The sequence below is a fragment of the Deefgea chitinilytica genome, from assembly GCF_016881405.1.
Lineage (GTDB): Bacteria > Pseudomonadota > Gammaproteobacteria > Burkholderiales > Chitinibacteraceae > Deefgea > Deefgea chitinilytica.
Map to the genome: position 1 here is coordinate 1 of NZ_WOFE01000005.1, position 172,948 is coordinate 172,948.

Genomic DNA, 172,948 nt, shown 5'->3' on the forward strand with positions numbered 1-172,948 from the left:
TTTCAAAATTACTAAATCCACCCACATTCGTAACACTACCTAAGGCAATCGTAAGATTGCCTGCGCCTGAGTGACTCAAGGTATCGTTGTCATCGCCTGCATTTACAGAACCTGCGACGCTATACGTCGCGGTATCGTTACCTGTCCCCAGATTGATGCTGTCGCCCACCGAAGCCGCGCCCAGAAGCGTATCATTCCCTGCTCCAGTGTTAACGGTATCAGCACCCGTACCTAAAGTAACACTATCTGCACCACTACCCGTTGTGACCGAGTTCGTCCCTGCGCCGGCATCCACAGTCAGATTAACCGTTGCTGTAGCGGCTGCAATCGTATCGTTACCCAGCCCAGTAGCAATAGTCATCGCTTGAGTGGCTGTACTACCTACTGTGACTCTATCAGCAGCAGAGCCCGTACTTACTGAAGTCGTACCAGTACCAGCGGTAACTGTCAGAGCTCCCGTTGCACCTGATGCTGCTAAGTTCTCAAAATTACGGTAAATCCCATTTTCTGCAGCCAAATTGTCTGTTGTCGTGAGGAAATTAACTGTTCGCGCAATAGAGCCACCGTAGGTCAAAGAATCAGTGCCTGTGCCGCCATCAACTACTGTGCCAGCTAAGCCCAAGCCCTGATAGGCAAATACATCATCACCAGCCCCTAAATTAACCTGATCCCCTGCTGTGAGCGTACCAATCACGCTGTCTGCACCATCGCCGGCATTCACGATATCTTTGCCTGTACCTAAAGTAATCGTGTCTCCATAATTTGAACCCGTAACCGTGTTAAAACCAATGATGAGCGAACCATCCGCTGCAGTGCTATTGGTCGTGCCTCCTGCATTAATGGTCACCCCTTGCAAAGCTGCGCTCGCGTTAACGACATCATTCCCGCCCCCTGTCGCAATGCTTGTTGTTGCAGTGCTTGCCGTAACCGTCAATGCAGCAGACGATGCAGCTCCGTCCACATTTTCAAAACCCTTAATGACACCAGCCCCTGCTTGATCTGTTGTAGATAAATTAATTGCTGTTGCCGCTGCGACTGCCACTTTTAGAGTATCGATACCCGCACCACCATCCACTGTCGTACTCGCAACGCTTTGATAACTATAAGTGTCACTACCATCTCCCAAATTGATATTGTCACCCAGAGTTAACGCGCCACTCACGGTATCTGCGCCATCACCGCTATTGACTAAGTCAGCACCAGCACCGAGCACAATCAGATCACCAAAAGCAGAGCCTGTAACATTGTTTACCCCGGCTCCTGCATTAATTGTCACGCCTTGTTCGGCTAATGCAGCATTAATCGTATCAGCACCGGCACCAGTCACAATCGAGTTAGTCGCAGCTGTTGCCGTAACATTGAGTGCACCTGTCGCAGTTGCAGCAGAAAGATTTTCGAAATTTTTGTAATGGCTACCTGCGATGTGATCAAGCGAATTAAAATTAATAGTTTGAGCTGTTGTGCCGGCATAAGTCAGCGTATCGACACCATCACCGGCATCTATCGTTCCTAATACGCCTGCCACATAGTTGCCACTATCATTCCCTGCACCCAGTTCAATCTGATCCGCAGCTCCCAACGTAGTAGCAAGTCCCACAATGACTCTGTCGTTCCCCTCGCCTGTGACGACAGTATCAACGCCAACCCCAAGTGTGACAGTATCAGCTCCGTATCCAGTGGTAATCACACTACCCGTCGTACTAGCAGTCACAGTCAAATTGGCTCCCCAATCTGCTGCTGACAAATTTTCAAATCCTAAATAAGTCGCAGTCGCATTGGTGACTTGTTTTACTCCTGAAGCTGCAGCTAAGTTAATGTTTAACGCCGCCGTTGTGCTCACTGCACTGGGGTCCAATATCAAAGTATCTTGTGTACCCGTCCCTGCATTCACTACAGCGGTAGTCGCCAAACCATCGCGATATGTGATTGTGTCATCACCCGAACCTGTAATAACTGCGGTAGTGTTAGCACCCAGTGTGACGGTCAAATCGCCCGTCGCTGAAGCTGCGTTCAAATTTTCAAAATTAGTAGTAATTAAATCCACGCTGTCGAGCGTGTTGTCATTCACTCCTGCTTCAAACGTAAAAACACCATTTCCAGCACCAACATAGAGCAAGGTATCAATACCGGCACCGCCATCTGCAGTAGCGGCAACATCATTTCCATCGATGACAATTTGGTCGTTACCACCACCTAAATCAATACCATCACCTGCACTCAGCGCACCGACCGTCAAGGAGGCCCCTTGCACACTATCATTGCCTAAACCAGCCTCAACCGTATCCGCACCTGCGCCCAAGGTGATTTTATCCGCAGCACTTCCCGTTTTAATCTCGCTGCCATCGGCACTCGCAATAACCGTCATCGCGGCAGTAACTTTTGAGGCATCTAAATGTTCAAAATTGGTATAGCGATAAGTTGTTGTGCCTTGTTTAACTTGATAGCCACTACCCAAAGTTTGACTAGATAAGTCAACCGTTGTCGCTGTAGCGCCATTCACGATTAAAGTATCAATACCATCGCCAGCATCGACACTCGCTATACCCGTCGTCGCTGTTGACGCCGCATTTGCAAGCGCCTTAAACAAAAAGCTATTAGCCTGATCACCTAAACTAAGAACATCATTTGCCTGTAAATTCCAGCTGATTTGCTTTGTGCCAAAAATAGAGCCGCTACTATTAGTCACTTCCACATTCATATTGAAAGTGTCTTTGTAATTACTGTCTGCAACAAATGATAAGCTCGCTAAAACACTATTGATATTTGCTAGAGTGCCGCCCGAAATAGCAAACTCACCATCACCAAGATCAACTAATGAGGCGCCTCCAAACGAGGTTGCAGTCAAACTACCAGCTTGGTCTGGGATTGTGAACTTCACAACGAGTCCAGCTAAGGTTGTGGTTGGGCTCAGTACGATGTCCGTTAGATTTGAAGCAGTAGAACGATAGACATCAGAAGCACTTAAATTTGTCGCTGTTGGAAGTGTCATTTTAGCTTTCTCTCTATTGCAGGTTTAATTACGCAAATAAAACAAAGATCAAAATTAAACTTAGACTACGAACAGCAGATAAAAAAGTAGCTATTTAATTTAGCAACTGGAAAGCAAAACAAAGGGGAACAATCAGACGACTGCATTACGATGAGTAAGAAAAGCCACAACATCCCCTACAAAAAAAATGAGATCGATTTAATTTGTAATCAAATTTATGTATTTTGCTAAGCAAACTTGGGTTTGCACGGGGCATTGCGTACCATAAGCAAACTACCGGATTGACTCTCTTCGCTTGAGCAAGGACTCGCTGTGCACAAAGTTTCATACCTAACTCGCATCAACCGCCTTATCCAATTCGTATTCCACGTCATCCACGGTATGTGGGTGGTGCGTTTTCACTTTCCGCGGATGAGCGAGCAAGCCAAGCTGCAGAAAACCCAACGCTGGTCGCAGCAGCTTGCCAGCAAGCTCGGTTTGCGCGTCCATGTGTTTGGCACTGCGACTCCGCTGCATCCTGCCAATTGCATCTTGATTGCCAATCACATTTCTTGGTTTGATATTTTTGCGATCAACAGCATCACCGTCGCCCGCTTTGTCGCCCGTGCTGATGTGCAACACTGGCCAGTGATTGGCATGCTTTGTAAAGGCGCAAGCACCGTGTTTATCGACCGTGAACGCGTGCGCGATACGCAGCGCGTCAATGCCAGCATCAGCACCGCGCTGAATAATCAAGAATGCATCGCATTTTTCCCCGAAGGCACCACTAGCAACGGCCAAGAAATCCGCCCGTTCAAAGCGTCGCTAATCCAAAGTGCGTTTGAAACTAATGCGACGATTCAGCCGATTTATTTGCGTTATACCAATGAGCAAGGTGAGTATTCGACCGATGCCGCCTACATTGATGATATGAGCATTACCGATTCGCTATGGCTGATTGCCAGCTCACGAAAGCTTCATATTGAGATTCACTTCTTAGATCAATTAACACCAGAAGGGCACGATAGGCGTACACTAAATAAAGAAATCGAAGCGATGATTCGTGCCAAGCATGACAGCTTAATGGGTGTCGCTACGCTACAGCGGCAAGCGAGCACCTTGGGTATCGACGAGGCGGTTGCATCGGCGAATTAAATCTTGATTAGCAAAGTGGCTCCAAAACCCAGCGGCAAGCCCACAACAACTCGCAGGGCTAAAACCACACCGTTATCGTAGCCACGTCAACTCGCCGAGCATCACAGCAACTCATCTATATTAGAATATGCTAAATTAGATACCCGCTTGAAATAAGGAAGTCGATGATGCTCAAAATCTGGGTTAGCGCCCTGCTCGGATTAGCCGCCTGCGGAATCAATGCTGCGCCACTGCAAGTGTCTTTGCCAGAGATCATCCCACTGAGTTTTATCACGCCCGAAGGGCAAAAATTAGGCTTGTATGTTGATTTGGTCAACGCGATTAGTCAGGAATCAGGTATTGAGTTACAAATAACAATTACGCCATTTGCCCGCAGTGTGAATCTAATTAATCACGGCAAAGCCGATCTAGCGGTGCACAATACCAGCGCAGTGCAATCATCCAGATTGCGTAATTTAGGTACATTGCACCTTACCGATTTAGTCTTGTGGCCCAATACGCGAATGGTGCTCAGCAATAAATCACAATTAACAGGGCAAGTGGTGGGTCGCTTACGCGGTGGTTGCCAGCGTGTTCTTGATACCAGCGCGGTACAGTTTTACGACATCAATCATTATGAACAAGGCGTAAAAATGCTCGCGGCACAACGACTGGATGCGCTGTGCGGTAGCCGAGAAGCGATTTTATTTGCCATTCGTCGCAACGCGCTCCCCGCCCTCGAAACAGGCCAGCCCTTGCGACTAGAACAAATGCAGGTGGCCTTATTAGCGCGGCAAGACTTATCTCAATCGCAACTTGAGCGCCTTGAGCGCGCCACACGCAAAATCATGAAATCAGCCCTACCGCAACAACTCGCATCCCGCTACGGTTTAAAATAAACCACGATCAAATTAGCAACATGTATCCATTGTAAAGCATTCATCAACAAAGACCAGCAATACATACCCCATCAATATCACCAGCAATTAATCTCGTTGACTATCTAAATCCATTTGCTCGTAACGAATAAATTGGGTTTTATTTCGATAGCGATAGCTCAACCAAATCGCAAAAAACAGTGGAATACCGATATACGTTGCGGTCACGCTAGCCCAATCAATCGTACCCGCCATAAAAGCTTGGTAGTTTTGACCCAGCATAATCACCATACATAAGCTAAACGCCAACAAAGGGCCAAACGGGTAAAACTTCGAGCGATACGGCAATTCATTCAAGTCACGGCCTTGCGCAACATAGGCTTTGCGAAAGCGATAATGACAAACGGCAATCCCTAACCACGCAATAAACCCCGTCATCCCCGAAGTACTGAGCAACCAGAGGTACACCGTTTTTTCGCCAAAAATCGACGCCAAGAAGCACAGCATCCCAACCACGGTCGTCGCGTACAGCGCATTACGCGGCACGCCGTTGGCGGACAATTTAGCGAACATTTTGGGCGCTTTGCCCTCCGTCGCCAAGGAATACAACATCCGGCTCGACGCGTACATACCCGAATTACCCGCCGATAAAATCGCCGTCAAAATCACTGCATTCATCACGCTAGCCGCAAAGGCAATCCCGGCATTTTTAAACACCAAGGTAAACGGACTCACGCCAATATCGGCCAAATCGCCTTTGAGCAAATTTGGATCTGTGTACGGAATCAACATGCCGATGACAAAAATCGCCAACACATAAAACAGCAAAATCCGCCAAAACACTTGTTTAATCGCTTTAGGGATATTTTTTTGCGGATCTTCTGATTCACCAGCCGCAATCCCAACAAGCTCAGTGCCTTGAAATGAGAACCCTGCAATCATCGCCACACCCAGCATGGCTGGAAATCCGCCGACAAACGGTGCCTCACCCGCAGTAAAGTTTTCAAACCCTACGCTGTGCGTGCCACCCAAAATGCCGAAAATCATCAAAATGCCGGTGACAATAAAGATCACCACGGTAACCACTTTGATGAGTGAAAACCAAAATTCAGCCTCGCCGAATCCTTTAACCGAAATGTAATTGAGCGAAAACATGATCGCCAAAAATAAGGCACTCCACAACACGCCCGAGCTGTCCGGAAACCAAAACTTCATCACCATACTGGCCGCCGCCAACTCAACGGCAATTGTCACGGCCCAGTTGTACCAATAATTCCAACCGAGTGCGAAGCCAAAACCCGGTTCGACAAACTTAGCGCCGTAAGTCGAAAACGAGCCAGAAACCGGCATATAGGCTGCCATTTCGGCCAAACTGGTCATCAAAAAATAAACCATCAAACCAATCACGGCATACGCAAGCAGTGCTCCGCCTGCGCCCGCTTGCACCACGGTTGCGCCCGAGGCGACAAATAAGCCAGTACCAATCGAACCACCAATCGCAATCATCGAAAGATGGCGAGCGCGTAATTTGCGCTTCAAATGCGGAGCCGCTTTGGCTGCTTGGGAAATCATGAAAATCCTTTGGCAAAACACCGAAATGGGGTGGAATATCAGCTACCTACCACCCAAGGGGACAAAATGCTAACAGCTTCGTAGCAACTCCAACACCCAGAAAATCCCATATACAGATATTACCCAATGCGACAATTGATGATTTATCTCTCATCATCACTGAGCTTCTCAGCGTAAAGTAACTAATTAAATGACTAAAACTCGTTGGTGTTGTTATTAACGTTAGCAAGTTTTGTCCGCCAGACCCCCACACGGAGCTTAACCCTCACCATGAATGCCGTTCTTATTGCCGTTACCTTAATGCTGGCGCTCTCGCTCAGCCGCATCCATGTGGTGATCAGTATTTTAGTCAGTGCCGTCGTCGGTGGTTTATGTGGCGGCCTCACACTCACCAAAACTATTGCGGCATTTAATGGCGGCTTGGGTGGCGGCGCTGGCATTGCGCTGTCGTACGCGCTGCTTGGCGCGTTTGCCTTAGCGCTTGCTGAGTCAGGGCTACCACACGCGATGGCGGATGGTTTAACGAAACTAAGTCAAAAAACCAGCAATAGCCAGCGCGTCAAATGGGGCATTTTGCTCGCCGTATTAGCCGTTTCGATTTCATCGCAGAATCTATTGCCGATTCACATTGCATTTATTCCGCTACTGATTCCACCACTACTCTACACTTTGGCCCAATACCAACTTGATCGCCGCGCCTTAGCTTGTGTCATCACATTTGGTTTAATCACACCATATATGGTATTTCCTGTTGGCTTTGGGGAAATTTTCTTAAAACAAATCTTGCTCGGCAGCATCGCGAAATCGGGTTTGGACGCCAATCAAGTCAATGTAATGCACGCAATGGCATTACCTGCCCTAGGCATGGTTGTTGGCTTATTGGTAGCGGTTTTTGTCAGCTATCGCAAACCACGCCACTACAATATCAACGCCCTGAAAGCCGTTGAGCGCGAAGACATTCGTTACACCCCCCGCTCAATCAGCGTAGCCATCATGGCCATGGTGACCACATTCATCGTGCAACTCTTAGCCGACTCGATGCTGCTCGGCGCTTTAGCCGGTTTTGCCATTTGCGTTTTGGGCGGCGCAGTGCCTTGGCGCAATGCCGATAGCGTATTTAGCGAAGGCATGAAAATGATGGCCGGAATTGGCCTGATTATGATTGCGGCCTCGGGCTTTGCCGAAGTACTCAAAGCAACGGGTGATGTAGCCAGTTTAGTTGAACAATCAGCAGGCTGGATTGGGAATAGCAAAGCACTGGCGGCATTCTTGATGCTCTTGGTTGGCTTAATCGTGACGCTCGGTATTGGTTCATCGTTTTCTACTGTACCGATTTTGGCGACGATTTATGTACCACTAGCGATGAAGCTAGGTTTTAGCCCCGAAGCCATTGTGTGTTTGGTCGGTACAGCAGGCGCATTGGGCGACGCGGGCTCACCCGCTTCCGATTCAACGCTAGGGCCAACGGCGGGTTTGAATATCGACGGTCAGCATAATCATATGTGGGATACCGTCGTGCCGACCTTTTTGCATTACAACCTGCCGCTAATGGCATTTGGCTGGGTCGCGGTGATGATTTTATAAATAAATGCAATTTATCGACGTATTTTGTAAAAAGTACTTGCCAAGCCCAAGGTGTTCGGTAATAATCATGCCTCTCTTGGCTATGTAGCTCAGTTGGTTAGAGCACAGCACTCATAATGCTGGGGTCACAGGTTCGAGTCCCGTCATAGCCACCAAGACAAAGCAAAAAGCCCGCATCGCAAGATGTGGGCTTTTTGCTTGGTGATTGTTTGGCGAACGCAAGTTAAGGATCAACATGTCTTTACACGACCACTATGCCAAATTAGGCATCCAGCCCAATGCCAGCATTGATGCGATCAAAGCGGCCTATCGCCGCAATGCAACCAAATACCATCCCGACCGCAATGCCGCGCCCGATGCGCCCGCGCGATTTCGTGAAATCCAAGAGGCATACGATGTTCTGTCTGACGCTGAGCGGCGCAAAGCCTATGATGATTATCGACAACGCAGCTTGATTGATAATCCACTCGAAGTCGCCCAAGAAATTGCCGCTAAATATTTACAAGGTGTATTGCAATGAACGTATCACCATTTTTTACTGAATTGATGTCAGTCTATGACGCAGAACTCGAAGACCTGATGAGCGACTCGGAAGGTCGCCCTGCGCTCAAAAAGCGCTTAGCTGAAAAACGCCAACAGTTTTCGCACCTGCTGCCGATGATTGAATTCAGTCCAGAAATGGTCGCAGTGGTTTTTTACAACGCGTTTGAATTTAATTCGCCAGCGATGATGAAAGCGATTGTAGCGAGCGAGCCCGATGAGGATGACTTCATCCCCTGGGATCAATTGCAAGAAAACCTCAGCATTGCCGATTGGGCGCAAGAACTCGTCGAGACCGCGACGGACGCGGAGGGTGGCGATGTGTTTTTGGTGCTGTCAGCGGCATTAGAATATTTGCGCCTCAAAGGCGCGCATCACAGCGCAGCCGCGCCAGTTACAGAAGAAAACGATGATCGCGATATGTATGATTCAGATGATGATGGCGGCGACATGAACGATCTAGATTCGGCTGGCTCGTCTTGGCTTGAAGAACAAGGTTTTGAAACCCGAGACTCAGACAACTAGTATATGGCTACAGCCATTAATCAATAAAAGCTAACAACAAATACCCCAATAATCGAATTCTTGCACACCCAATCAAATATTAAGGACTGATTATGCATCCAGCAGTTATCAATGCCTCACAACTGATTACCGTCGGCGACATTACTGGAGCCGAAAAAGTGTTGTCCGACATCGCCGATCAACACGGCGATACGGCTTTGATGCAAATTTTGGATGAAGTCGCCCCCAAAGATTTACTCGCCATCATGCGCGAATACGATTCGGCCAAACAATCTTTGCTAAGCATGATGGTCACGCCCGAGCAATTTGCCCGAGCCGTGGTGCTCGACAAACAATACGGCGAGCGCAATAAAGACAAAATGCGTGGCATGATTAATGCGGTGATCTACAAAGACCCAGATTTGACGGGAGAATACCTCGAAGCGTTGTTTGAGCAAGATGGCGGCGTCGAGACGATGGCCGACTATTTTTACGGTCGCCTCGAAGAAGTCTTCAATTTTGTCATGCACGCTAGCAATACCACCGACCCGCTGCCGTTTTTGTCCGACGATGGCAGCAGCACCAGCGATGAAATCCGTGAGTTTTTCGCGGTTTTCCATTCGCTCGAACACATTCAAGACAAAACCAGCTGGAGCTATACCCGCTCTGAAGTCGCCGACAACGACTGGAAAGAAACCATCTGGATTTTATTCCACGAGCAAACCGACTTTTTCGAACACATCATTGGTGAGCTGCAAGGCCGCATCTTAGCGCAAGCGATGCGTGCCGAGCGCCGTAGCCAGCCAATTAGCGATAGCGCGATTGAAAATCTACTCGCCGCCATTGCCGGCGGCAGCGACAAAACCGACGAAGCCGAAGAGTCAGCAATTTAATATGACGAATATGAGCAATCCTGCGACCAGCATTGCCGCCTTTGACCAACGCCGCTTCTTTGATAAAGCGCTCAGTTTCGGCGTTGCGCAAGGCATTATCAGTGCTGAAAAACTAGCCACCATCGAAGCCGATTTGGCCAAAGGCATGGTGCAAATCGCCAATTATTTTGGCACCGCCTATTTGCGCCCTGATTTGGAGCTATCGGTGATTCGGATGACCAATCTGATTAGCCTCTACCTCGAAGATCACGCGCAAGGTGATTTGCAAATCGCCGCGCAATCGCTGCAAAAAAACACGCTGCTGTCGCACTCAAAAAACGGCGCCGATATGCTACGCCGCCTGCATGCGATGCCACGCGATACGCTGCTACTAAAAGACGGCGCAGCATCCGCAGAAGAACAGCAATCGTTTTTAAATGAAATGAGTGGCGAAGAGCGAATCTCTTGGCCGCAATACCAAGCCGATCTCGCGCGCGGCCAAGCCTTGAAAGATAAAATCGAACTCGGTTTTTGGCTTGCCAAGAAACTGCGCCTCGGCAACGAAGACATTTGCGATGCCGAGCAACTGATCTCTAGCGCAATGCTGCTGGTTTTAGTGCCCGATGCCAAAGTCAAATTACCCAGCCGCAAAGAATTCAATCTATTAATCAAAGCCGCCAAAGCGAAAAAGACCGTCTACAACCCTGAGCGATTTGAGCTGTTTTTCAGCGATGCGCCCATCTTAATTAAACGCACCGCACAAGCCGAAATGGAACATTTCCTCGCGCATGAATTACCGAAAATTCGCAGCAATAGCTTCAATCTAGAAAGTTTCTTTTTGGACGGCGGCATTAACGAAATCAGCGACTACGACGCGGCAATTGCCAAAAACTGGCAACGGCTGAGCCAAGATGGCGACAACGCCGTCATTGCCACGCTGTTTTTACTCGTTGCCACCGAACAGCCCGTCAAATCGGCCATGCTCAAGCGCGAAGCGATTGCGATGGTCAAAGCGCTGCGAGAAAAAGGCCTCAATTCTGCGCTGGTTGCTGAATTTATCGAACATCACGTTCCGTTGGAGCAGCGCGCAGAACTGACTGACTTGTGGGAAAACGATCTAAAAGAAGAAGCTGAAAACGCTCTAGCCAATAAAGACCCAGATTACCCCGATGAATACATGGAACGCGCGTTTAAGTATTTACTGAAAAATTGCAGCACCACGTGGAAAGGCCGCAGCTAAACAGAATGTATTAGTTACAAGGCCATATTAGACAATGGATAGCAAAGAATACCCACGCAGAGCAAATACAATGCGCAATGAACTCATCATCGAAGACCTCGTCATTGGCGAAGGCAAAGCCGCCGTCAAAGGCGCACTGATTACCACACATTACACCGGCACGTTGGCGGACGGCACCGTATTTGATTCGTCTCACCGCAAAGGCAAACCGTTCCAATGCGTGATTGGCACTGGCCGCGTGATTAAAGGCTGGGACATCGGCATCATGGGCATGTGCGTTGGCGGCAAACGCAAACTCTACGTCCCCGCGCATCTGGCCTACGGCGAGCGCCAAATTGGCGAGCACATTAAGCCCAATTCTGACCTGTATTTTGAAATTGAATTGCTGGAAGTTTTGACGCGGGATTAACAATTCGTGGCCGATTTGTTGCCTTTTCGCGAACAACAGAAGCGCAATCTCATTCGTAATCGCCGACTAAGCTATGCTTCGCTACTTAAATAACATTTAAATGTGGCGAACTGTATGCATCCTGTAATTAATGTGGCGCAACTGCAAGCGCTAATGGCCGATCCTGCTTTAGTGGTTGTGGATTGTCGCCACGACCTAGCCAACCCGGCCGCTGGCCGCGCCGCCTATGCGGAGAGCCACATTCCGAATGCGCGTTTTTTACATCTTGACGAGGATTTGTCGGGTGAAAAGCTCGGCCACAATGGTCGCCATCCCCTGCCCGATCCAGCGCAACTCGCCGCACGCTTAGGCCAGCTTGGCATTTCTGCAAACAGCAAAATCGTCGCCTACGACGCCAGCGGCGGCCCATTTGCCGCGCGGCTGTGGTGGTTATTGCGCTGGCTCGGCTGCGATAGCGTGCAAGTGCTCGATGGCGGTTGGCCTGCTTGGCTGGCGGCACAAGCGCCAATCGAAACAACAACACCAACTTGGCCTGCCAGCACATTCAACGTCCAGCTCCGACCTGCACTGCATGTCCGTACCGAAGATGTACTCGCCAACTTAGCCAGCGCGCAATTTGAAATCGTCGACGCGCGCAGCGCCGAGCGCTTTATCGGCATCGGCGAAACGCTAGACCCCGTGGCAGGCCATATTCCTGGCGCAATTAATCGCTTTTTCATGCTTAATTTAGCCGATGGCCACTTCAAGCCCGTCCCACAGTTACGCCAAGAATGGCTGCAACTGTTGGGCGAGCGCACACCCGCGCAATGGGTGCATCAATGTGGCAGCGGCGTCACCGCTTGCCATAATTTACTCGCGCTGGAAGTGGCTGGTTTAAGTGGCGGGCGTTTGTATCCGGGCTCATGGAGCGAATGGTGCAGCGATCCAGCTAGACCGATGTTGTGCTGAGGGATGTTCGATAAATGAACATGGATAAATATACGTCTGTAGGGACGTCAATAAGCGCAGCGAATTAGGCAAAAATATATGGTTTAGTTTTTACCTTGGCAAGATATAAAACAGACTGCTTTGCTTATTTATAAGACCATGCAGATATTCACACTAGAGAATGATAATGGACATACATTCCAAGTTGTTTGATTTATATACATCACAACTAGAAGAGTTTAAAAAGATAAACAATCAATGCTCCGGTATCCTTCAAGGTCCTTTTCTTTGCTCACCAGGAAAAAAGTATCTAGAATCTGCAAAAAAAATTATTTTTGTCGGTCAAGAAACCAATGGCTGGCCATCAAATTTTGATGTTGAATATCAAATGAAAGCCTATTCAGAATTTGATCTTGGAGCAAATTATTTTTCTAGCCCATTCTGGAATGTAATAAGAAAAATTGAAAAAGCAATTTCCAATGATCACTACTGTTCTGCCTGGCTAAACCTAAACAAATTTGACGAGAACAATAAATCACCGAGCGCCGCTAATCTCGCCATTTTAGAAAAGCTAGATTACATTCTCCTAAAAGAAATTGAATTCTTATCACCTGACATTGTGATCTTATTTACTGGACCAAAATACGACAATCGCGTGACTAATTTATTTAATCAGGTCCCTCAAGAAATTGAAGGCTTCAATACCCGCCATCTGGCTGAAGTTCGATTAGTTAATCGCCAGTTTAAAATCTACAGAACATACCATCCAAACTACTTAAGAAGATCAGGTTTAGAAAGCAAGATAATTCAAGCAATATCATTGAAAGCAAATCTCTAAAAGATAGCTGCAACCTTGTAGTACAGCAATTTGGACTAGGGCTGCGCAATCCAAGATTTACCGCGATTATTGGGTTTCAAAAGCTCAGCCCCACCTAAACAAGCCTTGTAGTGCGATTGGCTTTATCAAACCGCGCTAATTTATGGTAACCAATCGAATTGAAGCTTACACCTTTGTCTAACCCGCCCCACCCACTTGTTTTTTTACATTTGACCACTCAAAATTACCTCTCACTGACTCAACTTTATTGACAATCAAAAGGAAAACCATCATGAAAAGCAATCCGGTTGCTTGGTTTGAGATTTATGTTCAAGACATGACCCGTGCGAAGGCATTCTACGAAGCCGTATTCCAAGGCTCATTAGAGGAGTTAAAGAATCCTGATCCCGAGGGTTTTCCTGATATGGAAATGTGGGCGTTTCCAATGTCAATCGAGGGTACTGGTGCCGCTGGAGCACTCGTCAAAATGGCAGGCTGCCCGTCTGGCGGCAGTACGATGGTCTATTTCACTTGCGAGGATTGCGCCATTGAAGCGGAACGAGCGGCAGCTCACGGTGGTGAAATTTTCAAGCACAAAATGTCGATTGGCGAACACGGCTTTATCGCGATGGTTGTGGATACAGAAGGCAATATGATTGGCCTTCATTCAATGCAATGATTTGGATCGCAACACATCAAGAGGCGTTCGTTAGCGCAGTAGCCCTGTAGGGCGAGTTAGCTTTATCAACCCGCGCGGTTCGCAATTGTGCTGTCGGTATCAGATTGGCGGGTTACGCCTTTGGCTAACCCGCCCTACCCGCTAAACCCCAACAATAATAAGGAACTCTCACGTTATCCTAGCAAAACCCAACTAATCGACAGGCGAACAGCTTGAAGTCGGCGTAAGTACAACGCTTGCGCTGACATTGCCTTAGCTTGCAATATGTCTTCAATCTTAGCTTCGTAGGGAGCTGATTTTTTTGGTGTTATGAAAATAAATGAGTAATGGCGTATGCATGACTTATGCATCCATTTATTTAGTATCAATCTTGGTTTGCGAGCTGAATCAGAAGTCGCTCTTTTTGTTGCTTAGAAAGCAAATGCAACATCTGCATTAGTTTCGCGTCCAATTCAGTTTCGCAGAAAAAATACGCCACCGGCACGCCCAACTCTTCAGCCATGCGCTTCATCGTGTCGAAATCCGGCGCGTGTTTGCCTTTTTCGTACTGGTTCATACGTGCGCTTGCACTGTTTTCATCCATTCCTATCCTCACTCCCAGTTGCACTTGGGTTAAGCCTTTGATTGTTCGCGCTTCTTTCAGGCGAATTGGGAACGGCGATTGGATAGGCATTGCGAACGTCCGAGTTAGATGCAATACCTAAGATTTTCTTAGTTCCTTCACATAAGATATACTAAGGAATTCTTAGTTTTCAATGCCGTCATGAAAAATTTTTACCAAAACCACTTTAAAATCGAGACCTTGCAATACTTGCGCCGTGTTGGCAGCCTGACCAAAGCTGCGCGCCGCTTTGACGTTCACCCATCGACACTGGCCACATGGCAACGCATCGGCCTCGAAGAATTTATGAAACGTGAACTGCAAAATACCAAAACGCTCGAACCACGAAAGTCCACACACGAGCTAGAACAGCGCATACAGCGACTTGAGCAAGAAAATGCGGTACTACGCCAGGCGGCTCGTTTGTTTTTCATGTGCTGACATCGTGTGAATGGTAAAATTCATCCGCTTGTTATTTGGATGCTTCACAATGCTCAAAATTTGAAAGCCACGCTCAAATGCGTGGCTTTTTTATGCAGTAAAACAAAAGAAACAGTATTTATTGACAAGGTTTGTTAGGAAGAATATTGTGCAGTATCGCTAAAGAAACGGCACAAACATGCAACTGAAAGACCTCGCCATCATCTCTGCTGGACACCCCTTTCGGGGGAAGATTCCTGAGTCACTAGGCTCTGGGATTGTGGCTGTGCAGATGAAAGATGCCTCGGCACTCGGCGGTGTGGCTTGGGCTGATTGTATTGAAACCGAGCCCACGGGCCGCCGCGATGATTGCCTGCAAGTCGGCGATATTCTGGTCGCAGCCCGTGGCAGCCGTAATTACGCGGTGCTAATTGATGACTCTCTCACCGCAACCGGCAAGCAGGCCATCGCTGCGCCGCAGTTTTTCATCGTGCGCGCCACAGCCCCACAATTATTACCCGAATACCTATGCTGGTTTCTCAATCAGCCACCTAGCCAGCGTTATTTCGATCTCAACGCCGAGGGTACTATCACCAAAGCCATTAAACGCAATGCTTTGGAAGAGATACCCATTGCCGTACCTGATCTAGCCCGCCAGCAGGCCATCATTGGCCTCGCCAATACTTTGCAGCAAGAGCTGCGCCTCATCGAACAACTGCGCCGTAACGGCGAGCAAATGCTGGCCGCCATTGCGAACGAGCTAGCCGCCGACCTGCTCACCACGGCAACGCCCGCAATACAAACCATTAAAAATACGCCATCCAAGGAATAACCATGACCGACCAAATCAATCAGGACGACATCAACAAAGCGCTATGGGCGGCCTGCGATACGTTTCGCGGCACCATCAGCGCCGATACCTACAAAGACTTCGTGCTCACCATGCTGTTTCTGAAATACATCAGCGATGTCTGGCAAGACCACTACGATGGCTATCAGGCTGAATACGGTGACGAGCCGGAGCTAATCGAAGAAATGCTGAAAAACGAGCGCTTCGTGCTGCCCCGCGAGGCCAGCTTCTACAAGCTGTACGAACGTCGCCACGAGCCGGGCAATGGCGAGCGCATTGATCAGGCGCTGCACGCGATTGAAGAAGCCAACGGCACCAAGCTGAAAGACGCGGGCAAAAGCGTGTTTCAGGACATCAGCTTCAACACCGACAAGCTGGGCGAAGAAAAGCAGAAAAACACCATCCTGCGCCACCTGCTGGAAGACTTTGCCAAGCCTGAGCTCAACCTCAAGCCTAGCCGCGTCGGCACGCTCGACATCATCGGCAACGGCTATGAATTTTTGATCAAAAACTTCGCCGCCAGCGGTGGCCAGAAAGCGGGTGAATTCTATACCCCGCCCGAAGTCTCCGAGCTGATCGCCGAGCTGCTCGACCCGCAACCGGGCGACAGCATTTGTGATCCGGCTTGTGGTTCAGCATCGCTCTTGATGAAATGTGGCCGCAAAGTGGTCAGCAATCACGGCAGCAAAAACTACGCGCTGTACGGGCAGGAAGCCATCGGCTCGACCTGGTCGCTGGCCAAGATGAATATGTTTCTGCACGGCGAAGACAACCACAAAATCGAATGGGGCGATACCATCCGCAACCCCAAGCTGCTGGATAAAAACGGCGAACTGATGCTGTTCGACATCGTCACCGCCAACCCGCCGTTTAGCCTAGAAAAATGGGGGCATGACGAAGCCGAAAACGACAAATACAGCCGCTTTCGCCGTGGCATTCCGCCCAAAACCAAGGGCGATTACGCCTTTATCCTGCACATGATCGAAACGCTGAAACCCGGCAGCGGCCGCATGGGCGTGGTGGTGCCGCATGGCGTGCTGTTCCGTGGCAGCAGCGAAGGGGTAATTCGGCAAAAGTTGATCGAAGAAAACCTGCTCGACGCCGTGATCGGCCTGCCGGAGAAACTCTTCTACGGCACCGGCATTCCGGCGGCGATCCTGATTTTTAGCAAGGAAAAATCCGACACCAACGTGCTATTCATCGACGCCAGCCGCGAATGCAAAGCCGGTAAAAACCAAAACCAGCTGACAGACGACAACATCGCCAAGATCGTCAGCACCTACCGCGAAGGCCAGAGCATTGATAAATACGCCTATGTGGCGAGTTTTGACGAGATCAAGGACAACGACTTCAACCTGAACATTCCGCGCTACGTCGATACCTTTGAAGAAGAGGAAGAAATCGACCTGCTGGCGGTGCGGGCCGAGCGCGAGCAATTGAAAGCACAATTGAATGCGCTGGAAACTGAGATGGCCATTTACCTTGGTGAATTGGGATACGAAGTACAAGGAGACTCACAATGAGCCTTCCCGGTGATTGGAACTACAAACGACTAGAAGATGTGGTTTCGAAAAATAAATACGCAATGGTTGATGGCCCTTTTGGCAGCAACCTTAAGTCAGAGCACTACAAACCAGAAGGGATACCAGTTCTGCAAAGCGGATTTGTAACATCAGGCATATTCAAAGCGGATAAGTATGTCTATGTGGAGCAGCAATTATTTGAAGAGCAAAAAAGAAGCTCCGCAAAGGGCGGAGACATTCTAATGGCAAAAATTGGCGCACAGGCTGGGCGATGCGCAATTATCCCTCACGATCATGTCGACTCAATCATCGCAGGAAATTGCCTTAAGTTGTCTTTTGATGATAACGATACAAGGTTCTTCAATTATGTCCTTGCATTCGATTACGAAAAAAGTGGACTCTCAGAGATAAAAACAGAAACTGCACAACCAGCAATTAGTTTGAAGAGTTTAAAGGCATACAAAGTTCCTGTTCCACCAATCGAGGAACAAAAGAAAATCGCCCAAATCCTCTCGACTTGGGATCAGGCCATCGCCACCACCGAACGTCTGCTCGACCTCGCCCGCCAGCAGAAAAAAGCCCTGATGCAACAACTGCTCACTGGCAAAAAACGTTTCAATCCTGATGACAACTATTCTTACTTAATTCGCGAAGGATTTGCTAAGAGCAAGCTTGGCGCTTTACCTAGCGACTGGAAGATTGAATTGATTAAAAAACACCTTTGGTATCAGGAAGGCCCTGGGGTGCGCAATCATCAATTCACTGAAGAAGGTATTAAATTATTTAATGGAACCAATATTCAATTTAACAAAATTGATTTAGCCAATACGACAACTCATATTTCCGAAGATGAATGTATTGGGGCGTACAAACACTTTTTGATTGATGATGGTGATTTACTAATTGCATGTTCAGGCATATCTGTAGATCGATTTGATGAGAAAATTGCTTTCGCATCGAGCGCACATTTACCTCTATGCATGAACACTAGCACCATGAGATTTAAGGCTTTGAATGACGGTGCGGTTGATATCACATACTTTCAGTATTTTATGCAATCCCCTGTTTTCAAAAATCAAATCAGACGACAAGCAACGGGATCCGCACAACTTAATTTTGGACCATCCCATATTGGAAAGTGCTTTGTCGTTATTCCTTCACTGGAAGAGCAACAAAAAATTGCCAGCGTACTATCTGCTGCCGACCAAGAAATCGAAACCCTGCAATCCCAGCTCGACGGCCTGAAACAAGAGAAAAAAGCCCTGATGCAAGCCCTCCTCACCGGCAAGCGCCGCGTGCAAGTGCCTGAAGCGGAGGCCGCATGAACGACCGCAGGATTAGTGTTCAAATCATCGACATTGCGGGCTACGTTGCTCGCTTCGATAGTTACCAAGCCTTTCGTAGTTTTATTGAGGCCGAAACCACTTTTTGGGAAGTCGCTCAACAAAGGCTGGGTGATCGCGCCATCAATCAAGCCTATGTGAATATCGGCCCCACATTGAGGCACTTTCTCAATCAAGTGGATGCAAATTTGCCTTCATGGAGTGGGCTTGAAGAAACCGCTTTCACAGGGCAATTGAATTGGGCGATTCAAAATTACTTCCCCAGCAGTCAAAGCACGTGGCTGTGGAGTGGTCAGCCTTTTGTTGCTGCATATTTGGATTGCTTTGCTACATATGGTGCGCCCGCAGGTCAGTCATTTATTGATTATGTAGTGCGTAACTCAACTGGTGGCATTAGCAATGCGGACTCATTCAAGGGCTATATGTTCGGCTATGAGTTCCAACATCAGGGCTCCGAAATCCTGCAACGTAGTAAAAGCGAAGCGGACTCGCTGGAACGGCTACGCGCGCAGTATGTAGACGCTCGCAATGAGTTGTTCGGCGAAACTGATGCAGTCCGAGAAGAGATCCGCAACTGGGATCAGCAGCATAGGGCTCAAAGTAATCGCCGGTTAGCCGCCCAAAAGCGCTTAAATAAGGCCATTGTTCATAAAAATGAAGAACGATTTGCCAGTAGCCTGACTCACATGCATGAGGAGCTGAATGCATGGCAAAGCAAAGTTACCGAACTGGAAAATCTGTACCAAGAGAAACTGAAGCTGCAAAAACCAGCTGAGTATTGGGCTAAAGCTGCCAAACGCTATGGGCTGCAAGGCGGATTGTGGGCGCTGACGATGGTTGCTGCGATTGTTCTTGGTTTGGTGTACTTCCGCGAATTTTTCTTGACGTGGTTACAAGGAAAACAGTTGCCCTTGCAGCTCAATAGCCTGCAAGGTGTGGTGCTCTTTGGCTCGATTGCGGCTGTATACGCCTTCCTACTCAAAACCCTATCCCGCCTCGCTTTCAGCGCATTCCATCTGATGCGTGATGCTGAGGAACGCGAACAGCTCACCTATCTATACCTAGCCCTTTCTAACGAATCAGCCGTGGATGAGAAATCACGCGAAATCGTGCTGCAAGCACTATTCAGTCGATCAGAAACTGGCTTACTCGCCAATGAGAATGGCCCGACAATGCCCGGTATCGAAATGCTTAAAGCTGCAACTGGAAAAGGCTAATCTTCAGGAGTTCATATGGCCAGAAAACACCAACCTTTTGTGATTGCCTATGATTTTGACGGCACGCTCGCACCAGGCAATATGCAGGAATATGACTTTGTTCCCGCGCTCAACATGAAGCCGAGCGAATTCTGGTCCGAGGCCAAAACGCTGGCTCAGGCGCAGCAGGCGGATGAAATCCTTGCCTACATGCAGCTCATGATTCACCGCGCCAACAGCGCCCGGGTGCCGATCCGGCGTGATGATTTTCTGTACTTCGGCTCGAGCATCAATTTCTTCCCCGGCGTAGAAGAATGGTTTGCGCGCATCAATGCCTACGGCAAATCACGCGAAGTGGCCGTACAGCACTTCATCATTTCATCCGGACTGCGGGAAATGGTGGAAGGTACGCGGATCGCTCGTGAATTTGAACGCATTTACGCCTCGGGCTTCATGTACGACCAGAACGGCGTAGCGCACTGGCCGGCACTGGCAGTGAACTACACCACCAAGACGCAATACCTGTTCCGCATCAACAAGGGCAGCTTGGACGTTCACGACAACAGCCAGATCAACAAATACGTTCCCCCGAAGGATCGCACCGTTCCGTTTACCAACATGGTGTTCATCGGGGACGGTGAGACCGACATTCCATGCATGCGCTTGGTGAAGGATCAAGGCGGGCATTCGATTGCCGTTTATACCAGGGGCAAATCAGGAGCCAAGCAAAAAGCGCAAAAGCTGGTTGATGACGGGCGTACCCATCTTGCTGCCGTGGCCGATTATAGCGAGGGATCGGCCATTGATACGGCCATCAAGACGATGATTGACAAGGTCGCGGCGCAACGAATCATCGCCGAGGCGGGTGTGTAATGACTGACCAGCAAAATGCCATGCCTGCCCCGCCAGCAGGTGAATTCGTGATGTTTGCCAGCGCAGATGGCAAGGTACGCATTGAGTGCCGCTTTGAAAACGAAACGCTATGGCTGTCGCAGGCGACCATGGCCGAACTGTTTGGCAAAGATGTACGCACCATCAATGAGCATCTGCAGAATGTATTCAAAGAAGCGGAGCTGGACCCTACCTCAACTATCCGGAAATTCCGGATAGTTCGTCAGGAAGGAGCTCGTCAGGTGTCACGCGAGATTGATCATTACAGTCTGCCCGCCATTCTGGCGGTCGGCTACCGTGTGCGGTCAGCCCGTGGCACCCAATTCCGCCAGTGGGCAACCCAAACGCTGCAAGAGTACCTGATCAAGGGCTTTGTAATGGATGACGAGCGACTGAAAAATCCGCCCGTTGGCCCATCCATCGTGCCGGATTACTTTGGCGAAATGCTGGAACGCATCCGCGACATTCGCGCCAGCGAGCGGCGGATGTATCTGCGGGTGCGCGAGATTTTTGCGCTGGCTGCCGATTACCAGCCATCCCTGAAAGAAACCACGCAGTTTTTCCAGATCATCCAGAATAAGCTGCATTTTGCTTGCACGGGCCAGACGGCAGCCGAGCTAATTCACCATCGCGTTGATGCCCGCTTGCCACACATGGGGCTGACCAGCTTCAAGGGTGAAGAAGTTCGCAAAGGTGATGTGACTGTCGCCAAAAACTATCTGAATCAGCAGGAAATCGACGAGCTGAACCGCGTAGTGTCAATGTGGCTGGATTTTGCCGAAGACCAGGCCAAACGCCGCCAGCAGGTGTTTCTACGCGACTGGCAGGACAAGCTGGATCAGTTTCTGCAATTCAATGACCGCGATGTATTGCAAGGTGCGGGCAAAATCAGCAAGCAGCAGGCAGATGAAAAGGCCTTGGCCGAATACGCGCAATTTGCAGAACAGCAACGCAGGCTGAAAGAAGCTGAGGCTGAACAAGACATCGCGGCACTTCTGGCATGGGATGCCTCGCCGCGCAGCAAGGATCAACGATGAATCAAGCGTTCACGCCGAAATTCCAAGAAGAATACAGCGCAAAAATCCCCGCGCTAACGCTACTCACCAACCTTGGCTGGACTTTCATTTCACCCGAGCTGGCCTTGGCCAAACGCGGTGGCAAGCAGGATGAGGTGGTGTTGCGCGATGAGCTGCGCCAGGTTTTGCAAACTCGGCGTTTTCGCTTTGAGGGGCGTGAGCAGGCTTTGTCGGATAAAGCGGTGGATAAGCTGATCGCCGAGGTGTGTAGCCCGGCGCTGAATGAAGGCCTCGCGCTGGCGAATGAAAAGCTCTACAACCACATGCTGTACGGCATTTCGGTGACCGAGTTTGTGGATGGCAAGAAAGCCAACCCGACTATTGCGCTGATCGATTGGGAGACGCCAGAGAACAATAGCTTCCTGTTTACCGAGGAATACAGCGTAACGCGCACGGGCGGCATTGATAGCCGTCGCCCTGATATCGTGTGCTTTGTGAATGGTATTCCGCTGGTGGTGATCGAGGCCAAGCGCCCCGATGGTAATGCCAAAAAAGCCCCGACTATTGCCGAGGGCATTTCGCAATCGTTACGCAATCAGCGCCACGATGAAATCCCGCGCCTGTTTGCCTATGCGCAGCTGATTTTGTCGATTAATGGCACCGATGGCCGCTATGGTACTTGCGGCACGCCAGAGAAGTTTTTCGCTGCTTGGCGCGAAGAGGATATCTCTGATGCCGAGATGTATGCGATCAAGAATAAGACGCTGAGCCAGCTACAGACTGACACCCTATTTAATCATCGCCCCGCCAAGGATTTGGCGTGGTTTCAATCGCTGCTCGCCGGTGGCGAGCTGGCGGTAACGGGGCAGGATAAATTGCTCATCAGCTTGCTCAAACCCGCCCGCCTGATGGAGATGGTGCGCTATTTCACGCTGTACGATAAAAAGGTCGGCAAAATCGTCGCCCGCTATCAGCAGGTATTCGGTATCAAGCGGTTGATTAACCGCATTAACACCCGCCGCGCCGATGGTGGCCGCGAAGGTGGCGTGATCTGGCATACCACCGGCTCGGGTAAATCGTTCACGATGGTGTTTCTGAGCAAGGCGCTGATCTTGCATGATTCGCTCAAGCAATGCCGCATAGTGGTAGTGACTGACCGCGTTGACTTGGAAAGCCAGCTCTCCAAAACCTTTGCTTCTGGTGGCGAATTAGCGGGCAAGAAAGACAAAGAGGCCGCACTGGCGACGTCTGGCAAGCGGCTGGCCGAACAGATTAGCACTGGCACCGAGCGGATTATTTTCTCGCTGATTCACAAGTTCAATACCGCGACCAAGCTGCCGGAATGCGTGAACACCAGCCCCGACATCATCGTGCTGATTGATGAAGGCCACCGCAGCCAGGGTGGCGAGAGCAATATCCGCATGAAGCAAGCCATGCCCAATGCCGCCTTCGTGGCCTTTACTGGCACGCCGTTGCTGAAGGATGACAAAACCACCAGCAAATTCGGCCCGATTGTGCATGCCTACACCATGCAGCGGGCAGTAGAAGACGAAGCCGTTACCCCGCTGCTGTACGAAGAGCGCATCCCCGATCTGGATATCAATGACCGAGCGATTGATGCGGGCTTCACCCGCATTACCACCAGCCTGACCGACGAGCAGAAAGCTGACCTGAAGCGCAAATACGCCAAGCGCGGTGAGCTGTATCGCGCTGAAGACCGCATTCAGCTGATTGCCCGCGATATTGCCGAGCATTTTGATAAAAACATCACCGCTGGCCTCAAAGGCCAGTTGGCTTGCGATAGCAAAGCATCGGCCATCAAATACAAAAAGTACCTCGATGAGGTGGGTCTATTTGAATCCGCCGTGGTCATCAGCGCACCGGATACCCGCGAAGGTAATTCGGAAGTGGATGAAGCCTCCATCCCCGAAGTCACACAATGGTGGAAAGACAATGTCGGCTCGCAAGACGAACAGGCCTACACCAAGCAGGTGATCGAGTGTTTCGATAAAGATGAATCGCTGAAATTGCTGATCGTGGTGGATAAGCTGCTTACCGGCTTTGATGAACCGAAAAATACCGTGCTTTATATCGATAAGCCACTCAAAGAGCACAACCTGATTCAGGCCATCGCCCGCGTAAACCGACTGCATCCGCTGAAAAAATTCGGCTTGCTGATCGACTATCGCGGCATTCTGGCCGAGCTTGATACCACCATTGCCAAGTATCAGGATCTGGCCTCCCGCACTCAAGGCGGCTACGACATCAACGATATCGCAGGCCTGTACAACCCGATGAGCACCGAATACAAACGCCTACCGCGTTTGTATAAGCAATTGTGGGCGATTTTTGATGGTGTTAAAAACAAGAACGACATCGAACAACTGCGCCAGGTGTTGATCCCGAAAACCGAAGAGCGCAACGGCGAACTGGTCGACATCAACCAGAAAGTGCGCGATGACTTTTACGAGGCGCTGAGCGAGTTTTCTAGCTGCCTGAAAGTGGCGCTTCAATCGGCCACCTTCTTCGAGGACACCAGCTTTAGCGATGCCGACCGCCAGCATTACAAAGAAACGGTGAAGCAGTTCTCTAGCTTGCGCCAATTGGTGAAGCAGGATTCCGGCGAAACCATCAACTACGACGACTATGCCGCACAGGTGAAAAAACTGCTCGATAAGCACGTTGTCGGGGTTGAAGTGCGCGAACCGGGCGGCACCTATGAAGTTGGCAAAATGGGCAGCAAACCCAAGCCTGAAGACTGGTCGGAAGAAAAAACCCGCAACGAAACCGACATCATCAAAACCCGTGTAGCCAAGATGATTGAGCAGGAATTGCGCGATGATCCATATGCGCAGGAGGCCTTCTCCAAGTTGCTGCGCGACGCGATTGCCGAGGCTGAAAAGCTATTCGATCACCCACTCAAGCAATACCTGCTGTTCCACGAGTTTGAAGAGAAAGTGCAAAATCGCCAGCTGGATGAATTGCCCGATGCATTCAAGGGCAATCGTCATGCGCAAGCCTATTTCGGTATCTTCAAAAAGTCGCTTCCCGAGGTATTTGCCATTAGCGATGCACAGGTACTCGATAAATGGGTGGCACTGGCTTTTGATATCGACCAGCTAGTTGAGCAAGTCGTGGGCGAGCATTCTATCAATCCGCAAAACATCGAAGCCAACATCCGCAAGCAATTGCTACCGCTCTTATTCAAAGAGTGCAAAGCCATTGGTGCAGGCATGGATCAGGCCAAGGCAATGGTGGAATGGGTGGTGCAAATTACCCGCGTTGGTTTGAATGCGGCTGGGGTTTAAGTTGAACGTCGCGATCAAACCGAAGCAAAAACCGAGCAAAACTACGCTGTCGTTCAACTATTCCGACGAGCAAATTAGTTTTGAGCGGCTACCTCGCACAGAAGGCAATGGCAAAATCCTGATCAAGGTATTGCCAGATTGCCGTGTGCAAATCAGTGCGCCTGAAACAGCCAGTGATGAGCAAGTAATCGCAGCAGCCAAACATCGTGCGCGCTGGATTTATCAGCAACTACGCGAGTTCCGAGCCCGCCTGGAACATGTACGTCCACGGCAATACATCAGCGGTGAAAGCCACTATTACCTAGGCAAGCAGTACGTCCTGAAAGTGACCGAACACCCGACAGAAAAACCATCCGTAAAGCTATTGCGCGGCAAAATCGAAGTCACCGTTCGGAAAAAATCCGCAGAGAAAATCAGCGCACTGCTTGCCGATTGGTACAAAGCGCGAGCGAAAGAAGTCTTTGCCCGTCGATTAGAGGCAATGCTAGAGCAAGCCCTATGGGTCAGCGAAAAGCCACCACTCCGAGTTCTGACCATGCAAACCCAGTGGGGAAGCTGCTCACCAGCAGGACGATTGACACTCAATCCTCACTTAGTCAAAGCACCAAGAGATTGTATTGATTACGTGATACTGCACGAGCTATGCCACTTAGCCGAACACAATCACAGTGAACGATTCTATCGGCTAATGGGACAAATAATGCCGAACTGGGAAAAAGTAAAAGGACGGCTGGATGGAATGGCGAATGCTCTGCTGAACTATTTAGTTTGATTGGAAATCTTTTCAGAATTCTGGTTAGCAATTTTCTTAGCTTGGCGTTGCGCGGCACGCTGAAGTGAAGCGGCATGCTCATCATTCATAAGGAAAAACAAGGCACTTTGAATTGTATAGAAGCCTAAATGATTTAAAATCAATAGCTTAACCCTAGCATTGGGCTCTACCTTTCCTCGTAGCAACTCAGACAAGCTTGATGGTGCCATCAAAAGATATGCAGCAAAATCTTTGTCTTCTACCAAACCTGACGCTGTTTGGAGATCTCTAAGCGCGTCCACCCATCGAATTTGGCCAGTTTCAGGTATAAAAAACTCAGGATTCGCTATAGGTTCAGCAAGCGCCTCCGTCTGTGCAATTAAATCTTGCGCTGTTTGAATTCTCATCTTATATATTCATTACGGTTTAATTCGATACCACGAATCAACTAAACGATTCGATGTATCGACATTCGATTGGAAAACTAGCAGTTTTGATTCTAACTGCAGCAGACTATTCGCAGCAACATAGTTTAATTCTAGGAGAGAATCATGGGACTTGTTCTACCATTTCCAGAGCCCTTATCAGACTTAGCGCAGAAAGCAAAATCAACAGGCCACCGACCTTTAACTTTTGCAGAATCAAAAATGCAGGATAATTTAATCGAAAAATTTGCACGAAGTTTAAGGGTGACTAGAGCAAATTCAAAGAAAACAGTGGAAGGTGCATTGCATAAAATAAATAGTGCAATTAGTTTCATTGGAAAACCTGTTTGGCTTTGGCAAGAGGCTGATGTAGATGAGTTTTTATTGCATAAATTAGATGTTGATAATATTGCACCAGGAACTATGTCAGGTTATCGAACTTATCTAAATAAGTTACAACGATTCTTAACTTCATCTAAAGATTTAAAAAAATTAATACTCAATGAATTTGGTGTTGAGCCAGGTAGATTCATGTCGGAAATTGCACCAATTTCATTAAGAAACAAATCAAAAAAGAAACAAAAAACACAAGTAGCACTAACCATAGAAGAATGCGAAATAGTAATTGACTACATAGAGTACGAAATAGAAAAGGCAGAATCGTGGGATCTATTGCGCTTACAAAGAGACAAAACTATTTTCATTACACTCGTGACAATGGGACTTCGTGTTAGCGAATTAGTAAAAATCAAAGTCAACGATTTAATTGTACTGCAAGAGAAAGATTGCGGACCAATTTATAGTTCTCTACAGGTAGTCGGAAAAGGTGGTGTCGCACGCTGCATCGAGGTGATTTCTGAAATTACAAGTGATGTATTAGCTTGGTATATTAAAGATATTAGATGGGCATTCCTTAAAAACAAGGATGCAAGTTCAGAATGGCTATTTTATTCAGAACGAGGGACGACACTTTCAACAGAACGAGTTAGAAATATAATAAGCAATTATTGCAGCATGGCAGGAATTGAAACAAAAATTACTCCGCATAACTTACGACACACTTATACCACATTGATCATGCCGAAAATTGGTGCTTCTGCAACACAGCGACAACTTGGACATTCCAATTTATCTACAACGTTTGGAGTCTACTACCACCCAAATCACAGAGAAATTTTAAACAAAATTAATGTGGCAGCATCTAAAAAAATTCAAAATGCAAGAAGGAGAAACTCATGATTTCCAATAGGATTAAAGAACTAGCAGCATTAAAAAACATTAAAACTGCACGAGAGTTCTCAATTGCACTTTCAGAACAGGGGCTAAAGATATCACACTCAAATGCAGCAAGATACTTTAAGTCGTCACCGCCATCATTTTCATTAAAATTCATTGAGATTGCATCGAAGGTACTAGAATGCCATCCGGGAGAATTATTTGAGGATATGAAGTTATCAACAAATTCATCAACAGATGAAGCACTAGTTAATAAAAAAAGGTCCGAAAAATCCGGACCTAGATCAGAGTTGTTTTAAAAATGAAATACGACAGAAGTCGAGTAATTAACTTTCCTCTTTCTTTTGCAGTAGCAATAAAAGAGTATGTAGCATCTGCTAGAGTAAAGCAGTATAGAAAAAACAAGGACAACATTGATTACTCAGAAAAAACAATAACAAGAAGAGGAATTAACGCAATAAAGTTTTGTGAATATCTTATTGAGAATGGAATTTATGATTTTTCTGATGTAGGTCAGAGCATACTGGACCAGTATGCTGAAGACTATTCAAGAAAAGAGGCAGAAAAAGCTTATAATTTCCTAAACTTCACATCATATAACTATAATAATTTAATTGATCTGCAACCGCCAAGATTTAAGCGGCCTGCTGCTTGGTTAATGTGCATACAAGATGTATTTTTAGATGAGATCATTAACAACACTAAGAACATAATGGAGCCAGACTTACGATTATGCGTACTATTGCTTGCCGTGTATGGACAAACAATTAGTAAATCTACATCACTAAAGCTAGATTCAGTAGAAACTATCGGAGAAAAAATATTTATAAAATTTCATAAATACCCAATAGAACTGGATCAATTAACAAAAGAAACGCTACTTCAATGTAGACCAAATATAAAAAATGAAATCATAAACAATGAAGAACGAATAATTTCAATGCCTGGCACCCGCTATAAAGTAAAGAAATTTTTACTTGGCCACGACCCGAAAAAAATACGAAATACAGCAATACTTAATGTCATAAAAGAACAAAATACTCGTGGTTTTTCCTGCCTGTCAGATGCACTCGATGTTTCTATGCCTACTCTAATCTGGTTAGCACAATCACTATCTGCGCTTCACTTCAATCGCTAGCATTCACGTCTAGCTCCGCATCTTACTACAAAACCTAATCATATTTTGATTCACCAGCCTTTTTTAATAATCATATTTTGATTATTTTAATCATAATATGATCAAAAAATGAGGATTAGTTGGGAGTAAAAAAACCCGCCTCATCAGCGGGTTTTTCTTTATGAATAAACCAAATTACTTCAGCAAATCCAATACGTCTTTGGCGCCCCAATGTGGGAAGTGTTTGCGCACCAAGGCATTCAAATCGGCTTCGAATGCGCGCAGACGAGTCAATTCATCCACTTCGGTCGCAGCGACGGCTGCGGCTGGTGCGTGGATCATGCCGGCGGCAGACGTCGCATTCGTTAAACGGTCGATAATGATCAAATTACCGGTGCCACGGCATTCGCGGTAGGTGTCGAATGCAATCGGCGCGGTCAGGTCGATGCGTACCAAACCAATTTCGTTCAGCTTAAGCTCTTGCACATTCAGATGATCGAGGCTGTTCACATCGATACGATACTGGATGGATGTAACACGCCCGAAGCATTGTTTACCGCCGAGCTTGACCATATACTCCTTACCAACGATCAACGGAGCTTCGTTCATCCACACCAAATGCGCATCGAATGCACTACCAACATGCGGCTGCGCGTCTTGGGCGCGCACAATCATATCGCCACGAGAAATGTCGATTTCGTCGGTCAAGGTCAACGTAATTGCTTGGCCTGAATACGCAGCGGGCTGCTCACCCTCATACGTCACAATCGCTTTCACGGTTGATTTTTTGCCCGATGGCAGCGCGATGATTTCATCGCCGGGCAATACATGACCCGCCGCAATCGTGCCGCAGAAACCACGGAAATCGAGGTTCGGGCGGTTCACGTATTGCACTGGCAAACGGAAGGCATCGAGCTTGGCGTCTTTGCTAATTTGCACTGATTCCAAAAGCCCCATTAACGTTTCACCTTCGTACCATGGTGTTTTTTCTGATTCGTTGACGACATTGTCGCCGCGCAAGGCTGACAGTGGTACAAAACGGATATCGCTGATATTCAGTTGCTGAGCAAACTCAAGGTACTGAGCGCGGATTTCATTAAAACGCGCTTCGCTAAACTCAACCAAGTCCATTTTGTTGACCGCCACGATCACATGCTTGATGCCTAACAACGACACAATAAAGCTGTGGCGACGCGTTTGCGTTTGCACGCCGTAACGCGCGTCGATCAAGATAATTGCCAGATCCGACGTCGAAGCGCCCGTCGCCATATTGCGCGTGTATTGCTCGTGGCCTGGGCAATCAGCGATGATGAATTTGCGTTTTTCAGTGCTGAAGTAGCGGTAGGCCACGTCAATGGTGATGCCCTGCTCGCGCTCGGCTTGCAAGCCATCCACCAGCAGCGCCAAGTCGATTTCTTGGTCGGTGGTGTTAAATTTTTGACTGTCTTTTTGAATCGCCGCGAGGTGATCTTCAAAAATCAGTTTTGAGTCGTGCAGCAAGCGACCGATCAAGGTCGATTTACCGTCATCCACATTGCCGCATGTAATAAAGCGCAGCATGTCTTTGTTTTCGTGTTGCTTCAAATACGCCAAGATATCGCTGGCGATTAGTTCTGATTGATTTGACATTGTGTTCTTCCAATCTCACAAATTCGTACGAAACGACCCATCTCAAGGCCGTAGCGAGCAAGTCAAAGACAAGGAGCAGCACCGTAAACAAGCGCAATGGACATGAAGTCCATGAGCATTGTGCGGAGCGCACGACGCAGTATTTGACTTGCGCAGTAGGCTAACGCTTAGAAATAACCTTCCATTTTTTTCTTCTCCATCGAGCCAGAGCTGTCATGGTCGATAGCGCGGCCTTGGCGCTCGGAAGTCGTCGCCAGCAGCATTTCCTGAATCACTTCAGGCAAAGTCGTTGCTTTGGATTCCACTGCACCGGTCAATGGATAACAGCCCAAGGTACGGAAACGCACCCATTTCTTGCTGATGGTCGCTTTTTGCTCTGGTGTCAGATATTGCAAAATGCGTTCGTCGTCGATCATGATCAGCGAGCCGTTGTACTCAACCACTTCGCGCTCTTCGGACAAATACAATGGCACAATCTCGATGTTTTCCATGTAGATGTATTGCCAGATATCCAGCTCAGTCCAATTTGAAATCGGGAACACGCGAATCGATTCGCCTTTGTCCACTTTCGAGTTGTAGATGTTCCATAACTCTGGGCGCTGATTTTTTGGATCCCAGCGATGGTTTTTATCGCGGAACGAATACACACGCTCTTTGGCGCGAGATTTTTCTTCGTCACGGCGTGCGCCACCAAAAGCTGCGTCAAAACCGTATTTATTCAAGGCTTGTTTCAGACCTTCGGTTTTCATCACGTCGGTGTGCTTGGCTGAGCCCGCGGTAAACGGGTTAATCCCCGCAGCAACGCCTTCTTCGTTCACGTGACGAATCAAATTCCAGCCGTCGGCGATTTGCTTATCGCGCAGCTTGTACATGTCTTGGAATTTCCAGGTCGTGTCGACGTGCATCAGCGGAAATGGTGGCTTGCCCGGTGCAAAGGCTTTTTTAGCCAAATGCAGCATCACGGCTGAGTCTTTACCAATCGAGTACAACATGACTGGGTTTTCAAATTCGGCAGCCACTTCACGGATGATGTGGATGGATTCGGCTTCAAGCTGCTTTAAGTGCGTAAGCCGTGCTTCGGACAAGGTATTCATGGCGTCTACGTGTTAGGTGGAATAAGTGAACTGTACGGAATAATAAGCAAATAAAAAAGATCATTTGCTTATATGGATATGACTCAATGGCTACAACGTTCAAGACACCAACAGGCGACCACTGCGCCGTAGGCGAATAAGTCAACACCCAAGATTATGATTCCAAGTAAGCTAAATAGTTCTTGAACCATAATAAAAAAGGGTATTGTCGTCTAAACATTTAAGATCAATGTCTAGCGCTCAATACCCTTCGAATTACACTGCTGACCAAGCTTTACCGAGTGGATTGAAGGTTGGCTTCTGACCGCCCCACAACTGCTCTAGATCATAATAATCGCGCACCGCTGGCAACATCACGTGAACAACTAAGCTACCGGCATCGACCAAAACCCAATCACCGGTGTCTTCGCCTTCGGTACTCAGGATTTCGTAACCTTTGGCTTTCAGTTCTACGGCAACGTTGTTCGCCAAGGCGCGAACTTGGCGATTTGACTCGCCGGTTGCCACGATCATGCACTCAAACAAATCTGTCAGCGATGAAGTGTCCAGCACTTGGATTTCTTTCGCTTTAATATCTTCTAGCGCCAAAACGGCGATGTCACGCATTGCGTCGACGTGTTCTGTCATTGTATTTCCTTCAAAAACGGTAAAGCCCACTCTGGCCAAGGAGACCGGACACGGGGGTGAGCGCTGAAACATCTTCCCCACGTGACAATAGATCACGCACTTGTGTCGACGATACAGGCAGCAGCGGGCTGGATAATAGACTGATTTTACCCCGAGACAGACTATCGGTGTTGGCAATTACGTGCCGCCGAGCAAATTCGGCTGCTAAATCAGGGCTTAAGCGCGAATTTTCTGCATCAATTGCAAAATCGGGCCGCGCCGCAATCAATAAATGCCCTAAATCGAGCAATTCCCGCCAACGATGCCATGTTGGTAAATGCTGCCAAGAGTCTGCGCCAATCAACCAAACCAGCAAGGCTTGCGGATTTTCGGCTTGAATTTCGCGCAAGGTATCAAAGGTATAGCAGAAACCATCACGACGCACTTCTCTATCGTCGGCGATCAGTCCCTTTTCGCCGACCAACGCCGCCTGAACCCACTCCAAACGTTGTTCAGGTGACACTGGCGGCATTGGGCGATGCGGCGGCAATCCGGTTGGAATTAAGCGAACTTCTTCCAATTGACATTGATCGCGCATGCAACGCGCCAAGGCCAAATGCCCGTAATGAATCGGATCAAAAGTGCCGCCGAAAATGCCGATACGCTGCATTTAATTACGCACGAACCTCACCATCGCCAAACACAATCCATTTTTCGCTGGTCAAACCCTCCAAGCCAACCGGACCGCGTGCGTGGATTTTGTCGGTGGAAATGCCGATTTCGGCACCCAAGCCATATTCAAAACCATCGGCAAAGCGAGTTGAGGCGTTAATCATCACCGATGCTGAATCGACTTCACGCAGGAATTGGCGTGATTTCGTATAGTTTTCAGTAACAATCGCATCCGTATGATGGCTGCCATAAGTGTTGATGTGATCCATCGCTTGATCCAAATCGCTCACGACGCGAATTGAGATAATCGGCGCAAGGTATTCGGTACGCCAATCTTCCTCAGTCGCGGTAATCGCATCTGCCAAAATCGCTTGCGTTGCGGCACAACCACGCATTTCAACGCCTTTTTCGCGATAAATCGCTGCAATTTGCGGCAAGATTGTCGCGGCAATTTGCTCGTTCACCAGCAGTGTTTCCATCGTATTGCACGGTGCGTAACGATGCGTTTTCGCATTATCGGCAATGCGAACGGCTTTGGCTGGATCGGCTTCGTTGTCGATATACACATGGCAAATGCCATCCAGATGCTTAATCACTGGCACGCGTGCGTCGCGAGAAATTCGTTCAATCAAACCTTTGCCACCGCGCGGAATAATCACGTCGACAAACTCAGACATCGTAATCAACTCACCGACCGCAGCGCGATCGGCAGTTTCAATAATTTGCACGGCTGTCGCTGGCAAGCCAGCACTCGCCAAACCTTCTTTAACACACTTCGCAATCGCTTGATTGCAGTGCAAGGCTTCACGACCACCGCGCAGAATCGTTGCATTACCAGATTTAATACACAGGCCAGCAGCATCGGCAGTCACGTTTGGCCGCGCTTCATAAATAATACCAATCACACCGAGCGGCACACGCATTTTGCCGACTTGAATGCCACTTGGGCGATATTTGAAATCACCCATTTCGCCGACTGGATCTGGCAAAGCCACCATTTCACGCAGACCTTGCGCCATCGTCGCGATGGTTTTTTCCGTGAGCTGCAAACGGTCAAGCAGTGCAGGCTCTAGACCATCGGCGCGCGCTTGTTCCATATCTTGTTGATTGGCTGCCAATAGCAAAGCCGCATCGCGCTCAATGGCATCGGCAATCGCGTTGAGTGCGGCATTTTTCGCGCCTGTATTGGCTTTGGCCATCAGGCGGCTGGCGGCGCGGGCATTGCGGCCCACGTCTTGCATATAGTGTTTGATATCCATTTGGCTTTCCTCTTCAGCACCAGCATCACGATTGGCGCGACTGAATCGATTGATGGCTTTATTGTATCTGCAACACAGCGTGCTGTGTAAGGCATGCAGCTGAGCAGTCATTACTGCACAACGAGATATATAGGTATTGCCATATAGCGATTATCTAATAATGCCCATATGGCAATACATCAAGGCTTAATAGGCAACTGCAATACGGTCACACCGACGTTATCGGCTTTATTACGATTAAACCAATCCGGTGCCGAGCTTTGTACGCCAATCAGCAGCGGGCCACTGGCTGTCGTGAGCCAAATCGGTGAGCCCGAATCCCCCGATAGCGTATCGCAGCGATGATAAAGCGTATTGTTGGCTCGGAACTCACTCAGCTGACAAGCTAAATGCGCAGTCAAAATTGCATCATGATCTTCGGCGAAACCGCCTTGATTGAGCAGCATCTTAGCCGATCGAAACGCTGAAGCTAGCTCAGCACGGCCACCTTCAAACAGCGGCATCGGCTTAGGCGCAACACCATCAACAAATTTTAATTTCAACCAAGCAATATCGTGCTCGGCGGCTTGCGGCAGGATATAAACGTCTTCACCTTTGTATTGCAAGCCCCGCTTAAACGCCGGATGAAACACCTGCGTGAGTACCTGATACTTGGCCTGATATTGCCCTTGATGAAAACCCGCTTTAAACCACAGACCGGTATCGGCTTTTTTGGCTTCCATCATAAAACAATGCGCCGCTGTTACCGCTAAATCTGGTGCCACCAACGTTGCAGTGCAAGTGTAATCATTTTTAGTTACTAGCTGACCGATTGCGGCAAACGGCTCAGGATACGGAGCAGGAATGACAACTCTGTCGTCCTGACCAAAAAACAATTCGCGATGCTGCGCGGCAATCTCCGCATCTTCGGGCGCGGCAATGCTCGCAGCACTGATCATGACAGGCAAGGGTTTCGTAGGAATCAAGGTTGGCTGCTTAAAAGCCAAAGTGATCGCACCGAATACCACGACGGCGCTAATCCCCAAACCCAGCGAAATACCTAGTTTTTCTTCAAACGTCATTTAGATTCTCGATCAGCAGAATGCAAAAAAGGGCGCTAAGCGCCCCTTTCCGGTACTACTCAACAGCTAAGAATTACTTAGTTGCAGCAGCAGAAGCTACAGAAGCAGCAGAAGCTTTTTTAGCTTGAGCTTTTTGTGCGGCAGAAGCTTTAGAAGCTACGGCAGAAGCTTTTTTAGATTGTGCTTTTTGCGCAGCAGAAGCTTTAGAAGCTACAGCAGAAGCTTTTTTAGATTGTGCTTTTTGAGCAGCAGAAGCTTTAGAAGCTACAGCAGAAGCTTTTTTAGATTGTGCTTTTTGAGCAGCAGAAGCTTTAGAAGCTACCGCAGAAGCTTTTTTAGATTGTGCTTTTTGAGCAGCAGAAGCTACAGAAGCAGCAGAAGCCTTTTTAGCTTGTGCTTTTTGAGCAGCAGAAGCTACAGAAGCAGCAGATGCTTTTTTCGCTTGAGCTTTTTGTGCAGCAGAAGCTTTCTTCGCTTGCTTTTCAACTTTTACTGCTGGTGCAGCAGAAGCGCTAGAAGCAGGAGCAGTTGCAGCAACAGCTACAGTAGAGGCCAAAACAGCAGTAGCAACGAGAGCGAGGATTTTGTTCATTTTGATCATCTCTTAAAATTAGGTGAGCCGATTCAGTCACGGCTTTAACGGTTCGAATTATGCAAGCACCTAAAACAAGAAACGAGAAGACCTTGGTTGCGTCTTGTAACTGAAAGTACGTAGTTAAATTACGCCGACAACATAATCAATAAACCGCAGCTAACTCAAGCTACGCAAAGGCGTTGGCCACAATAAAACAATTCTTGCGCCGCCTTGTGGCGAGGTATCAATCGCCACACTACCACCGTGTCCACGCGCAATCATCGCCACAATCGCCAAACCCAGCCCAAACCCGCCCGTGGCCTTATTGCGACTACCTTCCATTCGTGTAAACGGCTGTAACAACCTGCTACGCTGCTCTTGCGGAATACCCTCGCCATTATCATCAATCATCAAGCTGGCTTGACCATCTTGCCAGCTCAAGGTCATCACAATCGTATCGCCACCGTAGCGTCGTGCATTGCTTAAAATATTACTTACCGCTCGACCTAAGTAATAACTATCGATCTCCATATACGGATCATTTTGCTCGACTTGATTAATCAGCTCAGGCGGTTTGCCATCCAAACTAAATTCGTTCGCCAATTTATTGAGCCAAGGGATCATCGGCTGTGGCTGAATATTCATTTGCATTTGCGGGCTATCCAGACTGGACATCGTCAGCCACTCTTCGATCAACTCATCGATCTGCCCCAAATCGCGCTCAATCGCTGCGACTTGCGCCGCGCTATCCGCGCCCGACTTAATGGCCTCTAAGCGATAACGCATCCGCGCCAACGGTGTTCGTAAATCATGCGACACTGCATCAATCATCGCGCGACGCGATGCGGTCAATTCTTCCACATCGTGCGCCATCCCATTAAAGGTCACCCCCAAAGACGCCAGCGCCGAGCTTTCATCGAGCGACACACGCGCGGCAAAATCGCCCTGCCCGACGCGACGGCTTTGCTGAATAATTTGCAATAAATCACGCCAAAATGGTCGCAACCACAACCAAGTCGGCAAACCCAGCGCCGCACTCATCAAAAACAGCGCTAAAAAATCCAGCCAAGAAATATTATCTAGATCAGTCAAAAACGGAATCGGTCCCAACACGACCATTTGATCGGTTTTATGAATCCGATGGATATATAAACCTTTATCCAGCAATAAAATAATGTCGCCTTTCTCCAGCGACTTTTGATTTTCCTCGGTCAAGGAATATTCGCCGAGTTTTTCGATCTGCACCGGCACCGGCAACTTGCCACGCAAACGCGATGCTTCGTCGTGCCACAGCGACGGCGGCAAATCGCCGAGTTCTTCTTCAATAATCGAGACAGTCGATTTAAAAATATCGGTAAGGTAGCGCTGATTGGTGCGCTCGATCAGCTGCTTATAAATGCCGCCAATTAGCAAGGACGTCGCTAAAAAGCACACCACTACCGTTAAATAAAATCGCAGAAAGACTTGGCGCATGGAAATCCAACAGAAATTATGTGCCTACGGCACGGCGTTTTACAGTCGCAGTCCGCGACGGGGACTTACTTTCTTTGCTTCGCCAAAGAAAGTAAGCAAAGAAAGGCGACCCGGGCGCGCATCGGTCCCCGATGCCATCGATCCGTCGTGAGCCAAACGAAAAAATGTTTGTCTCTCTCCCTCGCTCAGTGCGCTTAGACGGGTTTTTTAAGCCCCTGTCCAACGAGCGCGGCAAAGCTTAAATCGCATTTGAATAAAAAACAGCAGTATTCGTTTACTCGTCTTGCCAAATATCGCTCGCAAACAAATACCCCTTATTACGGATGGTTTTGATTTTGCGCGGGTCGATCGGATCATCGTCGAGCTTTTTGCGCAAACGGGAAATCGCCACGTCCATACTGCGATCAAGGCCATCGTATTCGATGCCGCGCAGTTTTTTCAGCAAGTGATCGCGGCTGAGGATTTCACCGGCGTGACTGGCCAATTCCCACAGCAAATCAAAGTCGCTACTCGACAAACCCATTTGCTCACCGCGATACACAGCGCTGCGATTACGCGCATCAATCTGTAATTTGCCAAAATTAAGCCGCGATTGATCCTGTACCGGCACGGCGGCGAGCAGGCTGCCGCTACCTGCGTGACGCAAATGCGAACGTATCCGCGCTAGCAATACTGATGGCGGCGTGGTTTTTACCACGTAATCCGTCGCGCCGATTTCAAAACCCAGAATCTGATTCATATCGCTATTGAGCGAGGTGAGCAAAATAATCGGCCCAGTATAAAACTCGCGTAATTCGCGGCAAATCGTTAGGCCATCTTTGCCCGGCAGCATAATATCGAGCAGCACCAGCTCAGGTGGATTAGCTTTGACACTGTCATTGACACCCAAGCCATCGCTCATCACTTCCACCGTGAACTCAAACGAGCGCAAAAAACCGCCAATCAACTCAGCCAATTCGGCATCATCTTCTACAAATAAAACTCGGGTGCTCATATTTGCTTCCTACTTAATTGTTTCAATGTCGCACGGACTGTCTCTACGTCAGCACAGAGTTGCTCAAATCGGTGTCGCTTCAATTGCTCATCACTGCGCACATCGTAACCAGCCAAATCAATGCCTGCCAGTTGAATAGGCAATTCATTAGCGAATTCATGCAACAATTGAGCTTCGTCGGCCAACGATAAGCACGCAGCACTTTCCCACTCATCCCCCTCAAGCCAGCCCATTTTGCCAAAACCAGCAATATAACGTGCTCGGCGTGGCCACAGTCGCCAGACGGCAAAATCGCTCATTTGCAAATAGCCAGCCAAGGTAGGATTTTGCCGCGTCAAACGCGCCAAAAGCAAGGGTTCACTCTCAACGCGCAGCAAATCACCCAAGATCGTCAAGCGCGCACCCGACAAAGTCGCCGCCGCATCATGCACTAGAAAACTGACCTTCTCATCCTGCAACACATTTTGCGTGTGCTCAGCCAAACGGCTCATCACCAACAACACCCGCCCCGCCTCATCACAGACATAAGGCAAAAAAGAAGCGTGCGGATAACCGGGCAACACCGTTGACTGAGTCGCCAAAGTACCATGACGGGTTTGGCGAAGTAACTCGCGGGCATCGGGGAATAATACAGAGGACATCACAATCTCTTATTGAAATAAATCAGCTACGCTTGGCAAAAACCCATGTTAGCCATCGGGTCAAAGAAGCGCGGTCTTTGTAGATAAATGAATAAGCCATCAGTAAGGGCGCACTAAATTTTAAATACTTGGGATCCGCCTGATCAGAGAGAAAGCTGAAATACAGCATCAAGATCGGCGATACGCCCAAGATGATGGCGCTAGTCACAATCAAAACCTGACTGTGCCGTTTTGCAGCCTCTGCATAATATTTATCGGCATAACCATTTGTAGTTTGCATGCAATATACACAAATCGTCCATGCAATAGAGTAAGTTGAAAACAACACATTTCCAGTTAAAACACACCCCAGCGAAATAACACCAAACACCAGCGTCGAGACAAAGCGAATCACCCTGCTCGATGTCGTCATTGCTCCACTCGCAAAAGATAGGTCATTTTCTTTCTTGGTCAGTAGCGCTGGAATCGCAATAATTGCAACGGGGATGAGCAAAAACATCAAAAAAATAAGCAGGCCAATCCACATAAATCACCAAAATAAATTATAAAAATTACTTTAACCCCGCCCCACGCACTTCAAACTTCACGCTGGCCAGCACTTTCCCTGCCCCATCGCGCATCTCCAGCCGATAGCGGCCGGGCCATGGGAACCATGAAATGCTTTGCGCTTGGCCGATGCGTTTTTTATTCAGCCACCAAATCGGCTGCTTAATCCCAGTCGAGTGAAACACGATGCGCTGATTATTCGGCGGAATGTCGGGATCGAGCGCGTAGATTGCGCCATCAATCGGCGCGGTAATCGCAATCGGTTGCGCGTGACTCGCGGCGTAAATTTGATCGCGCCCTGTTCCTGCCAAAAACAGCTCGCGGCGCGGGGCTTCTAGATTTTTCTCAAATTGGACATTACGCGCCTCAACGCCCGTAATTATTGGCGGCGCTTTAGATGGAGTGCGTTCGTGCAAGCGATTCATCACCGCTTGCCAGACGGGCGCTGCGCCGTGCATGCCCGACACGTCCCACATCGGCGCGCCGCTGGCGTTGCCAACCCAGACGCCAACCGTATATTTACGGCTAAAACCCATCGTCCAGTTATCGCGCATGTCTTTACTGGTACCGGTTTTGACCGCGCTCCAATAGCGCGTCGCCAATACATTTTCCAGACCAAACGTCGCCGCGCGCGCATTACGATCGGCCAAAATATCGCCAATAATAAAGCTACTCGCCCTATCAATAATCTGCTTGGTATTGCCTGCTGGCGCATGATGAATATTACGTACAGCGCTATACATCCCTAAATTTGCCAAGGCTCGATAAGCGTTCGTTAATTCCAGCAAACGCACATCCGCGCCGCCAAGTGCCAAACTAAAACCATAATAATCACCGTCTTGATTCAGGCTACTCAGCCCCAGTGCATACAACTGATCGCGAAACGCGCGCGGCGTGACCATTTGTATCGTTCTGACTGCTGGGATATTCAACGACGAGCCCAAGGCGGTACGCACTGAAACGGGCCCTTTATAGCTGCTATCGTAATTTTGCGGATTGTAGAGCCCCGCGCCGGTATTGAGATTGAGCGGGCTATCATCGAGCAGTGATGCAGCGGTCAGCCATTTCCCCGCAATCGCTTGTTGATATAAAAACGGTTTCAACGTCGAGCCGGCTTGCCGCAAGGCCAATACGCCATCCACCTCGCCCGCGCGCGACCAATCGCCGCTTGAACCGACCCATGCCAGTACATCGCCGCTGGCATTATCCAGCACCAGCAGCGCGCCATCTTCGACATTGCGATTAGCCAGCTCGCCCACCGTGCGGCGCAGCACCTGTGTGGCAAAACGCTGCAGCTCTGCATCGAGAGTCGTTCGCACTTGCGTTCCCGCGGCCTGCGGCTGCGTGGCTAATAGTTGCCGCGCAAAATGCGGCGCAAGCTGCTCGTTAGCAGAATAACGCGGCGAGGTTTGCGCCAAGGCGACGGCGGTTTCTCCCGCCAAACCACGGCAATCGCCCGCTTTGAGCGCCGTAACAATCCCACAAGCGCGTTCCGCAACCTTGGACACTGGCGCATTCGGCGCGCGCAGCAAAGCCACGGCAATCGCCGACTCGCGCGCATCCAAACCACTAGGGGCTTTGCCAAACAAGGTCGCGGCGAGAGCGGAAAGTCCGACGATTTCACCGCGAAAACTGACTAAATTGAGATAACTTTCTAAAATTTGTGGCTTAGTCCAACTGCGCTCCAGCCAGGTCGCCGACACCGTTTGCCCCGCTTTTTGCCATACCGAGCGCCCCGCATTACCACGGCGCAAGTCTTCATCGAGCAAGCCAACCAACTGCATCGTCAAGGTCGACGCGCCACGTGTTTTGCTACTAAGCGCATTACCCCAACCAGCTGCGACCACCGCAGCCCAATCCACACCGCTGTGTTGATAAAAGCGCTTATCTTCGGAAATCAACAAGGCATTACGAAAGGCAGGAGAGACTTGATTCAGCGTCACCCAATCGAGTTTACGCACCGTTTTATCGACGCGAATGCGCTGAATCGGCGTGCCGTTACGGTCGAGCAAAACCACATCGGATGAACGCCACACAGCTTTCACTTCTTTGAATGTAGGGAGAGCAAAAGCCAGATTGCTGAACGCGCTAAGTATTACCGCAAACAAAACCGACAATAAAAACTTCACTAGGTATTACCTTTAACGCGAATATTAACAATGACTACAGAGCAATACATTGCACCATATTATGAGATTTACTTCTGCGCTGAACTATATCTGGGCTGAGCAGGCAATCCCAGCATCTGGCTGACCGTAACGAATTGATAACCGCCTGCTTTAAACCAAGGAATCAACGCCTCCACCGCAGCTAAGGTTTTTTCCCTTCGCCCGCCACCATCGTGCATTAAGACAATCGCCTCTTCATGCGCCGTATTCTGAACCGCCCGCGCGATTTTATTTGCACCAAATAGCATCCGATTTCGATTCCAATCTTGGCTATCAATCGACCATAAAACCACTTTAATCCCGCGTTTGGCTAAATCTTCAATTTGCGCATCCGTAATTTCACCATAGGGCGGACGCATTGTATTGGGCGCAAAGCCAACTATTTTGCGAAAAACTTCCTGCGTTGGGCCAATTTGATATTCCCAATAACGCTCTTCCAGCCCAGATAAATACGGATGATTAAATGAATGATTACCTAATTCATGGCCCGCTTGCCACACTTCTTTAACAATATCTTCACGACCATTCATGGATTGGGCGGTCATATAAAACGTCGCGGGCACTTGCTCGCGCTTTAAAATCGCCAACAATCCGCGCGTATATTCGCTAGGGCCATCATCAAACGTTAAGGCAACCCAGCGCCGATGCGTAGCACCTTCTAATACTAATTGCTGTGGATATTTTTTAGCTTGCCTTGCCATTTCTTCTAACGGCACTTGATCCCAATTGGGTAAAAATGCCGTGCGTACGCTTTGTACGGTTTTAACTTGGCTGGCATTTACAGCACTTGCAGCAGGCGGCGAGATCGGCCACCAATCACGCAAATTCCACGCCAGTAACAGCAGCAATAATGCACTCGCAACATACAGTAATCGTTTTTTCATTTCCAACGACCATCCGTGTAGAATCGATTTCATTGTATGATAATTACAATCGCCTTAAGTGAACATCAATAACTGATTCAAATTCATTTGAATCATGCGCAAAGGCAAATTTATGGCAAAGCCCGGCGTTAAATCCTATACAGCGTATTTATTTATTCTGCCTTTTGCCTTGCCGTTTCTGCTGTTTAACCTGTGGCCCTTACTATTTAACTTCTACCTGTCGTTTATGGATTACTTCATTGCCAGCAGGGTGACGGTTTGGAATAGTTTCGCCAATTATATTGAGCTCATCGACAACCGCTATTTTGCAGAAAGCTTCAAAAACTCGCTCTTATTCTTAATCACCGTTCCCATCCTGCAAATCGGTGCACTCGGTATCGCACTGCTGTTATTTCGAACGATTCCGGGCATTACTTTCTTTCGTGCTGGCTTTTATTACCCCGTAATTATTGCGATTCCCATTACCGGCATTGTCTGGAATTATTTTTTTGCTTACCAAGGCATTTTGAATGGCCTACTCAGTGCGTTCGACTTATTACCCGATGGCCGAAATATCGGCTGGGTGACCGATTCGAATGTCGCTTTGTATTCCGTGATGTTATTTTTTATTTGGAAGAATATCGGTTACTACATGGTGCTGTATTTAATTGGCTTGCAGCGCGTACCACAGGATTTATTAGATGCAGCCAAACTCGATGGTGCCAACGCATGGGATTCGTTTTGGCACGTCACCTTGCCTACGCTGCGACCGATTATTTTATTGTGCAGCCTGCTGGCCACCATCGGCGCACTCAAAGTCTTAGTTGAAGTGTTGGTCTTAACGGGCGGCGGCTACGGCACTTTGACGATGCTGCTGTTTGTTTACTACACGGCGTTCACGGGCAGCACTTTTGGTATCGCGGCAGCAGCGAGTACCGTCATTTTGGCGCTGTGTTTAATGATTGCCGCCATCCTGTTGAAATTTCTGGGCGAAGACGGCGTGTGGGGTAAAGGATGCTAATTCAATCGACAATACGCACACACCGCCCGCACTCAAAAACACCGCAGAGCCTGCTTGCTTTGGCCTTGCGCTACGTGCTGCTCACGCTTGGTGTATTTATGATGATGCTTCCGTTTTTGTGGGCGCTATCAGTGGGTATCGCCAAAGACCCCTCGGCCGTGGTGCATCTAGCCGATGCGGCATTTAATGCTGCCGAAGGTGATTTTAGCCTGCTTGGGTCGGCACTCTGGCCGGACGAATTGACATTGCATTGGTTTGAACGCGCATTTACTGATTTTCCACTACTGAACTACCTGAATAATTCGGCGATTTTAAGCAGTATCACGGTGATATTGACGCTGATGCTGAGTATTCCAGCCGCATTTGCATTCGCGCAAATGGAGTTTTATGGCCGCAACGTGATTTTTATTATTCTACTCGCCACCATCATGATCCCCAGTGAGATTAGCATTGTGCCCAACTACCTCACGCTCGGTAGCATGAAATTACTCAATACTTATGCTGCAGCGATGCTGCCCAATATTGCCAGTGCGCTGGGCGTATTTTTACTGAAGCAATATTTTGAGCAATTACCCAAAGAAACATTTGATGCCGCACGCGTGGATGGCGCGAAAGAATGGCAATTGCTCTGGCACATCGCCATTCCGCAATCCTATCCAGCGATTACGGCATTGGCGATTATGACGACGGTGTTGGCATGGAACGATTATCTATGGCCTGCGCTGGTGCTCAAAGAAGCAGCCAAACAACCCGTAACCGTCAGCGTCTTTAATATGCTGACTGGCCCGCTATCTAGCATCAGCAATTTAGTTCTAGCAACGACGATGCTGGCAATTATTCCCGTTTTGCTCTGCTTATCACTGGGGCAACGCTTCTTTTTGGGCGGCACGCAGACGGATCCAACCTAATTATTAGGACAGATCAAAAACCATGGAGCAATTAGGTATTTGACTATAGCCCTTTTATATCAATGGATAGATTCAAATACATACAATTATTTATCTATTCATTTATAACTTAATCAATGTTGTTTTCAATTCTGTGTATTTTTCTAGCGCGTGCAAAGATTTATCGCGGCCATTGCCCGATTGCTTGTAGCCGCCAAACGGCAGATTCATATCGCCGCCTTCGTCATAGCAATTGACCCACACCGTGCCGGCACGCAGTTTTTTTGCCATCGTGTGCGCGGTGCTGAGATTTGACGTCCAGACTGCGGCGGCCAAGCCGTATTCGCTATTGTTGGCAATTTGAATGGCTTCATCGGGTGTATCAAACACAATCACGCTACACACGGGGCCAAAAATCTCTTCACGGGCAATGGTGGTATCAGGCGCTGTTTTGAAAATAGCCGGCGTAATAAACAACCCCGTTTCAGTCATCACCGCATCGCCGCCGCGAAGATGATCGGCCTCGGCCTTGCCTGCTTCGATGTAGGCCAGTACCTTGTCATACTGAATTTGATCGACAATCGCGCCCATCCGCGTCGCAGGATCGAGCGGATCGCCCGGTGTGTAAACTTGTGCTGCGGTTTGCAATGCAGCGATAAATTGCGGATAAATTGCTCGCTGCACCAAGACCCGCGAACCTGCCGAGCACATTTCGCCCTGATTATAAAAAATACCGCCCGCTGCGGCGTTTGCGGCGGCGGTGATGTCAGGGCAATCAGCCAAAATGATATTCGGCGATTTACCGCCTAACTCCAGCCAAACCCGCTTTAAATTCGATTGTGCTGCGGCCTGTGAGATCAATTTGCCCACCGCCGTCGATCCCGTAAATGCAATGCAATCCACATCGTGATGCTCTGCCAATAAGCGCCCAGTTGTGCCAGCACCGGGCAGCACTTGCAACACGCCATCGGGAATGCCGGCTTGCTTGGCCAAAGCCGCAATCCGAATTGCCGTTAGCGGCGATTTTTCGGACGGTTTCAAAATCACCGAATTACCCGCCGCCAGCGCTGGCGCGATTTTCCAACTGGCCATCAATAGCGGAAAATTCCAAGGTACTACTGCGGCGACCACGCCAATCGGTTCACGCGTGACCATACCCACTAGATTGCCTGCCAGTGGCGCAATTTCCCCACCGACTTTATCAATTGCCTCGGCGTACCACTGAATGCAATACGCGCTGCCCGCAATATCGACCGCCAATGAATCCGCAATCGGTTTGCCGGTATCCAGTGTTTCAAGCAAGGCCAACTCATCGGCATGCTCGCGAATCAGCGCAGCAAAACGCAACATGATGCTCTTGCGCGCAACGGGCGCAAGCTCAGCCCAACGCCCATCATCAAATGCCACACGCGCCGCATGCACTGCTGCATTCACTTCAAACTCTCCACAGTCGGCAATTGAACACAAAACACTGCGCGTGGCGGGATTGACCGTTGCAAACGTTTTACCACTGGCCGCCGCGCAATAAGCGCCGTTGATAAATGCTCTGCCTTCAAATTGCTCAATTGCTGCTCGGGAATGCCAATCAATTTGCGCTGTCATGATCTGCTCTCGTAATTTTGAACGCCAATAAACTGCATTTAGCATAGTCCAAAACGATGCGCAGGCACGGTAGACATCATTAGGGCAAACCCACCTTGGAAAAGGCAAATCCGCTATCTACACTCAAATCACCCTACCAAACTTGGTGTAAATAGCCCCACAAAGGTGATGCAAATGTTGATCGGCGTACCAAAAGAAATCAAAAATCACGAATACCGCGTTGGCTTAACGCCCAGTGGCGTCAAAGAATTAGTCAAGCAAGGCCACACCGTCATGATCCAAAGATATGCCGGAGATGAAATCGGTTTTAGCGCCCATCACTATATTGGCGCTGGCGCACAAATCGTTGATTCCGCCGAAGAAATCTTTGCCCGCGCCGACATGATTGTGAAAGTGAAAGAGCCACAAGCCTGCGAAATTGCCATGTTACGCGCAGGGCAAATCCTGTTTACCTATCTGCACCTCGCTCCCGACCCAGAACAAACGCAAGGCCTGATCAAGAGCGATTGCATCGCGATTGCATATGAGACGGTCACCGATGGCCGTGGTGGCTTGCCGCTACTCGCGCCGATGTCGGAAGTGGCAGGCCGGATGTCGATTCAAGCGGGCGCGCATTGCCTCGAAAAAGCCCAAGGTGGGGCAGGGATTTTACTCAGCGGCGTACCGGGCGTTGCGCCTGCCAATGTGGTGGTACTCGGTGGCGGCGTGGTGGGGATCAATGCCGCGCGGATGGCGATGGGCTTGGGTGCGAAGGTATCGATTTTTGATGTGTCACTGAATCGCCTTAAAGAAATCGACACGCAATTTGGCCCGCAACTGACCACGCTGTATTCCACCACCGACGCCATTGAAGTCGCGCTCGCCAGCGCCGATTTGGTCATCGGCGCGGTGCTGATTCCGGGCGCAGCAGCACCCAAATTAGTTTCAAAACAAATGCTCAAGCTGATGAAGCCCGGTTCGGTCTTGGTCGACGTGGCGATTGATCAAGGTGGCTGCTTTGAAACCTCACACCCGACGACGCACGAATCGCCAACCTATGTGGTCGACAACATCATCCATTATTGCGTCGCCAATATGCCCGGCGGCGTAGCCCGTACCGCAACGCTGGCACTGACCAATGCCACTATGCCCTTTGTGCTGGCGATTGCCAACAAAGGCTGGCAACGCGCACTCAATGACGATATTCATTTACGCAATGGCCTGAACATTTGCCAAGGCAAAGTCGCCTACGCGGCGGTGGCGCGTGATTTAGAGCTAGATTACACGCCAGCTGAATTGTTGCTATAAGGCGTATTTATCGCTAAGCATTACAAAGAGAGCGCTGCATGTCATTACCCACCATAGGTATCCCCTGCTGCCGCTGGAAGCTAGAAAGCGGACATTTCTATCATCTGGTTGGCGAAAAATACATCGCCGCGGTGGTGGGCGCAGGCGGGCTTCCGCTGCTCATTCCTGCACTCGGCGCTATTCATAGCGAGCACATCTTGGCGCAAGTCGATGGGCTATTATTCACAGGCAGCCAAAGCAATATTGAACCGCATCATTATGGCTCACCGACTTTGCCCGACGATTTTAACGATGCTGAGCGCGATGCCACGACTTTGCCGCTGATGCGGGCGGCGATTGCCGCAGGTATTCCGGTGCTGGGTTTGTGCCGTGGCGCGCAGGAAATGAATGTCGCTTTCGGCGGCACCTTGCACCAACAAATCCAAACCCTACCCAATATGCTCGACCACCGCGAACCTGAAGGTGATATCGCAAAGATGTACGGGCCAGCACACGAAATCACACTGAACCCCGATGGCCTATTGCGCCAACTCTACGGTCAAGATCGTGCATGGGTGAATTCCTTGCATCAGCAAGGCGTGAATCAGCTCGCCACTGGATTGATCAGTGAAGCAACCGCGCCCGATGGCCTAATCGAAGCCTTTCGCGTTGCCGATGCGCCTGCGTTTAATTTGGCCGTGCAGTGGCATCCAGAATGGCAATTCCAAGATAACCCCTTATCGATCGCAATTTTTAACGCCTTTGGCGCGGCGTGCTTGGCGCACCATCAACAGCGTACTCAAGGATAAATCATGAGCCTGATTAGCGAATGGCTGCGCGAGCGCAGAATTACCGAAGTGGAATGCGTCACCCCTGATTTCACAGGCATTGCGCGCGGGAAAATCGTACCGCGCGAAAAGTTCAACGAAGACGAAGGCATGCGTTTACCGCAGGTAGTGTTGGTGCAAACGGTCACCGGTGAATATGCCGAAGACATCACCCCAGCCACCGACCCCGATATGGTGCTGATTCCCGACCCCAACACGATACGCTTGGTGCCATGGGCAAAAGATCCGGTCGCGCAGGTCATCCACGATTGCTTTCATTTTGACGGTTCTCCGGTGGAGTTATCGCCGCGTTATGTGCTACGCCGTGTACTCAAACTCTACGAAGATCGCGGTTGGGAGCCTGTAGTCGCCCCAGAAATGGAATTTTACATCGTCGATATCAACCGCGACCCAGACCTACCGCTGCAACCACCGCTGGGCCGAACCGGTCGCCCCGAAACCGGCCGCAAAGCGTATTCAATCGACGCAGTGAACGAATATGACGACTTGTTCGAAGACGTTTACGACTATTGCGACGCGCAAGGCCTACAAATCGATACGCTGATTCATGAAGTCGGTGCCTGCCAAATGGAAATCAATTTTTTGCACGGCAATGCACTGGAACTGGCCGATCAAATTTTTCTGTTCAAGCGCACCGTGCGCGAAGCGGCGATTCGCCATCAAATGTACGCGACCTTTATGGCCAAACCGATGGAAAACGAGCCGGGTTCGGCGATGCATATCCATATGAGCGTGGTCGATAAAACCACAGGGAAAAATATTTTCTCGAACGACGATGGGCTGCCCAGCGAGTTGTTTTACCAATCGATTGCTGGGATGCAAAAGTACTTTCCGGCGGTGATTTCATTGTTTGCGCCGTTTGTGAACAGCTATCGCCGTCTAACGCGCTATTACGCCGCGCCGATCAATGTGCAATGGGGTTTTGACAACCGCACCTGTGGCATTCGCGTTCCTCACTCCACACCTGCCGCACGGCGTATCGAAAATCGCGTTCCCGGCGTCGATTGCAACCCGTATTTGGCTTTAGCGGCCACCTTGGCGTGCGGTTATTTGGGCATTCTCGAAAAATTATCGCCGTCGGAGCCCCTAACGGGCGACGCCTACAGCCTGCCATTTGCTTTCGAGCGCGGCCTAGAGGGCGCAATTACCGCATTGGCTGACTGCAAGCCGATTAGCGATGTCTTAGGTGAAAAATTCATCCAAGCCTACTGCGCCGTGAAGCAAGCCGAATATGTGGAATACGTCAAAGTCATCAGTCCATGGGAGCGTAAGCATTTGTTGTTGCACGTTTAATTTTGGCCTTAATTTTTAATTGATTACAGCAGATGACAAGCAAGTAGAGTTGATTTCTGGCAAAGTAGCCCACTTTTTTCAAGGGCAACGCAATGAGGCGACGACTGTTTCACATCTTCTGCCTGCTATTCATACTGACACCGGCATGGGGCAGCGATACTGCGCCACGCTCAAAAAATGAACAAGCGATTCATGCCATGGTAAAAAATTGGGCACAAGCTTGGCAAAATCAGGCGATTAACGAATATTTAAGTTTTTACTCGCCCGAGTTTATCCCCGCCAATGGACTCAGTTTGGAGCAATGGCAACAACAAAGAACCGAGCGCGTATCAGAGCCGCTGTTTATCAAGACCGAAACCAGCGAAGTGAATGTGATCGAATTGCATGGTGATTTTGCCCAAGTTCAGTTTCGGCAAAAATACACCGCGGCGAAATACCAAGATCAAGTGATGAAAACCTTGCAACTGGAACGCCTAGGCGGAAAATGGCTGATTGTGAAGGAAAGTAGCAAGCCACTCAAAAATAAATAGGATGTATATCTTGCTAGAGCATATTTTATAATAGCTACAATGCAATACCTTTTATGAGCGTTTTCAGTGTGGTATTGATGCTGTGCCGCGCACGTGAAGCTGGGGCTTAAAAACCCCGTCTAAGCGCACCGAGTGAGGGAGAGAGAAACTGCTTTACCGTTTGGCTCACGACGGATCGAGGGCATCGGGGACCGATGCGCGCTCGGGTCGCCTTTCTTTGCTTACTTTCTTTGGCGAAGCAAAGAAAGTGAGTCCCTGTCGCGGAGTGCGACTGTAAACAAAACGTGCCGCAGGCACTGAAAAAGAAATAAACCGTACTTGAACAATCCAGTTCGGAGTTCGTATGCCCAAGCCCGCCCATGCCCCATCGTATTACGCCGCCAGTGCTCATCCCCAACCAGCGCGACCTGCGCTGCAGCACGATATTCAAGTCGATGTCTGCATTATCGGCGCAGGGTTTACCGGCTTATCGGCGGGGCTACATTTAGCCGAGGCGGGTTTTAAAGTCGCTATTTTAGAAAGCGCCTTGGTCGGTTGGGGGGCGTCGGGGCGCAATGGCGGGCAAATCGTCAACTCCTACTCGCGCGATATGGATGTGATAGCACGGCAATACGGCGCGACGACAGCGCAAGCCTTGGGCGAGATGGCATTTGAAGGCAATCGCATCATTCGCGAACGCATCGCCCAATATCAAATAGAGTGCGATCTAAAAAATGGCGGTCTGTTTGCCGCGCTGACCCATAAACAAATGGGGCTTCTGGCGGCACAAAAAGCACTCTGGGAGCGCTACGGTCATACCCAGCTAGAAATCCTCGACCAAAGCGCGATAAGACTAGCGGTTGATACCGAAGTCTATATCGGTGGCCTACTCGATCACAGCGCTGGCCACATTCATCCGCTGAATCTCGCGCTCGGCGAAGCCGCCGCATTTGAATCGCTCGGCGGCGTTATTTACGAACAATCGCCAGTGACGCAAATCGTTCGTGGAACGACATCGACAACCACGCCTCAAGTTAAAACAGCAACGGGTTCGGTGAATTGCAATTTTGTCATCGTCGCCTGCAACGCCTATATCGACGATTTAGTACCCGAACTCGCCGCCAAAACGATGCCTTGCGGCAGCCAAATCATCGCCACTGCACCACTCGGTGAACTCGCCAAACAACTGATTCCATCGGATTACTGCATCGAAGACTGCAATTTCCTGCTCGATTATTACCGCATCAGCACCGATCAACGCCTGCTGTACGGCGGCGGCGTTAGCTACGGTGCCAAAGACCCCGCGCACATCGAAAGCGTGTTGCTACCGAATTTGCTCAAGACCTTCCCGCAACTGGCGGGCGTCAACATCGATTTTGCATGGACGGGCAATTTCTCGCTCACCTTGTCGCGCCTGCCGCAAATGGGGCGCTTGGGTGAAACAATTTACTACTCACAAGGCTGCAGCGGCCACGGCGTCACTTTTACGCATTTGGCAGGGCGACTGTTAGCCGAAGCGATTCGTGGGCAGACCCAGCGCTTTGATGCCTTTGCCCAACTACCGCACCTACCCTTCCCCGGCGGGCGACATTTCCGTGTACCGCTCACAGCACTCGGGGCTTGGTATTACTCGCTACGCGATAAACTGGGTTTTTGATTGCAGCCTAAAAAGCTCAAAAAATATAAATAATTGCAGTAAATGAGCATTTCAGGCCAAAACTAGAGCGTTCCCGCACAAACGCCCTGCGCTATCATTTGTATGATGATGACTCTTACTCAGGAGCCCATCATGAAACTTGCAGCTACCCTCTTCGCCGCCCTTGTTCTGTCTAACGCTACTTTTGCGGCCGATTTTCAACTCAGCAGCACCGACCTCAAAGCCAATGCGCCAATGAGCAAACAACAAGAATTTAGCGGATTTGGTTGCACCGGCGGCAATGTATCGCCACAACTGAGCTGGAAAAATGCGCCCAAAGGCACTAAGAGTTTTGCGATCACGGTGTATGACCCAGACGCACCAACAGGCAGTGGCTGGTGGCACTGGGGTGTGGTCAATATTCCTGCTGACGTGAACAGCATCGAAGCAGGCAGCGTCCCAGCTGGTGCTGTGCAAACTCGCACCGATTACGGCTCAGCAGCTTACGGTGGCGCTTGCCCACCGGCAGGCGACAAAGCGCATCGCTATATTCATACGGTCTGGGCCTTGGATGTGGCCGAGCTACCGCTAGACGCCAATGCCAGCGGCGCGCTGGTCGGCTATATGCTCAACCAACACAAGCTAGGCAAAGCAACGTTGACGGCGACGTATCAGCGGGCGAAGTAAACCCATACCAATTGCGCAAGGCCGCTGACGCTATCCAAGCGATTGATCATGCAAACAGCTGAATCTTTAGCAGGACAAGCAAACGCAGCCTTGCACTTCATCGTATGATGAACACACCTCAAGCAGGAAACCGCAATGCAAGTCCAAACCCGCCAAATTCAGCAAACGGTGATTTTAGCCAAAGCCACACAGCAATTGCGCCAAGTGGCCTGCCTACAGCCCACGCTGATGCGGATTCGGCAGGGCGAAAAACACATTTGCTTGAATGAACAAACGCAGATCGCGCGCAGCGGTGATTTGATTATTGCGCCAGCGGGAATGCAATTAACGCTGACCAATGTGCCCGATGCCAAGGGCTACGCTTGCGAGGTCTTGATCTTTGATTCACAGCTGATCGAGCATTTTCGCGCCAGCTACCCTGCTGCCGTCGCCCACGCACTGCAAAGCGAGGCGCGCTTATGCCAAAAATCCACGCCCGTCATTGCCAAGCTCTGGGATGAAGTTTTCGCCGCCACCGCCAACCAAGAGCCAGCCGAATTACTGCATCACCGTGCAGAAGGTTTATTGCTCGCGATGACGATGGCAGGATTGGGCGCGGGCTTATTGCTCAATCGCAGCGATGCGCTCGCTGCGCGTGTGCAACAACTGATTATGCTGAACGCCGCCAAAGATTGGACGGTCGACGCGATGGCCGAGCAACTGCATGTGGGCGCATCGACACTGCGTCGCCAACTCGACAAAGAAGGCACGTCATTTCGGCAATTGCTCGAACAAGTACGACTCAATATGGCACTCGGCATGATTCAAACCACCAAACAACCGATCGGCAGCATAGCCCAACAATGCGGTTACGCCTCAGCCTCACGCTTTAGCGCCCGCTTTGCCCAACAATTTGGCACTAAGCCAATGCAATTACGCGCAACGGTGGTGTGAAACGATAAAGCATTTGATAAAGATCATTGGGCGCCACCAGATCTGAAACATTTAAAGCGCTTGCCCTTTCCGCCACCGATTAACCATCGCCGCGACCTGAATCTCAATATCGGCTTGGCGAATTGGGTTTTCTTGTAACCAATCCTTGGCATCTTGATCATCTTGCTGCGCGGCCAGAGTCATCCATGCATAACCTTTGACTATATCTTTAGCTGCACCGGTTTGCTGAGTATTGAGCAGTAACTTAGCCAAGCGATATTGCGCTTCGCTATGCCCCAGCATTGCCGCCTGTGTATACAGACGTTCGGCTTCATCGAGGTCTTGCGCTACACCTCGGCCTTGTGCATACATCCATCCCAAGCCTGTTAATGCATAGGGATCTTTTGCTGCGGCCGCAGTTTGCAATAAACCCTTCGCCTTGCCCAAATCCTGTGTAACACCGCGGTTATCACGCAAATACATCCAGCCCAAAAAACCAATCGCTTTTAGATTATTTTTTTGCTGTGCTTTTTCTAACCAAACCAAGCCATCCTTTGGATTAGCGGGTACGCCTTCGCCTAACACCAAAATTCGCCCCAAATGAAACGCTGCATCGCTATACCCTTGCTGTGCTGACTTCTCCAAGAGCTGCAGTGACAAAGTTAAATTCTCGCCGCAGAGACCATTTTTGCTATAAAAGTAGCCCATATTGTGCTGCGCCTCAGCTAAACCTTGCTCTGCCGACTTTGCCATCCACCGGCAGCCCTCACTCACATTCAATTCAGTTCCATTGCCATTGATTTGCAACAAGCCCAATAAATTTTGAGCGTATTTATTGCCTTGAACAGCCGACTTTTTGTACCACATCGCGGCTTGGAAAGGATCGGCTTCGGTACCCAAGCCTTTTTCATAAAACCAAGCAATCCGAGCTTGATCATCATCCGCCCCGACCATCGCCGCCTTGAGTTGCCATTCGAACGCTTGCTTTAAATCTTTTTCAACGCCGTTACCATCTTCATATCGGTACGACAATTCACGTTGCGCATCGGTATTGTTTTGCTTGGCCTGCTTTAGTAACTGCTCAACGCTTAAAGCGCGCACATTAGCAGTCGATGAATAAAAACTTTGTACCTTTTTCCAGCCTTGACCTTGATTGGCCATCAATGCCGCCGCTGCAGTCATCAATAACAGTACATACACAGAAAATCGAATCAGCATCGTTTTGAAACCAATTTTTAATTAATAAAACGCACCTATATCAATAAAACCATTGATATAAAATGCGTATAGAAGCATACCCACTAAAAATCACCCACCAGCGCCGATACTACCTTGGCCTTTGCTACGCAGTAGCAATACCTTGCCATTGCGTCGAATCAAGGTATCCGTCGTTTTGGATTTGATATTCATAATTGAACCCGCGACATCCAAACTCGAGCTGATTTCAACTTCGGCGCTCTTTTTGTCGGCTGCAATTTTGATGCTGTGAATTTCATAGCTGGAATCGAGCTGCAATATACCGCCCATTTTTTCACCTAAGGTTTCGAAGGTTGTATAAAGCTCTTTCATCCCGCTGCAGGTTTCCGCTTTATTTCCCTCGCCTTCAGCACTGGCAAGGCCACCCAAACTAATCTGAGCACTGCTTTTAAAATCTTCGGCCAAGAAGGCACATAGTTTCTCTGGATTTCTACTTAAAGTGGCCGCTTCATAATCAGCATAAAACTGATGAACTTGCTCTTCGCTGATTTGTTTGCCACCCACAAAAAACCACCATCCACCTGCAACAAGCATCAAAGCAAACAGCCCCAATTTAAGCGGCCCAACACGGTTTAAGATAGACTCACGCGCTTCACTCGCTGGCATGAACGGCTGATTTCTCAACTCGCGCCGTGCATCGATAATCGCTTGGTTTTTTTCGAGTACTTCTTGCTGCTGTGCAGCCAAACGGCGTGGCATATCGCAACCACAAGCCACACACAAAGTGCGCTTGGGCTGTTGATAACCACAACTCGGGCAGCTCATCAATTCAACGCTAGCCACGGGCTGTTGCAAATTTACTGCTACGCTGGATGCTGGCTGCGTTGTGGAATTTGGATTCGGCAAGTTCAACTCAGCACGCACTTCAACGCCCACTTTATTGAATAAGCCGATGTATTGTTCTAACTGGGCGTGCGGCAACTCTTTTTTGATCACGGTTGGTGCTTTTGCCAGTAAATCCGCGGTTTTTTGATCATTCAATTTCAATAACTGCGCCAATAATTGCGTGGCGGTAGCCGGCTCAATCCCCGGTAAAAAATTGCCTGTAAGGGTCAAAGAAAACGTCTGACTCATTGATGTATCCATTCGTATTTAAAAAGAGGGGACATAGGTTTCCAGCCATGCCCCCACAGATTTCAATCACTTCACCACCATCGCCGCATTGGGCGCAGCACCAAACACATCAGGCGCGTACATTGCTTCGACTCGGCTTGGCGGTAGTTGGAAGGTGCCTGCGTTATTCAGGCGCACCGTGTATTCAACGCTGAATTTGCCGCGTGGCACGTGGCTGTAATAGGCGCGGTAGCCGGCGAAGCGGCGCTCTTCAAAGTCAGGCCACGCCCAGCCTTCGCGTTTTTCGCCTTGCGTGGCGATTGCTGAATCGCGCCCTAAGCCATTGCCTAAAATCGTTGCGCCAGCGGGGATCGGGTCGTCGACGACGACTTGCGTCATGTCCGCTTGCGCGTCGATTTCCAGCGTCACGCGCACCACGTCGCCGCGGCTGTATTGGCCTGCGACTTTTGGCTCGACTGGCGTTAGCGTTTTTTTGATGCTGTAGCCCGCGACTTGCGGTGCTTTGAGCGCGACGGCGGCGAGGGCTTGCACCGTCACCCACGGCGCGCCGCTGCCTTGTTGCGTGACGCTCAAGTTCGTCGTCTTCATATTCGTCACTGGCCACGGCAACATGACGGGCGCAGGGTCTGCCGTTCCCCACACTGCCGATTTGTTCACCTCGCCCAAGGTCGCTTTCGCTTGTCCTGTTACGGGTATTGCCTCGAACTGCTTGCTGAAAGAGGCCACAGCGAGCGTACCCCAGACATTGGCATTGGTCGTCCACCACACGCCGCGCTGCTGACGGCCTAATAGCCCGGTCAGCATTTTCGGCACATCGTCTTTCCACGTTGGCAACTCGCGCACCGCCAAAATCAGGCGCGCCGCGTTGACGTCGCCGTTATTCATCAGCCACCACCAATAATCGTCGCGTTCCGTCGAGAACACCATGCGCGTGCCTTGGTAAGTGAGGCGGCCACGCAGGATTTGCTCGGCTTCTGCCAAACGCACTGCTCGATCTGGCAAGGTCGGGGCGCGTTGCAATAACGACAACCAATCAATCAGCATCGCCGTTGTCCAGGTTTGCGGCTGGATATTGAGCACCGCCAATTGGCGCGGCGCAAAACGGCCATAACGCGCTAGCGCATCAAATGCAGCGAGGTAACGCGCATCCAGATCTGGGCGCGGTGACCAGAAATCGCGTTTGATTCGGCCTTCAACAAATTGCGTTAAGCCTTTGAGCATCGCATCGCGCGAGGCATCGGGAATCGCGTAGCCCGCTTCGTGCGCCGCGCTCAACATATAGGCGGTTAAGGAATCGTAGCCCTTCGCGCCGCTACCCTCGCGCGGCGGGTAATACATCGCCAAACCATCGGAATCGAGATACAGCGGCAATTCCTGCATGATTTTGTCCCAACGGGTTTTGTCTTGCAGACCCATTGCGACCGAGGTTTTTTGCTCTAAGCACACATAGGGATATTTCAAGAACCACTCGCGCACGGCAGGCATATCGCGGGTCAGTTTGGCTTGAAATTGCAGATTGATACCGCCACGCCCCGCTTGTGCATTCGGTGGCAGCGCGACGGGCATCGTCACTGGCGTATCAAGGCGACGCAACGAGGCTTGCTGCACCGTGACCGGAATCGCGGGCTCGACTTGCTGGTTGTGCGCCAGTTTATCAAGCGCTTTTTCACCGCCCTGCTCGGTGGCGGAAATGACCCAATCGAGCTTGCTGACGCCCAGCGGCACCGTCACCGGCCAGTTCACTTCACGCGCTTCACCCGCGCCGATGTCGAGCGTTTGCGGATTTAAACTCAAGCCAACCGCTTGCGCGCTCACCGCCACTTTCATTGCGCGGCTGCTGCCATTACGCACAGTCACCATCGCGGCGAATTGATCGCCTTCGCGCACCAATGGCGGCAGGCCAGCGGTGAGTTGCAAGTCTTGCGTCACCGCAATTGACGTGCTGCCCGTGCCAAATTGCCCCGTGCCCACTTCGGCGATGGCGACCAGTTTAAACTTGGTCAAGGCATCATTCAGCGGCACCGCAATCGTGGCACTGCCGTTGGCATCGAGCACGAGTTTGGGTTGCCACACCAACAGCGTATCGAGCAATTCACGCGTTGGCGCTACGCCGCCGCCACCACCGGGCGGCAAGGCTTTGCGACCAAAATGGCGTTTGCCGATTACTTCTTGCTGCGCGGTGGCGGTTTCCACGCCATAAGCGCGTTGCTGCAACATTGCACCCAACAAATCCCATGAGGTATTGGGCTGCAGCTCAAGCAGCGATTCGTCTACAGCGGCAAACATCACCTCTGTCCCTGCGGGCGCGGGTTTGCCATTCGGAAGTTTGACTTGCACTTTGACTTGCGCCGTTTTGCGAATACTGTACACCGGCTTATCCGCGGTCACGCTCACTTGCAATTTATGCGCGGCTTCGCCGACTTTAATTTGTGCAAGGCCGTATTTAAAGGCGGGTTTGGATAAATCGACCATCGCCGTTGGCGCTTGGAAGTCGCCGCCTTCATTCCAATACGCATCCCACCACTCGCTTGGCGCTTTCCAGCCCCAAGTAAAGAAGGAATACCACGGTACATCGCGCACCCGACCGCGCACCACCAGCACCGACACATACACATTCGGCGCCCAGCTCGAAGCAATCGGCAGCTCAAACGTCGGATTTTTACCCGATAATTGAATCACCTTGGTTTCAATCACGCCTTCACGCTCAATCGCGACCCATGCGGTGGCAGTTCTAAATGGCATGCGCACTTGGAACGTCGCCGTTTCACCCGGCTGGTAGCTTGGTTTTTCTGGCACCACGTCGATGCGATCGTTGTTTTCGCCGTCAAACCACATTTCATTTTGGCGGCTCACCCACACCGTTTGCGCGGCACTCACTTTGCGTTTATCCGCGTCGCTGGTTTGCGCGATCAGCTCAATGCGGCCTTCGTCTTTCAGCTCAAGCTCGCAAAACACCAAGCCGCGCGCGTCGCTTTTCCCACTGCAGACCTCGCCCAAGTCTTCGGTTTTTTCTTCGCTTTCATAGGCATAAAAACCGCCAACCAAACGCTTGCGCGTCGATAAATAGCTATGCCGCACCGCACTCACCTTCACTTCGCGGCCAGCAACGGGCTTGTTATTAGTATCGACCACCACCGCTTTCATCGCGACGGTTTTACCAACGGAAGCCCAATCCTCGACTTGCACGCCGATTTGCACTGCGGCTGGCCACAGCGTCACGGTGCGGGAAATCGTTTGCACTTCACCATTGGGGTCGGTGTAGGTGGCTTCGGCGACTAAATCAGTCGGTTTGCTGATGGCGGGTAGATTGGCGATATTGACCTTGGCTGCGCCATTGCCATCGAGCACCACGGCAGCTTTATTAAGCACCACTTTGCCATCGAGCGATGGTGTTTTTGCATCGCGCAGCGATTCTGGCGCGTTAAAACTAAAACCATCAAAGCCTTCTGGGCGACCGTAACGCTCACGCAGCATCGCACTGACACTCACCGGCAAGGCTTTGGCCGCACCGCCATTGCCATAGCTCATCGCCAGCGACAACGCTAAAGCTTGCGGTGCAATCGTGGCTTTGTTATCAAAACTGATTTGCCCGCGCATCACCGGGAGACGGAATTCTTCAACGCGGAAATTACCGCTGTATAAAGTGCGATCCGCCCGATGTAGTGACACCGAATACGCGCCGAGTTTGGCTTTTTCTGGAATTGCAAACGTCGACTCGGCATAGCGCCCATTGCGCCATGTCAGCGGAAATTTAAACTCCTGGCCGCTACCATCATGCGTAATGCGAATTTCCTTGGGTAATTGTTCTGCAGAAGGCATGGCAAAACCGCGCGAATTTTCAACGCGAATGACATGTTTCATCGACACCGTTTCGCCTGCACGGAACAAGGTACGATCAAACACCGTATGTGCACGTAATTCTGGCTGATCGCCGTACATTGTTTGCACTGGGAAGCGCCACGCTTCGATGCCCTGATTCCAGGTTGAACGGGCAAACGAGACGTCTTCAACGCCTTTGGTATCAATTTTGCGGGCGGTAATAAAAAAGCCAGACAAATTGCGTTGACCGTTGCAGGATTTCTCTTTTAGAAACTGAGGAATCAGCACCGCGCCGTTCGCACCGGTTTTCCCTTGCCACAACAACTCTGCCGCGCAGTTATACACGGCGATTTTGGCGTCCGCGACGGGCTTGGCGGTATCGAGCGTCGTTACCCACACCGCGGCGTTTTCTTTGCTGTGCTTAAAATGCACCGCTAAATTTGTCACCAGCGCAGCGGTGCGCACATACATCGGTTTATTGCTATCGAGCAGTGCTTTGCCAAGCACGCGCGATTCGAGCTCGACGATATGCAAGCCCGGCGTTTTCAGTGGAATGCCAACGACTTCAAACGGCCATTTGCCCTTCGCATCGGGCGCACCGGGCAAGCTTAAATTGACCGCCGATTTTTCATTTTTTAATAAGCTAAGGCGACGAGTTTGCACGTCTTTGCCTTGAACTTGTACCGTACTTTCATGGTAATTCTCAATTTTGGCCAACCATGCCATCATCGCCTGATCGTCTTTTAAGCTCAGCGAGCTGCCGCCGATTTTGGCGGATTTAATCGGCATATCGGCTTCAATATGCCGCAAGGTGACGGGTAATGCGGGATCGGCATTAAGCTCCAAAATGCCAAATGGCGCAGCGGAGAATTTAGCTAAGGGCGGGTAATCGGCGGTTTTGATTTTGAGCGGAAACGCATTGCCATTTTTGAGCTGTTTGCTGAGCTCGCTCGGTAATTTGATTTCAAATTCAGCCTCGGCGGTAAATGGGCCTTTGAAGCGAACCTGCTCGACAATGCCGCTGCTTTCGTCCTGACTAAAGTAAGGTTTGGCTTCGCCGCTGGCCGATTTCAGAATAATTTTCTCAGCCAAACTACGGGGTATAGACCTAGAGAAATTGATTCTAAAGTCTTTGAAAGGAATACATCCAGATGCGGCATTTTGACGCTCGCACGAAAAATGAGCAGTAAATTCTGGTTCGACTTTGAAATTAAGTAATTGCGGATCACGACTACCAGGGCGGGAATTAATCAGTACGACCTTGGAATTGGCAGGCAAACGCTGGGCGCACTGTACGACATCGATTTGCGAGGCGATTTTTTGCAAATTAAAATGCTTTAACAGAGTAGCTTTATCGTCGCCACTGAGCCGCTTCATCGGCAAACGTTCGGCTTGGCCTGCCACTTGGCAAAATAAATGCTGGCTGGTCGCGGGCGCTGCGCCGTTGTATTGCAAGACAAAGGCTTGATCCTCAGCGATGCCGCCACTGCTGGCATATTCGTCATCACTCACGCCTGTGCCATTGTCTGGCCACGAGCGTGTGATAATAGGCGCGCCAGTATGAAAACTAAATTGCGTCTTACCGGTAATCGCCTCACCATTTTGCGCTTTAAGCCCTGCCTTGACCTTAAAACTGCATTGCGTCGCGGCTGGTATTTCGCCGGAGAAATCCATCACCCACGATTTATCATCCAGCCAGCGCGCATTACCCTTGACTGGGCAAACCACATCAAATGGTGCAGGCGCAGATAAGTCGCCAAACTTGATGATTGGCGAAGAGAACGTCGCACGCACTTGCTGCACTTTGGCGACTTCGTTTTGTGGGGAAAATTGGGTGATGCTCGCAGCGAAACTCGCCGCAGTCGGAATTGCAAATAGCAAAGCGAGTGATAAAGAACGAAGCGACATGGCGGTAAACCTAGAAAAAGCGTAATACCGACAATTTACTCCAAGCTAGCAGAAAGCAAAAATTAAGGTTGCCAACTTATTCTTTTTTGCAAAGAAGCAGGGATTTTCAGCTGCCACTGTGCAACTTTGGCGCGGCTAAACACCAAATGGCCGGGGCTACTGCGCTGTACTGCCATGTTTGTGTGCGACTTTTGCAATAAGGAGCGCGCCATTTTTCCAGCGGCCGCGCCATGTTCAAAGCCAGATAGCACCATGCCGCCAGCCGCACCGTGACGACCAATAGCAAAATCCCAAAACCCAAAAATCGGCAAGGGGCTATGTTCGGAGGTCCATTGCATCACTTTTTCAGCATCAACGTGCTTTAAATCCGCAGCAGTTAATGCCTGATAAGTTCCGAGCAAAATTGCATGGTAATGCTGATTCGCGTTTTGCACCTTTTCTTGCCACTGCACAAACGAGCCCAGCAAAACCACATCGACCCCGCGCAACTTCAGTTGCTGCAAATCTTCTTGCAAGATATAAGAAGACCGATCTTGATCCAGTAAAACCAGAATCCGACTATGACTACCACAGATCGAACGAATCAAATCAATATTCTGTTGATACAAAGGCCGCTCTAAAACGCCCGTTACAGTAGATGGCAAAGAGCCAGAAAAGTAACGCTGCGGATCAGCGTTCACCCCCAAAAAAACCACTGGCACTTTCATTACGGCCAAATGCGATCCCAGCAAAGCCAGCGCAGCATCATCACCCAATACGACTAGCTGAGGTTTTTTTTGCCGAATTTCGCTCAATGCTAATTCAGCTTGCTCCAAATGCTCGGAAGTGGGCAATCGCTTGGTATCCAGCGCAATAAAATCAAGCTCCGCCACTCCGTCAAGCTTGCTGCGCAATCCCTGCAAGTACTCTCTATCCCAGCCGTTTTCCGGATGGTAGCTCTCCACGACCATCACCAAAGGCTGCGCCAACGCCACATGCAAACTGAGCGCAAGACACAGCCCCCAAAGCCAGCGAAACGCCATTACTCCGCCCACTCGACCATCAAATCATCGGCAATCGCTTCTAAATCGCGGCGCACATGGCCTAAATCTACACTGATTGGCGCAGAGAGCAGCGCTTGCGCATGAAACATCGTTTCGCCCGACATCGGTGCACTATCGAGCCATGTTTCCAGTTTTTCTACGTTAACCCCAAAACGCGCCAAAATAGTTGATACGTCTTTGACAATCCCGATTCGATCATGCCCGACCAAGCTCAAAGCCACGCTTTGTGATGCGGCGTGAGCCAGCTCGGCCTGTTCGGCATCCAACACGCCACGCACATCTAAACTCGGCAAGGCTTGCAGTGCGGCTAATAACAAAGTGCCATCTCCATTCACCGCGACTTTGACAATCCCCGCAAACTGCCCTGCCAACCGTGAAAATGATGACTCCAGCCAATTGCCTTGTTGTTGTGAAATCACCGCAGCTAACTGCTCGACCAAGCCCGGTTTGTCCTGCCCAATAACTGATACAACCAATATATTTTTCATTGCTTTGCCCCTGTTAAATTCGCAATCAAACTTCATGTTTGTGAGCTTAGCCGATTTCAACAATGATTCTTAACTGAATTAAAAATTCGATACGAATAACCCACAATAGCAATAGCGATGTGAGCAAAGTGAATTGGGTTATCCCCCTCCTACCACAGGGTCACACTAGTTTAAGTTATGGGCAAAACAATCTTGCCCGACTGTAGGGATGAAGTCTCGATACCAAGGCCATAAAATTGGCAGGCTGAAATTGATCAAATTGCCGCTTTGATGCATTTCGAGTCAGAGAAGCTGAAATAAACCAAAATAATTTACTGAAAAAAGTTACTTGGTGAAATGCCAAATTGGCGTTTGAACATCGCAGTAAATGCACTGGGGCTGTTGTAGCCGCAATCAAAAGCCACATCAATCACCCGCTCGCCTTGAGCGAGTCGTTCCAACGCATTGAGCAAGCGAGCTTGCCGTCGCCATTCGCCCAATGTCATCCCGGTAACCTTATTAAATCGTCGCTGCAGGGTGCGCGCATCGACGCCAGCTTGGCTGGCCCAGTACTCTGTTGTGCGGCTTTCATCGGAGTTAGACAAAATATCGGCGCAAACCCCGCGTAACAATTTGTCATCGGGCATCGGTAATTGCATCGGTAGCGTAGTGAGTGTTTTCACTTCATTGAGCAGTAATTGCGCAATCATCTGGCTGCGCGGCCGGATGGGCTGTTCCTGATAATCAATGCTGATCGCCGCCAAAATCAGCTCGCGCATCAACGGGGTGATTTCAAGGACACAACATTCACTTGGCAAATCTTGCACTGCGTCGGGACGAATATAAATCGAGCGCACTTCAACTAATCCGATCATAAACACTTCGTGCCATACGCCAGCGGGCACCCAAATACCACGATTGGGCGGCACGATCCATTGTCCGAGTGGCGTGATCACGCGCATCACGCCGCTAATCGCATACAGTAGCTGGGCAACTTCATGCCAATGGCGAATCGTGGCTGAGCCGGGCTGATGATCCACGGCCTTGCCGTGGAGTAATGCGCCTGCCATATCGCGCAATGGACCAACTCTTTCGATGAGCATGTCGTTTTCTCGATAGTATTTGCCTTATTCTCGCAGGACAGGCAGGGGTAATGTCAATAAGATGTGTTCTCAACTTATCCCATAAACCACTTGGAGCGTCAGATGAATACCGCGACGATTACCAGCCAGCCCGAGCGCGTATCGACCCGATACCGCGTTTTGGCGGCCATCAGCAGTGCCCATTTTCTCAATGACATGATGCAATCGCTGATCTTAGCTTTATATCCTATGCTAAAGGGCAACTATCACCTCAGCTTTGCTCAGCTCGGTTTGATTACGCTGACCTACCAAATCACCGCGTCAATTTTGCAGCCGCTGATCGGTGCCGTGACGGATAAACGCCCACAGCAGTATTCGCTGGTGCTCGGCATGGGCTTTACCTTAGTTGGGCTACTGCTCTTGTCGCAAGCCGACTCCTTTCCCTTGATCTTGCTGGCCGCAGGCTTGGTCGGAACAGGTTCATCGATCTTTCATCCAGAGTCATCACGCATCGCGCGCTTTGCGTCAGGCGGGCTGCATGGCTTGGCGCAATCACTGTTTCAGGTCGGTGGAAATGCGGGCAGTGCAACGGGACCGCTGCTTGCAGCGCTGATTGTGATACCACTTGGTCAGCCAAGTTTGGCGTGGTTTTCATTGGCAGCCCTGTTGGCGATGGGCGTTCTGTGGCGTATTAGTCTGTGGTACTCACACCAGCAAAAAACGCAGGGTCACAAAGGCAATGCAAAAACCGCGCCATTTACGGCACGCAAAACTCTGTGGGTGATGGGCGTACTTTTGACACTATTAATGACCAAGTTTGTCTATATGGCTAGCTTCCAGAGCTATTACACGTTTTATCTGATTGAGCGTTTTTCACTAGCACCACAGCAAGCGCAATTATTGTTGTTCGTATTTCTATTTGCCGTCGCTTTGGGCACGGTGCTTGGCGGCCCGATTGGTGATCGCATCGGCCGCAAAACGGTAATCTGGTTCTCGATCTTGGGTGCCGCGCCATTCTCAATTGCCTTACCTTATGTCGGTTTAACCGGTACGATTACATTGAGCTTTATCGTAGGACTGATTATGTCTTCCGCGTTTTCGGCAATGTTGGTTTATGCGCAAGAACTTATGCCGGGTAAAGTTGGTATGGTATCGGGGCTATTTTTTGGTCTGGCTTTCGGCATAGCCGGGATTGGTGCAGCTGTGATTGGACGTTTAGCCGATAACTACGGAATTATCAATATTTACCTTATGCTGGCCTATTTGCCATTACTTGGTATGGTGGCTGGGCTATTACCGAAAATAGAACATACCAAAAATTAGCTTTAAGTGAAAAATGTTGAACTACCTATTTTATTTTGGCCTTCTACAAAGATAGCCGGACTATCCGCTTAGGTGGCCGAGGAGTCAAAGCCGAAGTTCGATTGTTAAAAGGCCGCAAACCATCAAGTTGCGGCCTTCCCCATTTTCAAATCAGTCTACTGTTGCTCCACAATGTTCAGATATCGTTAGTTTTTAGCTTCACATTTTGTTCTAAGTCATTTCATATTAAATGAGTAAACATTTTAAACGCCAACGACAAAACAATTTTCCATTGAAGACTAGCTAGATGAACAACCAATGATTTAAAAAGAAAATGGGCTGCGATTTCACTCATTTATATCGGACGTTCTAATTGATCGAGCCAAGCGAAAACCCGTCGCGCCCCCCTTGTTGTAAATATCATCATGAGTAACTGACGGACGATCTACCAGATGTATACCTGGGCCGTTATCCCAACTGCCACCACGCATAACGCGGAACGAATCGCTGGCATCGCCTACTGGATTCACTTGCGGGACTTCGGTATAAACGCGGGGTGCATCATTGGTCCATTCCCAAACGCTGCCTGACATATCATATAGTCCCAACTCATTGGGCGGGAAGCTACCTACTGGAGCCAAACGCGAAAAACCATCGTCAACCTCCCATGTATATCCTTCAGGAAGTGGATCCAGACCTCGGGAAGCCAAATACTCTGGGTTGAAAAAAGCTTTAAATTGACTATCGGCAATATTCGCTGCGGGTTTGCCACTAACGATAGGTTCACCATTGCCCCAGGTATTAATAATGTCCTGACCACGATTACGAGCAGCATATTCCCACTCAGCCTCGGTGGGGAGTCGATAGCCGATTACACGACTTACATCACGGGTTGGGTTGCCGGCCGCATCAATTAGTTCGCCCGTCCTTTCGTTGTAGGCTTTAGGCCAACCCTTCTCTCGGTTTAGCCAGTTGATGTATTTCACAGCATCAAACCAGCTGACATTGACTACAGGGCGATTACCCCTTCCAAGGTCGACTTTGCCACCATCAAGCGAGCTGACTTTAGGCAGGCCCATCATCATGGTGTAATAGTCAAATTCTTTGAAGGTAACTTCGGTCGAGTTGAGATAAAAACTGGATACCGTCACTGGATGCGCGGGTAACTCATTATCGCAAGATTCCACATAGAAAAAACAAGGCGTATCGGCAACCGTACGTCCCATGACGAAGGTGCCGCCAAGCACTTTCACCATTTTTCCCTTTAGTGCAGGATTTATTTGACTGCCACTGCCCTGCACATTATCTGCGATTGCGGCAGGAGCCGCAAAAACGGCGATGATGGCCAGTAGGCCGATTGTTTTTTTCATTATTGCTCTCCATCCTCATTAAATTTAACTCAGCATCTTTTGTGCGAAGCTTGGTTTTTCACATCGAAATAACGAGTAGTTTTTCAAAATGATTCACCAGAAGAGAGAATTAAGCTAATTCAAGGAAATAACCATCTTACAAGTATGGTTGTTGTGAGATTACTACTGTATTTAGTTACGCATGCCACTAAACGCGGCACCAAACCTTGGGATAAGATGATTATCTGGGCGTTCGCTAAGGCCGAACTACTGCCGCTGAGTAAAGTTCACTGAGCGGCAGCTTTACTGTTGTATTCTATCGCTACTACTCACTCCCTCGCTGGCTCAGCGTATGCTGTAACCGAACAATTACCCTTAAGAATTGGTCTTTAACATATCAGCAGCATAACCCGTAACAAACAAAATCCTACATAGCTTATTGCAAGTCCTACCGCGACTTTCGTGTATAAATAAAGCAAGGACTCAATAAAAAAGCCCCTTTCGGGGCTGTTTTAGCTTCAAACTGAAATCCAAAAAATCTAGAAAAGTGGGAAATATCTAGAAGTTAATGGGATCCTACAACAAAATTAGACATCCAAATTCCGTGCCACCAACGCGTTTTGTTCGATGAATTGGCGGCGGGGTTCGACTTGGTCGCCCATCAGCGTAGTGAAAATTTCATCGGCAGCGATGGCATCGCTGATGGTTACTTTCAATAGGCGGCGCACTGACACGTCCATCGTGGTTTCCCAAAGCTGCTCTGGATTCATTTCACCCAGACCTTTATAACGCTGAATGCTCATATTGCGGCGCACTTCGGCCAGCAGCCAATCGAGGGCTTCTTTGAAGCTGCGTACAGCCTGCTCAGCATTGCCACGACGGATGATCGCGTCGGCTTGAATGAGCCCCATCAATGATTCGGCCATTCTGGCAATTTGTGCGTAGTCACCCGACAAGATGAAATCGGCATCGATGTATTGCATCGTCACAACACCATGTAGGCGGCGCTCAATGCGAATTTGCCAACCAGCATCCACTAATTCAGCAGTAAAAGTAAACGCAGTATGTTTTACGGCAGCAGTGAGTCGCGCAATGCTATCGAGTGCACTAGCTTCGTCGTCGAGTACCAATGGTGCAATGGTAAGCATCGCGTTCAAGACCATTGGGTCGATAAAACGGCTTTCGCGTTCAATAATCGCTTCGGTAGTAAAAAATTGACGCGCGAGCGTTTCTAGCGCTTCACCACTGATGCTGGCTGCTCCTGCCGCTGGAATTAACTCGGAACCATTCATTGCGGCGCGCAATAAATGCTGTTTCAGCTCTTGTTCGTCTTTGAGGTAAGTTTCGTTTTTACCTTGTTTGACTTTAAATAGCGGCGGTTGTGCTATGTAAATGTAGCCACGCTCAACGAGTTCTGGCAATTGACGGTAGAAGAACGTCAACAACAGGGTACGGATGTGCGAGCCATCCACGTCCGCGTCGGTCATGATGATAATGCGATGGTAGCGCAGTTTTTCGATATTAAAATCGTCTTTGCCGATGCCACAACCGAGCGCCATAATCAGCGTACCGACTTCTTGGCTGGCCAGCATCCGGTCAAAACGCGCACGCTCAACGTTCAGAATTTTACCTTTCAGCGGCAAAATCGCTTGGAATTTGCGGTCACGGCCTTGCTTGGCTGAGCCACCCGCGGAATCACCCTCGACTAGATAAAGTTCAGACAAAGCAGGATCTTTTTCTTGGCAGTCAGCCAATTTACCCGGTAAACCCAAACCATCGAGCACACCTTTACGGCGCGTGATTTCACGTGCTTTACGCGCGGCCTCACGAGCACGCGCCGCTTCAACAATCTTGGTACAAATGATTTTGGCATCAACTGGATTTTCCATCAGAAAATCAGCCAATGCGCCGCTGACAACTTCGCTCACCACGGGGGCTATTTCACTAGAAACCAGCTTATCTTTGGTTTGGCTACTAAATTTCGGGTCAGGCATTTTCACTGACAACACGCAGGTCAAGCCTTCGCGCATATCGTCGCCGCTGGTTTCGACTTTGGCTTTTTTAGCAAAATCGTGGCTGTCGATATATTGATTCAGCGTACGCGTCATCACTTGGCGCAACGCCGTCATGTGCGTGCCACCGTCGCGTTGTGGAATATTATTGGTAAAGCATTGCACCGATTCTTGATACGAATCGTTCCATTGCATTGATACTTCCACGCTCATGCCGTCTTTATCGCCGATCGCGTAAAAGATTTTTGGATGCAACACGGTTTTAGTGCGATTAACGTATTCAACAAAGCCGCTAACACCGCCGGTGTAATTGAAGGTTTCTTCCTTCCCTGTGCGACGATCGATTAATTGAATGTTCACACCATTATTCAGGAAGGATAATTCACGAATCCGTTTGGCAAGAATTTCAAAATGAAACTCGATCAAGCCAAAGGTTTCTACCGAGGCCATAAAATGCACTTCGGTACCGCGACGCTCAGTATCACCAATAATTTTTAGTGGTGAAACCGCTTCGCCTTGACGAAACTCCATCGAGTGCTTTTTGCCATCTCGACGTATTGTTAGGCGAAGCCAGTCTGATAGAGCGTTAACAACCGATACCCCCACCCCATGCAAGCCGCCTGATACTTTATAGCTGTTCTGGTCGAATTTACCGCCCGCGTGCAATTCGGTCATGACGATTTCAGCCGCCGAGCGTTTGAATTCGTCGTCTTCCTTGATTTGCGTTGGAATACCACGACCATTGTCTTCAATACTGACCGAGCTATCCGCGTGGATAATGACGCGAATCGTGTCGCAATGACCCGCCAACGCTTCGTCAATCGCGTTATCCAAGACCTCGAACACCATATGATGCAAGCCAGAACCATCTTGCGTATCGCCGATATACATACCAGGGCGTTTACGAACGGCTTCGAGGCCTTTCAAAATACGAATGCTATCGGCACCATAATCAGCGGATTGGGCGGTTTCAGACGTTTGTGGGAGATTTTTTTCTTCGGTCATGGCGTCTACGTGTGAGGAATAAGGAGTAAGGTGTGAGGACAAGCGGCGGAGGTGTAGAGACAAGGGAGTGGTATTCATTAAACAGTATAAGAAGGACTAGGGTTTACCCCTCACTCCTTACACCTAACACCGCACTCCCTCAAAACCATCACACCTCGCACCTCACACAATCTCTAGATGCGCATCGGCATCACAATATATTTGAAGTGTTGATTATCAGGGATGGTGACCAAGACGCTGGAATTAACATCGCCAAAGTAGCAATGCAAAGTTTCTACCGATAAATTGGTCAACACATCGAGTAGATATTGAATATTAAAGCCGATATCCAGCGGTTCGCCGTTATAACCGACTTCGACTTCTTCTTGGGCTTCTTCTTGCTCATTGTTATTGCACAAAATTTTCAGCGTGCTGTCGGTCAAGACTAAACGAACCCCGCGGAATTTTTCGTTCGACAAAATCGCCGCGCGTTGCATCGCCGACAACAGCGCCTGACGATCTACTGTGAGCAATTTGTCATTGTTTTGCGGAATCACGCGGTTGTAGTCGGGGAATTTACCGTCAACCACTTTGCTGTGAATCACGATTTTGCCAAAGCTAAATTTGACTTGATTGCTCGCAATATCGATGGTGACTTCGTCATCCACATCACCGAGCAATTTGAATAATTCCAGAATCGTTTTACGTGGCAAAATGACTTCGTTTTTCTCAAACGACGTCGCCAATTCAGTCGACACAAAGCCCAAACGGTGACCATCGGTCGCAACTAGTTTGAGCAAATTACCATCAGTGACCATAAACAAGCCATTGAGGTAATAGCGAATATCTTGATGTGCCATCGCAAATTGCACACGGCCTAGCAAGGCTTTCAATTGGCCTTGTGGCAAACGAATCGTCGCGCGCAGATTAGTATCCACCGCCAACTCAGGGAAATCCGCTGCGGGCAAGGTTTGCAACGCAAAGCGACTTTTGCCCGCTTTAATCGTCAAACGACCTTCGGCCTCTTCGAGGCTCACGACGGTTTTGTCGGGTATAGCTCGCAAAATGTCGGACATTTTTTTCGCCGCAACCGTAATGGCAAAATCGCCGCCCGAAAAGCCTTCCGCTTGTTGGCTGCTGATTTGAATTTCAAGGTCAGTACCGGTGAACGACAGCGCATCGCCGTCTTTTTTAATCAGCACATTCGACAAGATCGGCAAAGTATGTCGACGCTCAACAATACCGGTTACCGTCGCCAAAGGTTTTAGGAGCGAATCGCGTTCAGCTTGCAGCAGTTGCATTTACTCTCACCCATTTAATGTTTTTAAGATGTATCACAAGTTGCACGATTCTACCGCAAATCGTGCCTAAAATCAGGAATGCGAAAGCTTTCCGACGGCAAAACGGCAAGATCAGTCTGGGTCTTGCCCAATAGCCAGTAAAGCACACAATTAATACAAGGGTATTGCGCTCTAGCCATCACTTAAAAACAACTAGCGAGCAATACCCCAAAACAAAAACAATCAAGCCGGAATCATGTAGTCCGATCAAGAACGCAACATTTGCAGCAACACACTGTATTGATGCGCCATTTCGCTATCAGTGTTGCGGAATTCTTCAATCGTGCGACACGCATGCAAGACTGTCGTGTGATCGCGGCCACCAAACGCGTCGCCAATTGCAGGCAAACTCATTTGGGTTAATTCCTTAGTCAGCGTCATTGCCATTTGTCGTGGTCGTGCAATATCGCGAGTGCGCTTTTTGCTGTGCATATCGGCCACTTTAATTTTGTAAAAGTCGGCGACCGTTTTTTGAATATTTTCGACCGAAACTTGGCGATTACCGGAAGCCAAAATATCGCGCAGCGCTTCTTTGGCTGAGTCAACCGTAATCGGCTGATTGGTAAAGCGCGCATACGCCAGCACGCGTTTGAGCGCGCCTTCGAGCTCACGCACATTCGAGCGGATATTTTTCGCCATAAAGAAAGCCACATTCGCATCGAGCTTAAAATGCTCGGCTTCGGCTTTCTTCATCAAAATCGCCACACGCATTTCGGTTTCTGGCGGCTCGATCGGCACGATCAAACCCCAAGAAAAACGGCTGGTTAAGCGCTCTTGCAAGCCATCAATTTCCCGAGGAATTTTGTCCGATGTGAGAATAATTTGCTTGCCGCTTTCGAGTAGCGCATTAAATAAATAGAAAAACTCTTCTTGCGTACGATCTTTGCCGACGAAAAATTGAATATCGTCGACCAGCAATAAATCCAGCGAATGATAGTAGCGCTTAAATTCATCGAATGACTTGTGCTGATAGGCCTTCACCACGTCTTGCACGTATTTTTCGGCATGAATATAGCGAATTTTGGCTTGCGGGTTATGTTGATGTACAAAATTACCAATCGCTTGGATCAAATGCGTTTTACCTAAACCCACACCGCCATATACAAACAGCGGGTTGTAACTAACGCCAGGATTTTCCGCAACTTGCATCGCGGCGGCGCGCGCCACCTGATTGGCTTTACCGGTCACCAAGGCATCAAAGCTATGCGAAGGATTCAAGCGCGTGGTTTCATGGCTAGCACCGCTGGCGTCAAAACGCTTGCTTTGCTTGACCGGTGCTGCTGATTGCGCAGGCTCATTCGGCGTCGCCGCGGCACTGGCAGCTGGAGCGGCCATTCTCGGCGCAGACGCAGCAACTTGACCGACTTTCAGCTCAATCAAAGGCGGCACACCATTGCACAGTTTCGCAGCTGCCATTTCAATCATACCCAGATAGCGGTCACGAATGAATTGCAAGAAAATTTGATTGGGGACGGCAATCACTAAAGTTTCGTCCACCATTTGCGCTGCCAGCGGCTTAATCCAGATATTAAACTGGCTCGCACCTAGATTTTGCTGCAGCTCATTTAAGCAATGCGGCCAAAGGGTATCGATTTGCATCAGGAATCACCCAGAACAATGATGAATGACAGTTGCGCATCAAGTGCACGACAAAGAATTAAATGCATAAAGCGCAGTTCACCACGGAAAATAATCTATTGGCACACGGATCAAAGCCCAAAGCGGCGATGAATCTATTTTTGATGGCCATGAAGGTTGTAAGGCGCACCGTCATGTATCTATATATACGTCCTATACCTAACGGCGATTGAGGCCACAGAAAGTCACCAAGAGCAGCGCATTGTACTCGCAAGTGCCGGACTTATCCACAAGCAAGATAGATGAACGGCCATCGCCTTATCTCGCCCTTTGACTTGACAAGACACTAGCAACACTGATTAAATCACGTGTTTACTGCCCAATTAGCACTTAGGATTTAGTCATGAAACGTACTTTCCAACCTTCTGTAATCAAACGTAAGCGCACTCACGGCTTCCGTGCTCGCATGGCAACCGTTGGTGGCGTTCGCGTATTGAACGCACGCCGCGCTAAAGGCCGCAAAGTTTTATCGGCTTAAGCTGTTGCGAAGCCAAGCACCTGCCTCCGTTTTGAACGGCATGCAGAGCGCACCTCGCTATCGCTTTGCGCGTGATGCACGCTTATTAAAAACGGATGAATTTTCATCCGTTTTTAGTTTGCGAGCGTCGGTCAGCAATGATTACTTCCAAGTTTTAGGCAAACCCAACCAAAGCCAGCAAGCCCGCTTAGGATTGGTGGTTGGTAAAAAAACCGATAAACGTGCCGTTGGTCGTAATTACATCAAGCGCACTGTACGTGAGTTGTTCCGTCAAAATACGGAATATTTGTTGGGACTGGATGTGGTCGTTCGGTCACGCAAGCCATTCAAACCTCGGGACGGTGCAGCGGCTAGGCTGGCTTTATTAAGTTTATTTAAACGATTGAAGCAATGTCGCGCCTTATCATCACACTGCTGAAACTTTATCAGTTGATGATCAGTCCCTTGCTGGGGCCACGCTGTCGCTTTACGCCCACATGTTCACAATATGGGATTGAAGCGGTGAGCCGATATGGCCCATTCAAGGGCAGTTGGCTGACAACCAAACGTCTGTGCCGATGCCATCCTTGGGGTGGTTGTGGGCATGATCCTGTTCCGTAATTATAAGTTGTGCACAAGTTTGAGCGCGCCAAGTCAAAACCGCGTTTAGACCCTTTTGTTTGACCACTTAAAACCGCCGAGTTGGGAGCTCTTCCGTTCAAATGGATACTAAGAGACTAATCCTCTTTATTGCGCTGTCTTTCAGCATTCTGTTTTTCTGGCAAAAGTATATGGAAGAGCGTTATCCGCAATCCAAAACCGCCAGTGCAGTCGCTACAGCCGCTTCTGCTAGTGCGCCAGGTAGCGCCGCTAGCGCCACCGCCAATGCCGCAGCACCAGCAGAAACCAGCGGGCTCGCCAAAGGGCAACGCGTTACGGTGACCACTGATTTATTCCGTGCCGAAATCGACGCCAACGGCGGTGATTTACGCCACGTTGAGTTACTCAAAATTGGCGCAACCCACGACCGCAACAAGCCATTTGTCTTGCTACAAGACTCGGGCGATCATACTTATGTCGCGCAAACGGGTCTGCTCGGTGAAGGCATGCCAACGCATAAAAGCTTGTTTACCGCAGCTCAAACAAGCTACAAACTCGCCGATGGCCAAAATGAAGTCGTGGTTCGCCTAGAAGCCCCCGGCCCCAATGGCGTCAAAATCGCCAAAATTTACACCTTCAAACGTGACCAATATTTGGTTGATGTGAAGTATGAAATCGTCAATGGTGGCAGCGCTCCGCTATCAACCAGCGCCTACTATCGCTTAGTTCGCGATGGCAAAGTTGAAAACCCAGGCATGTTTGGCACGCACACCTTCACGGGGCCAGCGCTGTTTACGCAAGAAGACAAATTCCAAAAAGTCGACTTTGAAAAAATCAGAAAAGGTGAAGCGAAATTCCGTCCAAGCGCGAACAACGGCTGGATTGCGATGATTCAGCATTACTTTGTGTCTGGCTGGATTTTCTCGCCACACAATGGTGAACCCGCTTGCCGTCCAAACGATTGCCGTTTTGAGATGAAAGCACTACCTGATAATCTGTACTCAGTTGGCGCAATCATCGACTTACCGCAAATCGCAGCCGGCGCAAAATTTGAGCGTACCGTACCGATTTTTGTCGGTCCGCAAGAAAGTCATCGCCTAGAGGCTGTTGCACCTGGCTTTGACCTTGTTAAAGACTACGGCATGTTCAAGATTTTCTCCGCACCGCTGTTTGCCGTGCTGGAATTTATCCATGGCCTCGTTGGCAACTGGGGTTGGTCGATCATCATCGTCACCCTGCTTCTGAAAGCAGCGTTTTTCCCATTGGCAAGCGCGAGCTACCGTTCAATGGCCAAAATGCGCTTACTCGCACCACGCATGGAAGAGCTGAAAAAACGCCACGGCGAAGACCGCGTGAAATTCCAGCAAGCCGTGATGGAAATGTACAAAACCGAAAAAGTAAATCCGCTCGGTGGCTGCTTACCGATGCTGGTACAAATCCCCGTGTTCATTGGTTTCTACTGGATGCTATTGGCTGCGGTTGAATTGCGCCAAGCGCCATGGGCATTCTGGATTCACGATTTATCGGTACCCGATCCACTGTATATCTTGCCGTTGATTATGGCGATTTCGATGTACGTACAAACCATGCTGTCACCACCACCGCCGGATCCAATGCAGGCGAAGATGATGAAGTGGATGCCTGTGATGTTCTCGGTGTTCTTCTTCTTCTTCCCAGCCGGTTTGGTACTGTACTGGGTGGTGAACAATATCTTGTCGATCATTCAGCAGTATGTGATTACCAAGAAAATTGAAAACGAAGCCAAAGCGGCCAGAAATAGTTAATCAGTATTAAAATAAAACGCCGCCTTCGGGCGGCGTTTTGCTATTGCAAGAAAATCATCCCATCAAAAAAATCACACAACCAATAGGTATTGCCCCATAAGCATTGATAAATAGTATCTAGCAAGCAATACCCTAAAAATGGAAAACATCATGCTGTACACCCCAGACACCATCGCCGCGATTGCCACTGCCCCCGGTCGTGGAGGTGTGGGCGTGATTCGCGTTTCGGGCAAAAACCTCCAGCCACTCATTCAAGGCTTGTTGCAGCGTGAGCAATCCGCATTAAAGCCTCGTTTTGCCCACTTCGCCCACTTCAAAGCAGCAGACCACAGTAGCATCGACGAAGGAATCGCACTGTTTTTCCCAAATCCTGCCAGCTTTACCGGCGAGGACGTCCTCGAATTGCAAGGCCACGGCGGGCCAGTGGTGATGAATATGCTACTGAAACGCTGCATCGAACTGGGCGCACGCCACGCCGAGCCGGGTGAATTTACTAAACGTGCCTTTTTGAACGGCAAACTCGATCTGGCACAAGCCGAAGCCGTGGCCGACATCATCGACGCACAATCAGAAGCCGCCGCTAAATCTGCGCTCAAATCGCTGGATGGCGCATTTTCACGTGAAGTACATACCTTAGTGGATGATCTAATCAATCTACGGATGCTGGTCGAAGCGACGTTGGATTTTCCCGAAGAAGACATCGATTTTCTCGAAGCCGCCGACGCGCGCGGCAAATTGCACAAAATTTCAGCGCAACTTGCCCGCGTGATGGACACCGCTACGCAAGGCAAATTACTACGCGAAGGAATGCATGTAGTACTAATTGGCCAGCCCAACGTCGGCAAATCCAGCCTGATGAATGCGCTCGCTGGCGAAGACATTGCGATTGTCACCGACATTGCCGGTACCACCCGCGATACGGTGCGTGAGTTGATTCAACTCGACGGCGTACCGCTACACATTATCGATACCGCCGGCCTGCGCGACACCGATGATACCGTCGAGAAAATTGGCATTGAACGCACATGGGCGGCAGTCGAAAAAGCCGATTTAGCGCTACTGCTACTCGACAGTCGCGAGGGCGTTACTGAACACGACCAAGCCATTTTGGCCAAGCTTCCCACTTCACTCAGTGTGCTACGCGTGTTTAATAAAATCGACCTCACCGGTGAAGTAGCAGGTGATATTGCCGAAGACGAAATCCATGTTTCCGCCAAGCAAGGTATTGGGCTGAAAGAATTGAAAAATAAGCTTTTGAAGAAGATAGGCTGGCAGGGTATTAACGATGGCGTCTTTATCGCCCGCGAACGCCACCTCGCCGCGATTCGCGTCGCACGAGAACATCTCAACACCGCCGATGTCTGCTATCTGCAAATTGAAATTTTGGCTGAGGAACTGCGTTTGGCACAAAACAGTCTGAATGAAATTACCGGAGAGTTTACATCGGATGACTTACTCGGGGTGATCTTCTCACGGTTTTGCATAGGAAAATAATCAGTTTTAATTCAGACAAGTATCGGCGAACTCATCCTATTTCATTAAGCCTATAAAACAGAAAGCCCGCTGATGCGGGCTTGGGTACAGATTTGTATTTTTATTGTAGTAATGGCTCTCACCTCGAAAAACATTTCAGAGCATGCAATACGATTTTTGCCCCCTATCAAACGGCGAAGTAATTGCCGGCACGATTACCCGAGCAGGCACCACCGTTCAAGCCTAATTTTGGGCACTCGTCGACGATAATCAGCCCGCCATGTCCGGCTGGCATAAAGATTATATCGTTCTCACAATTTCAGCGTAATATCCAGCTCGCACGCAAAGTTTGGCCGAAGATCGAAGAGTGCCGTTTCCAATCGCACTTCATCTAGGCGACAGTGAATGCTCCTATTCACAAAAGCAACTCCGATCAAGGAAGCTCGGCTTGTATAAGTGACGCTAAAATCCAGCGCATTGCAAAGTGAGCATCAATATCAGGGCAGCTTAAACATTCAGGCCGCATTCTGTATGCATCGAGATTCGGCCAGCAGCGGCACATCATGCCACTGGCGTGTAAAACAATGACTGGCATCAACGATACCTTGGAAAAAACCAAAAATGATGCGACTATTTCTCGTATTGCTACTGCTTTCACCGATTGCTTTTAGCAAAAATATTGTGATTCGTTGCAATATTAGTGCAACCTGCGGAACGCAATGGCAAACGCCACTCGACCAAACTCCACCTCAACTCATTTTGCACTGTCAAAATGGCACTGAAATGGCCAAGATGACCATTACCCGAGAACCGCAATGGCAAAGAATTTCATACGATTTTTAGTCATATTCAGCGCACTGCTTTTCAGCACCAGTCATGCCGCAAGCAATATGATGAATGTAAGAATCTGGGTATTGAGTGCCTGCCGATTCGAAAACCAAGGTGATTTAATCAAGAATTTTGGCAACCTTAGCAATGCCGATGTCACGATTAAGAATATCGTTCCCATTCATTGCACCAATGGCACTAATTTTCGCATTACGCTCAATCAAGGTCTTCATGCCAGTGGTCAACAACGGCAAATGGCACAGCTAAACGGCTCAGCACGGTTGCCCTATTCACTCAGTGCTTCACCCGAACAAGGCGTAGGCACAGGTGATCGAATCGATATATTGCTCACCGGCGTCGTTAAAAAAACAGACTTCCAAAGTCGTCCCGTAGGTAACTATGCAGACACAGTACTCTTAACCATTGAGCCCTAGCAAAGTAGAACGATTCAAAAAAAACGATTCAATTTCACACGCAACAGCAGTTAAAACTCGCCTTTTTTTACGGGCATGCATATCATATTAACCAATAAATTTGCCTTTCTTGAGCACGACAGGCATATAACTCATCTGGAGAATTGCTATGAAAAACATTCTTTTAGCGAGTGCGATGTCTTTAGCTTTCATCGCTATCACCCCTAGCGCGTTTGCGGCCAGCACCAATGTGAAAGTGAAAGCCAATGTCAAAGGCTCATGCTCATTTGCTGACGGCAATGACGTGATTATTGATATGGGCACCCTCAGCGCCAATTCAGGTGACCAAAGCAAACAAGGTGTCACCCAGTTCTGGTGTAGCAATGGTGTCAATTACACCATCACCATGAACAACGGCCTGCATGCAACAGGCACGCAAAAACGGATGCAAAGTAATCAATACTATTTGCCTTATACGCTAACCTTGACCCCAACCACTGGGGTTGGTACCGGCCCAGGCACCCTCAAAGACATTCTACTGACCGCCACCGTTCTTGGAAGTGACATCAATAATGCCACTGTCGCCAACGGTTATACCGATACCGTTGTTTTAACGATCAACCTCTAATACCGATGCGAGCTAGTTCACTGATTATTCCACAGTGCTAGCTCGCTCAAAAATAATTAAAACTCAACTCTAAAAATCCTATCATTTCATATACAGGCGGTGATTATGCGTTGGATTCTAGCTACAGCGTTAGCGACTACTGCAACCCTCAGTTTGGCAGGCGAATTTACCGTGAGCCCAATTCGTGCGGAGCTTCCGGCAAGCAGAAACAGTGAAGCCATTACAGTGAGCAACAACGGAGACTCGCCTTTACGCGTCTCTCTCGAATTAAAACGCTGGACACAAGACGCCAGTGGCAATGACATCTACACTGACGCACCTGATGAATTAGTGTACTTCCCACGCCAATTTGAAATCCCACCGAAAAAGAAACAAGTAGTTCGCGTGGCGCGCCGTGCACCCAGTGATGCCAAAGAGTTAGCTTATAGACTCTATTTTATTGAACAACCAAGCACCCCAGCAGATGGCTCGCAAGGGGGGCAACTGGCCATGGCAGTGAGTTTTGGGGTGCCCGTTTTCATTCAACCAGTCAAAGTAAAGCCCAATCTAACAGCATCACCAGTACAACTTGAGCAAGGCAAACTCACATTTACACTCAGCAATGATGGCAATGTGACGCATCGACTACGCCGCGTTGTGATCGGTAATCAAGGCGCGAGTATTAACCAATTTGACAACTGGTACTTACAACCAGGATCGTCCCGCAGCTATCAATTAGCAGTACCGCAAAACGCCTGCGCAGATAGTCCGCAACGCATTACGATTGAAACAGACCGTTCAAATAACACTCAACAATTGCTCATCCCTAAGCAAGTGTGCACAAACTAATACTACTTTTACTGGCTAGCCTGTCCTATTCGACAGTGCTAGCCGCCGAAAACCTATTTTTGAAGCTAAGTGTCAATGGCGTCCCGCAAGGGGATGTACCTGCCATTTATGATCAAGGTGGGTATTGGCTTAAAGAGAGCACAATTCAAGAAGCAGGAATCAATACCCTCAAGGGCGAGCTACAAGTATTTGCTGGCGAGTCTTTTTTTCGCGTTGATCGCCTAGTTGGCATCGAGAGTAAAATTGATACTGCTACCTTAACCCTTTCACTCACAGCTGCCGCAACTGAATTTGGCGAGCGACAAATTAACCTCAATAATAATCGCAACCCGCTTTACCCCGAGCCAGCCCCATTCTCATGGTATCTCAACTATCAAGTGGCCGCCTTGAGCGCCGTTGATAGCAATGGCTTAGATTATCAGTTCAACCCCACTCTTAATTTGAATCAGGGGCCTTGGAATTTTCGTAGTGCTCACTTTTATAGCACCCAAAATAACCAGCAACAATGGGCTAGGCTCAATACAACGCTAGATTATGATCGTCCCGATCAAATGCTAAGAGCGAGCGCGGGGGACATTTCACCATCCACTGGCGCCTTGGGCTTTAGTCAAAATATGGCGGGCTTAAGTATTTCTCGCGTATTTAATATGCAGCCCAATTTTATGAGCAGCCCAAGCTTCAACACTCAAGCTGCAGTAACCCAACCTTCCACTGCTGAAATTTACCTCAATGGCCAGCGCGTCAGCACCCAAAGTTTACAGCCTGGCATTTATAGCTTTGGCAATTTGAATTTAGTATCCGGGCTACAAAATATTGAAATTGTAATTCGTGATGCGGCGGGGAATACGCAGAGAATCAACGTCCCTCATTATTTTGATGATTCCTTACTCAAAGCCGGACTTACTGACTTCAATTACAGCGCCGGCATCGAACGAGAAAATGCCAGCTTTGATCGCTACGATGGGTTTACTTATTCTCTTTATCAGCGCATAGGCATTACAGATTGGTTTACCTTGGGCGCCCAAGCCAGTGGCAATCCACAAAGAAACAGCGGTGGAATCCTAGCCAATTTTGGGCTGTCCACGTATGGCACTTTAGCCAGCGCTTTTGCATGGGCTCAACATGAGCAGCAAAGTACAGGCGATGCGCAGTTAATGCAATATCGCTATATCAATCAATCCATAAGCCTTTCTGCCACTGCGCGTCGGCAAGACAAAAACTTTTTCAAACACAATTCAGTCATCACCGCTCCGGATTGGTCGGCCAATATTGGAATGGGTTGGGGCAATAGCCAGTTTGGCAATCTCAGCATCGATGTAGGCCGCCAAATGGGGCAAACTGACGCGCTGACTTTTAATCGTTATCAATTGTCTTATGCGGTATCGCCCATCAAACAACTGTCATTTTCGATTCAAGGTCAGCTCCAAGATCGGCACTCGGGGCAAACTTGGTCCGGGTTTGTAAATCTAGCGTGGTTTTTTGATCAAAATCGCAGTATTTCAACTAGCGCACGCTATGAGAATTCGCAAGTGTTGGCAGGAATGAGCTTTGGCCAAAATTCAAGCACGGGTGAAGGTTGGGCCTACAATTTTGGAGCACAGCAACAACGCGACGGTGAAGAATACACCGCATGGATACAAAACAAGCGCCAACATGGACAAATTAATCTCTCCGCGATGCGCAATCAGAATACCAGAGCCACCACAAACAACTGGCAAGCGGCGTGGTCTGGGGCACTCGCGTATGCAGGAGGACACTACGCACTCACTCGCCCGATTTCGCAAAGCTTTGCGGTTATTGAACTCCCACAGATCGAAAATGTAGCGGCGACCCATAACGGAAGCGAAGTAGGCAGAACCTCAGCCGAAGGCACTGTTTTTGTACCCGAATTAGCCAGCTACGGTTTACATCAAATCGGTATCGAACAAGACCATATTCCAATCCAATATCGACTCAATACGGTACAGCAAGAGTTGCTCACGGGGAATAATGACGGTCGAGTCGTGAAATTCAATGCCAGCTCAATCACCGCAGTCAGTGGGCGTTTTTTACTTGTAAATGGTCTGCCATTATCAAATCAATTAGTTGATGTTGTGACTAAGCAGGGCACGGTGCAATTGCACACGGCTTTAGATGGTCGCTTTTATAGTGAAGCGCTCTCTGCGGGCTTACATCGATTTGAATCCACCTTGTGCAGTGGTGAACTGTATATTCCAGCTTCCAACGAATTTATCACTGAATTAGCCCCGATTACCTGCCCTGCCAAAGAGCTATAAATGCCAAATACAATCAAATTATTTTTGCTTAGTATTTTTTTCAGCAGCCTTAGTTGGGGTGCCTGCACGGTAACCCCTCCCCAAGTAACGATTGGGCAATACGACCCGATTACTTCGATTAACGGCGTGCGAGCACTATTTTTTATGCAAATTTTTTGCTCCGAGGCCACAGGTTTTACAGTCAAAGCTGGGCCGTCTCAAACCTCCGGCAGTATTCAACATCGACAATTGATTGGCGAAGACCCTAGCTCATTGCTTCAATACCAACTCTGCCTAGACCCCAACTGGGGCGGCCCTTGCAACCAAGTATTTGGCATCCCGCCCGATGGCGACGCAGCCGTTGGCAATATTCCGCACGCTGGTGGATCAGCACTCGTCAATTTTTGGTCTATTGTTTTTGGCAATCAGCCGGCCAAGCCCGGTTGGCACAATGATTACGTGCAAATCATCATTGAGCCATAAAAAAACGCCAGATCAATCGATCTGGCGCTCAATAGACATAGGATGGAAACGAAACTTCATGCAGCAAACGACTGCATGCATTCATTATTGCTATTCATTTAAATATTAGTCAATACTAATATTTAAATAATTGCGAATTTTGTCTGATCTTTGCCGCCTTTGGTCGAGATTGCTATCAAAAGTAGCATGTTCTTCGGTAAAATCGCGTGTTTTGCCTTGAGGGTAGCCGCGATGATCCAAGTCGGCGTAGTAATGGGTAGCAATAGCGATTGGGATGTCATGCAGCACGCGGCCAAACAGCTGCAAGCGTTTGGTATCGAATTTGAGTGCCGCGTCGTTTCTGCGCACCGCACCCCAGATTTATTGTTTTCGTATGCAGAAACGGCAGCAGAGCGTGGATTGACCTGCATTATTGCTGGCGCCGGTGGCGCAGCCCATTTGCCAGGCATGTTGGCCGCAAAAACCATCGTTCCGGTATTAGGCGTGCCCGTGCCGTCGAAATACCTGCGCGGCGAAGATTCGCTATTGTCGATTGTGCAAATGCCCAAAGGCATTCCAGTGGCAACGTTTGCGATTGGTGAAGCCGGTGCTGCCAATGCGGCGCTGTTCGCAATTTCAATGATTGCCAATCACAATCCAGAACTGGCTGCCAAACTGAATGCATTCCGCGAAACACAGAAACAAACCGTGTTAGCGATGGAACTACCAGCGGTAGAATAAGCTCAATCAACAAGGAGGGTGCCTGTGCATAAACGGGCATCACCTTGAACAAACACTTGATACACAAGGCTTTCCGCGGCTAAGTTCGACTTAGCCTGTGCAGCTTGAGGTAAAATGAGCGATCAATCAGAATTACCCCCAGTGCGTTCGTTTTGGTATTGGGTTTTATTCAGAGGATGCCTACTATGGGGCGTTCCGTGTTGTATCCTTTTGGCTGCTCTGCGCTACGCGAGCGGCCAAACTACTTTTATGGCAGGGGTAATTGACGCACTGCCTTTTGGTATGCTGGGTGGTGTCATATACGGCATGGGTGCATATGGTTATAAATTGCATCAAGCAGCTAAGCACAGAATTAAACTAAGGAAAAATGAAGATGGCCAATAAAATTATCCTACCACCAGCCATGCTGGGCATTTTAGGTGGCGGCCAACTGGGGCGTATGTTTGCGAGCGCAGCCAAAAATATGGGCTACGGCGTCACCGTACTCGACCCAGACTCTCACGCACCCGCCGCTGATTTTGCGGATGTACATCTGTGCAAGTCGTTTACCGATCCCGAAGCCCTGCAATACATGGCCACGCACTGCGCGGCGATTACCACCGAATTTGAAAACGTCAACGCCGACTCAATGCGCTGGCTGGCGGCACAAGGCATTCCAGTTGCGCCAAGTGGCGACTGCGTCGCGATTGCCCAGGACCGCATCGCCGAGAAAACGTTTATCCGTGACGCGGGTTTGGATGTTGCGCCCTTTCTCGCAGTGAAAAATGCCGCCTGTTTGGACGGTGATTTATCAGCCTATTTGCCCGGCATTCTCAAAACCGCCCGTTTAGGCTACGACGGCAAAGGCCAAATTCGCGTTAAAACTGCCGAAGACGTGCGTTTTGCCCACGCCGAAATGAAGCACCAGCCCTGTGTGCTCGAAAAAATGATGCCGCTAGTGAGCGAGATTTCCGCCATTGTTACCCGTACCCGCGCTGGTGAAGTCGCTTGCTTCCCCGTTGCCGAAAACGAACACAAAAACGGCATTTTAGACGTGTCGATTGTTCCCGCTCGGGTAAAACCTGAGCTAGCAGAGCGTGCGCGCCAAATGGCGATGCAACTCGCGGAAAAGCTCGATTACGTTGGCGTGATGGCGGTTGAATTTTTCGTGCTCGAAGGCGACGAACTCGTCATCAACGAAATGGCACCGCGCCCGCATAACTCGGGGCATTACACACTGAATGCCACATTGACAACGCAATTTGAGCAGCAAGTGCGCGCAATGTGCGGACTCTACCCGGGAAAAACCGACCTACTCAGCCCTGCCGTGATGGTCAATTTGCTCGGTGATTCATGGGGAACCGACGGTAGCGAGCCGCGCTGGGAAATCCTGATGACTGCGCCAAACACCAAATTGCATCTGTATGGCAAAAAACTTGCGCGTCCGGGTCGGAAAATGGGGCATTTTAATGTGCTCGCAGCCAGCGCCGAAGCGGCGCTAGAGCAAGCCCAAGCAATTAAAGAAACCCTATAAATGTTAAAGCAAAGTTCCCACGCATCGTTGCTTTGTCTCGCCGTACCATGGGTACCGTCTTCGACTTTGCACTTTGCGTGATAACTTGTGTACGGCTCCATTAAATGCTCGCGCGCTATTTAGCTGAATATCAGCACCAGCTCAATAGCGCTGCCGACCCGACTCAAGCCGTAGGTATGTCGGCCTATATGAAGCATCAATTTAGCTTCATCGGCATACCCACACCCACTCGTCGCAAACTCATTAAAACTGTCGAAGTCACCGCCGCCACGCAATGCGATGAAAGCGAGTTACTGGAATTAGCCCAAACGCTGTGGCAACAAGCTGAACGCGAATATCATTACTGCGCGATTGAATTGCTGATCCGAGCTCAAGCCAAACTCAGCCTTGCGGCTTTGCCGGTCATTGAACAATTCATTTGCACACAAAGCTGGTGGGATAGCGTCGATACCTTGGCGAGCAAAGTCGTTGGCGAGTTGGCACGGCGCGAGCCCGTGCTCATTTCCCAGCTCGACCTATGGCAAACCTCACCGCAACTCTGGCTGCGCCGCACCGCGATTCTTTACCAACTCGGCTGGAAAACAAACACCGATACAGAGCGATTATTTCAAGCCTGTCGCGTCAATGCCGCCGATACGGATTTTTTCATTCGTAAAGCCATCGGCTGGGCTTTACGCCAATATGCACGCACCGATGCTGCGGCAGTCATCGATTTTGTCGAGCAAACCCCGCTGTCTGCGCTCTCACGTCGTGAAGCACTCAAGCATTGCGCCCCACACTCTGAAGATTAAATTTCTCCACACTGACAAACATCGGTTAGTATCAAGACTTTAGCGCCGCACTAGATAAAAACCCTTATGAAACCCCTCGCTCGCTACGCCTTCCGCCGAGCCACCCTCGACGATCTCTTGTTTGTCATTTCATGGTCGCGTACCGCCGAAGAACTACGCTATGTTTTTCCTCGCGCCGCATGGCCCGCGGAAACACTGCAATTGATCGAACATTTAGCCAGCCACGAAGAAGGCTTTGTCGTTTGCGAACAAGAACGCGTGGTCGGCTTTGCCAATCTTTATAATCCACGCGCGCAAAAAGCATGGATCGGCCATTTGATTGTTCACCCAGAACGACGCCGCTGCGGGGTCGCCAACTTTCTGATTAGCGCACTGAAAACAATTGCGAAAGAACGCTATCAATCCCGCGCCATTGCGACGATTTGCTATGAAAGCAATCCTGTTGGCATGGCGTTTTATCAAAAGCTCGGCTTTCAAACCGAAGGCTGGGAAACCCGCTTGGATTATCGCGGCGAAGCAGCCAAAGTGTTTCGTTTAGAGCAAGCGCTATAATTTAGCGCCAGATATACAGTACAGTCATCGCACAAGCATGCAGAAATAGCTGAATTCAGGCAAAATAGCGCCCTCAATTCTTGATTCTCGGCTGAGTACCTCTCGCACCATAGTCTGCTGGCAAAGCGCAATGCGCCGCCAAAAGACGAAGCGTGACGATGCAGCCAATCTGTTGCCACTGGAGACCCGTATGTCCGGTTTGACCACCACCAATTTGACCAGCCTGAAAAAAATCTACTCAGGCAAAGTGCGTGATTTGTACGAAATCGACGACACCCGCATGTTGATGATTGCCACTGATCGCCTATCCGCATTTGACGTCATCTTGGCCGAGCCGATTCCAGAAAAAGGCAAAATCCTCACTGCCATTTCAAACTTCTGGTTTGAAAAACTCAAAGACGTGGTACCGAGCCACTTCACGGGCGATCAACCCGAAGACGTCGTCTCTGCTGAAGACCTACCGCAAGTACAAGGCCGTGCCGTGGTGTGCAAACGCCTAAAACCCGTTCCAGTTGAAGCCATTGTGCGTGGGTATATCGCAGGCAGCGGCTGGAAAGAATACAAGCAGCAAGGTACCGTGTGCGGTATCCAATTGCCAGCTGGTCTGCGCGAAGCAGACAAACTGCCAGAACCGATCTTTACACCATCGACTAAAGCAGCGGTGGGTGACCACGACGAGAACATCAGCTACGCGCAATGTGAAGAAATCTTGGGCGCAGAATTGGCCGCCAAAGTACGCGACACCGCAATCTTGCTGTACAAAACCGCCAGCGAATACGCAGCCACCCGTGGCATTATTATTGGCGACACAAAGTTTGAATTTGGCCTCGATGAAAACGACGTGCTGTGCTTAATGGACGAGGCATTGACGCCAGACTCAAGCCGCTTCTGGCCTGCCGACCAATACCAACCGGGCAGCAATCCACCAAGCTACGATAAACAATTCGTACGTGACTGGCTCGAAACCACCGGCTGGGACAAAACCCCACCAGCGCCAGTGCTACCGCAAGAAGTGGCCGACAAAACCGCCGCGAAATACCGCGAAGCATTGGAAAAACTCACCAAATAACTAATTCAAACGCCCTTCGGGGCGTTTTTCATTCTTACTATTGTTACGGAGCATGATTCACCATGATGATTCAAAGTACTCACCACGATCTCAATACACCAACAGGGGTAATGCGCTGTTATCTTCACCAACCCAGCGCTAGCGGCCAATACCCTACCATTTTGTTTTATTCCGAAATTTTTCAGCAAACTGGCCCGATTGAGCGCGCGGCGCGTTTGATTGCCGGTTACGGTTACAACGTCATCGTGCCGGAGGTGTTTCATGAATTGAACCCAATCGGTACGGTGCTGGCTTACGACGATGCGGGTCGCGATAAAGGCAATGCCGACAAAATGGCCAAATCAGTCGAAGGCTACGACTCTGACAATGCAGCAACGATTGCTTGGGCGAAAACCCAGCCTTGGTGCAATGGCTTGTTTGGCGCGATGGGTTTTTGTATTGGCGGGCATTTAGCGTTCCGCGCGGCTTTGCAGCCCGAAATCAAAGCAACCGCTTGCTTTTATGCGACGGACTTACACACCCATGTGATTCCAAATCAGCCCGGTCAACACAGTATGGAGCGCCTTGGCGAAATCAGCGGCGAATTGCTGATGATTTGGGGCAAGCAAGACCCACACATTCCAGCCGCTGGCCGCGCGCAAGTGTATCAAGCGCTAGTTGCCGCCGACAAAACCTTTACTTGGCATGAATTTAACGGCCCGCACGCGTTTATGCGCGATGAAGGCGAGCGCTATGATCCGCAACTGGCGATGATTGGGAATCAATTAGCGTTGGATTTATTTAGCCGAAAATTACGTAGCTAATCGGCGCTCTGCGCCGTAGTTTGCTTGCTACGGCGCAGTTTTACACCTACAAATAAGCCTATGACGCGCTTATTTTCCCTCTTTCATACACGGCATTTTGGCATCACCTTGTTGATTGCAATCACCGCCGGTTTCATTTCTATGTGTGGCCAAGTCATTTGGCTCTACTCGCAATCGCAAAACACCGCCCAAGATCAGCTCAAAGATGCGGCAGAAATGATGCGCGCGCCAGCGACTCAAGCTTTGTTTGAGCTCAATCCTGAAATGGCGCGTAGCGTTGTCAGCAGTTTAGCTGGCGTCGGACGGATGCAAGAAGCCAGCATCGTTGATCAGCAAGGCAAAGTTTTTAGTGGTGATAAAACCAAACAGCCTCACTTTCAATCCAGCTTATTTCCCAAGCTAGTACAAATTGAAATTCCTTTAAAAAACCAAAATGATCTATTGGGCTTTCTGCGGGTCACACCCAACCGTCAGGCGGTAATTAATCAATTTTGGCAGGCTGCGGGAGAGCTCGCAGCCATTGAATTTTTACGGAGCTTTTTAGTCGCTTTTGCTTTAGCGCTGTTGTTTCAATTTCGAATTGAGCGCCCGTTTCAAAAACTAAGCCGAGAAATTCTGGCTAGCGACCCCAGTCATCCCGATCACACGCTCAAACTGCTCAAGCAATCACAAATTTCTGAACAAGTCGGCGAACTCGGTAGCTCGATTGAACAATTTTTAGTCATCGCCCAACAGCAATTAATTGAAAAAAACCAAGCTTTAGGTCGGGTAGAAGAACTTGAACGCCTGCAGCAAGTCATCAAAGACAGCGAAGCGTCACTGCAGCTTCGCAATGATCTGCTAGAGCAACTCTCAAAACAGCTTTCTTTTAATGAATTCATGGTATGGCTCTGCGCCACGCTGCAAGAGTATATTCCTACCCTATCTGTTGCGATCTTGATTCCACACAACGAACCGCCCATCTTGGGTGCTCAGCCAATAGTCAGCTCGCAACTATGGCAAGACTATCTAGAAGCGTTCGAATTTGGCGCGGCGCGCTGGCCCAATCGCAGCATGTCGCTGCTCGAGACTTTAAATGATGCTGAATCCTTCACCAGCGCAGGGATTATCAATTTAAACCTGATTCAACTCGAGCCGATCCACCCACAACCACGTGCGGTACTCGGCATGGTGATTGATCCCCAATCGCCGCCCAACGCGCATGAATTGGCCACGGTTGAAGTCTTTATTCATATTGCTCGGCTCGCACTGGAGCGCCAAGCGGGTAACGAACAATTGCAAAAAACCACAAGTGAAGCGATTGCCGCTAGTCGTGCAAAAAGCGATTTTCTCGCCAATATGAGCCACGAAATTCGCACGCCACTCAATGCAGTGCTTGGATTTTCAGGCTTGATGCAGCAAACCGTACTCAACAACGAACAAAAAGAATTTATCGAAGCCATTCACACTTCGGGCAACGCATTGCTCTCGCTGATTAATGATTTACTTGATTATTCCAAAATTGAAGCGGGACATTTGGAATTAGAAAAAATTGAATTTGATCTGCGCCGCCTCGTTGATGATGTGCTCGACATTGTCGCTGAAAAAGTCGAGCAAAAAGGACTGATGCTCTACACACAAATCGACACCGCATTTCCCGAAAAAGTCATTGGCGACCCTGGGCGCTTTCGGCAGATCTTGCTGAACTTAATCAATAACGCCACTAAATTTACCGCCAGTGGCCACATCATATTGCGCCTTGCGCTGCTGCAGCAACAAGGCGAAGCCCTCAATCTTCGCTGCGAAGTGATCGATACCGGCATCGGGATTGATGTTGCCAGTGCCAGCAAGCTGTTTCAGCCTTTTATTCAGGCCGATAGCTCAACCACGCGTCAATTTGGCGGCACGGGGCTGGGCTTGTCGATTTGCCGCCGGCTCGTCAACGCGATGGAAGGCGAAATTGGAGTGGAAAGCCAAGTTGGCCACGGCGCTTACTTTTGGTTTTCTGCCACGCTTTACTGCGATAAGCCGCAAGCCATGCAACTCCCCGAACAGATTGCACGCGCAGCGATACTCGCTATCACTGATCGCAGTCTGGCCGCCAGCACTTTACGGCTCAGTTTTGATGAAAATCTACAATGTATCGATCTAGAAACTTCACAAATCAAGCTTCCTGAGGCAATACCTAATCTGTGCATTCTGGATATTCTCGATAAAGAACGCGCAACACTCATTGATGCCCAAATTAAACAACGCTATCCAGACTGCCCCACTATTCATTTGGTCGCGCTACAAGAGCTTAAAATCATGCGTGATCAATTAAAAAATCGCGAAACAGAAATCTTGCTGCCCCGTCCATTGCGCCGCAAATTATTGATTAATGCGACGCAACAATTGATCGCCCCCGACTGCCTTACACCTGTAGATCGACGCAGTAGCCCACGTATCACGCCCCATTTGCCGATTCTATTAGTTGAAGACAATCCAATTAATCAACGTGTCGCGACCTTGATCTTACAAAAACTCGGTTGCATTGTGACGATTGCCAACAATGGTTTGGAATGTTTGTCGATACTTGAGCAGCAAGAATTCGCCCTAATCTTAATGGACTGCCAAATGCCCGTGATGGATGGCTTTACGGCCACCCGCGCAATTCGCGCCCAGCAAAGCGAGCGCGCGGCGATACCGATTGTGGCCTTAACATCGAATGCATTTCAAGAAGACCGTGATGCCTGTCTAAATGCGGGGATGAATGATTTTGTCACCAAACCCGTCACCGCCCAAGCGCTCAATAACGTCATGAATCGTTGGGCAAAACCGCTCCGCTAAAGGCTATTTTAACTAGCCTGACGGCGCGCCGACATGGTTTTACCCAATTGCGCTAAGCAGGCATCATCCAATAACTGCGCGGCAAACGGATAAATCTCGCGCTCCTCACGCGCGGCGTGCGCGGGGTAGCGCTGCGCAAATTGCTGCGCCAAGCTCTGCGTTAAAGCGGCCGCATCCCCAGCAATAACCGCTAGCAAGGCCAAACGCACTTGCTGCCACAATACCCCTAACTCGGCGTGCTCAGCGGTAATCTCAGCGATAATCGTGGCTAACTCTGGCGTGGCTTTCGCCAGCAAGGCCGGAAATAAATCATCGTCTTCATCTTGGTGGTGCAAGGGTGCTGCCACATCAAAATAACGCAAAATCGACTGAGCACCAGCGACTGCTGCGGCATCGGCACCGTATTTCTCAAGGTGCAGCGCAAGCTTTTCGGTCAGCGCAGCGTATTGACGCACCCGATCATGACAGGCAATCAGCATCGCCACTGGCGTTTCAAAAGTCACAGACTCGGTTGCAAATGGATTCAGCATGTCTTACTCCTTCGCGAGGATCACGCTGTAACTTACGCCTCTGACGTTGATTTACCAATATCAAAAAGCCCAAAGTCTGCGCTGAAATAAAAAAACCTGCGCCAAAACGATCGCAGGTTTATTTTGCGTGCAGCAAGCCGATTAAGACTTTTTGAAAATCTCGTTATAACGTTCAGTGACGGCGGCTTCGATTTGTACATTGGTCGGTGCCGTTGAGCTAAGCAACAAATTACATAAGATTTTTTCAGCTTCGCGCAATAAATAGCGTTTTTGTTGGCGTTTGCTCAAGCGTTTGATTTTGGCGTTCATCGTCCATCTTCCTCCCTAGAAATAAATTGCAGTATAACGGTTTAGTAGCTAACCGTAGGTATATCTTTCTAATTAAGCAATTTTCTCTGCTTGCACAATATACTGCGCCAGCGATTTATCCTCGATGTCCTTCAGGCTAAATAACTTAATATGTCGGCGAAACTTCCCGCCGCCTTCAAGGACGCCCGCCACATCACTCAAATCACAACCTCGACCAAACTCAACTGAAACATGTTTTTGATACGCAAAAATACCGCAAAAATCCGCCTGCGTCGCAAACAGCAAGCCGCCGTACATCACGCGCTCGGTCGCGCTGGGCAATAAAGAATAAATCAAGGTACGCACCGCCTCAACCACGGCCAGTCGCTCTACATCAAGCAAAGCCAAATCGTGTAATAAAGACGCTACTTTTGCATCGCTCATACCCACCCCACTCAATATCACATTAAACGCGTGTAGTCTTTCGCTGGCAGCGCCAATTCTGCCGACAATCGTTCCATCTCGGCCAATAAATCAGCAACCGTTCCATCGACGCAGCGTAAATTAAATTCACGCCGTTTCCGACTAAACAGCTTTATAAATCCGCGATAACCTTCACCACTCTCGTTTGTTTCTTGAAAGTCGGCATACATAAAATCAAAGTCATCCAAGGAAATCTCACGCCCACGACTCAGCACTTTGCCACGCCATACCGTTTCGCGATGCAGCAATCGATCAGCCAAGTTGATACAAATGTAGGTCTTTGGAAACCCCAAAAAAGATTGAACAAGTAACAATAAAATAAACAGAACAATCCAACTGGATAGATTAATGTTTTGAAATACGGTGAGAAATAGCCACGCTATCAAAAACACGACGGGTATCAACAAAAACCAAGCCGATGCACTTCGCGTCCGCAGCGATTGCTGTTTATGATAGCGAAAGCGTGTTTTGTTCATCTCCAGCCACCATTTCAATTCAAATTCGGCACCACCGCCAGCAAAGCCGTCAACACGCTCGCGCCAAACTGTTTTGAACGTTCGCCATTCCAGCCCACTTCGGGTAGCGGATGATTTGCGGTGTCTTTGAATGGCATTTCCACCGTATAAGCCAAACAATCAAAAGTATGCCCCACCCAATTCGTACCCAGCGTCAGCGTTTCTGGGCCGAAATGGCTGTCGGTATAGCCAAACTCGGTTTGAAAATCAGGGCTCGCCGCCAACCACGCGACCTTAAATGCATTCTGTAAATCACGTTGTTTGCTAGAGAAAGACGGATTATCCTCGCAGCCCGCGACAAAATTATGCGGAATACTCTCGTCGCCATGAATATCTAAAAACGCATCAACACCGATTTGCTGCATTTTTTCCCGCACCCAAAACACCTCGGGGCTGCGCTCTAAAGTCGGTGTGCCCCATTCGCGATTCAAATTGGCGCCGCGCGCATTGGTGCGCAAATTGCCGCGCACGCTGCCATCGGGGTTCATATTCGGCACAATGTAAAACACGCACTGCTCCAGCAGGCGACGCGCCACGGCGTTTTCTGGGTCCAATAAGGTTTCCAGCAAGCCTTCGACAAACCATTCGGCCATGCTTTCCCCTGGATGCTGGCGCGCGGTAATCCAGATATTTTTCTTATTACCTAGCGGTATGCCGATGCGTAGCATGTCTAAATCATGCCCATCGGGTGTTACCCCTAATGGCATCAAATCGACCCACGGTGCGTGGCTCAGCGCATTGCCGATCAAAGCTTGATGGCGCTCCCAAGAATACGGCTCGAAATAAGCGAACCACACCGCATCGGTCATCGGTGTGTGCTGAATAATCAAACTTTGCCCATCGTATTCGGTATCAACACGAAACCAATTCTCGCGATCATAACTGGCCACTGCCTGATAATCAGGCCAGCCATCGGGATACGCGCTTTGCGCTGCGTTTTCGATGCGCAACACACAGTCCTGATCGCGCGCGCCAGTCAGGCGAAAATGAAACCACTGCGCAAAATCAGAGGCGTTATCGGAGCGTAGTTTCAAACGGATATTCGCGGCGTCGCTGGCGTCGATAACGTCGATTGAACCGGAGTCGAACTGGCTGGAGATACGAATCATAATGGTGTTCCCTTTATCAACTTGTATACTTTTCTACAAGGAGCTTATGGTATTTATTAGTGGGCGAGTGCATGTCTCGACAGTGTTTAAAGCTCATCGCAGGTAGAGCGCTGCGGTAATGATTGATGAATTGGAAAAGTAAGAATTCGCCCGTGCAAGTTGCCGCAGATACGATTTGGTTTCGATGTGCCAGAAAAATTCAAATCTCTACAACCATTCACAATTGCGTAATCATATTCGTACGCTATGGCAATATGAGCCATCGCAACGTCAACGTCTTTGATATGCACCTTTTCTAGCATCGCGTGCGCATCATAATCGGTGACATCAAGGTCGAACGCAGGATAAAACGCGTCAATATGTTCACGTACCCAAGCTGCCATCGCTTGATGGTCTGTAAGATGTTCAGGCAACTCAATCTTAAGAACTTCCATTGTTACGCTTTACCTTCAATCTTCAAAGCACGCATTCCTATCACCCAACGCAATTAATCCAGCGGCGACCAATCAGTCACAGGCTTAAATTCATCGTCATTCTCGCTGGTAACAAAACGCTCAAAGACGCTACCGATCGCTGAATCAAGCAGCGGAATAATACTGGCGTCGTAATTGGCGATCACGTTCACATCGAATTCGCTATGATTATTTGGGTTATTCAGGTATTTCTGGTCTTCGGTACCCGAAAAAAAGCGCCAGCCGCTGTCGCCGTCTTTAAGCGGTTTTTCGCGGTACATTAGGCCGACCGGATAACCTTCGATGGTGATTTCATCGCTGGCGATACACAGGCCATGACCCATCGCCTTTTTTCTAATTACGCGCTCATCGAGCAAAAATTCTTTCATAGGTATCTACCGCAAAATTAATTAAATCATTACCTACTGAGCAATACCCAGCTCAACGATCGAGAAACTAAATCTCAACACCGAATCTGAACATTGCCCAAAGAATCTCGTGCCTGTAAAGTCATCGCCAGCGCAGCTCGCGTTTTAGCGTGACTCATAACTGGGCTTTCTAGCTCGCCCGCGCGCAGCAAATCGCAAAAATGTTCTGTTTCGTAATTGAGCCCCGAGCCTTGCGGAACAATCACGAGTTCTTCGCGCTCACCCGCTGCTGTCACTAAAGTTGCCTTCGCCGGATTCCACCATTTATCGTGGATGAGCACATAACCCGCGCTACCGCCAATCAGCGCTTCGCCGCTACCAGCGATATCCAGCCCGCAATACAGCTGACTAATGCCATGTTCATGCTGAATATTCAGACTCGCAAACGTATCGACCAATGTCGCGCCAACGCGTCCCAATGTTTGAATTTCACTCGCCGCGCCCAGCCAATCGACGGCCAGAAAGGCGCTATAAATACCGATATCGAGCAAACCACCACCGGCTTGTGCCGGATCGAGTACGGCGTGGCCAGCGGGCACATTTGGGTTAGCAAAGCCGGCACGAACAAAGCGCACCTCGCCAATCGCTCCTGCAGCAATACGCTCGCGTAGCGTTTGATACAGCGGGAAAAACGGCGGTTTCATCGCCTCCATATACAACTGGCCGCAAGCCTGCGCGGAGGCGATCACCGCATCGAGATCGGCCAAGGAAGTTGCTGCGGGTTTTTCACACAGCACGGCTTTACCGGCTTTCAGTGCGGCGATACTCAGCGCTGCGTGACTAGGATGTGGGGTGGCGATGTAGACGGCGTCGATGTCGCTGGCGAGCAGATCCTCGATCTCGTCGAACACGGTAGGAATATGGTGAACCGCAGCAAACTGCCGCGCTTTAGCGCCGCCACGGCTATAGACCGCGCTCACGGTCACGTTTGGCACGTGCGTGAGGCCAGCAAAAAACCGTTGCGCGATATGGCCAGTGCCAATAATGCCAAAACGGATGGAACGCATCGTGACCTCACTCATTGTATTGCCATGTAAGCCTTATAGTGCATGAGCTACACGGCAATACATCAACTAGGTTTTGAGCTTATTGGGTGCAAGCGCTAAATTGCACCAAAGCAAGACTACCAAATAAGTTCGGCAAAAAGTCGACCGTTTCACCCTGATGCAACACGACTTGCTTATCGACTTTCATGCCCATTTTGCCGAGCAATTTGTCGAAATCTTTCACCGTGCAGAAGTGGATATTCGGCGTGTTATACCATTCATACGGAATCGTCTCCGACACGGGCATGCGGCCGATTAGAATTTGCCAGCGGTTTTCCCAGAAACCAAAGTTCGGGAAGGTAACGATGCCAACTTTGCCGACGCGCAGCATTTCTTGCAAAATAAACTCGACGTTGTGCATCGACTGAATGGTGAGCGACAACACGACGTAGTCAAAACTACCGTCTTCAAAATGCTGCAAACCGCTTTCCATATCCGCCTGAATAACGTTCAGGCCTTTTTCAACGCAAGTGACAATCGAATTCACATCGACGTCAACGCCAATACCACGCACGGCTTTGTTAGTTTGTAGCCACGCGAGCAATTCACCGTCAGCGCAGCCCAGATCGAGTACGCGCGAATTTGCTTTGATTTGCTCGGCGATGTGTTTTAAATCGGGGCGCAGCGTAGTTGAATGAGCCATTACGCGATCTCCTTCGCCACATTATTCAGATAAGCACGCATCACGCCCATGTACGGCGCATCTTCCATCAGGAAGGCATCATGACCGTGCTGTGATTCAATTTCGGCGTACGACACAGTGCGATCCGCATCGAGCAGCGCTTTAACGATTTCACGCGAGCGCGACGGCGCAAAGCGCCAATCCGACGTGAACGAAACGACTAAGAATTTTGCTTTCGCTTGGCGCATCGCCTGCGCGAGGCTGCCGCCGTAATGGCGCGCGGGATCAAAGTAATCCAAAGCTTTGGTCATTAATAAATAAGTATTGGCATCGAACATCGTCGAGAACTTGTCGCCCTGATAGCGCAGATACGATTCAATCTCGAATTCAACATCAAAACCATATTTATACTCGCCGCTACGCAGCAAGCGGCCAAACTTCTCACCCATGCCGTCGTCCGACAAATACGTGATATGACCCAACATGCGCGCCAAGCGCAAACCGCGCTTTGGCACAACGCCGTGTTGATAAAAATCACCGCCATGAAACTCAGGATCGGTAATGATGGCTTGCCGGGCCACGTCGTTAAATGCGATATTTTGCGCGGTGAGTTTGGGCGCCGAGGCAATCACCAAAGCATGACGCACCCGCTCAGGATAAGTAATCGACCAGCGCAAAGCCTGCATACCACCCAAGCTGCCACCAATAATTGCTGCAAACTGCTCAATGCCTAAGCGATCGGCCAAACGCGCTTGCGTTTCGACCCAATCACGCACTAGCACCACTGGAAAACTCGAACCATATGGCGCGCTGGTTTCTGGATTGATACTCGAAGGCCCGGTCGAGCCATGGCAACCGCCGAGGTTATTGAGGCCAATGACGAAAAATTTATTCGTATCAATCGGTTTCCCCGGGCCCACCATATTGTCCCACCAGCCCGGCGCTTTATCGGTCTCGGCATGTTTGCCAGCCACATGATGATGACCAGACAGTGCATGACAGATCAAAATGGCATTTGATTTATCGGCATTCAAGGTGCCATAGGTTTCCACCATCAACTCATAGCGCGACAACGTTGCGCCAGAAGACAGGGTAATGGGCTCTTCAAATACAAACTTTTGAGGGGTAACGATGCCTACAGACTGCATTTTTTACCTGCTATTTATTAAGTCGATCAAAGGCGGCTCGCTCAGCAGCCGACCATTTTTCATCCATCGTAATCAGATTATCTCGATCAGCAAAGGGCGGATATCCCGCCTTCATCGTCAGGCGAATATAGTGATGATTGAAGACATCTAAACAAATATGCATCGGTTTCATATCACCGACTTGTTCAGCACGCTGCTTAGTTCGTAAATACAGATCGAAATCACCGGCCTGAATGCGCTCGTCCCACAGCCCGATTTTAGCCAAGGCTTTACGCTGAATCATCACTGTATTGCCCACAAAGCCTTCTTTAATTTGGCCTGCAAAGCGATACGTACGATCGGCATTAAATTTTGCCCAATCACCGTACATCCAACGATGCATCATTTGCAAAGTGGTACGATTAAAACCAAACAGGCCGAGGAAATTTTTGACCTTTTTCCAACGACGCTTGAGCTTTTTGGTAGCCACCGCATTTTCAATCTGCTCAATACCACATACCGTCGCCACGTCGAGCCCGTTTTTCTCCATACTGGCAATAAAACGAACATCCCAATCTGGCGAAACAATAATGTCATTATTCAAAAAAGCCAACCAATCGTATTGCGCAATCGCAATGCCTTGGTTTTGGCTGTGTGGATAAGAATAATTCGCACCATTGCGAATCACTTTGGCACCCACCGATTCAAAAAAATCAGCACTGCCGTCGGTTGAGCCATTATCAATAATGATGAGTTCAAATGGATGATGCGTATAGCGCTGCAAATTCTCCCAATACAATTCATTCACAGCACGCTGGTTATAAATCGCAGTAATGATACTAATCATGCAGACAATTCATCCTTTTTAGGCCCATTAAGCATCGCACAGGTGAGCAATACAAACCCTAGACCTGTGATGTTATCTGTGAAGAATGAATTTGCGAACGTTGCAACCCCCATTCCCATTAACATGACATATAGAGATGAACGCCATGCGGGCTGCAAATGACGACCTTGCCATGCTGCGGCACCTAACAAACCCAACAACAACGCAGCACCAATCACCCCCAACTCTATCGTTAACCAAATATAATCATTATGGGGATTCGATGTCGCGCGCAAACCACTAGTGACGCCACTATAACGGCTATATTCCTGCTTAAAGCTACCAGTACCATAACCAGTCCATGGCTTAGCCAAAATCATTTGCTGAGTATCTTTTAACCAAATGAGACGTAAACCAATCGAAGTATCTGTATTTCCTTTTGAGTACTCCTGCATATCAGTTTGCGCTTTTGCAATACCCAATTTAACTGCCGAAGAATATTGGGGCAACACAAGCGCCGCCGCCAATACAATCGTTAAACCCAGTGTTAAACCAATACGCCAGCGCCATAACACCAGCAGAAATCCCAGCATCATTAGAAAAATGAGCTGCCCAGTTCGACCAGGAACAACAAACAGAATGTTGTGTGTCACAAACACAAATACAATCCAAGCTAAATTTTTTTGCCAGCCAAAGAACTTACCATTTAACAATCCCGCCAATAAACCGACCGCTAACAAACTGGCAAAATAGTTATGGTAGGTATGTGTACGAAATACCGCCCAATCCCCAGGTACGCCAACTCGCATTGGATACTCAAATAGATAAGAAACAAAAGCAGCACTCACGCTCAGCAATGCACCGCAAGCAAAACCGATTAACAATGCATTTCGAACTTTAGTACCGAAAAATAAACATAAAAATATTGGGATTAAATAATAAGCTCGCATTTTCAATATAAAACCCCAAGCCTCACTTTGTGATACCGACGTCCACAGAGTACCCAAAACCAAAGCTGCAGCTAACAACAAACCAGCAATCGCAAAGGGTTGAAAGAAAATCTGTTTATTAAATTGAAGTGCGCGAGGATTTAATAAAAAAGCAATGAGTAGCAATCCACCACCAATATTTTGTGCTGCGGTCGAAATAGGAATCGCAAAGCCTGCTAAAGCCGCGGCGAAGAGCAATAAGCCCGATTGAAACCGCTGCAAGTGACTAGTACTTTCGATCATGATTTACTCACCAATTTAAAATGTTTTTTTGTTAGATCCAGACCAAAAATCGCTTCAAGTTTCATCAACAAGCGATGTTTCTTTTCTCGCTTAGAGAGTTGGTAATTAGCATCCGGTACAAAACTTGACTCTGCCATTTCACGCAGCCAGGGCTGCACAATCATGGGGTGAGTGCCAGTAAAAGTTTGCAAGATACTCGCATCGATTTGCGAATAATCATGGGGTTTAGGGGCATGGCTCCAATACTTAGCGACTTGCCGATGTTTTTCTTGCATTTTCTCGCTCGAACGGACATGGCCATAATGATAAATTGGACAGTGTGCTAAAGCCGCTCTGGCGTAACGCCCCCGTTTGTTTTTATCCATCACAACCCAAAACAGACCATCGGGCGCAAACGAGCGAATGGTATTGCGAATAATCCGCAGCTCTTGCCGATACCACGCTGGACTACGCGCCACTAAATCTGGTTTTCCGTAAAAATGGTGATAATCAAAGGCAATCCCTTCTATTTCTGGATTTTTGAAGTGCTGCTCCATGACTGCGCGAATCTTGGGTGCATCATCTTCATGGATTACCTCGTCACCCTCCAAATAAAAAGCCCAGTCACCGGTGCAATTAAATTGAGCAATCATTTTTTGCTGCGCATACACAAAGCCGCGTTGCTCCATGCCTTCATTCCACGTTGTCTCAATAATCCGTATCCGCGGATCATTAATAGCGCGAACCCGCTCTAAGGTATCGTCTTCGCTTTTACCAATCGCCACCACGACCTCATCGCAAACTTGCAATAAGCTTTGCAAACTCTCGATATAGGGGTAGCCCAACATCGTCCCGTTACGCAGAAAGGTAAATCCGCTGACTTTCATAAATTTGTTCGCTCCATTACAAGGCGACTTGCCTGACATTGCGAGAAGAGCGATTATAGCAGCCTGATTCAGTTAAAAACGAAACAACTATGCCGACGATTGGCGTTGCCATTATTACAAAAAATGCTCAGGCCCATTTGGCGGCTTGCCTACAATCTCTAACATGGTGTGATCAAGTCGTCATCTTAGATTCTGGTAGCACCGACCAAACTTTAAACATTGCACAATCCCATGGTGCTCAAATCCATCAAAGTATTGATTGGCCTGGCTTTGGCATACAAAAAAATCGCGCTATTGCTTTGCTAGAAACCGACTGGATTTTTGCTTTAGATGCCGATGAAATCGTTAACGCACAGCTAGCTGATTCAATTCAAGCTGCGGTCCAAAATCCCCAAAGTGAGGTGTATCAGTTAAATCGCCTATCAAATTATTGTGGGCGTTGGATGAGGCACACCGGATGGCATCCAGATTACCTACCTCGCTTATTTAAAAAAGGCAGTGCGCGCTACTCTGAAGATTTAGTGCATGAGCGTTTAATTTTTAGCAGTTCAGTCAGCCAGCTAGATGGCCTATTGCTGCATTATTCCTTTGACGATTTAGAATCGGTGCTCGATAAAATCAATCGCTACTCCAGTGCGGGGGCACAGCAGCGCTTGAATAAAGGTTCGCGCTCTAGCTTAAGTAGCGCCATTTTCAAAGGCGTGTGGACATTTATCCGCAGCTACATTATTAAGCGTGGTTTTTTAGATGGCCGTGAGGGCTTTATTCTATCCGTCTCCAATGCGGAAGGGGCCTACTACCGTCAACTCAAGCTTATGTATTTACAAGAAAAAGTATGAAAATCTCTATCATCGTCACTACTTACAATCGGCCAACTGCGCTAAACCTCGTGCTAGCTGGGCTCGCCAAGCAAGTAGTGAATCCACAAACTGAGTGGGAAGTATTAATTGCTGACGATGGCTCAAAAAATGACACCGCTCAGCTCATTGCGTCGTGGCAACAGCGCTTCCCTACGCAATTAGCTCACGTCTGGCATGAAGACCTCGGTTTTCGCGCGGGAGCTATTCGAAATCGAGCTGCCGCCCAGTCCTCAGGCGACTACCTCGTTTTTTTGGATGGTGATTGTGTGCCGATGCCGGATTTTGTCCAGCAACATGCACAATTGGCAGAACGTGGTTGGTATATTGCAGGCAATCGCGTGCTGTTCTCTGAGTCATTTACTCAGACCCTACTCAATCAGCCTAATGCAATAGAAATCATGGAGTGGTCTGTGTGGCAATGGATGGTCGCCAAATGGCAAGCCAAATCCAACCGAGCACTACCGTGGTTACGCTTGAAGCTCAGCGCCATGCGTAAAAAACGACATTCACGCTGGGAAGTCGTTAAAAGTTGTAATTTAGGCGTTTGGAAAACTGATTTTATAGCGATTAATGGTTTTGATGAAGAGTTCTCAGGCTGGGGACATGAGGATTCAGATTTCGCAGTTCGACTACTGCGCTGGGGCATATTGATCAAAGATGGCCGTTATGCCGTACCGGTTTTGCACTTATGGCATCAAGAAAATGACCGCTCAAAACAAGCCGAAAATTGGCAAAAGCTCGAAGTAACACTTAAAAGTCATCATACTGCAGCAAAAATCGGTTATAACAGCTACTTAAACTAAATTTATGCCAATCGAATGATCTTTTATTGCATTTCGCTCCCCGAAGAAGTAGCTCGGAGAGCACATATTTTAAAGCAATTTTCACAACATCAGCTTGAAATTACTCTATTTGATGCCATCAAGCCCGATGAAAATACAGCTCCCAAAATATACCAACAAAAAAAGCGTTTACAACTTTATGGTAGAGATTTAAGTCGCGGCGAGATGGGCTGCTATTTGAGTCACAGAGCGCTTTGGGAGCTGTTTTTATCTACAGATGCAGCACATTGCTGTATCTTGGAAGACGATGTTGAACTCGCAGAACAGTTTAGCGAGGTGATCGATAATCTGTTAGAAAAACAATCATCTTGGGATTTAGTACGACTTGCGGGCACGTTTCCACGGAAGGGCAAAACAATTGCACAAATCAAAGCGGGTGAATATCAATTACTCGAATATCTAGAGCAACCTCGCGGCACTCTAGGGTATGTGATCAACCGTGCTGCTGCTCAAGCTTTATTGGAACATACCGCACGAATGATCCATGCAATAGATGACACAATGGATCAAATTTGGAGTCATAAATTACGCACTTATGGACTAGAACCCTTCATAGTTAAAGAGTCAGCACAATTTATCTCTTCAATTGGCTGCAGAAAACGCCCTCAGATGAGTTTGCTAGCAAAAATGCGCAAAGAACTATTCAAAAGCAACAACAGCCTAAGAAAAAAAATCTGGCAATACAAAACATTATTGCGCTGGAAGTTCATTTTGCGTTGAAAACTGCACTGCATGCATCTGCGCATACACACCTTGCTTAGCCAATAGCTCAGCGTGCGTGCCACTTTCTACGATACGGCCAAACTGCATCACTACAATACGGTCAGCTTTTTCGATGGTTGATAAACGATGCGCTATCACCAAGGTCGTGCGGCCTCGCATGAGTTTTTCGAGTGCGTCTTGCACTTTGCGCTCCGACTCGGTATCGAGCGCACTCGTTGCTTCATCAAGAATTAATACTGGTGCGTCTTTGTAAATCGCGCGCGCAATCGCCAAGCGTTGCCGCTGGCCACCTGATAAACGTCCACCATTTTCACCCAGCATTTCATCAAAGCCACTCGGCATTTTTTCAATAAACTCGGTGGCGTGCGCGGCTTCGGCTGCAGCGCGCACACGTGCCATATCGACCTGATCAGCACGATGCGTACCATAGGCGATATTGGCGGTCACCGTGTCATTAAATAGCACCATGTCCTGCGCCACTAAGGCAATTTGCGCCCGCAGATTCGCCAACTGATAATCGGCCACCGGCACTCCATCGAGCAAAATTCGACCATCAATCGCATCATAAAAACGCGGTACGAGATTAGCCAGTGTGGTTTTACCACTGCCCGATTGCCCAACCAAGGCCACGGTTTGTCCTGGCTGAACCTGTAGATCAATTCCATCTAAAGCCGGTTTATGGTCAAGCTGATAACTAAAGCGCAGCGCTTGGATATCCAGCGCGCCTTGAGCACGGCTAACGCGGTATTGACCGTGATCGGCTTCTTCTTGTTCGTCGAGCAAATTAAAAATAGACTCTGCCGCGGCTAAACCACGATGCAAACGTTCATTGATTCGGGTCAAATTACGAACCGGACCTTGGATTGCCACCATCGCCGCGATAAATGACATAAACGAGCCCGCGCTTAATTGCCCTGCTTGCGCCTGCAAACTAGCAAAATACAGCACCACAGAAATAGTAATACCAATTAACAAGACAATCGTCCCAGAGTTAACTGCCACCATTAGGCCCTGTTTAATCCCAAGGCGCATTACCCGATTATTCACCTCGCCAAAACGACACACTTCGATATCTTGTCCGCCATACACTTTTACAATTCGTTGCCCAGAAAGGGATTCATCGAGGCGTGAATTCATCTCGCCCATTCGGTCTTGCGTTTCCCGCGCTAAGCGCCGTTGCCGCTTAGCCACCATCCGGATACTCAATGCCACTACGGGCAATAACACCAAGCAAAACAAGCTCAATTGCCAACTGGAATAAAACATCACCGCCAAAAAGCCCAGTACGGCAACGCCATCGCGCACCAAGCCAGTCAGTGTTGATGTACCCGCCTCCATCACCTGCGTAACATCATAAGTCACGCGCGAAAGCAGTACCCCAGTCGACGTTTGATCAAAATAGCGGGTCGGCAAACGCATTAATTTGCCATAAATTTTTTCCCGAAAATCCCGCATCACGCGGTTGGCTAGCCAAGAATTGCCATAGTCATTACCAAAATTACCTGCAAAACGCATCATTGCCAAACCAAATAACTGGGCAGGAATAATCCAAGCGGCATTCTTCGCGAGCGTCTCTGCACCAGCTAGGTTTTGGTCAATCAGCGGTTTTAACAATAATGTTAGCAATGCTTCGGATGCCGAAGCCAAGGCCATGCAAATAATCGTAGCGATAATCACCCACAAATAAGGACGAAAATGGCCAAGCAAGCGGCGATATAACACTTTGTTATTCATAGCGTGTGGGGCAGGAACAGTCATGGCGAGATTATACTCACTTCAGATGCAGATAGATTGAGGAAGAATGCCACGGCAGTCAGCATTCAAAGCGAGGCGATGTGTTACGCAAAATCACCGAAACGCAACTGCAACAAACTCGCGATCACCGGTGCGACGGTTTCAGTTCGAAAAATTCGCGGACCAAGAATAAGCGATGTATAGCCTTGTGCAATAGCTTGATTATCCTCTTCAGGAGAATACCCCCCTTCAGGGCCGACCAACACAATGACACTCGACGCCTCTTCGGGTAGGCTCGCGTACTCGACCGCCCCAGTTGGACACATCAACAGCTTAAGTTCAGCCTTCGCTTGACTCGCCAAAAATTGGTTGAATGTGACAATAGGCCGAATTTCCATCAAACGTGTTCGGCCACATTGCTCAGCAGCACTGGCTGCGATGCCTTGCCAATGGGCAAGCCGTCTCTCGGCGCGCTCGCCGCTGTAACGTTGCTGGCAATACTGTGAAATGACCGGCTGTAATACCGTTACACCTAATTCTGCGGCCTTTTGTACCGTGTAGTCCATTCGATCGGCAGCAGAAATCGCCTGCACCAAAGTCAAATTCAAAGGGGATTCGCGATCAACGGCATCGAAGCTGTTCACCTGCACGCTCACCGTCTTTTTACCCATCGCGCTAATTTCAGCCGCAAACTCGCCACCTTGACCATTAAACAAATGAAGCGACTCTGTCGGCTGCATCCGTAAAACCTGTACATGCCGAGCGACGGCTTCGGGCAATTCGAATGATTGGCCGACACTAAGCGGTAAATCGACATAAAAACGGGGCATATTCAATCCGATTAAGCCATCAGCACACGCTGTATCACCAGGCCAGTAAAGATAATAAAAGACAGGAAAAGCACAAAATAGACTATCCAGCGAATGATTTTAAGCCAATAGCGGTCGCGGCTTTTGACATAGCAAATCGCAGAATAAGAGAGCCCCAATACGACCAGAATAAATAAAATTCTTAAAACCGCAAACACCGCTTAAATGCCAAGCGCAGGTAAATCATGAAATGCGCTAGGAACGTCACTCAGACGATCAAAACTCACCATTTCATAATTACTCGGGTCAGAGAGTAGCTCACGCAATAGTTTATTATTCATTGCATGGCCTGATTTGTAGCCAGAAAATGACGCGATTAAGGGGTGGCCTAATATATATAGATCGCCAATTGCATCGAGGATTTTGTGCCGAACAAATTCATCCTCAAACCTCAAGCCACCTTCATTCAACACGCGAAACTCATCAATAACGACCGCGTTATCCATATTACCGCCGCGCGCCAAACCATTCATGCGTAGATATTCAACTTCATGAATAAAGCCAAACGTACGCGCACGCGCAATTTCGGTGATGTAATTGGTCTCAGCAAAATCTAAAGCAATCGTTTGCGCTGATTTTTTGAAAGCGGGATGTTTGAAATCGATAGTAAGTGAAACTTTGTAGCCATTATGCGGTTCAAATTTCACCCATTTATCGCCATCGTGAACTTCGATGGGCTTGAGTACTTTGACAAACTGCTTCGGTGCGTCCTGCTCTTGCACTCCCGCAGTTTGAATCAAGTAAATAAATGGTGCAGCAGAACCATCCATAATCGGCATTTCTGGCGCATCTACTTCGACAACAATATTGTCGATGCCAAGCGCCGCAAAAGCTGACATCAGATGCTCGATCGTGCCGACACGCACGCCGTCTTGGACGAGCGTTGAGGAGAGACGCGTGTCGTTCACTAAATCGGGGCCGACTTTGAAAGGCGCTGATTCGGGCAAATCAGAGCGCTTAAACACAATCCCATGATTCACAGGCGCAGGCCGCAGAGTGAGTTTGACTTTCTCACCCGAATGCAAGCCCACACCCGTGGCCTGAATTGTTGAATCCAAAGTTCTTTGTAAAAACATGGCCATTCTGCCTATATATTCAATACTCTGATTTTATCAGCCCTAGGCAAAAGGCCGAGCAAATCATTTTAATCAAATCGATTGACGTAAACTATTTACTAAAACGAAACGCTGATGCGTAAGTTCATCAAATAGTTGGGTATTAATCTGCCTGACGACGCAAAAATGCTGGAATATCCATATCGATATTGCTCATCGCGGGGCGCGCAGCAGCTTCTGGCGCACGATTACCGCGATTATTCCGCCAAATTGCTGGCGTATCATAAGCATCTTCGTACGCTTGGTTATCAGTGCCGGTTTTCAACGTTTGGCTACTAACAACAGTCAACGATGGTGCGCTGACCGCTTTACCACCCAAGCCCGTTGCCACCAAAGTCACGCGGATTTCATCTTCGCCCAAAGCTTCGTCGTACACCACACCATGTTTCACCAAGGCGCCATCTGCAACATGCGATTCGATGATTTCCAACGCTTGACGCGTTTCTGATTTTTTCAACTTGCCAGGGGCAGTCGAGAAATTCACCAGTACGCCACGTGCGCCTTTAAAGCTGATGTTGTCCAAAAGTGGGCAACGAATCGCTTCTTCGGTCGCGCGGATGGCACGGTCTGGGCCAGTCGCATGCGCAGAACCCATCATCGCCATGCCCATTTCACGCATCACGGTTTTCACGTCGGCAAAGTCAACGTTAATCAAACCTGGGTACTGAATGATTTCAACGATAGAACCAACTGCATTACGCAGCACGTCATCGGCGGCACGGAATGCTTCATCAATCGTCACATCATCGCCGAGTACTTCTTCCAGCTTTTGATTTGACACGACAATCAAAGAATCAACGTAACGAGCCAATTCATCGATACCAGCTTGCGCCACTTTTTGGCGGCCGCCTTCATCCAAACCGGGCTTAGTTACAACGCCAACCGTCAAAATTCCTTTTTCGCGAGCGACTTGTGCAATCACTGGCGCTGCACCTGTACCGGTACCACCACCCATACCAGCAGTAATAAACAGCAAGTCTGCACCTGAAATCAATTCAGCGATGCGCTCACGATCTTCTTCCGCAGCTTGGCGACCGATTTCTGGATTACAACCAGCGCCAAAACCTTTCGTCAATTCAGCACCAAGCTGAACGACATTATCTGCTTTTGATTGTTTTAATACCTGTGCATCGGTATTAGCCGAAATAAAATCGACACCATGCGATTGCATAGCGTGTTCGATCATATTGTTGATGGCATTGCAGCCTGCGCCACCCACGCCGATCACTTTAATATTCACGTGATGTGATACTTCTGGTACTTCAATTAATAATGCCATTTCCACTCTCCTCTTGCCCGATTTTACCGCTTACCCGAATATTTCAGAAGTTATTTTGAAACCATGACTTCATTCTGCCAAAAACATCACCGATGCCACCTTCTTTACCACGATGATTTGGCGCTTTCTGCATTTGTTGTCGCGCCAAAATCAATAAACCCACCGCCGTTGAATAACGCGGATTTTTAACCACTTCGGCTAAGCCACCGACATAACGTGGCAATCCCAAACGCACCGGCATATGAAAAATTTCTTCGGCCAAGTCAGTCATACCCGGCATCAATGACGCGCCGCCGGTAATTACAATCCCGCTCGACAAGCGATCTTCAAATCCAACACGGCGCAATTCGGCCTGCACAAAGCTATACAATTCTTCAACGCGTGGCTCGATCACTTCCGCCAAAGTATGTCGTGACATCTGACGCGCACCGCGCTCACCCACGCCCGGTACTTCAATCATCGTTTGCGGGTCGGTCATATGCCGCAACGCCACACCGTGTTGAATCTTGATGTTTTCTGCTTCACCGGTTGGCGTGCGCAATGCCATTGCCACATCATTGGTGATTTGGTCGCCAGCAATTGGAATCACAGCAGTGTGACGAATCGAACCACCGATAAATACGGCGATATCCGTGGTGCCGCCGCCAATATCAACCAAACATACGCCGAGATCTTTCTCATCTTCAGTCAATACGGCATAGCTTGAAGCCAAGGGTTGCAACACCACTTCAGCAATTTCCAAGCCGCAGCGACGTACACATTTGGTAATGTTCTGCACCGCCGAAACCGCACCTGACACAATATGCACGCGTACTTCTAAGCGAACGCCCGACATACCAAGCGGCTCTTTCACGTCTTCTTGCCCGTCAATCACATATTCTTGCGACAAAATATGCAGCACTTGATGATCGGTCGGGATGTTGACCGCGCTGGCCGTTTCAATCACACGGTCGATATCTGCCTGCGTTACTTCTTTGTCTTTAATCGCCACCATGCCATGCGAATTTAAGCTCTTGATATGGCTACCAGCGATGCCGGTATACACTTCGCTGATTTTGCAATCCGCCATCAATTCCGCTTCACCGAGTGCCGATTGAATAGCGGCAACGGTTTTTTCGATATCGACCACAACACCGCGCTTCAATCCTTTGGATGCCGCAGAACCTAGCCCCACCACATTCAATGAGCCGTCTTCCTTCACATCAGCCACCACCGCGACCACTTTAGAAGTCCCGATATCTAGCCCAACGATGAGGTTTTTTGCTTCCCTAGTCACTGACAGCCTCTTTTACAAATCTTAAGGTTTAACTTTAAAAAATACCGCTAACTTATTACTTTTAATTGCTTTATTAAATCAAAAGCATAAATCATGCCGAAGCTTTGGTCGCTTTTGGTTTTGCGACAGACGGCACGACTTTCACTGCACTTCCTTTTACTGCAACTGGCTTTTCAATCGGTTGATACGTTGGTAAACGCACCGCAAAACCATTTGGATAACGTAAATCCACATACTCAAACGATTGCTGCAAAAGCGCTAATGTATTCGGATAAGCCTTCACAAAGCGCGTCACCCGATCCACTGGATCGTCGCGCCCCACTTCTACGATCAACTGTTTGTCTAACTCAAATCGCCAAGCTCTGCGCTCGGACAACCACAAGCGGGTCGGTGTTCTGCCTAACGGCGCTAACGCTACTTTTAAGCGCTGAAAACCTTCCACCATAATTTTTTCTGTACCATCTGGCCCCTCTAATACGGGCAGATGATCACTACTGGCCGCATCAAACTTTTCGCCATGTGAATTCAGCAAACCAGTACTACCCCACCGCGCTACCGCTTTATGTTCTTCGATATTGACTTCTAAGCGATCTGGCCAGCGGCGGCGAACCTCGACTTGCCTTACCCAAGGTAACTTTTCAAAGTTCTGCCGAGTTTTATCCAAATCCAGCGTAAAAAAAGTGCCTTTTAACTCATTCTTAATCACGTATTGCAACTGCTCGCGCGTGACATGTGTTAAATCGCCATCTACCTTGATCTTGCGCACCGGAAACAATGGCGAGTGCACCGCCAAAAATAACAGCGAGTAAAACAGCAGCATCAACGCCAATGCAGTGAGCAAATTTGCAAACCACATCAATAACTGCGGCTTATTCCACATTTGGAAAATCTGCAGTATGTGGTTGCGAAAACTGCACAAGCATATCGAATTCCTAACTGGTGCTTTAAAACACCATCCCTTATGGGTATATTAATGCAGCCAAATTATAACAAGAGTTGCAAGGATATACCCTTACAAATCAATATATTTCACAAAGTTGTTGCTAAAATTTTCATCACTAGCGCTTCATAACTTAAACCAGCCTCACGCGCGCACATTGGGAACAAACTATGCGTCGTCATTCCGGGCGCGGTATTGGCCTCGAGCAAGAAAATCTTGCCATCTTCGTCGGTTAAAAAGTCAATCCGCGCCCAGCCCGTCGCTCCTAAAATACGGTACGCCTTTTCCGCCAAACTACGAGCTTGCTGTTCTTTTTCATCTGATAAACCAGATGGACAGTGGTACACCGTATCGTCACGTATATATTTCGATTCGTAGTCGTAAAACTCGGTTTGCGGAACAATTTTCACCGTCGGTAAGGCTTGTCCATCCAAAACAGCGCATGTATATTCACCACCACCAATATTGCGCTCGGCTAAAACTACGGATTTATGCCGAGATACCTCTGCCCACGCGGCACTCACATCAAGTAATGACTTCAACTTAACCACGCCAACACTCGAACCTTCATTCGCAGGCTTCACAAACAAAGGCAAGCCTAATTCTTGAACCGCTAGTTTTAGTTCTTCCGCACTGTCCACAATTCGATAATCTGGCACCGGTAAACCCACGGCTTCCCACAGCAATTTAGTTCGCCACTTATCCATACCAATTGCAGAAGCCATCACGCCGCAGCCGGTGTAAGGTACACCAAGAAACTCCAGCGCCCCCTGAATCGTGCCGTCTTCCCCACCACGACCATGTAAAATTAGAAATGCACGATCAAAACCTTCTGTTTTCAACAATTGCAGTGGTTTTTCAGCCGGATCAAATGCATGCGCATCAACACCACTTGCTTGTAATGCTGCCAATACCCCTGCACCGCTCATCAACGACACTTCTCGCTCTGCTGAACTGCCACCCATGATGACGGCTACTTTTCCATACTGATTCATTTCACCATCTCACTTAACAACTTCGGTGTATTTCCAATCGTGCCAGCCCCCATCGTAACCACCACATCACCATCACGAACAGCGGCAAGGATTGCCGTTGGCATATCGGCAATGTTCTCCACAAACACCGGCTCAACTTTGCCTGCCACCCGCACTGCTCGTGCCAATGAGCGGCCATCGGCGGCAACGATTGGCGCTTCACCAGCGGCGTAAACCTCAGCCAGCAGTAAGCCATCAACGGTGTTGAGCACTTTGACAAAATCTTCGAAGCAATCCCGGGTGCGGGTATAGCGATGCGGTTGGAATGCCAACATCAAGCGACGGCCTGGAAATGCGCCACGCGCGGCCGCCAAAGTCGCTGCCATTTCGACGGGATGATGTCCATAATCGTCAACCAAAGTGAACGAACCACCCGCAGCAAGCGGCACTTCGCCGTAGCGCTGGAAGCGACGTCCTACGCCTTGGAATGCCGCCAATGCCGCCACAATCGCCGCCTCATCCGCGCCGACTTCAATCCCAATCGCAATCGCCGCCAAGGCATTGAGCACGTTATGCATGCCCGGCATATTCAACGTCACGGCAAGGCGACGAGATTCACCGTTTTCCCAAACCGCATCGAAGCGCATCTGGCCATTAGCAGCGACGATATTTTCTGCCCGCAACATGGCATCTTCACTCACGCCATAGGTCGTTACAGGGCTAGTGACTTTCGGCAAAATCGAGCGCACATGCGGATCATCGATGCACAAAATCGCGCGACCATAAAACGGCAAGTGGTGCAGAAAATCGATAAAAGCTTGTTTTAATTTCTCGAAATCATGACCATAGGTATCCATATGGTCTGCGTCGATATTCGTCACGACCGAAATCACCGGAGTGAGCAATAAGAAAGACGCATCGCTTTCATCGGCTTCGGCAACCAGAAAATCACCCTGCCCCAAACGTGCATTCGAGCCTGCTGCGTGCAATTTGCCGCCGATCACAAACGTCGGATCGAGTCCTGCTGCTTCGAGTACGCTGGCACTGAGACTGGTCGTTGTCGTTTTGCCATGTGTACCTGCAATCGCAATGCCTTGTTTCAAGCGCATCAGCTCAGCCAACATCATTGCACGAGGCACCACGGGAATCTTACGTTGGCGAGCTTCAATCACTTCGGGATTATCGTCTTTCACCGCACTAGAAATCACCACCACATCGGCATTGGCCACATACTCAGCAGCATGACCTTGGAACACCTCGGCACCAGCAGCCGCTAAACGCTGGGTGGTTGCACTTACCCCCAAATCAGTACCACTGACCTCAAAACCAAGGTTCAGTAGCACTTCAGCAATGCCGCTCATACCGACACCGCCAATACCTACGAAATGAATGCGTTTTACTTTATGTTTCATTCTGCCAATTCTTTTATTACTGCAACGACGGCGTCAGTTGCATGAGGTTGTGCCAATACTCGTGCCGCTGTAGCCATCGCAAGGCAACGTTCACGAGTGATTTCTTGAATTAATTGCGCTAATTTTTCAGGACTGCTCGCAGTTTGCGGCAATAAAATCCCTGCCCCAGCATCACTGAGGAATTTTGCATTGCCAGTTTGATGATCATCCACGGCATGCGGAAACGGCACCAAGACACTCGCCGCACCAACGCATGCCAATTCAGCGACAGTCAAAGCGCCAGAGCGGCATAATACCCAATCCGCATCGGCATACGCTTGTGCCATATCGGCAATAAATGCGACACAATTGGCCTTCACGCCGACTGCAGCATAATTTGCTTTAAGCGCCTCAATATGCTTTTCACCTGACTGATGTGTCACGACGGGGCGAAGGTGCTCTGGAATTAACGCTAATGCTTGTGGCAGTTGCTCATTAAACACTTGCGCCCCCAAACTCCCGCCTACGACGAGTAACTTTAATGGGCCAGAGCGTCCCGCAAATCGCGTTTCCGGTTCCAACACCGTATTCATCTCTTCACGCACTGGATTGCCAACACAACCCGCTTGATTCGGAAAGGCGGTAGGAAATGCAAACAACACACGATTAGCGATTTTCGCCAACACACGATTAGTCAAACCAGCAACCGAGTTTTGCTCATGAATCACCAGCGGTAGCCAGCACAAACGCATCGCAACTCCACCGGGAAAGCCAGTAAAGCCACCAAAACCAATCGCCACATCGGGGCGACGGCGGAAAATCAAATTAAGCGCTGTCAACAAAGCCTTCGCCTGGATCCACGGCTGGCTCAATTTTTTCCACAGTCCTTTACCGCGCACACCCGTAATATCTAAAGTCACCAAGTCGATGCCATGTGGCGGAACTACGCGCGTTTCCATCGCACCTTTTGCACCCAACCAAACCACATCCCAACCGTCTGCACGCACTGCATTTGCAACTGCCAAGGCGGGAAAAATATGCCCACCAGTGCCACCCGCCATCACCAAGAGGGTACGCTTTTTCATACGTTGTACCCCCGTATCATTTGGCGATTTTCATAGTCAATTCGCATTAAAAAACCCAAAGCCAATAAATTGGCCACAATCCCTGAGCCACCAAATGAAAGCAATGGCAAAGTCAAACCTTTCGTTGGCATAACGCCCATATTCACGCCGATATTAATCACCGCCTGAAAGCCAATCCAAATACCCACGCCTTGTGCAGCTAATGATTGCCAATGCCGCTCTAATTTATTGGCTTGCACACCAATTGCAAACGCGCGAAATACCAAAAAGGCAAACAAACAAATTACAACCGCCACACCGATAAAACCAAATTCTTCAGCAATAATCGCCATTAAAAAGTCAGTATGTGCTTCGGGCAAATAAGAAAGTTTCTCAACACTTAAACCCAAACCTACGCCAGTTAATTCACCTCGGCCAAATGCAATCAAGGAATGACTTAATTGGTAGCCTTTGCCATATGGATCTTGCCAAGGATCTAAAAAACCCAATACGCGTGCTCGGCGATATGGGCTCGTTGCAATCAAAGTAAAAAAAGCGCCGCCCAGAACCACGACCAAGCCTGCAAAAAGCTGCCAACTAAATCCAGCTAAAAACAAGATCCCCACGGCAATCGCTGTGACGACAATCAATGCACCCATATCGGGTTGGGCAAGTAACAGCCCACCAACGACGGTCATCACAATCGCTAATGGAAATAAAACTTTAGAAAAACTCTCCGACATTTTTGCGTTCATGCTGCCATTTTTTCGAACGCTATAATCAGCGGCATACAGAACAACAAAATACTTAACCAATTCTGATGGTTGTAGATTAATCACAAACAAACCCAGCCAACGGCGGCTACCATTCACTTCACGGCCGATACCAGGAATTAAGACCAATATCAGTAATACAATGCCGCCAATAAATAAAATCGGTGCAAATTTACGCCATGTTTCGGTCGGGATATTGAATGCAATAAATGCCGCGATACAGCCAACAAAAACAAAAACAGCATGACGAATTAAAAAATAATTCGACTTAAAACCGGTGTCTTTATCCACTTCCGCCATCGCAATCGATGAGGAATACACCATCACCAAGCCAATCGTCAGCAACATGATGATGCCCCAGAAAAGTGCCTGATCGTAGGCACTCATCGTGGGTTTCATGCGCTTCATGGCTTGGTAAAAAATTTGACGCATTACTGCTCCAAACCTTTCACCGCAGCGATAAACACTTCTGCACGATGGTGATAATTTTTAAACATATCTAAACTGGCGCAAGCCGGAGAGAGCAAGACCACATCACCTGGTTCTGCAAAGTTACTCGCAACCGTCACAGCCATTTCCAAAGTTGGCACCATCATCACCGGCAAGTAATTGTCGTCATCATCCGGTAAATATGCCGATGTCGCTTCATTCAGTGTTTCCGCCAAGGCGGGCGCATCACGGCCAATCAGCAAAACTGCACGGCAGATACGCTCGCAAGCGTCAAGCAAGGGTGAAAAATCCTGCCCTTTCCCATCACCACCCGCGATTAACACGACGGGGCGGGTCATGCCTTTGAGCGCAGCTTCAGTCGCGCCCACATTGGTGCCTTTCGAATCGTCGTAATACGCAACGCCGTTGACTTCAGCAACAAACTCAACGCGATGCGGTAGACCTTTGAAATTTTTCAATGCATGAATCAGAGGCTCAACTGCCAAACCCGCTGCGCGGCATAAAGCAATCGAAGCCAAGGCATTCACTGAGTTATGCAAACCGGCAATCGGTAATTCAGACGCCTTCATTAACTCAACGTCACCGCAGCACAAACTAAAATCACCATCAATTTCACGCAAGCCATACTCAGAATCGTTACGTGGTGTATCAGCCCCAAACCAAATAATTTCTCTGGCTTGGCGAGCCATACCCCGGCACCAGCCATCTTCACGATTCAACACTTGGACACCAACACCAGCAAAAATACTGGCTTTCGTCGCCGCGTATTCTTTCATGCCGGCATAACGATCTAAATGGTCTTCCGACACATTCAGCACCGTCGCCGCCACTGGTGCTAATGAGCGCGTGGTTTCCAATTGGAAACTCGATAATTCCAACACCCAGATATCCGGCCACTGGCCACGCGCTTCCCATTCGGCCAAAGCGGCAAGCACAGGGACACCAATATTGCCCGCCATCACGGTAGTTTTTCCGGCGGCTTCGCACATTTGCGCCACCATCGTCGTCACGGTGGATTTACCATTTGAGCCAGTAATCGCAATCACTTGGCTTGGTTTACCAACCAAGGCTTGCGCTAACAATTCCACATCGCCCAATACGGGAATACCGTGTGCAATTGCAGCTGCAATTTCTGGCGTCGCCAATGGCACACCAGGACTGGTAATCAGCAGCTCAGCATCAGCAAAAGTATCAACATTGAAAGACCCCAGACGTAAGCCAACGCCAGGTAGTTCTGCTTGAATATTGGCTAAATTCGGCGGTGTATTACGACTATCAGCGACAGTGACCCGCGCGCCTTTACTCGCCAACCAGCGTGCCGTCGCCAAACCGGTATCGCCTAGACCAACAACCACACAATGTTTTGCAGTGAGTTCCATCTTTGCTTACCGTAATTTCAACGTGGCTAGGCCAATCAAGACCAAGAGCATGGTGATAATCCAGAAACGAACTACAACTTGCGTTTCTTTCCAGCCTTTTAATTCGTAGTGATGATGCAATGGCGCCATCCGAAATACGCGTTTCCCCGTCATCTTGAAGCTAGCAACCTGAATCATCACCGAAAGCGCTTCTACGACAAACACACCACCCATAATCAATAAAACGATTTCTTGGCGAACAATCACCGCCACAACACCTAAGCCAGCACCGAGTGCCAACGCACCCACGTCGCCCATAAAGACTTCAGCGGGATAAGCGTTAAACCACAAAAAGCCTAAGCCAGCACCAACAATTGCCGCACAAAAAACAATCAATTCACCCGCGCCCGCCACATGCGGCACGCCAAGATAGGTCGCAAATTTAAAATTACCGGCCACATAAGCGAAAATGCAAAATGCGCCAGCGACCAATACCACCGGCATAATCGCCAAGCCATCTAAGCCATCAGTCAGATTGACCGCATTACTAGTACCGACAATCACGAAATAGGTCAAAATACAAAAACCAATCGCGCCAAACGGGTAGAGAATTTCTTTGTAAAACGGAATGATGAAACCGGTATTGCTCGCATCGCTACCAAAATTCACCAAGAACAATCCTGCGCCAATCGCAATTGCCGACTGCCAAAACATTTTGGCTTTAGCCGATAATCCTTTAGGATTTTTCAGTGCGACTTTTTTGTAATCATCAACAAAGCCAATCACTCCTGTTGCCAAGGTCACCACGAGTACCAGCCACACATAGTGATTGCGTAAATCCCCCCACAGCAAGGTCGTCAAACCAATCGAGAGCAAAATTAAAGTGCCGCCCATCGTTGGCGTACCCGCTTTCACCAAATGCGTTTGCGGGCCATCATCGCGCACCGCTTGACCGACTTTCAATTCAGCTAATTTACGAATCACCCATGGACCTAAAGTCCATGAAATCGTCAGAGCCGTAATCGTTGCCAATATCGCTCGTAAAGTGAGGTAATTAAACACATTAAAGGCGCGAACTGATTCGCCGAGCCATTGCAACAACATCAGCAACATGGCTGCACTCCTTCTAAAGCGTTAACAATTTCTTCCATTCGCATAAAACGCGAACCTTTCACCAAAACTTGCGATTGCGGCGTAAGCAACTCATTCAAAGCACGCAGTAAGTCAGCCTTATTTGCAAAGTGCTGCGCCCCCTCACCAAATGCATTTACCGCATGGGTCATCTGTTCACCAGTGGCCAACAAGGCGCTAATCCCTTGCTCGCGGGCATACGCGCCAATTTCAGCGTGACGTTCAGCCGCATCTTCACCCACTTCACCCATATCGCCGATCACCAAAACGGTGTTTTGCCGGGTGCTTTGCCCAATTGCAGACAGCACATCAATCGCTGCGCGCATTGAATCCGGATTGGCGTTGTAGGTGTCATCAAGGACTTTGGCGCCATTGGCCGCTTGCTTCGCTTGCAAACGACCTTTTACGCCCCCCCATGCAGAGAGGCCTTTGGCGATATCGGCGAGTGGAATTTGTAATGCGATAGCCGATGCGGCGGCAGCCAGCGCATTGCGCACATTGTGCAAACCTGGCACAGCTAAGCTAACGTTAGCCGTCCCCAAGGGCGTGGCTAATTTAAAAGTACTGCCCGCCGCATGCAGCTCAATTTGCTCGGCTGTGATTTCTGCGTCTTGCAAGCCAAAAGAAATTTGTGCATGAGACGCCGACAACCCACGCCATAAACCGGCAAAGTCATCATCTGAATTAATGATTGCCACACCGTCGTGCACTAAACCAGCAAAAATCTCACCTTTGGCTTTTGCCACCCCAGCCACTGAGCCCAATGCTTCCAAGTGTGCTGCACCCGCGTTATTCACCACGGCAACATCAGGTCGCGCAATATGGGTAAGATAATCAATCTCACCAAAATGATTCATCCCCATTTCAGCGACCACAAATCGGTGCTCTGAGCGAATACCCAATAGCGTCAAAGGTAAACCGATGTGATTATTCAAATTACCTTTGGTCGCATGGACTAGATCCGGATTTCCAACATGAGCAGCGAAAATCGCCGCCAGCATTTCTTTGAGTGAGGTTTTGCCATTACTACCAGTAATTGCCACTAGCGGTTGATTAGCATGCTTTGCACGCCAATACCCTGCCAGCAACCCCAAAGCCTGCAAAGTGTCATCGACGATAATGCAATCACCATCCATGGCACGTTCAACCATCACCGCCACTGCACCTTGTGCGAAAGCTTGGGCGACAAAATCATGGGCATCAAAACGCTCGCCTTTGAGCGCAACAAACAAATCACCACTGCGAATATCACGGCTATCGGTAGTGACGCGCGTAAACACTAGCTCAGGTTTTCCCTGTAACTTGGCTCCCAGCGCTTGCGCAGTTTCCTGCAAATTCAACATCATTACTTACCTTTTACTTTTTTTCGCCAATGCAGCACTGGCGACTTCTACATCATCAAAATGATGGCGCACGCCATTCACTTCTTGATACGTTTCATGGCCTTTACCTGCGATCAGAATCACATCAGTGCTTGCCGCCATATCAATGGTGTCGGTAATCGCATGAAAACGGTCAGATTCAATTGCATAATTGGCATTCCCCGTGCCCGGTACGCCTTCTACCCCTGCCACAATTTGCTCAATGATTTCACGCGGTTTTTCCGTGCGTGGGTTGTCACTGGTCACGACAACGGCATCGGCCAAGCGACAAGCGATTTCACCCATCAACGGGCGCTTACCATTATCTCGGTCGCCACCACAACCAAAGACGCAGTACAAACGAGAATTCACCGGCATGGCTTCACGCAAGGTGAGTAAAGCTTTTTCTAAGGCATCTGGGGTATGGGCATAATCCACCACCACCATCGGCTTACCAAAGCCCCCTAAGCATTGCATCCGCCCCGGCGCCGAACGAATTTGCCCCAGAACACGGCAGGCGTCTTCTAATGCCACACCATCGGCAAGTAACACCCCTAAACACGCGAGCAAGTTACTTACGTTAAAACGTCCTAACAGCGGAGAATTAATCGCAGCTTCCCCCAGTGGCGTATCCACCACCAAAGAAATTCCATCAAGCGATGACTCAAAATGCTTTACCCGCAAATTGCCTTGGTTAAAACCATACGAATACACCTTGGGAGCGGTGGTGAATTCTAATAACTCACGGCCAAATGCGTCATCGGCATTAATTACAGCGGTTTGCAAACCTTCCCACTCAAACAATTTTGCTTTTGCCGCGGCATACGCAGCCATCGTGCCGTGATAATCCAAATGGTCACGCGTCAAATTGGTAAACACTGCCGTTTTAAATGGCACACCATGCGCTCGCGCCTGTACCAAACCGTGTGAAGACACTTCCATCACGGCATGGGTTGCGCCTTGGGCGCGAAACTTAGCTAACCATGTTTGCAAACCGATCGGATCAAGCGTTGTATGACTAGAACTTTCCAGCGCGCCTAAAAAACCATTGCCCAGCGTACCCAGTACACCCGTTTTATTGCCCAAACTATCAAAGGCTTGTGCCAGCCAATTCGCAATCGATGTCTTACCATTCGTACCGGTAATACCCACCACGGGCATCAAGCCAGAGTCGTTATTTAATATAGCGCAGGCAACCATACCCGCCTGATAGCGCAAGGCAGGCACCGCGATGTTTTTAACATTCCACGCGGGATTCCAACTAAAACCCTCTTCTTCCCAAACCACCGCTGCTGCACCGTTCGCGATGGCATCTGCAATATACTGACGGCCATCGGCGTACTCGCCCTGAAAAGCAAAGAACACATCGCCCGCTACCACCTTGCGACTATCGACAAGCAAAGGCCGACCGCCGACTAAATCAATCACCGCAGACAAATCAAAGGCAGGCAACTCCCAGCTCGCTGGCTTCATGTCTCTTCCTTCACTTCTAATTCTTGACTCGGTAAGAAAATATTGGTGGTTGGCGCATCCGGCGGTACACCGAGCAAGCGCAAACTACCCGCGACAACACTACTAAAAATCGGTGCAGCCACTAAGCCGCCATAACGCAAAGAAAATGTTGGTTCATCAATCATCACCGCGACTATCAGCCGTGGATCAGAAATTGGCGCCAAACCCACAAATGAAGCCACCCGAGCGGTATCTGAATACGCACCGTTCACTAATTTCTTCGCCGTTCCTGTTTTACCGCCGACACGATAACCAACGACCTGTGCTCGGGTTGCGGTACCACCTGGCAACGTCACCATTTCCAGCATTTTGCGTACTTGCTCTGCCGTTTTGGCTGAGACAACCTGCTTGCCAGGCGCTGGTGCTACCAGCTTGGTAAAGGTCACCGGATGAATTTCACCATTGCCAGCAAACAACTGGTAAGAGCGCGCCATCTGCATCAAACTGACCGACATCCCATAACCAAAACCCATGGTGGCTTCTTCAATCGGTCGCCAAGTTTTCCATGGTCTTAAACGTCCGGCTGCTTCCCCCGGGAAGCCGGTATGCGGCACTTCACCAAACCCGATGTCTTTATAAAAATTCCAAACCGCCTCTCTATCCATCATCAACGCCATTTTGGCAGCACCGACATTGGACGATTTTTGAATAATGTGCTCCACCGTTGCGGCGCCAACGGCATGATCATCCTTAACCAGATTCGGACCAATTGCCATCGTGCCATTGCCCGTTTGAATCACAGTTTGCGGCGTCACTTTGCCAGCATCCAAGGCCATCGCAACCGTAATCGCTTTCATCGTTGAGCCTGGCTCGTACAAATCGGTCAAGGCACGATTGCGTTTATGCGCCGGATCAATCTTGGCGCGACTATTCGGGTTGTACGATGGCGCGTTAGCTAAAGCCAGAACCTCACCAGTACGTGCATCCAATACCACAATCGCACCACCAACCGCTCCAGCTGCTTCGACTGCATTTTTTAACTCTCGATACGCCAAATACTGAATTCGGCGATCAATTGACAGCTGCAAAGTTTGCCCTTCTTGCGGCGGTACAATCGTTGATACATCTTCAACGATATATCCGCGCCGATCTCGAATCACAGTTCGGGATCCTGGCTTACCGGCCAGCATTTTTTCCCGCGTTAACTCAAAACCCTCTTGGCCTTTACCATCAATATCGGTAAAGCCAATGATGTGCGCCATGACCTCGCCTGCGGGGTAATAGCGTCGATATTCCGTTTGCGAATACACGCCGGGGATTTTCATCGCCATGAGCGCTTTCGCTTCTGTTGGCGAAATATGGCGTTTAACCCACAAAAAATCTGACTTTATCTCTTTGCCTTGTGAATTTTTGCGCGAAGCACTTAGCTTTTTGAGCAAATCATTTGGCGGTAGCTGTAATTGCTTTTCTATTTTTTTAATTTCATCCAAGGACAAAGGCATCGGCTCTTCGTCATTTGCTGGCTTCCAGTCCACAGGCCTAGTTTGCCCAGCGGGTAGTATTTCTACGCTACGGGGACTCATCCAGATCGATTGCACTGGCGTTGAAATAGCCAATGGCTCGCCATTTCGATCGGTAATCATGCCGCGATTAGCTTCCAGCTTTAAAGTCCGACGATAACGCGCATCACCTTGATCTTGAAGAAAGTCTTCATTCAAAACTTGCAGATACAAGCCACGCCCCAACAAACCAATAAACAACATCAGCAAGCCACCAAGCACAACCCATACGCGCCAGCGCTCTAATTTGGCTTTTGGCACGCTACTAAATCGCGCACCGCGGCTTCCAGCTGCTTTACTTATCAAGGCCATTACAAATCTTTGACCTCAGGTTTTTTCACCGCTTGCCCATGCTCTAAAATAACTTGCGTGCGATTGGCCGGTGCGACTTGCATTCCCAAATTGTGCTGAGCTTCTTGCTCTATTCTGGAGTGCATAGCCCACGTGCTTTGCTCTAGTTGCAACTGCCCCCACTCCACATCGAGTTTTTTAGTAAGTACGTCTTCTTTTTGCAGCTCAATAAATAGTTTTCTGGCCTTATGGCGACTAGTCACCACGGCTAAAGCACAAATCACCAATACTGCGAGCAAAAACATATTCAAACGGGTCACAGCGGCCCCACAGTACGTTCTGCAATACGCAAAATGGCGCTCCGCGCCCTTGGATTTTGCTTGATCTCTTCTTCGCTGGCGCGCACTGGTTTGCCAATCACGCGCAATGGGGCTTGAGCAATCTCGCTAGCACGTACTGGCAGACGAGATGGCAAGTGATCTCCTTTCGCTGCGTCTTGCATAAAACGCTTCACAATACGATCTTCTAGGGAATGGAAAGCAATAACAGACAAGCGACCTGCAGGCTTCAATAAATTCAAAGCCTGTGGCAGTACTAGCGAAAGCTCTTCAAGCTCGCGATTGATGTAAATCCGTACAGCTTGGAAGGTACGCGTCGCCGGGTTCTGGCCCGGCTCGCGGGTACGGACTGCCGTTGCCACGACCTCGGCAAGCTCTCCTGTTGTAACAAAAGGTTCGCTTGCCCTACGCGTAACAATCGCTGCTGCAACCTGCCGAGCAAACCGTTCTTCGCCATAATCTTTTACCACCTCTGCAATTTCTTTTTCTTCGGCAGAATTGAGCCACTCTGCCGCCGTCATACCCCGTGTCGTATCCATACGCATATCTAGCGGAGCATCGAACCTAAAACTAAAACCGCGTGAGCCATCATCCAATTGCGGCGATGACACACCCAAATCCATCAGCACACCATCAATCTGCTCCACACCCAATTTCGCCAACGAATCAGCTAAAGTCACAAACCCTTCGTGAACAATCGTAAATCGAGGATCAGTAATCGTTGTAGCTTCAGCAATCGCCTGCAAATCTTTATCAAATGCAATCAAACGGCCATTAGGGCTAAGTTTGGATAAAATTAGTCGCGAATGACCACCACGACCAAATGTGCAGTCGACATAAACCCCATCCGGCTTAATAGCGAGGGCATCAACCGCCTCATCAAGCAATACCGTGCAATGCACGAAGCTCGTTGCCTCCAGCTCACTCAAAGCACAATTCCTTGCATATTATTTTGTAATTCAACCGGATCCATAGCCATAGCGGCATCAGTTACGGCATTCCACTTGGCCTCATCCCACAATTCAAATTTATTACCCATACCCACCAGAGCAACGGTCTTATCCAAGCTCGCTCGCTGACGTAAAGTAGGCGGTATCAAAATACGACCCGAAGTGTCCATTTCAATTTCTTCAGCGTGCCCCACAATCAAGCGGCGCAAGCCCATTTGAGCGCCTGACAAAGTATTCAGCTGGTCACGAACAGGAATCCAATCAGGCTCAGGGTAAATCAGCAAACAACCCGACGGCTCAACGGTAATCACCAATCGTCCTTCTGAACGGGCAAGCAAGGCATCGCGATGCTTGGCTGGGATTGCCAATCGCCCTTTGCTGTCCAAATTCATTGAAGAAACGCCACCAAACATCTTGTGCCAAAGCCCATGATCGCTAAACTGCGATCGGTAAAATCAATCATTAAATCTTTGTAGCGATTTTAACGAAATTATCACCACAAAAATACACTTTTATCCACTTTCCCCCACTAAAAGTCACTATAGAGCAAAAAAAAAACCGGCACAAGTTGTGCCGGAAATTTTGTGTTTTGATACAATGATTTAGCATTAAAAATAATTTTTAAATAAAAGCCTTTTAGAATAAGTACTAATTTCGCAATAGTTAAAGTAAAACCTTAAGTAATTTCACAAAACTTACAAAGTATCGCAAAATTTCCCGACAGCCGGATACCCGAGGCGACTTAAAATTCATGAGCGGTAAACTACTTTCTATATTTCTGTTTTTCTTAGCGTGCGGCCTAGGCTGGCGCATACTCTTGCCAGCACAAAGAAAAGAATTACACCGAATCAGTAATATCAGCGCTATTGTCTTAATCTCTGCCAGTGTGATTGCATTAATCTGGCATTGGGTGCGTTAGAATAAAATAGTGCAGATGCACAAAGCGCGTATGCGGTCTAAGCGGCTATCGCCAGTAAAAACTCACCCAAAGCTCAAAAGAAGATGCCTTTTCGCTTAAGTTACACGTTCACAACCTAGACTCGGCAAGAAAAAGATCGCAACGCTAATTCATCAGTTCTACGACGACAGTCACGTCGACGATCCGTACGCACCCGTGTATCTAACATTACTGACCGTGGCTCATTACGTCGATCACTTGTTCGGCGCTCCTGATGAGTACGGCGATCAAGCCCATCCCACTCTCCGGCAGCAATTTTATTCAATCGACCTTGGGTTGCAGCGCGCTGGACGCCCGTTTCTGATTGCGGCAATGAGGCAGCCATCTCACTCGAAGCTTGAATAATATAGTCAGCAAAGCCGCGAGCTTGCTGTAAAAATTTTACCGATTTCATGAAATTTATCTATTTATTTCAAAGACTTACCTCATTATCGTCCAAAACACAGTTTTCTTGAATAGGAATGTAAAAAGGGCGCCAAGGCGCCCTTCGATTAAAATCATAAACAAAGCTAATTAAATCGTTGCTGGCAGCAACGCTTGCTTCATTTTTTGCAGTGCTTTAGTTTCAATCTGGCGAATTCGCTCGGCAGAGACCTGAAACTCAGCAGCTAAATCGTGCAAAGTCAGTGATTCACCTTCCTCGGTCAACCAACGAGCCTCAATAATCCTGCGACTACGTTCGTCAAGCCCATCAAGCGCTTCCACGATCCCAGTAGAGTGAATACGATCAACATTCGCCCGTGCAATCGCTGCCGTTGGCTCGTTATGGCTATCGGCCAACCAGTCGATAGGGGCATAGCCGTCCTCATCGGCATCATCGGACACTAATGACACATCTTGGCCTGTCATCCGCATTTCCATTTCCAACACTTCTTCAGGTTTTACGCCCAAATCATCAGCAATTTCTTTCGCTTGTGTATGCGTGAGTGCAGCAAAGCTCGTTTTCATCGAACGCAAATTAAAAAATAGTTTGCGCTGTGCTTTCGTTGTTGCAATACGAACTAAGCGCCAATTACGCAAAATATATTCGTGAATTTCGGCTTTAATCCAATGCACGGCAAACGAATATAAGCGCACGCCACGTGTAGCTTCAAAGCGCTTCACCGCCTTCATCAGGCCAATATTACCTTCTTGAATTAAGTCAGCCTGTGGCAAACCATAACCACTATACCCACGCGCAATCGAGACTACGACGCGCAAGTGAGACATAACTAACTGGCGCGCAGCCTCGACGTCACCATGCTCTTGATGGCGAGTCGCCAAATCGTGCTCTTCTTGCGGCGAAAGCATAGGAACGGCGTTAACACGCTGAATATAGCGTTCAATACTATCACCAATCGATAGTGTTGAAAGTGTCATCGCATTGCTCATTGCTTTGTTCTCCTGTCACTCAAACCTATAACTGACTTTATATATCAAAATTAGCACTCTAGCAATTAGAGTGCTAACTGTGTTTTAAGTTCCTAGTATTCAAACACATGCATGCATCATTTTGCACGGTAATTATTACTATCCAAGTCATAGCTACATTCAATCTGCTCAACGGCAACAGAATCAGCGCACTTAACGGTATTGATATAAATACCTCGCAACCGCAAAGACCGCCCCCATTACGCAAAGCAAAGCCGTTGCAGCACAAACCAGCAAAATAGTCAGCCCATCAGGTATCGACAAACTAACTGTTTGCCCATAAGAATGCGCCAACTCAATCAAAGCCGGATTGACATAAGCAACCAAACCACAAACGATCAACACGGCAACGCCCCCACCCAAAGCGCCCTGCACAATGGCCGCATGCAAAAAAGGACGACGAATAAATGAATCAGTCGCACCAATCAGCTTGGCCACTTCAATCTCATCACGGCGCGTTAAAATCTGCATCCGAATCGCATTACCAGTGATCAAAACTAAAGCTACCGCCAACAAACCCGCAACAACTTCAAACACCACCTGCCCTAAGTCGATAATTCGCACTAATCGTCGCGCCCAGTCTGAATCTAATTGCACTTCTTCCACAATCACGATTGAAGCTAATTCTTTTTGCAGCCCTTCCAAAACTTCGGGAGCTCTATCTTTGGCTTTCAGCACAAACGCATCGGGTAGCGGGTTCTCCGGCAAACCTGCCGTTAAATCATTGCTACCCAAACTAGCTTGTAAGTTTTTTAGCGCGATATCTTTCGGAATAAACTCTACCTTTTCCCAGCGCGCATCGGCTTTTAAGGTTGATTTCAGCGCATTAATCTCTTCGCTACTCGCACTATTCCGAATAAAAACGGAGACTTGTGGTTCAATCGAAACTTGCTCAGTGATACTCGACAAACTGCTGATCAGCACCCACAAAGCCAGCGGCAATGCCGCGGTAATGCCGATGACTAATAAGTTGAGTAAACTCCCCACCGGATGACGAACCAAACTACCCAAGGTACACGTGAATGCTAAAAAATGTAGACGAAACCAATGCTTCATATTCTTATCCTTAGGCTAGGCCGTGAATTGCCCGTGTTTCAGCCGCAAAATACGCCGCCCATAATCGGCCATTAACGATTCATCATGCGCCGAAATCAAGATTGTCACGCCGACTTGGTGGAACGATTTAAATAATTCCAAAATATCATGCGCGTAATCACTATCCAGATTCGCAGTTGGCTCGTCGGCCAGCAAAATCGATGGTCTATGCACGACAGCGCGCGCAATGCATAAACGCTGCTGCTCACCGCCCGATAGTGAAATCGGATTCAGCTTCTCTTTGCCCGCCAAACCCACTTTATCCAGCGCCGCCAATACGCGGCGACGCCCTTCAGCATGATCGAAACCAATAATATCCAGCGGCAAACGCACGTTATCAAACACATTGCGGTCGTACAGGATCTTATGATCCTGGAAAATCAGCCCAATATGCCGACGCACAAAAGGCAAAGACGCGCGGCTCATCCGCGCCAGATTTTGCCCATTGAGCAAGACCGCGCCACTGCTTGGCTTTTCGATGCCCGCCATCAACTTCAGTAAAGTCGATTTACCCGCGCCCGAATGCCCGGCCAGAAACACCAGTTCACCATCCGGCACTTCAAAGCTCAGATTTTTAATGGCATCAAAACCGCCGGGATAGCTTTTACTCACTTGTTGAAATTGAATCATTCAAATCCTTCGCGCTGAAAACCAGCCGCTGTGCGATAAAGATACTTCACCAATTCAACCTGACCTTCATTGCGCCAATTCACCGTGGCGCGCTCGGATTCGGTAAAACCAAGCTTGACCAGCACCCGCCCACTCGCGGGATTTGTCAGTAAATGCGATGAGGTCATTTGCCTGATGTTCGGCAGCGACAATACATAGAACAGCAGCGCCTGCGCCGCCTCAGTCGCATAGCCCTGCCCCCAATAGGCTTGGCCAAACCAGTAACCTAACTCTGCCGAATCGGCTTCAAAACTCGCGCCGACACAGCCAATTAAAGCACCATCGGCGTGACGGCACACGGCAAAAATCACTTCACGATCCAAGGCGTCTTGCTGCGAACGAATAAAATCCACCGCCATCGTTAATTCATAGGGGTAAGGAATCCGCCCTGTTTGACTCGCTACCTGCCACTCGCCCGCCAATTGCGCCACCATGCCCGCATCAGCCTCGGTCAAAGGGCGCAAAAGCAAACGGGGTGTGCGTAATGGCGCGAGCATCTAACCTCTCGGGTATAGGGCTACAGCAAATACAAAGCAAAGATTAGAAGCAAATACCCATACTATTCAAAAAGGGCATCGATATAATCTTTCGCGGCAAACGGCCGTAAATCATCAATCGATTCACCGACACCGATAAAGCGTAGCGGCACGGGGCGATTTTTGGCAATCGCCGCAATCACGCCGCCTTTGGCGGTGCCGTCGAGCTTGGTCAAGACCAAACCGGTTAAACCCAAGGCATCGTCGAATGATTTCACCTGCGCCAAGGCGTTTTGCCCCGTGTTCGCGTCCAGCACCAGCAGCACTTCATGCGGGCCAGTCGGATCGGCTTTTTGTACGACGCGTTTTACTTTTTTGATTTCTTCCATCAAATGCAATTGCGTCGGCAAGCGCCCAGCCGTATCGACGATCACGACATCAACACCACGCGCTTTGGCGGCGTTCACCGCATCAAACGCCACCGCCGCCGCATCGCCTGATGCTTGTGCGATCACTTGCACGCCATTGCGCTCGCCCCATACCACCAACTGCTCACGCGCAGCGGCGCGGAAAGTATCACCCGCGGCCAACAAAACAGATAGCCCTTGCGATTGGTAGTATTTTGCCAGTTTACCGATACTGGTGGTTTTACCTGCGCCATTGACGCCCGCCACCATCAGAATAAACGGCTTGTGGCCTGATATTTTCAGAGGAATTTCCAACGGCTGAATCAAATCAGTCAGGCTACTTTTCAGTGCTTCTTTCAACTCGCCCGAATCTTTCAAGCCTTTAAGCGACACACGCTCGCGCACATCTTTGAGCAAATGCTGCGTCGCATCGACACCCATATCAGCAGTCAGCAAAACCGTTTCGAGCTCTTCGTACAAGTCCTCGTTAATCTGACCGCCACCAAACACGCTGGCCAAACTCTTACCAAGCTTGTCGCGCGTTTTGGCCAAGCCCATTTTCAGGCGTTCAGTCCACGATAATTTGGGGCGCTCTTGCGGCTGCGCCAAATCGCTAGGCGGCACAAAGGCGTCGGTGAGTTCTTCTTTCGCGGCAACAACGGGCGCGTCAGCCGTCAAAATCGGCGCAACGTCAAGCGGAGCAGGACGAGGCGCATCGTCTGCTGCAACGGTAATTTGTGGCTCAATCGGTAATTCTGCCGCTGGGGTCGGTGCTGGCTGCGTCACTTCGGTGACGATTTCGGCTTCAGGGGGCTTCTTTTTCTTAAAAAAACTAAACATGGCGTTGGCGAGTATCCTGCAAATCGAGGAAAATAGTTGATTAGTAGCGATTTTACCGCGGAGCAGTGATGTCAGCACAGCATAAAAATCAGGTTCGTATTATTGGCGGTGAATATAAGCGCCGTATTTTAAAATTTCCAGACTCCCTAGCGCTTCGTCCAACCCCTGATCGTGTACGCGAAACGCTATTTAATTGGCTAGGGCAAGATTGCACTGGCATGGTTTGCCTCGATCTTTTTTCAGGCAGCGGCGCACTTGGCTTTGAAGCCGCCTCACGCAACGCGAAAAAAGTCGTGATGGTCGAAGCCGCAAAACCCGTCTTTGCGGCGATTAAAAGCAATAAAGAACTACTCCGAGCGGAGCATATCGAACCATACTGGGGCACCGCAGAGCGTTATTTAGCCACCTGCAACACTCAATTTGATTTAGTACTACTCGATCCACCGTTTGCAACGGACTTATTAAATCAAATTCTGCCGCAGATTGTGCCTTTTCTCACCCCCGAAGCACGGGTCTATATCGAATACGCCAATGTGCCCGATTTAAATGGTTGGGAAGTCTTGCGCGAAGGCAAAGCAGGCACGGTCAAATATGCATTATTGTGCCGTGCATCGGCTTAATTAGGTACTTTTTCCAACCCTACTCTCAGTAAGGTTGTGACTTATGCTCGAAAGTGGGAAAATCCCCAACAAATGCAATACCCGACTATTTTACTAAGGAATTGTCAACCATGGCTCTCATTATTACTGACGAATGCATTAACTGCGATGTTTGCGAACCAGAATGCCCAAATAGCGCGATTTCCCAAGGCGAAGAAATCTACGTGATCGACCCCAACCTGTGTACCGAGTGTGTTGGCCATTACGATGAGCCACAATGCCAACAAGTATGCCCTGTGGACTGTATCCCACTAGATCCAGATCACAAAGAAACCAAAGAAGAATTACAAGCGAAATACCTGATTATTTCCGGCCAAGCTTAATGACTTGCAGTGCGGATTGACCAGCGGGCATTTGCCCGCTTTTTTATTTGCTATACGATTAGTAACTTTTAATATACTGATTTAAATCAGTCAGCTCACGAGTCTTGCGCCAAAGCGCTAGGAGAAAGAAATGGGGACGTACAATTTACGCTCTGAAATTGAGGAAACCCTAAATATTGCACGTAGCCTGATTCATACCGCGCCTGATGAAGCGCTTCGCCTCGCCCATTTCGTGACCGACCGTGCAGCAACGATAGAAGACCACAAATCAGAGGCGTTAGCGGCCTTGGTTATCGCCTTGGCATTTCGTGCCATGCCCACCGCCAAAGAAGATGAACGCGAAGCTGCTGCAGCCAAAGCCAGCCAGTTGGCGCTACAAAATGATTTAGACGACGCATGGATTGACGCCACAGACTGTTATGCCGATGTTTGCTATGACACCGGCAACTACAATGAAGCAATGGATTTATGGCTGCAATTACTGGAAGTCGGCCTAGAACGACGTTGGTCCAAAGCCATCGCGCGAGCCTATATTGGCATTGGTAAACTCTTTTTTATTTTTGAAGACCCACCGAGCAGCTTAGAAACTCACCTTAAGGTCACCCCGCTACTGAGTGACATCGCCGACAAAAACATCCACGTTTGCCATTACATCAACGTTGCTGCGGCGCAATTGCATTTACACAATGATCTAGCTTCAAACCAAGCCTTAGATCGTGCCGAAAATGCCTTACAAACGCTAGCGTTTTGCGAATACGAGCCCGAACTTTATTACTACCGAGGCCATTTGCTGAAAAAAGTAGGGCAAAAACACGCCGCCAAACAGCAATTTGAACGCGCTTTTGCACTCAATGGCAGTAGCAATAATTACTGGGGCAAGGTCGTCAATATGATTGCAATTGGCGAGCTGCACTTAGAACAAAATGAAACCCACTCCAGCCACTATTTTATGCAACAAGCGCTAGAAGCGGCCGCAAGCATCCCTGCTAAATATTTATTGATGCTGGCGCACGCCGGATTAGCGCAAACCTACGCGGCAAAAGGGCAAACCGATTTAGAATTTACCCATTGGCAACAGCATTTTGAAATTGCCGAGGAAATCAACTCCGGCAAAACACATCAACGTTTGGCGACTTTCAAACGGCACTCTTTACTTCAACGTGTACACGAGCTAGAAGATAGCCTCAATACATAGACGTATACCCACCAAACCATTAATAAAAAAGGGCTGCAAGCCAATACCAAATAAAGTCAAACCAATCGCGCCTTACTTTGAACTATTACCCTTACACAGCCCAGCATAAAATCAAGCTTAATCGACTACGATGAGTTGAGAAATTAAACCAGAGCTCTCGCCACCCTATCAATTTCCGCCACTCCCCAGTCTGAACTGAAGAGATAATTAATTCACTTGCACTGTACTTCAGCTAAAACACAAAAAGCAGGAACTAATTGTGCATTTACTGCACTAGATTTGTGCCAATGCACAGAGCAAAAAAGTTCACAGCACCAATACCACCCAGTGGCAGATTCTCAATTTATATGAAATTATCAATCAATAACTTCGTAGTTTTAATTACAAAAAATAAATAATAAAGAAAGAAAAAAGAAAGCGTAATTTTTAACAGTGCCCAGAATGTGTTTTTTTAACATCAAAAAAAAATGTAGTTGCACAGCTATTTTTCTTATAGAAGTAGAGACAAGGCAACATAAGCAATTCATAATTATTGCACCGCAACATTTACTCAACTCTAAAATCAATTACTCTAGCTTTACTTTCTCACAAATTTGTGCAAAGCAACATCAACCTCGCCTGCGTTTTTGTAGCTAATTTACGTAAAGCTGCTGCACACAAAAAGGCTTAAAAAACAATGAGATCATAAACACTTGACAAGATTTACAACTCATAAGATTAATCATCTCCATCGTTACATTTTGTAGTGTGTAACGAAACGTCATTCAACCTAAAACCACCAAAACTTACAAAAAGTGGTCAGGTTTAAAGTACAAAGTACATACCAATGTCTTTGCGCGAATGACACCATTTCAACTGAGAGGATGGAGATCTTTACATGTTTAAACTAAAGCACTTTGCAGTCGCTGCTTTGCCAGTTGCTGTATTCGCATCTTTTAGTTATGCCGCACCGGCATGGCAAGAGGGCACGACCTACAATGCAGGCACCGTAGTGAGTTACAGCGGTCATGATTATTCAGCGCTAGTCACTCACACCGCCTACGTTGGTGCAAACTGGAATCCTTTAGCAACGCCAACGCTATGGAAAGATTTAGGTGCTTCTTCTGGTTCAGTAGCAACGCCAACACCTACGGCAACCGTAGCACCAACAGTAAAACCAACAACGGCACCGACAACCGCACCAACGGTAACCCCAACTACAACAGCAGCGACAGGAGCGTGCACTGCCCCAGCCTGGAGCAGTACTGCAGTGTATACCAACCAAACCGTGAGCTATAACGGCCGCAATTTCCAAGCGAAATGGTGGACGCAAGGCAATACGCCAAACGCAGCGGAAGTGGATGGACCATGGCGTGACCTAGGTGCATGTGTTGGCACAGCAACGCCAACGCCTGTGGCTCCGACAGCGACACCGATTGTGACGGCTACTCCAACGGCAACACCAGTCGTTACCGTAACACCAACGACAACGCCAGTCGTCACCGTAACACCAACGACAACGCCAGTCGTCACCGTGACGCCTACGGCAACTTCGGTTGTTACAGTCACCCCATCTGCAACCCCAGTTGGTCCAACGCCAACATCGGTACCATCAACCGGTGGCAAAGAAGTCGGCTCATACTTCGCACAATGGGGCGTTTACGCTCGTGGTATGGAAGTTGCCGATATGGTCAGCAATGGCTCGGCAGCCAAAATGACTTACCTGAACTATGCCTTCGGTAATATTCAACCGAAAAATAATGGTTACGAGTGTGTCGCGGGTTACGACAAGCTCGAATCGGGTGCAACAACACCAAAAGCACCGGATGCAGGTAGCGGTGGCGATGCATGGGCTGATTATGGCCGGACTCCCGCGCGTCAAGTTTCAGGTGGCACGCCAATTACATGGGAAACACCTTTAGCAGGTAACTTCCATGAATTGCAATCGCTGAAAAAAATGTACCCCAATATGAAGATCTTTATTTCATTGGGTGGCTGGACTTGGTCGAAATGGTTCTCCAATGCAGCGCAAACCGATGCTTTGCGTAAACAACTCGTTGCATCATGCTTGGATATTTACATCAAGGGTAACTTACCACTGTACAGCGGTCGCGGTGGCCCTGGCACATTAGCCAATGTATTTGACGGTGTGGACATCGACTGGGAATTCCCTGGTGTAATCGGTCAACCGTACAACACCGTTTCCGCGAACGACAAACGTAATTTCACGCTGTTGATGGCTGAATTCCGTGCGCAGTTGGATGCGTTGAGCAAAGCCAACGGCAACAAGAAATACTATCTGACTGCAGCGATGTCAGCGGGTAAAGATAAGATCGAGCAAACTGAACCTGCGGAATACAGCAAGTACCTCGATTTCATCAACTTGATGACGTATGACTTCCACGGCGGTTGGGAATACACTAGCACGACGTATATGGATGCCGCGTACGAAAATAACGCCAATCCAGCGGCGAAAACCGACTTCCATTCGAATCTGTACGCAGATCCAAATGGTCCAAACTACCTTGATCCGAAAACCGGTCAACGTGGCGTAGCATCGTACTACACGATTGATGATTCAGTGAAAAACCTGATCTCAGCAGGCTTCCCGGCAAATAAAATCATCGTTGGCGTGCCATTCTACGGTCGTGGTTGGAGCGGTGTACCAAACGTGAACAACGGTCTATACCAACAAGCAACAACACCAGCGCATGGCACTTATGAAAACGGTATCGAAGATTACAAAGTGCTCGTGAATGCGCCAGGTACGGTATATGTTCACCCGGTAACGAAACAATCTTGGAAATTTGATGGTTCTACATTCTGGTCGTATGACACACCAGCAGTCATCCAAACTAAGATTGATTACGTGAATGCCAACAACCTAGGCGGTATGTTCAGCTGGTCACTCGATGGCGATGACAAATCAGCCACGTTGATGAACGCGATGAGCAAAGTTCGCAAATAATGCAGCTCATTTGAAATTAAAGTTCGCTACCACCCCCTCCTAAATGGAGGGGGATAGCCGCGAGAAACACAAGGGTCAAATCTGTATTGCACAGATTTGGCCTTTTTTCCATTTGCTCACCCTCAACAGCACTCTTAGACAAAAAAACCCAGTGCGTTACTGCTCTACACTTTGATGTGCTTATTTAACTTCAAAACACTCACTTCAGTATTGCCCATCAAGGCAAGATTTGAGCCACTCAACCAGCAACTATTTAAATTGCCATTCCTATGCAGAAATAAAAACACCCCAAACCGAAGTCTTGGGGTGTCGTTCACACAGCTTGAATTTATTGATTAAGTATCAATAAATCGCATATTAATAGCGATAGTGCGCTGGCTTGTAAGGCCCTTCTTTTGGCACATTGATGTAAGCCGCTTGCTCATCGGTCAACACCGTCAATTTCGCACCGATTTTCTTCAAGTGCAAACGCGCCACCATTTCGTCCAAGTGTTTTGGCAACACATAAACGCCAACTGGGTATTGATCCAATTTGGTGAACAATTCGATTTGCGCCAACACTTGGTTAGCAAACGAGTTAGACATCACAAAAGATGGATGGCCTGTACCGCACCCCAAGTTCACCAAGCGACCTTCGGCCAACAAGATAATACGTTTGCCATCTGGGAATACGATGTGATCCACCTGTGGCTTAATATTGTCCCACTCGTATTGACGCAAGCTAGCCACTTGAATTTCGGAGTCAAAGTGACCGATATTGCAAACAATCGCGTTATTACGCATACGCACTAAGTGCTCGTGCGCGATCACGCTCACATTACCGGTAGTCGTTACGAAGATATCCACTTGATCCGCAACGTCATCGATCGTCACCACGCGGTAACCTTCCATCGCCGCTTGCAAGGCGCAAATCGGGTCGATTTCAGTCACCATCACCGTTGCGCCCAGGCCACGCAATGATTGCGCACAACCTTTACCCACGTCGCCGTAACCCAGAACCAACGCCACTTTACCAGCAACCATTACGTCAGTCGCACGTTTGATTGAGTCAACCAAAGATTCGCGGCAGCCGTAGAGGTTGTCGAATTTTGACTTCGTTACCGAATCGTTCACGTTAATCGCTGGGAAGGCCAATTTGCCTTGCTCATGCATTTGGTACAGACGGTGAACACCGGTCGTGGTTTCTTCAGTCACGCCTTTGATCGCCGCCAAACGCGTTGAGTACCATTTTGGATCTTTCGCGATTTGCGCTTTGATCGCCGCGTACAGTACGGTTTCTTCTTCGTTGGTTGGATTAGCCACCACACTGAGGTCGCTCTCAGCACGTGCGCCCAAATGCAGCAGCAAAGTCGCATCGCCACCATCGTCCAAAATCATATTGGCGTGTTCACCGTTCGGCCACTCGAAGATCTGGTGTGTGAATTGCCAGTATTCTTCCAGCGATTCGCCTTTAAATGCGAACACGGGTGTGCCTTGGCCATTATGACCGTTCAACGCGATTGCCGCAGCAGCGTGATCTTGCGTCGAGAAAATATTGCACGACGCCCAACGCACTTCTGCGCCCAAAGCTTGCAAAGCTTCGATCAAAACGCCAGTTTGAATCGTCATATGCAGCGAGCCGGCAATACGCGCGCCTTTCAATGGCTGCTGCGCTTTGAATTCGTCGCGTACAGTCATCAGACCAGGCATTTCTGTTTCTGCGATGTTCAGCTCTTTGCGGCCCCAGGCGGCAAGGCTAGTATCGGCTACGTGAAAATCTTTGAATTCGGCCACGATAATACTCCATGTGGCCGGGTCGATGCTCACCGTCATCGAACCCGGCAGGGTTTGAACGAAAGGTGAGCGCCGTTGGATGGGATAGTACCGAGCCTGACTCACGCGACCTGGATAAGGCCGGCGGCTGCAGCGCCCCTCGGTGCCGAGATTTTAGCGTAAAAACCGCCATTTCGCAGCAGATTAAACGGTCAAACGGTCGACTAACGGACAGCAATCGGGCTAGGCGGCAGGCAAAGCACGGCCGCCGCTGGCAGCCTGTGCGATCTGGGCAGTCGCTTCCGCATCTGCCAGCACTGGGCGCAGGATGATGTGTAGCGAGCCCGCTTTCGCCTCTTCAATCAAGGTATCGGGTGCTGCGTCTTGTTGAACAAAGCCTGCAGCTAAATACATTGGCAACGCATCCGCCGTCACCACCGCCCAACATTCCTCACGACCAATCCAACGTCCTAGTTGCTGTAATAAAAGTTGCAGTACCACTTCATCACGCGTCACTACGCTATCGAGTCGAATCAAGCCGCGCGCCATCACCACGCGCAGCCCTCCGCATAACTCATCACCTTCTTCGGCCAGCAACACCATATCGGCCAGCGTGGGAGCGGCTTGGCCGGCATCAGTAAACCAAGTGCTCAATTTGCGGTATTCGGCAGGGGAAGCCAGTCTGGTTAAAATCGACATTTTGAAACTCCTACAAAGTAAAAAGGTGGACCTTAAGTCCACCTTTTTATCACTTCAGACCAGCTGCTGCTTTGAGCTGTTCGACCTTATCGGTGCGTTCCCACGTAAAATCGGGCTCTTCACGACCAAAATGACCATAAGCTGCGGTTCGGCTGTAAATTGGGCGCAGCAAATCGAGCATTTTGATAATGCCTTTCGGGCGCAAATCAAAGTTCTCTTGAATAATTTCGACGATTTTCTCGTTCGGAATCACACCCGTACCCCAAGTATCCACCATGATCGACACCGGTTTCGCCACACCAATCGCGTACGACACTTGCACCAAGCATTGCTTTGCAATACCCGCGGCAACGATATTTTTTGCCACATAACGCATCGCGTACGCAGCCGAACGATCTACTTTCGATGGATCTTTACCCGAGAAAGCACCGCCGCCGTGTGGCGCAGCGCCGCCGTAGGTATCAACAATAATTTTACGGCCAGTCAAACCGCAATCGCCCATTGGGCCACCGATCACGAAACGACCGGTTGGGTTCACCAGAAACTTGGTGTTTTCAGTAATCCATTCGCTTGGCAAAACTGGCTTGATAATTTGCTCAATCACGGCTTCTGATAATTGCACGTGCGACACGTCTGGATGGTGCTGAGTCGACAACACCACGGTATCAACTTCTTTGACTTTGCCAGTTTCACCATCATAACGCAGCGTCACTTGTGATTTCGCATCCGGACGCAACCAAGGCAAGCGACCATCTTTGCGCAATTCGGCTTGGCGTTGCATCAAGCGGTGCGAGTAATAAATCGGCGCGGGCATCAATTGCGGCGTTTCATCGCACGCATAACCAAACATCAAACCTTGATCGCCAGCACCCATATCCAAATCAATGCCTTCGCCTTCGTTCACGCCTTGAGCGATATCGGGCGATTGCTTGTCGTAGGCGACCAAAACGGCACACGTTTTGTAATCAAAACCAATGTCAGAATGATCGTAACCAATCCGTTTGATCGTATCGCGAGCGATTTGGATGTAATCGATATTGGCATGCGTGGTAATTTCGCCGGCCAATACCACCAAACCAGTATTCACCAAGGTTTCAGCGGCAACACGAGCGTGTTTATCTTGGGCGAAAATCGCATCTAAAATCGCATCCGAAATTTGATCGGCGACCTTATCTGGATGACCTTCAGAAACGGATTCAGAAGTAAATAGAAAATCTTTCATTGGGAGGATTACCTTCGGTTACATGACCACAAAGGGCCAATCGCAGCTACAATCTAGGTCTTCATTCGACTGAACATCCATATGCTACTGACGTTCTGTAAATTATTAGCTAAATTGCCACTGCCCTTGTTGCAAGCACTAGGCTGGCTCATCGGTTGGCTGGTTTGGCTGGGCAGCGCCCGCCATCGCAAAGTACTCACCGCGAACTTGAAACAAAGTGCAATTGCGGAAAATGAGCTTGATTATAACCGATTACTTCGCTCAAGTATTCCTGCCCACGGCATTGCTGCATTAGAATTTTTAGTGCACTGGATGAGACCGATTCCTGAACTAGTGGGAATGGTCAAAGAAAAACGCGGCTGGGAGCATGTTGAAGCCGCGCTCACCACGGAACGACCCATTATTTTTGTGTCGCCACATTTAGGGGCACTTGAAATGGTAGGAGTATGTATTGCAGGCTTAATCCCTAAAAAGCTTGCACCGCTATACCGCCCACCTAAGCAATCCTACCTTGAACCACTGATGATTTACTCACGCTCACGCAGCGGCGCAGAGCCCGCTCCGGCCAATGCGTCGGGCGTACGCGTGTTACTCAAAACCCTCAAGCAAGGTGGCGTAGCTTATTTATTACCCGACCAAGTTCCGGGTGGCGGCGAAGGCGTTTGGGTGCCATTTTTTGGAAAAACCGCGTATACGATGACGCTGTTTTCCAAAATGGTGAAATCGAGCAACGCGATTGTACTGCCCTGTTATGTCGAGCGGCTTGGCATTGGCCAAGGCTATCGCTTTCACATTCAGCCTTTTGTCGGCGAACTCAATGGCGAAGCCGAGCACGACGCAACCTTGCTCAATCAAAACATCGAAAACTTGATCCGACAGATACCAGAGCAATATTTCTGGAGTTATAGCCGCTACAAACACCCTGCTGGTGCGCCACTACCGCCCGGCGAATCTAGCCGCTCAGCCATTTTTTAACATTACATTGTTCAAGGCGCTCATCGCGCCTTGCGGAGTCGGTATGAAATTCAAATTTGCCTCAGCGCTGCTTTGGCTGCTGCACCTTATTCCTTTTCGCGTCATGCAATGGATCGCGGTTCCACTCGGTTTGCTGCTATTTTTTATAGTGGGGCGCCGCAGAAAAGTAGGCTTGACCAATCTGCAGCTGTGCTTTCCCGAATGGAGCGAGGCGCAGCGCCGCAAGGTATTGCGCCAACATTTTATCGATATGACTAGCTCATTACTTGGTTACAGTATCTTGCTACACGGCAGTGAAAGCAGGCTACGCAGGCTAATACTGCGAAAAGACTTTGAAAATTGCCAAGCAGTGCACGACCGCCCAATTATCATGCTGGTTCCGCATTTTTTAGGCTTGGATTACGGCGGTTTGGCCTATACCATCGATTACCCTGGCAGCAGTATGTATGCCGAGCAGCGCGGCGTATTTCATGAGATTAGTCTCAAAATTCGCTCACGCTTTAACGACCCAATCCTGATTAAACGTAGCGACGGCATTCGCCCGATTGTTCGCACACTCAAGTCCAAATTACCGTTTTACTACCTGCCCGACCAAGATATGGGGCCACAACAATCGATTTTCGCGCCGTTTTTTGGTATTCAAACGGCGACGTTGCCGATGCTGGGCAAGCTAGCCGAAATGACGGGTGCAGTAGTGCTGCCGGTGATTACTACGATAGGCAAAGGCCAAATCATTTCGCGCTATTACCCCGCATGGGAAAACTTCCCGAGTGGCGACATGCTGGCCGATACGACGCGAATGAACCAATTCATCGAAGACATCGCCCGCGAGCATCCGAGCCAATATTATTGGCTGCACCGCAGATTTAAGACTCGACCCGAAGGTGAGGCTAGCGTTTATTGAATCAACGCCAAAATTTGGCAATGTAGATAGCAAACGATACAATTACATCAAATTTACAAAAAATCAAATAATGGCTCAAAAAACCCTAGTATTACTCGCACTCTCCTTTCTTTTTGCTGCAATACTAATGATTCAATTCGGGCCACCTAGGATTAAGTATTGGTTCACAGACCGTTACGAAATTTATTTCGCGCCCGAATTTACCCTACCTCCCGATGCAACTGAAGCCTTACCTCAAGATGAAGTAATTCGTGAATACAAAACACGTGGCTTCAAGCTCACTTGCTACGGAGGATTACACCGAGAAGAAAAAGTCAACGCCAGCAATGACTATCTATGCTGGGCATTCACCAAACAAGCGTACAACAATATACCAGCCAAAATGGTGACATTCTTTTTCAGCCAAGGAACACTCAACGACGTCCGTGTTGAATTTCCTGAGTCATCACACCCGGCTTTAAAAGACTACCTACTAAAACGCCTAGCTCGCTTCCCACGCCATCACTGGAAAAAAGAGACCGATATTTTTGGTGAAAGACTAGTCAGTTGGATTACACCCAATGGGATTATCACCGTCAGCGAACAAGCAACAAAAAATCAACCCATTATTTTGCTGTGGAACAATCACAAACAGCCAAAATCACTACCAAAAATACAAACCATAGAAAAGATCTAACTGCAAAACACTCCTTTCTATGATCCCGTTCAGAAGAGCATCGATTAATCATCTCGCCAGTGTTTGCTATGACCATGACCTCGACGATGTTCATTGCGATAATAGCGATCGCGATAAGCCTCACGATACCAACTGTCTTTGACAAAATAGACGGGACGATCACACGCACCATAGGCTGAGCAATGACGACTCCAATGCTTGGTATGCCCCGGGGGTACACGTAAATAAAGCGGTGGATAACTATACCTCGATTGATGAATCACAATCGGGCGCTCATAAATCACTTGTGGTTGATAACGCTGACCCATATCGATGCGGCCATAAAAATCAGGATCGCCCAGTTGAATGGATACGCCGACATTGGCGGCGCTGACATTCCAAGCGACTGCACTGAAACAAAGCGCAGCGAGGAATTGGCTGTATTTGATTTGCATGACATTTCTCCTTGAATCAAACTTGCAACCCACAGTATCAAGGAGTTGAACTGAATCGATCATGAATAAACGGCAATAAAAAACCCCGCTACAGTAGCGGGGTTTTTGCTGGCTTAAACCGTTTAAGCTAATTGGCCGTGGCAATGTTTGTATTTCTTGCCTGAACCACAAGGACAAGGATCATTACGGCCTACGCCTGAAAATTGCACTTTAATACCGCTATTTTCTTGCATCGCCGCCATCAAGGCTTCACGAATCCGGTCTTCATCACCGCTCGCCAAGATTTCCTCTAAATCAGTATGCGAGAATTGCATCGCTGACTCTGGCACTTCGTGCTGTTGAACTTCTGGCAAATCTTCTGGACCACGAATTTGCACGGTCATAATGATTTTCAACACATTGCGCTTGATGTTATCGAGCAAGCTAGAGAACAGCTCGAACGCTTCGCGCTTGTATTCTTGCTTCGGATTTTTCTGCGCGTAACCGCGCAAATGAATCCCTTGACGCAAATGATCCAATGCCGACAAATGATCGCGCCAATGTTGGTCAACGTGTTGCAGCAAAACTGAACGCTCAAAGTTGCGGAAATTCGTCTCGCCTGCTTGCTCGACTTTGCTGTCGTAAGCCGCTTTCGCAGCCGCCAATACGCGCGCTTTCATCTCATCGATGGTCAGTGAAGTTTCATTTTTCACCCACTCAACAACATTCACGCCAATATGCATTTCAGCCAACTCGGCTTCAAGGCCTTCGGCGTTCCACAACTCTTCCATTGAATTCGGAGGAATGTATTGGTCAAACAAATCACCAATCGCACTATCACGCATTGCATTGATGGTCGCGGAGACTTCTTCGCTTTCCAAAATCTCATTACGTTGGCCATAAATGGCTTTACGTTGTTCGTTGGCTACATCATCGTATTCCAACAATTGTTTACGCATATCGAAGTTGCGGCCTTCGACTTTGCGCTGCGCCGATTCAATCGCACGCGACACCATACCCGCTTCGATCGGCTCGCCTTCTGGCATTTTGAGTTTGTCCATCACGTAGGCAACGCGATCACCAGCAAAAATCCGTAGCAGCGTGTCTTCAAGCGACAAGTAGAAACGGCTCGAGCCTGGATCACCCTGACGACCAGAACGACCGCGCAACTGATTATCGATACGACGAGAATCATGACGCTCAGTACCGATAATATGTAAACCACCCGCAGCTAAAACGGCATCATGTTTCACTTGCCATTCCGCTTTCAATTGAGCGATTTGCGCCGCTTTTGCTGCCGCATCCAAGCTGTCGTCGTGCTCGATTTCTTTTAATTCACGCTCGATACTACCGCCGAGCACGATGTCGGTACCACGACCGGCCATATTGGTGGCAATCGTCACTTGGCCCAAAGCACCGGCTTGCGCGACGATTTGCGCTTCTTTCGCATGATGCTTAGCATTCAACACATTATGTGCAATGCCATCGGCAGTCAAAATACCCGACAACAATTCAGACTGCTCAATCGACGTGGTGCCGACCAGAGTTGGTTGGCCGCGCTCTACGCAGCCTTTGATGTCAGTAATAATTGCTTTGTATTTTTCATTCGCCGTTTTAAACACTTGATCTTGACGATCTTCACGCTGCATTGGTTTATTGGTCGGAATAATCACCGTTTCCAAACCATAAATTTGCTGGAACTCATAAGCTTCGGTATCGGCCGTACCAGTCATACCCGCTAATTTAGAGTACATGCGGAAGTAGTTTTGCAGCGTAATCGTCGCCAGCGTTTGATTTTCTTGCTGGATTTCAACGCCTTCTTTGGCTTCAACGGCTTGATGCAAGCCTTCAGACCAGCGACGACCGGACATTAAACGACCAGTATGCTCGTCAACGATAATAATTTCGCCGTCCATCACCACATAGTGCTGGTCTTTATTAAACAGCGAGTGAGCGCGCAGTGCGGCGTTTAAATGGTGAATTAAGCTAATGTGTGCCGCGTTATAGAGGTTATCGCCTTCTGGCAACAGACCCATTTCGGTCAGGATAGCTTCTACTTTCTCATGACCGGCTTCAGACAACATCACCGTATGGGCTTTTTCATCCACCCAGTAATCGCCCTCACCTTCTTCTTCAGTTTGTGCGGTCAGTTGGCCTGGAATACCGTTCATCGCCATGTACAAATCGGTATTGTCGTCTGCTGGGCCAGAAATAATCAGTGGCGTACGCGCTTCATCGATCAAAATCGAGTCGACTTCGTCGACAATCGCAAAGTTCAAGCCACGCTGAACTCGCTCGCCAACTGAAAACACCATATTGTCGCGCAAGTAGTCAAAGCCAAACTCATTATTGGTACCATAAGTAATGTCGCACTCATAAGCGGCTTTTTTGTCTTCATGCGCCATTTGGCCCAGATTCACACCGCAAGTCAGCCCCAAAAATTCGAACAACACCGCCATCGTGTCACGATCACGCTTGGCTAAGTAATCATTGACAGTAATCACATGCACGCCTTTACCCGACAACGCATTCAGGTAAGCGGCCAAAGTAGCAACCAGAGTTTTACCTTCACCGGTGCGCATTTCGGAAATCTTGCCTTGATGCTGAACCAAGCCACCAATCAGCTGAACATCGAAATGACGCAATCCCAAACTACGTTTGGCACCTTCACGGCACACCGCAAAGGCTTCGGGCAGGATTTGATCAAGAGTTTCACCCTTGGCTAAACGGGCTTTGAATTCTTCGGTTTTGGCGCGGAGGGCTTCATCTGTCAGCGCAGCCATGGTCGGCTCAAGCGCATTAATCTGCTTTACGATGGCACCGTATTGTTTGAGCAAACGGTCATTACGGCTTCCGAAAACTTTTTTAAGCAGAGTTGAGATCATCTTGTGCTACCAGTTGTTGAGCCTTTATTTAGGCTTTTTTAATAAAGTACATCGGCGAATTAAATAACTATTACGCCTATGTGGTTCCACCCTGAAGGAATTTCAAGCTGACACGCAATTCTTTCACTGCTGCGCGACGGCCATCTTACTTGAATCAATAAATCGCAATGGATTTTGCGCAACGCCGCGATAACGAATCTCAAAATGTAGATGCGGCCCTGTCGATCGCCCAGTGCTACCTAACAAAGCCACAGTATCTCCCACCTTGACGGTATCACCTACTTTCACCATCAAACGGCTGGCATGAGCATACCGACTCGTGAGGTCGTTGCCATGATCAAGCTCAATCATATTACCATATTGAGGGTGGTAAGCTGCATAGACAACCTTACCTGTCGCCGCGGCTACCACAGGTGTGCCGGTGTCGCCTTGATAATCAACGCCTTCATGAAACACCTGCGCGCCCGTAAACGGATCAACTCGCCAACCAAAACTAGACGATTGTGGGGCAATCGCCATCGGAGAATGACGTGGCAAATGTTCTGATTGCGGTGTCAATAGCACGGCCTCAGCCAAGGTAAGCTGATCAATCAGCGCACTCATTTTGCCATCGGTGGAACCCAACAATGCTTGGAGCCCACTCAAAGAAAATGATTTGCCTGGCTGCTCAAAGCCTCCTTGCGGAACCGCTTTATTGCTCAGAAAGGGTTTAATATCAATTCCAGTTTTATCGCCAACCCGAGTCGCCAGTCCATCTAAACGTGTCAGTTTGGCTTGCAGTTCGCCAACTTGCACTGCCAAAGCATCAATTTCGCTTTGCCTAGCGTGCTGGCCAGGCATCAAGCGCAATAATGGCTCAACGCGATTCGGGGCAAACAACATCCCCAAACCAAATGCCGCAGCACCGATTAATAGCGTTAAAATGAGCCCCAAGGCCAATAATTCACGCTGTCCCAGCGATATAGCCTTATCCAGCCGATTGGAAACTAAAATAATGTTCATGCCTTGCTCCGCTTATGCAGCGTAAAAATACTTCTTTCGATGAGTTACTGAATCGAGACCACTCGCTCAAACGCCTTGTGCGACAAGTGGATACTCTGAATCAAATTCTGGACATTGTGAAAAGCGCGTTAGCTCCAGAAGTCGCGAATGTCTGCCAAGGTGTTGCATGGGCTGGCAGTGAGTTAATGATTGCGGTGCCATTTAGTGCCGCAGCCACGCGAATTCGCCAAGCGGCACCCGATATTTTGCGCGCACTCGATGCGGCAGGTTGGCACGCTACCGCAATTAGACCGAAGGTGCAAGTCGCGCTGCAACACGGAAATCCGATTCAAACCAAGAACTTACACATTCCCGACACTGCAAAAACAGCGATTCAGGCACTCAGTCAACAGGTCGATGACCCAGCCCTCAAGCAAGCACTCGCGACACTACTAAAGCATCACAGTGGTAAAAAATAGTACCCAATTTAGCCGATTCACGCCTTACACAGCGATTTGTAATACGATGTCGTCCTATTTTGAGGACACCACTGGAATCAAGCACAATGCTTTATTTATTGCGCAAAGCTAGCAAACTCATCTTGCTGATCATCATCGTGATTGGGCTCACATTATTGGTCGGCAGGCTGCTTGAATTACGCAGTTTTCCTGACCTTGAACTTTGGCATACCTACACTCCCAAAGAGATGAGTATTGCGGAGCTTGACCAAGCCAATTGGCGTGACTTTATCCAAGCGGAAACACAAGTTTTTGAGGCTGTCCGCACCGAAGTCACAGACAAACTCCCTGCTCACGCGCAAACCCCATTCAATCGCTACTACACCAAAGGCAGCATCTATCCGGCAAGCTTTAAAACCGATTGGAATCGCTCCTATGTACTGGAACCGAACGGCAAGCCTAAAGGCGCTGTAGTTTTATTGCATGGTCTAACTGACTCCCCCTACAGTATGCGCAACATCGCACAGCGCTATGCCGCGCATGGCTTTGCTGCAGTTGTTATCCGCTTACCAGGCCACGGTACGGTACCCGCCGGATTAACCAATGTCGGATGGGAAGACTGGATGGCCGCCACCCGACTGGCCGTTCGTGAAGCAAAGCGCCTAGCTCCCGCCGATTTGCCACTGCATCTTGTGGGCTATTCCAATGGGGGCGCGCTCGCGGTGAAGTACGCAACGGATGCTTTAGAAAACCCCGCTCTTGCTCGACCTGATAGGCTGATTTTATTGTCACCCATGATCGGCGTGACACGCTTTGCGCGCTTTGCTGGCGTGGCAGGCTGGCCTGCCGTATTGCCGGCATTTGCCAAAGCCACATGGTTGAGTGTGGTCCCTGAATTTAATCCATTTAAGTACAACTCATTCCCTGTCAACGGAGCCCGCCAGTCATATCGTCTGACTGAAGCATTACAAGCACAAATTGCTGAGCTCGCCACCAACGGCAAACTCAATGACATTGCCCCGATTACAACGTTTCAATCGTTGCTCGACTTTACCGTCAGCACCCCTGCAATTGTCTCAGCTCTATATGCACACTTACCGGAAAACGGCAGTGAATTAATGTTGTTTGATGCCAATCGCTCAATCAATTTTAACCCCCTGCTCCGCCCAAGCACTGAAATGGCACTTTCAGAAATGTTGCCTAGCACACCAAAACAATACCAAATCAGCGTGGTTGGGAATGATGCCAGTGAAAAAAATAGCTTAAACACCGTACTTCGCACATTTGCACCGGGAGCAACCACGGCAAGCCAGCGCCAGCTCGACATCCAATATCCTGCCGATATTTTTTCGCTGTCCCATATTGCAGTACCGTTCCCGATGGATGATCCACTGTACGGCGTAAATCCACGCAAAGATGAATACTTCGGCATTCAGCTTGGTACCTTGGCACCGCGTGGTGAGCGCGGCGCACTGATGGTCAGCATGGATTTTATTACCCGTATGTCGGCCAATCCGTTTTATCCGCTGATGCTGGAGCGAATTGAAACGGATATCCACAATCCAAAACCACCAAAAGGCAAAGCTAGCGAGCGCCGCGCCCCTGCTGTGGCTCCGAAGTTAGATCCGAAAGAATTTTTGCGGCTGACTGAACCTCAGGCGGCGGATCAGATCTAGCTACGACTCTGCGCTCAAGATATGTATTTTTTCTTATGCCTAATGGTAGCGGTCAGTAGCGGCCTCACGTTCAAAGCCTGTCTGTTTTATGGGCAATATGTACGCTGGCCACAGACTCCACAAGAGCTAATTGAGTGGCGTATGCGCTGGAGTAGTAAACTTATTGTTGGTTTATGGGTAGCAATTTGGTTGCTCGGCGGACTCAGCAAACCGATGGGTACGCTTTCGAACACTGGCTTGATCATTTGCCTAATTGCCAGCATGCCGGTAATTATTTTTATCTTGCTTTGGTTTGGCGAGCAGCAAAAAAATACCCAAAAAAAACGGGCACCCAAGGTGCCCGATCAAATACAGGGAGAGTGATGAACAAAATGGAATCAAGTATTTTGCGCATACACTCTTATGAACTTGGGTTGCACGATTGGTTCCACAATGGCGAGTGTGAAAATTCACATTTTAATACAGCCCTAGACCGCTTTTTTTGCTGACAAACCACAAAATCGTCACCGACGCCGCTTATAATCCAAGCCCATCGAAAACCCACTTGAGCAGCAGCTAGCATGGATCCAATTTTGTTATTTCATTCCCTCATCATGGGCTTGGTTGAAGGAATTACCGAATTTCTGCCGATTTCTTCAACGGGTCATCTGATCCTCACTGGTGATTTACTGAACTTTCTGTCGAAAGACAAACGCAATGTGTACGAGATTTTCATTCAGCTCGGCGCAATGCTCGCAGTGATCTGGGAATATCGCGCCAAAATTGGTGCGACGTTTCAAGGCGTGAGCCAACCCGGTAATGAACGCAACTTGCTATTGGGCATCGTCATTGCGTTTATTCCCGCAGCCATCATGGGCAAATTATTTTCTGATCAAATTAAAGCCGTACTGTTTAATCCAATTGCAGTGTCGATTGCCTTTATCGTCGGTGGTTTTATTATTTTGTGGGCAGAAAAACGCCAACACAAAATCACAGTACCGACAGTCGACGACATCAGCTTAAAAGACGCGATTAAAGTGGGTCTGTGTCAATGCTTGGCTTTAATCCCCGGCACAAGCCGCTCGGGTGCGACGATTATCGGCGGGATGTTCCTCGGTTTGTCGCGTAAAGCAGCGACCGAATTCTCGTTTTTCCTCGGCATTCCGACTTTGGGTGCGGCGTCGATTTACAGCTTAATCAAACATCGGCATGTACTCGACAGTGCCGATTTTGGCGTGTTCGCGGTGGGCTTTGTTTCATCATTCATTTTTGCTTTTATCGCCATCCGCGCTTTGATTAAATTTATTTCGACGCACACCTTTATCGTCTTTGCTTGGTATCGAATTGCCTTTGGCTTGATTGTGCTCGCGACTTGGCATTTTGGCTGGGTAAATTGGAATGCAGGCTAGTTGGGTATTGCCCTGTAAAAATCAATATTTAAAGCCTACCAAGCAATACCCTTAAGAATCAGCCGCCCACAGGGCGGCTTTTTTATGCTTTGCTAACAGATAAGCATTGCGCACTGAAAACCTTTTGCAAATCACAGCGCCATTGACAACTTTAATCGCAAGGCCGCAAACAGAAATTCAACGCCACCGTAAAAATCTAAGCTCCATCAGCAATAATCGTTGTTCCCAAGTAGCCCGCAGGCGCAGTTTTGCGGCACACTGTTTGATTACTCAATTTATTGATCTCGCATGATGACTGCTCAGCGCCGCAAAGGTCTTTTTTTAATTGTGCTTTCCGCCTTCGCGTTTGGCTGGATGCCGATTTTTGGTAGCTGGGCCTACGCCGATAGCGGCGTGGATACGCAAGGTTTGCTACTGATTCGCTTTAGTTTGGCTGGGTTGGTAATGGCTACGGTAATGTTACTTCGTCTCGCAACATGGCCGCGGGGCCGAACCTTGCTCGGGCTGATCGCGATGGGCGGGATCGGCTATGTGGGGCAAGCATTTTGTTATTTCTCGGCGCTGCGCCACGGTTCAGCGGCGTTGGCGGCGCTTTTGCTTTACGTGTATCCCGTTTTGGTCACTTTGGCTTGCGCGTTTTGGTGGAAGGAAAAGCTATCTCCTCGCACTTGGGCGGCACTGGCTTTAGCCTGCGTCAGCCTCATTCTCACCATTGGTCCGGCGGGTGGACAATGGCTGGGCGTGGCGTTTGGCCTATCGGCAGCGGTCATTTATTCGGGCTACATTATCGCGGGCAGTCGCTTGACTCCTTTAGTTGGTGCTTTACCCGCTGCCACCGTGGTGATGCTGTCCGCAGCATGCTGTTTATGGCTCAGCACCTTGTGGAGCACACCAAGCTGGCCAAGCAGCAGCACCAGCTGGTTAGCGGCGATTGCGATTGCGCTCCTCTCCACCGTGGTGGCGATTTTTGCTTTTTTAGCGGGCTTGGATTATCTGTCTGCTAGCGAAGCTTCAACTTTATCGACGCTAGAACCCGTCATCAGCGTCTTGCTCGCCGCGCTGATTTTGGGTGAAAAGCTCTCGGCGTTGCAGTGGCTCGGTGGTATGGGTATCTTGATTGCCGCAATATTAATCGCACTCGCTCCCGTCATACCCGCCCCCGAATAACACAACAACATTTGCAAATTACTGTAGCGGCATCGTGTGCATCAGTTGATCAGCTTCAATACTGGCAATCGCCGGATCGAGTGCGATTTGCTGCAGCACCGGTTGGAGTTTTGCAGCGCTTTGCGCAGGCTTTAATTGTGCAACATAAAACCCGCCACCCAATTCACGCTCAAACTGCATAGGCAATTGATAGCGTTGCGCCAATTGCGTCAGCGCCTGTTCTGGCGCGGCCGGCTTGGCTTTAAATTGCACAATCACGCGTTCAACCATCACCACGGGTGCACTATCGGCCGTGGCGCAAGCCACCATCAATAAACTGCAACTCAGGCTCAGCATGCCACGTTGCAAAAGTTTAATTCCGCGATTTAACATGGCTCTCTCCAGTGGGTCTGCAAATCAATACAAATCCACCGTCGCCCAAGGACGACGGTGGACTCAATAGCACGCTTCGCGCTTATTTACGTTTTACTGCTGCACCAGCCTGCAGTGCCCACGGGCCCCATTGGGCGGCACCGGGTTGCTCACCTTTTGTCCACCATTTTGCGGCAAACGTTTGGCCGTTAAACGAAACACACTGTCCTGCAGTATACGTTGCGGCAGCAGACCAAGCTGGGCAGTTTGGCGCTGGCGTAATCACAGGCGCAGGTGTCGCGCTTGGCATCGTCGTTGGTGCGGCAGTTGGGGCTACCGTTGGTTTTGGCGTAATGACTGGCGTAGGGCTTGGAGTGCTATTTCCAGTGCAAGCGCCTACATCTTGCCATAAGGTTAAGCTGGCTTTTGGATTCCAGTTCGCACCGACATACGCCACATGCGTCGTACGCGCTTGATAGTTGCGACCATCAAAAGTTACCAAATCACCAGCAGTAAAAGTTTTACCTTCGCTCCATGCGGCATAGCAACCCCCTACCGGTGGCACTGGCGTAGGCGTTACCACCGGAGGTACGGTTGGTTTCGGCGTGACGACTGGCGGCATAGTTGGTTTTGGTGTCACCACCGGTGGCGTTGTTGGTAAGGGCGTCACAACAGGCTCGGTATTATCGCCCGCTGATTGTTTAGCCAAACGCACCGCAGCGGCCGCGTTCAAAATGCCAGCACCGCAGTTGCTGGTCGTGCACGTGCTACCACTTGGGAAAGCCGTTGCCGATTGTTTCAACAAACTCACGATGTCATTAAATTTAAGCTTTGGATTGGCGCTCAGCATCAGCGCCACCGCCGCAGCGACGTGAGGCGTCGCCATCGAGGTGCCATTCATACCGACATAGCCCGCGCCATTGGCCGACAAATCAACACGATCCAAGCTCTTATTCACCGTCGACGTAATCCGCGTTGAACCATTGCCGCCTGGAGCAGCCAGCGTCACTTTGCTACCAAAATTCGAATAACTGGCCTTTTCACCGGCTTTGCCGATAGCGCCAACGGTAATCACATTCGCGCAGTTGGCTGGCGTCGATTGCTGCGCATCTCGATTTTCATTGCCCGCCGCAACAACGATCGTTACACCCGCAGCCACCGCATCATTAATCGCCGACTGGTAAAAACTTGGACACGTGGCGGAGCTACCACCCAAGCTCATATTGATCACTTTGGCTGGATTCGGATTTGGAATCGTCGGGTGAATACCCGCGGCCCAACGGATGCCGTCGGTAATATCAATCGAAGAACCGCCGCCCTTACCCAAGACGCGCACTGGCAAAATCCGCGCATTGTAAGCACCACCAATCACACCCGTGCCGTTATACCCCAGCGCCGCAATCGTACCGGCGACGTGCGAACCATGGAAAGAGCTGCTGCCCGTGCGTTGGCAGATTTGATTGCTGACATCTGCGCTCGTGCACCAATCGCCTTGATCTAAGCCAGATGCAATCGGCGCAACTGTACGCGAACCCGTCGTCCAGTCGCACGAACCTGCGCGGTAGCAATCGCTAATAAATGAGTAACCCGACGACGCATAATTACCGCTTACGGGGCTTAGTTGCCCCAAATCAGGATGAGGTACAGCACCCGTATCAATCACGCCAACCACGACGCCTTGACCATTGACGTATTCCCAAGCGCCGATAAAATCCGCGCCGTAACTACTGCCCGGCATCACCGCCTGCAAGCCCCAAAGTGAGCTCCACAAACTATCAGTCGGTTGCGTCACGCCCATGGGGAACATCCAGACGTCCGCTTCCACCGATTCAAACTGGCCGCTTGCTTCGAGCTTTTTCAAATAGGCCTGCAAAGCCGCGCCCGATAAACCTTTTGGCAATTGCAATACTTGCGACTGGCCATCGCCCAGTGTCGACACATGTTTGGCTTGACCATTGCTCGCCTCGGCAATGGTTTGGCTGATGTCATCGGCACTGGCTGAGCGCATCATCAACGATGGCTTTAACTTCACCACGATACGATCAACGACTTCGGCCTGCGCCTGCGTGCCTAAAGCAGCGATCATCGCACCGAGCAATACGCGGTGTTTCAATTGCATTATGTCTCTCCATCCTATTATTTAAGTTTTGCCAATTTGGGGCGAACCGCACAGACCCATTGATAGCCAACACGGTCACAGTCAAGGCTGATTTGTAAACCCAAAGGCGAGGAGAGCTTATTGCAAATGTCATAAATACTGGTGCTAGGGCTTTCCCTAATCCAATACCAATTACACCAGCCGATCAACACAAAACAAAGGTATAGCCATGAAATCAATATTTCATATTACCTACAAGCAAATACATCAACGCAATTAAAAGCGAGCTATATCACACCAACAAAACCAAGCCCTGTCTCTATAGAGGACTATCCGTACGCACGCCGTTGTTCAATTCGCGATCAATTGACTGCGTCAAGCTCGACAAAGCCAGCCGCTGTTGCCCAGCTGCATCAAAATTATCGGCAGCCAACCAACGCGCATACACCGCCGACAGCGCAGGCCATTCACCATCGAGTATCGAAAACCACGCTGTATCGCGATTACGGCCTTTACTCACCCGCGCTTGGCGAAAAACGCCTTCAAACTGAAAACCCAAACGTAGCGCCGCACGGCGCGATGGTGCATTGAGCGCATTACACTTCCACTCATAGCGACGGTAACCCAGCGCAAATGCGTTTTGCATCATCAACACCATCGCCGCCGTCGCCAAGCGAGTACCTTGCAACGCCGGTGAAAAATGCAGATAGCCCACTTCAATGACGCCCACCGCTGGCTCAATCCGCAAATACGCCGCCAAACCCAAGGCCAGCCCGCTTGTCGCATCAACAATCGCATAAAACTGGGGATCATTGGCGGCTGCGCGTTGGGCAAGATACGCCAAGAAATCAGCCTGACTAGCAAACGGGCCTTCAGCAAAGTAAGTCCATAGCGCACCACTGTCCTCGCTAAACGCTTGCCACAACGCCGCACCATGGGCTGCAGGATTCAGCGGCTCAACACGGCAATCCCAGCCGCTCAAGGTCACATGCGGTGGAAACGGCGCAGGCTGCCAATTCGGTACGAGATCGCCGACCGGCTGATCAAATTCGTTTAAAACCATAAGTTACCTTTGCATGAAAGCGACTAAATCCGGGCTTTTCGTATTGGCAGCAACGCCAGCCTGATTTTCAGCGGTTTGGTTCTGGCTCAATTTAAATTTGCCATCGAGTGAGGTAATCGCAATTTCAATCCCGACAATCGCCGCCAGCATTTTCTGGATATATTCTGCTGGCGCATCGGCAATTTGCCACGGCTCGCCCCGCCCTGCTTCGTGCTGTGCGGTCATTTGATTGAGCAAAGTGAGCAGCCAATCGGCATCTTCAATCGCCTTCAGTGTTCCCTTCACTTGCACCACCGCGTAATTCCACGTCGGCACCACACGCGGGTCTTTGGCTTTGCTCGGAAAATACGATGGAGAAATATACTCATCACTCGCCCGAAACAAGGCCAGAATCGCTGAATCGGATTCTTGCCAGAGCGGATTTTTCCGTGCCACATGGCCGCGCAACACGCCCAATTCCGAGCCATCGTCATACCAATACAGCGGGATTAAGTTTGCATTTAATCCCTCCGAGGTCATCTGCACCAAGGTTGCTAATGGATTGTTAGCCATTAAATGCAGCAAACTAGCGCGATCTTTTTCTACAAAATGAGGTGGCGTATACATATCAGCACCCACATTCAATTGAGCTAGCGAGCAATACACCTGGCTCATCGCCCGTCGCAATCGCGTACCCATCACGCGGCCACCAGTCGATACCACCAATCAGCTCTTTCACCTGAAAGCCCAGTTTCGCTAATTTGTACGCGCCCCACGTCGAGCCGTTACAGCCGATGCCATCGCAATACGTCACATAGACTTTGCTGCGATCCCAGTTGGCGGTTGATTCAGCTGTCATCAATCGATGCGGAAATGAAATCGCCCCCGGAATATGTGCCGCTTGGTAGTGCGCCACGGAGCGCGTATCAATGACGACAATTTGCGGCTCTGCCGCGATTAAATCCGCCGCCAAATCTGCCGAATCGGTACGAAACTGCAATTGCGCAGCGAAAAATTGCTCAGACTCACTCGCCGTCGCGAGGCCACTCGATAAAACTGCACTCATCATCAACTCCTCAGTAAACCCATTCAGTTTCTACACACTTAGCACTTATTGGTATTCATCTAGGTCTCGCATCAAGCCTCGCGCTTCCGACCATGCCAGCCGAATCACCGGCACGACAGAGCCATCAGGCGCATGCCAAACATCAAGATCTTGTGTCTCTGCGCCGCACGCTTGATAAAACTCAATCGCATAGGTATTAATCACTATCGTCCATAAATAAAGCCCTAGCGCTGGATACACTGCATTGTTCCATTGTGCGATCGCCGCTAATAAATGCCGACCGACTCCACTACGCCGCTTATTGGCGGCAACATGTAGATTGTCAATATACGTGCCCCAGCGCGCATCGTGCCCGCCAAACGCGCAGGCAAATCCACACAATTCACCGTCGTTTTCAGCGAGCAAAATGCGTTGATTCGCTGCGGGCTGCTGCAAGCGGGTTTGCCACAAGGCCAAACGTTCTTGCGGAACTTGATCACACAAATACGCCGCGCTCAGTGACTGGTGATACGTCTGTTGCCAGTTCTTCGCATGCAGCGCCACAATTGCGGCGGCATCGTGTAGCGTTGCCTGTCGAATTCTCATTATCCCGCCCTCAACGCTGTTCATAGGCTTTACTGTAGCGGCATAATGGCCTTGTGTCGCAAACCAATTTTCACTAAGAAACCAGACCAATGTCCGCTTTGCCAATTTTGTTTGCCGCTGAATCTCAGCCGGATTTACCGCTGCACGAGCAACTGACTCGCACTTTACGACGCGCGATTCTGGCGGGGCATTTGCCACTCGATAGCCGTCTGCCTGCGACACGGGTTTTGGCGCAGGATTTGCAAGTCTCGCGCAGTACCGTTGAATTGGCATTTTCACGGCTAGAGGCCGAAGGCTATCTACGCCGCCAAGTGGGCGTTGGTAGTTTTGTCGCGATTGCAGCGCAGCCAAGCAAACCCCGCCCGCGCAAAACGGCTGCAGGTTTATCGCAACGTGGGCAATTGATTGTTGCAGCGGGCAGTTGCCGCGATGCGACCACACCATTCACCGCTTTTACCGCGGGTCAACCCGACCCCACCGCGTTCCCCCGCGAGCTATGGGGCAAACTGACGCAACAGCGCTGGAAAAAAGACGGCGAGCGCTTGATGCGCTATGGCGATTCGCAAGGTCTACCTGAGTTGCGCGAGGCGATTGCCGGCTATTTGGCGCAATCGCGCGGCGTGGCCTGCGATGCGGCGCAGATTTTAGTGCTGACCAGCTCACAGCAAGCCTTGCAGTTGATTGCCCAATTGCTGATTGATCCGAACGACACCGTATGGCTCGAGGAGCCCGGCTATTTGGGCGCGCGCAACGCGATGCGTTCGGCTGGTGCAAAAATCATTCCAGTTCCGGTCGATCACGACGGCATCAACACCGATCTATCTAGCACCCTATTACCACCCAAGCTAATCTATACAACGCCTTCGCACCAATACCCACTTGGCGTGACAATGAGTTTGCCGCGTCGAATGGCTTTGCTCGAACAAGCGAACCAACACAATGCATGGATTATTGAGGATGATTACGACAGCGAATTTAGCTACGATCAGCGCCCGCTGCCAGCGCTGCAAGGCTTGGATCAGCATGGTCGCGTGATTTATGTCGGTACGTTCAGCAAGGTCTTGTTTCCATCACTACGCATCGCATATCTCGTGTTGCCACCCGATTTGATGCCAGCTTTTGCCAATGCCCGCGCCGCGTTTGACGGCCACACGCCACAACTGGCGCAAGCGGTCACGGCGGATTTTATGACGCAAGGCCATTTCGCCGCGCACATCCGGCAAATGCGGCTGCTGTATCGCAGCCGCCGGGATTTACTGGTGGACTGCCTGCAACCGCTCGCGAGTGTAATTCGCCCCGTCAACGTCAATGGTGGCTTGCAGTTTGCGGTTGAAATCGAGGCCGAGCGCGAGTCGCAATGGACCGCCGCAGGCCAAGCGCAAGGCTTAGCGCTGCGGCCACTGTCACAATTTTACTATGACAAGGTAGAGAAAAACGGCTGGCTACTTGGGTATGCTGCGCTTAGCAATATTCAGATTAGCACAGCGGTAGATACACTCAAAAAATGTCTTCGATCAGTGGATTCAGTTTAATTAAATTCGCAGCAAAATTGGCTCCAAACTCAGCGATGTTTTTCTACTTCGGGCAACAAGGGCGGCGGTTCATCGGGTTCGTTGTCTTGCACTAAGAACTTCATCAATTCATCACTCGATTGCGGCATCGCGCCTTGCTCTGACCGAGGCACTAATTCAACCGCATCCAGCTCAGGCAAGATCGGCGCGCCACTAAAATCAGGCACAATCTCCAGCTCGACCGGTTTGGCTGGCGCAGCTGCGGCCATGCCAGAATCAAAATGATCAAATGGCGTCGCCGTTTTCTCGTTGGCCGCATCCATTTTGCGAATAAACAGCGGGTTTTCTGGATCGAGTTTATTGCCGATACTACGAATCAACTCCCAATCGCCTTCGTCTTTATGAATGGCTTTAAAACGATACGCCAAAGCGCTGTATTCGGTTTTCATCACCTGCTGACGGAATACACGAAATAGCATCAACCAGCGCTCAGTGTCTTCGGGAACCTCATCAATTGCGGAATAAAGCAAATCAATCGCTTTGAGCGTTTCACCCTGGGCTAAATAGTATTGCGCCTGATCGAGATGATTATCGAGCTCTTCTTTCACCTCGAAGCCCGATTGGGTTTTCTTGCCGCTAGCGCCAAATAAAGACATCACCGTATTGGGCGACTGCTGCGCCATCGTATGACCGACTTTAGCTTGAATGATGCTCATAATGCTGCGGTTCAAATCGACACCATCATTAATGTCCTCATGAGCCCAGCGCTCGGCCTGCTCTTGCATTTTGCGGCGCCACCAAACAATGCAACCGCCCACCCCAGCCAGACCCAATAGCCACCATGCCCAACGCCAATTGGTGCTCGGTTCAGCAACAGGCTCGATTTGAGTAGGCGGCGCAGCTTGTACGGTTTGCACCACTCTTTTCGGCGTAGTCGCGGCCACTTGCGCGGCGCTAGCCTGCGCCACTGCAGCAGGATAACTCGCAACCGCCGCACTGGCGCTCTTGGCGTTGGCCAATTGAATTTGCGTCATTTTGATATCGAGCTCAGCCAGCTCGAGTTGCAATTGTTTTTTCAGCTCGGTCAGCGTGACAATTTTTTCTTCTAACTCTTTAACATACGCCTCGGGATTTTGCTGGGGATTGATTGGCGCTACCGCAGGCTTTTTGCTCGCCTCGCCGTCTTCTAATCTAAGCTGCCCCGTTTCTTTCAGTGGCACGTCAGACGCCACTTTGGCAGTCGCCAATTTCGGCCGTGGCGGCACCACGAGTGGGCTGCCCGCGGTAATCAGCGTTTCGGTCGTCGCAACATCAGGATTGGCTTGCTTTAAGCGATTCAGGTATTTCTGGTATTGCGGCGTATCTACCGCGTAATAGCGCGCCGCCACTGCCGCCAGCGTCGTGTCTTTTTTTGCGGTGGCTGGTTTAAGCTCAGGACGAATTTTAAAGGTTTCAAGCGGACGGGCGGCACTCGTGCTGGCTAATTCATTTAACGGTGCTGGGTCTAAAAACACCGTAAATTCACGACTTAATTGCTGCGTACCACATTGAATATGCAAATTGAGCGCCACGACAGGCTCACTCATTTTTTGATTAGAACTAATGATAATGGTGCCTGTATTGCCATCGCCAATCGGCCGAATTTGCACATCGCTACTGCCGATATACGGCAAATCACCGCCAGCCGGAGCAATCGTAATGCAATCGGCCAAACTCGTTTCGCTTGGCGATAGCTGATAATTCACTGCGCCCTTAAAACGCTGGCCCAAAAAAGATTGAGGCTGTAATTCACCTAAACTGAGCGCACTCACCGGAGCAGCAAGGCTAAATAAAAAAATCGCCAATGAGCGTTTAATCGGCATATTCGGGCACATTTGCAAACCTTTCCTGCTTTTGTAAGCAGATTGACATGTTTGTTATGTTTCCTTTGTAGACCGATTTCAGCACAAACCAAGGGCAAAAATAAACCATGCGCCTGCAACGCTTATTTTGCGTTGCACAAAAGATAAAAACTTCTCAATATCAGAGATTTAATGCGTTTGTCTGCCAACGACGCGAGCAGTCAACGCGCGAGCAAAGCTTACTGCAACAAGGAAAGCGTACTCCCGCAAGCAATACGCTATCGGCTAGCCACAAAACGTAGCACAACACATAACAGCCCCAACACACCAAACAGCGCCGCCAGCCGATACGCCAATTGCGCGCCATCAACAAACTCTTGCCCATGAAACAACGAGGTTAACTGAGGGTCTTGGCGAGAAACCAAAATTTGATAATACTGATCGATCTGCATTGCATCCCAAGTCGCTTTCTCCACATTGGCTTGGCTTTCGAATGGCAAGCTAGTCAAGGGATGGGTGTATTGATAATGCAATGTATAGCGAGTTGGGCCTTTTTCCTCAAAACCACGATCCTTATGTATACCACTCGAAGTGAACGTTGTTTTATCACTCAAACGGGCAACCGCAATCAATTGCTCACCCAATAACGCCTGCGCATTAGCATCTTGTCGTTTCCCGATAAACAGTAAAGCAATACACAATAAGCCAAATAAAATAGCAAATGGAAGCGCAATGTCTTTCAACAAAGAGAGCATAGATATCCTGTTTGGTAACCTGTCTTACGATGTGAATGTAATACGAATTAGTTTGCTAGCTAGATTGTAGGATAGCCCTTTCTGGAATTTCCCAGCAATTTAGCTTAGGTGAATTGTGGCAATCGGATGGCGCATAGCCTGCTGCGCAGGCGGAAAACCGGCGGTTTCGCCCGCCTGACGAGTTAGGGGTGGTCTTGCCCCACCCCTAACAACCCCCGCGCGCCCGATCGCCGCGAAACCCCGCTTGAAAAAGCCACGGCGAGGCGCCGCAAAACTCGCCGCGCGCTAGCGTCGCGCAGCTCAAACAGTCGCGTCTTAAAATGGCCCTAGGCCACAGTCTCCGCTAAGGCAACAAGTTGCCAAGCTCCGCCATGCCTTGCCAACCGCCTCCCGAACGGCGCGGCTCCACGGGCAATCCGTTCTAATTAGCGAATGGGTGTATCAACGTGAGCATTGATAAATAAAGATTTCAGAGCAACACACCAACCATGTATATATCTTGATGGCGGATCTGGGGCTTAAATTCCCGTGTAGCGAAAACCGCAGCGAGGAGGGAGACAAACAGCTTTATCGTTTGGCTCACGACGAAGCAAGGGCAGTAACGTAGGTCCGATTAGCGAAGCGTAATCGGACGTATGCCATACTGATATATAGCGATCTATGAGTTCATCAAATGCCCAATTACCGACGAGCTTTTACTCCTGGTGGAACATGGTTTTTCACCGTCAATTTATTGCAACGGCATGGTAATGATCTATTGGTGCGTGAAATTGATCTACTGCGCCAAAACGTGCACGACGTCAGACGAAAGTACCCATTTTGGATTGATGCATGGGTCGTATTGCCCGACCATTTGCACGCAGTTTTAACCTTGCCTGCAGGCGATAGCGATTTCAGTTTGCGTTGGCGTTTGATTAAAAGTGGTTTCTCTCGTGCTTTGCCTAAAACCGAACGCATATCCGCTGTACGCGAAGCGGCGGGTGAGCGTGGAATTTGGCAACGACATTATTGGGAGCATTTGATTCGGGATGAAGTTGATTTTCAGCGGCATGTTGATTATGTGCATGCCAACCCCTTGAAACATGGTTATGTATCTCGTGTGATTGATTGGCCATATTCAACGTTTCATCGCGCGGTAGCGGCAGGTATTTATCCGATAGATTGGTGCGGCAATAGTGATTCGGTCGTAGTAGGTGATAAATGACACGGGCGTAGGGGCGATTAGCGTAGCGTAATCGCCCGTGGGATGCGTGGTGCACGAAGTCTCCGATTACGCTTCGCTAATCGGAGCTACGAGTTCTAAAAATCCAATTTTTCTCGAACTAACAATCGAAATGCTTTTTTCTGTTCAATAGCCCTGTTACCAATTTCTTTAAGGTATGAGTACACCCTCTCACCCTCCCCCCTAGACTCAAGAGAACTATTTAACTCTGAAAGAGTTGCAATAAATTTCTTATGCAAAGATTCAAGTTCAACATCAAAAAATTTACCAGCAGCATAATTGGAGTTACTCAAATAATTTAGGATATGGGCTTGGTATTGAGAACCGAAAATTCCTTTCCCAATCTCATTAACAAAGAACTCTAATGACTGTTCTGACAATATAGACTCATACAATTTTGCCAGATCGGCATCAGCTTTCCTTCGATCAATTTCTTTTCTGCTTTTATCAAGTTTTACTCGAGCTTGTTGTTCTTCAACTATTGCATCCGCAATTGCTTGCCTTTTTACTTTAATTTGCTCAAGTTCTGTTGCTTGAAGTTCCGAACGTTTCTTTCTTCCTGTAGACGAAAATCTCAATAGCAAAACTTCAAGCCACGGGAGCGCAACAATATAAAACAACACAGAAATTAGCGTGTACAATATAGAATTAAGAGTAACATTCTCTTCTATAAATTTAATTGCTTCTGCATAAGTGAAGCGTCCATAAAAGAAGAATACTACTACCTTCCAATGCACAGCTAAAAATGAGATTACAAAAGGCGCAAAAAACATTCCTTTATAGCGTTGCTTTATATCAGCATGTATCTCTTCAATTAATGTTGTTATGGACATAACTCTTCATTTTTCATAATCGATTTTAAATAATACATCAATGCGCCTCTTCCCAACTCATCCCCACGCCCACTTCCGCAAGCAATGGCACATTCAATTTCGCAACGCCCGCCATAATCTCTGGCAATTTGGCTTTCACCAATTAAATTCGCTTTCCAGCACTTCTAAAATCAATTCATCATGTACTTTCAACAGCCTCGTAGGGCAATTGAATAGACTCCTTTCTGCTAATTTAATAATCTAGGTATTTCATCATCAGTTTGATAAAAAGTGGTTGCTTGAGCTATTTTATTATTAGCTTCCAAATCAGAAATCACTCCCTGCTCAGCCAACCACTTGAACTTAGCAATCTCTTGATTAAGTGTGTTTTCTGAGTTAAAGCCACCATACCAATCTAACAATTGTTGCTGCTTACGAATTCGAATTTCTTCAAGAATGCTATCATGATTCTTATCTTGAATAACCCAAACTCCGCCATGCTCATTCTGCATAACAGTAAACTTAACTTTTGTATAAAAAGAAATTGCAACACAGGCAATTCCAATCGGAAGCCATAATAGCCAGCCATTCATCACCAATCCAATTAGACCAACAGCCATCCACACATAGCCAACATTTCGTAACCAAGTATTTTCATCAATTCTAATTGAGGTTTTTTTCGAAATATTAGCATACGGAATGTCAACATCTGCAGAACCTGATTTGTCCTCATAGGCAAAATTGAGTGCATCTTTATTAAAAGTAAATATATGCTTATGAGAAATCTTCTTTTGTTCTATTTTCATAGAAACCTCATTCATAATAAATTCAATCAATAGGACATTATTGTTCAGTCAAGTATGGTTTTTTGAGTAAAAATCACCACTCTAAATCATCTTAAAATATTACTATATTGCCAATCAAAATAGTGCCTAATAATTTTAAGACGTTCACCAAATGCAACAACTTAAGACCTTTATCAAAAAACGTCGGTTGTGCTAAATGAAATGCAGCCCAACGTTCACCGCGATTATTGGGCTTCGCAAGCTCAGCACCAACCTACAAAATCCAAACATTGAAAAACGCTTAATGCGCCTCTTCCCAATTCATCCCCACGCCCACTTCCGCCAATAGCGGTACATTCAATTTCGCCACACCCGCCATAATCTCCGGCAATTTGGTTTTCACTAATTCCAATTCGCTTTCTGGCACTTCTAAAATCAATTCATCGTGCACTTGCAACAGCAATTTAGTTTGCAATTGCTCTGCCACCAACCAATCCGCCACCGCAACCATCGCCAATTTAATCAAATCGGCGGCGGTGCCTTGCATTGGGCCGTTGATGGCGGCGCGCTCAGCCCCTGCGCGGCGGGCGGCGTTACTCGATTTGATTTCGGGTAGCCACAGGCGGCGGCCGAATACGGTTTCCACATAGCCTTGTTCGCGAACGATTTGCCGCGTTTGCTCCATGTATTCAGCCACGCTAGCAAAGCGATTGAAATAACGCTCGATAAAGGTTTTCGCCGCTTCGCGGGTGATTTCGAGTTGCGCGGCCAAGCCAAACACGCCCATGCCGTAAATCAAGCCAAAGTTAATGCTCTTGGCGTAGCGGCGTTGCTCGCTGGTCACTTCTTCCAGCGGCACACCAAACACCTCGGCGGCGGTGGCTTTATGGATGTCGTGGCCGAGTTCAAAGGCTTTGAGCATCGCAGCGTCATTCGATAAATGCGCCATGATGCGCAACTCAATCTGGGAGTAATCGGCTGAAACCAGCTTGTAGCCTGGCGCAGCGATAAATGCCTCGCGAATTTTTCGCCCTTCAGCGGTGCGAACAGGGATGTTTTGCAGATTAGGATCGGATGAACTCAAGCGCCCGGTGACGGCGACGGTTTGGTTAAAACTGGTGTGGACGCGGCCGGTTTTCGGGTTGATCATCAGCGGCAGTTTGTCGGTGTAGGTCGATTTGAGTTTACTCAGGCTGCGGTGTTCGAGCAGCACTTTGGGCAGCGGATAATCTTTGGCCAATTCGGTGAGCACTTCTTCATCCGTTGATGGCGCGCCTTTCGGCGTTTTTTTGACCACCGGCAGTTTGAGTTTTTCAAAGAAAATCTCACCGAGTTGCTTGGGTGAACCGAGGTTAAACGGCTGACCCGCCAGCTCGTAGGCTTGGTTTTCCAATTCAATCAAGCGCAAGCCAATATCGTGGCTTTGCCGCTGTAATAGCGCGGCATCGAGCAAGATGCCGTTGCGCTCCATCGTGTACAGCACCGCGCGCGATGGCATTTCGATATCGCGGTAAACTTCGAATAATTTTTCAGTTAGGCGAGGTTTGAGGGTATGCGCCAGACGCAAAGTAATATCAGCGTCTTCCGCCGCATACTGCGTGGCAGTCTCGACATCGACTTCGGCAAAGCCGATTTGCTTGGCGCCTTTACCGCAAATGTCTTCGTACTTGATCGTCGTTTCGCCGAGCTCGCGCGCGGCTTGGTCGTCCATATTGTGCTTTTCGTGGCTAGCGAGCACGTAGGACATCAGCAGTGTATCGTCGCTAATTCCTGCCAACGTGATGCCATAATTGGCTAAAACATGCTGATCGTACTTTAAGTTCTGGCCGACTTTATGATGCGTCGTTGATTCTAGCCACGGTTTCAGTAGTGCCAAAGTGGCGTCCAACGGCAATTGCTCGGGATGATCGGGCCCCGTATGCGCCAACGGTAAATAGGCCGCTTCGCCCGCTTTAACTGAAAACGACATCCCGACCAAATGTGCCTGCATCGCGTCTAAACTCGTCGTTTCGGTATCAAATGCGGTCAGTTCGGCGGCGTTGATTTTGGCGAGCCATTCGCTGAGTTTGGCCGCGGTGTTGATCGTTTCGTAGTGACGCTCAATAATAGGCTTGGGTATCTCTTGCAACTCATTCTGAATCAATGGCTCAGTAGCAATACCATCGACAATATCCGCAAATAAATCGCCACTACTGCCCACCGCAGCTGGTGCGACTTGCGCTGTAGGCGTTGACGCGACGCGGCTTTCCATTTCACGCGTCCAAGTACGAAAGCCAAAGCGTTTAAACAGCGCCAATAAGGTCGCACTATCCTCGGGCGTCGTTTGCAAATCGACAATGCCATTGGGTAACTCGGCGCTCAAATCCACATCGCATTTAATCGTTACCAATTGCTTGGCCATCGGCAGCCACGCCAAACTATCGCGCAGGTTTTGGCCGACCACGCCTTTGATGTCGTCAGCATGCGCGATTAGATTATCGAGCGTTTGGTATTCAGCCAACCATTTGGCGGCGGTTTTCGGGCCGCATTTGGGCACGCCCGGCACGTTGTCGACGGTATCGCCGACCAAAGTCAGATAATCAACAATTTGCTCCGGCCAGACATTAAATTTGGCAAACACTTCATCACGGCGCAGCACTTCTTCGGTCATGCTATTTTCGATGCGGGTGTAGTCATCAACGAGCTGGGCCATGTCTTTGTCGCCGGTCGACATAATCGTCGTGATGCCTTGGCGGCTGGCTTCGCGCGCCAAGGTTCCGATCACATCGTCAGCCTCTACGCCACTGACCATCAAAATCGGGATACCAAATGCCGCGACGGCTTGATGAATCGGCTCGATTTGCACGCGCAATTCATCCGGCATCGGTGGGCGCTGTGCTTTATATTGCTCATATAGCTCATCGCGGAAAGTCTTTCCTTTAGCATCGAACACGCACGCGATATAATCCGCCGGCGTTTGCTGCCGCAGTTTTTTCAGCATATTCACAAAGCCGAATACTGCATTGCTAGGAGTACCATCGGGCGCGGAAAGGTCGCGAATCGCGTGAAAAGCGCGATATAAATAAGATGATCCATCAATTAAAAGCAGCGTCGCCATGCGAGATTTCTCTATACTGTTGTAAGAATGAAGTGTTGCAGCGTGCATTATACGCCCGCGGGGCGTTCAGCAACGTCGCGAAAACTCAAAGCCATCAGCAAGATTGATGTTGAGTCTAACCGTCGTTTTGTACCCGCCCACTAGCGATGAACTTATTTTGCCTACCCCCAAGGATAAACCATGCGTAGCCTCATCATTAGCCTCAGCCTATTACTAGCCTACCCCGCTGTTGCCGCGGACGTCGCCGACACACCGCCACCGATGCCAGCGGAAAGCAGCGAAGATCAACCCAAAGCCGATATTCGCGTCATACAACGCGGCGATGTCACGATGACTGAATACCGCATCAACGGTCACCTCTACCAAATTAAAGTGCAGCCTGCCGTGGGCCCAGAATATTATTTGGTAGATCCAAATGGCCGCGGTAATTTTGTACGTCAAAGTGGGCCAACTGAAAATATCGCCGTACCACGCTGGGTTTTATTCCGCTGGTAATCGGCTTGGCAAAACAGCAGGCCAGAGGCTAATTGCCGTGCTTTTGTTTTGCCCTACTCGCACTGTTGATTCATACTGCGCACCTACGCGAAATACACTGCAATCTCGAGAGTACTCATGTCTGTTTTTACTACTGTCAGCAACGATGACATCGTCCCTTTTCTACAACGCTATTCACTGGGGCAACTGGTAGAGCTCAAAGGGATTTCAGCGGGTGTGACCAATACCAATTATTTTGTCACCACCACGCATGGCCGTTATGTGCTGACCTTGTTTGAAACGCTGCGTGCCGACGAATTACCGTATTACGTCAATTTGATGGTGCATCTGGCGCAGCACGGCATCGCTGTGGCAGCGCCGATTGCCAATTTACAGCATCAATACATCGATGAACTCAACGGCAAACCAACGCTGCTAGTGCCTTGCCTACCGGGCGCAGTCATCGACAATCCCAATGCAGAACAATGCGGCCAAGTTGGCGAAATGCTGGCACAAATGCATTTGGCTGCAGCAAGCTACAGCGGCAAAATGGACAATCCACGCGGCCCGCAATGGTGGTCAGCCACAGCGCAGAAGATGTATCCATTTATGAGCGAAGCTGACGCAGCACTATTGCACGCCGAAGTCGCATTGCAATCCGAGCATAAATTCGATCAACTCCCGCAAGGCGTGATTCACGCCGATTTATTTCGCGACAATGCATTGATGAATGGCGATCAGGTCGGCGGCTTTATCGATTTTTACTACGCTTGCAACGATATTTTGCTGTACGACTTGGCGATTACACTCAACGATTGGTGTGTGCTTGAGAATGGCGATATCGATGATGCGCGTGCACGCGCGATGCTGGCGGGTTATCAATCGGTGCGCCCACTCACTGAGGCTGAAATGGCCGATTGGCCGATTATGCTGCGTGCTGCCGCGTTACGTTTCTGGGTATCGCGTTTGCTTGATTTTTACCAGCCAGCAGAAGGTGAAATGACCTTTGCCAAAGACCCAAGTCATTTCCAACGCGTGATTGCTCATCACGCCGCACGACAAAACTTCTGGATGAATTAATGTCATTTTCAGCCACCGACTTGCAAACACATCACTCTGCTTTGCTGCGTTATGCGCTGTTTCAATTGGGCGATGCGCAGTTGGCCGAAGATGTGGTGCAAGAAACGCTGTTGGCTGCGCTCGAAAAGCCAGAGTCATTTTCTGGGCAATCGAGCTTAAAAACATGGCTAATGGGCATATTGAAGTACAAAGTGCTGGATGTGCATCGCCGCCGCTATCGCGACCCGCAGTTCATTTCACCGCTGATCGACGAAGAAAACGACCGCAGTGATTTTGATGTGTTGTTCGATACATCGGGGCACTGGGGCTCAGAAGCACCGCGTAACTGGGGCAAACCCGAAGCCCATCTCGAAGACCGTCATTTCTGGCAAACGTATGAATTATGCGCCACCAAAATGCCGCGGCGCACGGCAATGGTGTTTGCGATGCGCGAGGTGATGGAACTTGAAATGAGCGAGATTTGTAATCAATTGGAAATTAGCACGACTAATTGCTCAGTCCTTTTGTATCGTGCTCGGATGAGTTTGCGTCTGTGCTTAGAACAAAATTGGTTTGAATCCAGCATCGTGGGGCATTCTTGATGCTTAAATGCCGCGAAGTTTCTTTTTTACTCTCCGAAGCGCAAGACCGCCCACTTAGCGTGGGTGAGGCACTTCAATTACGTATTCATTTATTGATGTGCAAAAAGTGCAGCAATTTTGCGCGTCAACTCAAAGTGATTCGACTCGCTTGCCAAAAGAAAGCGAACGACGAAGATCTTCATTAAGCCCAAATTATGTTGAGCGAATTCCTACAGCAACTTCAGCCATGGGCTGAATCACACAGTCTATTGTTCGGCAACGACACCGCCGCCTACTGCATAGATCAACGCCGCCGCTATCAAGGCCAAACGCTCGCAGTTGCGCGGCCAAACTCAGTGCAGCAACTGGCTGAAATCGTGCAGCTGTGCGCGCAATTTCACATTGCGATGGTGCCACAAGGCGGTAATACCAGTTTATGCGGCGCAGCAACGCCGGATCAAACGGGGCAAAACATCATTATTTCATTCGAACGAATGAATCAGATTATTGAAGTCGACGCCGACAACAATACGATTACCGTCGAGGCGGGCGTGACGCTACAGCAAGTGCAACAAGCGGCACTGGCTGCCAACCGACTATTTCCTGCTAACTGGGCCGCTGCAGCCAGTTGCCAAATCGGCGGCGCACTGGCCACCAACGCGGGCGGCGTCAATGTCTTGCGCTACGGTAATATGCGCGAACTCACGCTCGGGCTTGAGGTCGTTCTTGCCGATGGTACGATCTGGAACGGGCTGCGCGGTTTACGCAAAGACAATACCGGCTATGATCTTAAGCAGCTGTTTGTTGGAGCAGAGGGCACGCTCGGCCTGATAAGCCGCGCAGTATTGCGACTCTATCCCTTACCGACGGCACACGCGACGGCTTTGGTTGCGGTTGATTCGCCAGCAGATGCGGTGACTTTGCTGCGTGATTTACAAGCCAAAGTCAGCGATCGAATTACCTCGTTTGAACTGATCTCACGCCCTTGCTTAACACTACTGCACCAACACTTTCCCAAGCTCAGCTCGCCCTTTGAGCAGGCACCAGAATGGTGTGTCTTACTTGAATTATCTGATGGCGGTGACAGCGAGCATTTGCTTGAACTACTGGCGACGATATTGTTTGAAGCCGGCTTTGAACAAGCCTATGTGGCACAAAACCAACGCCAAGCGGCTGATTTTTGGCGCTTACGTGAACACATTCCCGAGGCGCAGCGCTTAGAAGGTGTGAGCATTAAGCACGACATCAGCCTTCCAGTCGGAGCGATACCGCAATTTTTAGCTGAATGCGAATCTCACATCATTTTGCAATATCCAGACGCTAATATCGTTGCCTTTGGCCATTTGGGTGACGGTAATTTGCATTACAACCTATTTCTTAGCGACAAAACGGCTTTAATTTATCAGCAAGAGGCGGTAATTAATGCCATTGTTTATCAATTAGTGGCTCAATACAATGGCAGCATCAGCGCCGAACACGGTATAGGCCAGCTCAAAAAATCGGTATTACGCGAATATCGCAGCAACACCGAACTTCTATTAATGAACAGCATCAAGCAGACGCTTGATCCCTTGGGTTTGATGAACCCCGGTAAAGTATTAATCTAAGTTTACGCTTACAATAAATTCGTACCTAGTTACAAAAGCTGACTTCGCGTATGCTGATGGGCTAATATTTTTGCTTACCACACGTTTGTTGATAATGAGTCGCTATGGATAGCTCCACCACTACATCGGCCGCCCATGCATTTGATTGGCATGTGAGCGAAAACCAAGCTCATTTTGACCCGCTACTTGACTGCTTGGTCGAGCTCACTAGGCTGCACGGCTCGCCGTGGACACATGAAGCTTTATCGGCAGGCTTGCCGCTGGTAGAAAATCGACTCACGCCCTCTTTACTGCCACGTGCCGCGCATCGCGCCGGATTGTCGGCCCGTGTACTGCGCCGCAATTTGGATGAAATTCCTGAGCGACTACTTCCCGCCATTTTATTGCTGAATGACAAACGCGCCTGCCTTTTGCTCGAACGCTTGCCCGATGGTCAATGCAAAGTTCGCTTCCCCGAAGGGGGCGAATCCGTTGAAACGCTCAGCGAAGCAGAGCTACGCGAGCTCTACACCGGCCTGACACTGATTGTTCGCCCGCGTTTTCGCTTTGATTTACGCACGCCCGAAATGGGAAAAATTCGCGAGCGCCATTGGTTTTGGGGCGTGGTATTTGATAACTGGCGAATTTACCGCGATGCTCTAATCGCCGCACTACTCATCAATATCTTTGCGCTAGCGATGCCACTGTATTCGATGAATGTATACGACCGCGTCGTCCCCAATCACGCGATGGAAACACTTTGGGTGTTGGCCTTAGGCGCAATCCTCGTTTTGGGCTTTGATTTTGTGCTACGTACCGCACGTGGTTATATTTTGGATGTCGCCTCCAAACGTATCGACGTTACCCTCTCGGCGCTGATTATGGAGCGCGTACTCGGCATCCGCATGAGCGCCCGCCCCGCTTCGGTCGGCTCATTCACCGCCAATTTGCGCGCCTTTGAATCGGTCCGTGATTTTATTGCCTCAGCATCGATCACCACCTTGGTGGATTTGCCCTTTGTGCTGATTTTCTTCTTAGTTTTAATCTGGATTTCACCGTGGCTGGTCTTGCCACCGTTGATTGGTGCCATTCTGATCGTTGTGTTTGCTTGGCTGGCGCAAGCCAAAATGAATCAACTGGTTGAACTCACACAACGCGCCTCGGCGCAGCGCAATGCCACACTAGTTGAAAGTATGGTCGGCCTTGAAACGATCAAAATCATGGGCGCAGAGAGCGAAATGCAGCGCCGCTGGGAGCGAGCCACGCAGTTCTTGGCGCAAATCGGCGGTCGCCTCAAGCTAATGTCAACCACCACAGTCAATTTTGCACAAGCGATTACCCAATTGGTCTCGGTGGTCATTGTGATTGTTGGGGTTTATTTACTGATCGAAGGGCAACTCAGTATGGGTGGCATTATCGCCGCCTCGATGTTGGCAGGTCGCGCGATGGCGCCGCTAGGGCAAGTCGCTGGGCTATTGATGCAATACCAAAATGCCAAGACTTCACTTGGTGCAGTGGAATCGCATATGCAAATGCCAATCGAGCGCCCAGCAGATAGCAATTTCTTACACCGTGAATCGTTCCGTGGCGATATCGAATTTCGTAATGTGACTTTCAAATACGAAGGCCGCGATGATATTGCACTCAATAACGTCAGTTTTAAAATGAAAGCCGGTGAGAAACTCGCCATTATCGGCCGAATTGGCTCGGGCAAGTCCACCATCGAAAAACTGATTTTAGGACTGTATCAGCCTACAGAAGGCGCAGTACTTATCGATGGAATCGATACCCGCCAAATCGACCCTGCCGAACTACGCCGCGCAGTCGGCTATGTACCGCAAGACCCGCTGCTCTTTTTTGGTACTTTGCGCCAAAATATCGCGATGGGTGCACCGTATGCAGAAGACAGCCACATCATTGCGGCAGCTGATTTAGCCGGGATTTCTGACTTTGTGAACGCACACCCGCGTGGCTTTGAAATGCCGATTAGCGAACGTGGCGAGTCCTTATCCGGTGGGCAACGCCAAGCGATTTCGATTGCCCGTGCTGCGCTAAATGACCCACCGATTTTCATGCTCGACGAGCCGAGCAGCGCAATGGATCACCAAAGCGAAGAGCGCCTCAAATCACGCTTACGCACTTATTTGGTCGGCAAAACAATGATTTTGGTCACGCACCGCACCTCGCTGCTTGAGCTTGTTGATCGCCTCATCGTCATTGATCAAGGCCAACTGATGGCCGATGGGCCAAAAGCGCAAGTCGTCGAAGCCTTGCAACAAGGCCGCATCGGCAAGGCTGGGGGCGCAGCATGAGCAAACCAGAACAAAAAATCGTCGCAGTGCTAGCCCGCCGCCGCAGCGGTAAAGCTAGAGGTACCGTATGAACAAAATCCTAATGATGCTCAAAAAAGGCTGGGATGGCCTGCAAAACAAGAGCAATGAATGGTTTGACCGCTATTTATTTGCCACTGAGAAACGCGATTTAATTGATGATAGGGATTTCATTGCCGATGCCGACAACGTCATTATGGAGCAAAGCCCACGCGGTGCGCGTTTACTGATTCGCACCGCCGCATTAGCAGTGTTGGTGCTCATCCTTTGGGCGGCGTTTGCCAAAATTGATGAAGTCACTAAAGGCGATGGCCGTGTAATTCCATCCAGTGAATTGCAAGTCATTCAAAGCCTAGACGGCGGTATGGTAAAAAGCATCTTGGTGCAAGAAGGCCAGGCAGTAAAAAAAGGCGACCTACTGATCACCATCGACTCAACTCGCTTTGAATCGTCACTCAATGAAGGGCGTGCTCAGTATTTATCGCTCAAAGCCAAAGCCGCCCGTTTGGATGCAATTGCAAACAGCAAGACCTTTGAAATGCCGGCAGAAGTCGAAAAAGAAACGCCCGATATCGCAGCTCAAGAAAAAATACTCTACCAATCCAAAATGGCCGAACTCGATGCCAGCTTGGGTGTAGCGCGGCAACAACTGAATCAACGTACGCAAGAGTTGAATGAAGTCCGCGCTCGCCGCGAGCAAGCGAGCCAAGGTTACCAGTTAACCAAAAAAGAACTCGATGCTACCCGCCCATTATTGAAAAGCGGCGCGGTATCAGATGTTGAAGTATTACGATTAGAGCGTGATGTATCGCGCTACAAAGGCGAGATGGACGGGGCCTCTGCTCAAATACCCCGCATCCAAGCATCGATTGCCGAAGCTAGCCGCAAGGTACAAGAAGTGGAACTGATGTTCCGTAACCAAGCCCGCACCGAGCTAGCAGAAACGCTAGGAAAGCTAGGTAGCCTTACCCAAGGCAATTTGGGTCTTGCTGATCGCGTCAAACAATCCGAAATTCGCTCGCCGATGGATGGTACGGTACAGCAATTATTCGCCAATACCGTTGGTGGTGTCATACAGCCCGGTAAAGACATTATTGAAATCGTACCTGCCGGTGAAAGCCTGCTACTCGAAGCCAAAGTGATGCCCAAAGACATTGCCTTCTTACGTGTTGGTCAACCGGCTCTGGTGAAATTCTCAGCGTATGACTTCTCAATTTATGGCGGGCTCGAGGCCGAAGTGGTCAATATCAGCGCGGACACGGTCAAAGATGAAAAAGGAAATGCCTTCTATTTGGTTCGAGTCAAAACAAAGCAGAGTTATTTGCAAAAAGACGGTAAACGTCTCCCGATTATTCCCGGCATGATGGCTGAAGTTGATATTTTAACGGGTAAGAAAACCATCTTATCTTACTTAATCAAGCCGGTACTCCGCGCTAAATCCTCTGCATTGACTGAACGATGAGCCAAATCATTTATTTTTATAGCAACGACGCTGGCTTACTCAGACACTGGCAAGCCACATTTGACCACGTCGAACCGGTCACGCAAGCATGGTCTCACCCTAGCGACAGCATTGCCGTAGTCGATAGCCAATACCCAGATTTACCGACTTGGGATAATCCGATTTGGGCGCGCCGGATGGCGCATCAGCGCGTGATCGTCGTCAATACCAACCCAAGCGACGAAGAAGGCTATGCCGCTCTGCTGGCTGGCGCGGCCGCATATTGTCATGCGGCGGCACCGAAAGAGCTGCTGCAACAAGTGCTCAGTGCGGTCAATTCAGGCGAAATTTGGGCGGGCCGCAGCCTGGTGATGCGCTTACTCAAAGCCGTCAATCAGCTTCCAGCCAAGATTGATCCACTCACTAGCCTATCAGAGCGAGAACGCGAAGTCGCATACCTCGCCGCACGCGGACAAAGCAATAAAGAAATCGCCCGCACACTCAACATTACCGAGCGTACCGTCAAAGCACACCTCAGTGCCTGCTTTGAGAAACTAAACATCAACGATCGCGTGCAGCTCGCGCTTAAAGTCAACGGCATCAATTAAAAATTTAAATTGTAACTTTAGTACAATCGAATTTTTCATTCAGCACATGTAAACTCTGCGTTAGCTTAAACTAACCTTGGTTTTTATCATGGCCTCGCAACATCGCATCGCTGTACCTGAAAATAGCCGAAAAGAAATCTTTGTCCTTGAAGGGCGCGGCCATATTCAAGATGCAGATGGGCGACTACATCCACTTGAAGCAGGGATGGCTCTGGAAACAGGCCAAATTATTGTCACCGGCTCAAATGAACACCTTAGTATTGGACTACCCAACGGCCAAATCACTCAGCTCAATCCAGACAGCCGCGTACTGATTGACGAAGAGCCAGCCCAGCCGCCACCAGCGGTCAATCTAGCAGCACCTAGCCTTGATCCGATTATTGAAGCGCTCAATAGCGGCAAAGATTTATCTGTCGAACTCGACCCAACCGCAGCGGGCCTCAATGCTGGCACTAGCAATAACGAAGGCAATAGCTTTGTTCGTTTAGAACGCATCAACGAGCAATTAAACCCATTGCAATTTAATTTTCCGTTCAGCCAAGGCAGCAGCAATTTTAGTCAATTGAATGAACCCATCTCAGAGACCCGCGTTATTGTCGAACTAGCCCTCAGTGAAGACTTTGGTCGCGTAAAAGAAGATGTCAAACTCAGTAGCCAAGGCGTTTTATTAATTACAGGTAGCAATGCAGAACAGGCAGTCTTTGAAACCCAAGTCGACACCATCGGCACTTTTGGCAAATTCAGCCTCAACGAAAGAGGAGAATGGACTTATACGCTCAATAACAGCGCCGACAATGTCCAAGCTTTGGCTGAGGGTGAAACGAAAACCGAAACCTTCACCGTACAATTAGCCGACGGCACCAGCAGCAACGTCACCATTACGATTATCGGCACGAATGATGTCGCCAATATCGGCAATGGCGTCGGCGATTCGGATCGCGGCACCGTGCAAG

At 49.2% G+C, this 172,948-nt stretch carries 160 protein-coding genes, 1 tRNA gene, 1 pseudogene and 1 riboswitch; of the genes and pseudogenes, 79 read left to right on the top strand and 83 right to left on the bottom strand.

Features of this window, described 5'->3' with window-relative positions; translation table 11 throughout:
• Positions 1–2,989: beta strand repeat-containing protein (locus GM173_RS10905; RefSeq protein WP_203571415.1), on the bottom strand; the 2,989-nt coding region annotated here is incomplete at its 3' end.
• Positions 2,990–3,301: 312 nt separating this feature from the next.
• Between GM173_RS10905 and GM173_RS10910 the strand changes: the two genes are divergently transcribed.
• Positions 3,302–4,123, top strand: a complete 822-nt coding sequence (locus GM173_RS10910) for a lysophospholipid acyltransferase family protein (RefSeq protein ID WP_203571416.1) — start codon at positions 3,302–3,304, stop codon at positions 4,121–4,123.
• Between the two features lie 167 nt (positions 4,124–4,290).
• A complete protein-coding gene (locus GM173_RS10915) occupies positions 4,291–5,001 on the top strand; it encodes a substrate-binding periplasmic protein (protein ID WP_203571417.1) in 711 nt (236 codons plus the stop codon).
• A gap of 87 nt (positions 5,002–5,088) precedes the next feature.
• Here the strand turns inward: GM173_RS10915 and GM173_RS10920 are convergent, their stop codons facing one another.
• Positions 5,089–6,552 carry an amino acid permease gene (locus GM173_RS10920; RefSeq protein ID WP_203571418.1) on the bottom strand — a complete coding sequence of 488 codons (1,464 nt, stop codon included), beginning with the start codon at positions 6,550–6,552 and terminating at the stop codon, positions 5,089–5,091.
• Positions 6,553–6,822: 270 nt separating this feature from the next.
• Between GM173_RS10920 and GM173_RS10925 the strand changes: the two genes are divergently transcribed.
• From GM173_RS10925 to GM173_RS10970, 10 genes are all read left to right on the top strand, one after another.
• Positions 6,823–8,136, top strand: a complete 1,314-nt coding sequence (locus GM173_RS10925; protein ID WP_203571419.1) for a Na+/H+ antiporter family protein — start codon at positions 6,823–6,825, stop codon at positions 8,134–8,136.
• Between the two features lie 78 nt (positions 8,137–8,214).
• Positions 8,215–8,291, top strand: a tRNA-Met gene (locus GM173_RS10930).
• An 80-nt stretch (positions 8,292–8,371) separates the two neighbouring features.
• Complete coding sequence (locus tag GM173_RS10935) at positions 8,372–8,656, top strand: DnaJ domain-containing protein (RefSeq protein WP_203571420.1); 285 nt, start codon at positions 8,372–8,374, stop codon at positions 8,654–8,656.
• The gene (locus GM173_RS10940) at positions 8,653–9,201 is read left to right on the top strand and encodes a hypothetical protein (RefSeq protein WP_203571421.1); all 549 of its coding nucleotides are present in this window, start codon (positions 8,653–8,655) and stop codon (positions 9,199–9,201) included. Before GM173_RS10935 ends, GM173_RS10940 begins: the two co-directional genes overlap by 4 nt.
• Positions 9,202–9,293: 92 nt before the next feature.
• Entirely contained in the window at positions 9,294–10,073 is a 780-nt protein-coding gene (locus GM173_RS10945) for a hypothetical protein (RefSeq protein WP_203571422.1), read from the top strand.
• Between the two features lies 1 nt (position 10,074).
• Entirely contained in the window at positions 10,075–11,292 is a 1,218-nt protein-coding gene (locus GM173_RS10950) for a hypothetical protein (protein WP_203571423.1), read from the top strand.
• Positions 11,293–11,362: 70 nt separating this feature from the next.
• A complete protein-coding gene (locus tag GM173_RS10955) occupies positions 11,363–11,701 on the top strand; it encodes an FKBP-type peptidyl-prolyl cis-trans isomerase (RefSeq protein WP_203571424.1) in 339 nt (112 codons plus the stop codon).
• 114 nt (positions 11,702–11,815) lie between these two features.
• Entirely contained in the window at positions 11,816–12,649 is an 834-nt protein-coding gene (locus tag GM173_RS10960; protein ID WP_203571425.1) for a sulfurtransferase, read from the top strand.
• A gap of 166 nt (positions 12,650–12,815) precedes the next feature.
• On the top strand, positions 12,816–13,466 hold the full coding sequence (locus GM173_RS10965; protein ID WP_203571426.1) for a hypothetical protein: 651 nt from the start codon (positions 12,816–12,818) through the stop codon (positions 13,464–13,466).
• A gap of 271 nt (positions 13,467–13,737) precedes the next feature.
• The gene (locus GM173_RS10970; RefSeq protein ID WP_203571427.1) at positions 13,738–14,124 is read left to right on the top strand and encodes a VOC family protein; all 387 of its coding nucleotides are present in this window, start codon (positions 13,738–13,740) and stop codon (positions 14,122–14,124) included.
• Between the two features lie 364 nt (positions 14,125–14,488).
• Here GM173_RS10970 and GM173_RS10975 read toward each other — a convergent pair whose 3' ends face one another.
• Positions 14,489–14,797: a helix-turn-helix domain-containing protein gene (locus GM173_RS10975; protein WP_203571428.1), complete on the bottom strand. Its 309-nt coding sequence runs from the start codon at positions 14,795–14,797 to the stop codon at positions 14,489–14,491.
• A gap of 90 nt (positions 14,798–14,887) precedes the next feature.
• On the opposite strand from GM173_RS10975, the gene GM173_RS10980 reads away from it, so the two are divergent.
• From GM173_RS10980 to GM173_RS11020, 9 genes are all read left to right on the top strand, one after another.
• Positions 14,888–15,166: a hypothetical protein gene (locus GM173_RS10980; RefSeq protein ID WP_179355276.1), complete on the top strand. Its 279-nt coding sequence runs from the start codon at positions 14,888–14,890 to the stop codon at positions 15,164–15,166.
• A 178-nt stretch (positions 15,167–15,344) separates the two neighbouring features.
• A complete protein-coding gene (locus tag GM173_RS10985) occupies positions 15,345–15,977 on the top strand; it encodes a restriction endonuclease subunit S domain-containing protein (RefSeq protein ID WP_203571429.1) in 633 nt (210 codons plus the stop codon).
• 2 nt (positions 15,978–15,979) lie between these two features.
• A complete protein-coding gene (locus tag GM173_RS10990; RefSeq protein ID WP_203571430.1) occupies positions 15,980–17,518 on the top strand; it encodes a type I restriction-modification system subunit M in 1,539 nt (512 codons plus the stop codon).
• Positions 17,515–18,843 (top strand): restriction endonuclease subunit S, encoded by a 1,329-nt coding sequence (locus GM173_RS10995; protein WP_203571431.1) that lies wholly within the window; start codon positions 17,515–17,517, stop codon positions 18,841–18,843. Before GM173_RS10990 ends, GM173_RS10995 begins: the two co-directional genes overlap by 4 nt.
• Positions 18,840–20,078, top strand: a complete 1,239-nt coding sequence (locus GM173_RS11000; protein WP_203571432.1) for a DUF6161 domain-containing protein — start codon at positions 18,840–18,842, stop codon at positions 20,076–20,078. The genes GM173_RS10995 and GM173_RS11000 overlap by 4 nt, the downstream gene beginning before the upstream one ends.
• Before the next feature lie 15 nt (positions 20,079–20,093).
• Positions 20,094–20,930, top strand: a complete 837-nt coding sequence (locus tag GM173_RS11005; protein WP_203571433.1) for an HAD family hydrolase — start codon at positions 20,094–20,096, stop codon at positions 20,928–20,930.
• Complete coding sequence (locus GM173_RS11010; protein ID WP_373309372.1) at positions 20,930–21,985, top strand: virulence RhuM family protein; 1,056 nt, start codon at positions 20,930–20,932, stop codon at positions 21,983–21,985. Before GM173_RS11005 ends, GM173_RS11010 begins: the two co-directional genes overlap by 1 nt.
• The gene (locus GM173_RS11015) at positions 21,982–25,272 is read left to right on the top strand and encodes a type I restriction endonuclease subunit R (protein ID WP_203571434.1); all 3,291 of its coding nucleotides are present in this window, start codon (positions 21,982–21,984) and stop codon (positions 25,270–25,272) included. Before GM173_RS11010 ends, GM173_RS11015 begins: the two co-directional genes overlap by 4 nt.
• 1 nt (position 25,273) lies before the next feature.
• Positions 25,274–26,044 carry a M48 family metallopeptidase gene (locus GM173_RS11020; RefSeq protein WP_203571435.1) on the top strand — a complete coding sequence of 257 codons (771 nt, stop codon included), beginning with the start codon at positions 25,274–25,276 and terminating at the stop codon, positions 26,042–26,044.
• Here GM173_RS11020 and GM173_RS11025 read toward each other — a convergent pair.
• Positions 26,032–26,430: a hypothetical protein gene (locus GM173_RS11025; protein WP_203571436.1), complete on the bottom strand. Its 399-nt coding sequence runs from the start codon at positions 26,428–26,430 to the stop codon at positions 26,032–26,034. The two genes, GM173_RS11020 and GM173_RS11025, sit on opposite strands and share 13 nt — an antisense overlap.
• A 144-nt stretch (positions 26,431–26,574) precedes the next feature.
• Here GM173_RS11025 and GM173_RS11030 point away from each other — a divergent pair, with 144 nt between their 5' ends.
• The 3 genes from GM173_RS11030 to GM173_RS11040 are packed head-to-tail and all read left to right on the top strand — an operon-like array spanning position 26,575 to position 28,822.
• Complete coding sequence (locus tag GM173_RS11030; RefSeq protein ID WP_203571437.1) at positions 26,575–27,687, top strand: tyrosine-type recombinase/integrase; 1,113 nt, start codon at positions 26,575–26,577, stop codon at positions 27,685–27,687.
• The gene (locus GM173_RS11035; RefSeq protein ID WP_203571438.1) at positions 27,684–27,983 is read left to right on the top strand and encodes a helix-turn-helix domain-containing protein; all 300 of its coding nucleotides are present in this window, start codon (positions 27,684–27,686) and stop codon (positions 27,981–27,983) included. Before GM173_RS11030 ends, GM173_RS11035 begins: the two co-directional genes overlap by 4 nt.
• 2 nt (positions 27,984–27,985) lie before the next feature.
• Complete coding sequence (locus tag GM173_RS11040) at positions 27,986–28,822, top strand: hypothetical protein (RefSeq protein ID WP_203571439.1); 837 nt, start codon at positions 27,986–27,988, stop codon at positions 28,820–28,822.
• A gap of 174 nt (positions 28,823–28,996) precedes the next feature.
• Here the strand turns inward: GM173_RS11040 and cysN are convergent, their stop codons facing one another.
• The 13 genes from cysN to GM173_RS11105 all read right to left on the bottom strand — a co-directional run bounded on the left by cysN (position 28,997) and on the right by GM173_RS11105 (position 42,402).
• The gene (gene cysN, locus GM173_RS11045) at positions 28,997–30,430 is read right to left on the bottom strand and encodes a sulfate adenylyltransferase subunit CysN (RefSeq protein ID WP_203571440.1); all 1,434 of its coding nucleotides are present in this window, start codon (positions 30,428–30,430) and stop codon (positions 28,997–28,999) included.
• Between the two features lie 167 nt (positions 30,431–30,597).
• The gene (gene cysD, locus GM173_RS11050; protein ID WP_203571441.1) at positions 30,598–31,524 is read right to left on the bottom strand and encodes a sulfate adenylyltransferase subunit CysD; all 927 of its coding nucleotides are present in this window, start codon (positions 31,522–31,524) and stop codon (positions 30,598–30,600) included.
• A gap of 255 nt (positions 31,525–31,779) precedes the next feature.
• Positions 31,780–32,151, bottom strand: coding sequence for a ribosome silencing factor (rsfS, locus tag GM173_RS11055; protein WP_203571442.1), 372 nt, complete (start codon positions 32,149–32,151; stop codon positions 31,780–31,782).
• A 10-nt stretch (positions 32,152–32,161) separates the two neighbouring features.
• Positions 32,162–32,800 carry a nicotinate-nucleotide adenylyltransferase gene (nadD, locus tag GM173_RS11060; RefSeq protein WP_203571443.1) on the bottom strand — a complete coding sequence of 213 codons (639 nt, stop codon included), beginning with the start codon at positions 32,798–32,800 and terminating at the stop codon, positions 32,162–32,164.
• 4 nt (positions 32,801–32,804) lie between these two features.
• Positions 32,805–34,061, bottom strand: coding sequence for a glutamate-5-semialdehyde dehydrogenase (locus GM173_RS11065; RefSeq protein WP_203571444.1), 1,257 nt, complete (start codon positions 34,059–34,061; stop codon positions 32,805–32,807).
• Positions 34,062–34,240: 179 nt separating this feature from the next.
• Positions 34,241–35,122, bottom strand: coding sequence for a trypsin-like serine peptidase (locus GM173_RS11070; protein WP_203571445.1), 882 nt, complete (start codon positions 35,120–35,122; stop codon positions 34,241–34,243).
• Between the two features lie 73 nt (positions 35,123–35,195).
• Positions 35,196–35,714, bottom strand: a complete 519-nt coding sequence (locus GM173_RS11075; protein ID WP_203571446.1) for a hypothetical protein — start codon at positions 35,712–35,714, stop codon at positions 35,196–35,198.
• A 159-nt stretch (positions 35,715–35,873) separates the two neighbouring features.
• Entirely contained in the window at positions 35,874–37,169 is a 1,296-nt protein-coding gene (locus tag GM173_RS11080; RefSeq protein ID WP_203571447.1) for an ATP-binding protein, read from the bottom strand.
• A gap of 274 nt (positions 37,170–37,443) precedes the next feature.
• The gene (gene rstA / locus GM173_RS11085) at positions 37,444–38,163 is read right to left on the bottom strand and encodes a two-component system response regulator RstA (protein WP_203571448.1); all 720 of its coding nucleotides are present in this window, start codon (positions 38,161–38,163) and stop codon (positions 37,444–37,446) included.
• The gene (locus GM173_RS11090; RefSeq protein WP_203571449.1) at positions 38,160–38,804 is read right to left on the bottom strand and encodes a HugZ family pyridoxamine 5'-phosphate oxidase; all 645 of its coding nucleotides are present in this window, start codon (positions 38,802–38,804) and stop codon (positions 38,160–38,162) included. Before GM173_RS11090 ends, rstA begins: the two co-directional genes overlap by 4 nt.
• A gap of 22 nt (positions 38,805–38,826) precedes the next feature.
• The gene (locus GM173_RS11095; protein ID WP_203571450.1) at positions 38,827–39,303 is read right to left on the bottom strand and encodes a hypothetical protein; all 477 of its coding nucleotides are present in this window, start codon (positions 39,301–39,303) and stop codon (positions 38,827–38,829) included.
• A gap of 52 nt (positions 39,304–39,355) precedes the next feature.
• The gene (pbpC, locus tag GM173_RS11100; protein ID WP_203571451.1) at positions 39,356–41,479 is read right to left on the bottom strand and encodes a penicillin-binding protein 1C; all 2,124 of its coding nucleotides are present in this window, start codon (positions 41,477–41,479) and stop codon (positions 39,356–39,358) included.
• Between the two features lie 68 nt (positions 41,480–41,547).
• On the bottom strand, positions 41,548–42,402 hold the full coding sequence (locus GM173_RS11105; RefSeq protein WP_203571452.1) for a polysaccharide deacetylase family protein: 855 nt from the start codon (positions 42,400–42,402) through the stop codon (positions 41,548–41,550).
• 112 nt (positions 42,403–42,514) lie between these two features.
• Between GM173_RS11105 and GM173_RS11110 the strand changes: the two genes are divergently transcribed.
• Positions 42,515–43,402 carry a carbohydrate ABC transporter permease gene (locus tag GM173_RS11110; RefSeq protein WP_203571453.1) on the top strand — a complete coding sequence of 296 codons (888 nt, stop codon included), beginning with the start codon at positions 42,515–42,517 and terminating at the stop codon, positions 43,400–43,402.
• A 98-nt stretch (positions 43,403–43,500) separates the two neighbouring features.
• Positions 43,501–44,310, top strand: a complete 810-nt coding sequence (locus GM173_RS11115) for a carbohydrate ABC transporter permease (RefSeq protein WP_203571454.1) — start codon at positions 43,501–43,503, stop codon at positions 44,308–44,310.
• A gap of 102 nt (positions 44,311–44,412) precedes the next feature.
• Here the strand turns inward: GM173_RS11115 and GM173_RS11120 are convergent, their stop codons facing one another.
• Complete coding sequence (locus tag GM173_RS11120; RefSeq protein ID WP_203571455.1) at positions 44,413–45,891, bottom strand: aldehyde dehydrogenase; 1,479 nt, start codon at positions 45,889–45,891, stop codon at positions 44,413–44,415.
• 174 nt (positions 45,892–46,065) lie between these two features.
• Here GM173_RS11120 and ald point away from each other — a divergent pair, with 174 nt between their 5' ends.
• The 7 genes from ald to GM173_RS11155 all read left to right on the top strand — a co-directional run bounded on the left by ald (position 46,066) and on the right by GM173_RS11155 (position 53,063).
• Complete coding sequence (gene ald, locus GM173_RS11125; protein WP_203571456.1) at positions 46,066–47,178, top strand: alanine dehydrogenase; 1,113 nt, start codon at positions 46,066–46,068, stop codon at positions 47,176–47,178.
• A gap of 38 nt (positions 47,179–47,216) precedes the next feature.
• Positions 47,217–47,966 (top strand): gamma-glutamyl-gamma-aminobutyrate hydrolase family protein, encoded by a 750-nt coding sequence (locus tag GM173_RS11130; protein ID WP_203571457.1) that lies wholly within the window; start codon positions 47,217–47,219, stop codon positions 47,964–47,966.
• A 3-nt stretch (positions 47,967–47,969) separates the two neighbouring features.
• A complete protein-coding gene (locus tag GM173_RS11135; protein ID WP_203571458.1) occupies positions 47,970–49,298 on the top strand; it encodes a glutamine synthetase family protein in 1,329 nt (442 codons plus the stop codon).
• A gap of 92 nt (positions 49,299–49,390) precedes the next feature.
• Positions 49,391–49,828: a nuclear transport factor 2 family protein gene (locus GM173_RS11140; protein WP_203571459.1), complete on the top strand. Its 438-nt coding sequence runs from the start codon at positions 49,391–49,393 to the stop codon at positions 49,826–49,828.
• Between the two features lie 343 nt (positions 49,829–50,171).
• Complete coding sequence (locus GM173_RS11145) at positions 50,172–51,464, top strand: NAD(P)/FAD-dependent oxidoreductase (protein ID WP_203571460.1); 1,293 nt, start codon at positions 50,172–50,174, stop codon at positions 51,462–51,464.
• A 132-nt stretch (positions 51,465–51,596) separates the two neighbouring features.
• Positions 51,597–52,130 carry a YbhB/YbcL family Raf kinase inhibitor-like protein gene (locus GM173_RS11150; RefSeq protein ID WP_203571461.1) on the top strand — a complete coding sequence of 178 codons (534 nt, stop codon included), beginning with the start codon at positions 51,597–51,599 and terminating at the stop codon, positions 52,128–52,130.
• 135 nt (positions 52,131–52,265) lie between these two features.
• Complete coding sequence (locus GM173_RS11155; protein ID WP_203571462.1) at positions 52,266–53,063, top strand: helix-turn-helix transcriptional regulator; 798 nt, start codon at positions 52,266–52,268, stop codon at positions 53,061–53,063.
• 51 nt (positions 53,064–53,114) lie between these two features.
• Here the strand turns inward: GM173_RS11155 and GM173_RS11160 are convergent, their stop codons facing one another.
• The 6 genes from GM173_RS11160 to GM173_RS11185 form a co-directional block, all read right to left on the bottom strand.
• Complete coding sequence (locus tag GM173_RS11160; protein WP_203571463.1) at positions 53,115–54,260, bottom strand: tetratricopeptide repeat protein; 1,146 nt, start codon at positions 54,258–54,260, stop codon at positions 53,115–53,117.
• Positions 54,261–54,350: 90 nt separating this feature from the next.
• On the bottom strand, positions 54,351–55,373 hold the full coding sequence (locus GM173_RS11165; RefSeq protein ID WP_203571464.1) for a hypothetical protein: 1,023 nt from the start codon (positions 55,371–55,373) through the stop codon (positions 54,351–54,353).
• Between the two features lie 66 nt (positions 55,374–55,439).
• The gene (locus tag GM173_RS11170; RefSeq protein ID WP_203571465.1) at positions 55,440–61,100 is read right to left on the bottom strand and encodes an alpha-2-macroglobulin family protein; all 5,661 of its coding nucleotides are present in this window, start codon (positions 61,098–61,100) and stop codon (positions 55,440–55,442) included.
• 62 nt (positions 61,101–61,162) lie between these two features.
• Positions 61,163–62,122, bottom strand: a complete 960-nt coding sequence (locus GM173_RS11175; RefSeq protein ID WP_203571466.1) for an ABC transporter substrate-binding protein — start codon at positions 62,120–62,122, stop codon at positions 61,163–61,165.
• Positions 62,122–62,631, bottom strand: coding sequence for a glycine cleavage system transcriptional repressor (locus GM173_RS11180; protein ID WP_203571467.1), 510 nt, complete (start codon positions 62,629–62,631; stop codon positions 62,122–62,124). The genes GM173_RS11175 and GM173_RS11180 overlap by 1 nt, the downstream gene beginning before the upstream one ends.
• 311 nt (positions 62,632–62,942) lie before the next feature.
• On the bottom strand, positions 62,943–63,713 hold the full coding sequence (locus GM173_RS11185) for an AraC family transcriptional regulator (RefSeq protein ID WP_203571468.1): 771 nt from the start codon (positions 63,711–63,713) through the stop codon (positions 62,943–62,945).
• Between the two features lie 102 nt (positions 63,714–63,815).
• Between GM173_RS11185 and GM173_RS11190 the strand changes: the two genes are divergently transcribed.
• Entirely contained in the window at positions 63,816–65,015 is a 1,200-nt protein-coding gene (locus GM173_RS11190) for an MFS transporter (RefSeq protein WP_203571469.1), read from the top strand.
• Positions 65,016–65,341: 326 nt separating this feature from the next.
• On the opposite strand, the gene GM173_RS11195 is transcribed toward GM173_RS11190, so the two are convergent.
• From GM173_RS11195 to dnaA, 4 genes are all read right to left on the bottom strand, one after another.
• Positions 65,342–66,364 carry a formylglycine-generating enzyme family protein gene (locus tag GM173_RS11195; RefSeq protein ID WP_203571470.1) on the bottom strand — a complete coding sequence of 341 codons (1,023 nt, stop codon included), beginning with the start codon at positions 66,362–66,364 and terminating at the stop codon, positions 65,342–65,344.
• Between the two features lie 566 nt (positions 66,365–66,930).
• Positions 66,931–69,360 (bottom strand): DNA topoisomerase (ATP-hydrolyzing) subunit B, encoded by a 2,430-nt coding sequence (gene gyrB / locus GM173_RS11200; protein ID WP_203571471.1) that lies wholly within the window; start codon positions 69,358–69,360, stop codon positions 66,931–66,933.
• A 173-nt stretch (positions 69,361–69,533) separates the two neighbouring features.
• Positions 69,534–70,640: a DNA polymerase III subunit beta gene (gene dnaN / locus GM173_RS11205; protein ID WP_203571472.1), complete on the bottom strand. Its 1,107-nt coding sequence runs from the start codon at positions 70,638–70,640 to the stop codon at positions 69,534–69,536.
• A gap of 246 nt (positions 70,641–70,886) precedes the next feature.
• Positions 70,887–72,281 (bottom strand): chromosomal replication initiator protein DnaA, encoded by a 1,395-nt coding sequence (gene dnaA, locus GM173_RS11210; protein WP_203571567.1) that lies wholly within the window; start codon positions 72,279–72,281, stop codon positions 70,887–70,889.
• Positions 72,282–72,660: 379 nt separating this feature from the next.
• On the opposite strand from dnaA, the gene rpmH reads away from it, so the two are divergent.
• The 19 genes from rpmH to GM173_RS11305 all read left to right on the top strand — a co-directional run bounded on the left by rpmH (position 72,661) and on the right by GM173_RS11305 (position 90,322).
• On the top strand, positions 72,661–72,795 hold the full coding sequence (gene rpmH / locus GM173_RS11215; RefSeq protein ID WP_173533027.1) for a 50S ribosomal protein L34: 135 nt from the start codon (positions 72,661–72,663) through the stop codon (positions 72,793–72,795).
• Positions 72,796–72,835: 40 nt separating this feature from the next.
• Entirely contained in the window at positions 72,836–73,213 is a 378-nt protein-coding gene (gene rnpA, locus GM173_RS11220; RefSeq protein ID WP_203571473.1) for a ribonuclease P protein component, read from the top strand.
• Positions 73,186–73,395 carry a membrane protein insertion efficiency factor YidD gene (gene yidD / locus GM173_RS11225; protein ID WP_203571474.1) on the top strand — a complete coding sequence of 70 codons (210 nt, stop codon included), beginning with the start codon at positions 73,186–73,188 and terminating at the stop codon, positions 73,393–73,395. The genes rnpA and yidD overlap by 28 nt, the downstream gene beginning before the upstream one ends.
• 101 nt (positions 73,396–73,496) lie before the next feature.
• Entirely contained in the window at positions 73,497–75,158 is a 1,662-nt protein-coding gene (gene yidC, locus GM173_RS11230) for a membrane protein insertase YidC (RefSeq protein ID WP_203571475.1), read from the top strand.
• Between the two features lie 150 nt (positions 75,159–75,308).
• A complete protein-coding gene (gene mnmE / locus GM173_RS11235) occupies positions 75,309–76,652 on the top strand; it encodes a tRNA uridine-5-carboxymethylaminomethyl(34) synthesis GTPase MnmE (RefSeq protein ID WP_203571476.1) in 1,344 nt (447 codons plus the stop codon).
• 600 nt (positions 76,653–77,252) lie between these two features.
• Positions 77,253–77,474, top strand: coding sequence for a hypothetical protein (locus tag GM173_RS11240; RefSeq protein WP_203571477.1), 222 nt, complete (start codon positions 77,253–77,255; stop codon positions 77,472–77,474).
• A gap of 50 nt (positions 77,475–77,524) precedes the next feature.
• Positions 77,525–77,893, top strand: coding sequence for a Csu type fimbrial protein (locus GM173_RS11245; RefSeq protein ID WP_203571478.1), 369 nt, complete (start codon positions 77,525–77,527; stop codon positions 77,891–77,893).
• A 148-nt stretch (positions 77,894–78,041) separates the two neighbouring features.
• Positions 78,042–78,500: a spore coat protein U domain-containing protein gene (locus GM173_RS11250; protein ID WP_203571479.1), complete on the top strand. Its 459-nt coding sequence runs from the start codon at positions 78,042–78,044 to the stop codon at positions 78,498–78,500.
• Positions 78,501–78,605: 105 nt separating this feature from the next.
• Positions 78,606–79,328 carry a fimbrial biogenesis chaperone gene (locus tag GM173_RS11255; RefSeq protein WP_203571480.1) on the top strand — a complete coding sequence of 241 codons (723 nt, stop codon included), beginning with the start codon at positions 78,606–78,608 and terminating at the stop codon, positions 79,326–79,328.
• A gap of 59 nt (positions 79,329–79,387) precedes the next feature.
• On the top strand, positions 79,388–81,604 hold the full coding sequence (locus GM173_RS11260; protein ID WP_203571481.1) for a fimbria/pilus outer membrane usher protein: 2,217 nt from the start codon (positions 79,388–79,390) through the stop codon (positions 81,602–81,604).
• Positions 81,605–82,066, top strand: coding sequence for a spore coat protein U domain-containing protein (locus GM173_RS11265; protein WP_203571482.1), 462 nt, complete (start codon positions 81,605–81,607; stop codon positions 82,064–82,066).
• A gap of 231 nt (positions 82,067–82,297) precedes the next feature.
• Complete coding sequence (gene purE, locus GM173_RS11270) at positions 82,298–82,786, top strand: 5-(carboxyamino)imidazole ribonucleotide mutase (RefSeq protein WP_203571568.1); 489 nt, start codon at positions 82,298–82,300, stop codon at positions 82,784–82,786.
• 114 nt (positions 82,787–82,900) lie between these two features.
• Positions 82,901–83,170: a hypothetical protein gene (locus GM173_RS11275; RefSeq protein WP_203571483.1), complete on the top strand. Its 270-nt coding sequence runs from the start codon at positions 82,901–82,903 to the stop codon at positions 83,168–83,170.
• On the top strand, positions 83,154–84,299 hold the full coding sequence (locus GM173_RS11280) for a 5-(carboxyamino)imidazole ribonucleotide synthase (RefSeq protein ID WP_373309373.1): 1,146 nt from the start codon (positions 83,154–83,156) through the stop codon (positions 84,297–84,299). Before GM173_RS11275 ends, GM173_RS11280 begins: the two co-directional genes overlap by 17 nt.
• Before the next feature lie 104 nt (positions 84,300–84,403).
• Positions 84,404–85,090 carry a DNA alkylation repair protein gene (locus tag GM173_RS11285; protein WP_203571485.1) on the top strand — a complete coding sequence of 229 codons (687 nt, stop codon included), beginning with the start codon at positions 84,404–84,406 and terminating at the stop codon, positions 85,088–85,090.
• A gap of 66 nt (positions 85,091–85,156) precedes the next feature.
• Positions 85,157–85,642 carry a GNAT family N-acetyltransferase gene (locus GM173_RS11290; RefSeq protein ID WP_203571486.1) on the top strand — a complete coding sequence of 162 codons (486 nt, stop codon included), beginning with the start codon at positions 85,157–85,159 and terminating at the stop codon, positions 85,640–85,642.
• 190 nt (positions 85,643–85,832) lie between these two features.
• Positions 85,833–86,711 carry a phosphoribosylaminoimidazolesuccinocarboxamide synthase gene (locus tag GM173_RS11295; protein ID WP_203571569.1) on the top strand — a complete coding sequence of 293 codons (879 nt, stop codon included), beginning with the start codon at positions 85,833–85,835 and terminating at the stop codon, positions 86,709–86,711.
• A 62-nt stretch (positions 86,712–86,773) separates the two neighbouring features.
• Positions 86,774–87,514, top strand: coding sequence for a dienelactone hydrolase family protein (locus GM173_RS11300; protein WP_203571487.1), 741 nt, complete (start codon positions 86,774–86,776; stop codon positions 87,512–87,514).
• A 60-nt stretch (positions 87,515–87,574) separates the two neighbouring features.
• Positions 87,575–90,322 carry a hybrid sensor histidine kinase/response regulator gene (locus GM173_RS11305; protein WP_203571488.1) on the top strand — a complete coding sequence of 916 codons (2,748 nt, stop codon included), beginning with the start codon at positions 87,575–87,577 and terminating at the stop codon, positions 90,320–90,322.
• 8 nt (positions 90,323–90,330) lie between these two features.
• Here the strand turns inward: GM173_RS11305 and GM173_RS11310 are convergent, their stop codons facing one another.
• From GM173_RS11310 to GM173_RS11370, 13 genes are all read right to left on the bottom strand, one after another.
• Entirely contained in the window at positions 90,331–90,852 is a 522-nt protein-coding gene (locus GM173_RS11310; protein ID WP_203571489.1) for a hemerythrin domain-containing protein, read from the bottom strand.
• A gap of 141 nt (positions 90,853–90,993) precedes the next feature.
• Complete coding sequence (locus GM173_RS11315; protein WP_203571490.1) at positions 90,994–91,161, bottom strand: hypothetical protein; 168 nt, start codon at positions 91,159–91,161, stop codon at positions 90,994–90,996.
• Between the two features lie 72 nt (positions 91,162–91,233).
• The gene (locus GM173_RS11320) at positions 91,234–91,584 is read right to left on the bottom strand and encodes a DUF1801 domain-containing protein (RefSeq protein ID WP_203571491.1); all 351 of its coding nucleotides are present in this window, start codon (positions 91,582–91,584) and stop codon (positions 91,234–91,236) included.
• Between the two features lie 17 nt (positions 91,585–91,601).
• On the bottom strand, positions 91,602–92,099 hold the full coding sequence (locus tag GM173_RS11325; RefSeq protein ID WP_203571492.1) for a hypothetical protein: 498 nt from the start codon (positions 92,097–92,099) through the stop codon (positions 91,602–91,604).
• Between the two features lie 14 nt (positions 92,100–92,113).
• On the bottom strand, positions 92,114–93,247 hold the full coding sequence (locus GM173_RS11330; RefSeq protein ID WP_203571493.1) for a M14 family metallopeptidase: 1,134 nt from the start codon (positions 93,245–93,247) through the stop codon (positions 92,114–92,116).
• Positions 93,248–93,333: 86 nt separating this feature from the next.
• Positions 93,334–93,681, bottom strand: a complete 348-nt coding sequence (locus tag GM173_RS11335; protein WP_203571494.1) for a hypothetical protein — start codon at positions 93,679–93,681, stop codon at positions 93,334–93,336.
• 53 nt (positions 93,682–93,734) lie between these two features.
• Entirely contained in the window at positions 93,735–94,088 is a 354-nt protein-coding gene (locus GM173_RS11340; RefSeq protein ID WP_203571495.1) for a DUF2185 domain-containing protein, read from the bottom strand.
• A gap of 74 nt (positions 94,089–94,162) precedes the next feature.
• Positions 94,163–95,134 carry a Gfo/Idh/MocA family protein gene (locus GM173_RS11345; protein WP_203571496.1) on the bottom strand — a complete coding sequence of 324 codons (972 nt, stop codon included), beginning with the start codon at positions 95,132–95,134 and terminating at the stop codon, positions 94,163–94,165.
• Positions 95,135–95,213: 79 nt separating this feature from the next.
• The gene (metW, locus tag GM173_RS11350) at positions 95,214–95,816 is read right to left on the bottom strand and encodes a methionine biosynthesis protein MetW (RefSeq protein WP_203571497.1); all 603 of its coding nucleotides are present in this window, start codon (positions 95,814–95,816) and stop codon (positions 95,214–95,216) included.
• Positions 95,816–96,943 (bottom strand): homoserine O-succinyltransferase MetX, encoded by a 1,128-nt coding sequence (gene metX / locus GM173_RS11355; RefSeq protein WP_203571498.1) that lies wholly within the window; start codon positions 96,941–96,943, stop codon positions 95,816–95,818. The genes metW and metX overlap by 1 nt, the downstream gene beginning before the upstream one ends.
• A gap of 10 nt (positions 96,944–96,953) precedes the next feature.
• Positions 96,954–97,769: a glycosyltransferase family 2 protein gene (locus GM173_RS11360; RefSeq protein WP_203571499.1), complete on the bottom strand. Its 816-nt coding sequence runs from the start codon at positions 97,767–97,769 to the stop codon at positions 96,954–96,956.
• Positions 97,766–98,980, bottom strand: coding sequence for an O-antigen ligase family protein (locus GM173_RS11365; RefSeq protein ID WP_203571500.1), 1,215 nt, complete (start codon positions 98,978–98,980; stop codon positions 97,766–97,768). The genes GM173_RS11360 and GM173_RS11365 overlap by 4 nt, the downstream gene beginning before the upstream one ends.
• Positions 98,977–99,846, bottom strand: a complete 870-nt coding sequence (locus GM173_RS11370) for a glycosyltransferase (RefSeq protein ID WP_203571501.1) — start codon at positions 99,844–99,846, stop codon at positions 98,977–98,979. Before GM173_RS11370 ends, GM173_RS11365 begins: the two co-directional genes overlap by 4 nt.
• 89 nt (positions 99,847–99,935) lie before the next feature.
• On the opposite strand from GM173_RS11370, the gene GM173_RS11375 reads away from it, so the two are divergent.
• Genes GM173_RS11375 through GM173_RS11385 form a run of 3 tightly spaced genes read left to right on the top strand, consistent with a single transcriptional unit; the run spans position 99,936 to position 102,268 of the window.
• Positions 99,936–100,685, top strand: a complete 750-nt coding sequence (locus GM173_RS11375; RefSeq protein ID WP_203571502.1) for a glycosyltransferase family 2 protein — start codon at positions 99,936–99,938, stop codon at positions 100,683–100,685.
• Complete coding sequence (locus GM173_RS11380) at positions 100,682–101,509, top strand: glycosyltransferase family 2 protein (RefSeq protein ID WP_203571503.1); 828 nt, start codon at positions 100,682–100,684, stop codon at positions 101,507–101,509. Before GM173_RS11375 ends, GM173_RS11380 begins: the two co-directional genes overlap by 4 nt.
• 15 nt (positions 101,510–101,524) lie before the next feature.
• The gene (locus tag GM173_RS11385) at positions 101,525–102,268 is read left to right on the top strand and encodes a glycosyltransferase family 25 protein (RefSeq protein WP_203571504.1); all 744 of its coding nucleotides are present in this window, start codon (positions 101,525–101,527) and stop codon (positions 102,266–102,268) included.
• On the opposite strand, the gene msbA is transcribed toward GM173_RS11385, so the two are convergent.
• The 18 genes from msbA to mraZ all read right to left on the bottom strand — a co-directional run bounded on the left by msbA (position 102,239) and on the right by mraZ (position 122,989).
• A complete protein-coding gene (msbA, locus tag GM173_RS11390) occupies positions 102,239–104,029 on the bottom strand; it encodes a lipid A export permease/ATP-binding protein MsbA (protein ID WP_239078493.1) in 1,791 nt (596 codons plus the stop codon). The genes GM173_RS11385 and msbA overlap by 30 nt on opposite strands.
• Positions 104,030–104,109: 80 nt before the next feature.
• Positions 104,110–104,835, bottom strand: coding sequence for a 16S rRNA (uracil(1498)-N(3))-methyltransferase (locus GM173_RS11395; RefSeq protein WP_203571505.1), 726 nt, complete (start codon positions 104,833–104,835; stop codon positions 104,110–104,112).
• Positions 104,836–105,035: 200 nt separating this feature from the next.
• The gene (lpxC, locus tag GM173_RS11400; protein WP_203571506.1) at positions 105,036–105,950 is read right to left on the bottom strand and encodes a UDP-3-O-acyl-N-acetylglucosamine deacetylase; all 915 of its coding nucleotides are present in this window, start codon (positions 105,948–105,950) and stop codon (positions 105,036–105,038) included.
• A gap of 142 nt (positions 105,951–106,092) precedes the next feature.
• Positions 106,093–107,268 (bottom strand): cell division protein FtsZ, encoded by a 1,176-nt coding sequence (gene ftsZ / locus GM173_RS11405; RefSeq protein ID WP_203571507.1) that lies wholly within the window; start codon positions 107,266–107,268, stop codon positions 106,093–106,095.
• Between the two features lie 43 nt (positions 107,269–107,311).
• Positions 107,312–108,544: a cell division protein FtsA gene (gene ftsA, locus GM173_RS11410; protein WP_203571508.1), complete on the bottom strand. Its 1,233-nt coding sequence runs from the start codon at positions 108,542–108,544 to the stop codon at positions 107,312–107,314.
• Between the two features lie 91 nt (positions 108,545–108,635).
• Positions 108,636–109,400 carry a cell division protein FtsQ/DivIB gene (locus GM173_RS11415; RefSeq protein ID WP_239078494.1) on the bottom strand — a complete coding sequence of 255 codons (765 nt, stop codon included), beginning with the start codon at positions 109,398–109,400 and terminating at the stop codon, positions 108,636–108,638.
• 173 nt (positions 109,401–109,573) lie between these two features.
• Positions 109,574–110,479, bottom strand: coding sequence for a D-alanine--D-alanine ligase (locus GM173_RS11420; RefSeq protein WP_203571510.1), 906 nt, complete (start codon positions 110,477–110,479; stop codon positions 109,574–109,576).
• Positions 110,476–111,870, bottom strand: coding sequence for a UDP-N-acetylmuramate--L-alanine ligase (murC, locus tag GM173_RS11425; protein ID WP_203571511.1), 1,395 nt, complete (start codon positions 111,868–111,870; stop codon positions 110,476–110,478). Before murC ends, GM173_RS11420 begins: the two co-directional genes overlap by 4 nt.
• Complete coding sequence (gene murG, locus GM173_RS11430) at positions 111,867–112,934, bottom strand: undecaprenyldiphospho-muramoylpentapeptide beta-N-acetylglucosaminyltransferase (protein WP_203571512.1); 1,068 nt, start codon at positions 112,932–112,934, stop codon at positions 111,867–111,869. The genes murC and murG overlap by 4 nt, the downstream gene beginning before the upstream one ends.
• A complete protein-coding gene (ftsW, locus tag GM173_RS11435; RefSeq protein WP_203571513.1) occupies positions 112,931–114,118 on the bottom strand; it encodes a putative lipid II flippase FtsW in 1,188 nt (395 codons plus the stop codon). Before ftsW ends, murG begins: the two co-directional genes overlap by 4 nt.
• On the bottom strand, positions 114,118–115,515 hold the full coding sequence (murD, locus tag GM173_RS11440; protein ID WP_203571514.1) for a UDP-N-acetylmuramoyl-L-alanine--D-glutamate ligase: 1,398 nt from the start codon (positions 115,513–115,515) through the stop codon (positions 114,118–114,120). Before murD ends, ftsW begins: the two co-directional genes overlap by 1 nt.
• A 6-nt stretch (positions 115,516–115,521) precedes the next feature.
• Positions 115,522–116,607 carry a phospho-N-acetylmuramoyl-pentapeptide-transferase gene (mraY, locus tag GM173_RS11445; protein WP_203571515.1) on the bottom strand — a complete coding sequence of 362 codons (1,086 nt, stop codon included), beginning with the start codon at positions 116,605–116,607 and terminating at the stop codon, positions 115,522–115,524.
• Positions 116,598–117,968, bottom strand: a complete 1,371-nt coding sequence (locus GM173_RS11450) for a UDP-N-acetylmuramoyl-tripeptide--D-alanyl-D-alanine ligase (RefSeq protein ID WP_203571516.1) — start codon at positions 117,966–117,968, stop codon at positions 116,598–116,600. The genes mraY and GM173_RS11450 overlap by 10 nt, the downstream gene beginning before the upstream one ends.
• Positions 117,969–117,974: 6 nt before the next feature.
• The gene (locus tag GM173_RS11455) at positions 117,975–119,459 is read right to left on the bottom strand and encodes a UDP-N-acetylmuramoyl-L-alanyl-D-glutamate--2,6-diaminopimelate ligase (RefSeq protein ID WP_203571517.1); all 1,485 of its coding nucleotides are present in this window, start codon (positions 119,457–119,459) and stop codon (positions 117,975–117,977) included.
• The gene (locus GM173_RS11460) at positions 119,456–121,309 is read right to left on the bottom strand and encodes a peptidoglycan D,D-transpeptidase FtsI family protein (RefSeq protein WP_203571518.1); all 1,854 of its coding nucleotides are present in this window, start codon (positions 121,307–121,309) and stop codon (positions 119,456–119,458) included. Before GM173_RS11460 ends, GM173_RS11455 begins: the two co-directional genes overlap by 4 nt.
• Positions 121,309–121,608, bottom strand: coding sequence for a cell division protein FtsL (gene ftsL, locus GM173_RS11465; protein WP_203571519.1), 300 nt, complete (start codon positions 121,606–121,608; stop codon positions 121,309–121,311). The genes GM173_RS11460 and ftsL overlap by 1 nt, the downstream gene beginning before the upstream one ends.
• Positions 121,605–122,546, bottom strand: coding sequence for a 16S rRNA (cytosine(1402)-N(4))-methyltransferase RsmH (rsmH, locus tag GM173_RS11470; protein WP_203571571.1), 942 nt, complete (start codon positions 122,544–122,546; stop codon positions 121,605–121,607). The genes ftsL and rsmH overlap by 4 nt, the downstream gene beginning before the upstream one ends.
• 5 nt (positions 122,547–122,551) lie before the next feature.
• Positions 122,552–122,989 (bottom strand): division/cell wall cluster transcriptional repressor MraZ, encoded by a 438-nt coding sequence (gene mraZ, locus GM173_RS11475; protein WP_203571520.1) that lies wholly within the window; start codon positions 122,987–122,989, stop codon positions 122,552–122,554.
• Positions 122,990–123,327: 338 nt separating this feature from the next.
• Between mraZ and GM173_RS16445 the strand changes: the two genes are divergently transcribed.
• Entirely contained in the window at positions 123,328–123,495 is a 168-nt protein-coding gene (locus GM173_RS16445; RefSeq protein ID WP_444542500.1) for a protein MIGRI, read from the top strand.
• 115 nt (positions 123,496–123,610) lie between these two features.
• On the opposite strand, the gene GM173_RS11480 is transcribed toward GM173_RS16445, so the two are convergent.
• The 6 genes from GM173_RS11480 to ftsY form a co-directional block, all read right to left on the bottom strand.
• Positions 123,611–123,928 (bottom strand): hypothetical protein, encoded by a 318-nt coding sequence (locus GM173_RS11480; protein ID WP_203571521.1) that lies wholly within the window; start codon positions 123,926–123,928, stop codon positions 123,611–123,613.
• Positions 123,929–124,047: 119 nt separating this feature from the next.
• Positions 124,048–124,905 carry an RNA polymerase sigma factor RpoH gene (rpoH, locus tag GM173_RS11485; RefSeq protein WP_203571522.1) on the bottom strand — a complete coding sequence of 286 codons (858 nt, stop codon included), beginning with the start codon at positions 124,903–124,905 and terminating at the stop codon, positions 124,048–124,050.
• 192 nt (positions 124,906–125,097) lie between these two features.
• Positions 125,098–126,000 carry a permease-like cell division protein FtsX gene (ftsX, locus tag GM173_RS11490; protein ID WP_203571523.1) on the bottom strand — a complete coding sequence of 301 codons (903 nt, stop codon included), beginning with the start codon at positions 125,998–126,000 and terminating at the stop codon, positions 125,098–125,100.
• A 15-nt stretch (positions 126,001–126,015) separates the two neighbouring features.
• Entirely contained in the window at positions 126,016–126,669 is a 654-nt protein-coding gene (gene ftsE, locus GM173_RS11495) for a cell division ATP-binding protein FtsE (RefSeq protein WP_203571524.1), read from the bottom strand.
• A complete protein-coding gene (locus tag GM173_RS11500; protein ID WP_203571525.1) occupies positions 126,666–127,205 on the bottom strand; it encodes a GNAT family N-acetyltransferase in 540 nt (179 codons plus the stop codon). The genes ftsE and GM173_RS11500 overlap by 4 nt, the downstream gene beginning before the upstream one ends.
• A gap of 62 nt (positions 127,206–127,267) precedes the next feature.
• Positions 127,268–128,431: a signal recognition particle-docking protein FtsY gene (ftsY, locus tag GM173_RS11505; protein ID WP_203571526.1), complete on the bottom strand. Its 1,164-nt coding sequence runs from the start codon at positions 128,429–128,431 to the stop codon at positions 127,268–127,270.
• Between the two features lie 68 nt (positions 128,432–128,499).
• On the opposite strand from ftsY, the gene rsmD reads away from it, so the two are divergent.
• The 4 genes from rsmD to GM173_RS11525 all read left to right on the top strand — a co-directional run bounded on the left by rsmD (position 128,500) and on the right by GM173_RS11525 (position 133,555).
• Positions 128,500–129,051, top strand: coding sequence for a 16S rRNA (guanine(966)-N(2))-methyltransferase RsmD (gene rsmD, locus GM173_RS11510; protein ID WP_203571527.1), 552 nt, complete (start codon positions 128,500–128,502; stop codon positions 129,049–129,051).
• Positions 129,052–129,161: 110 nt separating this feature from the next.
• The gene (locus GM173_RS11515; RefSeq protein ID WP_203571528.1) at positions 129,162–129,413 is read left to right on the top strand and encodes a YfhL family 4Fe-4S dicluster ferredoxin; all 252 of its coding nucleotides are present in this window, start codon (positions 129,162–129,164) and stop codon (positions 129,411–129,413) included.
• Between the two features lie 130 nt (positions 129,414–129,543).
• Complete coding sequence (locus tag GM173_RS11520) at positions 129,544–130,608, top strand: tetratricopeptide repeat protein (protein WP_203571529.1); 1,065 nt, start codon at positions 129,544–129,546, stop codon at positions 130,606–130,608.
• 877 nt (positions 130,609–131,485) lie between these two features.
• Positions 131,486–133,555 carry a glycosyl hydrolase family 18 protein gene (locus tag GM173_RS11525; protein WP_203571530.1) on the top strand — a complete coding sequence of 690 codons (2,070 nt, stop codon included), beginning with the start codon at positions 131,486–131,488 and terminating at the stop codon, positions 133,553–133,555.
• A 357-nt stretch (positions 133,556–133,912) separates the two neighbouring features.
• On the opposite strand, the gene ahcY is transcribed toward GM173_RS11525, so the two are convergent.
• The 3 genes from ahcY to metK all read right to left on the bottom strand — a co-directional run bounded on the left by ahcY (position 133,913) and on the right by metK (position 137,228).
• Positions 133,913–135,328 (bottom strand): adenosylhomocysteinase, encoded by a 1,416-nt coding sequence (gene ahcY / locus GM173_RS11530; protein ID WP_444542501.1) that lies wholly within the window; start codon positions 135,326–135,328, stop codon positions 133,913–133,915.
• Between the two features lie 60 nt (positions 135,329–135,388).
• A riboswitch (S-adenosyl-L-homocysteine riboswitch) is annotated at positions 135,389–135,475 on the bottom strand.
• 75 nt (positions 135,476–135,550) lie between these two features.
• Positions 135,551–136,006: a hypothetical protein gene (locus tag GM173_RS11535; protein ID WP_203571532.1), complete on the bottom strand. Its 456-nt coding sequence runs from the start codon at positions 136,004–136,006 to the stop codon at positions 135,551–135,553.
• Positions 136,007–136,055: 49 nt separating this feature from the next.
• A complete protein-coding gene (gene metK, locus GM173_RS11540) occupies positions 136,056–137,228 on the bottom strand; it encodes a methionine adenosyltransferase (protein WP_203571533.1) in 1,173 nt (390 codons plus the stop codon).
• An 81-nt stretch (positions 137,229–137,309) separates the two neighbouring features.
• Between metK and GM173_RS11545 the strand changes: the two genes are divergently transcribed.
• From GM173_RS11545 to GM173_RS11555, 3 genes are all read left to right on the top strand, one after another.
• Entirely contained in the window at positions 137,310–138,203 is an 894-nt protein-coding gene (locus GM173_RS11545; RefSeq protein ID WP_203571534.1) for a lysophospholipid acyltransferase family protein, read from the top strand.
• Between the two features lie 43 nt (positions 138,204–138,246).
• Positions 138,247–139,107 (top strand): LpxL/LpxP family acyltransferase, encoded by an 861-nt coding sequence (locus GM173_RS11550; RefSeq protein WP_203571535.1) that lies wholly within the window; start codon positions 138,247–138,249, stop codon positions 139,105–139,107.
• Between the two features lie 70 nt (positions 139,108–139,177).
• Positions 139,178–139,783: a hypothetical protein gene (locus GM173_RS11555; RefSeq protein WP_203571536.1), complete on the top strand. Its 606-nt coding sequence runs from the start codon at positions 139,178–139,180 to the stop codon at positions 139,781–139,783.
• A gap of 44 nt (positions 139,784–139,827) precedes the next feature.
• Here GM173_RS11555 and GM173_RS11560 read toward each other — a convergent pair whose 3' ends face one another.
• The 3 genes from GM173_RS11560 to GM173_RS11570 all read right to left on the bottom strand — a co-directional run bounded on the left by GM173_RS11560 (position 139,828) and on the right by GM173_RS11570 (position 144,083).
• The gene (locus tag GM173_RS11560) at positions 139,828–140,217 is read right to left on the bottom strand and encodes a hypothetical protein (RefSeq protein ID WP_203571537.1); all 390 of its coding nucleotides are present in this window, start codon (positions 140,215–140,217) and stop codon (positions 139,828–139,830) included.
• Positions 140,218–140,339: 122 nt separating this feature from the next.
• Positions 140,340–143,081, bottom strand: a complete 2,742-nt coding sequence (secA, locus tag GM173_RS11565) for a preprotein translocase subunit SecA (RefSeq protein ID WP_203571538.1) — start codon at positions 143,079–143,081, stop codon at positions 140,340–140,342.
• Between the two features lie 123 nt (positions 143,082–143,204).
• Positions 143,205–144,083 (bottom strand): M23 family metallopeptidase, encoded by an 879-nt coding sequence (locus GM173_RS11570; RefSeq protein WP_203571539.1) that lies wholly within the window; start codon positions 144,081–144,083, stop codon positions 143,205–143,207.
• Between the two features lie 14 nt (positions 144,084–144,097).
• Here GM173_RS11570 and GM173_RS11575 point away from each other — a divergent pair, with 14 nt between their 5' ends.
• From GM173_RS11575 to GM173_RS11590, 4 genes are all read left to right on the top strand, one after another.
• A complete protein-coding gene (locus tag GM173_RS11575) occupies positions 144,098–144,541 on the top strand; it encodes a DciA family protein (RefSeq protein WP_203571540.1) in 444 nt (147 codons plus the stop codon).
• An 86-nt stretch (positions 144,542–144,627) separates the two neighbouring features.
• Positions 144,628–146,196: an alpha/beta hydrolase gene (locus tag GM173_RS11580; protein ID WP_203571541.1), complete on the top strand. Its 1,569-nt coding sequence runs from the start codon at positions 144,628–144,630 to the stop codon at positions 146,194–146,196.
• A gap of 560 nt (positions 146,197–146,756) precedes the next feature.
• The gene (locus tag GM173_RS11585) at positions 146,757–147,584 is read left to right on the top strand and encodes an undecaprenyl-diphosphate phosphatase (RefSeq protein WP_203571542.1); all 828 of its coding nucleotides are present in this window, start codon (positions 146,757–146,759) and stop codon (positions 147,582–147,584) included.
• Positions 147,585–147,872: 288 nt separating this feature from the next.
• Positions 147,873–148,751 (top strand): DMT family transporter, encoded by an 879-nt coding sequence (locus GM173_RS11590; protein ID WP_203571543.1) that lies wholly within the window; start codon positions 147,873–147,875, stop codon positions 148,749–148,751.
• 18 nt (positions 148,752–148,769) lie between these two features.
• On the opposite strand, the gene GM173_RS11595 is transcribed toward GM173_RS11590, so the two are convergent.
• From GM173_RS11595 to GM173_RS11620, 6 genes are all read right to left on the bottom strand, one after another.
• The gene (locus tag GM173_RS11595) at positions 148,770–149,123 is read right to left on the bottom strand and encodes a hypothetical protein (RefSeq protein ID WP_203571544.1); all 354 of its coding nucleotides are present in this window, start codon (positions 149,121–149,123) and stop codon (positions 148,770–148,772) included.
• An 82-nt stretch (positions 149,124–149,205) separates the two neighbouring features.
• Entirely contained in the window at positions 149,206–151,221 is a 2,016-nt protein-coding gene (locus GM173_RS11600; RefSeq protein WP_203571545.1) for a S8 family serine peptidase, read from the bottom strand.
• 298 nt (positions 151,222–151,519) lie between these two features.
• Positions 151,520–152,263 (bottom strand): GNAT family N-acetyltransferase, encoded by a 744-nt coding sequence (locus GM173_RS11605; protein WP_203571546.1) that lies wholly within the window; start codon positions 152,261–152,263, stop codon positions 151,520–151,522.
• A gap of 3 nt (positions 152,264–152,266) precedes the next feature.
• Positions 152,267–152,869 (bottom strand): FMN-binding negative transcriptional regulator, encoded by a 603-nt coding sequence (locus GM173_RS11610; RefSeq protein ID WP_203571547.1) that lies wholly within the window; start codon positions 152,867–152,869, stop codon positions 152,267–152,269.
• A 1-nt stretch (position 152,870) separates the two neighbouring features.
• Entirely contained in the window at positions 152,871–153,308 is a 438-nt protein-coding gene (locus GM173_RS11615; RefSeq protein WP_203571548.1) for a rhodanese-like domain-containing protein, read from the bottom strand.
• A gap of 45 nt (positions 153,309–153,353) precedes the next feature.
• A complete protein-coding gene (locus GM173_RS11620; protein ID WP_203571549.1) occupies positions 153,354–153,893 on the bottom strand; it encodes a GNAT family N-acetyltransferase in 540 nt (179 codons plus the stop codon).
• Between the two features lie 89 nt (positions 153,894–153,982).
• Here GM173_RS11620 and pdxR point away from each other — a divergent pair, with 89 nt between their 5' ends.
• Positions 153,983–155,425, top strand: coding sequence for a MocR-like pyridoxine biosynthesis transcription factor PdxR (gene pdxR / locus GM173_RS11625; RefSeq protein WP_203571550.1), 1,443 nt, complete (start codon positions 153,983–153,985; stop codon positions 155,423–155,425).
• Between the two features lie 29 nt (positions 155,426–155,454).
• Here pdxR and GM173_RS11630 read toward each other — a convergent pair whose 3' ends face one another.
• Positions 155,455–157,278, bottom strand: coding sequence for a type IV pilus assembly protein FimV (locus GM173_RS11630; RefSeq protein WP_203571551.1), 1,824 nt, complete (start codon positions 157,276–157,278; stop codon positions 155,455–155,457).
• A 245-nt stretch (positions 157,279–157,523) separates the two neighbouring features.
• The gene (locus GM173_RS11635; RefSeq protein ID WP_203571552.1) at positions 157,524–158,000 is read right to left on the bottom strand and encodes a hypothetical protein; all 477 of its coding nucleotides are present in this window, start codon (positions 157,998–158,000) and stop codon (positions 157,524–157,526) included.
• 673 nt (positions 158,001–158,673) lie between these two features.
• Here GM173_RS11635 and GM173_RS11640 point away from each other — a divergent pair.
• The gene (locus GM173_RS11640; RefSeq protein ID WP_203571553.1) at positions 158,674–159,204 is read left to right on the top strand and encodes an REP-associated tyrosine transposase; all 531 of its coding nucleotides are present in this window, start codon (positions 158,674–158,676) and stop codon (positions 159,202–159,204) included.
• Positions 159,205–159,299: 95 nt separating this feature from the next.
• On the opposite strand, the gene GM173_RS11645 is transcribed toward GM173_RS11640, so the two are convergent.
• From GM173_RS11645 to polA, 4 genes and pseudogenes are all read right to left on the bottom strand, one after another.
• Positions 159,300–160,055 carry a hypothetical protein gene (locus GM173_RS11645; protein WP_203571554.1) on the bottom strand — a complete coding sequence of 252 codons (756 nt, stop codon included), beginning with the start codon at positions 160,053–160,055 and terminating at the stop codon, positions 159,300–159,302.
• A gap of 37 nt (positions 160,056–160,092) precedes the next feature.
• Positions 160,093–160,250, bottom strand: a pseudogene (locus GM173_RS16410) (DNA polymerase); the annotation flags it as partial.
• Positions 160,251–160,282: 32 nt separating this feature from the next.
• Positions 160,283–160,840: a hypothetical protein gene (locus GM173_RS11650; protein WP_203571555.1), complete on the bottom strand. Its 558-nt coding sequence runs from the start codon at positions 160,838–160,840 to the stop codon at positions 160,283–160,285.
• Positions 160,841–161,120: 280 nt separating this feature from the next.
• Positions 161,121–163,916 carry a DNA polymerase I gene (gene polA / locus GM173_RS11655; protein ID WP_203571556.1) on the bottom strand — a complete coding sequence of 932 codons (2,796 nt, stop codon included), beginning with the start codon at positions 163,914–163,916 and terminating at the stop codon, positions 161,121–161,123.
• 180 nt (positions 163,917–164,096) lie between these two features.
• Between polA and GM173_RS11660 the strand changes: the two genes are divergently transcribed.
• From GM173_RS11660 to GM173_RS11700, 9 genes are all read left to right on the top strand, one after another.
• Positions 164,097–164,411 carry a DUF2782 domain-containing protein gene (locus tag GM173_RS11660; protein WP_203571557.1) on the top strand — a complete coding sequence of 105 codons (315 nt, stop codon included), beginning with the start codon at positions 164,097–164,099 and terminating at the stop codon, positions 164,409–164,411.
• Positions 164,412–164,528: 117 nt separating this feature from the next.
• A complete protein-coding gene (locus GM173_RS11665; RefSeq protein WP_203571558.1) occupies positions 164,529–165,470 on the top strand; it encodes a homoserine kinase in 942 nt (313 codons plus the stop codon).
• Positions 165,470–166,051, top strand: a complete 582-nt coding sequence (locus tag GM173_RS11670; RefSeq protein WP_203571559.1) for a sigma-70 family RNA polymerase sigma factor — start codon at positions 165,470–165,472, stop codon at positions 166,049–166,051. Before GM173_RS11665 ends, GM173_RS11670 begins: the two co-directional genes overlap by 1 nt.
• On the top strand, positions 166,051–166,236 hold the full coding sequence (locus GM173_RS11675) for a zf-HC2 domain-containing protein (RefSeq protein ID WP_203571560.1): 186 nt from the start codon (positions 166,051–166,053) through the stop codon (positions 166,234–166,236). The genes GM173_RS11670 and GM173_RS11675 overlap by 1 nt, the downstream gene beginning before the upstream one ends.
• A 9-nt stretch (positions 166,237–166,245) precedes the next feature.
• Entirely contained in the window at positions 166,246–167,637 is a 1,392-nt protein-coding gene (locus tag GM173_RS11680; RefSeq protein ID WP_203571561.1) for an FAD-binding oxidoreductase, read from the top strand.
• Positions 167,638–167,741: 104 nt separating this feature from the next.
• Positions 167,742–169,928: a type I secretion system permease/ATPase gene (locus tag GM173_RS11685; protein WP_203571562.1), complete on the top strand. Its 2,187-nt coding sequence runs from the start codon at positions 167,742–167,744 to the stop codon at positions 169,926–169,928.
• Positions 169,929–169,995: 67 nt separating this feature from the next.
• Positions 169,996–171,408, top strand: a complete 1,413-nt coding sequence (locus GM173_RS11690) for an HlyD family type I secretion periplasmic adaptor subunit (RefSeq protein ID WP_203571563.1) — start codon at positions 169,996–169,998, stop codon at positions 171,406–171,408.
• Positions 171,405–171,995, top strand: a complete 591-nt coding sequence (locus GM173_RS11695) for a response regulator transcription factor (protein WP_203571564.1) — start codon at positions 171,405–171,407, stop codon at positions 171,993–171,995. The genes GM173_RS11690 and GM173_RS11695 overlap by 4 nt, the downstream gene beginning before the upstream one ends.
• Before the next feature lie 88 nt (positions 171,996–172,083).
• Positions 172,084–172,948: retention module-containing protein (locus GM173_RS11700; protein WP_203571565.1), on the top strand; the 865-nt coding region annotated here is incomplete at its 3' end.

Coding starts and splice junctions, on each gene's coding strand:
- GM173_RS10915 (WP_203571417.1), top strand. CDS start 4,291: ATGCTCAAAATCTGGGTTAGCGCCCTGCTCGGATTAGCCGCCTGCGGA.
- GM173_RS10920 (WP_203571418.1), bottom strand. CDS start 6,552: ATGATTTCCCAAGCAGCCAAAGCGGCTCCGCATTTGAAGCGCAAATTA.
- GM173_RS10925 (WP_203571419.1), top strand. CDS start 6,823: ATGAATGCCGTTCTTATTGCCGTTACCTTAATGCTGGCGCTCTCGCTC.
- GM173_RS10935 (WP_203571420.1), top strand. CDS start 8,372: ATGTCTTTACACGACCACTATGCCAAATTAGGCATCCAGCCCAATGCC.
- GM173_RS10940 (WP_203571421.1), top strand. CDS start 8,653: ATGAACGTATCACCATTTTTTACTGAATTGATGTCAGTCTATGACGCA.
- GM173_RS10945 (WP_203571422.1), top strand. CDS start 9,294: ATGCATCCAGCAGTTATCAATGCCTCACAACTGATTACCGTCGGCGAC.
- GM173_RS10950 (WP_203571423.1), top strand. CDS start 10,075: ATGACGAATATGAGCAATCCTGCGACCAGCATTGCCGCCTTTGACCAA.
- GM173_RS10955 (WP_203571424.1), top strand. CDS start 11,363: ATGCGCAATGAACTCATCATCGAAGACCTCGTCATTGGCGAAGGCAAA.
- GM173_RS10960 (WP_203571425.1), top strand. CDS start 11,816: ATGCATCCTGTAATTAATGTGGCGCAACTGCAAGCGCTAATGGCCGAT.
- GM173_RS10965 (WP_203571426.1), top strand. CDS start 12,816: ATGGACATACATTCCAAGTTGTTTGATTTATATACATCACAACTAGAA.
- GM173_RS10970 (WP_203571427.1), top strand. CDS start 13,738: ATGAAAAGCAATCCGGTTGCTTGGTTTGAGATTTATGTTCAAGACATG.
- GM173_RS10975 (WP_203571428.1), bottom strand. CDS start 14,797: ATGCCTATCCAATCGCCGTTCCCAATTCGCCTGAAAGAAGCGCGAACA.
- GM173_RS10980 (WP_179355276.1), top strand. CDS start 14,888: ATGAAAAATTTTTACCAAAACCACTTTAAAATCGAGACCTTGCAATAC.
- GM173_RS10985 (WP_203571429.1), top strand. CDS start 15,345: ATGCAACTGAAAGACCTCGCCATCATCTCTGCTGGACACCCCTTTCGG.
- GM173_RS10990 (WP_203571430.1), top strand. CDS start 15,980: ATGACCGACCAAATCAATCAGGACGACATCAACAAAGCGCTATGGGCG.
- GM173_RS10995 (WP_203571431.1), top strand. CDS start 17,515: ATGAGCCTTCCCGGTGATTGGAACTACAAACGACTAGAAGATGTGGTT.
- GM173_RS11000 (WP_203571432.1), top strand. CDS start 18,840: ATGAACGACCGCAGGATTAGTGTTCAAATCATCGACATTGCGGGCTAC.
- GM173_RS11005 (WP_203571433.1), top strand. CDS start 20,094: ATGGCCAGAAAACACCAACCTTTTGTGATTGCCTATGATTTTGACGGC.
- GM173_RS11010 (WP_373309372.1), top strand. CDS start 20,930: ATGACTGACCAGCAAAATGCCATGCCTGCCCCGCCAGCAGGTGAATTC.
- GM173_RS11015 (WP_203571434.1), top strand. CDS start 21,982: ATGAATCAAGCGTTCACGCCGAAATTCCAAGAAGAATACAGCGCAAAA.
- GM173_RS11025 (WP_203571436.1), bottom strand. CDS start 26,430: ATGAGAATTCAAACAGCGCAAGATTTAATTGCACAGACGGAGGCGCTT.
- GM173_RS11030 (WP_203571437.1), top strand. CDS start 26,575: ATGGGACTTGTTCTACCATTTCCAGAGCCCTTATCAGACTTAGCGCAG.
- GM173_RS11035 (WP_203571438.1), top strand. CDS start 27,684: ATGATTTCCAATAGGATTAAAGAACTAGCAGCATTAAAAAACATTAAA.
- GM173_RS11040 (WP_203571439.1), top strand. CDS start 27,986: ATGAAATACGACAGAAGTCGAGTAATTAACTTTCCTCTTTCTTTTGCA.
- cysN (WP_203571440.1), bottom strand. CDS start 30,430: ATGTCAAATCAATCAGAACTAATCGCCAGCGATATCTTGGCGTATTTG.
- cysD (WP_203571441.1), bottom strand. CDS start 31,524: ATGAATACCTTGTCCGAAGCACGGCTTACGCACTTAAAGCAGCTTGAA.
- rsfS (WP_203571442.1), bottom strand. CDS start 32,151: ATGACAGAACACGTCGACGCAATGCGTGACATCGCCGTTTTGGCGCTA.
- nadD (WP_203571443.1), bottom strand. CDS start 32,800: ATGCAGCGTATCGGCATTTTCGGCGGCACTTTTGATCCGATTCATTAC.
- GM173_RS11065 (WP_203571444.1), bottom strand. CDS start 34,061: ATGGATATCAAACACTATATGCAAGACGTGGGCCGCAATGCCCGCGCC.
- GM173_RS11070 (WP_203571445.1), bottom strand. CDS start 35,122: ATGACGTTTGAAGAAAAACTAGGTATTTCGCTGGGTTTGGGGATTAGC.
- GM173_RS11075 (WP_203571446.1), bottom strand. CDS start 35,714: ATGAACAAAATCCTCGCTCTCGTTGCTACTGCTGTTTTGGCCTCTACT.
- GM173_RS11080 (WP_203571447.1), bottom strand. CDS start 37,169: ATGCGCCAAGTCTTTCTGCGATTTTATTTAACGGTAGTGGTGTGCTTT.
- rstA (WP_203571448.1), bottom strand. CDS start 38,163: ATGAGCACCCGAGTTTTATTTGTAGAAGATGATGCCGAATTGGCTGAG.
- GM173_RS11090 (WP_203571449.1), bottom strand. CDS start 38,804: ATGTCCTCTGTATTATTCCCCGATGCCCGCGAGTTACTTCGCCAAACC.
- GM173_RS11095 (WP_203571450.1), bottom strand. CDS start 39,303: ATGTTTTTGCTCATCCCCGTTGCAATTATTGCGATTCCAGCGCTACTG.
- GM173_RS11105 (WP_203571452.1), bottom strand. CDS start 42,402: ATGAAAAAACGATTACTGTATGTTGCGAGTGCATTATTGCTGCTGTTA.
- GM173_RS11110 (WP_203571453.1), top strand. CDS start 42,515: ATGGCAAAGCCCGGCGTTAAATCCTATACAGCGTATTTATTTATTCTG.
- GM173_RS11115 (WP_203571454.1), top strand. CDS start 43,501: ATGATGATGCTTCCGTTTTTGTGGGCGCTATCAGTGGGTATCGCCAAA.
- GM173_RS11120 (WP_203571455.1), bottom strand. CDS start 45,891: ATGACAGCGCAAATTGATTGGCATTCCCGAGCAGCAATTGAGCAATTT.
- ald (WP_203571456.1), top strand. CDS start 46,066: ATGTTGATCGGCGTACCAAAAGAAATCAAAAATCACGAATACCGCGTT.
- GM173_RS11130 (WP_203571457.1), top strand. CDS start 47,217: ATGTCATTACCCACCATAGGTATCCCCTGCTGCCGCTGGAAGCTAGAA.
- GM173_RS11135 (WP_203571458.1), top strand. CDS start 47,970: ATGAGCCTGATTAGCGAATGGCTGCGCGAGCGCAGAATTACCGAAGTG.
- GM173_RS11140 (WP_203571459.1), top strand. CDS start 49,391: ATGAGGCGACGACTGTTTCACATCTTCTGCCTGCTATTCATACTGACA.
- GM173_RS11145 (WP_203571460.1), top strand. CDS start 50,172: ATGCCCAAGCCCGCCCATGCCCCATCGTATTACGCCGCCAGTGCTCAT.
- GM173_RS11150 (WP_203571461.1), top strand. CDS start 51,597: ATGAAACTTGCAGCTACCCTCTTCGCCGCCCTTGTTCTGTCTAACGCT.
- GM173_RS11155 (WP_203571462.1), top strand. CDS start 52,266: ATGCAAGTCCAAACCCGCCAAATTCAGCAAACGGTGATTTTAGCCAAA.
- GM173_RS11160 (WP_203571463.1), bottom strand. CDS start 54,260: ATGCTGATTCGATTTTCTGTGTATGTACTGTTATTGATGACTGCAGCG.
- GM173_RS11165 (WP_203571464.1), bottom strand. CDS start 55,373: ATGAGTCAGACGTTTTCTTTGACCCTTACAGGCAATTTTTTACCGGGG.
- GM173_RS11170 (WP_203571465.1), bottom strand. CDS start 61,100: ATGTCGCTTCGTTCTTTATCACTCGCTTTGCTATTTGCAATTCCGACT.
- GM173_RS11175 (WP_203571466.1), bottom strand. CDS start 62,122: ATGGCGTTTCGCTGGCTTTGGGGGCTGTGTCTTGCGCTCAGTTTGCAT.
- GM173_RS11180 (WP_203571467.1), bottom strand. CDS start 62,631: ATGAAAAATATATTGGTTGTATCAGTTATTGGGCAGGACAAACCGGGC.
- GM173_RS11185 (WP_203571468.1), bottom strand. CDS start 63,713: ATGCTCATCGAAAGAGTTGGTCCATTGCGCGATATGGCAGGCGCATTA.
- GM173_RS11190 (WP_203571469.1), top strand. CDS start 63,816: ATGAATACCGCGACGATTACCAGCCAGCCCGAGCGCGTATCGACCCGA.
- GM173_RS11195 (WP_203571470.1), bottom strand. CDS start 66,364: ATGAAAAAAACAATCGGCCTACTGGCCATCATCGCCGTTTTTGCGGCT.
- gyrB (WP_203571471.1), bottom strand. CDS start 69,360: ATGACCGAAGAAAAAAATCTCCCACAAACGTCTGAAACCGCCCAATCC.
- dnaN (WP_203571472.1), bottom strand. CDS start 70,640: ATGCAACTGCTGCAAGCTGAACGCGATTCGCTCCTAAAACCTTTGGCG.
- rpmH (WP_173533027.1), top strand. CDS start 72,661: ATGAAACGTACTTTCCAACCTTCTGTAATCAAACGTAAGCGCACTCAC.
- rnpA (WP_203571473.1), top strand. CDS start 72,836: ATGCAGAGCGCACCTCGCTATCGCTTTGCGCGTGATGCACGCTTATTA.
- yidD (WP_203571474.1), top strand. CDS start 73,186: ATGTCGCGCCTTATCATCACACTGCTGAAACTTTATCAGTTGATGATC.
- yidC (WP_203571475.1), top strand. CDS start 73,497: ATGGATACTAAGAGACTAATCCTCTTTATTGCGCTGTCTTTCAGCATT.
- mnmE (WP_203571476.1), top strand. CDS start 75,309: ATGCTGTACACCCCAGACACCATCGCCGCGATTGCCACTGCCCCCGGT.
- GM173_RS11240 (WP_203571477.1), top strand. CDS start 77,253: ATGATGCGACTATTTCTCGTATTGCTACTGCTTTCACCGATTGCTTTT.
- GM173_RS11245 (WP_203571478.1), top strand. CDS start 77,525: ATGAATGTAAGAATCTGGGTATTGAGTGCCTGCCGATTCGAAAACCAA.
- GM173_RS11250 (WP_203571479.1), top strand. CDS start 78,042: ATGAAAAACATTCTTTTAGCGAGTGCGATGTCTTTAGCTTTCATCGCT.
- GM173_RS11255 (WP_203571480.1), top strand. CDS start 78,606: ATGCGTTGGATTCTAGCTACAGCGTTAGCGACTACTGCAACCCTCAGT.
- GM173_RS11265 (WP_203571482.1), top strand. CDS start 81,605: ATGCCAAATACAATCAAATTATTTTTGCTTAGTATTTTTTTCAGCAGC.
- purE (WP_203571568.1), top strand. CDS start 82,298: ATGATCCAAGTCGGCGTAGTAATGGGTAGCAATAGCGATTGGGATGTC.
- GM173_RS11275 (WP_203571483.1), top strand. CDS start 82,901: ATGAGCGATCAATCAGAATTACCCCCAGTGCGTTCGTTTTGGTATTGG.
- GM173_RS11280 (WP_373309373.1), top strand. CDS start 83,154: ATGAAGATGGCCAATAAAATTATCCTACCACCAGCCATGCTGGGCATT.
- GM173_RS11285 (WP_203571485.1), top strand. CDS start 84,404: ATGCTCGCGCGCTATTTAGCTGAATATCAGCACCAGCTCAATAGCGCT.
- GM173_RS11290 (WP_203571486.1), top strand. CDS start 85,157: ATGAAACCCCTCGCTCGCTACGCCTTCCGCCGAGCCACCCTCGACGAT.
- GM173_RS11295 (WP_203571569.1), top strand. CDS start 85,833: ATGTCCGGTTTGACCACCACCAATTTGACCAGCCTGAAAAAAATCTAC.
- GM173_RS11300 (WP_203571487.1), top strand. CDS start 86,774: ATGATGATTCAAAGTACTCACCACGATCTCAATACACCAACAGGGGTA.
- GM173_RS11305 (WP_203571488.1), top strand. CDS start 87,575: ATGACGCGCTTATTTTCCCTCTTTCATACACGGCATTTTGGCATCACC.
- GM173_RS11310 (WP_203571489.1), bottom strand. CDS start 90,852: ATGCTGAATCCATTTGCAACCGAGTCTGTGACTTTTGAAACGCCAGTG.
- GM173_RS11315 (WP_203571490.1), bottom strand. CDS start 91,161: ATGAACGCCAAAATCAAACGCTTGAGCAAACGCCAACAAAAACGCTAT.
- GM173_RS11320 (WP_203571491.1), bottom strand. CDS start 91,584: ATGAGCGATGCAAAAGTAGCGTCTTTATTACACGATTTGGCTTTGCTT.
- GM173_RS11325 (WP_203571492.1), bottom strand. CDS start 92,099: ATGAACAAAACACGCTTTCGCTATCATAAACAGCAATCGCTGCGGACG.
- GM173_RS11330 (WP_203571493.1), bottom strand. CDS start 93,247: ATGATTCGTATCTCCAGCCAGTTCGACTCCGGTTCAATCGACGTTATC.
- GM173_RS11335 (WP_203571494.1), bottom strand. CDS start 93,681: ATGGAAGTTCTTAAGATTGAGTTGCCTGAACATCTTACAGACCATCAA.
- GM173_RS11340 (WP_203571495.1), bottom strand. CDS start 94,088: ATGAAAGAATTTTTGCTCGATGAGCGCGTAATTAGAAAAAAGGCGATG.
- GM173_RS11345 (WP_203571496.1), bottom strand. CDS start 95,134: ATGCGTTCCATCCGTTTTGGCATTATTGGCACTGGCCATATCGCGCAA.
- metW (WP_203571497.1), bottom strand. CDS start 95,816: ATGGCTCATTCAACTACGCTGCGCCCCGATTTAAAACACATCGCCGAG.
- metX (WP_203571498.1), bottom strand. CDS start 96,943: ATGCAGTCTGTAGGCATCGTTACCCCTCAAAAGTTTGTATTTGAAGAG.
- GM173_RS11360 (WP_203571499.1), bottom strand. CDS start 97,769: ATGATTAGTATCATTACTGCGATTTATAACCAGCGTGCTGTGAATGAA.
- GM173_RS11365 (WP_203571500.1), bottom strand. CDS start 98,980: ATGATCGAAAGTACTAGTCACTTGCAGCGGTTTCAATCGGGCTTATTG.
- GM173_RS11370 (WP_203571501.1), bottom strand. CDS start 99,846: ATGAAAGTCAGCGGATTTACCTTTCTGCGTAACGGGACGATGTTGGGC.
- GM173_RS11375 (WP_203571502.1), top strand. CDS start 99,936: ATGCCGACGATTGGCGTTGCCATTATTACAAAAAATGCTCAGGCCCAT.
- GM173_RS11380 (WP_203571503.1), top strand. CDS start 100,682: ATGAAAATCTCTATCATCGTCACTACTTACAATCGGCCAACTGCGCTA.
- GM173_RS11385 (WP_203571504.1), top strand. CDS start 101,525: ATGATCTTTTATTGCATTTCGCTCCCCGAAGAAGTAGCTCGGAGAGCA.
- msbA (WP_239078493.1), bottom strand. CDS start 104,029: ATGACTGTTCCTGCCCCACACGCTATGAATAACAAAGTGTTATATCGC.
- GM173_RS11395 (WP_203571505.1), bottom strand. CDS start 104,835: ATGCCCCGTTTTTATGTCGATTTACCGCTTAGTGTCGGCCAATCATTC.
- lpxC (WP_203571506.1), bottom strand. CDS start 105,950: ATGTTTTTACAAAGAACTTTGGATTCAACAATTCAGGCCACGGGTGTG.
- ftsZ (WP_203571507.1), bottom strand. CDS start 107,268: ATGGCATTATTAATTGAAGTACCAGAAGTATCACATCACGTGAATATT.
- GM173_RS11415 (WP_239078494.1), bottom strand. CDS start 109,400: ATGTGGTTTGCAAATTTGCTCACTGCATTGGCGTTGATGCTGCTGTTT.
- GM173_RS11420 (WP_203571510.1), bottom strand. CDS start 110,479: ATGAATCAGTATGGAAAAGTAGCCGTCATCATGGGTGGCAGTTCAGCA.
- murC (WP_203571511.1), bottom strand. CDS start 111,870: ATGAAACATAAAGTAAAACGCATTCATTTCGTAGGTATTGGCGGTGTC.
- murG (WP_203571512.1), bottom strand. CDS start 112,934: ATGAAAAAGCGTACCCTCTTGGTGATGGCGGGTGGCACTGGTGGGCAT.
- ftsW (WP_203571513.1), bottom strand. CDS start 114,118: ATGCGTCAAATTTTTTACCAAGCCATGAAGCGCATGAAACCCACGATG.
- murD (WP_203571514.1), bottom strand. CDS start 115,515: ATGGAACTCACTGCAAAACATTGTGTGGTTGTTGGTCTAGGCGATACC.
- mraY (WP_203571515.1), bottom strand. CDS start 116,607: ATGTTGCTGATGTTGTTGCAATGGCTCGGCGAATCAGTTCGCGCCTTT.
- GM173_RS11450 (WP_203571516.1), bottom strand. CDS start 117,968: ATGTTGAATTTGCAGGAAACTGCGCAAGCGCTGGGAGCCAAGTTACAG.
- GM173_RS11455 (WP_203571517.1), bottom strand. CDS start 119,459: ATGAAGCCAGCGAGCTGGGAGTTGCCTGCCTTTGATTTGTCTGCGGTG.
- GM173_RS11460 (WP_203571518.1), bottom strand. CDS start 121,309: ATGGCCTTGATAAGTAAAGCAGCTGGAAGCCGCGGTGCGCGATTTAGT.
- mraZ (WP_203571520.1), bottom strand. CDS start 122,989: ATGTTTGGTGGCGTTTCTTCAATGAATTTGGACAGCAAAGGGCGATTG.
- GM173_RS16445 (WP_444542500.1), top strand. CDS start 123,328: ATGAGCGGTAAACTACTTTCTATATTTCTGTTTTTCTTAGCGTGCGGC.
- GM173_RS11480 (WP_203571521.1), bottom strand. CDS start 123,928: ATGAAATCGGTAAAATTTTTACAGCAAGCTCGCGGCTTTGCTGACTAT.
- rpoH (WP_203571522.1), bottom strand. CDS start 124,905: ATGAGCAATGCGATGACACTTTCAACACTATCGATTGGTGATAGTATT.
- ftsX (WP_203571523.1), bottom strand. CDS start 126,000: ATGAAGCATTGGTTTCGTCTACATTTTTTAGCATTCACGTGTACCTTG.
- ftsE (WP_203571524.1), bottom strand. CDS start 126,669: ATGATTCAATTTCAACAAGTGAGTAAAAGCTATCCCGGCGGTTTTGAT.
- GM173_RS11500 (WP_203571525.1), bottom strand. CDS start 127,205: ATGCTCGCGCCATTACGCACACCCCGTTTGCTTTTGCGCCCTTTGACC.
- ftsY (WP_203571526.1), bottom strand. CDS start 128,431: ATGTTTAGTTTTTTTAAGAAAAAGAAGCCCCCTGAAGCCGAAATCGTC.
- rsmD (WP_203571527.1), top strand. CDS start 128,500: ATGTCAGCACAGCATAAAAATCAGGTTCGTATTATTGGCGGTGAATAT.
- GM173_RS11515 (WP_203571528.1), top strand. CDS start 129,162: ATGGCTCTCATTATTACTGACGAATGCATTAACTGCGATGTTTGCGAA.
- GM173_RS11520 (WP_203571529.1), top strand. CDS start 129,544: ATGGGGACGTACAATTTACGCTCTGAAATTGAGGAAACCCTAAATATT.
- GM173_RS11525 (WP_203571530.1), top strand. CDS start 131,486: ATGTTTAAACTAAAGCACTTTGCAGTCGCTGCTTTGCCAGTTGCTGTA.
- GM173_RS11535 (WP_203571532.1), bottom strand. CDS start 136,006: ATGTCGATTTTAACCAGACTGGCTTCCCCTGCCGAATACCGCAAATTG.
- metK (WP_203571533.1), bottom strand. CDS start 137,228: ATGAAAGATTTTCTATTTACTTCTGAATCCGTTTCTGAAGGTCATCCA.
- GM173_RS11545 (WP_203571534.1), top strand. CDS start 137,310: ATGCTACTGACGTTCTGTAAATTATTAGCTAAATTGCCACTGCCCTTG.
- GM173_RS11550 (WP_203571535.1), top strand. CDS start 138,247: ATGAAATTCAAATTTGCCTCAGCGCTGCTTTGGCTGCTGCACCTTATT.
- GM173_RS11555 (WP_203571536.1), top strand. CDS start 139,178: ATGGCTCAAAAAACCCTAGTATTACTCGCACTCTCCTTTCTTTTTGCT.
- GM173_RS11560 (WP_203571537.1), bottom strand. CDS start 140,217: ATGCAAATCAAATACAGCCAATTCCTCGCTGCGCTTTGTTTCAGTGCA.
- secA (WP_203571538.1), bottom strand. CDS start 143,081: ATGATCTCAACTCTGCTTAAAAAAGTTTTCGGAAGCCGTAATGACCGT.
- GM173_RS11570 (WP_203571539.1), bottom strand. CDS start 144,083: ATGAACATTATTTTAGTTTCCAATCGGCTGGATAAGGCTATATCGCTG.
- GM173_RS11575 (WP_203571540.1), top strand. CDS start 144,098: ATGCAGCGTAAAAATACTTCTTTCGATGAGTTACTGAATCGAGACCAC.
- GM173_RS11580 (WP_203571541.1), top strand. CDS start 144,628: ATGCTTTATTTATTGCGCAAAGCTAGCAAACTCATCTTGCTGATCATC.
- GM173_RS11585 (WP_203571542.1), top strand. CDS start 146,757: ATGGATCCAATTTTGTTATTTCATTCCCTCATCATGGGCTTGGTTGAA.
- GM173_RS11590 (WP_203571543.1), top strand. CDS start 147,873: ATGATGACTGCTCAGCGCCGCAAAGGTCTTTTTTTAATTGTGCTTTCC.
- GM173_RS11595 (WP_203571544.1), bottom strand. CDS start 149,123: ATGTTAAATCGCGGAATTAAACTTTTGCAACGTGGCATGCTGAGCCTG.
- GM173_RS11600 (WP_203571545.1), bottom strand. CDS start 151,221: ATGCAATTGAAACACCGCGTATTGCTCGGTGCGATGATCGCTGCTTTA.
- GM173_RS11605 (WP_203571546.1), bottom strand. CDS start 152,263: ATGGTTTTAAACGAATTTGATCAGCCGGTCGGCGATCTCGTACCGAAT.
- GM173_RS11610 (WP_203571547.1), bottom strand. CDS start 152,869: ATGTATACGCCACCTCATTTTGTAGAAAAAGATCGCGCTAGTTTGCTG.
- GM173_RS11615 (WP_203571548.1), bottom strand. CDS start 153,308: ATGAGTGCAGTTTTATCGAGTGGCCTCGCGACGGCGAGTGAGTCTGAG.
- GM173_RS11620 (WP_203571549.1), bottom strand. CDS start 153,893: ATGAGAATTCGACAGGCAACGCTACACGATGCCGCCGCAATTGTGGCG.
- pdxR (WP_203571550.1), top strand. CDS start 153,983: ATGTCCGCTTTGCCAATTTTGTTTGCCGCTGAATCTCAGCCGGATTTA.
- GM173_RS11630 (WP_203571551.1), bottom strand. CDS start 157,278: ATGTGCCCGAATATGCCGATTAAACGCTCATTGGCGATTTTTTTATTT.
- GM173_RS11635 (WP_203571552.1), bottom strand. CDS start 158,000: ATGCTCTCTTTGTTGAAAGACATTGCGCTTCCATTTGCTATTTTATTT.
- GM173_RS11640 (WP_203571553.1), top strand. CDS start 158,674: ATGCCCAATTACCGACGAGCTTTTACTCCTGGTGGAACATGGTTTTTC.
- GM173_RS11645 (WP_203571554.1), bottom strand. CDS start 160,055: ATGTCCATAACAACATTAATTGAAGAGATACATGCTGATATAAAGCAA.
- GM173_RS11650 (WP_203571555.1), bottom strand. CDS start 160,840: ATGAAAATAGAACAAAAGAAGATTTCTCATAAGCATATATTTACTTTT.
- polA (WP_203571556.1), bottom strand. CDS start 163,916: ATGGCGACGCTGCTTTTAATTGATGGATCATCTTATTTATATCGCGCT.
- GM173_RS11660 (WP_203571557.1), top strand. CDS start 164,097: ATGCGTAGCCTCATCATTAGCCTCAGCCTATTACTAGCCTACCCCGCT.
- GM173_RS11665 (WP_203571558.1), top strand. CDS start 164,529: ATGTCTGTTTTTACTACTGTCAGCAACGATGACATCGTCCCTTTTCTA.
- GM173_RS11670 (WP_203571559.1), top strand. CDS start 165,470: ATGTCATTTTCAGCCACCGACTTGCAAACACATCACTCTGCTTTGCTG.
- GM173_RS11675 (WP_203571560.1), top strand. CDS start 166,051: ATGCTTAAATGCCGCGAAGTTTCTTTTTTACTCTCCGAAGCGCAAGAC.
- GM173_RS11680 (WP_203571561.1), top strand. CDS start 166,246: ATGTTGAGCGAATTCCTACAGCAACTTCAGCCATGGGCTGAATCACAC.
- GM173_RS11685 (WP_203571562.1), top strand. CDS start 167,742: ATGGATAGCTCCACCACTACATCGGCCGCCCATGCATTTGATTGGCAT.
- GM173_RS11690 (WP_203571563.1), top strand. CDS start 169,996: ATGAACAAAATCCTAATGATGCTCAAAAAAGGCTGGGATGGCCTGCAA.
- GM173_RS11695 (WP_203571564.1), top strand. CDS start 171,405: ATGAGCCAAATCATTTATTTTTATAGCAACGACGCTGGCTTACTCAGA.